The sequence below is a fragment of the Devosia sp. WQ 349K1 genome (genome assembly GCF_016595685.1).
Taxonomy (GTDB): Bacteria; Pseudomonadota; Alphaproteobacteria; order Rhizobiales; family Devosiaceae; genus Devosia.
This window is the reverse complement of record NZ_JAENGO010000008.1, coordinates 1-215,362: the sequence shown is the minus strand read 5'-3', so window position 1 is coordinate 215,362 and position 215,362 is coordinate 1. Positions and strand designations below refer to the sequence as shown.

Below are 215,362 nucleotides of genomic sequence, written 5' to 3'. Positions count from 1 at the left end.
CGGGGCCAATGTGGATGGCACTCCGCTGGTCAGCGGTGAGGTGGACTCGACGGAGAACGCGTCCTACACCGGCACGATCACGGTCAACTACGGCAACGACGTTCCGGCCGACCTTCTGGGTGCGATCAAGCTGGCGACGACCGGGCTTGACGGCCAGCTCGACGCGCTGGGCGAGGACGTGATCTGGGCGTTGTCGGCTGACGGCCGCACGCTGACGGGTTCGGTCGGCGCCGGCGCCACGGAGGTGATGAGCATCGCCATCACGGCGGCTGACACGCCGACGGCGGCGGGCGCGGTGACCTACACCTACCAAGTGACGCTGTCGGAAGAGGTCAAGCACCTTGGTGCGGGTGAGGACAAGCTCACCCTCGACAATGTCTCGTTCACGGTAAGGGACAAGGACGATACCCCGGCCAGCGGCAATTTCGACGTCGAGATCGTCGACGACCAGCCGACGGCCAACAACGACAGTGCGGCTCCGGCCGAGGATCAGCCTATCGTCATCAAGGTACTGGACAATGACGACAAGGGCGCTGATGGGGTCGACCTAGTGACCGGCGTTGAGCTGGAGACGGGTCCGTCGAAGGGCAGCGCCGTCTATAATGGCAATGGCAGCTTTACCTACACGCCGACGGCTGGTGCGACGGGCACGGACAGCTTCACCTACACGATTACCGACAAGGACGGCGACAGCTCGACGGCGACGGTGACGATCACGCTCGCGGCGGATTCTGTTCCTGAGATCACGGTCAACGACCCGGTTGCGGTGGTCGACGAGGACGGGCTTGGCGGGGCCAATGTGGATGGCACTCCGCTGGTCAGCGGTGAGGTGGACTCGACGGAGAACGCGTCCTACACCGGCACGATCACGGTCAACTACGGCAACGACGTTCCGGCCGACCTTCTGGGTGCGATCAAGCTGGCGACGACCGGGCTTGACGGCCAGCTCGACGCGCTGGGCGAGGACGTGATCTGGGCGTTGTCGGCTGACGGCCGCACGCTGACGGGTTCGGTCGGCGCCGGCGCCACGGAGGTGATGAGCATCGCCATCACGGCGGCTGACACGCCGACGGCGGCGGGCGCGGTGACCTACACCTACCAAGTGACGCTGTCGGAAGAGGTCAAGCACCTTGGTGCGGGTGAGGACAAGCTCACCCTCGACAATGTCTCGTTCACGGTAAGGGACAAGGACGATACCCCGGCCAGCGGCAATTTCGACGTCGAGATCGTCGACGACCAGCCTAGTGCCGTTGCAGATTTGGCCTCAGCTGATGCTGGGAGTGAAATCAGCGGCGATGTCCTGACGGGAGCTGGGGCCGATCACTTTGGTGCTGATGGCAAGGCTGCCGGTGGTGGTGTGGTTGGGGTGCGCGCTCTGCTGGGCGGTAACGATACTACCACTCACGCCTCAAGTGGTTTGGGCGCCGAAGTCTCTGGTACCCACGGGAAGCTGATTTTGGGTGCCGATGGCGAGTTCAGCTACAAGGCAAATGCCAATGTTCCGGTTGGGGCTGTAGACACGTTTGTCTACACGATCATAGACGGAGATGGCGACCTCTCGACGACGACGTTGAAGATCAACGTTACCGGTTCGAACCTTTCCGCTTCAAATGAGAATGCTATTGTTGACGAGGCTGCTCTACCTACAGGGAGCAATCATAGCTTGTCCGAGAGTATTGTCGGCACTCTAACGGACAACGTAACAGGCGGTGTCGGGGCAAAGTCATTCGCGCTAGCGGGCAGTGGAACCGGTGTCTATGGCACTCTACAGCTGTCGTCTAATGGCGAGTGGACCTATACGCTCACCTCGCCTGTTCGGACCACGCCGAGTGCGGACAATAATAGGCACATCGAAGACGATGAGGAAACGTTCACCTATCGGGTGACTGACAGCAATGGGAACTTTACCACCAGCACAATCACTATCGATATTAGAGATGACATGCCCGTTGCCAAAGTGCTCACCGCGACGGTTGATGAGGCTATCGGGACCAACACCAACTTGCTACTGGTTCTGGATACGTCTGGCAGTATGGGGTACGAATCTGGCCTTTCGAACCTCACGCGCCTTCAAGTTCTTAAAGCGGCTGTGGACGAGCTCTTTGAGCAATATGGGAACCAAGGCAATGTTGCTGTTCGGATTGTTACGTTCGCTGGCAGCGGAACGACCCAGGGAGAGACTTGGGTTTCGCTGAGCGCTGCTAAGACAATTGTCGATGGCCTGTCTGCTACTGGCGGTACGAATTACGACGACGCCATCAACGATGCTATGGCAGCTTTCGCTAGCGCAGGGAAGCTGACAGGTAACAGCGTCCAAAATGTTGCATACTTCATCTCTGATGGCGCGCCAGAAAATGGTGCTGTAGGGTCTTCTAGACAGGCATCGTGGGAAGCTTTCCTTCGAACCAACGACATCAAAGCTCATGCACTTGGTATGGGAACTAACGTACCAGTAGGTCCGCTTGGACCGATCGCATATGACGGGGTGGCTGAGACTGATGTTGCTCCAGTCATCGTTACAGATCTCGGACAGCTGGCGCAGACACTGGTCGGCTTGGCTTCCGATGTGAATGGCAGCCTACTCGCGAGCGGTAGTTTTGGTGCCGATGGCGGCTACGTGGCGTCCATCACTATTGATAACACCAGTTACATTTACAACCATAGTACGGGGATCGTATCGGGAGGAGGTAGCTTTGATACTAGTAGTAAGCAGCTGACAGTGGCTTTGGGCGGCGGTGCATCATTTAGCGTCAATATGCTCACCGGAGCATATCTCTATAGGCCTCCTGCGATAATCTCGGCAGATCTCGTGGTACCTGTAAGCTACACACTGGTAGATAACGACGGCGACACTGCCTCTAACGTTCTGACTATCAACGTTAAGAACGCGGACACCGCACCTATGGTGCGGAATGACAGCGTTATTACGAACGTTGCTGCGGTCAGTGGTCTTGACCCCATCTCTATTCCGAAATGGGCACTCTTGTGGAACGACACTGACGCGGACGGACAAGCTATCGGAATCACTGCTGCCGCAGCGATTTCGAGTTTGGATAGTGCGATTGACCTTGCTACTTCAAACGTCCAGGTCCGTGAAGACGCCAGTGATAGTACCAACGGCGGGAAGTTCAGCTACACCGGCACTGCAGGTGGTAAGTCTGATACTGCGATTGTCACAATTTCGCGCCCGACTAATACAGGCACTACTTTAGACGGAACAGGCCTGGGCGAAATACTTCTAGGCCGTGCAGGGGCTAACAATACGCTCAACGGTTTTGAAGGGAACGATGTTCTCATCGGTAACTCCGGAAATGACGTCCTTAATGGCGGGACGGGAGCCGATGCGATGGCCGGCGGCGCCGGTAATGATGTCTATAATGTCGATGATGTCGGCGATCTTGTGATCGAATATGCCAGCGAGGGGACTGACCGGGTTGAGGCCTCCATCAGCTACTCCTTGGGAGACAACTTGGAGAACCTAACGTTGACTGGCAATGCCAATATCAACGGCACAGGCAACGCGCTGGACAACGGCATTATCGGTAACGCTGGAAATAACAATATCTTAGGATGGGGCGGCAACGACACGCTGTCTGGCGGGGCAGGAAACGATGTGATCGATGGTGGTGACGGCAACGACACCATCACCGGCGGTTCAGGAGCCGACACGCTCATCGGTGGAACAGGTGATGATACTTTTGGTATCGCTAATGGAGACTTTGTATCTGGCGAGAGCATAGACGGTAGTAGTGGTACCGACACAATCCAACTCACCAATGCAACCACGGTGAACGTTGCTGTCGGCACCATCACCAACGTGGAAAGACTGATTGGTAGTTCAGGCGCTGACAATGTCACGATCACTGCTCAGCAATTCGCCGAGTTGACCAGCATTGATTTGGCCAGCGGTACAGACGCGCTAAACGTGACAGTCAGTGGTGCTGCCGATATTTCCTCTGCCCCTTCCACCACGGTCAGCAACACAGAGACGCGGAACGTTACGGGCAGTTCTGGTAACGACACTCTGACCCTGTCTGGTCCTCAATGGGCAGCAATTATGAGTGGTAGCGGTACGCGTTCGATTGCTCTTGGAGCAGGAATGGATACCCTTATTCTAAAAGATGTAGCGGGTTCTATCGACCTAACAGGTATTGTAATTTCCGGCGTCGAGAATTTCGAGATTGCCGGTAACGGAGCCAATTCCGTCACGATGCTTGCGGCCCAGTGGGCGGCATTCTCATCGATTGATCTCGGTGGTGGAATAGACGTTCTTAACATTCTAGTTAGCGGGGCAGTGAATTTGTCAGCTGCTGCAACTACGCTGATGACCGGTATAGAAACCGTCAATTTCCTCGGTAGTGCTGGCACTGACAATGTTACGCTCACTGGAGCTCAGCTGACTTCGCTCCTGGCCAGCGGTGCCACGATCAACCTTGGTGGTGGGAATGATACCCTCACAATAGCAGGAGGCGAATTCACGGGTGCAACGAATGATCAGTTGCAAGGGATCGAAACTGTTACGATGAGCGCCGGTGGAACGCTTAATCTTACGAACCAAACGGAAGGGTTCAATATTACTGGTTCTTCCGGCGCGGACATAATCACTGGCGGCAATGGAGCTGACGTGATCAGAGGTGGCGCCGGCGCAGATATTCTGACGGGTGGGAATGGGGCCGATAGCTTCAGCTTTGCCGCAAATCATAGTCTACTTTCGATCGGCGGTAGCGGATTATCTGGGACTATATCCGGTTACGACGTCATCACCGACTTTAAGCCGGGTGCGAATGCTTCATCGAGTGAAAAGATACTCTTCGCAAATGCATCTATTGTAGCCACCGGCACTGGAAATGGGGCCAATTCCAATCTGCAGTTGGAGAGTGGACGTGTAGTCGGGTCACATCGCATTTCAAACGGCATAATAACGTTTGATGACGCACCTGCGGCCGGAAATAACAATCAAATGAATGTTGCCTACAATGCGGCATACGCACTAACATCAATGGCTCATGTGGCTGCGGCCGTGCAGTACATGCAAGGAGTTGACTTTGGTGACGCCGGAGCAGCGATTGCATTCAATGCGACTATTGGAGGTGTCAACCACACCTTCGTATTTATTCAAGGTACGGGTGGCGGCACAAATTCGTCTGATGTCTTGGTCGACTTGGTGGGGGCAGCAGCCACGCAAATCAGCGTCTCCGATGGGCTAATAAGCGTAATTGGCTCAACAACCGCCGATCCGGTAATTCTCGATCTCGACAACAACGGCTATACCTTCACCACGTTGGGTGAGGGCGCGACGTTTGACTTGGATGCGGATGGGCAGAAGGACAAACTGGCTTGGAACTCCTCAGCGGACGGCATTTTGGCCTACGATCTGAACGGCAATGGCGCCATCGATGATGGCTCCGAGCTCTTCACCCCGTGGTTTAATGGTGGCAACCATGCCAATGGCTCTGCAGCTTTGACCACGCTCGACACCAACGGCGATGGCGTTGTCGACGCCAATGACGAAGCATTCGATAACCTTTCGATTTGGCAAGATCTCAACGGCAACGGGATCACCGACGAGGGCGAACTCAAGAGCCTAGCGTACCACGGCATCACCAGCCTCTCGGCCAGCACGAATGCCGTTAATGAAACTATCGATGGCCAGGGCGTGATCGGCGAGGGGACTTTCACACGCGCTAACGGCTCGACCGGCGGCTATATCGAGGTTGAACTGGATACAGCCTTCGGCGCTGCGGCCGACGAGAGTGATGGTCAGACTATCATCGGTACGGACTGGGACGACTTTCTCACCGGTACTGAGGGTGATGACATTATCATCGGCGGTAGTGGCAATGACACACTAGTTGGTGGCGCTGGAGCGGATACCTTTGTCTTCGTCGAAAAGGGCGGCGCCAACGTCAGCACCATCCAGGACTATGTCTTTGAAGATGGTGACGTTATTGACCTCACCGCGCTGCTTGATACCGCGCTGGTTGCAGAAAACGGTATCGAGAGCCAAGTCACTGTCGCCACCAGCGAGGCAGGCGTGGAGATTTCGGTCGGCGGTGAAGCCGTCGCCATTCTCGAGCACCATTCGGATCTTACCCAGATCAAGATCTTCGTCGATGGCGACGAGTTCAAAGTGGATATCTGAGGGCTAACCCGCCACAAGCAAACGACAAGGCTCGCTTCCAAGCGGGCCTTTTTTATTGGCGGGTTTCAGCCTTAGCTCATTTCATCGCGTGTCTTACGCGTCGGATTGGCCCCGCGTTATATCTAGTCGTTCTCTCGATAAAGATGAAGAAACGCCCTGCTGGAGAGCATTATTGCGCTGACCCCGGCGCAATCGCTGCGAGATTTCGGGGCATGGCGGTTGTCGACCGTGTACCGCGATCAAAGCCGTGCACAAAATTTCTGGATCCTGCAAAGCTGATAATGGGCATGTATTGGGTATAGGCCGTATCCGCCTGCAGTCGGTCGGTCACATTGTCGAGCACATAGGCGCCGGAAGCCGTGTGTACGACGAGGACAGCATGGAACAATTGCCGCCGCGTGTCCTGCAATACCACCATTTGCAGGTTTTCGTCCGCAACACCTAGGCTCCGCAACAACCAATATTTTGCGATGGCGAAATCTTCGCAGTCGCCAGAGCCTTTGAGTGCCATTTCACTGGGGGTCGCCCAATGGTCGCGCAGCCCCCAGACGGCTTGGTCGTCACGATAGCGCATAGCGTCGTTAACGGCTCGATTTACCAAATCGAGCTGCGCCCGATCCGAAAGACCGGCGGCTTGCTGGGCCACAGATTGCAACGAGCGGGCAAATGCAGTGTCGCAGGCACGCGCATCGGCGACTTTGCATTTGTCGTGGAATAGTCCTGTTTCGTCCTGCGTGCGCGCGGCTTGCCATTTGGCTGCAGCTGGTAAGCCTGCTGCAGAGATCGCTACCGATTTAAAAACGCCAAGGTCAGCTGAGCTTTTCTGTTCAACCGGCGTTTGGGTGGCGACACTCGTAGGGGCAGCAATGCTGAGTTCAGAATGAAAAGAGACCTGCTTGATATTAATTTCAGAGGGAGTTGCTTGGGTCAGTATTGCTGCATCGCTCGCGCTCAAGGCGAGAGCAGTCAGAACCATTGCTTTGACGGTAACGAGCGGCATGGGCCTCTCCCCAAGTTTCAAGGGGACTATGCCATCTATGATCTAAGGTTCTGAAAACAAACATAGTTTTACTTTACTAAAAATTATTCGAAAAATTTTATCAAACGGCTTCCCCCAGACTTCAATTGCGATCGATCCATAAAATTGTATCAATAGCGCGTAGGAGGCGTTCAAGAAATTACCCCAATATGCCGCTCAAATGGCGGATAAGGGGCCTGAGCTGATGACTAAGAAAGACAAGCCAAACTTGCGCGATGAGGTTCTGTCCGAGCGTCGTGCCGGTCCCGCGCTGGACATGGCTGATTTCGCGTCGAGCGATGTTGATCCTGCACTTGGCACTCTTACCTGGTCCAGCTTTTCGCGCGTCCTAGAAGAAGACCGCTCGCAGGCGCAGGACGGTGTTTTGCTCATGATTGATATCAGCGAGGCCAGCCGAGCACTCCTCGGGAATGCAGCCGAAACTCAGTCAGACGTGTTGCCGCTTTTGGCGAGCGGGTTGCAACAAGCAATCCGTCACACGGATCTGATTTCCTACATCGGGGGGTATCGCTTCGCCGTGTTGCTGCGCGGGGCGTTGCAAAATGTTGCTGCGGACGCCGCTGATCGTATGCATCAGTCGATCATTGATACGGTGTTTATGATCAGCACCGGAATCGCAGTTATCGAGATCACAATTGGCGGCGCTAGCCTGTCGCCCGCACGCCCAAGTGAGAATAGCGTTCTAGACAGGGCTGCGGCGAACCTTGTCGCCTCATGCCAAGCGCCGTCGCAGACCGTCATTGAATAGTACCCGAATGGTGCGCGCTAGGTGCGCCGACAAAGAGCTCTCGTTTTGGGCACTGAGGTCGTCCGAAGCCAACAAATACTAACGGCCCATTGTGCTCAACTGCGGCTGCGGCAATCGCCGCCGCCTTAACTCTTGCTCCCCGCTCGCGTAAAACCTCTAAAAATCACAAAATTTTGGGCTGTCCGGCATCCGCGCCCGTGTCTCAGAATTGGATTTGAGATCTCAGGAGAGTTCTGGTCTCGTCTGAGTGGCGAAAGACACAAGTTCGGACGCCGAACACGGGATAGGCGTGCGCAAGCGAAGCCCACAATAGGCGATGGGATTAGTTTTCTGTCGCAGCTTTTTTGATCGGATTGACAGCCAAAGATATGCGTCTTGGTGTTGGATGTTCTGCTTAGATTGTGCTGTACGAAGCAAGACGGCAGATCGTACATTTCCGCCAGCCCGCTAGTGTTTTGAACTTGTGTGTGCATGGTTCAAGTTATCGCGCTGTTAGACAACTGAGCCGCGTCGCTTTTCCCTCCAAGCTTTTCGAAGCCTTCCTCGTCCAAAATGCGCCGAAAATGGCGGCTTTGGGAGTTCATGGCTGGACAGGGTTGCGCAAAATCGGGAACTATAAACCAGACCTCATTTCAACGACTGGTACGCCAAGTGCAGTTTACCAAGACGGTCAAAGCAAAGCTCCTGATCGCTTTTGGGGTCATACTCGCCCTCAATATTGCCGTCGGTGTTCTCGCATTTCGGGGTTTTTCTCAAACTCAGGCCGCTCTTGATCAGCTTAGTGATGAAAGCCTGACCGATATTGTCGCTGCGATGACCTTAGCGCACGAGAGTTCTGCCCTTGCGGCCCTTGCGCCTTTCGTTAGCTCGGTGAGCGTGATGAATGAGCTCGAGAACGAAAGCGCCCGTCTCGCTGCGCAAGTCGAAGCCTTCGCCGCATTCGTGCAGGATCTGCCCCAAAGTCCAGCTTTCTTGGACGACAATCGGCGCGATAGGGTGGAAAGGCTTGCTGGTAGTTTGTCGACCTCTTTGGTGGACCTTGTCAGCACCACAAAACAAAGCCTCGACATTCGCGCCGATCTCGCTGAGAGGCGATACGGCCTCGACGCGCGAGAGCGGCTCATTTTGGCGCTGGAACAGCAGGTCGGCGATACACACGCGCTCGCCGACAGTGTTCGCTTGGCGCTTGAGCTGGTTTTTGTTGGCATGACATCGGACAATGACTTCACCCTGAGCAGGGCCGAGGCCGATTTTACCGCGCAACTGTCACGACTGTCGGCGCAGCTTGAAAGTCATGGCGCAGCGGGACGGTCTGTTGCTCGGCTCCTTGAGCAGCAGGCAAGCTCGTTCAATCTCCACCGGCGCGACGGGCAAACGCAACAACGCGTGCGTTATCTGCTGGCGACAATTCACCGGCTGTCCACACAGCTCAGCGAGGAGGTCGCCACAATCGTGGAAACCACATCGAGCGCTGTCGCGCAACGCAGCGCCGTGGCTGATTTGGAGCTGAGCCGCAGCAAGGAAATCATCACCCTCTTGGGTACGCTCGCAGTTTTGGCGGCCGCTTTTGCTACATTCTACGTCATGACCGATATGGCGCGACATCTGGAGGGGGTCACGCGGGCCATGGTGCGTCTGGCCGGTGGCGATCGGTCCAGCACGGTTCCTGGCCTCAACCGACAGGATGAATTGGGCAGCCTCGCGCGTGCTTTTGACGTCTTCAAGGAGGCCAGCTTCGAGCGTGAAAGCTTGGCTCAGCAAGTGGCCGAGAATAGTCGCATGGTCGACGCCATGTTTTCGAACATGAACGACGGCATCTCCGTGTTCGATGCTGCTGGGCGGCTGGCGAAATGGAACCCGCAGTTTTTAACGGCGCTGGCCCTGTCGAGCGACGAGATCGCGGCCGGCAAATCCTTTGAGGAGGTCGCGCAGCACATCACCTGTGTTGGGGGCAGGGCGATGAGCCTTGATGGCACGCCCATGGGGAGTGAAGACATGCTGGGGGATCGGCAAACCATGCCGGCACAATTTGAAATCCACTTTGACGAGGGGCGCATTATCGAAGTGCGCAGTCGCCCAATGCCCTCAGGCGGCTTCGTCACCACCTATGCCGATCAAACCGACCGGCGCGGGCTCGACAGGCAATTGCGCGAGGCCCAGCGTATGGAAGGCGTGGGGCAATTGACGGGCGGAATTGCCCATGACTTCAACAACCTTCTCGCTGCCATTAGCGGCAATCTGCAGTTGCTGCATCAGGAGCTTTACAGCGACGAGGCTTTGTCATCGCGCCTCATCCGCGCCATGGACGCTACAGAGCGCGCTTCAGCGGTGACCCAAAGGCTTCTCGCCTTTGCAAGGCAGCAAACACTGCAGCCCCGCATGACCGATGTGAACGGGCTTGTTACAAACCTACTGGACCTTGTCGAATACAGCTTGGGCGCTGGCATTGAGGTCGCCACCGAGTTTGATCCCGCCTTAAAGCAGACGATGATTGACCCTGTGCAGCTTGAAAGCGCGATCCTCAACCTCGTCTTTAACAGTCGAGACGCTATGCCAGAGGGCGGGAAAATCTCTATCCGCACCTGGTCAGAGACCTCTTGTGGTGACGAGCAGGTCCGGATTTCCGTCACAGATACCGGACAAGGCATGCCGCCAGAAGTTCTCTCCCGGATCTACGAGCCGTTCTTTACCACCAAGGAAAAAGGCCGCGGCACCGGACTGGGCCTCAGCATGGTCTATGGTTTCATCAAGCAATCGGGTGGTGAGATTGCCATCAATTCCACGCCTGAGCGAGGCACGCAGGTGGTTATCAGCCTTCCATTGAGGGTTGAACAGAACCTTGTGGCGCAAGCCGGGGACATCTCTCGTACTGCGGCACGCGGGCAGGGCGAGCGCATACTGCTCGTCGAGGACGATCCCATCATGCAGGACACCGCTGCGGACATGATCGAGAACTTGGGCTATGTCGTCATGCGCGCTGGCAGTGCCAAGGCCGCCATGGCGTTGATTGAAGCTGAACCCTTTGCGCTCGTCTTTACCGACATTTTATTGCCAGACGGGATGACCGGGCTCGATGTCGCCAATTTCGCCAACCGCGCGCGCCCAGATATGCCAGTACTCTTTACGTCGGGCTACGCACACGAAGGTCCCAACAAGCGCATGATCCTTCCTCCCGACGTTATCCTTGTCGAGAAGCCATATGCCATCGCAACACTTGCGCAGGCTCTTGGCTCGCTTATCCGCCCGGTTGAGAATAAGCCAGACGGTGATCAGCCTGTCTCAACGTGAGTGGCGTCGTGCTATTGGTGTCGAGTAGGGCCGCGAGCGGCAAAGCCGCGGCGCCGATCGAACCGGCACGCGCTCCAAAAGTGCCAGCCACAATTGTTGGCGGAACGATGCCGTCGGTCGGTGCTCGCCCGAATTGGGTCTGAACGAGGTTGACCAGTTTCAGGCCCAGACGCTCCGGCAAGACGCAGTCCAGCACCACAGCTCTGATGTCGACGACTGAAGTAATTGCGAGGATGGCTTCGACGAGCGCCTGCGAACAGTCCTCCAACCATGCGTCTACCGCTTGGCTATCCACATGTGATGCGACTGCGCCTATACGATCAACCGTGATCCCATTGCGCGCCAGATGATCAATCAGAGTGATGCCCGAGGCGCGGTGCAACAGTCTGGTGCCGCCCGCGGGAGCAGGCGAAATTGCTGACGGCGAGACGGGCAGCGGCCCCAATGCTGCGCCATTGCCATGGGGCCCGGTCAAAAGCTTGCCGTTCTGAACCAGTCCGCCACCGACCAGCGTGTCGATGGAAATATGCATAAAATCGCGCAAACCCACGCCCACGCCAAAGCTGAGTTCTGCCAAGGCTGCTGCCGACGCATCATTGGCAACAAAGACGGGATAGTCGATGCCGCGCGTGAAGAGCGTACCGGGGTCGACTTTCGACCATGTTTTGCCTAGGTCCGCCGGAAATCCCAATTCACCGCTCCAGCCACCCAGGAAGAAGGGAGTGCCCACGCCTATGCCAGAAATCTCTGCGCCTGCCTGCTGCTCGCACTGGCGGAAAAAGCCGTCCAGACTGGCGCGGCCGACACGGCTGATGAACTCTGGTTCGGGCCAGACATAGTCGTGTTCTTGGCGAGCCCGTTCAGCCCCGGAAAAGTCGACCAACACCGCTTCGAGAGTTCGCCGGCCCATCTTCAGCCCAATACTGAAAATGCGATCTGGATTGAGAGCAAAGAGCACAGACGGCGATCCTCTTTGACCAAATCTTTTGCCAACTTGCTTTATAAATCCATTTTCTTGCAAGGCGTCGATCACGAGACCAGCCCCGGCGGGCGTGAGGCCAATCTTGCGCGCAATCTCAGTCTTGGACGCTTCCCCGAGCTGGCGTATCACATTGAGTACGACACGCTCATTTGTGTGCCGAAGCTTGATTGAGTTCAGTGATTTACTGTCCATCTGGGGTCCACTCCTCGGAGGTCTAGGGCGTTATGATGTCTTTGACACACCTTGTTTTCGCCGGCGTCCATGTGTGCAAATAGAACATTGTTTGCCACGAGTAGTTAATATAGTCAGTTTATTAAATAAGTTAAAGCGTCATGTTTGAAGCAAGTCTGGGTGTGGGGCCAAGTTGTTCTCTGGCATGACTTTACTGTGTGGGGCGGCATTGAGCGCCTGCCATCTGTTGGGGGCTGCTTTAAGGTTCGACGGAGCCGTCAGGACGAGGCGGACCATTTTGTAATCCGTTGTCGATCTGACGTTTCGGAAACTCGGTTGAAGCAACGGCGCGCTGGATACTTTGGGACACAGCTACAACTGCGCACTTTCGGATTTTTAGGCGCTTGGCTGGGCAATTGGCCCATACCCCAGTCCAAAAGCGGATTGCTGTCTTTCGGACAGCGCTCTGCGCGGGCAACGATGCAAACTGTCGAGGAAACGCGCGGCCGACCCATTTCGGCCTCGCCTTTTTCTTGGCGTGTAACCTGGCGCTGTAAAATGAAATTTTCGTACCCAGCACACGCGGCGCCAATGTTGCCGATGCGTGTCCGGAAATTATTTAATAAAAACGGCGGATTTGGTGCTAGTGTTACGTTGTCATGTGCGAGGTGTGAGTATTTATTCGCATTAAGTTTGCAAATTTATCACAATCATTAGCGGAGATATTAGCTCCGTTACAATTGTTACAATAATTACAGCTAAATTTCATTTGCGCTGCGTAATCGAAAATACTGTGTTCACATTGCTATTGTCTTCATAGCCGCAACGGTAATCACGTTGTTTCTGGGAGGAAAAGCGATGACCAAGCCAGTTCTGGAGATGCGCAATGTCTCCAAGACTTTTGGGAGTGTGAGAGCGCTCACCAATGTCCAGCTGACACTCTATCCCGGTGAAGTCCATGCCCTGATGGGCGAGAACGGCGCGGGTAAGTCGACGCTCATGAAGTCGCTTTCGGGCGCCTATCAGCCTGATCCCGGCGCTGAAATCCTCATTGATGGGGTCCCTGTCCAGATCCGCGATCCGATCTCCTCGCGTAAAGCGGGGGTGTCGATCATCTATCAGGAGCTGGCGCTTTCGCCCAATCTGACTGTGGCTCAGAACATGTATTTGGGCCGCGAGATCAATCGCGGGGGCATTGTTGATCGCGCGTCAATGTCCAAAAGCGTTACGCCGGTGCTAGAGCGCCTAGGTGCCAGCTTCACCGCTGAAACGGTTGTCGGCACCTTGACCATCGCCAATCAGCAACTTGTCGAGATCGCTCGCGCCCTGCATGCGGACTCGCGCATCTTGGTTATGGACGAGCCAACCACAGCGCTATCCTCGCGCGAAACAGACGGTCTGTTCTCCATGATCCGCCAGCTGCGCAGCGACGGTCTGGCCATTGTCTACATCTCGCACCGCATGAATGAAGTCTATGAACTCGCCGACCGTGTGTCCGTGCTTCGAGACGGCACCTATGTCGGTACCTTGGACAAGGAACAAATCAGCCCCGAGGCCATCGTACGCATGATGGTGGGGCGTGAGCTTTCATCCCTTTATACCAAGTCTGATCGTGGCGATAAAACTGGCGCGTCCGTCGTCCTTGACGTGAACAATCTCAGTTCTGGCCCCCTCGTGCGCAATTGTTCCCTGACACTGCGCGCTGGCGAAGTGGTCGGGCTCGCCGGGCTGATTGGTTCTGGGCGTACCGAATTGGCTCAGGCAATTTTTGGTGCGCGGTCGCGCGACGGCGGGTCGATGACCCTCGAAGGCAGGCCTTATCAACCGATCTCTCCGCAACAAGCAATCGACGCTCAGGTTGCCTATCTCACCGAAGATCGACGTGGCGATGGGCTTTTCCTCGACATGTCCTGCCAAGACAATATCAACACTGGCGTGCTGCGTCCGGATGCGCGCTGGGGCACTGTGCTCGATCGCAAGCGGGCGCGGGAACGCGCTATTGAGTCCATTCAGGCGCTGTCCGTCCGCGTGCCGTCTGAACACTTTCCGGTGGGTGGACTGTCTGGCGGGAACCAGCAGAAAATCCTGCTTTCGCGCTGGCTTCAAATCCAGCCCAAGGTGCTCATTCTCGATGAGCCGACACGTGGCGTCGACATCGGCGCCAAGTCCGAGATCTATAAAATAATCGACGCCCTAGCGCAGCGCGGCATCGCGATACTCGTGATTTCCTCCGAGCTTACGGAAGTCATCGGCATTGCCGACCGCATCCTTGTCATGCGTGAGGGTAGCATCTCGGGGGAGGTGGGCGGTGCCACAGGCATTGCCCCGACGCAAGAGAACATCATGGCATTTGCAACTGGCGTCGATCTGCCAGCCGTAGCCTGACTTCGTCTTCAAAACGAACACCTTGGCGCAATCGCATAGTCGATTGCGACCCGGCATTGGGAGGTTTCAATGACCAATATAGTATCAAATCCGGTTGGGCTTGAAGCCGCTGGATCTATCGAAGCCCGCAAACGCAAACTACGGGCCATGATGAGTGCTGCTGGGATGCTTCCAGTGCTGCTCGTGGTGGTAGTGGCGTTCCACTTTTTGTCCGGTGGTCGATTTCTAACCGGTCAGAATATCAGCATCGTCTTGCAGCAGGCCTCCGTCAATACGGTCCTGGCTGCGGGGATGACCTTCGTTATTCTGACAGGCGGTATCGATCTTTCGGTCGGTTCAATCCTCGCCGCAGCGGCCATGGCCGGTCTTATCGCCTCTAACGTGCCTGAGCTCTCCACGCTTTGGATTTTCGTGGCACTGGGCGTCGGTATCGGCTTTGGCGTCCTCAATGGCTTCCTGATTGCGAAGCTCAAGCTCCCCCCGTTCATCGTCACCCTTGGCTCGATGACGGCTGTGCGCGGCCTCGCCCGCCTGATGGGGAATGACACCACCATCTTCAACCCAGCGCTGCCCTATTCCTTTATCGGCAACGGCGCCCTTCCGATCATCCCGGGCGTGTTCTCGCTCCCATGGCTTGCTGTGATCGCGCTTCTAGTCATCGCCGGATCGTGGTTCGTGCTCAAGCGCACTGTGTTCGGCACCCATGTCTACTCGGTCGGTGGCAATGAGGCAGCAGCACGACTGTCCGGCATTAAAGTTCCGCGTGTTTATCTGGCAGTGTACGGCATTTCCGGCCTCTTTGCGGGTCTGGGGGCGGTCATGCTCTCGACGCGGCTCTATGCAGCCAATGGCTTGCAGCTCGGCCAGGCCTACGAACTCGACGCCATCGCTGCGGTTATTCTGGGCGGTACATCCTTTGTCGGCGGCATCGGCTCCATCTGGGGCACGTTGATTGGCGCCCTCATCATCGCTGTGCTGTCCAATGGCCTCGTGCTCATCGGTGTCTCGGACATCTGGCAATACGTCATCAAGGGTCTGGTCATCATTGGCGCCGTGGCGCTGGACCGGATGCGCCAACGCGGTTCGGCACGGACCTGAACCCATCTCAGCTTCCGGGCATGGGTACTGGTCACCATGCCCGGTTCAAAAATTGACCAGGGAGGAGTCCCCACTATGAAAACCCTTTTGATCGCTTCTGCTCTCGCTCTCGCCGTAGCTGCGCCTGCAAGTGCCAAGGATCTGAACAAGATCGGTATCTCGCTCGGCACACTCAGCAATCCCTTCTTCGTCGCGCTGGCCAATGGCGCCACGGCCGAAGCTAAAAAGACCAACCCCAATGTAGAGGTTCTCTCTTTTGGCTATGACTACGACATGGCCAAGCAGTTCAGCCAGATCGACAACTTCATCTCCGCTGGTGTTGACCTAATCCTGCTCAACCCAGCAGACGCGCAGGCCATCGGCCCGGCAATCAAGCGGGCCCAGGAAGCCGGTATTGTCGTGGTTGCTGTTGACACCTTCGCTGAGGGCGCCGACGCTGTTGTCACCACCAACAATGTTCAGGCCGGTGAAATTGCCTGCCAATACATTGTCGACAAGCTCGGTGGCGAAGGCAATGTGATCATTCAGAACGGCCCGCAGGTTTCGGCTGTGATCGACCGCGTTACCGGCTGTGAACAGGCCTTTGCTGCCGCGCCTGGCATTACCGTTCTCTCCAACGATCAAGACGGTAAGGGCTCTCGCGAAGGCGGCCTGAACGTCATGCAGAGCCACCTGACCCGTTTCACGGAAATCGACGCAGTCTTTGCGATCAATGATCCTCAGGCTATCGGGGCGGACTTGGCGGCTAAGCAGCAAAACCGCACAGGCATTGTCATTACCGCTGTCGACGGTGCGCCCGATATCGAAGTCGCGCTCAAGGACCCGAACTCGGTCATGATCGAAGCCTCGGCCTCGCAAAACCCCTACAAGATGGCCGCGCGCGCCGTGCAGCTTGGCACCGCAATTCTCAACGGTGAAAAGTCCGGCGCGGTCGAGCTGATGGATTCCGAGCTCGTGACACGCGACAACATTGGCGACTACGTCGGTTGGGCTGCAGTACCAGCAGAATGATCGTTACGGCGATCCAAATAAACTAATCGGGAACACATGACCTCCATAGTTCCGGTTAGTTGAGCGCGACGGCGCCCCCCTCTGAAATCGTGTCGCCAGCCTGGCCCTAATCCATGGCGACTTGATTTAGCCGTCGCGCTCTCTACCCTGCATATTCAGACGGAGGAGACCATGCTCGCTTTGAGATCATCTCTGCAGCGCCTGTCTTGGCAGCGGAACCGCTCACGCCTTGCCAGTTGTTTCGTTCTGAGTTTGCCGCTGGTGCTCGCCGCACCCACGATCGCGCAGGAAGCCCAGCACACTGGGATAAAAGTCGCCCTGGTCATTGCGGATCTGACCAACCCATATTTCTCATTCATCTCCCAGCAGGTTGAAGCGGCCGTAATCGAACGCGATAGCGACGCTGAGATTATGGTGATGTCGAGTGGCTATGATTTGTCGCGGCAGACCGCGCAGATCGAGAAAGTGGCCACAGATGGCTACGATATTCTGGTCCTCAATGCCGTCGACACTCACGAAGTTGCCGCCTCGATTGAGAAGGCCAAGGCGGCAGGCGTGGTTGTGGTGGCGCTTGATGTGACCGCCGATGGGGCACAGATCACCGTCACTTCAGACAATTACACCGCTGGCGTGACAGCGTGCGAATATCTTGCCGAAAGACTTGGTGGGAAAGGGGATGTCGTCATTCTCAATGGCCCGCCGGTCTCTGCGGTCATCGATCGCGTCTCCGGATGCAGTGCGGCCCTCGCGCAATATACGGGCATCAAAATCCTCTCCGACGCGGGCGATTCAGGTGGCAGCGTGCTGGGAGGGCTCACCTATATGTCGTCCCTGCTCACGACATTGCCGCACATTGATGCTGTGTTTTCAATGAATGATCCGACTGCCCTTGGCGCCGATGAAGCTGCACGGCAGGCGGGACGGAGCGAGTTCTTCATCGTGTCCATTGATGCGTCTCCAGCTGTCGTCGGTGCTATGGGCCAGGCTGACAGTCGGCTGGTTGCCAGCGTCTATCAGGACCCAAAAGCTATGGCCAATCAGGCTGTGCAAATGGCTTTCGACCTGCGTGATGGCAAGGCTGTCTCGTCTGATCCTATTCTCATGCCCGTAAGGCTGGTGACGCGCGATACGCTAGATGGCTTCGTGCCTTGGGAGGACTAGATCATGACACCTCCAACTGACATCGAGCCTATTCATGTCGCGGTGGTCGAAGACGACGCTGAAATTGCCGCGGTACTCGTCGATATGCTTGGCGACGAAGGCTACATTGCCCATAGGTGCGGGAGCCTGGCGGAGCTCGAACAAACTGTCGAGCAGCACGCCATTTCGCTGATCTTGCTGGATCTGAAGTTGCCGGACGGCGACGGGCTCTCGATAGCACCCAGAATTCGTGCAAACCACGGAATTCCCATCATAATTCTCTCTGGAAAAGGGTCTGAGATCGACCGTGTGGTCGGGCTTGAGATCGGTGCCGATGACTACATCGTCAAGCCCTTCAGCGTGCGCGAGGTGGCCGCGCGCATTCGCGCAGTGTTGCGTCGGGCCAGTCCAAAAACCCATGCGACGCAGCCCCAGCCCAATCGCGGTTATGGTTTTGTTGGGTGGATGCTGGATCTAGAGCGTCGGCGGCTGACAAATCCCCACGGCCTCGATATTTCGCTGACCGTAGCGGAGTTTGATCTGCTGGCCGCGCTTCTGAGTGCCCAAGGCCGCGTCTTGTCCCGCGATCAGCTGTTGGATTTGACCCGTCGTGAAAACGACAGTGTCATTGATCGCACGATCGACGTGCTGATCTTGAGGTTGCGGCGAAAGATTGAAATTACGCCAGGGCAACCGCAGTTGATCCTGACCGAACGTGCTGTGGGTTATATGTTCGGCGTCAACGTCGAAAAAATCGGTAGTTTCTGACCGAGGTCAGGGCGAGATGTTGCTGCACGCACACTTGAGATTTTGGCCACTACGGTGATGCACAGCCCCACCTAGGCAATGGTGCAAATCTTGCCGGTATTTAGGCAGATGACGGTGCTATGAACGCTATCGAAACGGCCTAATGTACACCGGAGCCGGTTTGCGTTGTGCGCGATGCCCGCAGCCAAGTATTCCAAAATCGGTAAGACGATGAGGCGGGCACGTCGCTATGAAGCGCCACTCGACGCGCAGCGATATTGTGCCGCACTACGTCAAATATTGCGTAATGGATCTAAAAATAGATAAGTGCGGCAAAATAGCCACATTGAGATTTTGTGCGCCGATAACAAGTTGAAAAAACACCTCTTTTGGAGTTAGGGAGTGCCATATCGTGGTATATCAGCACGCGTTGTGGCTGGCATTGCCCCATGATACACACACGCCCAGATTCGTGACGGAAGTCGCGTAGGTCGTTGATTATTACTGCTAATTCCCCATTTCAGGTTTGGACGTGTCCATATTTACCAAAGCTCCCTCGGCAGGCTCCTGGCTTGCTACGGCCGCCTCAATTTTATTGGTCACCTCCGGGCTCATGGCGCCCGCGCACGGCGCAGCCTATGCGACGGGCGGGTCGAGCCCATATCGCAACACAGTGCTATGGCTAACTTGGGGTGGTGGTACAAACGGCACGCATGCGCGGGATATTTCCCAGCTCTCGCCAAGTACCCAAACGGGCAATGGTCCAGCGACACACGCGGTAATTGCTGGCATGGATACCAGCTCTGCGCGACTGCAGATCGCAGATGACATTGATCTAAGTTACAGCTGCGAGATATCCAATATCTCGGTTACGGCCATCAACGGGGCCGAAGGGGGCATTACCAATCGCCTCCGCAGCTACAAACCGGGTGATTACAACGGCGACAGCCTCGACGATATGTACAATATCGGCGGGACACATAGGCTGAACCAGCTCGTCTCAGGCATTAGTTATCGCGGTGGCGAGGCATCGTTCACGGTGACTTGCAGCGCGACCCTGAACGGCCAGCCCTATAACATCCCCGGTCTGGTGGTCGCCGACGCGGAATCGATTAACAATTCCGGCGAGTTCATTGAAGGGACGGCCGAAGGTACGTGGAACGTTGTGGACGTTCGTAAAAACCTCGGCGCTGGTCCTTACACTGTCACGAAGTCCAATGGCGGCAGAACCATCCGCTTGGGCAACGGCAATGACAACAATACGGCCGCCGTTTCATTCCTGAAACTAACCACGCCCGCTAGTACTGTCAGCATGAACTTCAGACTCCGTGGTGGCGGGCTTCAGGCCATCGCTATCGGGGTACTTTCACCTCACGCTGACTTTTCCGACGCGCCAGCCAGCTATGGCGCAGCGATGCACGTCGTGCCGGAACTTCGTTTTAAGAGCGATAACATAGCCGTTGGCGCGGGCGTCAATATCAATACCGCGGGCTACGCCGTCGGCGGGCTGGAACCGCCACTGACCAATCTGCTCGGAGCCATCGGTCCTGACGCTGAAAGTAAAATGATGCCAAGCGCCGATGCGCGTGGTGACGACATTTTCCCAGCGAATAACCAGCTCGAAGAGAACGCTTGGCCGGCAAACAGCACGATTTCCATTCTGGACCGTGGCAATGCCTTCCGGAAAGAAATTGCTTGTATCGGAACTGGCAATGTCGCTGGTTGGATCGATTTCGATCTAAACGGAACGTTTGATGCCGATGAGCGTGCGGCTGCCATTTGTGCTGCGGGCAACGCGTCCCTGCAGTGGTCTGTCCCGACGGACACCGTGGCTGGCGAGTCTTATGTGCGCCTGCGCTATGCGTCCAATGCCGCTGAGATCATTGAGCCAACCGGCCCGGCTGAAGATGGCGAAGTCGAGGATGGTGTCGTCACCATCCTTGGCCCCAAGCTGTCTATCACCAAGACCAATAATGCCATCAATGGCACTTGGAAGGTCAACCAGCCCGACGCCTACTATCGCTTGGTCGTCAAGAATGACGGCCCGGTCGCAACCGGCGCAACCATTACCGTTCAGGACACTCTGCCTGCTGGCATGGTGGCTGGCTGGACCGGCACACGCACCACAAATGGTTGGGCCTGCGCGCTAACGGGCGGTCTGGTTTCCTGTACGACAGATCAGGTTCTCGGCAACGCTGGCAGTGCCACAAGCTCCTCGACCATTGATCTGCCGATCTCGATCCCTGAAACCTTCTCGGGCACTTCGGCGATCAATTACGCCAGTGTTTCTGGTGGTCTTGATCCGTTCAATGGCGGCTTGCCGGTCACGCCTGGCGCCACCTGCACCGACGCAACCCACTGCGCACGCAACACCGTCACAATCGATTGGGATCCATCTCTCACCATCGAGAAGACTGCAAGCTGGCCTGATGCGGATGGCGACGGCAAACTCGCTGTTGGCGAAACCGTGACCTATGCATTCGCCGTCACCAATTCTGGTTCGGTTACCCTGACCAATGTTACGGTGCAGGACAGCTTGGTCGACATCGTGCTGACCGGGTCCCCGATTCCGTCCCTCGCGCCGGGTGAGGTGAATAACACCGCCTACACTGCAACCTATGTTGTGAAGCAGACGGACGTCGATCTGGGCAGTGTGACCAATATTGCAATCGCGTCAGGCCTGCCACCTGCGGGTAGCGGTGTGTTGACGCCGATCCAATCCCCTGAAAGCAAGGTGGTATTGCCACCTGATCAAACCTCGTCTCTGAGCGTTGAGAAGACCGGCACGGTTGTCGATACCGATGGCGATGGCATTATCGAGGTTGGCGAAGAGGTCACATTCACCTTTGCCATCAAAAACGAAGGCGCCACAACCCTCACCAATGTTACGCTCGTCGATCGCGATGTCACCTCCGGCCTTGTGCTGACTGGCACGCCAATACCTGCTCTGGCAGCAGGGGCGACGGACACGACAACATACACAGCGGTCTATACGCTCACTCAGGCCGACATCGACGCTGGCTCCTACACCAATGTTGCTTTCGCAAACGGTGTGCCCCCCAGCGGCTTGCCGCCCATCGAAAGCCCAGACACCACCGAAACCGTCAAGCTTCCGCCAAAGCCAGGCCTAAGCGTCGTTAAGGCCGGTACTTGGGTCGACGTGCCTCCGGGCCAAGCGGATGGCGACGGCGTGTTCGGCGCTGGCGACGTGGTCAATTACACCTTCACCGTGACCAACACGGGCAATGTCACGCTGACCAATATTGAGGTGAGCGATGATCTGGTTGGCGTAGTGCTCTCCGGTGGCCCGATTGCCTCCTTGGCGCCCGGTGCTACCAACACAACAACTTTCACAGCCACCTATACAGTTACACAGGAAGATGCGGACCGCGGTTCTGTCACCAATCTGGCAACGTCCAGCGGGGACCTTCCTCCGTCTGCTGGCGGCAAGATTACCAGCCCGCCTTCTAGCGTTACGGTGCCAACCGATCAGACCGCTGCGATCACACTGACCAAGCGCTTTATCTCGTTCACCGACGTGGATGGATCGGGCACGACCAATGCCGGTGACATCGCCAACTTTGCCTTCGACGTGCGCAACTCCGGCAATGTCACGCTGACCGACGTTGTGGTCGAAGACGAGCTGCCACAGGCGGTTGTTTCGGGCACAATCGCGTCGCTAGCGCCGGGTGTGACCGACAGCACAATCACCGCGTCCTATACGCTGACGCTGGAAGATATGGACGCTGGCGAGATTGTAAACACGGCTATTGCCAAGGGGAATCCGCCCAACTTCCGCCCACCGGTCTCAAGCCCCAAGTCAACGGTAACCGAACCTCTGGCGGCGACGCCGGTGCTCACGATTACCAAAGACGGTAGCTATGCCGATACCAATGGCGATGGGTTCTCCAGCGCTGGCGATACGCTGACCTACACGTTCGTCATTACCAACACTGGCAATGTGACCATGGCTCAGGTGTCTCCTCATGACCCTGGTCCAAAGTTCGACGGGATCAACGGCGGCTCGAAGCTCTCAGCCTTTACCCCGCGACAGGTTACGCTCGCGCCTGGTGCGAGCCAGACCTTCACAGCCACCTATGTTTTGACTGCACAGGATGCAGAAAATGCTGGCGGCAAGCCGGATGCGATCACCAACGAAGCTGCCGCTAAGGGCACGACCCTGACGGGCACGCCTTATGTCAGCGCCAATGTGGTGGACCAACTCTCGATCCAGGGCGCCAAGCCCGGCTCGACAACGCTCACCAAGCAGGCCCTGACCCGTCAGGTTCGTCGTGGTGAACAGGCTTTGTTCCGCATCGCCTTGACCAACAATGGCCCCGGCGTCCTGACTGACGTCATCCTTCGCGATACCGTTCCAGCGGGTTTCCGCTACGTTGAGGGCTCAGCTGCACTGAACGGCGTAGCGGTGGTCCCAAGCGCAACTGGTCGCGTCATTGAAGTCGGCGACATTGATCTCACCGTCGGCTCCACGGCAACGCTCGAACTCAAGCTCTTGGCTTTGGCGACAGCGACACCTGGCACCCATGTCAACATCGTCGACGCAGTGACCCCTGCCGGTGTTCTCGTCGCGACACAGGCACAGGCAAGCTTCGAGCTGCTCGCTGAAGGCATCTTTGACTGCTCCGACATCATCGGTAAGGTCTTCGATGACCGTAACCAAAACGGCTATCAGGATCAGGGCGAAAGTGGCTTGCCCGCGTCTCGTCTCGTCACTGCGCGTGGCGTGATCATCACCACCGACAAGTTCGGCCGTTATTCGGTCCCTTGTGCGGCGATCCCAGATGCAAGCATTGGCTCGAACTTCATCCTCAAGTTGGACGAACGCAGCCTGCCGACTGGCTACGACCTAACGACCGAAAATCCGGAAGTTGCGCGTTTGACCGCCGGTAAGATGGCGGAAATCAACTTCGGCGCATCGCTCGGCCGTGAAGTCCGTCTCGATCTCGATGCCGGTGCTTTCTTCAAGGACAGCATGGACGTGATCCCAGCACTCGCAGATTACCTGCCGGAGCTGATCAAGGTTCTGGAAGAAGAGCGTTCGGTCCTGCGTCTGAGCTACACCGGGTCAGTCAATGACAATCTGGCTGAAGAGCGCACACGCGCCATCGAAGAGCGCATTCTCGAGCTCTGGCACGAAGGCCGCGAGCCCTATGACCTGACTATCGACATTACTCTGGAGTGGAAGAACTGATGCGCCCGACGCTTACAACCTTCGCGCGCATTGCCAGCACAGCTCTGACAATCGCACTGCTCTCGTCCACGGCCTATGCGCAGAGCTATGGCTTCTCGGTCGCTGTTGATGGGGAGCGGATCGCTGGCGATCCGCTCAAAAACACTACCGAACGCAAGACCGACGTGGCGCTGGCTGCAACCGATATCCAAATCCGCTATGCGGGCATGGATATCCGCCCAACGCTGAACGTGTTGCCGACAGCGCTACGCTCAAGTTATCGCGCCAACGAAGCCATCGACTTCAACGTAACCAGCAACTACCCGGCCTTCATTGCCCGGGCAGAGTTGACCATCCGTGATGCTCAGGACGAAGTCATTGCCACTTTGCCTGCTGTGGCTAATGGCACGGTTACTTGGACCATGCCTGCGGACGGCTCGGGTGAGTATTCCTACGTCGCCCGTGTCTATGATGCGCAAGGCCGGTTTGACGAAACCGCGCCCCTGAAATTAGCGCGCACCGAGAACACCGCTCCCTCCGAAGCTGCAGACGATGCGATTTCGGTGGGTTGGGGCGAAGATCGTGCCGCGATCCGCACCATTCCTCTGGCTGGCGGCGCTGTGACCATTTTTGGTCGCGATGCCAAGCCGGGCACGCAGGTCGTGGTCCTGGGCGAAACCGTTCCCGTCGATAACAGCGGTTCGTTCGTTATTGATCGTATCCTGCCTGCCGGGCAGCATGACGTCGACGTGACTATTGCCGATCCGTCCGCGGACACTCTCAAGTTCCGCCGTTCGGTCGCGGTGCCGGACAGCGATTGGTTCTACGTTGCGCTTGCTGACTTGACCCTTGGTGCCCGCTCGCCGAGCGCTCGTCTTGAGCCGGTGACAGGTGGTGAGTTTAGCCAGACATATGCAAAGGGTCAGGCGCAGTTCTATCTCAAAGGCAAGATCAAGGGCGAGTATCTGCTGACCGCGTCGGGCGATACGGGCGAAGGCCCGCTGGAAGACATGTTCCAGGGTGTTTTGTCCAAGGACCCACGTGCCGTCCTCTCGCGTATCGACCCGAATGACTTCTATCCGGTCTATGGCGACGATTCCGAACTGGTGGAAGACGCCCCTACACGCGGCAAGCTCTACGTTCGGCTCGAGCGCGGCAATAGCAATGTCATGTGGGGCACGTTCCGCACGGAAATCGCGAACAGCAGATTCTATAGCGACAATCGCGTGCTGTATGGCGCGTCGGCAACCTATAAGTCTGAGGATGTGACCACTCAGGGTGCGCACAAAACTCAAGTCAATGTGCATGCTGCCTACCCGGGAACACTCTCACAGCGCGACGTGCTGCGTGGGTCGGGTGGCTCGGCTTATTTCATGCACCGTCAAGATTTGTTGCCGGACAGCGAAACGCTGACCGTGGAGCTGCGCGACGGCGTAACCGGCGTTGTGCGGTCTCGCAAGACGCTGGTGAAGGGCACTGACTACCGCATCAATTACATGCAGGGCGTTGTCATTTTGACGACACCTCTTAGCTCCTCGACCAGCGCCTCTGGCGTTGCCTCGTCCATAGCTGATACGCAGTATTTGGTCGTGCAGTATGAGTTTACCCCGGCCGCTTCGTCCGGCGATGACTATGCTTTGGCAGGTGCTGCACAAGCTTGGATCAACGATCACATCTCCATCGGCGCGACGGCTGTGAGTGAAGATGTTGATGGCGAAAAGACCACTCTGCTCGGCGCTAATGCCCGCCTTCAGGCCGATGAAAACAGCTTCATTGAAGCCGAAGTCATGCGCTCTGAGGGCACGGGCAGCAGCTCATGGGTCTCGCTTGATGGTGGTCTGACCTTCGTTGAAGACAGCGTCGCCAAGCGTATTGATCCGGCCTACGCCATTCGTGTCGCGGCCGAGACTGATCTTGAAGGCCTTGGCCTTGATGGTCGTGTGGGCGCCAGCGTTGAAAAGCGTCAGGCCGGATTTGCCGCAACTGGCTCGTCGACCAAGTATGACCAGCTGTTGGTCAGCACATTTGCTGACATCGCCATCACCGAAAGCACGACGGCAAACGCCACTGTCGACATCGCCGATCAGGGTGCGCAGGGCTACACGCGCGCCTATGGCGCTGAAGTTGAACACCAACTCTCGCCAGACCTGACCCTACGCGGCGGTATCAACCATATCGACATTGCGTCCACCAGCCGGAACGGCCGCCGGACGGATCTGGGGCTAGGCATTGCCTATGTTCTCAATGAAGATCTTGAAGTCAGCGCCTATGGCCGCAAGACCGTCGATAAGGTGGGCAATCTCACTGACGCTGATCGCGTCGGCGTCGGCATCGACTATCGCATCAACGACGCCCTCAGCCTTGAAGGCGAAGTGTCCTACGGCTCCACCGGTGTTGGTGGTCTCATTGGTTTGGTGCATCAGCCGACAGCGGATGAACGCAACTACATCGGCTATCGCGTCAACGCCCCCGACAGCGCAAGCTTAGCATCGTCGGCACGCACCGGTCTGGTTGTGGGCACCGAACGCAAGGTCAACGAAATCGTCGCCCTGCATTCGGAAGCCATTTACAACACCTTCGATCGCAACCGCACGCTGACCCAGACCTATGGCGTCACCCTGACGCCAGACGAGTTCTGGACACTGAACGGCGCGTTCGAACGCGGCACGATCTACGATAAGAATGATGAAGATCTGCAGCGCACTGCACTCTCGCTCGGCGCAGGCTATGTGTCGGATGGCCTGACCGGGACGGTGCGTGGTGAAGTGCGCGACGAGAAGTCGACCACTGGAGCGAAAGACGGCCAGTCCTATCTCTTTGGCTCGTCCATGTCTTGGCGTACCGATGATGACTGGCGCCTGATCGGTAGCTTTGATGCTCTGCTCTCGCAGTACAATAACAAGGCCATCTTGGACGGCGACTATGTCGAAGCCAGCATTGGCTATGCCTATCGTCCAGTCGACAACGAACGCTTTAACGCGCTCGCCCGCTATACCTTCCTCTACGACCTTCCCGGCGTACAGCAGGTGACGGCAAACGGCAGTGCCAATGGTCCAGCGCAGCGCAGCCACATCTTCTCCATTGATGGCAATTACGACATCAACGAGTGGCTGACCGTGGGCGCAAAATATGGCGCGCGTATCGGTGAAATCTCCGAAAACCGCGATCCATCGGGCTGGACACGCTCTTCCGCACACTTGGGCATTATTCGCGTTGACGCAGAAGTCGCCAAGGATTGGGATATCTTGCTTGAAGCGCGGGCTATGGCCCTGCCGGAGGCAAAGACGCTCGACCTCGGCGCCTTAGCGGCGGTCTACTATAGCGTTGATGACCATGTGAAGGTCGGCGTCGGCTATAACTTTGCTGGCTTCTCGGACGATCTGCGTGATTTGGAACGCGATCACCAAGGCGTCTTCTTCAACATTATGGCGAAGTACTAAGCCCGCCAATCAAGTCGAACTCAGCTGGGCGGAGCCACACTCCGCCCAGTCAGCACTATAGACGTGCGCGACGGATATGCCCTCTCTATCCGACAGTTCCCTCTCAACATCCAACATGACTGAGCCCACCCCACGTGGTAGTGACATTCGTCGCTGCCATAGGACTTTGTTTTGGTTTGGGTGAGGGCGTGATGAGGGTTTTGGTTACGGGCAATGCCGGATTTATCGGCTATCACGTGGCGCGCCGACTTCTGGAGCGTGGCGATGCTGTCGTCGGTTTTGACGTCGTTAATGCCTATTATGACCCCAGCCTGAAAGAAGCGCGCCTTGCGCAGCTAGAGGCGCTGAGCGCCCAGCTCGGCGGTGATTATTCCTTTGTTCGTGGTGACCTGGCAGACCGCGCAGCGGTTGAAAGCCTGTTTGCCGACAAAGGGTTTGATCGCGTGATCCATTTAGCGGCGCAGGCCGGTATTCGCTTTAGCCTTGAGGACCCGCACTCTTACGTGCAATCGAACGTGGTTGGCTTTACCCATATTCTGGAGGCCTGCCGCCACCACAAGATTGGGCATTTAACCTATGCCTCCACGTCGTCTGTCTATGGCGGCAACGCCAAAATGCCGTTCTCCGAACACGACGGGGCGGACCATCCATTACAGATCTATGCGGCCACCAAGCGCGCCAATGAGCTGATGGCGCATTCTTACGCGCATCTCTTTGGCCTGCCGACAACCGGTCTGCGCTTCTTCACGGTCTATGGCCCTTGGGGGCGGCCAGATATGGCCCTGTTCAAGTTCACCCGCAATATTCTGGCAGGTGAGCCGATCGACGTTTACAATTTTGGCAATCACACGCGCGATTTCACCTATATCGATGACATCGTTGAAGGCGTCATTCGCGCTTCAGATACACCCGCGCAACCCAATCCCGATTGGCGCGCTGATGATCCCGATCCGGCCAGCTCAAACGCGCCCTATCGTCTTTTCAACATCGGCAATTCCGAGCCAGTAAAACTCTCGGCCTATATCGATGCGCTTGAAGCGGCGCTGGGTAAGAAGGCCATTCGGAACCTGCTGCCCCTGCAGTCAGGCGACATGGCGGACACATCCTCCGATACCTCTGAGTTGACCAAGGCAACAGGCTACGCCCCACAAATGCCGGTGACTGAAGGTGTTCGCCGCTTTGTCGAGTGGTATCGCGCCTTCTATCGCGTCTGAACGTCCCCACAGCGCAAACGGAGAACCCCGCCACAGCCAGTGACGGGGTTCTTATGGTCGGCCGTTACTTCATCGTCGGCATTTGAAACTCTGCGCCATCCTTAATGCCGCTCGGCCAACGGGCTGTGACGGTCTTGGTGCGCGTCCAAAACTTGATCGAATCCATGCCGTGCTGATTGAGGTCGCCAAAGGCGCTCGCCTTCCAGCCACCAAAACTGTGGTAAGCCAGCGGCACCGGAACTGGCACGTTGATGCCGACCATGCCGATATTGACCCGTGCTGCAAAATCGCGGGCCGCATCACCATCGCGGGTAAAGATCGCCGTGCCATTGCCATAGGGATTGTCGACGACAAGCTGGAGCGCATCTTCATAGCTTGGGGAGCGAACAACGCTCAGCACAGGCCCAAAGATCTCTTCCTTATAAATGTCCATCTCGGGCGTGACGCGGTCAAACAGGGTTGGGCCGACGAAATAGCCATTTTCATAGCCCTGCAATGACAGGCCACGACCATCGACGACCAGCTCTGCGCCTTGCTCGACACCGGAGGTGATCAACGACTTGATACGGTCCTGCGAGGCTTTGGTGATCACCGGGCCCATCTCGCTTGATGCGTCAGTGGCCGGACCAACTTTGAGCTTTTCGATCCGTGGCTTGAGCGCCTTGATAATGGCGTCGGCGGTGCCGTCACCAACCGGAACCGCCACCGAAACAGCCATGCAGCGTTCGCCTGCCGAGCCGTAGCCTGCGCCCATCAGCGCGTCTGCGGCCTTGTCCATGTCAGCGTCTGGCATAATGACCATGTGATTCTTTGCGCCACCAAAGGCCTGCACGCGCTTACCATTGCTTGCCGCCGTGCCGTAGACATAGCGCGCGATCGGGGTGGAGCCGACAAAGCTAATCGCTTCAATCTTTTCATGCGCCAGAATGCCATCCACAACGGACTTGCCACCATGCACAACGTTGAGAATGCCCTTGGGTAGGCCCGCTTCAATCGCGAGCTGCGCGAGACGCACAGGCACAGATGGGTCGCGCTCCGAGGGCTTGAGGATAAAGGCGTTGCCAGCGGCAATGGCTGGTGAAAGCATCCAGAGCGGGATCATCGCCGGGAAGTTAAAGGGCGTGATGCCAGCGCCAATGCCCACTGGCTGGCGCATGGAATACATGTCGATGGCCGGGCCAGCGCCGTCCGTAAACTCGCCCTTGAGCAGATGCGGTGCACCAGCGACGAACTCAGCGACTTCAAGGCCGCGCTGCACGTCACCCTTGGCGTCTTCAACCGTCTTGCCGTGCTCCGCGCTCAGTAGCTCTGCCAGCTCCTGCATATTCTGGTTGATCAGCGCCACATAATTGAAAAACACCCGAGCCCGGCGCTGCGGATTGGTTGCAGCCCACTTGCCCTGCGCGGCGGCAGCAGAAACGACAGCGGCTTCCAGATCGGCTGGGGTCGCCAGCGCAACGCGGGCCTGCACTTCGCCGGTTGCCGGGTTGAAAACGTCCTGAAATTCGGTGCTGGTGCCTGTGGTTTCGACGCCGTCGATAAAGTGGCCAATAGTGCGCATGAGGCAGGTTCCCTTGTGTTGTAGCTTAGTTGCCGCTACGAAGGGTGAATAGCAACGCCAAGTTTTCGGCATCCGTTGTGCAAAAATTGTAGTGCAAGATGAACTGGGACGACGTTCGTATCTTTCTGGCCGTGGCGCGCACGGGACAGATTTTGGGTGCAGCCCGCAGCTTGGGCCTCAATCACGCCACCGTCGCACGTCGCCTGAGTGCGCTTGAAGATCAGCTCGGCAGCAAACTCTTTACCCGCAAAACCAATGGCTCCGAGCTTTCGAGCCATGGCGAACGCCTGCTCCCCCACGCCGAGCGTATGGAAAGCGCCATGCTTGCAGCGCAAGAAGCAGCTGGTGCTGATAGCACGGTGGAGGGCACGGTGCGAGTTGGTGCGCCCGATGGTTTTGGTGTGGGTTTTCTCGCCCCCCGTTTGGGTGAATTGCTGCGCCGTCATCCGGGATTGCGCATTGAATTAGTGCCCGTGCCGCGCTCGTTCTCGCTCTCGCGCCGCGAGGCTGATGTGGCGGTGACGCTGGAGCAACCGCGCGAGGGGCGGCTGGTGGCGCGTCGCCTCACCAATTACTCTCTCGGGCTATATGCTTCCCCGACCTATCTGAGTGAATGTGGGGTGCCGCAAACGCTTGCCGATTTGGAACGCCATCAATTGGTCGGCTATGTCGACGATCTCTTGTTCACCTCATCGCTCGATTACACGGCGGAATATCTCAAGAGCTGGCGGTCAAGCCTGGCCGTCTCTACGGCAATCGGACAGACAGAGGCAGTGCGGGCCGGGGCAGGGATCGGTATCCTCCACGCCTTTATGGCGCATAACAGCGCCGATCTCGTGCCGGTTCTACCTCAGCATATCCTAAGCCGCGCCTATTGGACGGTGATGCACGAAGACCTGCGCAGCATTCGTCGTGTTGCGCTGGTCTCCGATTTTCTCAGCGAGATCGTGTCCCGCGATCGAAAGCTATTTACCCCTCACGCATAACCCAAGAACACCGCCGTATCGGGATCGATCGGCACGCCATGCTCGGCGCGGTGCGCGGCTTCCGCCCATTCCCGATCGCCCGGAGCCATAATTTGCCCGCCACCTTCGCGCGCGGGAGCACCGCGCAGCGCCGATAGGTAGGTCAGCATGGCTTGGCCAAAAGCCTGCGCTCCAACGAACTTTGCAGGATCGATCACCATGACGAAATGGCCCATATTGCGGGGCGTACTAATATCGTCGCCGCCATACATGGGGATGAAGTTGGGGTCGAGCGTCGTCCCGGTGAGGAGAGCGGAGAACAGTGTGGCGACCCCAGCGAGCCCCGCGCCTTTAAATCCATAGCTCGCGCCGCCCAAGGGCAGCAGCATTTCCGCATCATGCGGATTGGTGGTTTCCACCCCGTTTTTATCCGCCGCAACCCCGGGCGCCAGGGGCTCATCGAGTGAACGATGCAGCAGCACCCGGTTCATCGGAATGGACGATGTCGCCATGTCCAAAAACCATGGGCGTGCATTGGGGACTGGCGCGGCAAAGGCGAGCGGGTTCGTGCCGTGGAACCGTTGTGCGCCGTCGTAAAGCGCCACCATGGCGTCGGTATTGGTGGTCACAAAGGTCACGAAACCCTGCTCAGCACCGGCGATGGCATAGGCGCCCGTTGCACCAAGATGGGATGAGTGTTCAATCCCGATCCCGGCAACGCCATGCTCGCGGGCGATCTCGATCCCCGCCTTCACAGCCTCATAGGCCGAGTAGTGGCCCAAACCATTGTCGGCATCGAGGATTGCGGACGAACTTGCCGTGCGGCGCAGGGTGATGTTTGGCGCTTTGTTGATGCGCCCACCCGCCATCATTTTACAATAGTGCTCGGTGAGCCGAACGCCGTGGCTATCAATGCCAACCATCGAGGCATGCAGCAGAGCGCGGGTTGTTGCATCCGCCGCCGCAGCAACCGCTCCTGCGTCTATCAGTGCCTTGCGGACACGCGCTTCGACGTCTTTTGCTGCAACCAATATTTGCTTGTCGCTGTGCATGTTTCCCCCCGGCCAATCATCAGCAGTTTTCTGATGGTTACGCGCGCGGGCGGTGAGTGCAAGTCGGATTAGGGCGTTTTGGTCTGGCTTTGCGCACGGCGCATGTCGACAGTGCGGGTAAGGACGTAAGCCAAGAGCCACAGCGCAAAGATACCGCTGCCCAGCATTAGCCCGTCAATCAGCACCGTATCGGTAATGCCTTCTTTCGAAAGCCATGCCTTCACGGCCTGCAAGGCGATACTCAATACTGTGCCGGTAGCAAAGACTGCCAGCCCCTGCCGTCCCATAATGCGCAAGGGAGCGGCCAAACGCGAGGACGCGATCACGCGCATCTGCGGGATCGAGGCAAAAACATAAAACACCGCCAACGCATGCAAGAGACGCGGTAGGCTCAGGAAGGTCTTGTCAAACCAGGTGATGTAGAAGGGCGCGCCCATTTTGCTGATCGCGCTGAGCCCGGCCCGAAACGCTTCCCCTGCCGGTGGATATTTCATCACCACAATAGTGGCGATCAGATAGGCCAAGGCCAGCACGAAAGCGACTGGATGGGCCGGAATGAACTGCTTTCCCTGCTTCATCGCCATGCCGCTCAGCACGCCAATGACGAACAGCAATTGCCACGAGAACGGGTTGAAAAACCAGCCGCCGCTATTGGGAAAGTTGGGCAGATTCAAGCGGAATTGACCGGCGATAACCCAGAGCAAGATCGAGCCCGCCAAAACCCAATAGGGGAACTTGCGTCCCAGCAAAATGATTGCCGGGGTAGACACAAGCAGCACAGCATAAAGGGGCAAAATATTGAGATAGCCGAGCTGGTGGGTCAGCAGCGGAATACCGATCATCGTCGACAGCGGATCAGCGAACAGCGCCTTGATGTTGTTCTTAGTCAGCAGCTCCGCCAAGTCGAAATAGCGCGCTGCGAAGGCGACAATGGCAAGGCAAATGACGGTGATGCTCAGATGCACGAAATAGAGGTAGCGCGCCCGTGCCCATGGGCGCGAGACTGCCAACCACAAATTATTGCCGGGAGCGAATGCCGATGAATAGGCCAAGCCCGCCGCAAGGCCGGACATAAAGACGAAAGCCTCTGCCGCGTCCGAAAAACCGAAGTTTCGATTGGTGGCATATTCGTAGACTGTGCCGGGCACGTGATTGATGAAAATCATCACCAAGGCCAGCCCCCGAAAAAAGTCGAGGCGATGGTCGCGCTGTCCGGGGACGAGCCCGACAGTCGCAGGCTTGGTCCTGCCGAGATGTGACGAAACCGGCCCGCCCCGCAGCAGGCTTTTATGCATTTTCAGCAGTCAGTTCGAGCACAGCAGGCGCAACAGACACCGGCTGCGGCTTGCTCCACTGTTGCAGGATGCGCTTATTCTCCGCGATCACCGGCACCACTTGGCGCTCCGTGACGATGGAGAAAATGTTCTTCATCAGCGGGCTCGATGCCGAATGCGAGGTCAGGCGAATAATCAGCGGTGCCAATACGGCCGGAACCGTTACGGGCAAGAGCCACAGCACAAACGCTGGCGCTTCGACCATTGTGAAGCCGATGGTTATGATACCCACCAGCATGATCCACCAGCTCGCGCCGATAGCCGTTTTCATCGGAACCACTTGCGCGTCGCGCTCGGTTGCTGGCCAACCACCGTCGAGGCCGAGGAAAATCTGGATAACCGCACGGGTTTGAAACGCTAACAGGATCGGCGCCATAATCGTCGAGATGACGATCTCACCCAAGGTCGAGAGCAAAACGCGCGCGGTGCCGCCAAACTGAGCATTGGTGCCGTCAAATGCGCCGCGTAATGCGATCGCTAGTTTTGGCAGAAGCAAAACTGCAGCAACGCCAACGCCCAAAATCCACGGCGCAAACTGCAAGCGTTCGCCCGGCGAGTCTGGATAGGCAGTCGCCAGAAGACTGGTGATCATCAACGCCAGCCAGATCGGGGAGGCGAGGTAGGCCATAATGCCCTGCAACAGCGTGAAGCGGTTCCAAAACTTCAGCTTCGGTGCCGCGAGCACTTTGTGGTGCTGCAGATTGCCCTGACACCAGCGACGGTCGCGTTTGGCGTATTCAATCAGGTTTTCGGGGCCATGTTCGTAAGAGCCGGGAATAGCCGGATCCATACGGACTTTCCAGCCGCCGCGCGAAAGCAAGGCTGCCTCGACATAGTCATGGCTCAGAATATGCCCACCCCAAGGTGGACGGCCAGACAACACTGGTAGGCCGCAGCATTGCGCAAAGGCGCGGACACGCACGATGGCATTGTGGCCCCAATAAGGACCCTCATCGCCCTGCGCCAAAGCCGCGCCACGAGCAAAGAAGGGCGATAGATAGGCAGCGGAGAACGCCATCATGCGGCCAAAGAGGCTGTCGGCATTGATCACGGTCGGCACGGTCTGCAGCAGACCCAAGCGCGGGTCATTGTCCATGCGCTCGGCCAGCGCGATCAGCGTCTTGCCTTCCATCAGACTGTCGGCGTCCAGGATCACAGCATAATCATATGCCGCGCCAGAATTGCGCACAAAGTCTTCGATATTGCCCGCTTTGCGGCCCGTATTACGCTCGCGGCGGCGATAGAAAATGCGCGCTTCCGCTTCTGGCTCGCGCGTCAACAGCTCGAACGCGTCGATCTCTTGCGCCGCGACCTCAAGATTGGTCGTGTCCGACAGGATTGCAAAGTCAAAACGGCTGGCGACGCCGAGCGCCACGATCTCGCGGTTCATCGCCGCAATACGTGCGAAGGTCTCGACCGGGTCCTCATTGTAAATGGGAATGAGTACCACGGTTTTGCCGGTTGGTAGCGTTGGCACGCAGGTGATCATGGTTTTGGACGCAAACGCGCCAATCACGCCCACGAGCCCACCAAACACCAACCAAAAAGTGGCGATAAACAGCAAGCCGGCGCGCAAAAAGTCGAGCCAGTTTGGTTCGTCACCACCAATGATGTGCAGGAACGCCCAACCTGCGGCAATGGCCGAAACACTGGCGATAACCAGTGAGAAAGCGCGCATAATAGCGGCTCGGCGCGACGCCTGCATTCCAGCCATTAGATTGTCCACCTATCAGCCGCGCTGCCGACCGAGAAACAGGTCAACCAGAACATTGACCAGAGAGCGATCGCGTTCGAGGCGCTGCTTAGGCATCGCCATGGGGGCATCGGGTAGGCCGAAATTTGAAGAAAAAGCGTGTCGTTTCATTCTATTCCTCGCCACTGGTAGATCCACGTTTCCGTAATCGGCTCATTTCCGAGCGCTATGCTGGCTTTAAGCTCGATCAGCGGTTGGTCCGCGGTGTCGATGTCTATGACAAGACGCCAATGTTCATTGGCATCGATGCGAGAAAAAGTAGTCGAAACTATGCTCCCCGCTGAGTTCGTAACCAGAACGTTAAATTCCGTGTCTGGTTCCAGATCGGGAAGGCGACCGCCTGCGAAGTCGATCACAAATTTCCTAAGGGCCGTCGCGTTTTCAACGCCAGAAACACCGCCCATGCCTGCGCGCGTCTCCGCGACATAGGCCAGAGTGGAGTGCTCTTCGGCGTTCAGATCACCCCAAGTGAGGCGATAGCTAAACTCGCGCGAGCTCCCGGCGGTAATGGCGCCTGCGGGTATCCAGAAGGCGCCAATATTGTCGTCCGCTTCATAGCGAGCGGGGATCTCGATCAGGCGAATAGTGCCTTCGCCCCAATTGCTGATGGGCTCAACCTTGAGCGAAGGGCGGCGCTCATAATGGGCGCCAGCATCTTGATAGGTCTCAAAGTCACGACCGCGCTGATAGAGACCAAAGGAGCGAATGGCCTTGTCCGCGAGATAGGTATTGCCAAGAGTTTTGGTGTTGTTTAGCGGCCGCCAGATGACTGTGCCATCGGAGGGTTCAACCAATAGGCCGGTGCTGTCATGGACCTGCGGGCGATAGTCATCAAAGCTGATATGATTGGCCGCGCCAAACAAGAACATCGATGTCAAAGGCGCAATGCCCAGCTCCGCAATATCGGCGCGGAAGTAGAGCCGCGCGGTCACGTCCATCACGGTCTCTTGCCGATTTTCGCCCGCGGGGCGGATGACAAAGCGATAAGCTCCGGCAACGCTTTGGCTTTCGAGGGCCGCGTATATTGTGATGCTGTCCGAGTTCTGCGGGCGTTCGAGATAGAATTCGCTAAACCGCGGAAATTCCTCTGGTCCATCGCGCCAAGAATTGATCAGCAAGCCGCGGGCGCTCAAGCCATAAATGTTGTCGCGGCCGAGCGCGCGGAAATAGCTCGCGCCAAGGAAAGAGACCAACTCGTCGGCACGGTCCGGATCATTGATCGGATGATTGAGCCGGAAGCCTGCTACCCCCGGGAACTCAGCGGTCTCGGCTTGGCTCTTCTGGTCTTCGTCAAAATAGAAGTTGAAGTCCGCGCCGGTGAAATTCATTGGGCGCGCTTGCCCTTCGTTCACCTCGAAAAGGCTCACCGTCTCTTTAAACAGCCAACCCGGCGGGAAAACATGGACTTGATAGCCATGGTCTTGCTCGGCCCAAACAGCGCGTTTGGTATTAAACTGCACGCGGCGATGACCATCATAATCCAGCCCCTCATAAAAGGCGGATGAGATCAGCTTTGGTGGCGCATAGGGTGCAGCGGCCACATCGCGCATGCGTGCAGAGAAACTGTCATAATTAAATGCGAAGCTATCCGGCCCTTCTGCAGTAGCAGCGGGAGTGAGGCTTGTGGATGATAGCAAAACAGCGGAGGCGATCACCCCTTTGAGGAGGGAGCGTCGTGAAATTGTGTGGGGCGTTTGAATCTTCATCTTCGGCGCGGTCGGCGTCTGCCCGTTATCCATCAATTAAAAGGAACGTCGCCAAGGCCATAAAGTTGAGTCATGGGTGTTATGCGTAAAACGCATGGCCCATGGCGCGCCGTTGCGACCAAAACTGGGGTCGTGTAACGCGCTTGATTTGGGGCGAAATGATGGTGCAGCAACCCAGTTAACGCGTGATTTTTTACGGGCCGTTGTCTGTATCGAGCGTGGTGCAGTGGCTGTGCGGTCAAAGTTGTGCACACCTAGAATGTTTGATGATGCAACCGAAAAGCTCGCCGACGATTTATCCGCAATAATCGATGGTAGGCCTATGAGAACTAACGGTAAGCGCATCCTGATTGTTGAGGATGATCAAACACTAGCAATCACTCTAAGAGATGCCTTCCGGGCAGAGGGAGCAGTGGTCCTTGGGCCTGCTCCGACAGTATTCTATGCCAGACATCTGATCGGACGGCGCGGGATAGACTGTGCGGTTATCAGTTCCGATCTTCCCGGAGATGAGGGCGAGCATTTTGTCACCCAGTTGGCGTCTTCTGGCACGCCGATCATAACACTCTCGCGCCATGCAAATGCGCATGCCCGGGTTCAAAAAGCCCTCGTGCGCCCGGTGGAAGCCAGCGCTGTGGTTGATTCTGTTGCGGCGCTCCTCACAGTGTACCCAGACGATAACAACCCTATTGAGCTCAAGAGTGAGCGGGCCGTGAAGGCTTTGGGGTTAGACGACAACCCGCATATGCGGGTTGTGCGTATCTGGACCGAGGCTATGCGGCGCCAAGCCGATGAGCAAACGCAGGAGTTCCTGTGAGATAGGCGGGTGAAAACCCGCCAACCGCTTTCAATCCGCCAATATCAGTGAGTGCCACGCGCGATCCTTGCGTTGAGATCAATTTGCGTCGTCGCAATTCTTGCAGTGTCCGGTTCACATGCACGGCGGACAAGCCAAGATAGTGCCCCAGCTCAGCTTGGGTCAGGCTGAAGGTGAACTGGTGGTTCTCTGACAGGCCCATGCGCCCGAGGCGATAGTCGATCTCGCAGAGGAAATGCGCCATCCGCTCGAGCGCGCTGCGGCAGCCGAGCGACAGCACCAGTTCCTCGGTCATCGCATTATCAATTGTTAAGTGTGCAAGAAGCGCTGAGAGGATCCGGGGGCGAAGCTCTATCAGCGCCGTCAGTCGGTCGAGGTCTGTGGTCAACACCGTCGAGCGCACCATGGCCACCTGCGTTGTCATCGGCTTGAGCCCGGTGACGAGGCTATAATTACACACATCTCCGGGCAGGATCATGCCCAACAATTGGCGACGCCCTTCCGGAGTGCGGTTCTCGCGGCAGAGAATGCCCGCTGCGACAATGCTAAAAGACTGGTTCGCCTCAAACCGATCATGAGGCGCAAGACTTTGCTTGCTCCAGGGCAGTTGCGCTAAAGCCAGAGTATCAGTGCGGTCCAAAAGGCCGGTGCTGGTGAAACGACGAAAGAGCGGGGGATCTTTCGGGCGGGTGTTAATCTCAGAGGCGGAGAGCCCCATCATGCTAATCCTTCCGGGACTTTCGCGTGTTGATCCAGTCCCTGATTGTCTAAGTGGCAAGGCCTAACGAGCGATCACATGCTGCGTTGGCGTGAGGGTCCTGCGCTACTGGCCCATCCCTGCCCAAGGGGCTGGTGAGGCAGGTGTTTTATAAACTGGCTTGCAGGTGTGCGATGCCAGCTGTCGGAGCGAGCCGCAGGCCGCGCGGTTCCGCGCCACAGACGCTGCGAAGCGTTCCGCATCGTGGCAGAACTTGGCGACATCTTGCGCCAAGCCGTCTCGGTGGGAGGGTAAACGCAGTACCATGCTCTCACTTTCGCTTGTTGTTATCAGCGCCAATGCGCTGAGAAACAACGGCAATCAGTGGGAGTAGTTCCGGTGATTTGGGTAGATTAAACCATCGCGCGCCAAGTTGAATTGGCGCGCTGGCTTAAGTGTCTGACAGGGTGGAAATTGGAATTTCTACCAGGATTTGACGCGTATAACTTTTACCACGAGAACGCGGGGCCGTTTGTTCTTGCGCCGAGTAGGAACACGTCGGACATCAGCCGCAGCGGGGCCGCGTCGACATCGCTTTCGTGCTGATCCAACAGATCGGCAAAGCGATCATAAATTCCGGCATACTCAGCGTCGCCGTGCTCCAAGATCAACTCGCCATTGACGATCAGTCGTCGCCCGCCGCCTTCGAGCTTGATGTCATTGCCGGTGCCCGTGACGATGTGGACTGTCCAAATCTCACCGCTCTCTTCGAGCCAATTGAACCCAGCGCTCAGCGCAGGCTTATGCGCTTGGCCCGATTTGAAGCCGATTTCGACATCGACAGGGGTCATCTTATTGGCCGGGAAGGTGAGATTGGCGCTCTCGACGAACACCGGGAAGGGCATGATTTTGGTGAAAATCGAAAAGGCATTGATGCCCGGATCGCAGACACCAAACCCGCCTGGCTCCCAAACCCAATCCTGACCGGGGTGCCACTTGCGCACGCTTTCGCGCCAATCGATGCGCACGGACTTTACGCCCTGCTCAGCCAGAAGCGCTTTGGTCCGATCAACAGCAGCATTGTATTGGCTGTGCCAGGTTTGGAACAACACGCGATCGAGCCGCTTAGCGTGGGCGATGAGATCATCAAGCTCGGAAATCGTCGTGGTCGGCGGCTTTTCCATCATCACGTCTTTGCCCGCGTCGAGCGCTTCGCGCACCAGCGTATGGCGAACGCCCGGTGGGGTGCAGATCGAGACGAGGCCAACTTCGGGCATGGCAGCATAGAGCTCAGCTGCCGTGCGGAACACCGGCAGGCCATTGTGGGCGATCCCGCGTGAGGACACGGTTGCGGCAAGTTCAAAGTCTTCGGATGCGTCGATCACCGGCAAATGCTGATCGATTGCAATCTTCCCCACGCCGATAACGGCGATCTTGCGCTTGCCCATAATGAAACTCCTCTCAGCAGCGCTGGCTATAGAGCAGAGGTCCGCGCGCCCTGCCAAGCCAAAATCAGCAAAAGTATGATTTTCTTTGCCTATCGAATAAGGATGGCGCGGAAATCATTCACATTGGTGCCCGTCGGCCCGGTGACGAACAAATCGCCAATGGCTTCAAAGGCCGTATAGGCGTCGTTATTGGCGAGATAGGCCAGAGGATCGATACCCGCCGCGCGCATGCGGCTGGCGCTGGTTCCATCGACAAAAGCCCCGGCATTGTCCTCAGAGCCGTCGATACCGTCCGTATCCGCCGCCAAGGCCGTGACACCTGCAACGCCATCGAGTTCAATCGCCAGCGAGAGCAGGAATTCGCCATTCCTTCCACCACGGCCCTTGCCGCGCAGAGTGACAGTAGTCTCCCCGCCGGAGAGCAAAATCACCGGCTTATTAAATGGCCGATTGCGCACCGCGACTTCTTTGGCCAGTGCTGCATGAACCCGCGCCACCTCGCGCGCCTCACCTTCAATGGCGTCGGACAAAATAGCGCTTTCTACCCCGCGCTGTCGCGCCAATGCCGCCGCAGCCTCAAGTGATAATGCGGCAGACGCAATGGTGGCGCTGGTGTTGCGCGCAAACACTGCTTCGTCCGGTTGTGGTGCTAGATTCTCGTCCGACGCCAAAAGCTTAATGGCTGCCGCAGGGAGGTCGAGCCGATACAGCTCCACGAACCGACGCGCATCGGCGCGGGTGCCTTTGAGAGGGAGCGTCGGACCCGAGGCCACGAGCGCCGGATCATCACCGGGCACATCCGAGACGACAAGCGTAACCACTTTTGCCGGATAAGCCGCCTGTGCCAGTCGCCCGCCTTTTATGGTCGAGAACTGATTGCGAACCAAATTCATCACCCCGATCGGGGCCCCTGATGCCAGCAGCTGTCGGTTGATTTCTTGCTCGTCCTCAAAGCTCAGCCCGTCAGCGGGGGCCGGGAGGAGGGAGGAGCCGCCACCTGAAATCAGCGCGATCACCAAATCATCCGCGCTCAGGCCGGCGACCATATCGACAATCCGCTTGGCCGCTGCGAGCCCTGCCGCGTCCGGCACGGGATGCGCCGCCTCAACAATCTCGATGCGTTCACAGGCTTGCCCATAGCCATAACGGGTCACCACCAATCCTTCGATTGGTCCCGGCCAAGCCTTCTCCAGCGCAGCCGCCATTTGCGCTGAAGCCTTTCCGGCCCCAATCACCAAAGTGCGCCCCTTGGGCTGAGCGGGCAAAAAGCGGGTCACCGCCAGTTCCGGCTGCGCTTTGGCGACAGCCTCATCGAACAGGGCGTTAAGCAAGGCACGGTCCATGGGGGATAACTTTTTAAATCGAAGGACAGAAGGGAAAGTGTTGGTCGAAAACTGCGCGAAATATTCGACCAGTGCATTCGACTTGTCAAAGCCCGGTCACATAGGTGCAATATTGCGCCGCAAGGAGTTTCGATGGCGCAAAGATTCGCACTGTATTACGCCCCGGCCGTGACCTCCCCGCTGTGGGAGCGAGCTGCGATTTGGTTAGGGCGCGATGCCGCCAATGGCAGTCTCTATGATGGCGCAGTGGCAGGTATCCCACGCGATCGCCTTCTCAACGTTACCCAATCGGCCGGTCGATATGGGTTTCACGCCACCATCAAAGCGCCTATGGCTTTGGCCGAAGGCAAAAGCGAAACGCAATTGCGCGACGCGCTGGCCGCGTTTTGCCACAACCGGGCGGCCATTGATCTTGGCACACTCAGGGTCTCAAACCATTTTGGCGTTTTGGCTCTAACGCCGGTCAATCCGACCGCAGCTCAGGAATTCGCTGCGGAACTGGTTGAGCATTTCGAGCCCTTTCGCGCGCCGCTGACCGCGCGGGACCGAGCGCGCCGTCTCCCAGGTCTTTCGCCAGTTCAGGTCGAACTGCTTGATCGCTATGGCTATCCCTATGTGCTCGATCAATTCAAATTCCACATGACCCTGAGCGACCGCCTCCCAGCCGATGAGCTTGAGGAAATGGCCGTGGCCGCAGAACAATGGTTCGCCCCTGTGCTGACCACCCCTATGCGGCTCGATCGTATGTCGATCTTTATTGAACCCGATAATGGCCTAGCCTTCCGGCGTCATGCCGATTGCGAGTTCACCGGATGATGGTGTCTCGCGCCTCATACAACAGCGGAGGGAAACACCCTTGAGCCATCGTCCTCCCGGCGTTTTGGTGCTTGTCATTGGGCCGTCGGGCGTTGGTAAAGACACGCTCATTGCTGGCGCACGCAAAGCGCTGAAGGAAGATCGGCGCTTTAGCTTTGTGCGCCGTGTTGTGTCTCGGCCAGCGGACGCTGAGCGCGACGACTACACCGGCATGGAGCCCGAGGATTTCTACGCTGCCGAACAAGCGGGCCGTTTCGCCCTCACATGGCCTGCTCATGATCTGAGCTACGGCCTCCCCATCAGCGTTGACACAGACCTTGCCTTAGGGCGCGTCGTTGTGTGCTCGATTTCCCGCCACGCGGTGCCGCAGGCCATTGCGCGTTATCCCATGTGCCGAATTGTACAAATTTCTGCGGAGATATCACTGCGCGCTGACCGGCTCGCCAAGCAGGGCCGCGAACATCGCGATCAAATCGTGGCGCGCCTCGCTCGCGTTGGCACGCGCTTACCGGCTGATGTCACGCCAATTGTCATTGATAATTCAAATTCTATCAGTATCGGCATCCACGCGTTTCTCATGTCACTCCGCCAAATCGCCGGCGAGTGAACCTATCGCGCTGTCTTGCGTTAACCGGGCTGGTTTGGACAAGGAGTCTGCGGTGTCCCGGAACGGCCTATATTTTCTCGTTGCGCTTTTGCTTATCGCCTTGGTTGGCTTTGGAATTTACACCTACCAACAAGAGCAAGCCCGTCCAGGTATCGAGGTTCGCGTTGATGAACAGGGGATTTCGATCGATGGAAACGGCTAACCCACGTTACGACGACCGCCATGAAATGATTGCGTCGGCAATCGATACCGAAATTGATCGGCAGGCGAAGTCGGGTGCTAACCGCATAGACGTCAACGCACTGGCAGAAGCGGTTGAAGACGCCATTGCGCCCACCAAGCCGCGCTTGGACGGCAAATCGCCCGGCGAACTCAACGCAACGAACGACGATTGATCTAGTAATGCCGAATGCTCATTGAGCCGGTGGCCAAGCCACCGGCATTTATGCGTTCAGGCCTTCGCTCACAGCCTTAACCGCTGCGCTACGGGCCAATTCGACCGTTGGGAACAAATGCCCATCGATAGCGAAGGCGGGGAGCTTCACCGCGACAAACTTGAAGCCTTCGGAAACCGGCACGACAACGCCCTGCGGTTCACCAGAAACCTCGATAACGATTGGCTTGAGCCGAACGGCTCTTGAAAGACTATTTTCCTGCATTGTGGAATCTCCACCTGCGTGCCGTTTCCCCGGCGCACGATCAAAAGATCTGCACCAAGACAAGCTACGCGGGTTCTATCGAAGGTTTGAGACGAGTGTGTGACGGATGATCACATTCGTTTCGAGCGACAGGACCCTTGCCAGCGTTTGGCTAAATGTTTGCAGGTTACTACGGTCGTAAACACGGCGCGGATAGTGAAGGTCATCGATGTCGGCATCGTCGTTCCTCTCCTAGCGAGTGTTGGACACGGCTATCGTCCGCTAATGCGGCGCAGTGAAGGCAATTTAGGCTAGGCCTATTAATTTTCCTAGTACTGCTTTGTGCGGATATGGCCAAAAACATAAAAAACCTTACCAAAGCAATGAGATTACTGAGGGATTCGGCCTCTACAACACGTCCGCCCCATCAGATTGCTTGCGCGCTTGGTCACAATCTGGTGTTCTCAGCGTCCGCCGCAATGTCCATTGCTGTTCGACCATTAAGAGGTTCATTTCGTGTCAGATGACGACCAAGCGCCAGTTGCTCGCAGCAAGCGCGGCGTGAAGCCCAGCGGCAAACCGACACTCAAAACCATTGCCGAAATGACCGGCCTAGCCGTCACCACCATTTCGCGGGCGCTCAACAATGCCCCAGAATTGGCGCAGGATACGCGCGAGCGCGTGCAAAAAATTGCTGCCGAAATTGGCTATCTGCCAGACCGGGCTGCACTTCGTTTGAAGACGGGGCGTACCAATGTCGTCGCGCTGATTTTGGAGCCGGAAGAGACCATTTATGGTTTTGGCACAAACTTGGTTTCAGGCATTACCGAAGCCTTGCGTGATACGCCCTATCATCTCGTCATCACGCCTTTATTCCGCAATGTCGATCCGATCGTTCCGGTGCAGCATATCGTGCGCAACCGTATGGCCGACGGGGTGATCTTTTCGCGGGCCGAGCCCAATGATGAGCGCATTCGCTACCTATTGGACGAGAACTTCCCCTTTGCCGTCCACGGCCGCAGCGCCTTTTCCGAGCCTCACCCCTTCGTGGATTTCGACAACGAGGCCTATGCCTATCACGCCACCAAGCGCTTGGCGGCGAAGGGCTGTAAAAAGGTGTCGATCGTTCTTCCGGACAGTGCGCTGACCTATACTGAACACCTTAAATCCGGTGTTCTGCGCGGCGCTCAAGAAGCCGGTATCGAGGCTGAGTTCGCGGCTGACGTGAACCTGAGCAGTCATTCCGATGCCATGCGCAGCTATATTATCAAGCGTGCGCAGCGCCCGAACCCACCCGATGGCTATGTTTGCGCTTCTGAGCTCTCAGCGCTGGCCATTATTGGTGGATTGACCGACGCCGGCCACACGCTTGGCGATGACGTTCACGTCGTCACCAAGCAGTCCTCGTTCATGTTTATGCAGTTCCAGCCGCAGGCCGAAACCGTGCCGGAGGACTTTGTCCACGCCGGTCGCGAGCTCGGTCAGATCCTCCTGCGCCGTATCAACGGGGAGCAGGAGAACCTGACGCATCTGCAAGAGCTGCGTATTCCCTGGCTTTAGCCTTCGATTTCTTCGCGCAGCATTTCAAGCTCCAGCCATTGCTCTTCGGCCTTGGCCTTCTTGGTTTCCAGCGCTGCTAGGGCGTTGGTCTGGCTGGCAAAGCCGTTTGGATCGCGCACGTAGAAATTGGCGTCAGCGAGCTTGGCATTGACTGCTTTGATCTCAGCGTCGAGCTTTTCGATATCCTTGGGCAAGGTTTCGAGCGCGTGCTTTTCCTTAAAGCTCATCTTGCGCTTGGCGGGCTGGGCAGCTGCGGCTGCGGCTTCGGCCTTGCGCTTTTCGGCCTTGGACACTTTTTCGACGACGCGGGCTGAAACCCCTGCGCCGCGCTGACTGACCATGTCCGAATAGCCACCGGCATATTCAGTCCAGTCGCCATTACCCTCGGCCATAATGACGGAGGTGGCGACGCGGTCTAGGAAGTCACGGTCGTGGCTCACCACCACCACGGTCCCGGCATAGTCCGAAACCATTTCTTCTAAGAGATCGAGCGTTTCGAGATCGAGATCGTTGGTCGGTTCGTCGAGCACGAGGAAGTTTGAGGGCAGGGACAACGCACGGGCTAGGGCAACGCGGGCGCGTTCGCCACCCGAGAGCTTGCCGATTGGCGTATTGGCCTGTTCCGGGGTGAACAGAAAGTCTTTCATATAGCCAACCACGTGCTTGGGTTCGCCATTGATATGGATGGTGTCGCTGCCGCCGCCGGTCAGCGCATCGCGCAGACGCGTTTCGGGCTCGAGCTTGGCGCGGCCCTGATCGAGCATTGCCAGTTCAATGGCGGAGCCAAGTTTGATCGTGCCGGTATCAGGCTCAAGCAAGCCGGTCAGCATTTTGATCAGCGTCGTCTTGCCCGCGCCATTCGGCCCAACAATACCCACGCGATCACCACGCAGAACGCGTGTCGAGAACTCTCGCACCACGGTGCGCTCGCCAAAGCTCTTGCTCACCATGTCGGCTTCGGCAACCAAAGCGCCAGAGGTGCGGCCTTCGCTCACGGCCAGGGTCACGCTGCCCTGCACCTTGCGCTGATCGCGACGATCCTGACGCAGGCCGGAGAGGCGTTCGAGGCGACCCACATTGCGCTTGCGGCGCGCGGTCACGCCATAGCGCAGCCAATGCTCTTCGCGGACAATCTGGCGGTCGAGCTTGTGACGCTCTTTTTCTTCATTTTCGAGCACTTCGTCGCGCCAGCCTTCAAAGGCCGAAAAGCCCTTTTCAATGCGGCGCGTGAGACCACGATCAAGCCAAACGGTGGAGCGGGTGAGGTCCGAAAGGAAACGACGGTCGTGGCTGATCAAGACGAGGGCCGAGCGCATTGAGCTCAACTCATCCTGCAGCCATTCGATCACTGGCAGGTCCAAATGGTTGGTTGGTTCGTCCAGCAGCAGCACATCGGGCTGGGGTGCCAAGACGCGCGCAAGCGCGGCGCGACGGCCTTCGCCCCCGGAAAGCGTGCTGGGGTCTTCTTGGCCGGTCATGCCGAGCGCATCGAGCAAATATTGCGCGCGATAGGAATCATCGCCCGGCGCAAGACCGGCTTCAACATAAGCCAGCGTCGTCGCATAACCTTTGAGGTCCGGTTCCTGCGCCAAATAGCGAATGGTCGCGCTTGGCTCTGCAAAGCGCTTGCCGCCGTCGTGCTGAATAAGACCCGCTGCGATTTTCAAGAGTGTCGACTTGCCCGAACCATTGCGGCCGACAAGCGCGATCCTCTGGCCTGGGGACACAATCAGCTCTGCACTTTCTAGCAGTTGCGTACCGCCAAAAGTGAGGGAGATGTCCTGAAGCGAGAGAAGGGGAGGCTGGGCCATTGTGTCGTCCGGTATTGTTCAATCGCGCATAGACCACAGGGCCGATGGCTAATCAATCACGCTAAAAAGGAAAAGGCCGGTCAGGACGTTGAGGATCCTAACCGGCCGGGGAGACGGCAGCAGCAAGCCCCGTCATTTTGGCGCTGCCCCAAGGCCCCAAGGGGGAGCGCCATGCCCCCAATCAACCATGCATAAACATGATTGTCAAACTCATATTTGATTTTCGGATTATTCAGCCGGAATAGCGTTGACGATTTCGCCGTCTTCCGTGGCGTTCACAGCCTCTGTCGTTGAAAGGCCAAGACGTTCGCGAATAGAGCGTTTACGCGCTGCTAGATTGGCGATTGTGTGCTTGTCCAAAACATCAAAGAAGGCGCCAAGGGCTTCCCGCAATGCGCCATTGAGATCGCATTCGCCGATCAGCGGGCAATCCGCGCCTTCCTCAAAGCACTCCGCCAGTGCGAAATTTTCTTCGGTCAGACGAATGGTCTGCAGCAGGGTGATTTGATCCGCTGGTTTGCCCAGCTTAATGCCGCCGTGACGACCGCGCACGGTCTGCAGCAGTCCTGCTTCGACCAATGGCTTGATCAGTTTGAACAGGAACAGCTCAGAAATTCCATATGCACGAGCTATTTCTGCAACCCTACTGAGGCCTGGCTCGTTAACCGCACAGTAAACGAGTGTGCGAATGGCGTAGTTGGATTGGCGGGTAAGTCTCACGGATGGTCTTCCTTAGGGTCTACCTCTGGCGTCGAGGTGTAACACTCCACCCAGATTATAACCATTCTAAGAAATGTCAACATTTGTTGAGCGGGTTCGTCAGGATAAAAAACCACTGATAGGGCTTTTTTAACGCAACCAAAATGCCGTCACGCACGTTTATATTCGTAACAGGAACTTAAATGCCTTAGGAGGTATGAGTGGAAAAGACGGTTACGCGAGCTCTGCTCAGCGATCGCGCTGTCCAAGCAACGGGTTGCTCCCGTCAGGACGCCAGCACTTTGGTTGATCGCCTTCTTGAAATCGTGGGTGAAGAGCTCAGCATTGGCGAGACCGTCAAGTTGACCGGCTTCGGTACGCTGCAGGTGCGTTCGCGTGCCGAGCGCGTTGGTCGCAATCCGCGCACAGGGGTTGAGCATCCAATTGCTCCCCACCAGACAGTCGTGTTTATTCCGAGCGCGCGCTTGCGCGACGCGTTGGATGATCTTGCCGGTGAGAAATCCTAACTCTTAGAAATATCTTCTATAGAGAGCCAGTTCAGCGGCGCCTATTGCGGAAGCAAGGGCGCCGTTTTTGCCTGCGCTGACGCGCGGCGGTACAAAGCGACGAACCGGCAGGCTCTCGAGACATGTTTGCACCTCGGTCGCCAGTCTCTGGCTCAGTTCGCGGCTGAGCGAGCTATCAATGATCACCAAAGGCGTTTCCAACACGGTCACCGTGTTGAAGATGACGCTCGCCATGGCGCGCGCGCTGGCGGTGATCCAGGTGTTGAGCTGCTCTTCATATCCTTCACCGGTCCACTCAGGCGGGAAGGGTGCAAAAATCTCATTGCCACCAATGGTTTTGCGCAAAGCCAGAAGCGAGGCGGTATAGTGGGCCTCAAGTGGTCCGCCGCCTTCTGGATGCACAAGCATCGAGCCTAAGTCAGCACCATGCCCCGTCGGGCCTTCCCAAAGTTCGCCATCCCCGACAATGCCGGCGGCGAGAAAGTCGCTGGCGAGCAGGTAGACAATGCTGGCCGGGCGTGGCGTCGACAGCGCGATCAGTTCGCTCCAGCACGCAGCATTGCCGTCATTAAAGACCGTTATGTCCAAAGGGGTTTTGCGCGCGAGCTCAGCCTTGGGGTTGATCTCGCGCCAGAGCGCGATCTGCTCTTCCGGTGCGTAAAGCTCGCTCATCCCGCCACCCAAATCGGCGGGGATCGCGAGGCCGATATCGAGCACTTTCTTTCGCCGTTGCGGCGGCAGCGCCCCGAGGGTTTCCTCAATGCGCTCGCCGATCCAGTCGAGCAGGCTATGCGCATCGGGATAGGCGTAGGTCAGCGAATGGCTCTGCACCACCTCGGCATGAAGATTGAGCAGCAGCACCTCGGCACGGGTCCAGCTAATCTCAACCCCAATCGCCAATCCCCCATGGGGATGGAGCGAAATAGGGGTGGCCGGTTGCCCGCGCTTGCCGCGTACAGCGTCACCCCGCATGATTAGGCCATTATCTTCCAAGTCGAGCAGAATGGCCGAGACAGTTTGCGGGGCAAGCCCTGAAATGCGTGAAATCCCAGCGTTAGAAACCCCTGGGTTGAACCCAATAGCGCGCATGACCGTTTTGGAATTGGCCTTGCGCAGAGTGTTGTGACGCATTCCGAGCTTGGCAGGAGCAAAAACGTCACGAGTGTGTTGCTGCGATTTAAACATAAATGAGCTCGCGGAAGCGACAGAAACACCCAGCGTCTATCAAATTGGATATGGAGTTATTTCTGTAAAATACTGATTCGTAATGAAAGTTTGCCATCCTCGCAAAGCAGAGCTTTGGCCGCAAGGCCATCATTGCCCTGCTTTATCAAGGAGCTGGTGTTGATCTGCTGTTAACGTCAGTGTTGCGCCGCGGACGAGGCTGGCGAGCTGCCTAATTGTTGTCGCCGATGCTATAGGAGCAGTCACTCCGGGCTGGGCGACGAGCCAGGCAATCGCGATTTCAGCTGGTGTCGCGTCATGTTCGGCCGCCACGTGATCGAGCGCCGCCAAAACCGCCAATCCCTTGTCATTGAGGTACTGACCCATGCCGCCGCCGCGAGCGGATTGGCCGAAATCGGATGCCTTGCGATACTTGCCGGTCAAAAATCCCGCCGCCAGCCCATAGTAGACCACAGCGCCCACATTGCGCTCGAGCAGATAGGGGCGCAGCCCCTCAAATTCGGCGCGGTCATAGAGATTGTAGCGGGGTTGGCACACTTCATAGCGTGGCATGGCGAGGGACTGCGCGCGCTCTTCGGCGTCGGCCAGCATCTCTGCAGTATAATTAGAGGCACCAATGGTGCGCACTTTGCCCGCCCCAATTAGCCGATCATAGGCCTCCAGAGTTTCGTCATGGGGCGTGTCCGCATCGGGCCAATGGCTAAAATAGAGATCAATATAGTCGGTCTGCAACCGCTCCAGCGACGCCTCAACGCCTGCCATAATAGCGTCGCGTTTCAAGCCGCCCGGCTGGCGGGCCGAATTGACCTTGGTGAAAAGATGGACCTTGTCGCGTCCACCTCTTGCGCTGAGCCACTTGCCAATAGTGGTCTCGCTTAGGCCCGGTGGATTGCCCGGCACCCAATTGGGATAGCCCTCTGCGGTGTCGATGGCGGTAAATCCCGCGTCCACAAAGGCATCCAAAATTGTAAAGGCGGTGGCCTCATCAACGGTCCACCCAAAAACATTGCTGCCGAAAACCAGTGGCTTAATAGAAATGCCGCTGCGGCCTAATTCACGCGCACTCATGCTGTCCTCCCGTTGGACTTGAGGCTCAGTCCACCAGCGTTGCGTCTACCCTGTCTGCGGATAGTTGGCGCGTATGTGTCATGATATTTTCTGTTGTGGCAAGGCGCTGCCGCAAGCTTGGCGATCGGATTGGTCTTTGCGCAGAACGACGGGCAATCACAACCGGCGCGTCACCGAGACGTTATTGCTCCCTCGGTAGCGGACCTACGGGCTGTGACAAGTGGTAGCAGGCGCGGGAATTCTTGTGATTCTTACGACAGTAACGCACACGTGATTATCCGGTATTTAGACCGCAATATCAGGCGTTTAAACGGTTAAGCGTCGTGGCAATTTTCGCGCAAAAGCAAATTTGACCAATTGGTCAGTAATTGGCGTTGCACTTGGGTTTATTCTGAGGTTTTTTATGGGAATGTCCTTTGGTTGTACCATCGGACGTCCACTCCCCGGGAGACGCTCTCATGAAATTGATGAAAACCCTGATGGTCGCGACGGCCATGACGGCTGTTGTCGTCGGCACGGCGCAGGCTAAGCAATTGGTCTACTGCTCGGAAGCCTCGCCTTCGCACTTTGACCCTGGTCCGCAGACCGGTGGTAACGATTTCGACGCCTCGGCGCACACCATTTACGACCGCCTGGTTGAGTTCGCTCCCGGCAGCACCGAAGTCGTTCCTGGCTTGGCTGAGTCGTGGGAAGTTTCGGCTGATGGTCTTGAGTACACCTTCAAGCTCCGTTCGGGCGTGAAGTTCCACACCCAGCCATACTTCACCCCAACCCGCGACATGAACGCTGACGACGTGATCTTCTCGTTCGAGCGTCAGTGGAAGCAGGACAATCCTTGGTACGAATATCTCCCAGGCATGACTTGGGACTATTTCCAGGGCATGGACATGCCTGGCGCGATCAAGTCGCTGGAAAAGGTCGATGACCTGACCGTCAAGCTGACCCTGAACGAAGCCAATGCGCCAATGCTGGCGAACTTGGCGATGCAGTTCGCCTCGGTCGTCTCGAAGGAATATGCTGACCAGCTCGCAGCTTCCGGCGACATGGCCTCCTTCTCGACCCAGCCCGTTGGCACCGGCCCGTTCCAGTTGGTTGATTACCAGCTCGACTCCGTCATCCGCTACCAGGCTTTCCCTGACTACTTCGCAGGCAAGCAGCCGATTGACGATCTGATCTTCGCTATCACCACCGATGCTTCGGTGCGCGCTCAGCGTCTGATCGCTGGCGAATGCGATATCATGCCATACCCAGCGCCAGCTGACATTCCGACCCTTCAGGGCAATGACAAGCTGACCGTTCGTGAAGCCGAAGGCCTCAACATCGGCTATATGGCTTACAACACCACCGAAGCGCCGTTCGACAACGTCAACGTGCGTAAGGCGCTGTCGATGGCCGTCGACAAGCAGGCGATCGTTGATGCGGTCTACGAAGGCGCGGGCCAGGTTGCTAAGAACCTGATCCCACCAACCATGTGGTCTTACAACAACGCTGTTGTTGATGACGTCTACGATCCAGAAGCGGCCAAGAAGCTGCTCGAAGAAGCTGGCGTCACCGGTCTGACCACCGATCTGTGGGCGATGCCGGTTTCGCGTCCATACAACCCGAATGCTCAGCGCGTTGCTGAACTCATTCAGGCCGACTGGGCTGCCATTGGCGTCACTGCCAATATCATCTCCTACGAATGGACCGAATATCGCGAGCGCGGCAAGCTGGAAGACCGTAAGGGTCCATTCCAGATCGGCTGGAGCGGCGACAATGGCGATCCGGACAATTTCTTCGGCACTCTGTTCTCCTGCGCGGCAATTGGCGTGTCCAACTATGCGTCATGGTGTAACGAAGAGTTCGAAGCGCTGATCCAGAAGGCCAAGGCCACGACCGATCAGGCAGAGCGCACCGCGCTCTACGAACAGGCTCAGGTTCTCTTCAAGCAGGAAGAACCAGTCCTCACCCTTGCTCACTCCAAGGTGTTTATGCCGATGAATAAAAAGGTGCTCAACTACACCATGAGCCCTCTCGGCACGCACTCCTTCGTGGGAGTCGACGTCGCAGAATAAGCCTGCCTCGTTACCTATCAACGGGCTTCGGGGGTAATACCCCGAAGCCTTTCTGCATCATGCCACGTCAAAGCTTTGTTATTTGACCGACGCTTAGCTGAGCTGGAAACAGCGGTCTTTCCAATCAGCAGAGTCATCAAGCTGTGGCCAAGAGAACCCGCATATGCTGAACTATATCCTGCGCAAGTTAGCGCTGATAATTCCGACCTTGATCGGCATTTCCATCTGCGCCTTTGCGTTCGTCCGCGTTCTGCCCGGCGATCCAATCCTGGCCATGGCCGGTCAACACGGCGTCACCCCTGAGCGATATGAAATCCTCAAGGAGCAGTTCGGCTACAACCTGCCGATCTGGCAGCAGTATTTCAACTATGTCGGCGGCCTGCTGCAAGGCGACTTCGGCGTCTCTTTGGCCACCAAGCGCCCCGTACTGAATGAGTTCTTCACCCTGTTCCCGGCAACGGTTGAACTGGCGCTGATGGCCATGCTCTTCGCGGTCGCGATTGGTGTGCCCTTCGGTGTTCTCGCAGCCGTCAAGCGCGGCTCGTGGATTGATCAGCTCTCGATGAGCGTCGCGCTCGCTGGCTATTCCATGCCCATCTTCTGGTGGGGTCTGCTGCTGATGATGTTCTTCTCCGCCTATTTGGGGTGGACGCCTGTCTCTGGCCGCATCGCGCTCACCTTCTTCCTCAAGCCCATCACCGGCTTTATGCTGATCGATACGCTGCTGCACGGCAATTGGCCGGCCTTCGTCTCGGCGCTGCGCCATCTTATTCTGCCGGCCATTGTGCTCGGCACCATCCCGCTTGCGGTTATCGCGCGCCAGACGCGCTCGGCCATGCTCGAAGTTCTGGGCGAAGACTATGTCCGCACCGCCAAGGCCAAGGGCCTATCGAGCCGTCGCGTGGTCAACGTCCACGCCCTGCGCAATGCCATGATCCCGGTCATTACCACCATCGGCCTGCAGGTTGGCTTGCTGCTCGGTGGCGCGATCCTGACCGAAACCATCTTCTCTTGGCCCGGCATTGGCAAATGGATGATCGATTCCATTTCCAAGCGTGACTATGTCGCCGTGCAGTCTGGTCTCTTCCTGATCGCCTGTATCGTCATGGTCGTGAACCTTATCGTTGACGTGCTCTATGCCGTCATTAACCCGCGTATCAGGGTGAAATAATATGGCCGCCACACAGAGTTCCCCGACAACCATCAAGCAGCCGAACGCTTTCGCTGAGTTTTGGTTTTACTTCTCAGTCAATCGCGGCGCTGTCATTGGTTTGGCGGTGTTCGCAATACTGATCCTGGTTGCACTCTTTGCGCCTTGGATTGCCCCTTATGCGCCCGAACAGCAGTTCCGCGCCTTCATGAAGGTCCCACCTGCTTTTGCAGGCGGCACTATGCAATTCCCGCTCGGCACCGACGAGCTGGGTCGCGACATCCTCTCGCGCCTCATTCACGGCGCCCGCTATTCGCTCTCGATCGGCCTGATCGTTGTCACCATCGCCGCCAGCGTCGGCATTATTCTGGGCGTTTTGGCGGGCTATTTCGGTGGCTGGGTCGATAACGTCATCATGCGCGTCATGGACATTATCCTTGCCTTCCCATCCTTGCTGCTCGCCCTCGTGCTGGTCGCAATTCTGGGCCCGGGCCTGCTCAATGCCATGCTGGCGATCTCTCTGGTCTTGCAGCCGCACTTTGCGCGTCTCGTCCGCGCAGCGGTCATGGCTGAGAAGGATCGTGAATATGTGGTGTCGGCCAAAATGGCTGGCGCCGGCCACATTCGCCTGATGTTCAAGACCATCCTGCCAAACTGCCTTGGCCCATTGATTGTTCAGGCAACGCTGAGCTTCTCGAATGCCATTCTCGACGCGGCCGCTCTCGGCTTCCTCGGCATGGGTGCGCAGGCACCAACCCCTGAATGGGGCACCATGCTCGCCAAGGCACGCGAATTTATTTCCAGCGATCCGTGGATCGTCACCCTGCCGGGTCTGGCCATTCTGATCACCGTTCTGGCGATCAATCTGGTGGGTGATGGCCTGCGTGACGCTCTCGATCCAAAACTCAAGCGGAGCTGACCCCAATGTCCCTGCTCGAGATCAAAAATCTCACTGTCGCCTTCGATACCTCCAATGGTCTGTTCAAGGCCGTCGATGGTATCGATATTTCGGTCGATGAACGCGAAGTGCTGGCAATCGTTGGCGAGTCTGGTTCGGGGAAATCCGTTGCCATGCTCGCAACCATGGGCCTGCTCCCCGCGTCGGCCCATGTCAGCGCCGACAGCATGACCTTTGCGGGTCGTGATCTCTTGGCCATGTCGGCTGCCGAAAAGCGCAAGATCATTGGCAAGGACATCGCCATGATCTTTCAGGAGCCTATCGCTAGCCTCAATCCATGCTTCACGGTTGGTTTCCAGATCAGCGAAGTGCTGCAAAAGCACCTCGGTCTTTCGGGCCGGGCAGCGCGGACCCGCGCGTTGGAACTGCTGAACCTTGTCGGCATTCGCGATGCGGAAGACAAGCTCAATGCCTTCCCCCACCAGATGTCGGGTGGTCAGTGCCAGCGCGTCATGATTGCGATGGCAATTTCCTGTAATCCAAAGCTGCTGATTGCTGACGAGCCAACCACGGCGCTCGACGTGACCATCCAGAAGCAAATTCTGGATCTGCTCGTACGTCTGCAGGAAGAAACCGGCATGGCGCTGATCATGATTACCCACGATATGGGTGTCGTGGCCGAAACCGCCGACCGCGTTGTGGTCCAGTACAAGGGCCATAAGATGGAAGAAGCCGACGTGCTCTCCCTCTTTGAAAACCCGCAGTCAAACTACACCCGCGCTCTGCTCTCGGCACTGCCCGAGAACGCCGTTGGCGATCGTCTGCCGACCGTTTCCGACATGCTGTTTGAAGCTGCACCAGGAGTTCGCAAATGAGCACTCCAGTCCTAGAAGTCCGCGATCTCAAGCGCGATTACGTGTCCTCGGGTGGCCTCTTCCGCCCGGCCAAGGTCAACCATGCGGTCAAGGGCGTGTCCTTCTCGCTCGAAAAGGGCAAGACCCTCGCTGTCGTTGGTGAAAGCGGCTGCGGCAAGTCCACTCTTGCCCGCATGATCACGCTGATTGACGAACCGACCGCTGGTGACATCCTCATCGATGGTCACAAGGTTTCGGCCGAGAACGTCTCCAAGGAACTGCGCCAAAAAGTGCAGATCGTCTTCCAGAACCCTTATGGCTCGCTCAACCCGCGCCAGAAGATCGGTGAAGTGCTTTCCGAGCCTCTGCTCCTCAACACCAGCTTGAGTGCAGCCGAGCGGCGCGAGAAGGCTATGGCCATGCTGATCAAAGTTGGCCTGCAGCCAGAACACTTCAACCGCTACCCGCACATGTTCTCGGGCGGTCAGCGTCAGCGTATCGCCATTGCGCGCGCGCTCATGCTCAACCCGAGCTTCTTGGTCCTAGACGAGCCCGTCTCTGCGCTCGACCTGTCGGTTCAGGCGCAGATCCTCAATCTCCTTAAGGATCTTCAGGAAGAGTTTGGCCTCACCTATGTCTTCATCAGCCATGACCTCTCGGTCGTGCGCTACATCGCTGACGAGGTGATGGTGATGTATTTTGGTGATGTGGTGGAGCGTGGCACGCGTGAAGACGTCTTCACCAACCCACAGCACGATTACACCAAGACCCTCTTTGCCGCGACCCCGCGGTCCGATGTCGATCACATCAAGGCGCGTCTCGCCCGCAAGAAGGCCGCCGCCTAATCCGGCGTCAAATCGAAGTTTGAAAAAGGGCCTCTCGCACCATACGGGAGGCCCTTTTTCCTTTTCTTACAGAGTGACCTTCGCACCCACCTGTCCCGAGGCAATCAATGCATCGATCAGCCGATGGACGTGCAGCGCGCTATGGCCGGTTGAAACCGGCTGACGATCCTCCAAAATAGCATCGGCGAAATCGGCGATCTGCGCCGCATGCCAATCAAATGGGAAAGCCATCGGGTCGGCGCCTCCGCCGCTGACCGTCGGTTCGCCCACACTCTCCACGCGTCCATCATGATAGGAGAGTGTCAGAGTGCCGCCAGAGAGCGTCGCTGTCGCCTGATCAAAGGCCAGCGTAAGGCTTTCTGCCCCACCGGGATAACAGGCCGTGGTGGCCATGAGCGAGCCCACAGCGCCGCTTTCAAATTCTAGCCCAGCGCTGACAAAATCCTCGGTTTCCATGGTGTGGATGCCCGTCGTCGCCGCCAGCGCAATGACCGACTTCACCGGCCCGGTCAGGCTCAGCATCAAATCCAGCGCATGAATGGCTTGGGTAATAAGAACGCCCCCGCCATCCTGCGCATAAGTCCCGCGCCCCGGCTTGTCGTAATACCCTTCTTGTGGCCGCCACCACGGCACGGTCAGATGCACCATTTGCAGCCTGCCCAATTCGCCACTTTTGACCTTTGACGTTAGCGCCTTGGAGGCCGCGCGGAACCGGTGCTGGAAGATGATCCCCAGTTTCACCCCAGCCGCGTCCGCCAACCCGACGATCTCCTCTGCCGCCGCCAGCGTCCGCTCAATCGGCTTTTCGCTCAGGATATGCTTGCCTGCCTTGGCCGCCTTCTCGACAATCTCCAACCGCGCATTGGGTGTTGTTACGAGCAACACGGCATCCACCCGTGGATCCGCAATCAACGCATCCAGATCTGTCGCTGCTGGGAGGGCATAGCTGTCGCAAAACTCTTTGAGCTGCGCCTGATCGCGCCGATAAACACCGACAACGTCAATCTTGTCTTTAAGCGAGTTGAGCGCCAGCGCGTGTGGTTTGGCCCCCATGCCAGCCCCAATCAGCGCAAGACCAATTTTCCTCTGTTCATCCGCCATTCAGGGCACTCCTTCTATCCCTTAGTTGCGCCATGTTCGCGGCGCAATCTGCCATACCACTTTGCTCGCAGGGGGATTAGCATGAATTTCGGAATTGTCGTGGGTGCAGTTGTCCTCGCCGCTGGCATCGCTGGGGCAGGCTATCTGGTTGGCGATAGCCTCATCACCAGCAAACAGCCTTTGCGGACGGTGACTGTGAAGGGGCTTTCGGAACGCGCGGTCGAAGCCAATTTGGGATTTTGGCCCATTCGTTTCGTCGCAACCGGCGCAACGCTCGAACAGGCCCGCACCAGCCTCGAAACATCGGAAACAGCGGTCAATCGTTTCCTCACCGAGCGTGGCTTTGCCGCGGAAGAAATTCAGGTCCAGAACGTTCTCGTTGAGGATCGCGCTGCGGGCTATAACGCCGGCTCCATTCAGGATGAATACCGCTTCGTTCTGACCGAAGATCTGCTCGTCACCACGGACAAGGTGCAAGACCTTGCCGCTGCCTCCCGCGAGGTCGCCGATCTCTTGCGCCAGGGCGTGGTGTTCTCCGCTGATGCCTATAGCGCCGGGGCGAGCTTTGTCTTCACCGGCATCAATGACCTCAAGAGTGAAATGCTCACCGAGGCCACACAGCGCGCTAAAGACACAGCGGCCCAATTCGCCACCGAATCCGGCGCCAATGTCGGCACGATCCAAAGCGCCAATCAGGGTGTGTTTGAGATCCTGCCTGCGGTCGAAATCCCCAACGACCGTCCGGAAAAGCAGATTGATAAGAAGGTACGCGTGGTGACTACCATCACCTATTCGCTGGTCAATTAAGCCTGCGACGCGCCTTCCACATCCTCATCAAAGCCATTGTTGACCAGTTCGACAATGGCTTCGAGTGCTTCGCGCGCCTGCTTGCCGGTGGCCTGAACCAAAATATTCGAGCCCGGCCCGGCCCCAAGCATCATCAGGCCCATAATGGAATTGCCCGCAACCGAAGTGCCGTCTTTAATAACGGTAATGGTCGCGTCAAAGCACTCCGCTGTCCGCACGAAGCGTGCGGAAGCCCGAGCGTGTAACCCTTTAAGGTTCACGATGGTCAGTTGTTGCGCCAGCGCTCTGCCAGCACCACCAGTTCCGTCCATAGATTAGGATCCGCCGAGGATTGAGTTTGCGACGGTAATATACTTACGGCCCGCTTCCTGCGCTAGAGCCACCGCTTCTGCGACAGGCAAATCGCCCCGCACGCGGCCCAGCTTCACCAGCATGGGCAGGTTAACCCCCGCGATCACTTCCACTTGGCGCGTCTGCATCACAGAGATGGCCAGATTGGATGGCGTCCCGCCAAACATATCGGTGAGAATGATGACGCCTGCGCCGGTGTCGGCGCGGTCGATGGCGGAAAGAATATCCTCGCGCCGGGTTTCAGCGTTGTCTTCAGGACCAATCGCTATCGTTTCGATATATTCCTGCGGACCAACAACATGCTCCATGGCCAACTTAAATTCGTCAGCCAGTGCCCCGTGGGTCACCAGAACCAAACCAATCATAGACAATCCCCAGTCGGCGGCTGCTCGCGTGATGACCTGCGAGACATCGCTTCTGCCCCTTGGCCGAACCGATCCAAGATCGGTCGAATAAGAGCCCGCAGTCTTGCCCTCGCACACCCTAGTTGCAAGGGAAATATTATGAGGCTTGTTACACCTTAGCGCTTGCGCGAAGCGCTTCAAGCACCAGAAGCTCTTGGTGGCCAAGACTAATCTGATTGGCCGTCGGCACTGGCGCGCGTGGGAATTGATAGCCCGCAAGCTCCGTCACCAGCTCATCTTCCTCCACCATGCGGATCAATTCCGGCACAAGGTCGATAATCACAGTGAGTCGCGCCCGTTCCGCATGGGGGCGCTGAACAATGCCGCGCCCGCGCAATTCAATCAGGCCTGCCAAGCTTTTGGGCGCCAGCATGATGAGGCCATTGCCGTCGTCGCTGATGTCGATCCGATCGTCAGCAACCAGACGCGCCTCAAGGCCACGACCGTCGAAGCGTTCTAGCAGGGCGAGCGCGAGAACCGATTTGCCAGCACCAGATGGACCGCGCAGCAGGACGCCTGCGCCATCGAGAATCAAACCGGTGCCGTGAATATTGAGAGCTGTCGTCATGCCCTCAATCTACTTTTTGGCGCGCGGTAACACAATGGTGAACACAGCCCCCGAGCGATCGGTCCGGTTATGGGCCTTAATCGTCCCCTTATGGGCGTCGACAATTTGTTTCGATATCGAAAGCCCGAGGCCCGAGTGATTGCCAAAGCTCTCGGTTTCCGGCCTGTCGGTATAGAACCGCTGGAAAATCCGGGTGACGTCCCCGGTGATCCCCGGCCCCTCATCGCTCACTGTGATGGTGATCTCGTCCGCATCGGTACTGACCGCAACGGTGACCGTGCCGTCCTTAGGCGAGAACGACACCGCATTGTCGATGAGATTGGCAAAAACCTGCGCCAGGCGGCTTTCGTGGCCGCTGATCGTTGTTGTGCCGCGCCCGGTGCGCTTGCCCAGCACAACATTAACATCGCGTCCCGCCGCCATGTCCCGCTGAATAGCCACCATGGCCGTGGCCAATTGCTCGACATCGACCAGTTCCACGCTTTCGCGTGCCAGTTCAGCGTCGAGGCGGCTAGCGCTCGAAATATCGGTAATCAGACGATCAAGACGCCGAATGTCGTGTTGAATAATCTCGTTAAGGCGCTGCTTGTCTTCTTCGCGCTTGGCCAGCGGCAGCGTCTCAACCGCCGAACGGAGTGAGGTGAGCGGGTTTTTAAGCTCATGCGCCACGTCCGCTGCAAAGCGCTCAATCGCTTCAATGCGGTTGTAAAGCGCATCCGTCATCCGGCGCAACGCATAGGACAAGTGCCCAATCTCGTCCGGACGGTCGCTGAGATCGGGGATTTCCGCGCGCGCGTCACCAGCGGTTTGAACGCGTTCTGCCGCCGCCGCGAGGCGACGCATCGGTCCCGCAATGGTCCCGGCGAGCAATAACGAAAGGACGATCTGAACGCCTGCCGCAATCCCTGCGATCCGCAAGAGGCTCCACCGCTCCTGCGCCACCACAGAGTCGATATCGCCAGGCGCGGTCGAAAGCAGAATAGCCCCGACATAGGCGCGCATGCGCTGCACCGGCACGGCCACTGACACGACCAGTTGATTGTGAGCGTCGACACGCACGAAATCGGCTGGCGCGCCCAGTAGCGCCGAGGCGACCTCGGGATAGCGCTGACCTTCATCAGCACCATATTCTTGGTAGGTCGGGTAATTGTCGCCCGGCGACCAGTTGAGCAGCGCATTCCACCAACTGAGGAGGAAGAACTCCTCATGGCTCTCGGTGCTGATCGAGGGGCGCAAGACTTCGCCCTTGGTGTAGATATTGTCGCTGTCGAGAATGAGGAGGCCCTGCTGATCATAGATGCGCGCGCGCGTGCGCGTCGGCATGATCAGATTGCGCAGCACCGGTGCGATCCGCTGCGGATCAATGGGAAATTCCAGCGAAGGGTCATAATAGGAGAGGGGGGAGACATTGCCCGCCTGACTGTCGAGCAGACGGTCAGGATTGATCTGAATGATGTCGCTATCCACCGTCGCCGATGAGGCGATGGCGGCAGAGATGATTTCCCCCTGCACGCGCAGCGATTGCACGCGCGCGTCGATCAGCCCGGCGCGCCATTGGTTGAGATACAAAATCCCCACCACCAGCACGAGCAGCCCCGCCATGTTCAGCACGACAATGCGGCGCGTCAGGCTCGAGAAAATCGTGAGATCGAGAAAACGCTGAATACCGCTGATCAGCTTGATCAGCGGCACAAAGATCATGCGCCAACCCTTGTTCGATGAGCGCTTAGAGCTCTCAGCATGGTCAGGGTCTGCGGCGTTCGGTTCTAAAAGGGGCCCCTCGCTCGACACTGAGGTCTTATTGCTCCTTGAAGCGATAGCCTACGCCATAGAGCGTTTCGATCATCTCGAAATCATCGTCAGTGGCTTTGAACTTCTTGCGCAGACGTTTGATGTGGCTGTCGATGGTACGATCGTCGACATAGACCTGATCGTCGTAAGCAGCATCCATCAGCGCATTACGCGACTTCACCACGCCGGGACGCAGCGCCAGCGCTTGCAAAATCAGGAATTCGGTCACGGTCAGCGTCACGCGCTGGCCCTTCCAGGTGCAGGTGTGGCGTTCTTCGTCCATCACCAGCGAACCGCGCTCAATCAGCGCCTTGCTTGGTGTCGGCTCGCCACCGGCAACGCCAGGTGCGCCCGGCTCGCGCGGGGCCGAACGGCGCAGAATGGCTTTCACTCGTTCTACCAAGAGACGCTGGCTGAAGGGCTTGGTGATGAAATCATCCGCACCCATCTTGAGGCCAAACAACTCGTCGATTTCCTCATCCTTGGAGGTGAGGAAGATCACCGGCACATCCGACTTCTGGCGCAGGCGGCGCAGCAGTTCCATGCCATCCATACGCGGCATCTTAATATCGAGAATCGCTAGATCAGGCTTGTCCGTAGTCAGGCCTTCAAGCCCGGACACGCCATCAGTGTAGGTCGCCACGGTGTAGCCTTCAGCCTCAAGCGTCAAAGACACCGAGGTCAGAATATTGCGGTCGTCGTCTACCAAGGCGATCTTGGGCATGAGCTGCCTTTCTTCTCGTGGTGCAAGCGAGTCCGTAAACCCGAACTTTATCTACAACTGCCGTTGCAAGCGACAATTACGCATTAAATAAGGCGCATGACCGTCTAATACCAGTGTTCGCCCGAAAACTTCCACTCTCCGACTTCCGTCGTACGACCCATTGCCCGATGGTTTGTGCCAACCAGAAAGCCGTATTTTCCGCTCCAGACGGCACTCATCGGAGTGTCGGAAAGGAGACGAACAATGTCTGGCTTCGATCACGTCGCCCTGAGAGATGAACTTGTTGCTTCTGCCGCTTCTGTCAGCGACAATGCTATTGCGCCCCAGTTGGTCGCAGCATCTCTCGCCAACGGTTATGGCCGCTTGACCGCGCATGGCGCGTTGTCGGTGGAAACGGGCGCTTTTACCGGCCGTTCCCCAAAGGACAAGTTTATCGTTCGCGACGCGCTCACTGCCGACAGCGTTTGGTGGGATAACTCCGGCGCGCTCTCGCCAGAGCATTTTGATGTGCTCTTGGGCGATGTGAAAGCCCATCTGGCCGGTCAGGACATGTTCCGTCAGGACCTGCTCGCTGGCGCCGATTCTGAACACCAATATGCCGTCACCGTGCTCACCCCGAGCGCTTGGCATGCCCTGTTCATTCGCAATCTGCTCATCCGTAAGGGTGAAGGTATTGCCGAGGGCGACGCCGCAATGGCTGTCACCATCGTTCATGCGCCGAACTTCAAGGCCGATCCGGCCCGCCACGGTTCGCGCACCGATACTGTCATTGCCCTCGATATGAGCCGCAATCTCGTGGTTATCGCGGGCACGCTCTATGCTGGCGAAATCAAGAAGAGCGTCTTCTCGCTGTTCAACTTCCACGCGCCACGCCACAATGTTCTGCCCATGCACTGCTCGGCAAATCTTGGCCCTGAAGGCGAAGCCGCGCTGTTCTTTGGCCTCTCCGGCACCGGCAAGACCACGCTGTCGAACGACCCGAACCGGCCGCTCATCGGCGACGACGAGCACGGTTGGTCCGATCGCGGCGTCTTCAATCTTGAAGGCGGTTGCTATGCCAAGACCGTAAAGCTCTCGGCCACGGCAGAGCCTGAAATTTACGCGGCAACGCGCGAATTCGGCACCGTGCTGGAAAACGTCATTCTCGATGATCAGCACGTTCCTGAGTTCGACGATATCTCGCTGACCGAAAACACTCGTGCGGCCTACCCAATCCATGTCCTGCCATCACTGGCCAAGGGCAGTGTTGGTGGCACGCCAAAGACCGTCGTCTTCCTCACCGCCGACGCCTTTGGTGTTCTGCCGCCGCTCGCCAAGCTGACCCCCGAGCAGGCTGTCTACCACTTCCTGTCTGGCTACACCGCTAAGGTCGCTGGCACCGAGCGTGGCGTCACCGAACCACAGGCAACCTTCTCGGCCTGCTTCGGCGCGCCGTTCATGCCACTGCACCCAACCGTTTACGGCGAAATGCTGGCGGATCGTCTGCGTTCGAGCGGCGCTCAAGCGTGGCTGCTGAACACCGGCTGGACCGGCGGCGGCTACGGCACTGGCAAGCGTATCGACATTGCCTCGACCCGTCGTCTGCTCACCGCAGCGCTTGACGGCTCGCTCGATGACGTTGAATTCCGTCTCGACCCAATGTTCGGCTTTGCGGTGCCAACCGCTCTCGAGGGTATCGACGCCAAGCTGCTCGACCCACGTCAGACGTGGGCCGACACCGACGCCTACGACACGCAGGCCACCAAGCTTGTGGCTTTGTTCCAGAAGAACTTTGAAAAGTTCGGTGCTGAAGCCGATGCCGGCGCGGGCCCCCAGATGGCCATGGCAGCTGAATAAGCGTCGCCAGTCACAGAATATAAAAAGGGCGCCCGGTGCGCCCTTTTTTATTGCTCGGTTTTTCACGCATGCCCAAAAACCGACACCCCTTTCACCTCTCCCTTAGGGGGAGAGGTCGGCCGCAGGCCGGGTGAGGGGGCCTTTTTACGCCCACCGACCGCGTCACCCTAAATCCCTCGCAACGCCCTCAGTGCCCGCCAGCAACCGGCCGCTCCACCGAGCCTCCGTCATTGCCGGGCCTGTCCCAGTATACCGGGCCCGCCTGACGTCGTTCTCTCCCCCAACACCGCTCTGCCTCCCTCCCCTTGAGGGGGAGGGATTGAGGGTGGGGTGATTGAACGCTGATTTTGAACCACATCGCGCCCGCCCAAAGCTCCACCCCTCCGCCTGCAGCAAATCAGAGCTCTCGCGCCCACTCCCTTAAGCCACCATCTCTCCCCCTACACCGGCCCACCTCCCTCCCCTTGAGGGGGAGGGATCGAGGGTGGGGTGACGACCAGCATCAGCACGCGAGTTTTTCCGGACGGCCCCCACAAAACCCCAACAAAAAAGGCGCTCAAGGCGCCTCTTTTAAATCACAATTCTAACTCGCCTCAGTTTGGCGCGTAGAAAATATGGCTGTCTACCGCTGCCACCTGATGGAAGGTGTTTGCCCAAGATGGGCGCACGGCGGTGGTGTGGTAGTAAAGGGTCTTGCCCGGCACAGCGCCGATCTCTTTGCCGATGGCAAACTTCTTGTAGATGGTCTGGGCCAGATCCTGCGAGTTCGCCCATGCGCGACGTTCGGTTGGCGTATCATCACGACCATCGCAAGCGAAGGTGAACTGGCAACGATAAAGACCCTTATTGGCGTTCTGATAGATCACGCCGCAGAGCGAACCTGGGAACTTGCCCGACCGCGCGCGGTTGACGATCACATTGGCCACAGCCAGCTGGCCGCTTGCGGTTTCGCCACGAGCTTCGTGGTAAATCGCCTGTGCGAGGCATTCGCGTTCCGCATTGGCAGTCGCCAGACGCTTCTCGGTCGGCTGGTAGCCATTTTCGAGATAGGACGCGAGAATGTCGCTCGAGACGGTGTTCTTGGACACTGGCACCGGAGCGGTGAAGCTCGCGATGGCCGAAAGCGCGGTGTGGGGCTCGCCCACAGAGCCGCGCGAAATATAGCCCATCAGCACGTCATCGGTCAGCTCAGCCTGTGGGCCAGCCAGTGTTACCGAAACGGAGCGCAGCTCCTGCTGGCGCTTGGCATAATTGGCAACGAGCGCTTCGGTCAGCGGCTGTTCACCCGGACGGATGTTCAGCGTCGCGCCCAGAGCAGGCTGCTGGCGCAGCTCGGTCAATGCTTCAGGAATGGCGTGGGGAAGGGTAACTGCGGTTTCGGCGCGGGCCGGCGAAAAGGTAACGAGCAAAGTGAGCGCAAAGGCGCCAACGGCGAGAGCGGCTGAAAACGCTCGGGTCGAATTTTGCTGCCAGCTTTTCTTCAAAGCCCCGTCCTTATCCCTGAGCCCAGCCGGTCGTTGCCGGTGAGCCTTCTCCGTGTCCGCCTAAGCGGCCATCGGTCGTAGTCCTTACACTAGCCAAGGATGGCGCCCGATGGAAGTCGAAATTTACGGCTGCTTAACCATAGCAATTAGCAACTTAAGCTATAGTTAAAGGCCCGAAGGCCTTATGGAAACCTTTGATTTCGCTGAGTTTTAGGGATGCTGAATGAGTGCTTACGCTATTCGATAAAGATTTATCTATTACCGAAAATGGTTAATCCGGGCGATGCCCGGATTCCCCTTATTCGCCGTGGAATGCCGCACGATGAACGTGGTTTAGGCTTTCCATCACAGACACACCCAGCCTGTGGATATGTTCATCGGGGCCGACCATGTCCGGCACCATAATCGTCTGCATACCGGCTGCGTGGGCCGCGCGGACGCCAACATTGCTGTCTTCGAGCGCCAGGCACAGCGTTGGATCGACGCCAAGGCGCTTGGCTGCCAGCAGATAGGGTTCGGGGTCGGGCTTGGGGTTGATGACATCGTCGCGGGTGACAATGGTATCAAACAGATCAATCAGCCCCGAGCTCGCCAAATGGTGGTGCGCATGCTTGCGCGATGAGGAGGTCGCGACCGCTGTTGGAATACCGCGCTCGCGAATCTCACGGAGAAACTCGATTGCACCGGCCTTCACCGGCACTCCGTCCGCGCCCATGACATCAATCATCTCAAGGCATCTGTTGTTGAAGGCTTCATACGAGAATTCCTTCCCATACGAGTGCTGCAACCACAGCTTGGTGTGCTCGTTGCTCGATCCAACCATGCCGCGATGGATATCATGGGTCATGACATAGCCAAGCTCATCGGCCACTTCATAGACGATGGTCTTAAAGAACATCTCGGTGTCGAGCAGGGTGCCGTCCATGTCGAAGATGGCGGCTTGAAAGGGCGTCAGGCGAATACTATCGAGATCAGGCATCATAGATTGCGCTATATGCTGAAATTTGCCGATACGGAAGCGACAGCTGTGCAAGCCCGACCTGCGTGTCGAACTCAACCCCTCGTGCGAGCATTGGTAGAGCATGACCCAGTTTAGACCCGTGCAAACGCACCAGGCCCTTGGCAATGCCTTCTTTGATCGCGTGGCTCCTGCCGATTTTCCAAAAACCATTCTTCGCCACCGCGATCAGCGGTGGGCCGAACGCATTGGCTTGGACGCACTCAGTGATTCCAAATGGTTAGAGCATTTTGGACGGTTTGAGCCGTTTGAGGGATCGTTCCCCGAACCCCTAGCGCTGCGCTATCACGGCCATCAGTTCCGGTCATACAACACCGATCTCGGCGACGGGCGGGGGTTTTTGTTTGCCCAATGCATCGATCCGGTTGATGGGCGCCTTCTCGATTTCGGCACCAAAGGCTCGGGCAAAACCCCATGGTCGCGCGGCGGCGATGGTCGCCTGACGCTCAAGGGGGGAGTGCGCGAAGTGCTCGCTACCGAGATGCTCGAAGCCCTGGGCGTCTATACGTCAAAAAGTTTCTCGCTGGTCGAGACGGGCGAGCAATTGCATCGCGGCGATGAGCCGTCCCCGACGCGCTCGGCAGTGCTGACGCGCCTCAGCCACAGCCATATTCGCCTAGGCACCTTCCAGCGCTTTGCCTATTTCGACGATAAGGAAAATCTCCAGCGTTTGGTGGATCACACCATCGCCCACTATTATCCCGACCTCGCCGAGGCTGATGATCGCGCGGCGGCATTGCTCGAACGCGTCGTCGCAGAAGTCGCTCGCCTTGGTGCGCAATGGACCGCCGCCGGCTTTGTCCATGGCGTGCTCAACACCGACAATATCAACATCACCGGCGAAAGCTTTGACTACGGTCCGTGGCGGTTCCTCCCAATCTATGACCCCACCTTCACCGCCGCCTATTTCGACGAAACCGGGCTTTATGCCTTCGGTCGCCAGCCCGACACGCTCGCCTGGAATTTGACCCGCCTCGCCGAGTGTCTCGTCCCGCTGTCGTCGATCGAAAAACTGGAGCCTGCGCTCAACACCATCTGGCCGCAGTTCCGCGACCAATTGGGCCGACAGGTGCTCCGCCGCCTCGGCCTAAAACCGCGTGACGTGGACGAAGACACCGCCCTCATCGCGGCCATGTTCGCCTTCCTCACGGCCAGCAAAGCACCCTATGAGCAATTCTTCTTTGATTGGCGTGGTGGCGTCTTGAGCTTTGATCGCGCCGCGGCCAGCCCCAGTGCTGATCTTTACGCCAGCGAGGCCTTCCGCCCGTTCGCCGACCTTTTGGAGCGCTATGGGCCGTCGGATGATGTGAACCTCGGCCACGCCTATTTTGCCCAGAAAAAGCCGCGCACCATGCTCATCGATGAGGTGGAAGCCATCTGGGCTCCCATTGCGCAGAGCGATGACTGGTCTCTCTTTCATCAAACGCTGCAAGACATTGCCCAGATGCGCGCCGCCTATAACGTCATCGTTTAGGTCTGCGACGTACAAGCCCTTGTTGCGTCTTCCCGGACCTGCATAATGCAGTCAGGGAGGACTACAACAATGCCGATTTATGCACTTGATGGCGTCGCGCCCAAAATCGACCCTGAGGTCGCCTGGATCGCGCCAACTGCTGTTCTGGTGGGCGATATTGTTGTCGGGGCCGATGTCGGCATTTGGTTCGGCGTTGCCGCCCGCGGCGACATTGAGCGCATCACCATTGGTCGGCGCACCAATATTCAAGAAAATAGCGTTCTGCATACCGATACCGGTCATCCGCTAGTGATCGGCGAGAATGTCACCATTGGCCACGCTGCCATTGTTCATGGCTGCACCATTGGCGACAACAGCTTGATTGGCATGGGCGCAACCGTGCTCAATGGAGCGGTTATTGGCAAAAACTGTCTCATCGGCGCCAATGCCCTCATCACCGAGGGTAAGGTCATCCCTGACAATTCCATGGTTTTGGGCGCGCCCGGCAAAGTCGTTCGCGACATTGATGCCGAGGGCGTCGCCGCGCTTGCCGCATCGGCCGAGCGCTACGTGCAAAATGCACGACGCTACGCCCAAGGGTGCCGTCCAATTTCACCCGACGAACCAAACTTCGAGCCCGCTTGACGTAAAGGGCAAGGGGGCTTGCCGCAAACGCATCAGTTCTCCGCTTGGGACCTGACCTTGGAGAGGTCTATGCTCAAGCAAATAGATTAGTGCCGGAAGAGGAGCCAGCATGAAGACCCACGAAGTACGCACCTATAAATCGGCTGAGCATCTTCCTCGCGAGGACCAATTGGCGTGGAAGCTCGCCAGTGTTGCCACCGACCCGGTCGCCCTCGACGCCGACGTCATTGAGATGATCGGCAATCGTATCATCGACAACGCTTCTGTGGCTGCCGCCTCGATTGCGCGCGGTCCAATCCGTTCTGCCCGGGCTCAGGCCTTGGGTCACCAATCCCCGCGCGGCGCGCAGGTTTTTGGTCTGCCCGAAAATGTCAAAGTCTCGCCCGAATGGGCCGCTTACGCCAACGGCGTGGCCGTGCGCGAACTCGACTTCCACGACACCTTCCTCGCCGCTGACTATTCCCACCCCGGCGACAATATCCCGCCCATTCTCGCGGTGGCGCAGGCCAAGGGTCTGGATGGACAGGCTCTGCTGCGCGGCATTGCAGCGGGCTATGAAATTCAGGTCGATCTCGTAAAGGGCATCTGCCTTCACGAACACAAGATCGACCATATCGCCCACCTTGGCCCTTCGGCTGCTGGTGGCATTGGTGCGCTTTTGGGGCTCTCAACCGAAATCACCTATCAGGCGATCCAGCAGGCGCTCCACACCACCACCACCACGCGCCAGTCGCGTAAGGGCGAGATTTCCACGTGGAAGGCTTATGCCCCTGCCTTTGCGGGCAAAATGGCCATTGAAGCGGTGGACCGTGTCATGCGCGGCGAAGGCGCACCTTCTCCAGCCTATGAAGGCGAAGACGGCTTTATCGCCTACCTCCTCTCCGGCCCATCGGCGCGTTACTACGTGCCGCTGCCGGAAAAGGGCGAAGCCAAGCGCGCCATCATGGATACCTACACCAAGGAATATTCGGCTGAATATCAGAGCCAGGCGCTTATCGATCTGGCCAAGCGCATGGGCGCCAAGATTGCCGACTTCTCCAAGATCAAATCGATCCTGATCAAGACCAGCCATCACACCCACTATGTCATCGGCACGGGTGCGAACGATCCGCAGAAGATGGACCCTAAGGCGAGCCGCGAAACGCTCGACCACTCCATCATGTATATCTTTGCGGTGGCGCTCGAAGATCGCGGCTGGCACCACGTCAAGAGCTACGCCCCCGAACGCGCCAACCGTCCGGAAACCGTCGCTCTCTGGCACAAGATCACCACCGAAGAAGACCCGATCTGGACCAAGCGTTATCACGCCAAGGGCGAAGACATGGCCTATGGTGGTCAGGTCATCATCACCATGGAAGATGGCTCGACACTTGTGGATGAGCTTGGCGTCGCGGATGCGCACCCGAATGGCGCACGTCCCTTTAGCCGCCCGAACTACATCGAAAAGTTCCGCACTCTCTGCGAAGGCATCGTCTCGAAAGAGGAGCAGGATCGCTTCCTCGCTCTTGTCGAGCGTCTGCCAAGCCTTACCGCCGCAGAAGTGCGCCAGCTCAACTTTGTGGTGACGACGGACCAGCTCGGTCCTGAAGCTCCTGCCGGCATTTTCTGAGGGAGGACGTCATGGAAACGACGTTCAAACCGAAGAAATCCGTTGCTCTCTCAGGTGTTGCCGCTGGCAACACCGCCCTGTGCACCGTTGGGCGCACAGGCAACGATCTTCATTATCGCGGCTATGACATTCTCGACCTCGCAGAAACCTGCGAGTTCGAGGAGGTGGCGCACCTTCTGGTCCACGGTACTCTGCCAACGGTCTCTCAGCTCGCCGCCTATAAAACGCGTTTGAAGGCCATGCGTGGACTGCCTCTGGCCGTCCGCCAATCGCTCGAAGCCCTGCCAGCGGGCGCCCATCCCATGGACGTGATGCGCACCGGCGTATCTGTCATGGGCTGTACTCTGCCAGAGCCGAGCGATCACAACACGGCCGACGCTCGCACCATTGCCGATCGCCTGATGGCCAACCTCGGCTCGATCCTTCTCTATTGGTATCACTACGCCAATAATGGTCGCCGCATTGAGGTCGAAACCGACGACGACAGCATCGGTGGCCATTTTTTACACCTCTTGCATGGAAAAACTCCAAGCCAAGAGTGGGTAAAAGCCATGCATGTCTCGCTCATTCTCTACGCCGAGCATGAGTTCAATGCCTCGACCTTCACCGCCCGCGTCATCGCGGGCACGGGCTCAGACATGTATTCCTCCATCGCTGGGGCAATCGGCGCGCTGCGCGGTCCAAAACATGGCGGGGCCAACGAAGTCGCCTTCCAAATTCAAGAACGCTACGCCTCGGCCGATGAAGCCGAAGCCGATATCCGCAAGCGCGTTGAGAATAAGGAAGTTATCATCGGCTTTGGTCACCCGGTCTACACCGTCTCCGATCCGCGCAATGTCGTCATCAAGCGCGTCTCCAAAGCACTCGCTGAGCAAGCCGGGGCGAAACGCCAGTTCGATATCGCCGAGCGTATCGAAACGGTGATGATGGACGCCAAGAAAATGTTCCCGAACCTCGATTGGTTCTCGGCCGTTTCTTACAATCTCATGGGCGTTCCAACGGCCATGTTCACCCCGCTCTTTGTCATCGCGCGCACCTCCGGCTGGTCCGCTCACGTCATCGAGCAGCGTCAGGACGGCAAGATCATTCGCCCTTCGGCCAATTACATCGGCCCCGAAGATCTCAAGTTCGTGCCGCTCAAAGATCGCAAGGAGGCTTGAACCATGCCTTATCTCATCAGTGCTGAACTCCCGCGCGAAAGCGCGGGTTCTCGCTTCCGCGCCCTCCTGGATCGTCCGCAGATCCTCCAGCTTCCAGGCGCACACAATGGCCAAGCCGCCATTCAGGCCCGTAACGCGGGCTTTGAAGGGCTCTATCTTTCAGGCGCGGCCATGACCGCGTCGATGGGTATTCCCGATCTCGGCATCATCACCGTCGATGAAGTCTCCTTCTTCATCCGCCAGATTGCTCGGGCCTCCGGCCTGCCGCTCTTGGTCGACGGCGACACGGGCTATGGCGAAGCGCTCAACGTCATGCACATGGTCCGCTCTTTTGAAGAAGCGGGGGCAGGGGCAGTTCACCTCGAAGACCAGCTGCTGCCGAAAAAATGCGGCCACCTCAACGATAAAAAACTTGCCGATGCGCATGACATGGCGGCCAAGGTTGCCGCTGCTGCCAAGGCCCGCCGCGATATGGTCATCATCGCCCGCACCGACGCCGCGGGCAGCGAAGGCCTTGATGGGGCCATTGCCCGCGCCAAGCTTTACGTCGAAGCCGGGGCCGATGCGATTTTCCCCGAAGCGCTCACCACCATCGACATGTTCCGCGACTTCGCCAAGGCGATGCCGGGCGTTAAGCTTCTGGCCAACATGACCGAATTTGGCCGTACGCCCTATCAGACTGCGTCTGAGTTTGAGGCTCTGGGCTATTCCATGGTCATCTGGCCGGTGTCATCTTTGCGCGTCGCCAGCAAGGCGCAGGAAAAGCTCTACGCCACCATTAAACGCGATGGCGGCACCAAGGCGATGCTGTCCGAAATGCAGACGCGTCAAGAACTCTACGACGTCATTGGCCTGCATGATTATGAAGCGCTCGACGCCTCAATTGTTAAAACCATCGTGCCGACAGCGCTCTAAGACCAGATGTGGTCCCGAGTTAAGTCAAAAATCGTTTGAATCTATTAATCTGATGATGATCTACTTCCCCACGTCGCTTTAAGCGGGGTGGGGAAATCTCAAGCAAAACCGGAATGAAATATTCCCGGAAGCTGATTGGTTGGCATCGCATTGTTGTGGTGCCGATCCTTATTGCTCTGGCACTTCTTGCTGTCTTTGCGTTTCTTATTGAACAGCAAAATCAACAGATTGCCGAAACGCGTATGCGCGCGGAATATATTTCAAAGCTCTCGGTCATTCGCACCAAGCTGGAAAGCAATATTCAGAGCAATCTCCAACTGCTCAAAGGCATGGCCTCCGCCATTGCAGCCGATGTCGAGCTGGATGAAAGCCGCTTCAGGCAATTGGCAGCGGCGACGCTTGATGGCAATAGCCAAATCCGCGCGGTCACCTTAGCCCCTGACATGGTGGTGCGCTGGGCCTATCCGCGCACGGGCAATGAAGACTCCATCGGCTTTGATTACCGCACCTCGCCCGAGCAATGGCCTGCGGTTCAGCGCATGCTCACCAGCGGTGAGTCCCATTTTGTCGGCCCCCTGACTTTGGTGCAAGGCGGCGTTGGCTTCGTCGCTCGTTACCCCATTTTTGATCCCAATACGGCGCGTCTGTGGGGCATTGTCTCGGCCGTCGTTGATGGTCCAAGGCTGCTCATGGCGAGCGGTATTATCGAAAACCGCGACTTCGACCTCTCCCTCACGCTTTACACGCGCGAGCAGCCGAGTGGGCAGCGCATCTTTGGTCAGGACCTTTCGCCGCGCAATCCGGTCTATGCCGATGTAAACCTCACCGATGGCCAGTGGCGCTTTGCCGTTGTGCCCAAAAATGGTTGGGTTCCAAACGCCGCTGCCACATGGGCCTTGCGCGTTATGTTGGGCATTGCCGGCGCGCTGATTTTGCTGCCCATTCTCCTCACCGGTCGCATGGTGCAGCAGCGCCAAAACCATATCCGCGAAATCGCCGACCACGCCCAAGAGCTGGACGCCCTAACGCGTCGCTTTCACTTGGCCTTGGATGTGTCCAAGGTCGGCGTCTGGGAGATCGATCTCGAAAGCGGGCTCGAGACTTGGGATGCTCGCACCAATTTCCTCTATGGCACGCCCAATGATGGCAAGCCGCGACGCAATGAGGATTGGCTGGCGGCCGTCCACCCAGAAGACCGCGAGCGCGCCAGCAGTGATTTTAAGGACATGGTCTCCGAGGGGCGATCAGAGTCCACCTATCGCGTGGTCAGGCCAGACGGCGGCATTCGCTACGTTCGCTCGGTTGGCGCCTTCTTCCGCGAAGAAGGCCGGCCCGACGCGATTATCGGGGTGAATTTTGACATCACCGCCGACGTCGAAATGCATCAGGCCCTGCTCAACGCCAAGAGCCTCACCGAGGCGCGCAATAAGGATCTCGAAGCGGCGCGTATTTCCATCGAACACAACGCGCTTCACGATAGTCTCACCGGCCTGCCGAACCGTCGTTACCTCGACGACATGCTCAAGCAACATCAGCAGGACGGATATTATGGCGCCGGCTCGATTGCGCTCCTCCATATCGATCTCGATCGCTTCAAGCAGATCAACGACACCCTCGGCCATGCCGCAGGCGATGCCATGCTGGTCCACGCCGCCGAAGTGCTGCGCTTCAACTGCCACGATACCGATTTTGTTGCCCGCATTGGCGGAGACGAATTTGTCATCGTCTCGAGCGCTGGCGCGAGCGATGATCGCCTCACCGCCATGGCCGACAAGATCGTGCACGAAATGCGCAAACCGGTGCTGCATGAAGGTCACGAATGTCGCTTCGGCGTGAGCGTCGGGCTTGCCGTCAGCCGCTCCGCCAATACCGATGTCAAACAGCTGCTGATCAATGCCGATATTGCCCTCTATCGGGCCAAGGCGCGCGGGCGCAATCGCTATGAGTTCTTCACCCAGGAGCTGCAGAGCGAGGTCATCAGTTCCAAGCGCATCGCCGACGAAATCCTCAGCGGCCTCGAAAACCACGAGTTTATCGCCTTTTATCAACCGCAGGTCGATGCCCGCACCTTGGCCGTCACCGGCGTTGAAGCGCTGGTGCGCTGGCATCACCCCACTGAGGGTCTGTTGACGCCCGATCGCTTCATGCGCATCGCCGATGAACTCAATGTCGTCAGCGCGCTGGATTCTCTGGTGCTGCGTCAGGTGCTGGAAGATCTCAAACGCTGGGACGCTATCGGGCTACACGTGCCCCATGCTTCGGTGAACGTCTCTTTGCGTCGCCTCAATGATGAGACCTTGGGCGATAGCCTCAAGGCGCTGGACATCGAGCCGGGGCGCATTGCCTTCGAGCTGGTGGAATCCATCTATCTCGATGAAAGCGACAGCGTCGTCTCGTTCAATATCGAGCGCATTAAGCAGCTCGGTATCGATATTGAAATCGATGACTTCGGCACCGGATACGCCTCCATCGTCTCCTTGCAAAAGCTGCGTCCGCGCCGCCTCAAAATCGACCGACAATTGGTCGCCCCCATCGTCGACAGCCTGAGCCAGCGCCGCCTCGTTGACTCCATCGTCGACATTGGCAAATCCATGGACATCGATATCGTCGCCGAAGGCGTCGAGACCATGGAACACGCAGCGGTCTTGCGAGACCTCGGTTGCGATATTCTTCAGGGCTATGCCCTAGGCCGCCCAATGTCGCGCGAAATGCTGGAGAGCTTCCTGCGCACACCAGCGCTGCGCCACACTGGATAACGCCCGGCCGATGTCGGGATATAAACAAATCTTTATATCCCGATTGATCCGTGCCTTTCCATTCCGTATAGGAATGACAAAACCTTTCTCCTGTGGAGCCGACCCATGACAAACCCAGCGACTGAATATTCGGTCAAGGACATCTCTCTTGCAGATTTCGGCCGCAAGGAGCTCAGCATTGCCGAGATCGAAATGCCGGGCCTGATGGCCATTCGCTCTGAATATGCTGCTGCTCAGCCGCTCAAGGGCGCGCGCATTGCGGGCTCGCTGCACATGACCATTCAGACCGGCGTGCTGATCGAGACCCTCGTTGCTCTCGGCGCGGACGTGCGTTGGGTGTCGTGCAATATCTTCTCGACCCAGGATCACGCTGCTGCCGCCATCGCCGCTGCTGGCATTCCTGTGTTCGCGCACAAGGGCGAAACCCTTGAAGAATACTGGGAATTCACCGACCGCATGATGGATTGGGGCAATGGCGAAACACCAAATATGATCCTCGACGACGGTGGCGACGCGACCATGTACGTGCTCGTTGGCGCCAAGGCCGAAAAGGACATTTCTGTTCTCGACAAGCCAGGTTCGGAAGAAGAAGAAATCTTCTTCGCTACCATCCGCAAGCGCCTCGCTAAGTCCCCCGGCTTCTTCTCCAAGATCCGCGATGCCATCCGCGGCGTTTCGGAAGAAACCACCACGGGCGTTCTGCGTCTCAATCAGCTGGCCGCTAAGGGCGAACTGCCGTTCCCAGCGATCAACGTCAATGACTCGGTCACCAAGTCCAAGTTCGACAACAAGTACGGCACTCGTGAATCGCTCGTTGACGCGATCCGTCGCGGCACCGACGTAATGCTCGCTGGTAAGGTCGCCATCGTTTGCGGCTATGGCGACGTGGGCAAGGGTTCGGCTGAATCGCTGCGTGGCGCTGGCGCCCGCGTCCTCGTCACCGAAGTCGATCCGATCTGCGCGCTGCAGGCGGCTATGGAAGGCTTTGAAGTCGTCACCCTCGAAGACGCTGCGCACCGCGCCGACATCGTCGTCACCGCCACTGGCAATCGTGACGTCTTGATGGTCGATGACATGCGCAAGCTCAAGGACATGGCCATTGTCTGCAACATCGGCCACTTCGACAACGAAATCGACGTGCTCGGTCTGCGCAACTTCAAGTGGACCAATGTTAAGCCACAGGTTGACCTGATCGAGAAGCCAGATGGCAGCCGCCTGATCCTTCTCTCCGAAGGGCGCCTCGTGAACCTTGGCAACGCCACCGGTCACCCAAGCTTTGTGATGTCGGCATCCTTTGCCAACCAGACCCTGGCTCAGGTCGAACTCTGGACCAAGGGCGAAACCATGGCCAAGGCCGTTCACGTGCTGCCAAAGCACCTCGACGAGAAGGTCGCTGAACTGCACCTTGCCAAGCTCGGCGCAAAGCTCACCAAGCTCAACAAGACCCAGGCTGACTACATCGGCGTCGATATTGACGGCCCATTCAAGTCCGGCGAATACCGCTACTAATTTTCGGTTCTGCCACCAGATATGAGAAAGCCCGCTTCGGCGGGCTTTTTTATGGGTAAGACATGGTAAACCTTATCTAAATTTTAAGCCGCAGTTGAAATGTCTGAGTGAGCGTAAGCCCCACCCGCCTCTCTCCCTGAGACTATCCATGTTCGATCGCCTTCTCGGCAGCATCTCGCGCCGAATGTATATCCTTCTTGCCCTGTTCATCGTTGGCTTTGTCGGCGTAATCGGGTTCCAGCTCAGCCACACCCGCACAAACCTCACCGAACTCAAGAAAACCGAAATTCGCAGCGTCGTTGAAGCTGCTGTCTCAGTGCTCGGCTCCTATGAAGCCCGCGTTCAGTCTGGCGAGATGACGCTCGAAGACGCGCAGGCGGAAGCGCTGCGCTCGGTGAGCGCCATGCTCTATTCCGGCGACGATTATGTCTTCGTGGTCAGCCATGACTACGTCATGTTGGCCAACACCAATCCCAATGTCGTCAACACCAATATGCGCGACCGTACGGATTCGCGCGGCAAGCGCTTCATCCAGGAATATACCGATGGTGCGCGCCTCCAAGGCTCGATCTTCACCACTTTTGGCTTCAATCCAAACGATGAAGAAGGCGCAGAAGTCGATAAGCTGACCTATGTTCAGAACTTCGCGCCTTGGGGCTGGGCCGCCGGTACAGGCGTGCTCCAGACGGATATTGAAGAGCTTTATTGGCAAGAAGTCATCAGCAGCACAACCATCGCCCTGGCGCTGATTGCCGCCTCGACAGTGCTCGGCTGGTTGATCGCACGTAGCCTTACCCGTCCAATCAATCGCCTGTCTGAGCAGATGGTTGAGATGACCGATGGCAAGTTCGATCTGGTCATTGAAGGCGTGACGCGTCACGACGAGATCGGCGCTATGGCGCGCTCGGTGGAAGTGTTCCGCCAGAACGGCCTAAAAGTCTCGCAAATGACCGAAGCGGAGGCGGCTCGCATTATTCGCGATCAGGCTGCGCGTCAGTCGATGATGAGCGACCTGCAAATCGCCTTTGGCGAAGTTGTCGACGCAGCGGTGGACGGTGATTTCACGCGTCGCGTTGCGGCAAACTTCCCGGATCATGAGCTCAATATGTTGGCCGCCTCGGTCAATACGCTGGTTGAAAGCGTTGAACGCGGCGTCGTCGAAACCGGCGAAGTTCTCGCCGCTCTGGCCAACACCGATCTCACCTCGCGTATGCGCGGCGAACATCGCGGTGCTTTTGCCAAGCTCAAGAACGACGTCAACGAAGTGGCCGATAAGCTCACCATGATCGTCACGCAGCTGCGCGGCACATCGGGCACCCTCAAGTCGGCGACCAGCGAAATCCTCGCGGGCGCTAATGATCTGTCCGAGCGCACCACCCGTCAGGCAGCGACGATTGAACAGACTTCTGCGGCCATGGAACAATTGGCACAGACGGTCACCGAAAACGCCACCAAGGCCCATGATGCAAGCGCTAAGGCTGGCACGGTTTCGGTCGCCGCCGAACAGGGCGGTGCGGTTATGGGCGATGCCAATGAGGCCATGGCCCGCATCACCGAGTCCTCGGCCAAGATTTCCAACATCATTGGCATGATCGACGACATCGCCTTCCAGACCAATCTTCTGGCGCTCAACGCTTCGGTTGAAGCGGCGCGTGCTGGCGAAGCTGGTAAGGGCTTTGCCGTTGTCGCGGTTGAGGTTCGCCGCTTGGCCCAGAGCGCTGCAACCGCGTCTGCGGATGTGAAGGTGCTCATCGACCAGAGCGCCGCTCAGGTCTCCACCGGCACACGCCTTGTCTCCGATGCTGCCGCTAAGCTTGTCGGTATTCTCGATGGCGTTCGCGCCAACACGGTCCTGCTCGATGCCATTGCGCGCGCCAGCGGCGAACAGGCTTCGGCCATCGCCGAGGTCAACACCGCAGTGCGTCAGATGGATGAGATGACCCAGCACAATGCGGCGCTGGTTGAAGAGATCAACGCCTCGATTGAGCAGACCGAAGAACAGGCCAATGAGCTTGATCGGATCGTCGATGTCTTCCAGGTAGCCGGTGCGGACCCAGCGCGAAAGGCCGCGATGAACTATCTCGGTCATGCGGTTGAGCCGCGCGCGGCCCGTCCAAAGATTGCGACAAAACACACACAACGCGAAGCAACGAACGACTGGACCGCGTTCTGAACTCAGCTATAAACGCTGGTAGATCTCAGATTTTCCGGCGCTTAGCTCGAAAAATACATGTGAAAGCCCGGGTGATTTGCCCGGGCTTTTACGTTTATTGTCGGAGTGCTTGTGGTCGCATACTGAACGTCGGCGACAGCGTTTTGGCCGGTTTTGCATGCCGCGGTTGATGTTCAATTTTGTGGTTGCACAGCTTACTGCGCAGGTTGACGTGAGCGTTGAGATTGCAAGCGTTGCCAATGAATTGTGGTCTCACAGGAAAAATGGAACGAGTTTTGTGGCGCGACGTCGCTTTCTGAAGGACAAAGTGCAGTCGTATCCGATGAAGCGAATGTTTGTTACGCAACTAATCTCTTGCATCGCCGCTGGAAAGGTGGCTTTAACGTCCTTGCATGTGCCTTGAGGGCACCGCGGCGCTAAAGAATAACTGGCACAAATCGCAGCATTTCTGCTAGGCGGAAAACTACGTTCTATCTATAGCTGTTCTTGTTATAGCGTCAATTTGGTCCCCGAGAGGCTCTGGTAAGACACGCTGATGCCGAAAGCCCGTTTGTCGAAACGACGACCTCCTAGGAACTTGTCATTCGTGACATCTTTGGGGGGGAAGACTAGGCCGCACAGGTATTTGACGCATTTGCGTTCATTTCTTGCGGTTGCCTTATTGTCAATACTTCTGCAAATTATTGCCTATGTGCTTTCGGTGTCGTTTAGCCGTATCACAGTGACGTCGTTAGTGGTTGCCGTGTTTGCGCTGAGTGCCCCGACCCTGATAGGCGCAATGATACTCGCTGCATTCCGGCGGCATGATGCGCCGATTATTTCGGGTATGGTCGTCTTCAGTGCCCTGTTTTGCGCCATGGTAACTGTGGTGTCTGCCACCCGAACGCCCATTAGTTATCAGGCTCTGGCGATCTGTGGGTGCATTGGATTATTTTTCGCCTGTGCGGCCAATTATCGTTTTCATACCTTAAGGGGAGAGAAGGTGCGGATAATGCCCTTTGAGGGCGCCGCAGAGGTTTTGGCTCGTATTCCGGGAGCCAGAATTTTGATGCCTCAAGAGCTTGAGAAATCTCCTCATAAGATAGATTTCGATATACTGCTGATCGACGAGAGTTCTTATAAGAGTGCCGAGAATGCAGAGTTTATCTCTCGCATGCATGTTCTTGGTGTTGATATATTAACTCACGAAGTCTTTCTTGAGCGCGTGACTGGAAGCGTTAGGGTCGACAGATTTGAATTGTTCCATTTCGTCTACACTCCGAGTCAACTGCTCTATGCTCGGGTGAAGCGATACTTGGACCTTGCCTTCGTGATTGCGTTTTCGCCGTTACTTGTCTTGTTCTCGGTATGCGCTGCCGCGTACATTTATGCCCGGGATCCTGGGCCGGTGTTATTCGTCCAGATCAGGCGTGGCTATGGTAATAGGCCGTTCCGAATGTATAAATTCAGAACGATGTTTCAAGGCACCTCTGGGGGTACGACATCACATAGCGACCCCCGTATCATTCCGGGTTGCACTATTCTGCGCAAGCTGCGCATTGATGAGATACCGCAGTTCTATAATATTTTAATCGGCGATATGAGTCTGATCGGTCCGCGGCCATCGGCGGAGTATCTCGCCAAGAAGATTATAAAAATGGAGCCGAAGTATGCTTACAGATGTGTGGTTCCTCCTGGGATAACGGGATGGGCGCAGGTTAACTCTGGCCATGTCTCCGACATGGATGATGAGTTGGTAAAGTTGTCGCAAGATCTGTTCTACATTAAGACCTTATCCATAGACATGGATCTTGTCATTGTAGTTAAAACGGTGAAGACCGTATTGCTCGGTGCTGGTGCCAAGTAACTGTTAGTGGTCTCTGTTCGTTATTGTGGTTGATCATCTTAGAGGTTTGATAGTTCCGAGGTTCTGGTTGGCCACAAGTTCTGGGCGTGTATTGAATACGAGTTTGCGCATTGGTACGCTCGTAACCCGGTTTGTATTTGTCTTTTTCCTGGCGCGATATCTCGATGTGGATCTGGTCGGTTACTACGGCTTGTTCACTGCGGCGGTAGGTTATTGCCTCTATTTCGTGGGTGTAGACTTTTACGTGTACGCCACGCGAGAGATTATTCAGGTAGAGGGGGGGCGACGTGGTAGTATGCTCAAAGGGCAGGTTGCACTGTCGTGCCTTATCTATTTGGTTGTAATACCTATTGCGCTGGTTGTGCTGATGCAATTCGACTGGCCTGTTGGGCTGGTGTGGTGGTTCGTCCCCATTTTGGTTCTCGAGCACTTCAATCAAGAAATCTCCCGTCTTTTGGTGGCGCTTTCCGAGCAGGTGTTTTCCAGCTTTGTCCTGTTTGTTCGCCAGGGGAGTTGGGCCCTAGTTGCGGTCGCGTTGATGAGTTGGGGCGAAGGTGGGCGCAGCCTCGAACTCGTGATGGTGTTGTGGGCGTGCGCTGGTCTTGTGGCGGCCGCGCTGGGGGTCTGGAAACTAAAGCGACTGGACATTGGTGGATGGGGTGACGCCATCGACTGGAAATGGGTGAGAAGGGGGCTGGCTGTGGGCGGTGCTTTCCTCGCAGCCACTCTTGCGTTGCGAGGCATGCAAACCGTCGACAGGTACTGGCTCGAAGCTCTTGCTGGCATTGAGATAGTTGGTGTCTATGTCCTGTTTTTAGGCATCACAGGGGCGATGCTGACTTTTCTTGATGCGGGCATTTTTGCATTCGGATATCCTGCGCTCATAGCTTATAATCATGGCAAGCAGCATGATTTAGCGCGGGCTAGGGTCCGAGAGATGCTATGGCAAACCATTGTTGTTTGCTTGGGTTTCGGCATTGTCAGCTGGCTGGTGTTGCCCTATTTGCTCGCTTGGATCGGGAACGCCGCTTACGCGGATGGAATGTTCTTGTACCCTTGGCTCTGGGCCGCAATGACAATAAACGCGGTAGGCTTGGTACCACACTATGGCCTCTATGGCGCAGGGCATGATAAGCCCATTATCCAAAGTCACCTTGCGTCACTGCCGATTTTTGCTCTCACCGCTTTTGGCGTTGGCCTGGTCTCCCCTACCCTGGCCGTGCCTGTTGGCCTTGTCGCAGCGTTCTTTGGTATTCTGGTTTGGAAGACTGTGGCTTACCTAAGAATGAGTAAGAGTTAGAACAGGCCGATGATGTCTCTCAATTTGCTTCGAACGAACCAGGGTCCCATCAGATGATACGCTACGGGCAGCAGGACATTACTCAGGCGGATATCGACGCCGTCATTGATGTGTTGAACTCGTCAAATCTGACGCAAGGGCCAAATATTCCCCTGTTCGAGCAGTCGGTTCTCGCTCATGTCGGTGCCAAGCATGCGGTCGCCGTCAACAGTGCGACGTCCGCTCTGCACATTGCATGTCTCGCGCTGGAGCTTGGGCCGGGTGACTGGCTTTGGACAACGCCCAACACATTTGTGGCGTCCGCCAATTGCGCTCTATATTGCGGCGCCCAGGTGGATTTCGTTGATATTGATCCGCTCACTTATAACCTTTGCCCCAAGGCATTGGAGCAAAAGCTCATTGCGGCGGAACGCGCCGGGCGTTTGCCCAAGATTGTGGTGCCTGTGCATTTCTCGGGTCAGCCTTGCGACATGGTTGCAATTCATGCGCTGGGTCAAAAGTATGGCTTCAAGATTATCGAGGATGCGTCCCATGCCATAGGCGGGCGCTATAAGGACGAACCCATTGGTAACTGCCGGTACAGCGACATCACGGTTTTTAGTTTTCATCCGGTAAAGATCATAACCACCGCCGAAGGTGGCATGGCTGTGACCAATCAGGAGGAATTGGCAACGCGCCTCAGCTTGCTACATAGCCATGGTATAACGCGTGATGCCAAGCTTATGGCACGGCCGATGGAAGGGCCGTGGTATTATGAGCAGGTCGCGCTTGGCTATAATTATCGCATGACGGATCTCCAGGCTGCTTTGGGCGTCAGCCAGATGACGCGCCTAACGGACTATGTTCAGCGTCGCCACGCGATAGCGGATCGATATGGTCGCCTGCTGGCCGACATGCCGGTAACACTGCCGTGGCAACATCCTGACAGCCACTCGGCATTTCATCTTTATGTGATCCGCCTGCAGTTGGGTGCTCTGACGAGGAGCCACCTGCAGGTGTTCGAGTATTTCCGGTCGCGCGACATTATGGTCAACTTGCACTACATTCCCGTGCACACGCAGCCTTATTATCAGGACATGGGGTTTAAGCTTGGCGACTTTCCGCAGGCGGAAAATTACTATCGTGAAGCGATCAGTATCCCGATGCATCCCACCCTCTCCGAGGCCGAGCAGGACTACGTTGTCGAGGTGCTGCTGGAGGCTATCTCGCAATGAGGCTTGCCGTTATTCCGGCGCGAGGTGGAAGTAAGCGCATTCCGCGTAAGAATATCAAACTATTCGGCGGGCAGCCGATGATCGCGTGGTCTATTCGCGCAGCAATCGACAGCCGGTGTTTTGACCGAGTAATCGTGAGCACGGATGATCCAGAGGTCGCCGCCACTGCAACAATGTATGGGGCTGAGGTCCCGTTCCTGCGTCCAGCGGGATTGTCGGATGATCACACCGGAACCATGCCAGTTGTCGCCCATGCTGTTCAATGGCAGGCAGCGCAGAGCATTCCTGCAAGCGCGGTGTGCTGTATTTATGCCACTGCACCTTTTGTGCGCGCCGATGATCTGAGGCGCGGGCTTGCGATTTTGGAGGAGAGCGGTGCCGACTTCGCTTTTTCTGTAACCAGCTATGCTTTTCCAATTCAGCGAGCTATCCGGATTACGGAGGCCGGGCGAGTCGACATGTTCCAGCCCAACCATTTTCAGACCCGCTCACAGGATCTTGAAGAGGCATGGCATGATGCCGGCCAGTTCTACTGGGGCAAAGCACAAGCCTGGCTCGCAACCAAGCCGCTGTTCGGGCCGGATAGCTCACCGGTCATCCTACCGCGTTACCGCGTACAGGACATTGATACGCCTGAAGATTGGGCCCGAGCCGAGCTTATGCTCAAGGCACTCGGCTCGACCGAGGGATTGCAGGAATTATGACTTCCAGGCCTCGCGGGACGCAGCGTATTGCCTTTCGTACAGATGCTTCTATTCAAATTGGCACAGGCCACGTCATGCGGTGTCTGACGCTGGCCGATGCGTTGGTGGCCAGCGGGGCTGAGTGTGTTTTCATCAGCCGGGAGCATGAGGGCAATCTCAACGAGATTATTCGGGGCAGGGGCCATCAGGTGTTGTCTTTGCCAAAGGCCGAGCCGAACTATGAAAGCTTTCTCACAGACGGCCCTGCTCACCAGCACTGGGTGGGTGTGAGCTCGGAGCTGGATGCAGAACAGACAGTGCAAGCGATCGGCGAGAGTGTCGTAGATTGGCTCGTGGTTGATCACTATGCGCTCGATGCGCGTTGGGAGGCGGCTCTTCGCGGTGCTTGCCGACAACTCATGGTAGTCGATGATCTCGCTGACCGTAGCCACATCTGTGACATGTTGCTCGATCAAAGTCTCGGCCGTCGGCAGGATGACTATCTTGATTTGACGCCTCCCGGCTGTATGCTTTTGGTCGGTCCAACTTACGCCCTGCTAAGGCCTGAATTCTCGGCTCTAAGAGAAGAAAGCTTGGCGCGGCGTGGTGACGGCAAGCTAGAACACCTGCTGATTACCATGGGCGGAGTCGACAAAGACAACGTGACGGCTCAAGTGCTGGAGGCATTGGGTGAATGCTACAATTGGCTGCCTGAGAATCTGCGGATCACAGTTATCATGGGGCCACATGCGCCTTGGTGCGAAATGGTGCGACAGCTGGCGATGACAATGCCGCGTCCGACCCAGGTTGTCGTCGGCGTTTCCGACATGGCCCGGCGCATGGCTGACGCGGACCTAGCGATTGGCGCTGCCGGCAGCACATCGTGGGAGCGTTGCTGTTTGGGATTGCCGACTGTGACGTTAGTACAGGCTGATAATCAGAAGTCTGCTGCGAATTCTCTGAAAGAACAAGGTGCGATATGGTTAGTCGAGGGGGATGATATAATATCAAACCTGAGGGATACTTTGGGCTCTATTTCTCAAAATCTGGCGCGGATGCGCGAGGTCGCTCGAATGTCATCGCAGATCATCGATGGTTTAGGATGCAGTCGCACGATAGATAAAATGTTTTTAGTTGGTGATGACCATGTCTGTTAGCGATTTGGGCGAATTACGTGCAATTCGTACGCAGGAACTCAAGATGATGCTGGATTGGCGGAACGCACCCAGCGTACGGGCCAATATGTACACCCGCCATGAAATCAGCCTAGTTGAACACCTGGCGTGGTGGGAGAAAGTTAGCGCTCGCGACGATCAACTCTACCTTATGTATGAATACGCGGGAATTCCAAGCGGGATAGTTGCATTCAACGGTATCGATCGAAGCAACCAAGGGAGCGGATGGGCCTTCTATTCGGCACCGGAGGCGGCACGAGGTGCCGGTGGCCGCATGGAATTTCTAGCACTTGATTACGCTTTTGGCGAGTTGGCATTACACAAGCTGTCATGCGAAGTTCTTGCGTTTAACAGTGCTGTAATAAAACTCCACAAGAAATTCGGCTTTCAGGTTGAAGGCATTTTTCGAGATCATCATAAGATCAATGATGCATTTGAGGACATTTATCGGCTGGCAATTCTGAAACGCGAATGGACCGAAAACCGGTCTACACTGGTTCAGAAAATAACACGCAGGCGGGAACCATGACTTTGACTGATCTAAACATTGCCGGCCGCGGTATCGGCCCGAACCATGCGCCATATGTCATTGCCGAAATGTCGGCAAACCATAATGGCAGCATCGAGAATGCCTATAAAATTATCGAGCACGCCAAGCAGGCAGGGGCCGATGCGGTCAAGTTACAGACCTACACAGCCGACACGATAACGCTCAATTCCGACAGTGAAGAGTTTCAGATTAGGGGCGGCCTCTGGGACGGACGCACGCTTTACGATCTCTACCAAGAAGCATCGATGCCTTGGGACTGGCACAAATTGCTATTCGAGCATGCTCGCAAGGTAGGAATTACAATCTTTAGCTCCCCTTTTGATAATACGGCTATCGATCTCCTCGAGGACCTAAACGCACCCGCCTACAAAATTGCGTCTTTTGAGGCGATCGACCATGCTCTGATCAAATACGCGGCCAGCACGGGCAAGCCGATGATCATCTCAACGGGCATGGCGGACGAAGAGGAAATTGGTGAGGCTATAGCGGCCGCGCGCGACGGAGGCTGCAAGGAACTCGCAATCCTTCACTGCGTAAGTGGGTATCCTGCGCCTGCTGAAGACTACAATTTGCGAACAATTCCAGACATGATTGCAAAGTTTGGTGTTGTTACCGGCCTCTCGGATCACACTTTGGACAATACGACGGCAATTGCCAGCGTTGCCCTCGGCGCTTCTATCATCGAGAAGCATTTCACGCTTGATCGCTCCGGCGGCGGGCCAGACGATAGTTTCTCGCTTGAGCCGTCAGAGATGGCAGCTCTTTGCGCCGGAGCGAATACCGCATGGCAGGCGCTGGGTAAGGTAGATTACGGCCGCAAGTCTAGCGAACAGGGTAATGTTAAATTCCGTCGGTCGCTTTATTTCGTGAAAGACCTGAAAGCAGGCGACGTCATCACAGCAGATGCAGTGCGTAGCGTCCGACCAGGGTTCGGTCTCGCCCCAAAGATGCTCGGTACCATAGTCGGTCAAAAAGTCAAAAAAGACGTAGAGTACGCATCTCCTGTTACATTTGATAGCGTAGACTCTGGGGATGCGTGATGTATTCGGATAGGCAGATTGCATTTATTGTCGAGAGGCCATTGCAAATTGTTAATGCAATTGCAATTGGTAGGCAAAATAAATCACTTTCTGAATCAGAAATACTTGTTGCTGATAACTTTGACTCGGCCATTGATGTATTCAATAGGCTTGTGGTCGAATTCCCGGAGATAAGGTTTTCGTTTCATGAAAGCTATGGGCAGGCTATAGGTAGTATTGTTGACAAGGATCTCAAAGAACTCTTTGTGCACTGGGATGTTGGGTTTCGCACTCAGCCAATACTTCGGCGCATCAAGCACAAAGTGCCGGGTATCGTTATTTCAGTTTTTGAGGAGGGGGTTGGGACATATCGACAAGATATATATTCTGGAATTAAGAAAAAGCTATTCTGGGTTCTGCAACTCCCTCTGAATATTGGAGGTAGTCGTTTCACTGACAAGGCGTATGTTTATAGCAAGAATGATTACATAAGTAACTCCTATAAAGTGCCTGCGCAAGTTATAGAGGTTGAGCGTACTGTTGAGGGTACTATAAGTGATAGCTATCTGCAGTGGGTTTCTGTTTTTGGTGCAGGCAATATAATAGAGGAGATGGAAGAGTCGGGGTTTTCAGATGGAGTTGTCTATCTAGGTAACTGGGATTATTTGGATGGCGAAGCGGATAAGTACTTCAGCGCAAGGTCTCTAAACATATTGAAGCTTCATCCTTACTGCAAAGCTAGGATTTCTTCAGCAAATGCGCACATTGCTCCAAAATCTGTTCCTGCAGAGCTTCTATTGCATTGTGCGTCCCGTTTATTCGATCGCGTAATAGTCTACCATAAGGGTTCAAGTGTTGAACGATACATTGCGTCTAAAAATGTAGAATTTGTCGACGTTAGTGGATGTTGATAATGTTGCACAGCTCTTGCGTATCCCGCAGGGTGCTGCGCCAGAGGCGTAGATGCTATACACTATGAAGATTATGGTTGGTGCATTCTGGGTAATATTGGCTGCCATCTACGTTATATTCTCATATTGCATTACAGAGCGCTATGTTGGTGGCGATCAGGTATTTTATCGGCAGTTCTACGATTTTATCTCCACTGAAAATCTTCTTTCAGCTGTTTCGTCGCAGAAAAGCTTCGTTGGAAGCAATGAGCCATTGTACGCGACGATTATGTGGTTTGGTGCGGCACTTGGGTTTCCAAAAGACATCTACGTTTCCGTCTTGAACGGGGTGTTGCTACTGGCGCTCGTTGTGGTGCTCCGCAACTACAAAGTGCACACGATGATGTTGCTATTGGTGCTGTCGAATTATTATCTTCTGGTGTTACTGACAGGCGCGGAGCGACTTAAAATCGCCTTTTTGTTTTTACTGCTCGCTATGACGACAAAAAGTCGGTGGAGAGTGTTGTTTCTAACGGCCGCGCCAGCATCTCACTATCAAACGCTGATCAATTTTATTTCGATATCCATGCCAGCACTTGCAAAGCGAGCGGTAGTGTCGTCAGGTAACTCGCGTTTGGGGTGGCGGGGTGCGTTATTTGCTGAGATTCTGGCATTAGCAATCGTAGGTTGTTTCGGTGTCGCCTTGTTTGCTTTTGGTGGAACAGTAATTTCTAAGGTTTATTACTATACTGCAAGGGCAGACATTTCCTTCTCGGCTCTGGCTGTGTCAGTTGTATTGTTCGTGGCCGGTACCTATGTTTCGCGCCGGAAAGCCCGGTTTATGTTCATGTTGGCTCCATGTGTGGTATTGGTAGCAATCCTCGGACCGGATCGCATGAATATGGTTACTTTTATTATGTTTTTCTATGCGCTGATGACTGATGGGAAGGTGAACCACCCTATAGTCTATCTGCCAATGGTCTACTTGTCGTTCAAATCTATTGGATACGTTGATAGCGTGTTCGACGTTGGGCATGGCTTTAGGGTTTGAAGCGTGCGTCAGGCTGATAGGTTCCAGGACAGTAGATGAGCGTGGGTTATGCTCCTTATTCTGGATGGAATATGATTCGCCTCGTTCGCTACACTGTCGGGTCGAACTCTTGAGATGCGATGCTGTAGTGAGCAGAACAGAAAATTACGGAAATCTGCATGTCCCCCACTAGCGCGATAAACACGTCAAATGTTCACGCTGGGGGGGGGCTGCAGGCTACGTGTTCGTTTTTAGCTGAGGCGCAGCCTGATTTGATTTCGGGCGATTGGATAGCAGTTCTTGCTTCGGAAGAGGTGAGTCAGAACTTGGCCTCGCTGAGCCGCGACTTCGTTACAATCCCGAACTATGAGGTTTTGAATGTTTATGGCGCGTTGCGGGGACAGTCTACACTTGCACGGAAATTGCGAAAATTTCGGTGTGTGTTTACTGTGTTTGGGCCGCTATACATTTGGAAGCCCAGATTCAAGAGTGTAGTAGGCTTTGCCCAAGCTTGGATCATCTATCCGCAGAACGAATGTTATAAGCGTTTACCGGTCTTGCAGCGCCTCAAGACGCGCCTGAAGTTCTGGATTCAGGCGCAGTTTTTCAAGCGTGCTGATGTGCTGGTTGTTGAACTCGAACATGTGAAAGAAGGGCTGGTTCGGGAGCTCGGCTTCCCTGCTGAGCGTATCCATGTCGTTCACAACTGCCTATCGTCCCTCTACGCGCAACCGGAGCTGTGGCAGGACCTGACACTATCGAGGTCCCAAGGCGAGCTGGCTCTGGGGTTCCTTGGACGCAACTATATTCACAAAAATACTGAAATATTTCCTGAAATAGTTTCCGCTCTCAAGCGAAACCACGGTATCTCGGCGCGCTTTTATGTGACGTTCACCGAGGATGAATGGCGTGCATGTTCCCCCGAATTTCGGAAAGCATGCGTCAACGTTGGGCAACTTACAGTTGCGCAGTGCCCCAAATTTTACCGTAGCCTAGATGCTGTTGTCTTTCCGTCGCTGTTGGAGTGCTTTTCAGCGACTCCGTTGGAGGCGATGGCGATGGAAAAACCGCTGTTTGCCTCTGATCGGCCTTTCAATCGTGACATCTGTCAGGGGCATGCGCATTATTTTGATCCCCTATCTCCCGCGTCAGCTGCAGCGGAAATTGCCAAAGTGTTCGGCGGTGAAGGCACGAATGCCGCGGCGCTCAAGCATGCGCGCGATCATGCGTTTGGGTTTTCCAGTGCCAAGGAACGCGCCCGAAAATATCTGGACTTACTCACTCCGAACGCTTAGCCACATTAGAGCCGCACAAACACAGATGGAGCAACGATGTTCTCTAACAAAACCCTCCTAATTACCGGCGGGACCGGTTCTTTTGGGAATGCGGTTCTGCGGCGGTTCCTGAATTCCGATTTGGCGGAAATCCGCATTCTCAGTCGTGATGAGAAAAAGCAGGATGACATGCGTAAGCGCTATGATCATCCCAAGCTCAAATTCTACATCGGAGACGTACGCGACTATCAGTCGGTGCTCAATGCTGTGCGGGGTGTCGACTACATCTATCACGCAGCTGCGCTCAAGCAGGTTCCATCCTGCGAATTCTATCCACTTGAGGCGGTCAAAACAAACGTGCTCGGGACGGAAAACGTTCTAGAGGCTGCCATCAATTGTGGTGTCAAGCGTGTTGTCTGCCTGTCAACGGACAAGGCCGTATATCCGATCAACGCTATGGGTATTTCCAAGGCGATGATGGAGAAGGTTATCGTCGCCAAGTCACGTTCTAGCGGCAACACTGTCATCTGTGCCACGCGCTATGGCAATGTGATGGCATCACGCGGTTCGGTTATTCCGCTGTTCACGAAGCAAATCCGCGCGGGCCAGCCTCTGACCATCACCGACCCCAACATGACCCGCTTCATGATGACCCTTGATGATGCTGTGGACCTGGTCCTCTATGCATTCGAGCATGGTCAGCAGGGGGAAATTTTCGTGCAGAAGGCCCCGGCGGCCACCATTGAGATACTCGCACGAGCACTCACGGACCTTATGGGCGTGCCAGAGCACAAGATTAATATAATTGGCACGCGGCACGGCGAAAAATTGTTCGAGGCGCTTCTCAGTCGTGAAGAAATGGTGGCGGCGCAAGATCTTGGGGGGTACTACCGTGTTCCGCCTGATCTGCGGGATCTGAACTATGGAAAGTTTGTCGAAGAAGGCGAGGTTCGTATCTCTGAGGCGGTTGAGTACACTTCTCACAACACTACTCGGCTCGATGTTGCGGGTATGAAGGCGCTCCTGCTGAAACTTTCTTTTATCCAGGCCATCGTGCGGGGTGAACACGTCGAGCCCGAGGAGTGACCTCCGTGGTGCGGCGCGTTTTAGTGACAGGTGCCCATGGGTTCATTGGCAAGAACTTAGTGGTTCGTCTGCGCGAAACCGGGCTCTTCTCAATCACTGAGTTTGTCCGCGGCGATGATATTTCGGCATTGCCCGATCTCCTCGCGAGTGTGGACAAGGTAGTCCATTTGGCCGGCGAAAACCGGCCAAATGACGAGCGCCTATTCGCGGAAGTCAACACTGGACTTACTGAAGCCATTTGCGCGGCCATTCGTGCCTCAGGCCGCCAAATACCGATTGTGTTGGCGTCTTCCGCGCAGGCGGTTCAAGATAATGCATACGGTCGCAGTAAGCTGAACGCCGAACAGGCTGTCTTGGAGCTTTCAGAGCAGACAGGCAATCCGGCTACAATTTTCCGCCTGCCCGGCGTCTTCGGAAAATGGTGTCGGCCAAACTATAATTCGGTGGTCGCCACGTTTTGCCATAATATCGCGCGTGGCCTGCCGATCCGCATTGATAATCCGGAGACCCGCCTGCGGCTGGTTTATGTTGACGACGTGGTGACGGCCATAATTGGTGCCATTGAAGTTTCCCCCAAGGGGGCAGAACATGGTGCTGTCGCACCGGACTATACAATCACACTCGGTGAGCTCGCCGCACAGATCACAGCGTTTGAGGCGAGCCGTGAAACGTTGGTGACGGAACGGGTTGGTACAGGGCTAACTCGCGCCCTCTATTCCACCTATCTCAGCAATCTTGCCACAGAGCGTTTTAGCTACGACATTCCCCAACATACGGACCCACGTGGCGTCTTCGTGGAGGTTATGAAGACGCCCGATTGCGGTCAATTCAGCTTCCTGTCTGCACCGCCCGGAGTGACGCGGGGTGGGCATTATCATCACACCAAGGCCGAAAAGTTTCTTGTTGTTCAGGGCGACGCGTTGTTCCGCTTTCGGAACATTCTGACAGATGAAAGGTTCGAGTTGCGTGTGTCGGGCGACATGGCGCGAGTGGTGGAAACCATTCCTGGGTGGTCCCACGATATCACCAATGTGGGTGACCAGATGATGATCGTCATGTTGTGGGCAAACGAGATATTTGATCGTACACGCCCAGACACTATTTCGAGCGGAGTTTGAGTATGAAGAAGCTCAAAGTAATGACGGTGGTTGGGACACGCCCCGAAATTATTCGATTGTCACGTGTAATGGCGGCGCTAGACCGGCATTGTGAGCACGTTCTGGTGCATACTGGGCAGAATTACGACTACGAGCTCAATCAGGTATTCTTCGATGATCTGGGTATTCGTAAACCAGATTATTTCCTCAATAGCGCCGAAGGCAGTACCGGAGCGGCCAACACGATTGGTAATCTGATTACGGCTGTTGATGCTGTTCTGGCAGAGGTGCAGCCTGAGGCGCTTTTGGTGCTGGGTGACACAAACAGTTGTCTTTCAGTTATTCCTGCCAAGCGGCGCAAGGTCCCGATTTTCCACATGGAAGCCGGAAATCGCTGTTTTGATTTACGTGTTCCCGAGGAGACCAACCGCCGGATCGTCGACCATACAGCCGATATCAACCTGACTTATAGCACGATCGCCCGCGATTATTTGCTGCGCGAGGGTATATCGCCCGATCAGGTTATTAAAACCGGCAGTCCTATGTTCGAGGTCCTGCATCATTACATGCCGGGAATTCTCGCTTCGAACGCGCTGTCGCGGCTGGATCTGCGGGCCGAGGAATATTTCGTGGTCAGCGCGCATCGCGAAGAAAATATTGAGCCGGAGCGCAGTTTCACAAAACTTGTGCAGGTTCTTAACGGACTTGCGGAGGACAATAATCTTCCGGTGCTGGTGTCGACACACCCGCGCACTCAGAAGCGCATTGAAGCCGCCGAAACGAAGTTCCACCCCGCTGTGCGGCTGCTCAAGCCACTAGGGTTTCTCGACTATGTCAATCTTCAGATGCACGCTCGGGCGGTACTTTCCGATAGTGGAACCATTACAGAAGAATCCTCTATTCTGAATTTTCCTGCTCTTAACCTTCGCGAGGCGCATGAGCGGCCTGAGGGTATGGAAGAGGCTGCAGTCATGATGGTCGGGTTGGAGGTAGAAAGAGTGCGGCAAGGGCTTGCCATACTGCTCAGCCAGCCACGTGGAGAAACTCGTGGTTTACGTCTCGTGTCAGATTATGACGTGCCCAATGTCAGCGACAAGATCGTCCGCATTGTTCATAGTTATACTGACTATGTTAATCGGGTGGTTTGGAAAAAATACTGAGTTTTCGACGAATGCGGATAGCCCTCATTGCCGATGCATTCCCGCCGATGCGCACCTCCAGTGCCGTGCAGTTGCGGGATCTGGCGCGCGAATTCATCAGGCAAGGACATCAGCTAACGTTATTACTGCCATCTTCGAGCCTCGATCAACCTTGGCATCTAGAACATTTGGATGGTGTCGAGGTATTGAGGTTGCGTGCACCGCGGACCAAGGATATCGGCTACGTCCGCCGTACACTCGCCGAAATAGCTATGCCCATTGCCATGCGACGAAACTTGGCCAAGAGCCCATTGGCTAGGCGACGTTGGGACGGAGTGGTCTGGTATTCTCCCTCAATATTCCATGGTCCGTTGGTAAGCTCGATCAAACGCACGAGCGATTGCCGCGCATACTTGATCGTCCGTGATATTTTCCCGGAATGGGCTGTGGACATGGGGCTCATGCGGCGCGGTCCGGCCTATCACTTCTTCAATGCCGTGGCGCAGTACCAGTATCGTCTCGCTGATGTAATCGGCATGCAGACGCCCGGCAATGGACGATACTTTGCACAGTGGCATAAAAAACCTGGCCGTGATCTCGAGGTCCTACAGAATTGGCTCGACATGCCGACAAACAACCGTTGTTCGGTTCAAGTTGCAGATACTGTTCTAGCCGGGCGCAAACTGTTCGTTTATGCCGGGAACATGGGTGTGGCGCAGGGACTCGACATTGTATTGGATCTGGCTGAAAAACTTGTCGCGCGTGATGATGTAGGCTTTCTATTTGTTGGCCGCGGCAGTGAAGCGGTGCGGCTGAAGGCTGACGCTAAGGCACGGGGACTGACCAACACGCTATTTTTTGACGAGATCGATCCCGACGAAATCCCGGATCTGTATTCCCAATGTGCTGCCGGTATTGTGGCGTTGGACTCTCGTCATAAATCCCACAACATCCCGGGAAAGTTTCTCACCTATATGCAGAGCGGCCTGCCAGTTTTGGCCAATGTAAACGCCGGGAATGACATTGCGGAGTTGATACGCCATGAGCAGGTCGGCGAGGTATGTGAAACCAATCGTCTAGATGAGTTGGCAGGACTGGCTGACGTATTGCTGGTTAAGATTGATCGTGATCGTGAGATATCATCTCGATGCCGGAAGTTGTTCTCAACACGATTTTCGGTTGTGAGTGCTGCAAGACAAATTGCAGCTGCCCTTGCCAATTGATGCATGAGTTCTGCAGTGCACTGCACCGTGTTTCAAATAGGGATTTGGTCTAACGTTAATGCCGCACGAATGCTGAGCGACTGATCGGCAGGCATCAGCAGAGGCTAAAGTGATAGGTTTTCACGGCTGACTGTTCAGATCCGTAGCTCAGTTTTTACTCCAGTGGTCCTCGTTTCTTAATCGGCCTTTCGCTATTGTTACGGTGTCACCGGTATTGCGTGTAATCCCGCATCATTTCTGCTGAACCAATCGTGAGCTGAACAGGACCACGCAAACAGAATTAGTTGTTGGTAGAGTTGGCTCACACTCAACGACGCTCTCTGCTGGCCGGGCAGGTGCGACTTGCGGAGAGTGATGCTCAATTGATGCTCAATTGATGCTCAATTGATGCGGGTCTCCACACTGCCACTGCTGTCCTCGGTCGGCGTACAGCGACGAATTTTGGCCTTATTCCGTCGACTACATTGCAATCCAGCGCGCAAGGGAGCGACAAAGGCCTACGGCGGGGTTGGAGTAAATATGCTTGGTTGTTCAGTATTTGTTTTGTTTAGAAGGATTTTGAACGGCTGTTTTTGTGTTGATTTCTTCAGTTTTAGAGGGGCTCTGCGAGGGGCTGGAACTATTGTAGGTGTGGACGTTCTAGTTATTTCTGCTTTATTCTTGATTGGTGAGCTGTTTTCTTATGGCTTGTTAATTCGAGGGGCGCGGTTTTGATCGATCAATCTGGTGGCGATGAAATATCCATATTGGATTTGATGGTGGTGTTTGCAGAGAACTGGCTTCTCTTATTTCTAGGACCACTTTTCGCAGCAGCGCTCACTTATGGAGTGATGTCTCTAACGGAACGACCAAGCTATGAAGCGCTTTCTTTATTGAACATTGATGCGCGAGAAGCTGGACTGCTGCAGTCTGCATCGGTTCTTGAAAACGCTTTAAACAAGAGCGCGTTTCACGCGTCTAATATTGGCTCAATCGAGAGTGTCCGGCGTGACTTCGAAGCCGAAAATCTACGCGTGAGGAAGAACGGTGATACAGGTTTTTATGTTGTTTCTGTCAAGACAGACGAGCCCGCGCATGGCCTTGAGATACTTCAATTACTTACTGACGGCTTAATTGCGGGAACAATTCCATCGCTAGAATTGCAGGCCCAAATAAAAAATAGAATGCAGAGAATTGAGCGCTCGATCGATCTTCTTGAAGTCAGCCTAGCTAAGGTGCTGGGCGCTGCTGACGCCGAGCAGGTGGCGTCAGGTACCCAAGGGCGTGCTGCCGGTGATGTGTTGGTAGCGATAGTGACGAATTTAGAACAGCGTCGCCAAAGTCTCGATCAGTTGGCATCAGAACTGCGGGGCACTTTTTTGCCGGATGATGTTCTACAGAAGCCTGTAACCACACGCCTACCACCCAGGGGCAAAATGACGACGGTCGTTGCGGCGGCAATAGGCGTTGCAATGCTCCTGCTTGTAGCTGTCTTTATCCGAGACGGTTTGAGCAGGGCGTGTCGGAGTTCGAGGGGGCAAGACCAGGTAAATCGCATTCGCCGTGCGTTTTGGCTTCCTCCCCTCGCCGATGTTAGGAAGGCGAGCTGAAGCGCGGTCTCTGTGGCAGTTGGATTTGGCTACGGGCGTCGTCGTGTCGTACAGTCTCGACGTTATGCGATGTCTCAAATCTCCGGTAGGCGTCGTGCGCTGAAATACTCACCTGCGGTCATACCTAACAGTCTAGCCGCAGCAGGGGGGGCATAAACTGCGGGCACCCCGCTATATCTCGAGTTACCGCGACTGGGTCCTGCGGTTTTGATCTCATAGAGAATGGCGTTTCACTATGCGGATCGTTCGCTCTTTCAAAGTGCATTTGTATCGCGCACATCTGTCGTTGGCGTCTTTGCGGCCCACAAACTTCGCGCGTTAGATTATCTTTTTCAAATAACCGAAGTCGGTGTTTATGTCGGCAAGGGTCGTGTGTCCCATTATAACCACTTGAGGAGAAACCCGTAGTAGTTTAAGCGGAATAACCCCCCTGTAGCGAAAGGAAAATGACTGTGGAGCAACAGGTCGCCCAGGATGAAATTAGCTTGCTCGACATCGCAGTCGTGATTGCTGAAAACTGGATCATGCTGCTCATAGGGCCATTGCTGGCGGGCGCTATCGTTTTTGCATTTTTGGTCGGGTCATCTACGACGGTATACAAAGCGCGCGCTGAAATCGTCTTAGGTGACACAGCAGTACCGCTGCTGAGGTCAGATGCGGTTTTAAGTCATGCCCAAGCTGACGCTGTGGGCGCCGAAGCTAGGGAGGTTAGGCGCTTGGCATTAGCGACCCTGCAATCCAAGCGCGTGCCAGACACTGATTTTTATCAGCTAGAAATCTCGAGCCCCGACGCTGCGGTTGCCCGTGCGTCTTTGGAAGCTGTAGTTAAGGGGCTGGTCGTTAGTTCCGCCCCAAATGCGGAATTGCTTGCAGAGATTGAGCACAAAATCGCTCAAACTTCGGCGCGTCTCCAATTAATTGAGCGCGCGCTAACCTCGCTTACCCAATCTGAACAAAGCGTAACCAGTGAAGGTGAGTTAAGCGGCGGCATAGACGCTGTTGCTCTGATCTCATTGCTCGATAGCCAGCAGTATCACTACGAAACACTCGATACTCTACAGTTGCAGGTGCAAGGAAGCGTAACGCCTCAGAATCTCACTTCAGACATTTATGTGGATACTGTGCACTCTCGTTCAAGTGCACTTTTCGCCGTGGCGGCGGCTATTGGCGTGGGTTTCCTTTTGCTCCTTATTGCCTTTTTGCGCGAAGGGTTAAAAAATGTTGCGCGTGACCCTGAGCAGTCCCAGAAATTGTCGCGCATCCGCAGGGCCTTCGGCATAAAACAGTAAGTGATCCTACCCATTTGTTGGTGTAGTTGGGCGGTCCGCCACCGAATAGATTAATAGTGTCTAGCGACTTCCGGTCATGCGACCGAGGGTGTTGAGGCGCAATAGTCGTTTGGATGCGTTTGCGGAACGAAAATGGCCGGATGAATGGCCGTTGCTGGTCCCTTCTAGCGTCTGATAACTGCGCCAAACCTAACGAGGCTGACACCTTCGCAATTTGCGATTGAGTGGCGATAGTTTGGTGCGCGAGCCTGCGGTAAGATCGTGGCCATAAAGGGGGCGATCTATGTTCGGTGGTCGGAAGTGGGACACTGTGCGGCAGCTGATCGGAGAGTGAATTTTGATCGTTGCTTCGCTGAGGCAACACCAATTTTGAGAATGGCCGATGTCCGCTAACAAACGATAGCTCCTTCGCGGCTACTGTTGAGGATGACAGTTTCTGCTCACCTCCAGCTTCGTCTCCGCTCTGCTCTGGGTTATACGGCGCTATTCATTGATTATGCGGCCAAGCGCTGTACAAGTGTCTCCAGTTTCTCTCTTCCCTGTGACAATAATTCAGACAATGTGTTCGTACTCGGGGATCGACGCCTTGTAGCGTTGGCGTTAAAGTCGCCGAAACCTCAGATTTTCCGGCGCTTAGCTCGAAAAATACATGTGAAAGCCCGGGTGATTTGCCCGGGCTTTTACGTTTCGTAAAGGTTTCTGTTTCGTTCACAGTCAAGTGCATTCCTTGCCATTTGCCCGCTCCTCACAGGCAGGAAGACTCTTTTGCCCGATTCCGACCACGGCTAATGTCAGGGTGATTCGGATACTTTGATTTTGAGTGTTCGGATCAGCGAGCGGCAGGAGAGCCATTCTCCGCGTAGGCCGCCGCCAAAGCAGTAAATGCATACTGGCCCTTGTGGGTCGGACCTTGGCGCAACGAACACATGAGGCTTGGCATGGTGCCGGAACGATTCCGGAAACACTTGGGATTCGCAGCACTTAGCGCTGCCCCTCTGTCTCTGCTCGCCGCAGCTCCGGCTGTCGCTCAGAGCGGTGTTCCGGTCAGTCTCGGCGGCATTGCGCCGGTGGCCGTTGTGCTCGGCGCGGGCGCTTTCTCGCTCATCGCCATGGCCGTTGTGCGCTCGATTTTGGTCGATACGCGTGCCGCGCGTCGTCGCGCCTCCTCGCAAATCGCTGACTTGCGCAACATGGTCGATGAATATGAGAGCCTGATCGCGGGCTCGCGTGAGTTGACCGTATTGTGGACCGACGAAAGCGCGACCCCTGCCGAACCCCGCATTCTGGGCGATGCTTCGGCGGTTCTGCCCGTGGGCCGTCAGCCTCATAGCGTCCTTAATCTGCGCAGCTGGCTCGGTCCTGCAGAAGCCAATCGCCTGCAAGAGCTGCTCGATAATCTGAAGATGCATGGTCATCGCTTCTCATCGAGCCTTAAAACGCTCGATGGTCGTCAGGTCCGTTGCTCGGGTTGGGTCATGGGTGGCGCCATCGCCATGCGCTTGCGCCCCGCCTATTTGGAGCCGGGTGAAGCGGCCAGTGTTGCCGTGGTTGAAGCGGCCGATTGGCAATGCGCTCAGGCCATTATCACCCATATGCCCGAGCCCGCTTTCCTGCGCCTCGAAGATGGCAAGCTCGATTTTGCCAATCCAGCCTTGGTCAATCTGGCGCAAACGCGCGGTAAGTCGGTCGAGAACCTTGATCTCGATGCGTTAGCTGCAGCGGTTAATTGTTATGTGGTTGAGTTTGACGTGCCCGGTGGCATTGGTGGCTATCTGGCGCCACGCAAGTCGATCTCCAATCCAGCGCCGATCCCTGAGGCCGCCGTTGCGCCGATCTCCGGCCTGATCGACAATCTCGGCACCCCGATTGCCATCTTTAACGCCAAGCGTCAGCTGGTGCAGTACAACGAGGCCTATATCAAGCTTTGGGGCTTAGATCGTCTGTTCCTCACCCCCGGCACCGATGAGCGCGCTGTCCTCGATAAGCTGCGCACCGAAGGGCGCCTGCCCAATTCCGTTGACTACCACACCTGGCGCGCCAACCATCTCAAGAGCTACGAGCGCACTGAGCCGTTTGAGGCCGATCCTTGGCATCTGCCGGATGGTCGCACGGTCAAGGTCATTTCCGCGCCCGCAGGCGCTGAAGGCGGCGTCATCTATGTCTTTGAAGACATGACCGAATGGTTGAACATGGCGTCAACCAACAAGGCCTTCACCAATGTGCAGCGCGAAACCATCAATGCGCTGTCCGAAGCTGTGGCTGTGTTCGGCACCAATGGCCGCCTGACCCTGTGGAACCCGCGCTTTGAAGAGCTTTGGTCGCAAGTTAAGTCCGAGCTCGAAACCGCGCCCCATATCGACCAGATCGCCAGCCGCTGCGTGCAAGCGCTGCCCCATGATGGCGCCACCATCTGGCGTGATCTCAAGCGCGCCATCATCGATCTTAATCCTACCCGCACGGACCAGAAGGGCCGCATCACGCGCTCGGATGGCAAGCTCATCGATTTCTCGATCACCCGTCTGCCCGATGGTCAGTCGATGATGACCTTTATCGACGTCACCGAAAGCGCCAGCTATTCCAAGGTGCTCAAGGAGCGTAACGATGCGCTGGTCGCCGCTGATCGTCTCAAGGACGCTTTCGTTGAAAACGTCTCCTACGAGCTGCGCTCGCCGCTGACCTCGATCATCGGCTTTGCCGAAGTTCTGGCCGCCGACGAAAGCTCCCCGCTCACCGCCCAGCAGCGCGATTATATCTCCTATATCCGCGCCTCCTCGGTCAGCCTTGGCGTGCTCATCGACAATATTCTCGATTTGGCCTCCGTCGACGCGGGCATTGCCGAGCTCAATCCTGAGCGGCTTGATGTCCCCGCGCTCATCGAAAAGGCCCGTGCGGGCATTTCCGCGACCATGCCCGAAGTCTCCGGCGTACCGGCAAAGCTGGTGGTTGATATCGAGCCCAACCTGCCGTCCCTTATTGCGGACGGGACGCGCCTTGTGCAGGTGCTCTACAATCTCCTCTCGAACGCGGCGCGTTTTGCCCCGCCCGGCAGCGAGATCCGCTTGGCCGTTACCAGTCGCGACAGCCGCATGCTGTTCGTCATCGAAGATGAAGGCCCAGGCCTCACCGACGAGCTGAAGTCGGCGATCTTGACCCGTCTGGATACCCCTGCCGCTGGCGGTCGTCAGCGCGGCGCCGGGCTTGGCCTTTCCATCGTGCGCACCTTTGTGAACCTGCATGGCGGCACCATCTCGGCCGAACGCCGCGAGCCCAAGGGCAGCCGCATCATCGTCAATCTGCCGCGTGATAGCGCCATGGCGGGTGTGGCCGAATAATGGACCTTTTCCTTCCTGACGACGCGGCTACGGCAGAATTTGGCGCAACGCTTGCGGCCGAGCTGCAACCGGGCACCATCGTGCGTCTTGAAGGCGACCTCGGTGCTGGCAAAACCGCTCTTGCCCGCGCCATTATCCGCGCTCTGGCGGGTGATCCGGAGTTGGAGGTCCCATCCCCCACCTTCGCCATCATCCAGCCCTATGACACGCCCAAGGGGCCTGTCCTGCATGCGGATCTTTATCGCCTCGCCGATGAAAGCGAAGCCGATGAATTGGGGCTGCTCGACGATCCCAGCGCCATCGTCTTGGTCGAATGGGCCGAGCGCGCCCCCGATATTGCCAAAGCGGCAAATCTCACGGTCACGCTCACCATTCCCAAGGGTGGGGACGGGCGCCTGGTGCGCCTCACGCTCTGATCAGAGCGCTTCCTGCGTCTCGATCCCGCTGGTGGGGTTGCGCACCACCATAATCCGCCGAAATTCTGAGCCACCATATTTGCGGCGTGGATCATTGCGATCCACCAGTTCGATCCGCCGCCTGTCTGGCCCAAAATATTTGGACGTCTGCACATACATCAGCCGGTGGTTCAGCTGAGCATTGAGCTTGGCGCGCATGGAGTCGACGCTGTCGACGAGGAACAGCACCTCGTCAAACCCCATCTCCACCAGCGGCACCACCTGATGCCGTGGCCCACCGGAGAGCAGGCACACCACCGGCGCAAACCGGCGCATCACATCGGGGTGCGAGCGCAGGGCCCGAATAAGCCTGAGCTTATTGGCGTCCGGGATCGATCCGTGCACAAGGAAGAAATTGAGCCCCTTGGCCTCATTCTCGGCAAAGCGCGGATAATCAATAGTCTCTTGAAATCCGATCTTCTTGCCAAATTCGCGCATCAATTCGCTTGTCGCCTGACCGGCCGCAAAGGTCACAGCGTTGCATTGGGCAATTGTGTCGTCAGTCACTGTCATGATGACGTCCGTTCTCATCAAAAATCAATCAGTGCCCCAAATGGATACTGTATAATTTCCGAATAAAGAGACAGCGTTACGTGAATTTGTTGTTAAGCAGGTGTGATCATCTGCGCAACTTGCGCCATTATGGTTGCTTTTGTGTCGTTTTTTCAACAGCGCGAAGCAGCAATGAAGGCAAAAGGCCTGAACAGCTCTCTAGGCTGCCCAGGCCTTTCAATGCTCAATAGAACCGTGCGCTTAGTGCGCCTCGTCCCAGTTCTTGGCTGCGTGCGCGTCCACTTGGATCGGCACGGTCAGGCGCACGGCGGGCTCCGAAGCGGTTTCCATCACCCGCTTGATCACCGGGATGGCCTGATCCTCAGTGCCCTCTGGAACTTCAAAGATCAGCTCGTCATGCACCTGCAGCAGCATGTCCGCCTCAATCCCGGCCTTCGCCAGTTCGGGTTCCATGCGGATCATGGCACGACGGATAATGTCAGCCGCCGAGCCCTGAATAGGCGCGTTGATCGACGCGCGCTCGACAAAGGCGCGTTCGGATGGATTGCCCGATTTCGCATTGGGGAACTGGATTTTCCGGCCAAAGATCGTTGTCACATACCCGTCGGTTTTGACGCGCGACTTCTGGGCTTCCATATAGTCCTTGATGCCCGGGAAGCGCTCGAAATAGGTCTTGATATAGTCGCCCGCTTCGCCGCGCCCGATGCCCAGCTGATTGGCCAGACCAAAGGCTGAAATCCCGTAGATAATGCCAAAGTTGATCGCCTTGGCGCGACGTCGCACGTCGCTCGGCATGCCTTCCACCGGCACGCCAAACATTTCCGAAGCCGTCATCGCGTGAATATCGAGACCTTCCTCGAACGCATCCTTGAGCGATCCAATATTGGCGATATGGGCCAAAACGCGCAGCTCGATCTGGCTATAGTCGGCCGAGATCAGTGTCTTGCCTTCGGGAGCGACAAAGGCCTGACGGATCTTGCGGCCGTCCGCCGTACGCACGGGAATATTTTGTAGGTTCGGCTCGTTCGACGATAGGCGCCCCGTAAGCACGGAAGCCTGCTGATAGGAGGTGTGAACGCGGCCCGTCCGGCGATTGATAAAGGTCGGTAGAGCGTCGGTATAGGTGCTCTTGAGCTTGGAGAGCTGACGCCAGTCGACGATGGTGCGGGCCAGCGGAATGCCCTTGGCGGCGAGATCTTCGAGCACATCCGCGCCCGTAGACCAAGCACCCGTCTTGGTCTTGGTGCCGCCTTCGAGGCCCATTTTATCAAAGAGGATTTCGCCGAGCTGTTTTGGCGAGCCAAGATTAAAGCTCTGCCCGGCCAGCTCATAGGCTTCGGCTTCAAATGCGGCCGCGCGCTGGGAGAAATCGCCCGAAAGCCGCGCCAGCATTTGCCGGTCAACCGTCACCCCGCGCGCTTCCATACGCGCCAGCACTGGTGCCAGCGGACGCTCCAGCGTTTCATAAACCGTCGTGGCGTTTTCTGCGGCTAGACGTGGTTTCAGCACATGCCAGAGGCGCAGCGTTACGTCGGCATCTTCGGCGGCGTAGCGCGCTGCGGCGGCAATTTCGAGCTGATCAAAGGTCTTCTGGTTCTTGCCGGTCCCCGCCAGCTCACCAAAGGAAATGGTTTTGTGCTCGAGCCAATGATCGGCCAACACATCCATGCCGTTATAGCGCGGACCATCGAGCGCATAAGAGATGAGCATGGTGTCATCAATCGGGGCCATAGCGATCCCGAGATTGGCCAATATCTCCATATCGTATTTGCAGTTCTGCCCGATCTTGAGAATGGCAGGGTTTTCCAGAACCGGCTTGAGCATGTCGAGCACGGTGCGGATCGGCAATTGCCCATCAATAAGGCCGCCACCTTCCAACAGGTCTCCAGCCTTGCTGTGACCAACCGGAATATAGATGCCCTCACCAATTTCGGTCGATAGACAGACGCCCACCAAATCCGCCGATTGCGGATCAAGCCCGGTGGTCTCGGTGTCGATCGAGACGAGCCCCTTGTCGATGATCTTTTCGATCATCGCGGCGAGGTCAGCTTCTGTGTTGATGATGCGATAGGCATCATAATTGACCGGAATGGCTTTTACCCGCGCATGCTCTTCAGCGGCGTGACGCGCAGGGCCGGTGCCCGGAACCACATTTGCGGCAAGCTTGGCCTTGGCCACGGAGAGGGATTTGGACTTTTCTGGCACGCCTTCCAGCGGCGTGTCGCCGCCAGCCCGGAGCTCAGGGTCCGCCTCGAAATCGTCTGGGTTGGCATCGAGATGGGCTGCCAAACGCTTGGTGATGGTGGCAAATTCCATCGCCTTGAGGAAGGGGAAGAGGTTGCTCGGCTCCATCGGCTGACGCACCAGGGCGTCGATGTCGAGTTCCACCGGCACGTCCTGCGAGAGCGTCACGAGGCGCTTGGAGATACGGGCCAGTTCGGCATTGTCGATCAGCTTCTGGCGACGCGCAGGCTGCTTAATTTCACCAGCTTTCTCCAGCAGCGTTTCGAGATCACCATAGGTATTGATCAGCTCTGCAGCCGTCTTCTGACCAATGCCCGGCACGCCCGGCACGTTATCGACCGTGTCGCCACACAGCGCCTGCACGTCGATAACCTTGTCCGGGGTCACGCCAAACTTGGTGAACACTTCATCGGGGCCAATCCAGCGCAGCGGCGGCTGGCCGGGGCGGGCGATAGTGTCGAGCAAGCGGATCGAACCATCGGGCTCAACCAGCTGCATCAGATCCTTGTCCGACGAAACGATCGTGACCTTAAAGCCCTGCTCGCGGCCCATGCGGGCATAGGTTGCCAAAATGTCGTCGGCTTCCCACCCTTCCATTTCAATGGAGGGGATGGAGAAAGCGCGGGTCGCCGAACGGGTCAGCGGAAACTGCGGCACCAGCTCTTCAGGCGCAGGCGGGCGCTGCGCTTTATACTGATCATAAATCTGGTCGCGGAAGGTCTTGCCCTTGGCGTCAAAGATTACGGCCATATGGGTGGGGCGATCATCGCCCTCCATATCCTGGGTGAGCTTGAACAGCATATTGCAGAACCCCTGCACGCAGCCGACAGGCAGTCCGTCAGATTTGCGGTTCAGCTGGGGTAGGGCGAAGAAGGCACGGAAGATGTAGCCCGAGCCATCAACGAGCAAAAGATGCATGAGACGATTCCCGTTTCGAGATTGGGTCCAGTTTAACCGCGGACGGCCTGACTTGGCACTGCTAAATGCCTAACCGTGTCAGTAAGCCCTATCACGTTGTAAAACAGGATGATTTTCCCATAGACGAAGAGCTCGGCCTCTCATAGGCTATAGGTCAGTGTGTTAGCCCTAATGCGCCGCAAGAGCGCGCATGGCTGAGGAGGGGGCGTTCACCTATGACTACGACTGTGGGGCAGGCTACAATTCTGGTGGCCGATGATGATGCATTGATCACCATGAATACGGTGGATCTGCTTGCCGAGCTTGGGCACATCGCGATTGAGGCTTATTCTGGCGCCGAAGCCCTAAAACTGCTCGAAGAACGTTCTGACATCACCGTTCTGATGACCGATTATTCTATGCCCGGCATTACCGGTATCGAACTGGCGGAAGCCGCTCAAAAGCTGCGCCCCGGCCTGAAGGTGCTTTTGGTCACCGGCTATGCCGAGCTGCCGCACAACCAATCCAGCGATCTACCGCGTTTGGAAAAGCCCTATCAGCTCGACGAACTCGACAGTATTCTCAATAAGCTTTTGGGCCGCGAGGCGTAAACTTAACGCAGGCCAGCTTTTTCAACGAGGCCGAGACGCTTGGCGTCGTAGTAATAGCCCCGAGCATAAAACTGCACTGATCGATCAGGATCGCCACCAGCGGTCATATAGGCCCCAGCCAGATAGCGCACGGCATAGCGCATATTGGTTTCGGCATCCAAAAGGCCTGCGGGTTCGCCGCGATAGCCCATGCCGCGCGCGGTTGCGTGGCTAATCTGCATAAGGCCGTAATAGGGGCCATTGCGGGCTGCGGGATTATAGGTGCTTTCGCGCACGATCACGCGGTGGATCAGGCTTTCTGGCACCTTGTACTGGGCCGCATAATGGGTCACCAGCGCATTGATCTTGCCGCGTGTGTCGGCATAGGCCATCACCACATCGGCAGGTGCTGTTGGGACCGCCGCCGCTTTCGGCACATGGCCGGCAGGCGTTGGCGTTGACACAGCCTGCTCGAGTGCAGCAGCTGCAGTCTGTCCCGCTCGGTTCCCCGCCATTGGCTTAATGCCAGCAAAGGAGCACCCCGCCAGCACAGTGGCAAGGATCAACGTAGCGGTGATGGTAAGCGGCCGTGCCGTCATTCGCATTCCCAGATTACCCGTCTGTAAAAATGCCGTATGCGCAAAACGCGGCGGCTTTGGGGCGGAGCCACGCGAGCGCAGCAAGTGTGATCGGACCGAGCATTCGGGCGCTTCTTGCGGCCACGATCTCGCCCAGAGTCTTGGATATGGCCAGTAAACCCAAATGGGTTTCATCGTTGCGAGCCATTGAACCTGCCCCGCCCTCTAGGGCCTTAGGCTTAAAGAGGGGTTAAGCGATAGGCCGCGACAGTCCTAAACGATCCAGCCCGTCTGGAAACACTATACCGAAAGGCCGATCCATGAGCTCACCTCAGACCGGCGATATCATTCGCATTCATTACACCGGGCGCTTTCCCGATGGGACTGTGTTTGACAGTTCCGAGGGGCGTGAACCTTTGGAGTTCACCCACGGGGTTGGTCAGGTTATTCCGGGGCTAGATCGTCACGTCGCGCAGATGCGCGTCGGTGATAAGTCCACCGTCACCATTCCGGCGGCCGATGCCTACGGTCCCCATCACGACGAAGCCGTTCAGGTAATGAGCCGCAACTTCGTCCCCGCTGGCATCCCCCTGGAGCTCGGCACGCAGCTGCAGGCCCGTGGTCCCGATGGCAGCCTCGTGACGATTACCGTGATCGATATGGATGATGAGACCATCACGGTCGACGCCAACCATCCGATGGCTGGCAAAGATCTCATTTTCGACGTCGAGCTGGTCGAAGTGCGCGCGCAGGCCTAATTAGGCTTGCCCAAAAGGCGGCGTCGAGCCGCCTTTATTGTCTCTGCGGTGGCGAAGAAGCGGCGCGGGCTGCTGCGGCCTTTGCGCGGGTCACGCAGCCTTCATGATGGTCATTAACGAGGCCCATCGCCTGCATAAAGGCGAAGACCGTAGTCGGCCCGACAAACTTCCAGCCGCGTTTCTTGAGCGCCTTTGAAAGCGCGATCGCCTCAGCCGATGTCGTCTGGCTCTGCGGTGGGCTTAGCGTTTTCGCCTCATACTGCCAGACAAAGCCTGCAATCGAGCCGGCCTCTTTGATCAACTCCTGCGCCCGCTGCGCATTATTGATCACCGCCTCGATCTTTCCCCGGTGTCGAACAATGCCGCTATTCTGCAAAAGGCGCTCGACATCGTCTTGGGTGAACTGGGCGACCGCGTCGATTTCAAAATTGGCAAAGCCGCGCCGAAAGTTTTCGCGCTTATTGAGGATCGTCCGCCAGGAGAGACCCGACTGAAACCCCTCAAGGCTGATCTTCTCGAACAGCCTGCGGTCATCGACAACCGGGAAACCCCATTCATGATCGTGATAGGGAAAGAATTCGGCGATTTCCCCGCACCAGCCACAGCGCGGCGCACCATCAGGGCCTGTCACTAGGCTCATCGCTTCCCTCGCATTCCATAAACACCTTGGTCATACTGCAGAAATTGGCACAAGCTGTCAGTAGGTTTTGGGGCACGTGGCCCGTGCTCGGCCATTCCGGGGCCAAGGCTCAGGCCCATAAAGGCCAGCCAAGTGCCAGAGATATGCCCCTCGGCGCCACGAGGTGTGGAGAGAACCCAAGGGGCCACATCGCTGGTTGCGAAAGCGCCATAGTTCCATTAGTTTGCCGCTCATTCATCGGGGTCTACCCCCGATTCCGGCCTGCACCCGTAGCTCAGCTGGATAGAGCGCTGCCCTCCGAAGGCAGAGGTCGTGAGTTCGAATCTCGCCGGGTGCGCCAAAAACTCACGCAGAAGTTGAAGCTGCTAATGCCGAGCCCAGCGTATCGGTGACGTCCTGAGCCCGCATGCTGGAGCAGCGCTTTCAGGCAATGATGTAGCGGGAGTAATCGTCCAGCACCGTAGACGGATACTTCCAACCCCAGCCGATGATCCTGAAATAGGTGAAATCGGTCTGCCCCATTTGATTGGGGCGGCTGGTCTTGGTGTGGAACTCATTGGCCGCCTTGATCACCGCATAGGCGGGGCTGGTGATCAGGTCATGGGCCTTGAGAAGCCGGTAAACGCTGGCTTCTGAGATAAAATAGCCTCTCTCATCGGTGAAGCGAACCGCAAGCTCCCTAGGGCTCAGATCAGGCTGCTCTAACGCCAGATCGACGACTTGCTGCTGGATTTGCTCAGGGATACGGTTCCAGACCCGGCTTGGCGCTGGGGATCGATCTTTCAACGCCTCAGGGCCACCATCGCAGTAACGATCGTACCAACGATAAAAGGTCCGTCGGGGGATGCCCAGTCGATCCAGCGTCTGTTTGGTTGGGAGATGCGATTGCTCAACCAGTCGGATAATCTCGAGCTTTTCTGATGCTGGATATCTCATTCGATTTCCTCCCCATCTGCGATCATGCTTTTTTAAAGTAAGCGGTTCTCAAGCGTCAGATCCGCAACGCATTCCTTGAGCGCGCTCGCCTCCCGGCGCAAATCCCGAACCTCATCACTGGTAGCGGCACGAGCAGTGTCTCCAGCCAAACGTCGCTTGCCAGCTTCTAAGAACTCTTTCGACCAAGAGTAATACACGCTCTGGGCGATGCCTTCACGCCGACACAGCTCCGCAATGCTGTCCTCGCCACGCAATCCGTCGAGCACGATCCGGATCTTGTCTTCGGCGGAAAAGTGTCGCCGCGTTACACGGCGAATGTCCTTCACAACCTGCTCTGCGGATGATTTCGTCTTGGATGTTTTTGTCGTCATTCTGGATCTTTCGTCACTCTGACGAGACCAGAACTCTCCTTAAATCGCAAACCCATTTCTGAGACATAGGTCCTGATGCCGTACAGATAGTGGCAGCAGATTTTGGCCAAGTTGATCGACAAAAAGGTCAGATGCAGCATGAGCCGAACCAGAAACAAGACTGAAGGCTGTAGCGTATACGGCGAGCTTGTCATTCATCAGTGTCCCCATTTTAAGCATCAGTGCAGCTCTCATGCAAGTGATACTGGCAGGGAAAAATAACGTCTAGATAAGGCGTTAGGACAATCAATTTTAGAAAGTTTCAATAAAATTTTATCTTTCTGGCTTGAGCTCTGCCTTTCACGCGTTAGCGGGATGGTTCACCAATTTTGTAGCGCCACGTCGTTTCATACGCTTGAGCCCACCGGCCGTTTCGGCTCTGTAAAGCGGTGGCCAGTCTTACCAAGTGTTGTCTATGTGAGCTGACGACGTCCGCTCTCCTGACTTGTCTGCGCGCGCCGTGCACGTCCTGCCGTCCAAGCGTGTCACGACAGTGTCACGATTCCGGTGCTACAGTGGGTACGTGCGCAGTTTCCTCACTGCCGCCTGCCTTTAAAACCGTTGATATCACGGCGGTCAGCCGCGCTGGATCGAATTTTCACGCGCTTTTTGGGAGCAGTCTGGGACAAATTTTTGATTTTCCCGCGAGAGCAAAATGTCCTCCTGAGAATCTGTGCATGATTGGATTTCAATAGAATTATCAGAGGGTTGTTCGGAGAATTCCCACTTTTTCGGTCCATTGCTCAGACTTGAAAATCCTGTGCCCAGCAGAGAAAACCTAGTCGGCCGCTTCAGGTTAACGGTTTGTCAATACCCTCGGGGGTGAAGCCACGACGATATTGCAGAACATGGCATGCGCTAAAGTGCGATAATTCCCCTCAGGCTTTGTCATAGCCGATGAGAGGAATATCGACATGCGTCGCACGTCATCCATTGGTGCAGCAACAATTGCTGCTATCGCACTTTCCCTGACCGGTGTTCTCGGCGCCGTTGCTCAGGACGCTGCCATTTCGGGTACCACGCTCACCGTGTACACCCCGAATGAAGAAGGCATGCTGGAAAGCCTGATCCCAGTCTTTGAAGAAAAGTCCGGTGTTCAGGTCCAGATTATCACCGCAGGGACCGGCGAACTCTACCAGCGTATCCGTTCGGAAGCGTCGAACCCACAGGGCGACGTGCTGTTCGGCGGCGGCGCAGCTCAGGCTGCGGCCCACACTGAATTCTGGGCTGAATATGTTTCGCCAAACAATGAATTCATGGTTGAAGCTGGCAAAAATGCTACGGGCTTCTTCACCCCATACCAAGCTGACGGTTCGAACCTTCTGGTTAACACCGAAGCGACCGCTGCTGCTGGCATCGAAATCAAGTCCTATGCAGACCTGCTACAGCCAGAGCTGAAGGGCAAGATTGCCTTCGGCGACCCAACGGCGTCCTCGTCTGCCTTTGCTCAGCTCACCAACATGCTCAAGGCTGTTGGCGGCGACTATGAATCCGACGCTTCGTGGGATTTTGTTGGCAAGCTCGTGACCCAGCTCAACGGCATCACCATCGGTTCGTCCAGCCAAGTAGCTAAGGACGTTGCCGCAGGCGAGTATATCGTTGGCCTTACCTACGAACCGCTTTCGCTCAACTTCGTCCTCTCGGGCGCGCCGGTCGAGATCGTTTACCCGTCTGAAGGCGCAGCCTTCCTGCCGGCAACGCTCCAGGTCATCAAGGGTGCACCAAACGAAGCTGCTGCCAAGGCCTTCGTGGACTTCATCATCTCTGAAGAAGGCCAGACCATTCTGGCGGAACAGACCGCTGGTCGTCCGCTGCGTGATGGTGTTGTCAAGCCAGGCCTGCCAGCCCTGTCTGACATCCCGACCATTCAGGAAGATGGCGCATACGTAGCAGCGAACCGCGATGCGATCGTTGCTAAGTACCGCACGATCCTCGAAGCTAATTTCTAAGAACGTTTAACAACCAATAGGAGCAGCCCGGTGACCAGCATCGCGCTGCGCTCTCTGCGCAAAGAGTACAACGGCCAGGTCGCGATCCCAAATCTCGATCTGGACATTCATGAAGGTGAATTCTTCACGCTTCTTGGCCCCTCAGGCTGCGGCAAGACAACCTTGCTGCGCATGATCGCCGGCTTCAATTCCATTGAATCCGGAACGATCTCTTTTGACGACGTCGTCATCAATGATCGTTCGCCAGCGGCGCGAAACATCGGCATGGTGTTCCAGAGTTATGCCCTTTTCCCGCAGATGACTGCGGCGAAGAATGTTGCCTTCGGGCTGCAGACTCGCAAAGTCGAGAAGGCGGAGGCCGCTGAGCGTGTCTCCGTCGCCCTCAAGCAGGTCCACATGGACCATCTTGCGGATCGTCTGCCGGGCCAAATGTCGGGCGGACAGCAACAGCGTGTGGCACTTGCCCGTGCTCTGGTGATCAAGCCGGCCGTTCTGCTGATGGACGAACCGCTGTCCAACCTTGACGCCAAGCTGCGTGTTGAGATGCGTGACACCATTCGCGAAGCGCAGCGCGCTTCCAAAATTACCACCGTATATGTCACCCACGACCAGGAAGAAGCCATGGCCGTGTCTGATCGTATCGCGGTGATGAACCAGGGTGTGGTGCAGCAGTGCGATACGCCCGCTGAAATCTACCGCAACCCGGCAAATCGCTTCGTGGCTGAGTTCATTGGCAAGACCAACCTTATCGAGCGCGAAATTGAAAAGCGCGGCGATCAGACCGTTGTCGATCTCGGCGACGGCGTTGTGCTGGACGTGACCAATCGCATCGATCCGGCGGCCACGGGCAAGGTCCAGATCTCGGTCCGCCCAGAGGCCGTGCACGTCGGCGACAATGGCTTGCCAGCGGAAGTGGTCGAAGAAACCTTCCTCGGCTCACATTCGCAAATCCGTGCGCGTCTGAGCACTGGCGAAACCGTAGAATTCCTTGAATTCTCGATCCGCGACGCGCTCTGGCAGCGTGGCGACAAGGTGTCCTTGGTCTTCAAGGATGACGTTTTGACCTATTTTGATGCCGTCACTGGCGTTTCGATCACGCGGAGCAAGTCCAAGTGAGCGCAACTCGGCAAAAGTTCGACGGTTGGACCACGGTCGCCGTCGTTCTCTCCGCTGGCTATTTGTTGATGGTGATCTGGCCGTTGATGACGGTCATGTTCAACAGCTTCAGCGCCGACGGTGAGTTTTCGCTGGCGGGCTTTGAGAAGTTCTTCTCCTCGCGCCTTTATTATTCCACCCTGTGGAACAGCGTTCTCGTCACGGTCTGCGTGACGGTTCTGGCGCTCGCCGTGGCTTTCCCGCTCGCCTATTTCATGACCATGTTCCGCGTCCGCGGTTCCGGTATCATCCAAATCCTCATTCTGGCCTCCATGATGTCGCCGCCGTTCATTGGCGCTTATTCTTGGATCCTGATGCTGGGCAACAACGGCATGGTGACCCAGCTCATCCAAGATGTATTCGGCGTCAAACCGCCGAGCATCTACGGATTCCCGGGCATCATCCTGGTACTTACCCTGCAGCTTGTGCCGCTGATCTTCACCTATCTCATGGGTGCTTGGCGCACGGTCGACGTGTCGCTGCTCGAAGCCGCTGAAAGCATGGGGGTTACGGGGCTCCGTCGCGCGTTCCAAGTTATTGCGCCGCTGCTCTGGCCAACGGTTCTGGCAGGTTCGCTCTTGGTTTTCGTGCGTGCCTTCGCCGATTTCGGTACACCAATGCTGATCGGGCAGGGCTTCCGCACGGTTCCCGTGTTGATCTACTCGTCCTTCGTCGGTGAAGTGGCGACCGACCAGAGCTTTGCCGCTTCGGTCGCCGTCATAGTCATCCTCGTGACCATGTCGATCTTCCTGTTCCAGAAATATCTGGCCAGTCGTCAAAAATTCTCGATGACGGCGATGCGCACCATCGAGCCAAAGCAGATCAAGGGTTGGGCAAACTTCGGCGTTCACGCCTATGTCTATTCCTTCCTCTTCCTCGCGCTTGCGCCTCTGGTGGTGGTGGTCATTTCCTCGTTCCGCAACACCCTGTATGGCCAGTTCGTCGATGGGTGGGGCTTTAAGAACTATGTCGGTTCGCAGCGTGATATCTGGCGCTACATCGGCAACACTTTTGGCATTGGCCTCACCGCTCTTGCCATTCTGGTGGTGATCGCTGTTCTCGTTGCCTATCTCGTGGTGCGCCGTAAGGGCTGGCTCAGCAATCTGCTCGATACCATGACCATGGTGCCCTATGTGGTGCCGGGCTTGGTTATCGGTATTGCGCTGATCACGGCCTTCTCGACCGGCCCGCTGATCCTCACCGGTTCGGCGCTGATCATGGTGCTGTCACTGACCATCCGTCGATTGCCCTATTCGGTGCGCTCTACGACCGCGCTCATGGGCCAGCTCAACCCAGCCATTGAAGAAGCGGCGATGAGCCTAGGCGCGTCCAAGTGGACAACCCTCACGCGCATCATCGTTCCGGCGCTCGGCCCGGGGATTCTCTCGGGCGCGGTGCTGAGCTGGGTGACCATCATCACCGAGCTGTCGACAACGCTTTTCCTCTACAACACCGGCACACAGACCCTGGCGCTCGGCATCTATGCTGAAGTTATCCGTGGTCAGTTGGGCACGGCCGCTGCGCTCTCGACCATTCTTCTGGTCCTGACCATGGCCTCACTCTTCCTGCTGATGAAGCTGGGGAATAAGGACATCAAGATCTAAGCCAAGCGCTTATCGAGACTACAAAAACAAACCGGGCCATCGCGAGGTGGCCCGGTTTTTTCTTGCGTCGATGCAAAGGGAATTAATCCCAAACGTCGGTCATAGCTTGCGCGACATAGTCGAGATGCGCCGTCATCGCGGCGCTTGCAGCGTCCGCATTCCCGGCCAAAACGGCATCTGCAATAGACACGTGGTCGGAAAGAATATGCGCTCGAACGGCATCGATATCGCCAAGGTGCCGGTGAAACTGCTCGTCGACCGCTCCGGTCCGCGAGGCCCAAAGACCTTCCAGCGTTTCGCGCAAAACGCTATTGCCGGATGCTTCAGCCAGCGTCATGTGCAAAGTGCGGTCGCTGTCGGACGACCATTGCCCGGATGCTGTCTCTTCGCCCATGCGGATTAGCGTTTGCTTGAGACGCTCTCGACCGGCAGGAGAAATGCCTTGGCTGGCCAAGGCCGCCGCTTCCGGCTCTAAAAGACGTCGCACGGCCATAATTTCAACGGGCGATGCACTCTGCTCGGGAAGATCGGTTTCGCGGGCCAAAGGCCCTTTAACGAAAGCGCCGACGCCAACACGCACCTCGACCAGGCCGGCGACTTCCAGCGCGATCAGCGCTTCGCGTACTGTAGGGCGAGATACGCCCAGGCTTTGGGCCAAGTCGCGCTCTGAAGGCAGCTGTACGCCGGGCGCGACCGCGCCAGCCGCGATCTGATCGCGGATCTGATCGGCAATCTGGATATATAGTTTTCGGTTTGAAACGGCCTGTAGTTTCATGACCACCTCCACAACACACCATAGGCATTACCGGTCAACCTGTCTACTGGTCAGACCACTTGACAGGCGTGCTAACATGTTACTATGGTCAGGGCAGGGATAGCTGAGGAGCCTCCCTGAGGAGGACATCACTGTGGCGCAAAATCCGGCTGGGAACGTGAACGCGACGCTTGGGCCGCTGGTCGAAATGACCGGTGTCGACAAGTCGTTTCCCGGCGTCCGCGCTCTCTCCAATGCGCAGTTTCAACTCTTGCCCGGTGAGGTTCATGCTCTCATGGGAGAGAATGGCGCGGGCAAGTCCACGCTGATGAAAATCCTTTCTGGCGTCTATTCTCGCGACGCTGGCAGCGTGCTTGTTAACGGCGCTCACACTAACATCAGCTCGCCGCGCGAGGCCCAGGCGAACGGCATTTCCATCATTCACCAAGAGCTGGCGCTGATGCGCGATCTCACTGCTGCGCAAAACATTTTCATCGGTCGCGAGCCGCGCAAGTTCGGCATTCTGGACGAGGCCAAGCTCAATCGCGATGCGGCGGAAATTTTCGCGCAGATGAATTTGAAGCTTGAGCCAACGGTGAAGGTCGAAACCCTTACCATTGCCAAGCAACAGATGATCGAAATCGCCAAAGCGCTGTCTTATCGCAGCCGTGTCCTCATTATGGACGAGCCGACCGCAGCGCTCAACGACGCCGAAATCGCTGAGCTGTTCGCCATCATCAATCGCCTCAAGGCGGACGGTGTTGGCATTGTTTACATCTCTCACAAGATGGATGAAATCAAGCGGATCTCCGACCGCGTCACCATTATGCGCGACGGCGAATATGTTGGCACTGTTCCGGCAGCCGACACGCCGATCGAAACCATTATCTCCATGATGGTAGGGCGCGCGTTGACCAATGAGGCGCTGGTCATTCCGGACACGTCAAACGCGCCAGTGGCGCTCGATGTCCGAAACTTCTCTCGTGGTCGCGAAATCCGCGATGTCAGCTTTACCGTGCGCAAGGGCGAAATTCTCGGCTTTGCCGGGCTGATGGGTGCAGGCCGCACCGAGGTTGCTCGGGCGATTTTCGGCGCTGACCGGCGCGAAGGCGGCGAGGTCTATATCAACGGCAAACGCATCACCATCAATTCACCCAAGGACGCTGTCGAAGCGGGCATTGGGTATCTCTCCGAAGACAGAAAGCTCTTCGGTCTCGCCACCGGCATGGACGTGCGCAACAATATCGCTCTGGCTAGTCTTGGGCGCTTTACCCATGCGGGCGGCGTGCTCGACGAGGGTGGAATGGCCGAGGCCGCACGAGGCTATATTCGCCAGCTCGCCATCAAAACGCCCAGCGACGGGCAAGAAGCGCGCCTGCTCTCTGGGGGCAATCAGCAAAAAGTGGTCATCGCCAAATGGCTGCTGCGTGATTGCGATGTGCTGATTTTTGACGAGCCGACGCGCGGCATCGACGTCGGTGCGAAATCTGAAATCTATAAATTACTCAATGCTTTGGCAGCGGAAGGGAAGGCGATCATCGTGATTTCCTCCGAGCTGCCGGAGATACTGCGCCTGGCCCATCGGATCGCTGTCATGTGTGAAGGTCGCCTCACGGGCTTCCTTCCCGGTGGCGCGAGCCAAGAAGACATCATGCGCCTGGCAACCATGCGCGACGGCATGGAGCTCAAGCGCGCGGGCTAAGCACCGCGCCAATTGAGGGGGAGAGAAAGACTATGACAGACGCCGCCGTACCCGCACAGAAGTCAGGCATTCGAATTTCGGGCGCCTTCCATCGATTGCTCGCCTTCTCAGGGCTTCTTGCGCTGATCATTGTCTTCTCCTTGGCCTCGCCCAATTTCATGCAGACCCAGAATATTCTGGCCATTCTGCAAGCGACCTCGGTCAATGGCGTTCTCGCCATCGCGGCGACGCTGGTCATTATCACGGGCGGCATCGACCTTTCGGTCGGAACGCTCATGACTTTCTGTGCCGTTATTGCGGGCGTCCTGCTCACCTATCTCGGCTTGCCACTGCCCGTTGGCGTGGTTGGCGCCATTCTCGCTGGCACTTGCGCTGGTCTGGTCTCCGGCACGGTGATTGCCAAGCTCAAAGTACCACCCTTCATCGCTACCCTTGGCATGATGCTGATCCTAAAAGGCCTGTCGCTGGTCATCTCCGGCACGCGTCCGATCTATTTCAACGATACGCCCGGCTTCACCCAGATCGCTCAGGGCTCTTTGGTGGGCGCGGTCATTCCAGCACTGCCCATTCCCAATGGTGTGCTCGTGCTGTTTGCCGTTGCGATCGTGGCCGCCTTCGTGCTGAGCAAAACGGCCCTTGGCCGCTACACCTTTGCTTTGGGCTCCAACGAAGAAGCCGTGCGCCTCTCCGGCGTCAACGTCGATCGATGGAAGATTGCCGTTTACGCCACGGCAGGTTCGATCTGTGGCGTGGCTGGCATTCTCATTGCCTCGCGCCTCAACTCGGCGCAGCCCGCTTTGGGTCAGGGCTATGAGCTAGACGCGATTGCGGCGGTGGTTATCGGGGGCACTTCGCTCTCTGGCGGCCGCGGCACGGTTCTCGGCACGCTCATCGGCGCGCTTATCATTTCAGTTTTGGCCAATGGCCTGCGCATCCTTTCGGTGGCGCAGGAATGGCAGACGGTTGTTACCGGCTGCATCATCATCTTGGCCGTCTATGCCGACATACTGCGCCGCCGCACCCTTTAGCGGCGACGCGTGTATCGCGCCCCAATCTGGGCGCTGACGACCGGCTCTTTTGAGCCAAGACGTGAACACTTGGGAGGAGAAACCCTATGCTTAGACGTACTCTGCTCGGCGCCATCAGCGCACTCGCACTTGTCAGCGCTTCCGGCGTGACCCTTGCGCAGGATCAATATGACATCGCGCTGGTCTCGAAAGGTTTCCAGCATCAGTTCTGGCAGGCCGTAAAGGCTGGCGCAGAAAAGGCTGGTGCAGAGCTTGGCGCGACCATCACCTTTGAAGGCCCAGAAAGCGAAAGCCAGGTTGACCGTCAGCTCGATCAGCTGGCTGCGGCCCTCTCGCGTAGCCCAGACGCTATCGGCTTTGCCGCTCTCGACAGCCAGGCCGCCGTGCCACTGCTTGAACAGGCTAAGGCTGCCAACATTCCGATCATCGCGTTTGACTCTGGCGTCGATAGCGACATCCCGCTGACCACTGCCACCACTGACAACCTTGCTGCTGCCGCTCTGGCTGCCGACAAAATGTCCGAACTCATCGGTGGCGAAGGCAAGATCGCCGTTGTTGGTCACGACCAGACCAGCGGCACCGGCATTCAACGCGTTGAAGGCTTCGTCAACCGCATCAAGGAAGCCCACCCAAAGATCGAAATCGTCACCGTTCAATACGGCGGTGGTGACCATCTGCAGTCGACCGAAGTCACCAAGTCGATCCTGCTGGCAAACCCAGATCTCAAGGGCATTTTCGGCACCAATGAAGGCTCGGCCATTGGCGTTGCCAACGGCAAGCAGGAGTTGAACTCCCAGATCGTCGTCATCGGCTTTGACTCCGGTGCCGCGCAGAAGGGCTTCGTTCAGTCCGGTCTCGTCAATGGCGCGATCACCCAGAACCCAGTGGGCATTGGCTACGAAACCGTCGCCGCCGCGATCAAGGCGCTGAAGGGCGAAACCCTGCCGAAGGTCATCGATACCGGCTTCTACTACTACGACAAGGACAATATGGCCGATCCAGAGATCGCAGCAGTTCTTTACGACTAAGATTGTTACGGGGGCCGGACGAGGGACCGGCCCCTTTCCACTTGATCAGGACCAAAGACATGGCCGATATTTCAGGCAAAATCGTACTCATTACGGCAGCGGCTCAAGGCATTGGTGAAGCGTCCGCGCGGGCCTTCGCTGCGGCTGGGGCCAAGGTTATCGCCACCGATATCAATGCGGCCAAACTGGCTGAGCTCAACGGCACGCCCAATATCACGACGCGCGTCCTCAACGTCCTTTCGGATGCTGATGTTACCGCTGCTGTCGCCGACATTGGCCATATCGACGTGCTCTTCAACTGTGCTGGTGTCGTCCATTCCGGCTCTGTCCTAGCGATGAGCGACGCGGATCTCGATTTCGCGCTTGATCTCAATGTTCGCGCCCAAATCCGCACCATTCGCGCCATTCTGCCCCAGATGCTGGAGCGCAAGGATGGGGCCATTATCAATATGGCAACCGTCGCCTCGTCCATTAAAGGCGTGCCCAACCGCGCCGCCTATTCCATTTCCAAGGCCGCAGTCATTGGCCTGACCAAATCTATTGCGGGCGACTACACCACGTCCAATATTCGCGTGAACGCGATCTGCCCCGGTACTGTCGAAAGCCCGAGCCTGCACGACCGTTGGCACGCTACAGGCGATTTCGAGGGAGCGAAAAAAGCCTTCATCGCGCGCCAGCCGATTGGCCGTATCGCCCAGCCCCAGGAAGTCGCCGATCTCGCCGTCTATCTCGCCGGTGCCACCTATACGACCGGACAAGTCCACATCATCGACGGCGGTTGGACGGGCTGACCCCACCTGCCCATCGCCACTCAAACTCAGAGCCCCACCTCTCCCTTTGGGGGGAGGTCGCCGCTAAGCGGCGGGTGAGGGGCCTTACTGGATCGGTGCAAAATGAAGATCACATCGCTCTCTACCCATGATTTGCGGTTCCCCACGTCGGCCTCGCTTGACGGCTCGGATGCAATGAACCCCGATCCAGATTACTCCGCCGCCTATGTGGTGCTGGGCACCGATGGCGCGTTGGAAGGTCACGGCCTCACATTCACCATCGGCCGTGGCAATGAAGTTGTAGTTGCCGCCATTAAAGCCCTCACCGATCGCGTCGTCGGGCTTGACCTTGCTTGGATTGCGGAAGACCCCGGTCGCTTCTGGCGCCATGTGACCGGCGATAGCCAGCTGCGCTGGATTGGCCCTGACAAAGGCGCGATGCATCTGGCAACCGGTGCGGTGGTCAACGCGGTCTGGGATCTTTTGGCCAAACAAGCCAATAAGCCGGTCTGGCTCTATGTCGCCGAGATGAGCCCTGAACAGCTCGTTTCCATCATTGATTTCCGCTACCTCACCGACGCCATCACCCCTGAAGAGGCTCTAGCCATCTTCCGCAAGGCCGAGGCGGGGAAAGCCGAGCGCATCGCCACCCTGCGTAAGGAAGGCTATGCCTGCTACACCACCTCGGCCGGCTGGCTCGGCTATTCCAACGAGAAGCTGACGCGCCTCGCCACCGAAGCGGTCGAAGCGGGCTTTAGCCATATTAAAATGAAAGTTGGGCGCGATCTTGCCGACGATATTCGTCGCCTCGAAATCGTCCGCTCCATCATGGGGCCAGATCGCTATCTGATGATCGACGCCAATCAGGTTTGGGAAGTCGATCAGGCGATTTCATGGGTCAATGCGCTCCAGCGCTTCAATCCCTATTTCATCGAAGAGCCGACCAGCCCCGACGACGTCGAGGGCCATCGCAAAATCCGCGAGGCCATTGGCCCGGTCAAAGTCGCTACCGGCGAAATGTGCCAAAACCGCATTCTCTTCAAGCAGTTCATCACGCGCGAGGCCATTGATATCGTCCAGATCGATGCCTGCCGTATCGGTGGTCTCAATGAAGTACTCTCGGTTCTGCTGATGGCCGCCAAATACGGTAAGGCCGTCTGGCCACACGCTGGTGGCGTTGGCCTTTGCGAATATGTCCAGCACCTCTCGATGATCGATTATCTCGTGGTCTCGGGCACCAAGGACGGGCGCGTGATCGAGTTCGTCGATCACCTGCACGAGCATTTCCTTGATCCGTGCGTGATCCAAAATGCGGCCTATATGCCGCCTGAACGCGCTGGGTTCTCCATCGAGATGAAGCCGTCCTCCATCGCAGAAAACACATTTCGGGGCGCCTAATGGATCTCGGCCTTAAAGACAAAGTCGTCATCGTCACCGGCGGTGGCTCCGGCATTGGCGCGGCCATTAGCTTGGGCCTTGCCGAAGAGGGCGCCATACCGGTCATCGTCGCGCGGTCGGAGCTCTCGGCAGAGTTCTCTGCAAAACTGTCAGCCCGCGCCCCGAACTACGGCTTTGTCAAAACTGAACTATCAGATGACACGGCCTGCCAGCGTGCGATCGAAACCGTGGCGCAAAAGTTTGGCCGCATCGAAGGCCTCGTCAACAACGCGGGTTTTAACGACAATATCGGCCTTGAAGCGGGCCCTGCGGCCTTCCGCAACTCGCTCGATGCCAATCTCATCCACTATTACAACATGGCCCATTTCGCCCTGCCGTGGCTGCGGCTGTCAAAAGGCGCTATCGTCAACATCTCCTCCAAAACCGCGATCACGGGGCAGGGCAATACGTCCGCCTACGCCGCCGCCAAAGGCGCGCAACTGGCGATGACGCGCGAATGGGCGGCAGCCCTCTTGCCGGATGGCATTCGCGTTAATGCCGTTATTCCTGCCGAGGTAATGACGCCACTCTACCGCCGTTGGGTCGATAGCTTCGATAATCCCGAGCAAAAACTGGCCGATATCACCAAAGCCATTCCGCTTGAGCAGCGCATGACCACCTCTGAAGAAATTGCAGCCGACGTGGTTTTCCTCCTCTCCAATGCCAAGTCGGGCCACACGACCGGGCAATGGCACTTTGTTGATGGTGGCTATACTCATCTTGATCGTGCGCTGAGCCTGTCGTGAGGTAAAAATGCTCATTGAGATCAACCGCTAGGCGCAGTCCTAAGTGGTGACTGGGGCTTCGCAAAAATGCTTGCATTCGCCCCCTCCGGCGTGTGACCAATCGCCCATTGATCAAGGAGAGAGTGATGATCGAACGTTTTGAAGCTGGCCCACGCATGAGCCAGGCTGTGTCCTACCCTGCTTCGGGCAAGGTCGTTGTCTTGGCCGGTCAGGTTGGCAATCCAGCAACCGCCGATGTGGTTGAACAGACCAAGGAAGTTATTGCCAAGATCGATAGCCTTCTGGCTCAGGCGGGTGCAGACAAGACCCAGATCGTTTCGGCCACCATCTGGCTGCGCGACATTTCTGACTTCGCCAAGATGAACACCGTCTGGGACGTATGGGTCCCACAGGGCCACACCCCAGCCCGTGCTTGCGTCGAATCCAAACTGGCTCTGCCAGAGCTGCTGGTCGAAATTCAGGTTACCGCCGTCGTTCTCTAAGAGACTAGATTTGGGCCGGCATTGCTCCGGCCCAATTCCCCATCCTTCTGTCGCGACAGATATATTTGTCGCGCCCACTGTTTCCGATCCCCTTGAGGCAATTTTCAAGGTCGATCCGTAGATGTGCCCCCAATGTGAGGGCGCTTCCCCCGCTCTATTTTTTATGTAAAGTACCAGTGTCGCTGATGTCAGCGCACAGTTAAGTTGTGACCTAACGTCTTTTCTGTTCGGCCGCACAGTGGTCGAATAACTCGTCAGTGCACTGCCTATACACTTGTCATGTAAAGAAAAACCGTTCGAATATGTTCATTTAACGCATTGTTAAACATCGTTAAGTGTGTGTTTCGGAACGAAAAATTTATTGGTAAGTGGCGCTGGGACGGGATTTGTTAGCATCTGCTTAACTGCGCTGATTAATATTTAGCGACAGAGGGTTCCGGGGTTTGGGTCGCTCGGCACTTTGGTGCGTTTAGACTATGTTCACGTATGGAAGGCCGGCAAAAATGCTGAGTGCGGCACGGCGCAGGCTCACAGTTAAGATATTAGCGTCCATTGGTATGGCGGCGTTTCTAGCTGCCTGTGCGACCACCTCTGAGCTGAAACCCCACGAACCGATGGTGATTGCTCCGGCACAGTCCATCGTTGTTCCCCCTCCGGGCGGTCCGGCAGTGGTGAGCGTGGTGCAGACCACATACCCCAATGCCGTCAAACATGACATTTTCCTCGAAACCACGGCCCGCACGGCCGGCGAGAATAAGATTTCGGTTATTCGTTTCGTGGGTAAGGGGAGCGATGGGTCCGACGCTGGTTTGAGCGACATTCCGTTCACCCGTGTTAACCTCACCGAAGAGGCGCTCGCCGCTTGGCCCAATTCGGGCATGGCCGTATCGCCCTTCTTCGTGCAGAACAATTATGGTCCCTTCGGCTACGCGATTGCCAAGCCGAGCAATGGCGACGTCTGCATCTATGCTTGGCAGCGTATCGAAGCCACCTTGCGCCCCTCCGGCGCGGTGGATCGTGGCTCCATCAATGTCCGCCTTCAACTGTGCCGTCGTGGCGTCACGGAAGCGCAATTGCTCGAAGTTATGTATCAGCTGCGCCTGAACACCGGGGTGTTCCCTCCAGGCAAGGCCCCTATGCAGATTGGTGCCACCCTGTCGCCTATTCGGCCTCTGGGTGTTCAAGGCTTTGCCGAGGTCATCCCGACCACACGTCCTGCCGCGCGGGCACAGACCGCTGCGCCAGCACCCCAGCCAGCGGCGACGACACGACCTATCGTGCCGTCAATTTCGGGGCCAATTGTACCAAGCCCAACCGATAGACCAAGTGGCGTCGGGCCAATGGTGCCGCGTCCACCGTCTTGGACATCGGCAACTGGTTCGACTAACACAGCGCCATCCGCGCCGAGCGTGTTCGTCCCATCCCCTCCAGCAAGCACTCGATAGAGTCTGTGAGAGCGCAGGAGACTAAAATTTCGAAGGCCCTCACAATTTTCGCATGGCTGGCAATCGCGATTGCCACGCTAGCGCTCATTGCCATCCCGGTGAGCTTACAAGTTCATCTGATCATGGCGGTGCTGCTCCTGTCGGCTATGCTGGTCATTAAGCTTTTGGACCTTGGGGGCAATTGGCGGCTGTTGCTGCTGACCTTCGGTACGATCATTGTGCTGCGCTATGCCTATTGGCGCACAACCAGCACCATCCCGCCCTATTACGAGATCGCCGATTTTATTCCCGGCCTGATCCTGTATCTGGCTGAGATGTACTGCATCGTCATGCTGTTCTTGAGCTTGTTTGTCGTGCTCAAGCCCATACCGCCACGCGGCTCGGTCCGTCTTGGACCCAATGATCGTGTACCAACGGTCGATATCTTCATCCCCACATACAATGAAGATTATGAATTGTTGGCGGGCACTTTGGCCGCTGCCAAGGCCATCGACTATCCAGCAGACAAAATGACCGTCTGGCTGCTCGATGATGGTGCCACCGATGCCAAGCGCTCGCATCCCGATCCTGAACTCGCCGCTGTTGCCCAAGAACGCTACACCCAGCTGCGCGCCCTCTGCGAGGAGCTCGGCGTGTCCTATCTGGCGCGTCCAGCCAACGAGCACGCTAAAGCTGGCAATCTCAATTATGGTCTGTCGCAGTCTAAGGGCGAATTCGTCGCCGTCTTTGACGCTGACCACGCGCCAGCGCGCGATTTCCTTCAGGAAACCGTTCCGTATTTCGATCGCGACCAGCGTCTCTTCCTGGTGCAGACCCCGCACTTCTTCCTCAATCCAGATCCGCTTGAGCGTAACCTGCGCACCTTTGAGGTGATGCCGTCTGAGAACGAAATGTTCTACGGCATCATTCAGCGCGGTCTTGATCGCTGGAATGCGTCGTTCTTCTGTGGTTCAGCAGCGCTGCTGCGCCGTGAAGCGCTTGAACATACCAACGGCTTCTCGGGTCGCTCGATCACGGAAGACTGTGAGACTGCCATTGAGCTGCACAGCCGTGGCTGGAACTCGATCTACATCGATCGTCCGCTGGTTGCGGGCCTGCAGCCAGCAACTTTTGCCAGCTTCATTGGCCAGCGTACCCGTTGGGCGCAAGGCATGATGCAGATCATGTTGTTCAGCTTCCCGCTGTTCAAGCGCGGTCTCAAGATCGAGCAGCGCATCAGCTACATGTCTTCGACCATGTTCTGGCTCTTCCCGCTGTCGCGCATGATCTTCCTGTTCGCGCCGTTCTGCTATCTCTTCCTTGATTTGCAGATATTCACCGCTTCTGCCGGTGAGTTCACCGCCTATACGCTGACCTATTTCATCGTGAACTTGGTCATGCAGAACTCGCTCTTTGGGCGCTGGCGCTGGCCGTGGATTTCCGAGCTCTACGAATATATTCAGTCGGTGCACCTGTTCGGCGCGCTGCTGTCGGTGGTGCGCAATCCATCCAAGCCTTCGTTCAAGGTCACGTCCAAGGATGAAAGCGTCGATGTCTCGCGCTTGTCCGAGCTGTCGCGTCCCTTCTACATCATCTTTGTTGTGCTCGTCGCCGCACTGGCTATGACCATCTACAAGATCACCACACAGCCCTATCAGGCCGAAGTGACCATGGTGGTGGGCAGCTGGAACATCTTCAATCTCATCATCGCCGGTTGCGCTTTGGGCGTGGTTGCCGAGCGCCGCGAACAGCGCGCCAGCCGCCGCATCAATGTTGATCGGCGCTGCGAAGTCCAAGGTACCGACGGCACATGGCTGCGTGGCAATATCATCAACGTCTCGACCGGGGGCCTTGCCATACGTTTGCCCAATTCCTCGGGCTTGGGCAGAGGCGCAGGTGCGGTGGTGCGGTTCACCCCACTCTCGCAAAATCAAGCGCGTGACCTGCACATCTTCGTGGCGTCCACAAAAACTGAAGGCAAAGCGGTCGTGTTGGGTGCGCGCTACATGCCCAAGTCCGGCAAGGACTATGAGCTTATTGCAGATTTGCTCTACGCAAACTCTGGCACTTGGTTGCAGCGTCAGAAGCAGCGCCAGGTCAATATTGGCCTTATTCGCGGCACTCTGCGGTTCGTCGGCATGGCGCTTTATCAAACCGGACGTGGCCTAGGCTATCTGTTGCGGTTTGGGTCGAGCAGGACAAATCCATGAAAAAGCTCATCCTCCTCACCACGGCGCTTCTGACGACCACCTTGCTATCGGTTGTAGCGCAGGCCCAGTTCGACATGTCGCCGGAAAGCGATCGCGTCGTTGCGGCGCCGACTCCTGCAGTGCCGCTGCCGACGACTAGCGCGGATGCTGTTCTCGCGCCGGTCAATGTCAGCTTTTCGCGCCCCATTCTGCCAGAACGCACGTTCAATTTGGCAGGCGAAGAAGTGCGCCGTTCGGTTGTCGTCTATCTGACGGCTGAACAGGCTGCGGCCCCAGCCTCGCTCGATCTGGCCTATCTCAATGCGGTTGTTGTCGCCCCTGAGAACAGTTCGGTGAAACTGCGCATCAACTCGGTTGAAATCGCCCAGTCCCCCATCGCCTCGCCCTCCCAGCCGAGCGCACTGAGCTTTGCTGTGCCTCAAGGCATTTTGCGTCCGGGACCAAACGTCATCGAGTTTGCCGCCAGCCAGCGTCATCGGACCGACTGCACCATCGCCTCGACCTATGAGTTGTGGACCGATATCGAAAGCACCAGTGCGCGTCTGCGCTTTGAGGGTGCTAACCTCGGTGTTATCCGTCAATTGTCCGATCTCGGCGCAGTGGGCGTCGATGAAAACGGCACGACGACCCTCCGCGTTATCTCCGCGGATCATACCGATAGTCGTGCCCGCACGGCGCTCTTGCGCTTGACCCAGCAGTTGTCGCTCGCCATGCGTGTGCCAGGCCTAAAGGTTGAACGCGCCACTGAGCTTTCATCGGAAGCACGCCCCGGCGTTCTCGATGTCGTGGTCATGCCTGCCGAAAGACTGCCAAGCGCGGTTGCTGGTGCAGCACCCCAGGCTACGACCGGTCCTGTCGCGGCAATGATAGCGGTCCAAAGCAAGGCCAACACACTCGTTGTCTCCGGCCCGGATTGGCATGCGATTGAACGCGCAGGCGAGGCCATCGCCATCGCCGCACCCGGTGGCGATGGCCGTCCGCGCATCGACTTGGCGACCCCGCATCCGCGCCTTGAAGGTGGCATGGAAATCTCGCTGAGCGAATTGGGCGTCGAAACCATTGAGTTCAATGGGCGCAATTTCTCGACCAGCTTGCAGTTCGATCTTCCGGCGGACTTTTACGCCTATCGCTATGGCACGCTCGATCTGGTCCTCGACGCGGCGTTCTCGGCCGATGTGGAGCCTGAGAGCGAGATCAATATTTACACCAATGGCCAGATCGCCTCGGCAACGCCTTTGCTGCGGACCGATAGCGGCATCCTGCGTAATACGGTCATGCGTATCCCCATGACCAATATGCGCCCCGGCCGAAACGTCGTCGACATCAGGGTCAATCTGTTGACGGCCTCCGACGCGCTCTGCCAGCCCGGCTGGACCGGCCAGGCCCCAACGCGTTTCGTGCTGTCCAATTCCACTGTCCTGCGCATGCCAGAGTTCGCGCGCGCTGCCAGCTTGCCAAACCTTGAGGTCTTTACCGGCCTTGGCTGGCCCTATTCCGAGCAGCCTACAGTCCCGGTTGTGGTCAGCGAAGGTGAAACCGATCTCACCGCCGCCATGCAGCTTCTCGGCCGCGTGGCGGCCGCCGGCGACACAGTCTTGCCCGTTGAGGTTATGTCCCAGTCGACGCTGACCCCTGACAAAAACGCTATTCTTGTCATGCCGCTTAGTGCGATGCCCGTATCCATTTCGGGCCGCACCGGCATTTCGGGTGTATCGGCACCGGTGCAATCGCCCAATGAGCGGGCCCTCGATCAGTTTGCAACCCCGCAGGCCGAAACCTCGGCTTGGCGCCGCCCTGCCGATTGGCTGTCGCAACGCTTGGGTCTGAACTTGGATGACCTGCGCATTCGCGCCCTTGATAACGGCCCGCGGACCATTTCCGCCAATTCTGCGGCGCTCTCTCAAGTGCGTCAGCCTGAGGGTGGCATTTGGACGGTCCTTACTGCCGCCGACAGCGCCGTTTTGCTCGAAGGCTCTGAGCGGATGTTGGTCACCGACAACTGGCGCAAAATTTCTGGCCGCATCAGCGAAGTGGCCCGCAATGCCGATGGTGTCGAGGTCGTTCCTGCGAGCAACCACACCCTTGTAAACACGCAGCCATTTTCTTTCGCTAACATGCGCCTTGTCGCTGCGAACTGGTTCTCCGGCAATATTTTGTTCTTTGCCGGTGCAATCATGGCCATGGGCGTCCTGCTCATGTTCGCAACTTCGTTTGTTCTGAATGCCGTAGGACGCCGAGAATGAAGTGTCTACCTCTCGTTGTTCTGGCTTTTCTAGGACTTGCTGTCATGCCAGCGGTAGCTAAGAGCCCACAAATCCATGCCGACGAATGGCGCCTGTATCTCGATAGTTATGTCGAGCAGAACGGCCGCGTCGTTGACCTCGCCAATGGCAGTATCAGCCATAGCGAAGGGCAGGGCTATGGTATGATTTTGGCGGTCCTCGCCGACGATCGCGCCAGCTTTGAACGGATTTGGTCCTTCACCGATACCGAGTTGCTGATCCGCAATGATGGCCTGGCCGCATGGCGCTGGGAGCCGACCGCCGATCCCCATGTCTCGGACACCAATAATGCCACCGATGGCGATATTCTGATCGCCTATGGTCTGCTGCTCGCCGCTGAGCAGTGGTCGGACGACGCCTATCGTCAACGTGCACTCGCCATCATACAAACGGTCGGCCGCACGATGATTGTGCCGAGTGAGGCCGGTCCTGCCATATTGCCGGGCCAGTTTGGCTTTATCCCAGAGGATGGTTCGTCCCCGATCCTGAACCCATCCTATTGGGTGTTTGAGGCTCTCGATCTCTTTGCCAAGGTCGATAGCTCCACCGATTGGGCTGCAATCTCCAAGGCTGGTCTCGATATTCTGCGCCGTGCCGCGGTGAGCAAGGCCGGTGTGCCCGGCGATTGGATCCAGCTGAAAAATGGTGGCGTTGTCCATGCTCCCAACCATCCGGCTGAGTTCGGCTACAACAATATTCGTATCCCTCTCTATTTGATCCGCGCCGGTGCCAACCCCGGTTTTCTCGGCCCCATTCGACGCAGCGCGACAGGGGATACACTGAATAAAATCAACGTCATCAATGGTGCGCCGTTGGAGCCAATTGCCGAGCCGGGCTACCGCCTGATCGTTGCAGCCATAGATTGCGTGACAGCGCACAAACCCATTCCGATCGAATTACGCAGCTTGCAGGCAACCAGCTACTACGCTTCGACATTACAGTTGTTGCTGCTCGATCATTTGCGCCGCAATGAACCCCTGTGCCTAGGCGGAGGCTATTGATGCGTTTTACTATTCCGCTTGTCATCATCGGGCTCATCGGCGGTGTCAGCTATGCCGTGGTGGCCGAACAGGGCAAGCAGCGCCTACCGCATGCGGATACACCTGTTCAGACAGTCGTGGCGCAAGCCGAGCCTGTGCCTATGCCAGAGCCGAGCGCAGCGCCCGTCCCGCAAGGTCCGAAGGTCGATGAAACGGCTTTGCGGTATTTCGCCCAGCAGGGCGACACCGAGCGCATGAACCGCGAAATCGAGCGCCTGCGCGCCCTATATCCAAACTGGGAGCCGCCTGCAGACCCCTTGGCTCAAGACTTCTCACCAGATCGCGATATTCTTCGCATGTGGGAGTTGTTTAACGCTGGCGATTACGCCGGTACACGCGCCGCGATTGTCGCGCGCCAAGCGACCGATCCAAGCTTCGTGCCGACCCCGGACTTGCTCAAAGAGCTTAATCTGGCCGAGGCCCAGCTCAAGTTGCGCAATGCGTCCGACGTCGGTGAGCACCAAACCGTCATTACCCTCGCGGCAAACACCCCTGAGCTTTTGACCTGCGAGCGCATCGACAATCTTTGGCGCTTGGCCGATGCCTTTGTCGCCACCGATGCCGATGACCGCGCCATCGACGCCTATAAATACATTCTCACCAATTGCACGTCTGCCGAAGAGCGCCTGTCGACCATTCAAAAGGCCAAGGCTCATTTTGACATTGCCGAATTGAGCCCTCTTTTCGAACTCGAAAAGAAGGACGCCAATGGCGTTGGCGAGTTTGAACCGCTGCGCCTCGACCTGGCCCGTGCCGCCATCGCCTCTTCGCTTGAAGTTGGCGGCGTTCCGGTGTCACCGGCCGACGTGGCTTTCTTCGAACGCTCAATAAACGAGCAATCCTCGGCAGAAGACCTGCGCCTCTTTGGCTTCTACAAGCTCGAACGCGCCCGCCCGAACGAAGCGCGTCGTCTGTTTGAACAGGCGCTCGAAAAAGACCCCTCGGAAGCGTCGGCCCTGGCCCTTGCCGCGGCTCTGCTGCAATTGCGCGATTATCGCGTCGCCGAAGAAATCCTCGCGCCCTATTCCGACCTCAGCGAAGAGATGTCGGCCATGTATCTTGACGCTGTGGCCGCAGTGCTGTCGCTCGATCCTCGCGTGTCGCTCGATAGCGATGCTCTTGGGCGCATGGTTGATGCCATTTCCTCGACCCGCGATGCCAATGCGGCGCAGGAAATGGGCTGGTATGCCTATGGTTTTGATCAGATCACGACGGCGATCGAGTGGTTTACCCTCTCGCTGCGCTGGCAGCCAGATCTTGAAAAAGCCGCCTATGGCCTGCTGGTTGCATCCAATGCTGCTGGCGACCTCGATACTGTCCAGGCGATCAAGGCCCAGTGGGGCAACCGCTCTGAGCGCATTGCCGCATTCCCGCGCGTCGTCGATGGTTCCCGACCCAATACGCCAACGGCTCCGGTTCAGGACGTGGTCGCCAAACCGGTCGCCGCGCGTCCTGCCGCAGCCCCCACATCTGCGCCGCGCGCTGCTGCGTCGGGCTCCTCCGGCTCCGGTGGTGGCGGCTCCCGCTCCTGTCAGAACCCAGTGCCAGCGGCATCCCTCTCCCCCGGTGCAGCGCTTAGTCAGGCGTGGTGCCTGATGGGCCTCAACCGTCCGGCGCAAGCCGCTGAAGCCTTTGAGCGCGCGCTCCAGTCTTCCGCTGCGGCCACACGCAGCGATGCTGCTTATGGTCAGTCGCTTGCCTATATGCGCATGGGACTGCCCGATAATGCCGCCGTTGCCGCCGCCTCAGCACCACTTCCAAGTGCCCGCGCTGTCGAGCTCGAAATCGGCATTATGACGCAAAAGGCCCAAACCGCTTACGCGGCTGGCGACTACATCAAAGCCATAGAATATCTCAATTTACGTGGCCAATACGCCCCAGAGCGCAATGACCTTTTGACCCTGCGTGCCTGGAGCTACTACCACATGAAGCTCTATCGCGAAGCGCGCCGCATTTTCAAAGCTGTGGCAGCCACAGGCTTTGGCGACGCTTCCGAGGGCCTTCGCCTCTCTGAACAAGCCCTGATGATCTACTAATTCGAGCGCAATTGCGTCTCGATCACTGTCACCCCCGCCTCCGCGCACAGCTGCCGGATTGCAGGGGGGCAGGCGTCCGTGATGAAGCTATGAGCTTGGCTCAAATGCCCAATTCTCACTGGCGCAGTGCGGGTGAACTTGGTCGAGTCGGACACCACGATGACATGACGCGCATTGGCGATAATGGCTTGCGCGACCTTCACCTCACGATAGTCGAAGTCCAAGAGTGACCCATCGCTATCGATGGCGGAAACGCCGATGACGGCAAAGTCGACCTTAAACTGCCGGATAAAGTCGACCGCCGCTTCCCCCACGATCCCGCCATCGGAAGGCCGGACCACGCCACTGGCGATCACCACTTCAATGCTGGGCACGACCCGCAAGCGGTTCGCCACGTTGATATTATTGGTAATCACCATCAGGCCGCGATGCTCGCTCAGCGCCTGGCTGACGGCTTCGGTAGTCGTGCCAATATTGATCAGCAGCGACGCATTGTCCGGAATGAGCTTTGCAGCAGCCTCCCCGATAGCGCGCTTTTCATTGGTCGCGATTTGTCGCCGCGCCTCATATTCAACATTCTCAACGCCTGAAGGGTGCATCGCCCCGCCGTGAGTGCGCTTGAGTGAGCCTCTGTCACACAAAATATTGAGGTCTTTGCGGATGGTCTGTGGGGTCACGCCGAAGGTCTCAACCAGACTTTCAACGGTCACTTCACCCAGCTCGCGCGCGAGTTCTACAATTTTCGCTTGTCGCAGTGAGGGTGTCATCGGTGTGGTGTCCTTCTTTCGTTTTCTCCTTAAACGAAACCAACAGCTCCGTTAAGTCGATCTGTGCTTGCTCTCCTCTTCCGGTCATGAAATCCTAGCAAAGGGAGGATGTTGAAATGACCAAAGCTGCGCACCGAATAGCTGTGTCGACATGGTCGCTCCATCGGTTGTTGGGCACCACCTATCCCCATGATCTCGATAGCAATGAGGTCACGGCGATGGCCGAAACTTATGGTGCTGGCACCGAAACATTGCTCGGTCTGCCATCGGTACTTGCCAATCATGGTTATAACCGGCTGGAGATTGTTTCTTTTCACTTGCGCAGCCGAGACCCGATCTACTTGGCCGAACTGCGTGACCAGCTGGACATCGCCAAGGTCACGCTGCAAACCCTGCTCATTGATGCGGGCGACATGACCGACCCAATCCATCATCAGCGCGACACCAATTGGATTGCCGGTTGGGTGGAAGTGGCCAATGCTCTGGGCGCGCATAATGCCCGCGTGATTGCAGGTAAGCAAAAGCCTCGCCCGGAAACATTGGCGGCCTCATTGGCAGGCTTTAAAAATCTTCTCAAAGCCAACAGCGGCGAGACGCGCATCGTCACAGAGAACTGGTACGATCTGCTTTCGACGGCAGAGAGCGTTCATACGCTTCTCGATCGGCTTGATGGCCGAGTTGGCCTCTTGGCAGACTTCGGCAATTTTACCGGCCCCAACAAATACGCCGAGCTCAAATCCATCTTCCCACGGGCAGAGCTGTGTCATGCCAAGGCCGATTTTATCGATGGCGTGCTCAATCAAGATGACTATGGTCAGTGCATCTCAATTGCTGAGGACGCGCGATATCAGGGGCCCTATACACTCATCTTCGATGCGCGTGAGCCTTCGGAATGGCACGGCCTTGCTAAAGAGCGCGATTTCATCCTTTCCAGGTTGGAATGAGCGACAGTCATGGTACCGCCACATAGGGTTTTACCTGCCGCAGCCCAGAACCAGTGGATGGATGGGTCTCTGAAGGACGCAGTGCGTATCTTTGATCACCAGCCCTTCGGGATGATGCTGATCGAGGCAAGCGGTGCCATCGTGCATGCCAATCCCGCCTGTGCCGGCCTCCTGGGCCGTCAGTCATCAGATATGGAGGGTCGGAACCTGTCCGATCTCGTCCATCCCAGTGACGATACCGCGCTAGGCCTACAGTTCGAGAGCTTGGTGCGCGGGGAAATATCGTCCCTGCATGGAGAACATCGCCTCAGCCACGCCGACGCCAACCCGATATGGGTTCTGGTCGCCGCACAGCGCTTTGAGGCGACATCTAAGGTGGCGTTGTTCATCCTGCAGCTCGCCAGTATCGACGTACAGAAAAAGGCCGAAGAAGCCCTCATTTATACCGAAAAGCGTTGGCGCTTTGCCCTTCAGAGCGCCCGCCAGGGCGTCTGGGACTATGACTACCGTACTGACAGCATTTTCTATTCCGCCGCTTGGCGTCTGATGCGCGGCCTTGGTCCGGACGAATGGGTCGACGGCGCCACGGCAGCTTGGCATTCCCGCATTCACCCGGACGATCTGCCCGCGGTAGAAGCCAATATTGACCGTCAGGCCCAGAGCGATGAAACTTTCCAGGGTCTCGAATATCGTGAGCGCCGAAAGGATGGCTCCTATGTCTGGATTCTCAGCCGCGGTCGGGCGGTCGAATGGGATGAGGCAGGCGAGCCGCTGCGCACCATCGGTACCGATACCGACATTACCCATATCAAGATGGTCGAGCAGGAACTGGCCGAGGAAAAGGAACGCCTGCGCATCATATTGGCCTCGGTGGCCGATGGCATGATCTCGGCCGATGCCGAAGGGCGGGTGGACTTCATGAACGCCGCCGCAGAGCATCTCACCGGTATTAGCGCTGCCGAAGCGCGCGGGCTGCCCGTAGGCGACGTGCTCAACCTCCAGGATCACGCCAGTGGTATGAAGATGGAATGCCCGGTGCAGGCCTGCCTTAAAGCAGGCGCGGCCATCCAGGTGGAAGACGATGCTGAGCTCATCGGAACTGACGGCACGCCCCGCGAAATCCGCTGCACCGCCGCCCCCGTCATCGGTAGTGCCGATCAAGTCATTGGTGCCGTGCTGATTTTCCAGGATGTAACGCATAGTCGCACGCTGCAGCGCCAGCTGGCCCATACTGCCAGCCACGACCCACTGACCGATCTCACCAATCGCGCCGCCTTCGAGAAGGCGCTGGCCCGGTCGATTATTGCAGCGCGTGAGACCGAAAAACCGTCCTGCCTGATCTTCATTGACCTCGACCATTTCAAGCCGGTCAATGACACGGCCGGACACGCCGCCGGTGATGCGCTGCTGAAGATGGTCGCCAAGACCATTCGCGATTGCTGTCGGACCCATGACACCGTGGCACGCATTGGCGGCGACGAATTCGCCATCATCCTCAATGGCTGCACAAGGGAAAACGGCCTGCGGGTCGGCGAGAAGATCATCCGCGCCATCACAGCGCTTGCCTTTGAATGGTCAGGGCAGGTCCATCGTGTTTCAGCCAGCGCCGGGCTGACACTCATCACTTCGGGTCCCGCATCGGTGCTTGGCTTCATGGGCGAAGCCGATGCCGCCTGCTACGCGGCGAAGGCCGAGGGACGGGGCCGTATCGTCTGCTATGAGGACGGTTTGCCCGCTCAGCCGTAATAGACCGAGATCAACTGCCCGCCAATTTCGTGCACATTGATATCCATTTCATAAATGGGGTTGAGCACTTCCGGCTTGATGATCTCTTTGACCGTCCCCTGAGCGGCGACCTTGCCCAGCTTCATGGCGACGATATGGTCTGAGTACCAAGAGGCGAAGTTGATGTCGTGCAACACCAAAACTACTGTTTTGCCAAGGTCATCAGCGGCCTGACGCATTAGCTTCATCATGCCCATGGCATGCTTCATATCGAGATTATTCAGCGGTTCGTCGAGCAGCACATAGTCCGTGTCCTGCGCCAAAACCATCGCCACAAAAGCACGCTGCCGTTGGCCACCAGAAAGTTCATCAAGGAAACGCCCTGAGAGTGCCTCTAGGTCCAAGTACTTGATTGCGCGGTCAATATGCTCTTTGTCCTGCACATTAAGCCGCCCCTTGGAGTGCGGATAACGTCCGAATGACACGAGGTCATGAACGGTCAGGCGCGCCGTCATGTGGTTGTCTTGGCGGAGGATCGAGAGCCGCTTTGCCAGCTCATCGCTCTTGGCCGTGGTCACATCCAATCCGCCGATCGTCACGCTGCCTTTGTCCATCGCCATCAGGCGCGAAACCATGGACAGAAGTGTCGACTTACCCGCCCCATTGGGGCCGATGATGGAGGTCACGCCACCCTGTGGCAGCTCCAGTGTAACGCCGTCGACGACGCAGCTAGAGCCGTAATTCTTGGTGACTTCCGACGTAATAATCATCGGGCAGATCTCCTCAGCACGAGGGCAATAAAGACAACACCACCAAGGAATTCGATGATGATCGAAAGTGCAGTGTCAAATGCGAATACGCGTTCGAGCAGGGTCTGCCCGCCCACCAGAGCAATTATCCCAAGCAGCACCGAAGCGGGAAGCACAAAGCGGTGAAGTGAATTGCCAATGAGCGAGTGCGCTAGCGTCACAACCAGCAGCCCGAAAAAGGTGACGGGGCCGACAAGTGCGGTCGAAACTGAGACGAGGATCGACACCAACACGAGGATGATGGCGATGGTGCGCTTATAGTCCACGCCCAGATTGATAGCGTGCGCGCGGCCCAGATTGAGCACGTCATAGACATGCATCATGCGGAAGCCGACCACACTGACGACGCCGACGATGACGCAGGAAATGCCCAGAAGCGCAGGATCAGTCGTCGAGAAGCTGGCGAACAGCGTGTCCTGCAAGACGTTGAATGCGCCCGGATCCATCATGCGCTGCATGAGATTGGCAAAGGATCTGAACAGCGTACCGAAAATAATCCCAACCAGAACCAAGAGGTGCAGGCTTCTCTCTTCGCCGAGGAACAACCAACGGAAGAGCAGGCCGGAGAAAGTGACCATTGCGACGAGCGAGAAGATGAACTGCCACTCGCTTGAGATCGATGTCAGAGCGCCGACGCCGAGGAAGAAGACAATCGAGGTTTTGATCAGCACATAAAGCGCGTCAAAGCCCATGATTGAGGGAGTCAAAATTCGGTTATTGGTCACTGTCTGGAACAGCACGGTCGAGACGGCAACCGCATAGGCAACCAACACGAGACCGAGCAGTTTCTTACCGCGGAACGGCAAGATGAAGCTCCAGCTTCCCTTAGCCCCAAGGGTCATGAACAGCACAACGGACGCAACGGCAAGAACCGAAAGAATAATGAGGACCCAGGCAGGCCGCGAGAGCCGCGCTAGGGGATTGGTCGACATGGCCGCGGTGCTCATTTTGCACCTCGCGGCGTCCGGAGCAGCAGGTAGAGGAACAACACTGCGCCAACCACGCCCATGACCACTGAGATTGGGATTTCGTAGGGATAGCGGATGATGCGCCCGACGATATCGCAGGCCAGCACCATGCCCGCACCGCCAATAGCGACCCACGGCACCGTGCGGCGCATGTTATCGCCGATCAGCATGCTCACAAGGTTCGGAACAATCAGCCCAAGGAAGGGAATTGACCCGACCGAGACGAGGACCACGGCGCTCACCACCGAAACAATCAGCAGGCCGAGGAACATCACATGCCTATAGTTGAGCCCAAGATTGGTGGTAAAATCCTTGCCCATGCCTGCTACGGTGAACCGATCTGCGGCGATGTAAGCGAGAACGCATCCGGCAAGCCCGAACCACAACAGTTCATAGCGGCCACGGATCACGCCGGAGAAGTCGCCCATGTTCCATGCCAGCAGCGAGCCCATGAGATTGGCGCGATAGGCGATAAAGGCACCAAGCGCGCCAATAATGCCACCGAGCATTATGCCCACCAGCGGCACCAGCAACACATCGCGCAGTGGTATGGCGCGCAAAACACGCAAGAAGAGAGCCGTGCCGCCCAGTGCAAACAGCGCTGCGACGGCCATTTTGGCCATCAGCGGCCAACCGGGCGCTAAGAGGGTAACGGTGAGGAAGCCGAGCGTTGCGCTCTCGCTCGTCCCCGTCGTGCCGGGTTCGACAAAGCGATTGCGCACGATCATCTGCATCACAAGGCCCGAGATCGCCATAGAGGCGCCTGCAAGGACCAAAGCAATGGTTCGCGGAATACGGCTGATCAGCAGCACTTCGCCCGGACGACCGTTCATCCCACCAGACAACAATGACGTCAGTGACACATCACTGACGCCCACAAATAAACTGACGATCGCCAAGGCGATCGTGACAAAAAAGGCGGCGATAAGAGCGGGCAATCGGCTTTCCGTTCTTCCGTCTACTAGAAATAGAAAAGGGCCCGACCGGTCTAACCAGTCGGACCCCTGAATGCAAAGCTTAACCGTTGAGGCCAGCCAAAACCTGATCCAGCAGCAGCATTACTGCCGAATAGCCATTCATGGTGATGTAAGCGGCCTGTGGGTCAACGTAAACGATGTTGCCTTCCTTGGCAGCAGTGGTCTGGTTGAACAGTTCGTTGTCCAGCAGAGCCTTCGCGCCACCTTCGTTACCAACACCGGCGTCGCGGTCGACAACGAAGACCCAATCAGGATTGGTTTCGAGCAGGAATTCAAAGGTTACAGCGTCGCCACCGTGGTCGCCGTCATTGACCGCAGCGAGAGCAGATGGCATGCCGACTTCATTGTAGAGCCAGGAAACGCGGCTGTCTGGGCCATATACGCCGAGCTTGCCAGCATTGGTGACGACAACCAGAGCAGTGCCCTTGCCTTCAGCAGCGGCCTTCACTTCAGCGACCTTAGCGTCGACGTTGGCGATCAGTTCAGCTGCCTTGTCCTGCTTGCCGAAGATGTCGCCAAGCTTGGTCAAATTGGTCTTGAGGCCATCGATGATCGCGCCATTGTCGACCGACAAGTCAACGGTTGGAGCGATTTCCTTGGCTGTTTCGTAAGCGTTACGCGAACGAGCGCCAACGATGTAGAGGTCGGCTTCGAGAGCTGCGATGCCTTCAAAGTCTGGCTCCTGCAGCGAGCCAATTTTGGCCGCGTCAGCAGGAATGCTCGGAGCAAGGTAACCAGGAGCGTTCGAGCCCGGAATGCCAGCAACGGTAACGCCGAGAGCCGAAAGATTGTCAAACGCGGCCCAGTCCTGAACCAGTACCTTTTCCGGAACGCCCGAAATAGTGGTTTCACCCTGTGCGTGGGCGATAACCTTATCCTGAGCGATAGCCGAGGTGGCCATCGAAAGAGCGCCAGCAAACAGCGCTGCAGCTACGGCAGTGGAACGGAACAATGTGCTCACGAGATCGATCCAATCGAGGTTGAGTGAACTGAACACCCTTTGTTGAGAGTGCTTGTCCGGTTTCCTAGACTCGCTTTTTCGGCGAGTCAAAGGAAAATATGAGATCGATGTTCGTATTTATGTGTTGGGAAGGTAAGTCTCTCCAGCCAATGCAATAAAGCTTTTCATGGCTGCAGAAAGTGGGGAGGATTTGCGTCGCGCGACCAAAAGTTGCCGCATTGCCCAAGGCTCAGCCAAAGGTGCACAGACCAGATCTGTGCCAGCCAATAAATGCAGGCTCGTTGAGCGCAGGAAACCGATTCCGAAGCCAGCTTCAACCATGCGCACGAGCGCTGGGAAGCTTTCAACCCGCAGGGCCTCGTTGAGGGTCTTTCCCTGTTCTTCTGCCGCTTCACTCAACAGACGATCGAGCGAGCCGGTCCGGTGGATGCCGACGATTGGATAGGGAAGAGCGTGCTCAAATGCGAGGGCCTTGCGCGGCTCGATCTTTTCCGCCAGCGGATGTTCTGGTGGTGCCAATACCCAGACGCGCTCGTCTTCAAAAGGCCGAATATCAAAACGCGTAAAGTCGTAGTTGTCCGAGACAATAGCGACGTCCGCCTGGCCTTCGTCGAGCGCCATCAGTGCCTTGGCCGCACCCATCTCTCGAATGGCAATTTCAATGCCCGGATACTTGCCGGCGAACTTGGCCAGCAACTCAGGCAACCGCCCGGTTAGCGCCGAGCCAGTACAGGCCAGCCGCAGGCTACCACGCGACCCCGAGCTGAAATCGGCCATGATAGCGTCGAGATCCGCGATGGAGCGCAACACCGTTCGGCACCCATCGGCATAGGCCTCGCCTGCTTTTGTCAGCTTCACGCCATGAGCGGAGCGATCAAAAAGCACAACGCCAAGGCGCGCCTCAAGGTCCGAAACTCGGCGGCTAACCGCTGAAGATGCAATACCTTCTCGCTCTGCAGCGCGGCCGATAGAGCCGGTCTCTGCCAAGAGCAAAATCAGTCGTGCGGTTACGCTGTCGAATGGTGCCATGGTGTCTCCCTAAGCCACCATAATCCAATGCCATCAAATGTGTGAACCGCTTTTAGCAATATCCTGTAATCCCACAGGAAATCAGACCCCGCCAACCATCATCAGGCCGCGCACCAAATAATAGAGGCCAATGGCGGTAACGATGAGCCGTGTCCACTTGCGGAATCCCGCGTCCGTTATGCGCTGCAAAATGTAATAGCCCAGACTTGTGCCCGCAATTGCGAAGGGCGCAGCGATCAGCACAATGAGCCAGTCGCCCATGCCCATGGCCGCAGCGAGACCCGAGTAGAACACCACTTTGGCCGCGTGGGAGATCACCTGCGACGCGGCTTTGGTCGCAATAATCCGTCGGCGGTCCATCTGCGTGCGAATAAAGAAAATGTCGATGGTCGGCCCGGCAACACCAACTGTGAGGTTAAGCCCGCCACCAAGGAAACCAGCGAGAAAGGCGTGAAACGGTTTGCTGGCGTCAAGCTGCAGCCATTGATTGGGGATCCAGACCAAGATGGGTAGGAGACCAATGACGATATAAACCGTTGCCAGATCGGGCATGTAGCGAATGGTGAAGAGGATGACGCCAACGCAAAATAGACCCGCGCAGATGATTGAGAGGATGCGCCAGTCGATATGTTCGCGCGATAGCCATGCCCGCGAGCCATTCGCTAGAATTTGGATTGCGCCTTGAACAGCAATTGCTGTCGCTACGGGCAGCAGCGTGAGCAAAAGGGCTAGTAGGATCAGGCCTCCCGCCATGCCGAACACGCCCGAAATGGTAGATGTCGTCAAAACAGCGACGGCAATCAGGGCGATAGTGGCAAACGCGGGCATTGAAGTTCTCCTCACGCCAAGCCATGGCGCAGCGCGATCTTTCTGGCCATCGCTGCTTAAGCATGGGGCCATGCGTGACCAATATGCCGTTATTCTCCAACAATGCGGAAAAACAGTCATACTTTTGCGCTAAATGCATCTTGAATGGTAAGTCTATTCGGCCTCTTATAGGGACGCGAGTTGATTTGCCCGATCGTTGGTCGACGGTTTCCGCCTCCCCTTCGGGCCCCACACTATTTCTGGATTAGTCCCTTGATTACCCTCAAGGCTGGCCGCGAACGTTCACGCGGTGATGCACGAACTCATGTCGCTGCGGCCCATAGTGGCAAGGGGCAAAGTCCCCTGTTGCGTATCGCGATCTATTCTCTCCGTCACTATTGGCAGGCCAGTTTTGCGATCGGCGCGACGTTGATCGCCGCCACCCTGCAATTGCTGATCCCTCGGCTTTTGGGGCAGGCCATAGATCAGGCGCAAAATGTGCTGACCGTGGCGGGCGAGGGGGCGCAGGAAGCGCTGCTTTGGACAGCGGTAACTTTGTTCGTTGTCTCTGTGCTGCGCGGCCTGTTCACGCTGGTTCAGAACTATTACGCCGAAAGCGTCACCCACTATGTCGGCTATGAGCTGCGCTTGGCCTTTTACGAAAAGGTCCAGCGGCTTTCCTATTCTTATCACGACCGGGTCCACTCCGGCGACTTGATCACCATCGGCCTGCTCGATCTTGAAGGCATCCGCGTCTTTTTCTCGACCGGTATTATCCGCGTCTTTCTGTTCTGCGTGCTGCTCGGGATTGGCGCCTACATGCTGTTCTCGACAGATCCTCTGTTGGCGGTATTGGCCCTGAGCTTCGTCCCGTTCGTCGCCTGGAACTCCTCCATCGCACAGCTCACCTTGCGCTCCACCTGGCTGGTTCTGCAAAAAAAGCTCGCGGTGATGACCCGCGTCATGGAAGAAAACCTCGGCGGTATCCGCGTCGTCCGCGCCTTCTCCGGCCAAAAATACGAAATGGATAAATTCGACACGGCCTCAGCCGAAGCGCTGGCCTTGGCGCATGACCGCGTGAAAATCCGCGTCAAATCCACCTCGGCGATGAATCTGTCCTTCTTTATCTCCATGGCGCTTGTGCTGTGGTTTGGCGGCAATAAAGTCATCGCAGGCGAGATCAGCATTGGCACGCTGGCCAGTTTCCTGACCTTCATGACCATTTTGCAAATGCCGGTGCGCCAGCTCGGGATGATGGTCAATTCCTTCGCCCGCGCCTCCACATGCGGCGAGCGCTTCTTCGGATTTTTGGACGAAGATAATGAGATCGTGGATGCTTCAGACGCGACCCCGCTCAAGGTGTCCAAGGGCACGCTGCGCTTTGAAGATGTGCATTTCACCTATCCGGGCATGACCGTCCCAACCCTCAACGGTGTTTCCTTTGAAGCGCATGCTGGGCAAACCGTCGGTATCGTGGGAGCGCCGGGTTCAGGCAAATCCACGCTCGCCCATCTTATTCCGCGCTTTTACGATGTCACCTCTGGCCGCGTCACCATTGATGGGCAGGACGTGCGCAAGGTGACCCTCGAAAGTCTGCGGCGTTCGGTGGCCGTCGTTCAGCAGGATAGCTTCCTCTTCACGACCACGATTGAAAACAACATCGCCTATGGCGACCCGTGGGCCAAGGAGCGCAAGATCGAACGCGCTGCTGAGAGCGCTCAATTGCACAATTATATCGCGGGCCTGCCTGCCGATTACGACACAGTCGTCGGCGAGCGTGGCGTGTCCTTGTCTGGCGGCCAGCGCCAGCGCCTCTCCATCGCCCGCGCCCTCGTATTGAAACCGGCGGTTATGGTGTTCGACGATTCAACCGCCGCTATTGATGCGGGAACCGAACACCGTATTCGCAGCGCTATCCGCCGCTACGCTTCCGATCGTGTCACCATGATAATCGCTCATCGCCTTTCCTCGCTCATGCATGCCAACCTCATCCTCTTCCTTGAAGATGGCCGGATCGTTGAACGGGGCACACATGATCAGCTGCTGGCGCTCAACGGGCGCTATGCCGCCCTTTACGATCTGCAGACCCGCCCCACCGAAGAGTTGGAAGGGGCCGCAGAATGAGCGTCATTGAGACCGACGACGAGCGCGATACCGCCACTTTCCCCGGACAGCGCCCCCCTCGCGCTTCGGTTGGCAGCCATCGCGTCGAAGAAGAGGTGTTTGGTAAAGCCTATGATCCGCAAACCGTGCGGCGCATCTGGGCCTATGTCCGTCCCTACCGGAAGAAGATCTATATATCGGTGGCCTCTGTGCTGGTGTTCACCGGCTCCCAGCTCGCCATCCCACTGATCATCGGCAATGCCATCGACAGCGGCATGAGCGCAGGTGGCAATACCAACAACCTCATCTCCGCCTTAGTGGCTTTCTCCATTGCCATTTTGGTGAACTATGTCGCCTCCTATACGCAAGAAAAGCAGGTCGGTGACGTAGCCGAGAATGTTCTTTTCGACATGCGCCGCGCCATGATGGCCCAGCTACAGCGCGTCTCGCTGAGCTATATGGATAAGACCGAGGTCGGTCGTCTCATGTCGCGCCTACAGGGCGATGTGAACTCGATGCAGGAGTTTCTGGAAACCTCCATCATTTCCGTCGGGGACATTGTTCTGCTCTTCGGCATTGTCATCGTGCTGCTGACGCTTGATCCATGGCTGGGGCTTCTGACGCTTGTCACTATGCCGATCCTGTTTGTCGTCCGCCTCTTCTGGTTGCCGCCGGCCAAACGCGCTTTCTGGGCCGCACATGAGACTAATTCGACCACAGCAGGCGCTATGGCCGAAGGCATCAATGGCGTTCGCACAGTGCAGAACCTTGATCGTCAGCGGGTCAATTTCGACCTCTACGACGATAAGGCCTATGCCAATTTGCGCACTCAGCTGACCGGCTCAAAATATGCTCAGGTCATGGTGCCGATCGTTGATAGTCTGACCGGCATTTCCATGGCGACTGTTATCGTAGTCGGCGGCGCCATGGTCCTCAATGGCAATTTGCAGGTCGGCGTCATTGTCGCTTTCCTGTTCTATATTCAGCGCTTTTTTGATCCGATCCGGTCGCTGACCATGCAATATTCCATCATGCAGCGCGCCATGACGTCGGGGCGTCGCATTATGGAAGTCATCGACTTGCCAGTGGTCATCGACGACAAGCCAGATGCCGAAACCCTCGGCGCTGACATGGATGGCTCAGTCGAATTCCGCAACGTCGTTTTCGGCTATGATCCAAAGCGCCCGGTGTTGAAGAACGTGTCGTTCAAGGTCAACCCAGGCGAAACCGTCGCCTTGGTCGGCCCAACAGGTTCTGGCAAAACCTCGGCCATGTCGCTCGTTCATCGCTTTTACGAAGTGCAGGACGGGGCGGTGATGGTCGGTGGTCACGACGTACGCGACGTGACGCAAGAGAGTCTTGGGGCGCAGGTGGCCATGGTGTTGCAGGAGCCCTTCCTTTTCACCGGCACCATTTTCGAAAACATTCGCTACAACAAGTTGACGGCTACCCGTGACGACGTCATTGCCGCTGCCAAAGCCGTCGGCGCGCATGATTTTATCGCTCGTCTTCCTGAAGCCTATGACACCCAGTTGGAACAGCGAGGCTCAAACTTTTCACTCGGCCAACGCCAATTGCTCAGCTTTGCCCGCGCGCTAGTGGCCGATGCGAAAATTCTCGTCCTCGACGAGGCGACCGCCAATATCGACAGCTACACCGAACGCCAAATCCAAAAGGCGCTCGAAATCTTGCTCAAGGGTCGCACAGGCATGGTTATCGCCCATCGCCTTGCCACCATTCGTGGCGCTGACCGCATCATCGTGTTGCAAAACGGCGAAAAGATCGAAGAGGGTAATCACAACCAGCTCATGGAGTTGGGTGGGCTGTACTCAAAGCTCTACAATATGAACTACGCCAGCTTCGACGACATTCCCGACGAACTGGTCGCTTCCGCCAATGCCAAAGCGGCAAGCACTTAGCCGCCGCGAACGTCCCGTACCGCACCCTCAACCCCGTCTTCACCCGACTGGATCTGGCAATGACGGGGTTAAGGTTTAGTCGGTCAGGGGCCGGCTGAGGGGGCTGAAACGCCGCCCACAAAAGAACCTCACAATTCGGGTAGCGTTCCTTCCAACTCCGGATAGATCAGCACCGAGCACTGGCGATTGTTTGCATCGAGCTTGGCTTGCTGCTCGTCATTGAAAACGCCGGAGTAAATCGGGTCCCAAAGCTGGTCGCGCTCGATACCTGCGAGCCCACATTGGCAGTAGATGGCGCATTGTTCAGCCGTCGTGCCGTTGGTTTCGCAGGTGGTCTGACAGGCCGACAAAAACTCAATCTCCCGGGCCGCCTCCTGTGTCCCTAATGCCCCAGCGAGAGGCGTCAGCACACCCAGTAAAATAGGTTGATGCAGCAGATAGATAAGAAGGCTCCAGCGGCCCAAGAAGGCCAGTCCACGCGCCAAAGCGGTGGTTGAGTTGAGTTGCGCCAAGCGGGCGTCCCATTCGTTGGCGCGGATAAACCGCATCGCCGCCACGCCGAGCAGCGCCACGCCGAGCCATGGAAACAGGGGGACGAGATCATTCGCCGGAGGCGGTACTACAGAAAAGCCGATCCAACTGGTGATCTTCGGATCAAAGAAGGGGTTGGAGAAAACGAAGGGCAGGACTGCGATGATGAGCCCTGCCAGCCCAGTCAGCCAGAGTGGGGTGAACAGGAACGGCAGCGCCAAAACACTGACGGCAGCTATAGCGTGGAGAACGCCGAAATAGACGAAGGTGTCGGGGAAAGTGAAGTAGGTGGAAACGGTTATGATGGCCGCGCCTGCGGCCACAAAGGCCCAGCGCTTCCAAAATGAACGCCAACGCACACCCGTTCCATGGCCCAAGACCAGCCCTACGCCGACCAGAAACATGAACGTAAACAGTATGGACCGCGCGAAAAACACCCACGCCGGGTCATAGCCTACGTCAACTGGGAAGATGCGAAAGTAAGAGAGGTCCCAGAAGAGGTGGTAGACGACCATAGCGATGATCGCTACGCCGCGCGCGACGTCCACGATCTGGAGCCGACTACCCTTGCCGCTCTTGCCCAATTCCATAGAACACCTTCTCGAATTGCGCCGAGACGCTTTGGATTTGCGAACTGGCCGTGGTTTTAAATGTTAGCGCGAACGACCGCCAAAAAGTCTTCGCCATACCGATCAAGCTTGCCTTGGCCAACGCCGGGAAGGTTTAGCATATCATGAGGGTGTGTAGGCCGTGCGAGAGCCATGGCGCGAAGCGTCGCGTCATGGAAAATCACATATGGTGGAACGCCTTGCAGCTTGGCGAGGCGCAGGCGCTCTTCGCGCAGCGCGTCAAATAGGGGCTGGCATTCGGCTGGTAGCTCAACCGCCTTTTGCAGCGAACGGCGAACCTCAAGGGCCTTCTTCGGGCGGTCCTTACGCAGGATCACCGTGCGTTCGCGTTTAAATACCAGCCCTGCATTTTCGGAGAGTGTCAGCGCCCCATGGTTGGCGTGGTCGACGATGATCAGACCTTGCGCTGTCAACTGACGGATGACGGACTGCCAGCTTTTGGCGTCGAGCTCTTTACCTTGACCAAAAACCTTCTGGTGCTGATGGCCAAAGCGTTGGATTTTCTCGGTTTCTTTGCCCGTCAGCACATCGATCACATGGGCCGCGCCGAACCGCATTCCGGTCCGATAGATCGCGGCCAAAGCCTTGATCGCGGCCTCGGTGCCGTCCCAACTTTCGACCGGTGAGCGGCAGGTGTCGCAATTACCGCATTTTCCCGGATGAGCTTCGCCAAAGTGGTTGAGAATGGCTTGTCGACGGCAGCCTGCGGTTTCACAAACACCGAGCAAGGCATTGAGTTTGCTATGCTCTAGGCGCTTGATCTCGTCGGGCGCATTGCCTTCGTCGATCATCCGTCGACGTTGCACCACATCGGCCATGCCATAGCTCATCCAGGCGTCGGCGGGCTGGCCATCGCGTCCGCCGCGGCCGGTTTCCTGGTAGTAAGCCTCGATAGATGAAGGCAAATCCATATGCGCCACATAGCGCACGTCGGGCTTATCGATGCCCATACCAAAGGCCACGGTCGCCACAAGACAAAGGCCTTCTTCCTTGAGGAAGGCGTCCTGATGGGCGCTGCGGCGGTCGGAACTCATCCCCGCATGATAGGGTAAAGCCTTGATCCCCTTACGCTCTAGCCAATCGGCAAGGTCTTCAACCTTGGCGCGGCTGAGGCAATAAACGATGCCACTTTCGCCGCGATGGCTGGAGAGGAAATCATAAAGCTGCTCGCGCGCCTTATCGCGCTCGACAATGGAGTAGGAGATATTGGGGCGGTCAAAGCTGGTGGTGAAGACCTCGGCCTGCTCAAGCCCCAAGCGTTCGATAATGTCTTCGCGGGTCGACGGGTCGGCTGTCGCGGTCAGCGCGATGCGCGGTACGCCCGGGAAAAGCTCAACCAAATGAATGAGTTCGCGATATTCAGGGCGGAAGTCATGGCCCCATTGGCTCACGCAGTGGGCTTCGTCGATGGCAAATAGGCTGATTTCACAATCACCCAGCATCTGCGCAAAGCCCGGCGTGGCCACGCGTTCGGGCGCCACATAGAGCAGGTCCAATTCGCCGCGTCGCAGTTTTCTGCGCACTTCAGCGGATTCTTCAGCCGTGAGGGATGAGTTTAGGGCAGCGGCAGCGACACCGGCTTGTTTGAGCGCTTCCACTTGATCGCGCATCAGGGCGATGAGGGGCGAAACGACGATGCCAACCCCGGGGCGGCAGATGGCTGGGATCTGGTAACACATTGATTTACCAGCGCCAGTTGGGAAGAGTACGACGGCATCGCCCCCGCCAACGACGTGTTCGATCACATCGCCTTGCTGGCCCCGGAAGTTCTTGTGCCCGAATATATCGCGCAGAACGGCGAGCGGCGTCGGGCGCTGCTGGCGTTGGGGCGAGAACAGATCATGAGACTCAATGGCTTCCACGTCACCCTTGAATCACGGGTGAGTCTGGGTGGCAACACTTGCAGCGGCCTTGTGATGGATCATGCCCAGATTGCAGCCCGAAGCGAGGCATTACGTTTTCGGGAACGGGCGGCTCAAGAAGGGTGAGTCCATGAGCCCAAAACGCCATGGCACCTCAATGGCCTTTGATAGGCCAATTCTAGGCCCAGTGCTGGCACTTATGGGCTCGTCGGTGGGCACCAAATGGGCATTTGGGGCACAAAGCGGCGCGCCATCGAGAGCTTTGGTCACCCCCAAGGCTTGCGCCAGCTTTCCCGGGCCCGAGCACAACTGCTTGGTGACAATGGTGCCGCGCCTTTCGGCCATTATCTCAATCCCGGTGGTGGGTTGAAGAGCGCGGATAAGGACGGCGTGGCCGCTGTCGCAGACAAAGTTGAGGCACCAATGCATGCCGTAGATGCGGTAGACATAGGCGTGCCCCGGTGGGCCGAACATGGCTTGGTTGCGCGGTGTGGGACCACGAAAACTGTGCGACGCGGGATCGTCGGGTGCGTAGGCCTCAGTCTCGACAATAATTCCGCCAACACCGTTGATGAGCAGGGTGACGCCAAGCAGGGCAGGCGCAACGACCACAGCAGGGCGCATGAAAAAGCTTGGCCCAAGTGTCGGCACTGGTTCTGGTCCTACTTCTGTCGCTTTTGTCATTCGTTTTTGAGGCCGGCTGTGGAGGGGCGTATGCGCATTATACTATCATTGATCGTGGCGTTGGCACTTTGGGCTCCTGCCCAGGCCAAGGAGGTGTGCACGCTGGTGAGCGATGTGCAGACCGGCGCGATTGTCTTTGAGCGCGGCGATTGCACGACGCCAGTCACGCCTGCTTCGACGTTTAAAGTCCCTCTCGCGGTGATGGGGTTCGACGCGGGTTTTATCAAATCTCCAAAGGAGCCGGTTCTGGAGTTTTTCAAAGGCGATCCCGATTGGGGCGCCAATTGGCAAGAAAACACCAATCCGACCCAATGGATGATCAATTCAACGCTCTGGTATTCCCAGCGCATAGCCCGCTTTCTCGGCCCAGAGGTTCTCACCCGCTATGCCCGCAGCTTTGGCTATGGCAATGCCGATTTTTCTGGCGATGAGGGCGAGAACAATGGTCTCGACCGCGCTTGGGTGTCTTCCTCACTGCTCATCTCGCCGCGCGATCAGGCTCGCTTTCTGCTCGATCTGTTGAAGAACCAGCTTCCCGTGAGCGCGCAGGCACAGGCGAATGCCCGTGCGCTGGTGCAGCGCGGTGGCACCGTCAATGGCTGGGCTGTTTATGGCAAAACCGGCTCGGCCTATCCTCGTCGCGCCGACCAAAGCTTTGATTACGCGAAGGGCTGGGGCTGGTATGTTGGGTGGGCGCAAAAGGGACAGGAGACCTATGTTGTCGTGCGCCTCAACCAAGAGACACAAAGACGCTCCGGTAGCATCGGTGTGATCGCGCGGGACGCGCTTCTGGCGGACTTGCGCTTGATCTCCCCTTTTGAAGCGCCGTGACGGTAGAACGTCTGTGGTGGATTTGATTGGGTGTAGTCTATCGAACGAAGCCTTCGGCGTCGGCCGCTTTGTGTGAACGCCGGAACGGACTACATCAGGGTCAATGATTTTGCCGAAGGAGGCACGAAATGATCGACGCATCTGTCCAGACTAATGTTCGCTCCAAGCCGGTGCTTCCACTGACCACCACGCTTGGTCCTGTCCATATCGCCGTTACTGAACGCAACAAGGCCCTCGCCATCTGGCAGGATGTTGTTGGGCTCGATTTGATCTCGGAAGAGGGTAATCTGCTCACCCTCGGCGCGGGCGGGGTTCCACTGATTGTCCTTGAAACCGGGGCCAATCGCCCGGTCGTGCCACGCACAATCGGCCTTTATCACGTTGCGCTACATGTCGTGTCGCGCGCAGAACTGGCGCAGATGGCGGTTCGTGCGCTGCAGCGCAATGTCCGCATTTCGCCGACCGACCACCTTGTCTCGGAAGCCATTTATCTCTGGGATCTGGATGGGAATGGCATCGAGATTACGCTTGAAACACCATGGCGCGGCACGTTGAATGACCCCGATAAGGGCGAGTCCTATGCTGTCACCACCGATGGTAAGCTCCATTCTGGCCGCGACCCGATTGATCTCGATGGTCTTCTTGGCGAACTTGGCCTGAACCCTGTGCTTTTGCCACGCATGGCTGCGGGAACGCGCATCGGTCACGTCCATGTTCACGTCAATGATCTCAACAAGGCGATGGACTTCTATCGTGACGTCGTCGGCTTTGCCGGGTTCTTGCTGATCCACTCCTATGGGATGGGGGATGTTGGGCTCGACTACATGCCCCACAGTCTGGCGTTTAACGTCTGGGCTGGACCAAATGCACCGCTGCCCCCAGCGGGCGCTGCGGGTCTGAAATGGTTCACCATCCGTCTGCCGGATGCCGATAGCCTTGCCGCACTCAAGGCGCGCCTTGAAAAGGCAGGGGCTCCGGTTGCAGTGGTCGGAAATGATCTTGAGACCCAAGACCCCTTCGGCAACCGCATCCGTCTCGAACTCGTTGCTTAATGACCCGTTGGACCATCTTCGTTATGAAGGTGGTCCAATTTCATTGCCTAGGAGCGTTTTCATGCAGGATGCAAAAGCCGTACTCGATTTCTGGTTCGTCGAGCATGGGCCGAAAGATTGGTTTGGCGGCGATCCTGCCTTTGACGAAAAGCTAGCGGCGCGCTTCACAGAACTCCACGCCGAAGTGGCGCGCGGGGAAGCGTGGCACTGGCGCGAAACGCCTGAAGGCCGTTTGGCTGAGATTATTGTGCTCGACCAGTTCTCCCGCCAATTGCATCGCGGAAAGCCTGAGGCTTTTGCGCAGGACAAGATGGCACTGGCGCTCGCCCAAGAGGCCGTGTCCGCTGGCGCAGATGACGCGGTGGATCACGCTTGGGCGACGTTTTTCTATATGCCCCATATGCACGCAGAAAGCCTCGTCGTGCAGGATGAAGGCGTTCGCCTTTACGGACTTTACGGCGACGAAGGCACGCTCAACTTCATGAAAGAGCACCGCGATACGATCGCCAAATTCGGTCGCTTCCCCAAGCGCAACGCCGCATTGGGGCGCAAGAATACGCCTGAGGAAACGGCCTATATCGAGGCCGCTGGCGACCGCATGTTCTAAGAATGAAAAAGGGCACCCGAGGGTGCCCTTTTTATTAGTCGATTAGGCCTTTGGTGAGTTCTAGCGCCTGCCGCTCAAAGAGACGGCGATAGATGCCGCCGTCGAGGCGGATGAGGGAATTGTGGCTCCCTTCTTCAACGATCTCGCCCTTGTCGAAAACCAACAGACGATCGAGCGCGCGAACGGTGGAGAGACGGTGCGCGATCACCAAAGTGGTGCGCCCTTCCATGAGGCGCTCCATCGCCTCCTGGATCATCACTTCACTTTCACTGTCGAGGCTGGAGGTGGCCTCGTCGAGGATCAGTACGGGTGCATCAGCCAAGAATGCGCGTGCGATGGCAACGCGCTGACGCTCGCCGCCCGACAGTTTCACCCCGCGTTCGCCCACCATGGTCTCATAGCCCTTGGGCAGACGCATGATAAAGTCGTGCGCATTGGCCTGCTTGGCCGCTTCCATCACTTCGCTCAAGCTTGCGCCGGGGCGCGCATAAGAGATGTTTTCTGCCAGAGTGCGGTGGAAGAGGATCGGCTCTTGCTGAACGATAGCGAGTTGCGCACGGAGCGAAGCCTGCTGATGCTCGGCAATGTTCTGACCATCGATGGTCAAAGAACCACCGTTGACGTCATAAAGGCGCTGGATCAGCTTGACGAAAGTGGTCTTGCCCGAGCCCGAGTGCCCCACGAGGCCAACCCGTTCGCCCGGCTTAATCGACACCGAGAAATTGTCGTACAGCGGGGTTTGATGCGAGCCATATTGGAAGCGCACGTCGTTGAATGCGATCGCGCCTTCGGTGATCTTGATGGGCGTAGCGCCGGGCTTGTCATCAATGCCGAGCGGCTGGCTATAGAGATTGACCAGCTCTTCCATATCGTTGACCGACTTCTGCAGATTGCGGATGTGGTGGCCCACGTCGCGCAAATGGCCCGAGAGCAGGAAGAACATCGAGAGCACAAAGGCGATGTCGCCCGGGGTTGCTTCCCCTTGCGTCCACAGCCAGATGACAAGGCCCAGAATGGCGGTCTGCATCATCGCCATCATCAGGCCCTGCACACCACCATTGATGGTGCCGCGCTGCCATGTGCGACGGGTGCGGCTGTCCCACTTGCGAATAACGCCCAAGAGGCGGTTCTCTTCGCGGTGTTCTGCACCAAATGCTTTCACCACCGAATTGCAGCTGACCGCATCGGCAAGAGCGCCACCCATGCGGGTGTCCCAGGCATTGGCCAGCGTTGCCGCAGGGGCGACATAGCCGGTGGAGAGGGTCAGCGTGACGGTGATGTAGATAATCGAACCGACGCCAACGAGCAGGCCCATCACTGGCCACTGCAAGCCCAGAATGATGGTCGCGCCAACCAGCATGGTGAGCGAAGGGACGAGTGCCACGAGCAGAGTGTCGTTCATCAGATCGAGCGCCCACATGCCACGCGTGATCTTGCGGACAGTGGAGCCAGCAAAGCTGTTGGCGTGCCAATCGGTCGAGAAGCGCTGGACGCGATGGAAAGCGCTCGAGGCGATTTCGCCCATCATTTTGAGCGTCAGCTTGATGATGTTGAAAAACGTCAGCTGCCGCATGATGACGGAGAACAGATAAAGGCTGCTCATCGTCACGAAGGCCGTGATTGCGGCTGTGACCGCGTCATTGCCTTGACCGGCGACCGCATCCACGAGGCGCCCAGCAAAGATTGGGCTCATCGCTTCGGCCAAAGTGGCCAGCATGACGAGACCCATGATTGTAGCAATACGAACCGGTTGGCCTTTCCAATGCCGGAAGGTGAACCCCAGCACGTTTCTAAAAGCGTCCGCTCGGAAATCGAGTTTCTTGCGAGTCATTTGCGTCCACCGACCCCGCTCTCCGGCGTCGGTTCCTCAAAACGGAATTTTGAATGAGCAGTCGGGGACCGAAAGAGACGGGAGGCCAGAGGGCCAATCGGACTGCTGGGAAAATTGGGAAGAAGTGGGCATTAAACATGCCCGGCCGGGGCGTCTTAGCGGAAGCTAATTCCCGGAAGGGAGCGATACACAGATGAGTTCATCAGACGTCTCCCTTAAAAAGAATGAAGCGACACCGGGTTCTAGAACAACCCTGTGTCGCTGCCAAGTGGCTGAAATTTTCTGATCGGCTGGTGATGCAACCGTGTCACAATAAAGGTGAGTGGGGCGGGGCGCAGGTTAGCGTCAGGCCCTGCAGGCACAGAGCCGGCCCACCCCACTCTCATCGCCGTCCCCCCGAACAGCGAAGTTGAACTTTATTGAACTGGCAGCGAACCCGGTGCTGCCATGCCACGCGTCTGGTACTGCACATAGCCGATTACGCCGGCAAAAGTACCAAAAAATGCAAGAACACCAACGATTAAGACTGTCATGCTCATGGCTTTACTCCGTGGTTTAGATGTCCTTGGTTTGAACCTCCCGAGCCCTCGAAACTTTGATTTAAGTCAACAAATTTTCCGATTTCGAAGTGTGGCGTTGTTGGCGCGAGAGCAGTAGGCTCCCCCCAACGATTCAAAAGACGAAGGCACTCCCCGTGAGCAATTCTCCCATCGATCCGGTCAAGCTCGACAAGCTCGGCGAAGTCGCAATCAAAGTGGGTCTGCAGCTTGCTGAAGGGCAGGATCTGGTTATCACTGCACCGATGACGGCAGCGCCACTGGTGCGCCGCATCACCGAGCACGCCTATAAGGCCGGCGCCGGTTTGGTCACGACCATCTACTCCGATGAAGAAGCGACCTTGGCACGCTATCGCTATGGCAATGATGCCAGCTTTGATCACAGCGCTAGCTGGCTCTATTCGGGCATGGCCGAGGCTTACAAGAAGAATGCTGCGCGCCTCGCGATCTCGGGCGACAATCCGATGATGCTTGCCGGCCAAGACCCGGACAAGGTCTCGCGCGCTATGAGGGCCAATTCGGCGGCTTATAAGCCAGCGATGGAGCTGATCACCGGCTTTGACATCAACTGGAACATTGTTTCCTACCCAACGCCAGCCTGGGCCAAGCTCGTCTTCCCCAATGATAGCGAAGAAGAGGCAGTCGCAAAGCTCGCTGACGCCATCTTTAAGGCGAGCCGTGTGGATCAGGCTGATCCGATTGGCGCTTGGAAAGAGCACAACGCCAACCTCAAGCGTCGCTACACCTGGCTGAACGAAAAGAACTTCGCTTCGCTCAAATACACCGGTCCCGGCACCGACCTGACCATCGGTCTGGCTGATGGCCATAAGTGGAAGGGCGGCGCGTCGGAAGCCAAGAATGGCGTGACCTGCAACCCCAATATTCCGACCGAAGAAGTGTTCACCACCCCGCATAAGCTGCGTGCTGAAGGCTATGTCGCGGGCACTAAGCCGCTGAGCCACAATGGTGCGCTGATCGAAGAAATGCAGGCGCGCTTCGAAAACGGGCGTCTGGTGGAGTTCAAATCGGCCAAGAACGCCGATCTCTTCAACAAGGTTCTCGACACCGACGAAGGCGCGCGCCACCTCGGCGAAGTTGCGCTGGTGCCGCATTCCTCGCCGATCTCGGCTTCGGGCATTCTGTTCTTCAACACGCTCTACGACGAGAACGCCTCGTGCCACATCGCGCAGGGCCAGTGCTATGCCGATTGCTTCGTGGACGGAAAGAACCTGTCCAAGGACGAGATCGCGGCGCGCGGTGGCAATGCGTCCAACATCCACATCGACTGGATGATCGGTTCGGACCAGATCGACATTGACGGGGTCAATGCTGACGGGTCGAGCGAGCCGGTGATGCGCAAGGGTGAATGGGCGTTCTAATCAACGTCTAACCACAAAGGCCCTCTCAGGATCACCGGGAGGGCCTTTTTTTATTACTCGCCGTCGAGTTTTAAGAACTCATCGGCATTAAGAACGAGCTTGTTGTCGATCTTGCCGATCTCTTTGGTGTCTTTGCCGTCATAGTCCAAGCCGTGCAGCACGGTGCGGATAGCATTGAGGCGCAGACGGTTTTTGTCATTGGCGCGAATGATCGTCCAAGGCGCGTGTTTGCTATCAGTGCGCCGGAGCATTTCGTCGCGGGCAGCAGAATATTCATCCCACTTGTCCAGCGCCTTCAAATCGACCGGCGATAGCTTCCATTGCTTGAGCGGATCATGGCGGCGATCATGGAAGCGTTTGAGCTGCATTTCCCGGCCAATGCTCAGCCAGAGCTTGAAAATTTTGATGCCGTCATTGGTCAGGCGCTTCTCGAATTCGGGCGCCTCATCCAGAAAATGTTCGGTCTGTTTTGGAGTACAAAACCCCATCACCGGCTCGACAACAGCGCGGTTGTACCAAGAGCGATCAAAAAGAACCATCTCTCCGGCCGCCGGAAACCAGTCGATGTAACGTTGAAAGTACCATTGGGTGGCTTCACGGTCGCTCGGCTTAGGAAGAGCAGCAGCTATGTTGTAGCGACGATTGAGGTTCTCAATGAACCGCTCGATCGTGCCTCCCTTGCCGGCTGCGTCCCGACCCTCAAAAATAATAATTGTTCTCGTCTTGGCCTTGCTCATAAACGCCTGATGCAGGACAAGTTGTTTCTGCAGAGCATACATCTGCTCTGTGTATTCTTCGTCGCTTAGCTTATCTTGATAAGGAAAGCTGCCAGACGAGAATGCTGCTTTCTTTATGCTGCGCGGGAGTTCTGGATTGTTGATATCAAAGCCGTCGAGATCATCGCTCATCGTGCTGTCGCTCCATTGTCAAATAGAGCGTGATAGAAAGCTCGGTCCCACGCAAGAGGTGGGTATGCAAACGTGAGTCCCCGGCCCAACATGTACGACCAACAAGCAGAAGACGCGCCTGCCATCCAAGCTATCGCAGCGAGGTTGGTGACCTATGGCCCCCTGCTGATCGCCGCAACTTTCGTCACCGCCATTTTTGCGATGCTGGGCGGATTGCGCCTAGATCTGGCGATGGTCGGTATTGGGCTCCTGCTGCTCTTTGTGGTCTTCCTGCCTGTGCGCACGCTGACCGTGACCAAGACCGTTGAGGTCCCCGTCGCGGCCCCACACAAGCCCGTCGGCAGCATGGCCTCGGTGGTCAATGCCCTGGCGGACCCGGCGCTGACGATTGATCGCCGTGGGACTGTTATTCTGCGCAATGACGCGGTGGGACGGCAGTACCCAGGAATGCAGCCCGGCAAGGTCTTGACCTTGGGCTTGCGCAACCCGGAATTGATCGCGGCCATCGATGGTGCGCTCAAGACCGGCGAGACGCGCAGCTTCGAGCTGCACGAGACCGTCCCTTCGGAAACATGGGATCGTGTTGTCGTCGCGCCCTTGCAGATCGCCAATGTAAACTGGTTTGCTGATGAAGAGCGCCAGTTGCTCATCACCTTCCAGAGCCTGACAGAGCTCAAGCGCGTGGATGCGATGCGCTCAGATTTCATCGCCAATGCCAGCCATGAATTGCGCACGCCCTTGGCGTCGCTCGTCGGGTTCATCGATACCTTGCTCGGCCCTGCAGCCAATGACAGTGTGGCGAGAGAAAAATTCCTCGGCATCATGCGTGCGCAAGCGGATCGAATGAGCCGACTGATCGATGATATGCTGTCGCTATCGCGTATCGAAATGCATCAGCATGTTTTGCCCACCGGGTCTGTCGATCTCTCTGGGCTTTTGCGTGAAGTGCGCGAGGGGCTGCAAGGGATTGCCGACGCGGCTGAGGTGGAGGTGCGACTGAGCCTGCCACAAGATGCGGCGGTAACAACTGGCGACCGTGGGCAGCTCTATGAGGTGTTTGAGAACCTTATCGATAATGCCATCAAATACGGCGCGTCCGGCAAATATGTCGATGTGACGCTGACGACGGTCAATCGTTTGGGTGCGCGCTATTTGGTGTCGGTGGTCGACCGTGGTGTTGGCGTTGAGCCAGAACAGGTGCCACGGATGACGGAACGCTTCTATCGTATCGATGCTGAAGCGAGCCGTAAGAAGAAGGGCACTGGCTTGGGTCTTGCCATCGTCAAGCATATCGTCCAGCGCCATCGCGGTCAGATTGCCATCCGCTCGCGCGCGGCAGAAGGCGAAGGCCTGCGGGTGGAAATCTACTTGCCCTAAGCAAACGACCAAGACGAACAAGAAAGGCGCCTCGTGCGCCTTTTTTATTGTCTGTATGGGCCATTGGAGGAGGCGAACGCGACCGGTACCTCTGCCGCGACACGCCGCTCGAGAATTCAAGGCAAAGAAAAAGGGCGCTCGGAGCGCCCTGTATCTTTAATCTTGTGGGATTAGCGCTTGCGCTTTTCCAGCTGGTGATAGGCACGACGCGAGTGGAACTCGCAGTATGGGCCGGTTTCCAGGCTGTGCTGACCACAGAAGTAGAAATCCTTAGTCAGCGGATCGCCGATCGGCCACTTGCAGGTATGTTCATTAAGCTGCAGGAGGCTGAGGCGCTTATCTTCTGGGATGAAGAGTTCGGCGGCTGCAGGAGCGGTGTACAGTTCCGCTTCCATCTGAGGCTCAATGGCCAGTGCAGTCGCACCCATAACTTGTGGGCGCGGCATTGGTGCTGCTGGGCGTGGCTTGGGAGCCATAGTGCTGATCGGGGTTGCTGCTGGAGCGGCCACGCGGCGAGGAGCCGCTGGACGAGCCGCTGCCGGACGGGCGCGGGGAGCAGTGTTGGTTGGCTTAGCGCGAGCCGAAAGCTTGAGGCGATGGACCTTGCCGATCACGGCATTGCGCGTAACGCCTTCACCGAGTTCTCCGGCAATCTGGCTGGCACTCAGGCCGTCCATCCAAAGCTTTTTCAGCAGTTCGACGCGATCGTCAGTCCAGCCAACGGCCTGTGCTCCTGATGCTACTGTCAAAACAGAATCCTTCATTGAGCTGCCAATACGGCATTAGCAGCCAGTTCGACTCTAGGGCTCGTATGCTTGCCGGGTCCGCCACACGAGATATCGTGCTCCCGATGTCTCAGATACTACGACATGGGCTGAATCAGGATCAAGAGTTGGGCGGGATTTTCCCCGTTTATTCAGTGGTTAAAAAATCGCTAACATTCGTTGAGTCAAATCAGACACTTGCACTGCAAACATTGACTTTACGGACAAATCTCGCCTAATTCGCATCCCTATTTAGTTTCCGGGGTCCGTGCGTTTTTGCCGTTTGTGGCAGGTTTGCCACGGTGCTCCAGCAACACCTCCAAAATCTGAGGATAATCGCCATGTCTGCGCTATACGGTACCTATGCCCGGTCTGAACTCGCCTTTGAGCGGGGCGAAGGCATGCGACTGTACGATCAGAACGGCCGCGAATATCTCGACTTCCATTCCGGCATTGCCGTGAACGTGCTCGGCCATAATGACCCGCATCTGGTTGGTGCGCTTAAGTCTGCGGCTGAAAAGATCTGGCACACCTCCAACGTCTTCTCCATTCCGGAGCAGGAACGCCTTGGTCAGCGTCTCGTCGACATGACTTTTGCCGACCGCGTCTTCTTTACCAACTCGGGTGCGGAAGCGCTGGAATGCGCCATTAAGACCGCGCGGCACTATCAGTTCTCGAACGGCCACCCAGAACGCTATGAGGTCATCGCCTTCACTGGCGCGTTCCATGGTCGGACGCTGGGCACAATCGCTGCTGGCGGCAACCCATCCTATATCGAAGGCTTTGGCCCGGCGGCTCCAGGCTTTGTCCATACCGCCCCCGGCGATCTCGATGCTGTGCGCGCACTCGTGGGCCCTGCAACGGCTGCTATTCTTATCGAGCCTGTGCAGGGCGAAGGCGGCGTAACAGCCATGACTTCAGAGTTCCTGCAGGGGCTGCGTCAAATCTGTGACGAAAACGGCCTGATGCTGATCTTTGACGAGGTCCAGTGTGGCTTTGGCCGTACAGGTCGCTTCTTTGCGCATGAATGGGCTGGCATTTCGCCAGACATCGTGGCGGTCGCTAAGGCAATCGGTGGCGGTTTCCCACTGGGCGCATGTTTGGCAACCGAGAAGGCTGCGGCTTCGATGGTTCCGGGCACGCACGGCTCGACCTATGGTGGCAATCCACTGGCCTGTGCCATTGGTAACGCTGTTTTGGATCGCGTCACCGCTCCGGGCTTTATGGAAAATGTTGCGCAGATGGGCCAGCGCCTCGCTTGGCACTTGCAGCAGTTGGCTCAGAAATACCCAGAGTATGTTCTGGAACTGCGCGGCAAGGGCCTGCTTGCTGGCATCAAGATTACCCCGCCTGTCCGTGACTTCGTGGCGCGTCTGCGTGACGACCATCAGATGCTGACCATTGGTGCGGGTGACAATGTTTTGCGCTTGTTGCCGCCATTGATCCTCACCGAAGAGGATATTGTGGAAGCTATCGGTAAGCTCAGCGCGGCATTTGATGCCATTGAAGCAGAGAATGCTGCCAACGTAGCATCTGGGTCATGAATTATCTGACTTTCTATCATTTTGGGCGACGGCGAGGACGCTGACAAGCATCTGTTAGCTGCCATGACCTATCATGGCAGCGCTTCGCTCACGTACGCCTATAAGTGATATAAAGGACTCCGGCCTCATGACGACCGGCACCCAGAACCATTTTCTCTCGATCGATGATTTCGAATACTCCGAGCTGCGCAGCATGCTCGATCAGGCGCATGCTCTGAAGGCACGCATGAAGGATGGCGACCGTCCGCAATTGCTCAAGGACAAAGTCCTGGCAATGATCTTTGAGCGCCAGTCGACCCGTACGCGCGTCAGTTTTGACGTTGGCATGCGCCAGCTTGGCGGCGAAACGCTCATGCTGTCCGGCCAGGAAATGCAGCTTTCGCGTGAAGAAACCTTGGCCGACACGGCACGCGTGATGAGCCGCTATGTCGACGCGATCATGATCCGCATCCTCTCCCATGCTGATCTGCTCGAACTCGCCGAAAATGCTACCGTTCCGGTGATCAACGGTCTGACGCGTCGCGCGCATCCATGCCAGATCATGGCTGATTTGATGACCTTTGAAGAACATCGCGGCGATATTAGCGGCGCGAAAGTGGCGTGGGTTGGTGACAGCAATAACGTCCTTCACTCGTGGGTGAACGCAGCCGAAGTGTTCGGGTGCGAGTTGACCATTGCCGTTCCGGATGAATACAGCCCGGAAAAGGACCTGATGCACGACATTAAGCGTGCTGGGAGCAAGGTGCGCTTGATCGAAGATCCGCGCGAAGCTGTTGAAGGCGCAGACCTGATCATCACCGACACTTGGGTGTCGATGGGCGATACCGATGCTGCCGAGCGTCGCCGGGTCTTGAAACCTTACCAGGTGAACACCAATCTAATGTCACTGGCGAATAAAGACGCCTTGTTCATGCACTGTCTCCCGGCTCACCGCGGCGATGAAGTTACCGATGAGGTAATCGATGGCCCGCAGTCGGTGGTGTTTGATGAGGCCGAAAACCGTCTCCATGCTCAGAAGGCAGTGCTCTGCTGGGCATTCGGTGTGACGACCAACTAATCTGACGCAAGTCTGAAAAGCCAATTATTGTCCCCCGCGCGGTGCGGGCTTATCGCGATGTTTCGCGAGGGCTCAGCAGTGTGCGGGGCGATTGTTTCAAGGGCCGTCGGGACGAAAATCCTAAAAGTCCTAGCCTTAGGAAAGACCAAGATCATGACGAACGACCCCAAGCAGAACGAGAACCTTCTGGCCGCCATGGGCCTGGATCGCCCTGAAACTGGCGATGATGCTGTTGTGCCGTTCACACTGGAAAATCTGGATACGCGCGGCCGTGCCGTGCGTTTGGGCGAGGCGATCGATATGATCTTGTCGCGCCATAACTATCCGCTGCCAGTGGCGCGCCTTCTCGGCGAAGCGGTGGTTTTGTCTGCCCTCATCGGCTCGTCTTTGAAGTTTGAGGGTCGCTTTATTTTGCAGACCCAAACCGATGGTCCAGTCAATCTGATCGTCGTCGACTTTGATGCGCCTGATGGCATGCGTGGCTATGCGCGCTTTGACCAAGAGATGCTGGTGAAGGCGGCGGAAGAAGGCAGGACCAGCGCCGCTGAGTTGTTGGGCAAGGGTCATTTGGCGATGACCATTGATCAGGGCCAGCACACCGAGCGCTATCAGGGCATTGTTGCCCTCGACGGCAGCTCGCTCGAGGAGGTGGCGCACACCTATTTCATGCAGTCCGAACAGATCCCGACCCGCGTTCGTTTGGCGGTTTCCCAGATCACCACTAAGGGCGATGTGCGCACGCGTTGGCGCGCTGGCGGCATGCTGATCCAGCACCTTCCCGAGCATGGCCTTGGCGTCAAGGATCTGCCGGGCGACGGCGCATTCGACGAAGTTGAAATCGAACGCGAAGCCGGTGATGGCTGGAATGAAGCGCAGGTTATGCTCAAGAGCGTCAGCGATCTGGAGCTGACCGATCCTGACGTATCGCCAGAACGTTTGCTGTTCCGTCTCTATCACGAGACCGGCGTGCGTGTATTTCCGGCGATGCCACTGGTTGAGCGCTGCTCATGCTCGGTGGAGCGGATCGAGGATATGTTGACGACTTCGTTTACCAACGAAGATCGTGAGGAAATGGCGGTCGACGGCGAGATCGAAGTTGTTTGCGAGTTCTGCTCGACGGCCTATCGATTTAACCCTCACCAATTTCAGAACTAAATAAATTTACGGCGTACACAATATTACATCTGTCGTGTACGCCGTGATACTCTTGCAAAGCGCTAAAAATACTGACTAAGTGGGTGTGTGTTCAACGGCGGGGGCTGCCGTAGATGACTAAACACGTCTTGGTATCTATAGACGATCTAAAACAGAAAGAGACACTTGAAGAGCTTTCTCTTTCTGTTTCTCAGGCGATAGAACGATTTGAACTGACCAGCTTCATGTTTGCAGGAGTGCCTGCACCCGGACATGATTTTCAGCCGTATGTTTTGATCAGCAACTGGCCCGAGACATGGCTGAGCCGATATGTGTCGGAACGCTATGTTCATATCGATCCTGTGGTCCAACACTGTTTCTCGACAAACCTGCCCTTTGATTGGCGCGAGGCCCCGCTAGACCGTTCGCCTGAGAGCGGACAGGTTCTCTATGATTTCAAGGTGCATGGCATCGCCTATGGCTATTGTGTTCCTATCCAATTGGCCAGTGGTGTGCAGGGCTTTGCCAGCTTTGGCGGGCCGAAGGATAGCGTCGATAGCGCCGGGCAAATCCAGCTGCATCTTTTAGCGCTTCATGTTTACGCGCAAATCCGCAAGCTAAATGTGTCACGGCACCAACTGCCCAAGCGTCGGGCTATCACCCAGCGGGAAGCCGAAGTGCTCAAATGGGCGGCCTTAGGGAAAACAGCGGCGGAAATTGCTGATATTACTGCGCTTTCGGTGCGCACGGTGAACCAGCATTGCGAGAATGCGCAGCGGCGCTTGGGGACGCATAACCGCATTCACACTGTGGTCGAGGCGATACGCCACAAGCTCATTACACTTTAGTCTACTATTTTTGTTGCATTTTGGGAGTTCTCCCAATACCCCAGCGGACGCAACGTGATTTACTGAGACCTTCGCGGAGACGGGGGCGTTTTCAGTGGATAGTCACGTTCTAGCCCGAACCACACGCGGCACCTGTCGGACCTCAAGTGCGCAGTACTGCCTTGAAGTTTGGCACCAGAATAACGACTACGGACTAGAGGCGCGCTCACTCGGCGCCGACCAGATAGAAATTACAGCGTGGGGCAGCGATGCCCATGCGCATAACGCGAATTCCGTTGGGATCGCTGAGGGCTGCTTGTTGGGCCCGGGCGAGACCAGCACACAGAACTTGCTGCAGACTGGTTTTTACGGTCTGGCTTTGGGAGCAATCCTGATGCGAACCTCGCTTGGGGCCGATTGGGCGCGATTTATCGTGTTTCTGAATCGATGCGAGGGGCTGTATCGCCTGACCGAGTCTGCAGTCCTTTTATTCTTCCCCTTTTGGCGCCGCCGTATAGGACGTGCGCGAAGGGAGACGCAGGGCGAGAGTGGGCTGAGGCACCGCATGCGGTGCTTTTTGTCTGCATCGCCCCTCATGCGCAGCTCGAGGCTTTCTCGCAGCCGGTGCTCCTCTCTCTACATAGCTAGAGTGTGAACGAGCGCCATGAGTGCAGCACTTGAGCTCATGGCTGCGCTGATCGGAACCAAGCAAACGCATTACACACCCAAAGCGGCGCTTGAGGCGGCTCTGATGACAGAGGTCGACCCGATGCATTGGTGCGCGGTCTATCTCGATATTGCGCCAGCGGAAATCATGAGCCGCGCTGCGCAATGGGCTGGGTTAGCCTTCTTTGATGTTGTGCCGCGTGTCGCCCATGTCGTTCACGACCAGCCGCGCGTAGAGATGTTCGCGAACCTGCGCATGGTGCGGTTCACCATGCTCGACAGGGAGATTGGGGTCGCAGCCCCGGACTTTTTCGCCTTTCTTCATCTGGCCCGGGTGGCGGAGGCCGACCCGGGCATAAGGGGGCAACTGCTTATCGTCCCCAGTGCAGCCCTAAGGGATGCGCTTGTGGGGATGCATGAAGAGCACTTGCTTGATGACGCGCGGCAAAGGCTGACGCGGAAGTGGCCATACGCGGCAGCGCAGCTCGATCTCACCCGCAAAATCCGCGAAGGCGTTGTGATCACGGTCACAATTCTGGTGTTGGCACTGACTATTGGGCCCTGCCGGTCTGGCTGTGGTTGATCATCCTGCCCAGTTGCATTCGGCTCGCAGCGATTTTTACGCCGATCCCTCATGGCGTTACGGCTGAACCCATATTGGGGCCGGATGACTTGCCGATCTATACGGTGATGGTGCCGCTGCGAGACGAGGCAGGCATGGTGGATCAGCTGTGCGCAAATCTGCTACGGCTCGATTACCCGCGCGAGAAACTGCAGATCATGTTTCTCGTTGAAAGTCGCTCTCCCGAGACGGTCGATGCGGTGCGCAAATATCTCGGCGATGCGCGGTTTTCGCTGATTGTCGTGCCAGACGCAGCGCCGCGCACAAAGCCTAAGGCCTTGGATTTCGGATTGCCGTTTTGCACCGGCGAATATGTGGTGGTCTATGATGCCGAGGATCGCCCCGATCCTGACCAATTGCGTCGAGTCGTGGCCCAGTTTCGGCGGCAAACGGACGTTGTGTGCATTCAGGCCCGGCTGGTTATCAGCAATGGCAATGGACGGTTTTTGCCGAGCCTGTTTGCGGGGGATTATGCCGGACTATTTGCCGTGCTTCTGCCCGCATTTGCCAAGTGGAATATGGTGATGCCCTTAGGGGGCACATCGAATCATTTCCGCATGAATGTGCTGCGCGAGATTGGCGGGTGGGACCCCTATAATGTCACCGAGGACGCCGATCTGGGCGTGCGTTTGGCACGGCGAGGCCTGCTCACAGCAACCAGCAATAGCCGCACATTTGAGGATGCACCAACCAGTTTCAGGCCGTGGCTGGGACAGCGTACGCGTTGGCTCAAAGGCTGGATACAGACCTTTGTTGTGCACAATCGACGACCCAACTTGCTCCTGCGCGACTTGGGGCTGGTACGCATGCTGATCTTTGAAGCCGTGTTGCTCGGCATGCTGATTTCGCCGCTACTGCATCTCACTTTCGTGCTGGTGGTCTTCGCGCTGGTGATTTCAGGACAGGGTGCAGCGCCGCTAGGGGAAGGGTGGTTTTTCGCGTGTGTTGTCGTCTTGGTGCTGGGGCAGGCCGTGGCCGTCGGCACCAATATTTTGGGGCTCTGGCGGACTGGCCAAATGCAGCTCATGCTGCCGCAACTGCTTTTACCGTTCTATTGGCTGCTGGTTGGGCTCGCGACGATCTTCGCTTTTCTGGAGTTCGCTCAAAAACCATTTCACTGGTTTAAAACACCGCATTTGGCGAGCAAGCGCAGAGCGAAGCGCTCGCGTTAGGAGGAGGGGCCAGTCTATGTCCGGCCCCCCCCCACCCATGTTTAATCCAAAGCGACCTGACGGGTTTCGCTGTCGATCAGGGAGCCGGCGAACGCGGCCAGCAACAGCAGCGCGGCGAACAGTCCGATGGCAACGCCAAAGCCTTGCGCAATGACGAGCGCGACCGCAGAGGGTGCCAAGAGCCCGCCGAGGCGGGCCATAGCGCCAGCTGCGCCCATGCCGGTTGCGCGTGAGGCTGTCGGGTAAAGCTCGGGGGTGAAGGCGTAAAGCGCACCCCATGTTCCCAAGAGGGCAAAGCTCATGAGCAAAATGGACGCGCCAATAAGCCAAGCTTCTCCGGCAACGACAAACAGCAGGCAGCCAAATGCGGAGAGCAGCAGGAAGCTGATCAGCGTTGGTTTGCGGCCATGCGCTTCAACGCCCCATGCGGCCAGTGCGTAGCCAGGAATTTGCGCCAAGGCGACGAGAACAAGGAAGCCATAGCCGCGCACATAGCCAAAGCCTTCTTCAGCAAGGCGCGCTGGCATCCACGTAAAGACGCCGTAATAGGAGACTGAGACCAAGAACCAGCAGACGAGGATCATGACGGTGCGGCGGCGGAACTCGGGAGAGAGAAGCCCCGGTGCCTTGATCTGGGGCGGAAGATGAAGCTGCTCCTCGGCTGCCATGGCGGGTTTCCTATTGGCGATAAGGACTTGGTTCAGAACTGTTTTCGCGCTCTCGCGATCGCCACTGTTCAGCAAATACATCGGCGAATCCGGAAGCCAGAACCGCAAGCCCAGCCCAACAAGGGCGGGAAGAGCGGTGACAGCGAAAATCCAGCGCCAAGCGTCTTGTGGGAAATAAATGCTGGTGATCCAGGCGGCGAGGGCAACGACGACAGTGCCGACCGCCCAAAAGCCTTCGAGCATGACAAGCCAACGCCCACGATTTTTAGCCGGCAGGAACTCGGCCATCATTGCGTAGTCGACCGGTAGCGTGCCGCCGACGGCGATGCCGGTGAGAAAGCGCAGGCCCAGCAAGATCGCAAAGTTCGGTGCGAAAACGGACAAGAGCCCGAAGATCGCGTCGCACGCGACGGTGATGATGAGGATGCGGCGGCGGCCATAGCGGTCCGCAAGCTTACCAAAGACCGCAGCACCAATCAGCATGCCGAGGAAGAACAGCGTGCCGGTTTGCAGGGCTTCTGGAACGGATAGTCCGAAGGTGGCCGCGATGGAGGCAGCGGTGAAGCCCACGGCCATCACTTGCATGGCATCTGCGGCCCAGACGAGCCCGAAAATGCCCAAAAGCTTACGTTGGAAAGGCCCGGTACCAGCCCGGCTCAAAATGTCTTCGACAGTGCGTTCCATGGTGGACCTTCCAAGCGTGCAGATGGGCCTATTGAACAGCTACTCGGCGATAGACAAGCGTGGAAACACAAAATCCGTCCAGTTCTGTCCCCAGTCGGCTGAGGCACGTTCAGCCGAGAGGAAATAGAATTCCAATCGCCCGATCCATGCAGCAAATCAGAAAAGCATTCCGAGAGTTTTTTATCATTTTCGTGACGCTCGGAGCGCTTTTGGGTCGCAGAGTCTTGGTGCCCGTCGTTCCGTCTTGAGTCTAACCAATGATCAATTGTTGCAACGGCAGATGTTTATGCCGATTGATCTGCGCGGTTGGAAAATCTTTCGAATGCTTGAGCGCTAGAGGCGGGAATAGAGATTGATCCCGCGGTCGGTCGCACTGGGCGTTACTCTATGATCTGCCGGTGGGTGGGCGCGCTGACCGCAATCCATACGCGGACAAATTCTGCATCCGGTGCCGACGGGGACCGCCTTGCTCTCATCATGCAGATCCATGCCGTCGGCATAAACCATTTCCTTGGCGTGATGGATTGAGCAACCAAGACCAATGGAGAGATAGCTGCGCGGCGCATTATAGCGGAACCCGCCTTTGGCGACGGACCGCGCAATGCAGAAATAGCGCGCTCCGTCGGGCATTTTGCTGATCTGAACATTGATCCGGTCAGGAGCGAGGAAGGCCGCGTAAATGTTCCAGCGCGGGCAGGCGCCAGAGTGGCGTGGAATGTGGATGCCCGAAAGCGAGAAGCGCTTCGAGATATTGCCTGCAATGTCAGTGCGGACAAGATGAAGCGGTATGCCGCTTGCGCCACGGCGCTGCAGGCTGGTCATGCGCTGACACACCTGCTCGAAGCTAGCGGAAAACCGGCGGGCGATCCGGTCCACGTCGTAGCGATACATTTTGCAGGCGGCTAGAAAAGGTTCGTACGGCATGATGAGCGCCGCAGCGAAATAGGCCGCGAGGACGTTACGCGCCAGGGTGGGGGCGTCGCCTTCCGGCAAGTTCGCGCGGGCGATAATGCTTTCGATTTCCGGCGCTGCAATGTCTTCGGCCAAGTGGTGGGCTGTCAGAAACAGCGATGTTTCAGCGGGAAGGAGGTCGGATAGGAACAGTGTCCGGCCGTCAAAACGGCGCGCCAACCCCGAGGGGAGCGAGGAGAGGCGCGTCTCCCGGCCCATAACGTTAAAGAGATAGGCCTTCAATCCGGCGGCGAAATCGTCGTCCATCGCATCAATATCAGCGCGAACGCGCTCAGCAGCATCCTCCAGATATGGGAAGTGATTGGCGGCCTCTTGGAGGAAATCTGAGATGGCCTCAGTTGCGGCATGGAAGGGAATGCCCTCCGCTTGCGGCATGGGGGAGGGATGCTGCCTGAGATCGCGGAAGCGGTCGTAGAGCTGCAGCATGGCTCGCGCGGCCGCGGGGTTGGATTGGGCGAAGTCGCGGATTTCGAGATTGGTGACATCGCTATCAGCGAAAAACTCGTCGCCAAAGGCCTCCATTAGATCCCCGACCAAGCGGCCCTCGTCATTGTCCACCAGCTCGCCGGGCTCAACGCCAAGGTGCCCAGCAATCGAGAACAACAGAGGGACGGTAATCTTACGGCGATTGTGCTCGATGAGGTTGAGATAGCTTGAGGAGATGCCCAGCGTGTCGGCCAGATCGCTCTGGCTAATTTTCTTGCTGCGCCGGAGGCGTTTTATGCGAGCGCCGACTTGTTGGCCTATATCCATATTCTGCTCCTCGATTTACAGAATTTACAAAACAGACGCCCGGATTTGACAAGGTTTTACAGCTTAACAGCGCTGAATTGCTATATTTCTTGCATACTGATCGATGTTGTCAAATATTTACATCAACACGAGGAGAGATAAATGCAGCCGCAGCAAAATGACCGCGATGAGTATGTCACCATCTTCGCTAACAGTGCCGCTGATGCCATGGCCCAATATTGGGCGCGGGGAATGGACCGGCAGGGATATCTCATCGCCGGACGGATAGGCCCTCACGAGATCCGCTCGTCGGATGGGTGTGAGGTGTTCTCAACCCAGGGCCTCGTCGCCGCCACTTTTAGCCGGCGCGTCGCCAGCTAACGCCAACCACACCCAACATTTGAAACCGGCCAGACCGTTGCTTGCGCAACGCTCGCCCCGTCACGTCTTGAGGAGGACAAACCATGCTCGATAAGCCCCATAAGCCCGAACAATTCCCAGCCCCAGATTATGCGCCAAACCGGTGGGATAATATTGCGCGCAGCTACACTCGTGCCGATGTTGCGCGATTGTCTGGCTCGCTGCCGATCCGGCATACGCTGGCAGAAAATGGGGCCAAGCGCCTTTGGGAACTGCTGCAGAAGGAAGATTATGTACCAACCCTGGGCACGTTCACCGGCAATCAGGCGGTGCAGCAGGTGAAGGCGGGGATCAAAGCGATCTACCTATCGGGCTGGCAGGTCGCGGCTGACGCCAATTCGTCGGGCAATATGTATCCGGATCAGAGCCTTTATCCCGTCGATAGCGTTCCGGGCGTCGTGCGCCGTATCAATAAGGCTTTGCAGCGCGCTGATCAGATCCAGACCATGGAGCAATCTGACGGCATCTCGACCACCGATTTGGATTTCTTCGTGCCGATCATTGCCGACGCGGAAGCTGGGTTTGGCGGCCCGCTCAACGTTTTCGAACTGATGAAGGCGATGATCGAGGCGGGTGCTGCGGCGGTTCACTTTGAGGATCAACTGGCCTCCGAAAAGAAGTGCGGGCATTTGGGAGGCAAAGTTTTGGTGCCGACCAGCCAATTCATTCGCACCCTCAACGCGGCGCGCCTCGCGGCTGACGTGATGGATGTGCCCACGCTCATCATGGCTCGTACGGACGCGGAAGCGGCGCGCCTGATCACATCCAACATCGATGACTATGACGCGCCATTCGTGACCGATGAGCGGACCGCAGAAGGCTTCTATGTGCTGAAGGGCGGCATCGACGCGGCGATTGCACGGGGTATCGCTTATGCGCCTTATGCAGATCTGATCTGGTGCGAAACTTCAACGCCGAGCCTTGATGAGGCCCGCAAGTTTGCTGAGGCTGTGCGCAAGGTGCACCCCAACCAGATGCTGGCCTATAATTGTTCGCCGAGCTTTAACTGGGCCAAGCACATGGGTGAGAGCGCTATGGCAAGCTTCCAGCGCGAGATCGCGGCGATGGGGTATAAGTATCAGTTCATTACTCTGGCCGGTTTCCACAACCTCAGCCTGACGACGTTCAATCTCACACGGGACTATTTGGCCCACGGCATGGCGGGATACTCGCGCTTGCAGCAGGCCGAATTTGCCGCCGAGAAGCATGGGTTTTCCGCTGTGCGGCATCAGCGCGAAGTGGGCACGGGTTATTTTGACGCCGTTTCCATGGCGGTGAGCGGCGGCAAGAGCGCAACCACGGCCATGTCCGCCTCCACAGAGACTGCGCAGTTCCATTAAGGTTGCGAGTTCAAGAGCGCATATCCAAACGCACGGCGGCGACGCTGTGCGTTTTTGTTTGGTCATGCTGTTGGGGAGTTTGGAGCGGGTGAAGGGAATCGAACCCTCGTATTCAGCTTGGGAAGCTGCTGCTCTACCATTGAGCTACACCCGCATAACGGCACTAAATGCGGGAAAACGTGGGCCTCGTCAAGGCACGGATACAGACGATTAACTGAGTTCGTTGCTATTGCTCCCAAATGCATGTGGCATGAAGTATCCCGCACTTGCCCATGCGTTTTTAAGAGTGCAAGAACCCTAACACTGCTTCATGTCCGGCTAACTGCTGCGCACAAACCCTGCGTGGTTTCAGTCTCTTGTGTGTTTCTCGCACAAAGATACCAGTTTGCTTCGAATTGAGCTCCGATTTGTAATGGCGCATGCCTCGCTGCACTGTCTGCGAAGCGTCTGCCACTAGCCAAGGCCGGTCATATGGCAATTGTGGACTTCTTCTTCCAACAGCATGAGCCCGGACTGATCGTCCTTGCGGCCGTGGTGTGCCTGATTTCGGCCTATACCTGTATGGGGCTGCTCCGGCATGCCAAGCGTGCGGCCGATAAAAAGCGTCCGATTTGGATCGCTATCGCTGCGCTCACCGTGGGCTTCGGCATTTGGACCACCCATTTCGTCGCCATGGTCGCGTTCAAGCCGGGCTTTGAGATCGTCTATGACATTGCGCTGACGCTGATCTCGCTGCTGATTGCGATCGTTGTGTGCGGGGCGGGAATCTACGTCACGACGCGTGGCAATACGCGTTGGGATCACGCTCTCGGCGGTGCTGTCGTGGGCTTGGCCATATCCGTCATGCACTACACCGGCATCAGTGCTTCCTTGATGGAAGGAAGCCTGCTCTGGGATCACCAACTGGTCGGATTGTCGATATTGGCGGGCCTCGTGCTGAGCGCGGTGGCGTTTGTGGTGGCAAGTTCGGGGGGCAGTCTATCGGTTCCGCTTGGGGCGATTGTGCTGACGTTGGCCATTTGCGCCGTGCATTTCACGGGCATGGCTGCGGCTGACTTTTCGCTCTGCGGGCCGGTCGAAGGCGCCGGCGAGCTTGATGGCTTTATGCTCTCGCTCATCATTGCCTTGATCTCGGCAGTGTTGGTCGGCGTGGCGGTTGCTAGCATGGTTTTGGAAAACGCTCATTTTCGACGCGTAGCGCGTGAGAATGAGAGGGAGCAGAGGGACGCTAACCGCATCGGCGAAGTGTCTAAGACGCTGCACTTGGCCATGACGAATATGGCGCAAGGTCTGGGGTTTTTTGACGCGAATGGCGCCTTGCAGCTCTACAATGAGCGGCTCAAGGAAATGCTGATGATCGACCCGCGCTACGATTTGACGGGGGCCGATCTGCGTGAGTTGTGCCGCCTGTCCTTGGTGAGCAATAACGAGCCTGAAGAAAATATTGAGGCCCGGGTCCAGACGTTCCACGCTGAGCATAGCAGATTGGTCAAAGAAGGTGGCCAGATCGAACACCAGCTTGGGGCGGGCCGTGTGCTGCGGGTTTCTCATAGCCCGGTTGGAGATGGATCTTGGGTCAGCACCATTGACGATGTGACCGAGCGCTATAATTCCGAGCGGGCGATAGCACATATGGCTCGCCATGACGTGTTAACGGGCTTGCCCAATCGAAGCCGTTTCGACGAGCAGTTCGAAACCATGATGGCGACGGCCGACGAGAAGAAAACCAAGCTTGCCGTCGTTGCCATCGATCTCGACCGCTTCAAGGAGGTCAACGATATTCATGGCCATGCCGCGGGCGACATGGTGCTCAAGCAACTGGCCAAGAGGCTGAACGACGTGCTCCGCGACGGAGAAGTGGTCGCCAGAATTGGTGGCGATGAATTCTCGGCCCTCAAACTCTTTAGCACGATGGAAGGGCTGCGCGAGTTCCTTGGACGTCTGGACGGGGCATTGCATACGCGCATTGAGGCGGACGATCTCAACCTGAGCACGGGCGCGAGTATTGGTGTCGCTATCTACCCCGTTGACGGTGAGGATCGCTCAAAACTGCTGAGCAATGCCGACCTTGCCATGTATCGTGCCAAGGGCGAGTTCGATCACCGCATTTGCTATTATGAGCGCGAGATGGATGAGCTGGCGCGCGAGCGCCGCGAGATGGGGCGCGACATCTGGACGGCGCTGGAATCCAACGCCTTCTACCTCGCCTATCAGGTGCAAAAGTCGGTGCTGACGGGCGAAATAACCGGCTATGAAGTTCTGCTGCGTTGGGTTCGTCCCGGCCATGGGCAGGTGGCTCCGGCCGATTTCATTCCCGTTGCCGAGGAATGTGGGGCGATCAATGGGATCGGGGCCTGGGTGCTGCGCGCTGCCTGCGCCGATGCTGCCGCTTGGCCGCAGCCGCACAAAATTGCCGTCAATATTTCAGCCATTCAGTTGGGCAGTTTTGATCTCATCGATACGGTCAAGCAAGCCTTGGACGACACCGGCCTAGATCCCAAACGGTTGGAGTTGGAGGTGACCGAAACGGCAATTATCGCCGACAAGTCTCGCGCCCTTCATATCCTGACAGCGATCCGCGCTATGGGCGTTTCGATTGCAATTGATGATTTTGGGACCGGCTATTCGTCCTTGGATACGCTGCGCTCGTTCCCGTTCGATAAGATCAAACTCGATCGGTCATTCATGAATGAGGTCGAGCAGAACGAGCAGTCCAAGGCCATCGTGCGAGCTATTCTCGCCCTCGGTCGCAGCCTTTCCGTGCCTGTTTTGGCCGAAGGCGTGGAGACCCCGGCGCAGCTCGAGGTGCTGCGCCTGGAAGGCTGCAATGAAGCGCAAGGCTTCTTCCTTGGCCGCCCCGGTTTTATCGCCTGGGAAGACGAAGTCGGAGCGGCAGCTCAATAATCAGACTTCCGGATAGGGCCGGAAGTGCTTTGAAAGCTTGAGGGTCTGGGCTTGGTAATTCGAGCCCAGATCGCGGCCATATAGGCGCTCCGGCTTTTCGGCCAGTTCTTCATAAATCAACCGGCCAATGATTTGGCCGTGGTTGAGAAGGAATGGCACTTCGCGGCTACGGACTTCCAGAACAGCGCGGCTGCCTGTGCCACCCGCAATGGAATTGCCAAAGCCGGGATCAAAAAAGCCTGCGTAGTGGACGCGGAACTCGCCAACGAGCGGGTCAAACGGCACCATTTCGGCAGCGTGCGTGGGCGGCACATGCACCGCCTCGTGACTGACGAGGATGTAGAACTCTTCAGGATCGAGAATGAGCTCGTCGCGCTGGCGCGAATACAGCGGCTCCCAGAAATCGAGCACGTCGAGCGCGCCCTTTTTATCCACGTCGATCACCGCGGTGTGACGCTTGGAGCGGAAGCCGATCAGCCCGTTTCGGCCTTCGCCCAGCAGGTCAATGGATAGCGCCACACCGTCGCCAACTGGCAATTGCTCGTCGATCACCAAAGTGTGCTCGGCGTGGAGTTTGCGGTGCTGTTCCACGTTGAGGCGGCTGTCGCCACAGCGGAACCGCATTTGGCTCAAGCGCGAGCCACTGCGGACCAATACCGGGAAGGTGCGCGGACTGATTTCGAGGTAAAGCGGGCCTGTATATCCAGCGGGCACCTGATCAAAGCCTTGCGCATAATTGGCGATGACGCGCGTGAAGATATCGAGCCGACCGGTCGAGCTTTTCGGATTGGCCGAGGCGCTGACGGTGTCAGGCAAATCAAGCGTTTCATCGAGAGGCACGAGATAGACGCAGCCGCGCTCCAGCACTGCGCCTTCGCTCAAGTCGATCTGGTGAAGTTTTAGCGCTTCGATACGCTCGGCCACAGTGTGCAGCGGGCCCGGCAAAAAGCTTGATCGCACGCGATAGGCTGTTTTGCCTAAGCGCAGATCGAGACTGGCGGGCTGAACCTGATCGGCGTCAAATGGGCTCGAAACACTAATCGCACCTTCGGCGTGCAGCTTTTCGATCAGTCGGGCCGGAAAGACCCCGGTGGGCCAAGGTTCGCTCATTCGCACGCTCATTTTGTTTTCTGTGTTCTCCTAGCAAACCCGAGGAATTGACGCCACAGCGCTGATGCCGTTTAATCTCCGCTGTGGTGATTTGGCCGGTCGCTTGCAGCCACATGAAACAAATCGCTAAGGACCGTTTGGGATCCGGCCGCCCTATGCGAGCCGGTTTTTCTGTTTAAAGGCGCTGAAATGTCTAGAGACCACAATCCCCTCCTCGATCCAAGCAAGCAGTCGGCAGCGACGCGGCTGGTCCATGGTGGCGGTAAGCGCACAGATTTCAATGAAACCAGTGAAGCGCTGTTTCTGAACTCCGGCTATTCCTACCCCAACTCCCAGCACGCCGAAGATTTGTTCCTCAACAAATTCCCGGGCCATAATTACTCGCGTTTCGCTAACCCTACCGTCGACATGTTCCAAGAGCGCATGGCGCTGTTGGAAGGCGCAGAGGCGGGTCGTGCTTTTGCGTCGGGCATGGCCGCTGTAACCAATGCGGTGATGAGCCAGGTGCGCGCTGGCGATCATATCGTTGCCGCGCAAGCTCTTTTTGGTGGTTGCCGTTTCGTTGTTGAAGATTACGCCCCACGTTTTGGCGTGGAATCGACGCTGGTCGATGGTCGCGATCCGGAAAACTTTGCGCGTGCAATGCGCCCGAACACCAAGGTGGTGTTTATCGAAACGCCAACAAATCCAACTTTGGAACTGGTTGATATCAAGGCTATCGCTGAAATCGCTCACGCGCGTGGCGCTAAGCTGATTGTGGACAATGTGTTCGCCACAGCGCTTTACCAGAACCCGCTGACCCTAGGCGCTGATCTTGTCACCTATTCGGCGACCAAGCACATCGATGGGCAGGGCCGCGTTCTGGGTGGCATCGTGTTGGGCAGCAAGGAAATCATTGAAGGCGACGTACACACCTTCCTGCGTCAGACCGGCGCGACGCTGAGCGCGTTCAACGCTTGGGTTATGCTCAAGGGTCTTGAAACCTATGCGTTGCGCGTCGAACGCATGACTGACAGTGCGGAAAAGATTGCGGCAGCGCTTGCAGACCATCCTAAGGTCAATCGTGTGATCTATCCGCATCACCCAAGCCACCCGCAATATGAGCTGGGTAAGAGCCAGATGAAGCGCGGCTCCTCGCTTCTGGCTATCGACGTCAAGAACGGTCAGGACGGCGCATTTGCCTTCTGCGATAGTCTCGCTGTTGCGCTGATTTCCAACAATCTGGGCGACGCCAAATCGCTCATTACCCACCCGCGCACGACCACCCATGCGCGGCTGACCGAAGAGGTTCGCCTCTCGACCGGCGTGACGCCGGGTCTGGTGCGGTTGTCGGTTGGCCTTGAAGATCCTGATGATCTGATTGCCGACCTTATGTATGGCCTCGACCAGGTTTAAGTGATCATGGCGAGGCGGGGGATGCGCAGCAGAGCAGGGCAATGGGTTGGGTGTTTAGCGCTCGGCCTGTTCGCCGCTTTTTTGGTAAGCCCCGCCTCGGCGCAATTATTGCCCAATCACGCCGATGCCGATGCTCGTGAAATCTTGCCCGATTTGCAGCCGGTTCCGGCCATACGGTTTCTGACAACGACAGATTTCCCCCCCTTCAACTTCCGCGACAGCGCGGGGGAGGTCGTTGGGTACAATATCGATCTGGCGCGACGGATTTGTACCGAGATCGATATCGCCTGCACCATACAGGCTTGGCCGTGGGATCAGGTGGTGTCGGCCTTGGAGGACAATCAGGGTGATGCCGTTATCGCTGGTGTCGCGATGACGCCAGAGACCGCGGGCGCGATTGATTTTTCAGCGATCTATCTGGCTTTGCCGGGACGGTTCGTCACGCGTGCCGAAGACGTCGATGGCTTTGACCCAGATGCTTTGGCAACGCTCAAAGTTGGTGTGCGTGACGGTAGCGCCCATGACGCGTTTTTGCAGCACTATTTTCCAACAGCCGCACGCGTCGCTTTTGCCTCGGAAGGGGAGGCGCTTGCAGCTCTCGCGGCAAGCGAGGTCAAAGCCTATTTCGGCGACGCCATGCGCGCGGCGTTCTGGCTCAACGATAACCCCGCCTGCTGTAATTTTGCTAGCGAGCCGTATTTCCGTCCCAACCAGTTTGGCGAAGGTCTGGCCGTGGGCGTGCGCGCCGGACAGGACAAAATCCGACATGCCATTGATTGGGCGCTGGTGCGCCTCAAGGACAATGGCACGCTGGATGAGCTTTATCTGCGCTGGTTCCCCGTTGGTTTTTACTGACGTTATTTAGGTTGAGCGGACATAGCTGCGGCAGTGATCGGCGAATACGCGCAACTTGGGCTCCATGTTTCGCCGGCTCGGGAAATAGAGATAGAAGCCTTTAAATTCCGGCAGAAAATCATCCAGAACCCGGACTAGTTCGCCCCGTGCGAGATAAGGTTGATAGGTTTCTTCCATCCCGATGCTGATGCCGCCACCGGCAACGGCGATACGGATCATAAGCAACATGTCGTTGGTGGTGATCTGGGGATTTACAGCAACATCAAAGTCATGGCCGTGCTGCGCAAACTCCCAACGATAGGGCGCATTGTGGGGCTGGGACCGCCAGCCAATGCAGCGATGCTTGAGCAGGTCTTGGGGGACCAGAGGCGCGCCATGGGTGGTAAGATAGGCAGGACTTGCCACAGTGACCTGTCGTTGCATGCCCGTGAGGGCAATGGCAATCATGTCCTGGTCGATCACTTCGCCCAGCCGCACGCCGGCGTCAAAGCCCGCACCTACGATGTCCCCCTCATCGTCGCTGAGGGTGATGTCGAGAGTGATTTCGGGGCATGCCGCGGCAAAGCTGGCAATCAGCCCGCCCGATAGGAATCTCTCCGCAATGGAGGTTGAAATCAGGCGCAAATGGCCGCGCGGCCGCTTTTGGTCGCTAACATCAGAAACCGCACTATCAAGTTCACTCAGCGGCGCCCGCAAGCGCGCCGCCAAACGTGCGCCGGTCTCCGTCAGGCGGAGATTTCGTGTCGTGCGAACCGCCAGCGCTACGCCCAATTGATCTTCGAGCTTGCGCACACCTTGGCTGACTGCAGATCGGGTTATGCCCAGCCGTTCCGCCGCCGCCGTGAAATTACGCGTTTCCGCAACAGTCAGAAACATGGCCAGCAGGCCATAGTCGGGTGCTGTCATTGGTTAGTTTTGCTTATCAACGTGTCGATGATTGGCTGGATAGTGCGGACAATTAATCGGACTTAGCCTGTTCTCGCAACAGCAAAGGATATTGGTATGACATCGCTCGATACGTGCGCGCCGATCCGGCACAGCCGCCTCACCTTGCCAAGCTCAATTGTGTTCGCGCTCGTCGCGACATTTCTCGTTTCATCAGTGCAAGCGCAGGACTTAGCCATGGATGCTGATCACCCCTATGTCGGTATGTGGGTCACCGCTGACGGCGTTATTCGCCAAGAACTCTTACCCAATGGCCGATATGAAGAGGCCCGGGGTACGCGGGAGCGTGCCTATCAGGGCCGCTACGCCATCAACGGCAATCATATCGATTACTGGGATGACACCGGATTTACGGCAGACGGGTATTTTGACAATGACGTGCTCTATCACGGTGGCATGATCATGCATCGCCGCGTAGATCCCCAATAAGAGTTAAGCCGCGGGTTCTGCCCGCGGCTTTCATTAATCGGGCAGTCTGCGGTGCCGGGCGCGGGCGGCCACTTCGATTGCGGCGGTGGTGAGGCGATCTAGCGTCAGGCGATCGCGCAGCATTTCCAAGAACCGCAGCTCTTCCTGTTCCAACTGAAGATCGACAGCGGTGACCTCAACGGCGAGTGCGTAAGCCGTGTCCTGCAGTTTTGTCGGGATTGCGAAGAGCGCCTTGTCGAGCGCGAGGTCCAGTCCATCGTCGCTATTGAGCACATCAGCGCAGTCATTGGCGACGTCGGTGAGGCGGGTGCGATCAAACCCGGCAAATACAGGCAAGCGACCGACAAGGGCTTCGATCCGGTTCAATTCCCGCTCAGTGATTGTGGCATCCGAGGATGCAGCAATGATCATAATGTGAATAAGCGCATCCTGAATGGGCGACGGCATAAATGGCCTCCTGAGATCGTTGCGCACAAAACTAGGTGCGGTTCGGTCGATCTGCAACCACCTGCGTCATTGACGCGGCGCAGATAGAGTGCAACACACCAAACCTTATCGTTCCCCGTGTTTTCGAAAGGCCACAATCCCTGTGTCGCCCGCCGCTTTACCTCCACTTGACCCCGATTTCTTCGAGCCCGCACAGACGGCTCGCGCTTGGCCCTTTGAAGAGGCCCGTAAACTGGTCAAACGGTTGGAAAAATCGGGCAAAGGGGAAGCCCTTTTTGAGACCGGTTATGGCCCCTCGGGCCTGCCGCATATCGGCACCTTTGGCGAAGTTGCGCGTACCACCATGGTGCGTACTGCGTTCCGCCTGCTGACCCGTGACCAAATCCCAACCCGTCTGCTGTGCTTCTCCGACGATATGGACGGCATGCGCAAGATTCCGGACACCGTGCCTTCCAAAGAAGCCATGGAACCGCATCTGCAAAAGCCGCTGACGGCTGTGCCTGATCCGTGGACCAACGAATACAACAGCTTTGGCGAGCACAATAACGCCATGCTGCGTCGTTTCCTCGACACCTTCGGGTTCGACTACGAATTCGCCAGCGCCACCGACTATTACAAGTCCGGCAAGTTTGACGAAGTGCTGCTGCGCGCGGCTGAACGCTATGATGATATCATGGGCGTCATGCTGCCGAGCCTTGGCGCGGAACGTCAGGCAACCTATTCGCCATTCCTACCGATCTCGCCAATTTCGGGCCGCGTGCTTTACGTGCCGATGAAGGAAGTCGATGCCAAGAATGGCACCGTGACCTTCACCGATGAAGATGGTCGTGACACGACCGTCTCGATCAAGGGCGGTAACGTTAAGCTCCAGTGGAAGCCGGACTTCGGTATGCGCTGGGCCGCCCTCGGCGTCGACTTTGAAATGTTCGGCAAGGACCACCAGACCAATCAGCACATCTACGACAAGATCTGCGCGATCCTCGGTGGCACGCCTCCAGAACACTATGTGTACGAGCTGTTCCTGGATTCCGAAGGCCAGAAAATCTCGAAGTCAAAGGGCAATGGCCTGAGCATCGACGAATGGCTGACCTATGCGCCGACCGAGAGCCTCGGGCTCTACATGTTCCAGAAGCCGCGCGTCGCTAAGCGTCTGCACTTTGATGTCATCCCGCGCGCCGTGGATGAATATGCGCAGTTCGTTGCTGCCTTTGAAAAGCAGGATGCGGCCGCACGCGTTGAAAACCCGGCGTTCCATGTCCACTACGGCAATGTGCCGAAGATCGACATGCCGATCACTTTCGCACTGCTGCTCAATCTGGCAACGGCTTCCAATCCGGAAACGCCAGAAGTCATGTGGGGCTATATCTCGGCCTACGCACCGGGCGTTTCGGCGGCAAGCCATCCGCATCTCGATGCGCTGGTTGGCTACGCCATGGCCTACTTCCGCGACTTCGTGAAGAAGAACTATCGCGCGCCAGACGATGTCGAACGCGCAGCGCTCGAAGCTGTTTCGGCAGCTTTCGCCGAGCTTCCTGCGGACTCGTCCAACGAAGACATCCAGAACGCAGCTCTCGACGTTGCTCGCAACATCGAGCGCTATCAGGATCATACGAAGAAGGGGCCAACTGGCGGTCCCGGCGTATCGGGCGACTTCTTCCAGATGCTCTATCAGGTGCTGATCGGCCAGGAACGCGGTCCGCGCTTCGGCTCGTTCGCAGCGCTCTATGGCATTGAGAACACCCGCAAGCTGATCGGCCGCGCTCTCGCAGGCGAACTGCAGAGCTAGGCCCTCGACTTGCAACACCAATCAACGCGCTCGGGTCAAACGATCCGGGCGCGTTTTTTATTGGCTGGCCCAGATGATGCGGGCGATCCAATCGATGTCTTTGAGCTCGAACACGCGGGGCGGATAGTTTGGATTGGCTGAATGCAGCTCCAGCTGTTTGGCGGATTGCCGGTGGAGGATTTTTGCCATGACCTCCCCATCATGGGTGCGCACGACGACGCGGTCCCCACGACGGACCTGCTCGGTCGGGGAGACCACAACCCGATCTCCCTCACGATAGACGGGCTCCATGCTATCGCCATGAATTTCAAGGGCATAGATGCCGCGCTCGGTGGAGACCGGAAGCTCGACTTCGTCCCAGTTTCGGCCCGCGGGAAAACCTGCGCTGTCAAAGAAACCGCCTGTTCCTGCTTGCGCTAGGCCGAGGAGGGGGATGACGGCTGGGGGCGGTTCGGCGAAACCGGCATGTTGACTGAAAGAGCCGGAGCCGTTCTCAAAACTGTCGAGCGTCTCGCCTGTCGCCTCAAGGATTTTGGCAATGCTTTCAGTGGATGGCCAGCGTTCGCGACCGTCTTTGCTGACCCGTTTCGAGACATTGAAAGCGGTCGCATCAAGTCCGGCCATTTTCGCGAGAGCGGACACCGAGAGACCATGACGCCGCGCCAGCGAGTCGATCCCATCCCAGATAGTGCGATGTGTGACCATCAGCGTGCCCTCACAGGACATTGGTCTTATGCCAAGAATTGTGTCCTAGGCTAATCCTGCTCTGAGGCCTTGTAAAGTGGGCGTTTCCCCGCTACCCCGGCACGAACTCCCCCGCGTACGAGCCCCCAAATGTCCCAAGTCAGTCCGAACCCCGAGTTCATTTATAAAGTCGCGACGGAGCCATCTTATGCTCCTTCCAGAGCGACGGGTTCCTATGCCGGGATGCCGATTGATGCGAGCGATGGCTATATGCATTTTTCGACAATTGATCAGCTCAAAGAAACGCTTAGCCGTCACTTCCGTGGGCAATCAGGGCTCGTGCTTCTGGCCATTCGGACTGCGGATCTCGCCGGGCCGGACCTTGTCTGGGAGCCTTCTCGTGGCGGTGCGCTATTCCCTCATCTCTACAATCGCCCGCTGCCGCTGAGTGCCGTTGCTTGGGAAGCGACCATCAGCGTTGATAGCGAAGGCAATACCGAACTGCCGGAGGCTGCACAGTGATCCTTTCTGCTTTTTCTCCCTTGTTGCGCAGTAAGTTACTCTCGAATTTGACGCTCGATGCGCTGATGAAGATGGACCCGGAAACGGCCCATGGCGCGACGATCACTGCGCTGCGCATGGGACTTTCGCCCCAGCAGCAGGGCCCTGACGCGCCAGAATTGGCGACGGAATTGTGTGGCCTCAAGCTCACGAACCCGATCGGCATGGCCGCTGGTTTTGACAAGAATGCCGAGGTGCCACGGCAGTTGGCGCTGTTGGGTTTTGGCATGACCGAGATCGGTACGGTGACGCCGCGCCCACAGGCGGGCAACCCAAAGCCACGCCTTTTCCGTGTGACCGAAGCGCAGGGCGTGATCAACCGTATGGGCTTTAATAACGAGGGGCACGATGTGGCCTTTGAGAGGCTCAGGAGTGTCCAAGTGCCGGCATCTTTGGGCGTCAACATTGGCGCGAACAAGGATAGCGAGGACTTCGTTGCCGATTATGTGCTCGGGGTGAACCGCTTCGCCGAACTGGCTGACTATCTCACCGTTAATATCTCCTCGCCCAACACACCGGGGCTGAGAAACTTGCAGACGGACGAAGCGCTGACCCGTCTTTTAGGTGAAGTGCTGGACGCACGCGCTAAGGCTAAAAAGCGCGTGCCGGTCTTGCTCAAAATTGCCCCCGATCTGGATGAGGCGGCGATGGACGCGATTGCCCGGGTTATTCTGGCGACCGATCTCGATGGCGTTATTGTCTCCAATACTACCATCGGTCGTGATCCAGTGGCGGGCATGAGCAATGCCACAGAGATGGGCGGGCTTTCGGGCAAGCCGCTCTTCCCACTCGCAACCCAGCGCCTTGCGCAGATGCGTCAGCGTGTTGGCGAGCTGCCTCTGGTGGGTGTTGGTGGGATCCATGACGCGCAGACGGCGCTGGCCAAGTTTGAGGCCGGTGCCAATGCGATCCAGCTCTATTCGGCGATGGTCTTTGGCGGGCTTGATCTGCTCGACCGGATCAAGGCGGGCCTGGTGAGCGAAGTCCGGAACGCTGGAAAGAAGAACATTTCCGAATTCGTCGGCACTAAGACCAATGATTGGGCGGCTGGTCGCCTTTAAGCGACCAGCTCCAGATTGGCGATTTTACGAGGCGGGGCTGAAAAGCTCCGCCTTTCGCTTTTCGATGGCGAAGAAATAGATGAGGCCACGGGCAACGAACCAGAGGTGCAAAGCGCCCCACAGGCCCCAGTTGCCGATGAGCGGCTGCAAGATCACTGCGGCAGCGCCAAAGACCACCAGAGAGGCCAGCATGCCATTGCGCATGACGACGTTCTGGGTCGTGCCCACCAGAATGCCGTCATAAACGAAGGCGGGCATAAAGGTGATGGTGCAAGCAGCCGCTATCGGCAGATAGTGCAGCGCATAAGCCTGAACATCGGGATTGGTGGTCATAAAGCCGATGACCCATGGCCCCGACAGATACCACGCCAGGCCCAGCACCAGAGAAATGCCAAAACCCCAGAGCATGGAGAGCTTGTAGGCGCTGTCAAAAGCTGGACGCCAATTGGCCCCCACGGCTTTACCTGCGAGCTGTTCGGCCGACTGGGCAATGCCATCGAGGAAATAGGCGATGACCATAAGCAGGTTGAGAAGGACCGCATTGGCGGCAAGGGGGATTTCGCCCATGCGAGTGCCTTGGGCCGCAAACCATCCATAAGCACTCATCAAGGCAACGGAGCGGATGGTAATGTCGCGGCTGAGGCCAAACATGCGTTTGACCGCAACGCCATCGCTCAACTCGCCCGGCGCAATGCGGCTAATGAGGGCGCCGATCCCGCCGTAATATTTGACCAAGATGGAGAGACCAACGGTGGCGGCAATCGCCTGTCCGATGACCGTGCCAAAGGCCGCACCGGGCACGCCCCAGCCGAAGCCGTGAACGAAGAGGACGGAAAGCGTGATGTCGATCAGATGCAGCAGCAATTGCAGCATCATGCCGGTCTTGGCCGAGGCGCGGCCATAGAACCAGCCAAGGAGCGCGTAGTTGATCAGCGAGAAGGGTGCAGACCAGATGCGCCAGTAGAAATAGTCAGATAGCGCTGCAGCGACCGGCGCCTCAGGGGCGAGACTGGTCATCCCGACCCACAGAATGGCGGGTGAGAGCACGATCATGAAAAGGCCTATGCCGACGCCCAAAATCAGCGAACGCGACACATGCAAAAGCCCGTCTCGCGGGTCTTTAGCGCCGATGGACTGAGCGACCAGGCCCGCTGTGCCAATGCGCAGGAAATAGGCCAGGGAAAACAGGAAGTCGAAGAGCAGTGCGCCCAACACGAGACCGCCCAGCATGGCCGCATCGCCCAAGCGACCGATGACGGCAATGTCGACGAGACCTACGAGTGGTTCGGTGATGAAGGCAATACAGGCGGGCAGGGCAATCGCCCACACGTCGCGGTGGCGGACGGTGAACGGATGTTGGGGGCGGGCAGACATTGTAGAACTCAATAGTTGAGCGTCTGCCCTATCAGGCCGAAGTGGGCCCTGTCACCCTACTGCGACACGTTGAGCTCGATTACGAGGTCCGCGCGGTCACGCGTTTTATCGACGAGGTCAAAGTTTGGCAGATCATTGCGCTCGATGTGGGCGCGATTACGCTCTTCGGTGAAGAGCCCTTCTTCGCCGTGTCGTCTGAGGAGGCGCGCTTTGACCAACTCGCGATCGACGTGAATGAAGACCGCATAATCGAGAAGGTCGCGCACTGCCGACCATGGTGCATCGCCGAGCAGCAAGTAATTGCCCTCGATGATGAGCGTGTGAACCTCCGGCGGCACTGTGAATGCCTTGTCCACCGTGTCTTCAATTTTGCGGCTATAGCCGGGGACGTCGATGCTACCCGTTGCCGTTTTGAGATCGGACAGGAATGAAACGAAGGCTGCGCCCTCGAATGTATGGGGCGCGCCTTTGCGGTCTTCTAGTCCCAGCGACACGATCTTGGCGTGTTTCATATGGAAGCCATCCATAGGAACAAGCGCTGACGTGCCCGGTTGGGTCGCATTGAGCGCGGCTACGACTTGAGCCGCGATCGTTGATTTGCCTGCACCGGGACCGCCAACAAAGCCGACGGCGATCCGCTTGCCCTGGGCCTCACCCTGCATATTATGGATATGCTGAACCAACCGCTCTATTGTTAGCTGCGGCGTGAGGTGGAGCGTATCGACCATATTTAGCGCGCTTTCGTGAGCCTGATGATGAGCCAGATCGGGACGACGACCGCCGCACCGGTGATAATGTAGGCGACAACCTGTCGCACTAACCCGCCACTATCGCGCAGCGCATCTTCAATCAAGCCCACAATGCTGTTGAACAGATCGGCAGCGTTAAAACCGAACATGGTCATGAAGAAGCCAGCCAGCGCGGACAGGAGCACAAGCTTGATCGCAACAGATAGCGGCCGACCACCAAGCAAGCGCTCCAGACCGGAACGCGCGTAGGGGGAAGAGTCTTCTGTCATAATGCCACTCCGTTTGGCTTGGATGTCGGCATCATATAGGGTTTTCTTTGCTTTGCAGTAGGTGCTCTTTGCCAAGTTTTGCGACATTTGCCATGCAGTGGTCACAGTTCTGGGAATTCACCGGAACCCGTTTCGGGGGCGGAGAGGCTGATAGTGACTAAAACGCAGCTCCCCTCGATCATTGAAAATTGGTTCACCACACGAGGTTGGTCCCCGCGCCAGCACCAAATGGATGTGTTGGAAAGCTATCAATCCGGCGCGTCGCAATTGCTTATTGCGCCTACCGGTGCCGGTAAAACTTTAGCGGGTTTTTTGCCGAGCCTCGTCGAATTGGTTGATGGGCGGTTTGACGGGCTGCATACGCTCTACATTTCGCCCCTCAAAGCGCTGGCTGTGGACGTGCAGCGCAACCTCTCGACGCCCATTGCCGAGATGGGGCTGCCCATCACAGTGGAAGCGCGCACCGGCGATACATCGGCCGCCAAACGCGCGCGGCAGAGGGCGAAACCGCCCCACATCATGCTCACCACCCCCGAGCAATTGGCGCTGCTGATTTCTCATCCGCATGCGGACTTGATGTTCGGGTCCCTCAAGCGCGTGGTGCTCGATGAATTGCATGCTCTGGTGACGAGCAAGCGCGGGGAGCTTTTATCCCTCGGCTTATCGCGACTGGCCAAGCTCTCGCCCGATCTGCGCATCACCGCACTCAGCGCGACAGTGGCGCGCCCTGATTTGCTGCGCGATTGGATTGCGCAACCAACGCAGGGGCGGCGGACGGACCTTTTGCATATGAAAGGCGGAGCCGCACCGGAGCTTGGAATTTTGGAGACCGAAGAACGCCTGCCGTGGGCGGGACACTCGGCGGCCTATGCGCGAGGTGAGCTTTACGAAATCATCAAGCGGCACAAGACGACGCTTCTCTTCGTCAACACGCGCTCGCAAGCCGAAATGCTGTTTCAAGGCATGTGGGACATTAACGAGGAGATGTTGCCCATTGCCCTCCACCACGGATCGCTTTCCGTCGAGCAGCGCCGCAAGGTGGAAGCGGCTATGGCCGAAGGCAAGCTCAAGGCGGTGGTGTGTACCTCAACGCTCGATCTGGGCATCGACTGGGGCGACGTCGATCTGGTGGTGCAAGTGGGGGCGCCAAAGGGGTCTTCGCGTATGCTGCAGCGGATTGGCCGCGCCAATCATAGGCTCGATGATCCGTCGAAAGCCTTGCTGGTGCCGTCCAACCGTTTTGAAGTGTTGGAATGCGAGGCGGCGGTGGAGGCCGTCAGTGAAGGGCAGCAAGACAGCGAGGACCCGCATCCCGGTGGCTATGATGTGTTGGCCCAGCATGTGTTGGGCATGGCCTGTGCAGAGCCGTTTTTGGCGGATGATCTTTATGCAGAAATACTGACCGCTTGGCCCTATCGCGAGCTGACGCGTGTTCTGTTTGATCGCATTCTCGATTTCGTCGCGACGGGTGGCTATGCCCTGCGCGCCTATGAGCGCTATGCGCGGCTGCGCCAAGCAGAGGATGGGCGCTGGCGCATTTCCCATCCTCAGATCGCGCAACAATACCGCCTCAATATCGGCACCATTATTGAAGAGCCGATGGTGCGGGTCAGGCTGATCCGCGCGCGCGGATTGAAAAAGGGCAAGTCTACCGGGCCAATTGGGGCAGGGGGGCGCGTGCTGGGGGAAATGGAAGAGTACTTCTTCGGCACGCTGCTGCCGGGGGACACGTTCATCTTCTCGGGCGAAGTGCTGTCTTTTGAGGGCATGAAGGACAATGAGGCCTTCGTTTCTCGGTCCTTCGATAAAGACCCCAAGGTGCCAAGCTATAATGGGGGACGGTTTCCGCTGACAACCTATCTGGCGTCGCGTGTCCGTCGCATCATGGATAGTCCGGATGAGTGGCATAAGTTACCCACCCAAGTGGGCGAGTGGCTGACACTGCAGAAGGAAGTGTCGGTCCTGCCCAAACGCGACAGCCTGCTGGTGGAGACCTTTCCGCGTGGGGCGCAGAACTATCTGGTGTGCTATCCCTTTGAAGGCCGATTGGCCCATCAAACCTTGGGCATGCTCTTAACCCGACGCCTCGAACGCATGAGGGCACGGCCTTTGGGGTTTGTGGCGTCAGAATATTCGCTGGCGATTTGGGGACTGGGTGATCTCTCGGCGTTGATCCGCACGGGACGGCTTTCGCTTGATGAGCTGTTCGACGAGGACATGCTGGGGGATGACCTCGAATCCTGGCTCGATGAAAGCGCGCTGATGAAGCGGACGTTCCGCAACTGCGCCATTATCGCGGGGCTGATCGAGCGGCGGCATCCGGGCAAGGAAAAGACCGGCCGGCAGATCACCATGAGCGCAGACCTGATTTATGACGTGCTCTATCAGCACGAGCCGGATCACATTCTCATTCAAGCGACGCGCCACGACGCAGCGCGGGGGCTTTTGGACATTGAGCGTCTGGGGCAGATGCTGACGCGTGTGCGCTCGCACATCGTGCATAAGCCGCTCGAGCGTGTCTCGCCGCTGGCAGTGCCGATCCTCTTGGATATTGGCAAGGAGCCGATTTTTGGCGAGGGGCGTGAGAGCGCTATGGCGGAGGCGGCCAATGAGCTGCTTGAGGAGGCGCTGGGCGTAATCAAAAATTAGGGCGAGGGAACTTTGTTCTCCCTCGCCCTTGGTGTTTATGCGCCGAGATCGGCCAGAATGGTTTCTGCAGCGCGTAGGCTCAGCGCGGCGATGGTCAGCGTTGGGTTGGCCGTTGCAGAGGTTGGGAAGACCGCAGAACCTGCAATAAAGAGGTTCTTGTGGTCGTGGCTGCGCAGGTGTTGGTCGACGACCGAGGTCTTTGGATCGGTCCCCATGCGGCAGGTGCCGATGATGTGGCCTGAGCCATTGAAATCGTCGGCGTGATGCACTTCCGTGGTGCCGAGGGCATCAAAGATGTCTTGGTGCGCCTTGGCGGCAGCTTCGAGCCCGGCCTTCACATAGCTATCAACCGAATAGGTGATTTGCGGCAGGGGGACGCCGTATTTGTCCTTTTCGGTCGGGTGCAGAGTTATGCGGTTTTCTGGATCGGGCAATTGCTCAACCAGCGAGGCGAGGCGCACATGGCGCGCCGCTTCGGCCTTGAGAGCCTTATCGAGTTCGGCGCCGCGAAGGCCTTTTTCGACGAGCGCTGAAACCGTGCTGATCGGCGCGCCTGTGGGCCAGGAGTGGCCGTCATTGCCAATTTCGATGCGGAAGGCACCACGATCAGAGCGGAACTCGCCAACGCCGAGGTTTTCAATGCCGGAGGTGGAGAGCGGACCGCGATAAGGCCAGACGGGATCATTGGAGCGAGCCCAACTCAATTGGCTGGGGTGATCCATTAGGTTGCGGCCAACCTGATCGGAGCTATTGGCGACGCCGTTTGGCGTGTGTGCGCTGACCGAATTAAGCAGCAGACGCGGGGTTTCCATGGCGTGAGCGGCGATAACATAGAGCCTGCCAGTGGCTTTGCCGGTGGTGCCATCGCGCAGCATGAAGTGAACGGCGACAACATTGCCATCCGCATCGGTTTCGACCGAGGTTGCGGTGGTCGCCGGGTGAAGGGTCGCGCCTTTGGTGACGGCTTTTTGCACATGGACCGTGGCATCATATTTCGCCTGTACCGGGCAGACGGGGATGCAGCTGGCCGAGCCGCAGCAACCGGGACGATCATCACGATCAACCGAATTGCGGGCCTGTGGCGTGGGCGTTACGTCGTAGATCGAGCCTGCTAGCTTTTCCTTGAAGACCTTGTCGAGATAGGTCGGCGGAATGGCGGGCATGGGGAAGTCGGTGGAGCGGTGTGCCGATGGCGGGGAACCTGCCGCGCCGGATACGCCAAGCTCATCTTCAGCGCGGGCATAGTAGCTTTCGAGCTCGTCATAGCTGACGGGCCAATCAACGCCCTTGCCGTGCTTGGTGGCGAGCTGGAAGTCATCTGGGGCCATACGGATGGCGGTGCCGAGCCAGTGCCACGTGGTACCGCCGACCGCCTTGATATAGGTGCTCTTGAACTTATCTGAGCCGTTCTGGCGGTAGTAATAGTCCATGTTCCAAGAGAGAGGATGATCGGCATCGGGGCCGACCGGATAGGCAGACTCTGGAGTTTTAATGGCGGCGGCCTGGAAGGTGTCGACGGCGGTGGCGCGATCAACCTCGTCGCCCGCTTCGAGGATAGCAACGCTCACGCCCTTGCCTGCAAGCTGATCGGCGATGAGGGCGCCAGCAACGCCCGAACCAACGATGATGACGTCTGCGGAAATATCGGCCATGGCTTATGCCTCCCCTTCTGGTACTTCGGACCAATAGCCGGTCTCCCCGCCGCACCAGCCCATTGGCTTGGTGAAGTCGAGGGCTTCCCACATCAGTGCGTCCGTATAGGTGACAACCGCTTCGCCATCGCCGGTTTGGTGGACGCCGGAATACCAGCCGGTGATGATGCGGTTCTCGAGGTTTTTGTCGGCGGTGCCGGAGATCAGCTGCGCAAGCGCTGCGTCCTGACCATCGGCCACGAGGGCATCGAGATAACTCTGCCCATAATCGCCGACGAGGCTTGCGCCGTCTCGATCCAAAAGCTTACCCGACAGGGTCATGAACTGATCGAGCGTAATGGGTTCTGCTGCCAAGATTGCTTGGCTGAAGAGGAGGGCGAGCGCTGTCCCACCAGTCCAAGCAAGCATTTGCCGGCGGGTGATCCCACCGGGTGTAATTGTCTTAGTCATGGCGCACCTCAACTGGCCAAAATTTACAAATCATATGCACGTCAATGTGTTAACCGAGGACTGAGACCTCACGTCAATTTGCATAGATAGCAGCGGGGCGCGACATTTGCCGAACTTCGGTGACGCCATCGAATCTGCTACATTGAGACAACGCTTAGACATCGAACAATTTCCCTTGGTCTGTTGAATTACGCTGCCCCCACGATTGCGATGACGGAGACGCCGATTTTGCGTTTCGCTGGCCACACTTTTGAGCCGCTTCCTTCGGGTGGGCTCTATTGGCATGCGCGCAAGACTTTGCTGGTGGCGGACCTGCATTTCGAGAAGATGGCGAGCTTTGCGCGGCGCGGGCAGATGCTGCCGCCCTATGATACCGGCATGACGCTCATCCGGTTAGAGGCCGATATTGCGCGTATGGGCGCGCAGCGGCTGGTGTCGCTTGGCGATAGCTTCCATCGTGCCGACTCGGCGCAGTTGCTATTGGGCGCTGACCGGGCGCGGCTCGACGCTATTGCGCGGACCGTTGAGTGTTTCTGGCTTTCCGGCAATCACGATCCTGAGCCGCAGGGGATCGACGGGGTTTCGCTTGAGGAGCTGGAAATGGATGGTTTGGTGTTCACCCACCATCCGAGCAAAGGACGGCCGGGGATGATTGCTGGGCACTTGCATCCGGCGGCACGGGTGGCGATGGCCGGGCGGACGCAACGAAAACCCTGCTTCGTGCACGATGATCGTCTGATGATCCTGCCCGCCTATGGCAGTTCAACGGGGGCAATCAATATTTTATCGGCGGCCTTTGAGGGTCTGTTTGATTGGCCCTCGGTAGAAGTGACTATGCTCGGACGCGACCGCACTTATCCGGTGCCCACAAAGCGTCTTGTCGTCGGTTAACGGCGGAACAGCACGCCACCCAGCCAGCCGGTAAAGAGGGCGAGGAAGACGCAGGCGATGCCGTAGAGCAGCGGGTATTGCACCGCCGAGAGCGCGACGAACCGTTCAAAGTCGATCTTGCGGACGGCAAAGCCTTCTGACTTGCGGGCTACCACTTGGCCGTCCTTGAAGACATAGGTCTGGGCGATATAGGGGCCGGGCGGGGCGCTGCTGGGCAGCTGAAGCTGGGCCGAATAGAAATTATCCGACATGAAGACGACGCCGTTCTCCTGCACGCCGAAGAGCCCTTCTTCGGACATGAGCCGGATCAATTCGCGACCGAAATTGAGGGTTTTTAGAAAACCCGCGCGGTTCGGCACCAGAGCGTAGGACTCGGGCAGAATGGCATTCTGGTTGAGGGTGACGATGTCGGTAATATCGAGCAAGCGCTTGCTGGAGAGCACGTGGAAATAGCTCGGGAAGTTTTTGAACTCGACCTGTTCGGTGTTGATCCAGAACCCAAAATTATTGGTCATCTTGCGCGAGACGCGATCCTGAGTTGGTCCCAGAATGACGATGGCGACTTGATAGGAGCCGCTCACAGTGTTGATGGGCGCGCCAATGTCGGGAGCGATCGTGCCATAAAAGGTGAGACGTTCGCCTGAAAAGCTCGACGTGATCTGAATGGTGTCGTTGGAAATGCCCGAGATGAGGCGTTCAGCCTGCACTGGCACAACCATCAACACCGCAAGGACAAACGCGAGGAGCCTGATCATCGGATCGTGCTCGTCACGGCCATGGAGTAGGGGTCGCCCGGCGTTAGGATCAGTGCCAGGCCAAAGCGGATCGCGACGGCGAGGATGAGGAGCGCGAGGAGCCCGCGCAATTGTTCTCCGCGCAGATGCTTGCCCGCTGCTGCGCCGAACTGTGCGCCAGCTGTGCCGCCGACCATGAGGCAAAAGGCGAGAAGGATATCAACGCTCTGACTTTGTACGGCATGCATGATGGTGGTTGCACCCATCATGGCCACAACCTGCGCCAGCGAGGTGCCGATGACAACATTGCCCGGAACGCGCAGCAGATAGACCAGCGCCGGAACCATAATGAAGCCGCCACCGATGCCGAGAAGCGAGCCAACAAAGCCAACGAAAACGCCGATGACAAGGACTGGGATGACGCTGATGTAGAGGCGGCTCTTCTTGAAGCGCACGCGCCAAGGCAGACCATGCATCCATGTGTGCTGGTGGGCCTGACGTTGTCCGACGACAACCCCCTTTCGCCGCTTGAGAATGGCGCGCACGCTTTCTTGCAGCATCAAGGTGCCGACGAAGCCCAAGAGGATTAAAAAGCCGAGAGAGATGACCAGATCAAGCTGGCCACTGGCCCGCAGCACCGAGAAAACCGCTACGCCGCCAAAGGCCCCCAAGATACTCGAACAGATGAGGTAGAAGGCCAGATGGAGGTCGATGCCGCCGCGTCGATAATGGCTGAGTGCGCCCGAAGTCGAGGCCGCGACCACCTGTCCGGTCACGGAAGCAACGGCGACTGCGGACGGAACACCGGAAAAGATCAGCAGGGGCGTGAGAAGGAAACCGCCGCCAACGCCGAACAATCCAGACAAAAAGCCAACGGCCCCTCCGATCCCGACAAGAAAGAAGAGGCTCACGGAAAGCTCTGCGATCGGCAGATAGATCTGCAAGATCTGGTCCCGTCATGTTGTGTTCGGGACTATCCTAAGGGGACGTCTGTCAACAGAAAGGTAAGAGCCAGTAAAATCGAGCATAAAAACTTACAGCCTCATCCGGTGAGGACGAGGCTGTGATCAAATCGACACAGGGTCGGCGTTGATTAAACGGGCTGGCTGCCCAAAACAGCGAGCAATCGTGGATTGACCTCGCCACTTTCGCTCATTCCGGTTGCCCGTTCGAACGCGCGGATCGCCTCGACAGTTTGGGGCCCAGACTTGCCGTCCGGCGTTCCCACATCAAAACCGAGCTTGGTCAACGCGACTTGGACGCGTTTGACCGTTTCCTCCGCAGTGATCGCATCGCCAACTTCAAACGCGGTAGACCACGTGCCAATTGGCGCAAAGTTCGCGGCCAAAACCAGCGGTGCGGGCTTCCAGGTGAGCAGCTCAGCATCGACGCGCTGAACCGCATCTGCGGACAGGGAGCGTACGATGTCGGTCTTGGCTAGGCCTGCGTCCTTGTCGCCCGAGAGAGCGGCGAGGGAGAAGTATTTGTAGGACTGTTCGAAATTCTGTTCGACGCCCAAGCCGCGTGCATAGAGCATTCCGAGATTGAACTGGCTATCGACCATGCCGCGATTGGCGGCGCGTTCGAACCATTCTGCAGCAAGCTCAAACTGCTGGCCGCCCATATGGCCGCCAGCATAGAGCGCGGCAAGATTGTGCATCGCCATGCGGTGACCGCCATCGGCGGCGCGCTGATACCAGAGCTTGGCCTGTTCGAGGCTCTTTTCGACGCCAGTTCCCATCTCGTAGAGATTGCCGAGACGATACTGCGCGGGAACGAAGCCTTGGGCTGCCGAGCGTTCGTACCACTTGATGGCTTCAGCGGCATTCGTCGGGACACCGCGCCCTTCGCCGTAGATGGCAGCGACTTCGTATTGCGCTTGAGCATTGCCCGAGGCAGCGGTTTGGCGCAGCTCAAGTGGGCCAACGCCCTCGGCTGGTAGCGCGAAAGCATCGCGTACGGTTTCGGCAGGATTGAGAGCTGCCGTCAAAATCGGATCGGGTGCTGCGGTCGAAACCGGAGCTTCCGCCAGCGGCGGCGGCATGGTGATGTCTGGCAGGACGCTCGGCCGAGAGAAGCTCATTGGAGCGCCTGGATTGATCGAGCCGGTCGATGTCGGGTCGATCATCTCGCGCATATTCGGCGCCGTTAGCGTGTCGGAGAGACCTGCTGCAGGGGTCGGATCGGTGAGGACCGTGACCGGGGCCGCATTTTCAGGGGCAGCCACAGCTGGCGCGGGAGTTTGTGCGACCGAGGTTGGCTCGGCACGCTGCAAAACCAGATTGATCGCGAGCAATGATACGGCTGTCAAAGCGGTGGCCAGCAGAATTGGCCGACGATAGCGCCGCAGAACATTCTGATGCGTGACGGTTTCGTCCGCGCTTTCGGCTTCGTCGAGCGCGACTGGTGCGTCTTCAGTTTTGTCCTTGAGGCGGGCGCGGAAGATCGCGCGCTTTGGCGCTGCGGGTGCTGGTGGCGCTGTGTCGATAACAGTCGGGGGCACGACGCGATCTGGGAGCTCGGCATCCCGACGCGGTAGCACAAAGGCTAGAGCTTTGCCGATGATGCTATCCGCATCCTCTGGCGTTTCGTCCTGACGGGCGCGCTGAGCGCGGCGTGCTGCCGCCACGAATGTGCTGGTGCTCGACACTGAAGGAGCCGCTTCAAGTTCCTTGGCGACCGAGGCGCGCGTCTCATCGGCAAAGGCGGGCTTCGGGTCACTGGCCAGACTTGACTGTGGGCGTGGTGGTGGGGTGACCGTCGACGGATCAAACTTAGGCGCTTCGGCGGCGACAGTTTCTGCGCGCATTCGCGACTGTGTCATCCGCTTCTGCGGCACTTCCGCCAGTTTCAGGCTCTGATCGACCAGTGGCGCGTCTTCTGCCGGATTGATCGGCATTGCGTCATTCTTGGTGGCGCCAAGGCTGGTGAGAATGGCTTCCAGCTTTGAGCTGGTGGCGTTCGCCTTGTCAGAAACCGCCTGCTCAAAGGCGTCGTCGGCGTCAAAATCTCTCGCGCTGGGCGCAGGGGTTTTTACGAAGGCTACCGGGGCCGGAGCAGGGGTAGGAACAGGAGCAGGAGCAGGAGCAACAGCTGGTGCAAACTGACGGTTTGACAGAGTGACTTCCAAACGCGCGAGGCGTTCGGCTGTTTCTTTGCCTGCGGTGTTGAGCAGCGCCGTCATGCGCTTTTCGAGCGCGGACAGATTGGCGTCCTGCGCAGCCGTCGCGGCAGGGCCAGCCTTTGCAATGGCCTGAGACGTCCGTTCGGCTACCATATCGGCCAGCGAGGTATAGTCGATGGAGACGTCCTGCTGCTCATAAGCGCGGCTGAGCGCGTCAATCTGAGCGCTGGCCTCGTCCATGCGATCCATCAAGGCGCGCAGCTGGGTTTCGACAGCAGAGGTATCGACAGGAGTGATGCGGCTATTGAGAGCGTCGATCTGGTCTTCGATGCGCGAGAAGCGCGGTTCAAGCCCGGATAGCACCGCATTGCGAAGGCCGACGATTTCAACCTTGAGGGCTTCGACCTCGCCGTTTGAGGTGTCGACGGCTTCCAAACGCTGCGCCAGAAGCTCGACACGCTCTACCAAAACCTGGGGCGAGCCTGCGCCGGTCTGAAGGGCGCTGGTGAAGGACGCCATCTCGCTGGTGAGACGGTCAAAGTCGGTTGATGAGAGCGCAACATTGCGCTCGATCGTATCAATCCGATCGTAGACATTACGCACGCTCTGCTCGATCGCGTGCATGGAAGGCAGTAGGCTTTCTGCGCCCAGCGTGGATTGCGCTTCCACAGCCCGGCGCTCTTCGCGGATGAGCTCGCGCTCCATCTGCTCGGCCTGCAACTCGGCCAGCTTGCCGACGGTGACCGACACATCATCCATGCGGCGGCTCAAAACCGACATGTCCGCGCGCGGGCCACGTTCGATCATGACGCCGAGCGCAGCAATCTGCGCTTCTAGGCGTTTGACCTGACCGGTTTCGCCGACAGCGCCCGCGATCAACTCCACAACTTGGGTGAGTTGTTCAACTTGGCTGGCAACCTCGTTCACCTGCGCACCATTTTGGCGCTGGCTCTTGAGTTCGCTTTCGAGGCGTTCGAGACGTTGGCTCATACCGCCAACAAGCGAACCCAATTCGCGCAGTTCGGGGAACTCAGGAGCGCGGCGCGCTTGCGGCGCTGCGGTCGCCGGACCCTGGCGATGGCGGATTTCGGCGATGGCTGCGGTCAAATCATCGTCAAACAGAGCGTTGGATTGGGTTTCGCGTTCGTTGAAACGTTCGACGGTGCGCTGTACGGAGCGCAAGGCTTCTTCGCGACGCGAGACGGGTTCGGGGCGCGAGACTTGGTCGTGCAGGTCCTGTACGCGGCGCGCCAGGCCCTGAAGTGTGGAGACTGCGGGCTCGGGTTCAGGCGGCACGTAGTGGCTCTCAACCTTGTCGAGCAGGGCGAGAAGCTCACCGCGAAGTGCTTGTAGGTCCCCTGCACCGGGGTCGTTCACCAGATTGGCGAAGTCCGAGTTTGTGTATGCACGGGGCATCGCAGGTCCTGTTACAACGAAACGCACATCGCGCGAGTCGCACGAAGGTATAAAGGCCACTCTTGAGAAAACATGGTAAAGAAGCCGTTAAGGATTCATGGAATAACCATCCCCGCAGATATGAAAACCGTGTACTTACGGGACATTGTCCAGCAGGGCAGGAGCTGACTATATGACTCGCCGTCGCATCATAATCGTCGATGATCACCCGCTATTTCGGGCCGCACTGCGGCAGACATTGGCTGGTGGCGACGCTACAGTGACCGTGGAAGAAGCTGGTGACCTCAATGGGTTAAGTTCGGCGCTCGATGCTGATCGCGATTGCGATTTGGTGCTGCTCGATCTCAATATGCCGGGCGTTCGGGGCTTTTCCGGGCTGCTGCTGCTGCGCGCACAATACCCAGATATTCCGGTGATGATCATTTCCGCTGTGGAAGATTCGACCGTTGTGCGTCGGGCCTTTGAGTTGGGCGCTTCGGGCTATTTGCACAAGTCTGTTGGTCCCACGGAAATTCGACGGGCCATTGAAACCGTGCTGTCCGGCGAAGTGTTCGTCCCGGCCGGTACCGAGCTTGGCGGTGACGACGATCACTCAGCTTTGATGAAGCGTCTCTCAACGCTCACCCCACAGCAGGTCCGCGTTCTGATGATGCTCAGCGATGGTTTGATGAACAAGCAAATCGCCTATGAACTGACGATTTCTGAGGCGACGGTTAAGGCCCACGTCTCGGCCATTTTGCAAAAGCTCGACGTCGATAGCCGCACTCAGGCCGTTATCGCCGCAGCGCGGATTGAAGAGGGCCAGTTCGAGGCGCTCTTCACCATCACAGACAAGGCATAAGCCCTATGAAGCCTTCTATTTCGATCATCACCATTGGCGTTGATGATCTTGAGCGTGCCTTCGCCTTCTATCGCGCCCTGTTCGACCTGCCGGATGATCAGATTGGCGCTGGCGAAGACAATGTTGCGTTCTTCTTCGACGACAAGTTCACCTTCGCGCTCTATCCGCGCAAGGAGATCGCCGAGACTGCGGGCAAGGGTGACTATGTGGCGGGAACGCCAAGCTTCGTGCTCAGCCATCGTGCCGAAAACGCTGCTGAAATCGACACCATTCTCGACCGTGTTTTGGTCGCGGGCGGGACCATTATCGTCGGCAATACCGAGTCTGAATGGGGCAATTCGGCCTATTTCGAAGACACGGAAGGCAATGTGTGGGAGTTGATGGCGACGCCACCAGCCAACTAATCATAATGCCGGGGGAGGCTAGAACCTGCCCCCGGTTTTAAATCCGCTGCTGGATTTGCGGTTGCCCGATGAGAGCCCGCCGCCAGCGCTGCCGCCGCCACGAGGCCGCGAGAAACCGCCCCCAGCAGAGCCGCCGCCGAGGCCACCACCCCAAGCGCCACCAAAGCCACCGGGCGTGGGCTTTCGCGGGGCTGCGCCGCCGCCAATGCTACTATCTGGCCAGCCACCGCCATTGCCCCAAGGGCTTTTATTGCTGCCAGCGCGACGGGTGCTTTTGTAGCCCGAACCCCATTCGCTGCCCGGCGCCCAGTTTTGGCTTTTCCGCCACTGGTCCCAATAAGCCGCGGCCGAAATTCCGCCCTTGAGGAACTCGGTGAGCATGTCCCCGACAAGTCGATCTTGGCTAAAGCTAGAGCCGGGATCGTCAAAATGCTGCTTCTTGAATTCCCATTGAATATCTTCAAGCTCCCGGCGGCGCTCTGCCAGGGTCTTGAGGCGCGCGCGTTGCTCTTTGCTCTCGGTTTCTTCTTCGCCGAGGCGGGTGCGGGTTTCGTCGATCTGACCAACGATCGTGTCGTCTTGAGCGGTGCGAGTGCGACGCGCTTCGGCCAGGAGCGTGCGGATGTCTTCGCGCGCGAGTGCGGCGGCAAGATCAGTCGCTGCACGGACGAACTCAGGGTCTTCCCCTTCAGCCAGACTGCGCAGGGCGTTGGCTGCGGCGTCGCGCTGATCTTCGAGGGCAACTACCTGCTCGTCGAGTTTGGTGATCTCGGCTTTTGTCGTTTCGACGGCATCGCGTAACGGCGCGCCGCCAGCCGCATCGATGGCTGCAACCTCAAGCGCTGCCAGTTCGGCCTCGGCGGCCCGCACATTCTCCTCTTGCAGTTCAGCGTGCTCACGCAAACGCAAGGGGAGTTCATTGAGCATGTGGTAGTTCGGGCGGGCCTTGGTAAAGCCGATGAGCCGAGAGACAAGCCCATCAAGATAGCGGGTCAAGCCGCTGGCCTTATATGTGGAGGTGCCGTAGCCGGCGTCCCACAGATAGATGAACAGCGGGTCGTCGCGGTAAGGCTTGCCCTTGGCTTCGCGGTCCGCTTCAGCCTGCTCGGTCTTTTTGAGCGCCTCTTCGGCGATATGATCGAGCTCTTCGGTTTCCTGACGCTTGGCTATAAATTGCGGATCGCTGGCAATTTGCTGGGCGAGCTTGGCTGTGAGCGCGGTCAGGTTTTCTTGCTTGTCTTCAAGCAGGCGGAGTGCTGCTGAACGGTGTTCGAGCAGTTTGGAGCGATTGTCTTCTATAGCCTTGAGCGACGTCTCTGCCATGGTGACGTCGCGGGCATGGCCCTTGAGCACATCGCGCGCCTTGCGTTCGGCGGCGGTGATCTCGCCATCGAGTTCGGCCTGAATTTTGGGATCAAGGCGAAGCTTGGCGAGCTGGCGGAAATATTCTGCCTCGGCTTCGCGCAGTTTGGTGATGCGTTCAGACGTGCGGGCGACGCGCCGGGAGATCTCGTCTTCCTCGCGGCGAATGTCGCGCATTGCCTCTTCGAGGCTGGCCAGAGCTTGTGGGCCGCGAATGCTCATGCGCCTACCACCGAGTTACCGTTCCGCCCAGAACGGGCATTGTATATTCAACATCGAGAAAGCCGCTGGATTTGCGGCCAACGGTGTTGGATTGGATGAGGCCGTCGTCGCGCTTATCGGCAACCACGGCAGAATAAACCGTTGAAGGCACGCGGACGCCCCACATCGAGACCTGTTCGATCTCACCATTTTCTTCGTTCGCAATGGGTAGGGTCAGGGGATTGCCGTCGATGTCGATGGCTTCGACCACCACATACCAATTGGTCGCGTCGCTGGTATTGTTGGGCGTTGTCCAGAACCCAGAGTCCGCGTCAGCACGATTGACGATGCGCAAAGTGTAAGCTTGGCGCAGCTGATCGCGCAGTGCGGTCAAGCGTTCAACAGCATCCTCGGCGCCTTCGCGATTGCCTTCCTCGGCAAACGCTTGACCCCGAGCGAGGAGGTCATCCGCGCGAACGACGGCTTGCTGAACCTTGGTTTCTTCAAAGATTGTCTGGCGCAGAGCTTCCATCTGCGCCGGCAAGCCTTGAGCGACCTCGAGGCGCGCTTGTTCGGCCTGGCCGTGCTGGAGCGGCTGGTAGATGCCAAAATATCCAATAGCAGCAACGATCGCTGCAACGAGGAGGGCCGCCACGGGGCGACCCGATTTTTTGCGGGACACATAAAGCCGCGCCAGCGTGGTTTTAAAACTCGGCGCAGGTGGCTCGTAAGTGAAGCGGCTTTCAGCGAGAGCCGAAACGCCTTCCTTGAGAATGCGATCTGGAACTTCAATGCCCTGTGCATGATAGAGGGAACGCAAGCGCTCGATGAGCTGCCGTTCGCGGGCGGCTCCATCCAGTTCACGTGTCACCAAATCCTGCCGGTGACGGAGCGTGTCGACCACGTCCATCGCCAGCATGACTTCATCCAGTTGCACAGCCGATTTGGCCGTTCCCTCACTCATTGGCGAGCCTTGCCCGTTCTATCTTAGTTGCGGGTTTCCAAAAGCAATGCGTTGCCTTCGGTTGCCAAGGTGGCCAGACGACGCTTGCCATCTTCAACGGCGTCGCGAATTTCTGCCGAATTCTTGGTCGAAGCTACACGCATCTCATTGATAATGGTGCGGCTTTTTTCCTGGAAGTTCACGACAGAGTCGACGAGCTTCTGAACGGCATCGGCGCGGATGGTAGGACCGTAACCGGCGCGGACAGCTTCTTCCTGAACCTTGTCACCGATTTCCGAGAGCGCTTCGAGGCTCTTGGACATGCCTTCCTTCATCGCGTTCAGCGTTGCAGTGGATTCGTGCAGGCCGAACATGCCGGTGAACGAAGCCGAGAGCGCGGTGAGCACGGTTTCATTGGTCGAGAAGAACGAGATCGACTGCTGATAGACACGTTCCTTGGCGTTGGTCGTCTGCATGAGACGGGCCATCACCACTTCGGACGTGTTGTAAGAAATCGTCAGATTGTCCGAGAGGTCCTTGGCAATCTGATAGCGCTTTTCTTCGTTCTGCATTTCACGCAGGCGCTCGTCGCGCGCCATCTCGAGGCGGGCGCGATCAGCAGGGGTTGCCCCGGCATAAGCGGCAAGCTCTTCGGCCGCCTTCTGCAGGATATTTTTCTTTTCTTCCAAGCGCTGTTCAGCGGTGTGCAGCACTTCGAGCGCCATAACTTCAGACTGTTTCAGCGCGCCGCGGAAATCGCGGTAGGCTTCCAAAATGGTCTGTTCGCGGTCGATCTGATCCTTGGTGTCCTTCGACACGGTCAGGTAGGTGTCGCGGATCTTGTCAAATCGGGAAGCGATGTCGCCGCGGCTAACCTTCATCCACACGTTGGAGGCGCGTTCGAGCAGGTCGATTTTATTGTCCTGCAACTGATCGACCATTTTCTTGGCGTCGTCGCGGATAGAATCGAAACCCTTGGTAATGTCTTCGTAGCGCTCACCGATCTGCATTGCGGCGACCTGCTGGCGAACAACTTCGTTAAATGCGGAGGCCTGGCTCAGGGTGCGGCCAATCAGAATGACGCGTGTTTCGTCGAGCTCGGTAATCTGAGCGAGAAGCGAGGTGATCGGCTGTTCGCCTTGCTGCTCGGGCCAAATGCCCAGATCGCGGATCGCGTTCACTGCTTTATCAAGATACTGCAAAGGCTTCTCGGTGAGCGCAGTCATCGCATTCGCCTGGGTCGCAGTGGCAGTGGTGGCTGGGTCAGTCATATCTGGCATTCCTCGCTAAGCGGGCTCGTAGGCATACCGCCGTTCACTCCTGATGGGACTCTCATACGGCAACATCAAAGCAAGACAATTGCAACGTGTGCTGGTCCCAACTATTTACCCGATATTGGTGCGAAAAAGACGCACGTAAAGAGTGCGGTTGCGGACAATTTTATCCGTGCGCCTGCCAAGCCAGCAAAAGGACGCGATTGAGATGGATTTTGGTGGTCGATATCGTATCGAAGCGGCGCGCTCGGCAGTGTGGACAGCGCTCAACAATCCAGAAGTGCTGAAGGCCGCGATTCCGGGCTGCAGCTTTATCGAATGGTCTGGTCCGTCCACGTTGGACATGGCCATCACGGTCAATCTTGGCGTGATGAAGCCCAGCTTTAAAGGCGAGCTGTCGTTGTCCAACGTCGAGGCTGCGCGCAATTACACGCTTACTGGCAAGGGTAAGGGCGGGTTCATGGGCCTAGCGGAAGGCGCCGCGGACATTTCGCTGGCCGATGATGGCGACGCCACGATCCTGCAATTTACCGCGCAGGGCGGCGCTTCAGGGCAGATTATGAAGCTTGGCAAAGCTTTGATCGGTAATTCCGCTCAAAAGATTATTGATGGATTTTTCGAGCGCTTCGCAACGGCGATGGGTGCCGAAATTACCGCCCTCACGCCGCCAACTGAAGCGCGTTAACGCGTTCTTAACCCTGCGGAAATCGAGCGGGTTTTGGACATGATTTCGCCCTGCGGTAGCAAGTAGGGGTAAAGCCCCGAGCTTCTATTGTAGATTCTGTCATGTCCACACACTCCCGCGATAGTCTCGCGCTCTATGCAATCGCCGCTTTGGCTGTGGTGGTAACGCTTTATGGCGACCTAGGACTAAGCGCGCTGTTCGAGGCAATATTGGCGCGCTGGTAATTGACGGTAGAGAATTTAAGCATTTTCAGCAATTTGCGTGAGCAAATGCCTTAAATTTGACCAGCTGGAAAAGATTCTACGAGTTTCCTATTGCTTGGAACTGGATTGCACGATTTTATCCCCTCTTAGCGCATCCATACCTGTGGCGAAGGGGCCCAGTTGGTATGCTGCACAGGGAGAAAGAACTCGATGAAAATCTCGACCCTCACCAAAGCTATCGCTGGCGGCGTTGCAATGAGCGCTCTGCTGGCCGGTGCAGCCTTCGCTGACGGCGCTCTCGTCTATGACGGCGGCGGTAAGTTCGATAAGTCGTTCAACGAAGCAGCCTATAACGGCGCTGAAAAGTTCAAGGCTGAAGGCGGCGCCTATCAGGACTTGGAAATTTCGGGCGACGCGCAGCGTGAGCAGGCCGTGCGCCAGTTCGCTTCGCGCGGCAACAACCCGATCGTGCTTCCGGGCTTCTCGTGGGAAACTGCACTGCGTGCGGTGGCTCCAGACTTCCCAGACACCAAGTTCACCATCATCGACACCGTCGTTGACCTGCCAAACGTTCAGTCTGTTGTCTTTGAAGAGCCACAGGGTTCGTACCTCGTCGGTATCTTGGCTGCGATGCAGTCCAAGAGCGGCAAGGTTGGCGTGATCCCAGCGTTCAACTTCGACCTGCTTGACGCATTTGCTTGCGGCTACGCACAGGGTGCCAAGTCGGTTAACCCAGATATCGAAGTCATCAAGACTTATGTCGGCACCGGCTTTGAAGCCTTCAACGATCCGGGCAAGGCAACCGAAGTTGCAAAGTCCCAGCTTGATCAGGGCGTAGACGTTGTCTTCCAGGTTGCTGGTGGCGCAGGCGCAGGCGTGCTGCAGGCAGCAGCTGACGCTGGCAAGTGGTCCATCGGCGTGGACAGCAACCAGAACCACCTGCATCCAGGTTCGGTTCTGACTTCGATGCTCAAGCGCGTTGACGTTGCTGCTTACAATGCCATGAAGGGCGTTGAAGACGGCACTTGGGCTCCAGGTCTGATCACTCTTGGTCTGGCTGAGGAAGGTGTTGGTGCAGCATTTGACGATAACAATGCTTCGCTGATCACTCCGGAAATGAAGGCAGCTGTCGAAAAGGCCACTGCTGATATCATCTCTGGCGCTGTTGTTGTTCACGACAGCCGTACCGACAAGACTTGCCCAGCCCTTTAAGACCTACAAGTGAGGTCAGGGCTGAGCCATGACTAATCTGAACTCTCATAATGCTCAGCGGCCCGAAAGGGCCGCTGACACCTCGCTCGCAATTGAGCTGAGCAAAATCAACAAACACTTCGGTGCGGTTCACGCGAACCGAGACATCGACTTGGCCATCAGGCGCGGTACGGTGCACGGCATCGTTGGCGAGAATGGCGCTGGCAAGTCGACACTGATGTCGATCCTATATGGCTTTTACACTGCCGACAGCGGAGAGATCCGCGTTAACGGCGTGGCCCATTCCATCACCGATAGTCGCCACGCTTTGGCGCTCGGCATTGGCATGGTGCACCAGCACTTCATGCTGGTCGATAATTTTACAGTTTTAGAGAACATCGTATTGGGGGCCGAAGACTCGGCGTTCCTCAAACCTTCGCTCAACAAGGCGCGTGACCAGCTTAAGGCGCTTGCACGCGACTATGGGCTTGAAGTTGACCCCGATGCGATTGTCGAAAATCTCTCAGTTGGGCAGCAGCAGCGCGTCGAAATTTTGAAGGCGCTGTATCGCGGCGCCGAAACGCTCATTCTCGACGAGCCGACGGGCGTGTTGACACCAGCCGAAGCGGACCATCTGTTCCGCATTCTCGAAAAGCTGCGTGCCGAAGGCAAAACCATCATTTTGATCACGCACAAGCTGCGTGAGATCATGGCCATTACCGACGAAGTCTCGGTTATGCGCCAAGGATCGATGGTCCAGACCCTCAAGACCGCTGATACCTCGCCTGAACAGCTCGCCGAGCTGATGGTGGGGCGTCGCGTCTTGCTGCGCGTCGAGAAGGGCCCGGCCAATCCGGGCAAGGTAATGCTTGAGGTGCAGAACCTCATCGTCACCGACGATTTCAAGGTTCCACGCGTCAAGAACGTCTCCTTCCAAATCCGTGCGGGCGAAATCGTCGGCATCGCGGGTGTGGCGGGTAATGGGCAATCGGAATTGCTCGAATCTATCGCCGGCATGCGCGACCAACTCGGCGGTCAGGTGCTGGTTAATGGCAAGCCGCTCTCGCTGGAAGGCGATGACGGGGCAGCGCGGGCGCGCCTCGCGGGCCTAGCGCACGTTCCTGAAGACCGTCTGCGCATGGGGCTCGTGACCCAGTTCTCCGCCTGGGAGAACGCGATTTTGGGCTATCAGAACACCTATGGTTCCGGCCTCAGCCTCGACATAAAAAAAGCACGCGAGACCGCAGAAGCTTACGTCAAGAAATTCGACGTGCGCCCGGCCGATCTTGATCTCAAGACAGCCAATTTCTCCGGCGGCAATCAGCAGAAGATTGTCCTCGCCCGTGAAATGGAGCGCGATCCGGACGTGTTGATCGTTGGTCAGCCAACGCGCGGCGTCGACATCGGCGCGATTGAGTTTATCCATAACCAGATCATCAAGATGCGCGACGCGGGTAAGGCTATCCTGCTCGTCTCGGTGGAACTGGACGAAATCCGGTCGTTGGCCGACCGTATCCTCGTGATGTTCGACGGCCATATTGTTGGCGAAGCCGATCCCGCAACAGCGGATGAAACTGAGCTTGGCTTGCTGATGACCGGCTCGCACGCCGACCAAGTGGTTAGCGAAGCGGGCAGCTTGCCCGCGCATGAGACGCCGATCCAGCAGACGCTGGTGCAGATGTCGCCAAAGAATAATACCGGTAGGGAGACCAACTGATGAACGCCTTGCCACGTTGGGCAGACGTTATGCTGCTCCCTGTTCTCAACGTCGTACTCGCCTTCCTTGTGGGCGGGCTGATCGTGCTAGCTGTGGGGCAAAATCCGCTCGAAGCCGTGCGCATCATGCTATACGGCGCTTTTGGCTACGGCTCGGGCTTTGGCTATACGCTCTACTACACGACCGACTTTATCTTTGCCGGGCTAGCGGTTTCGCTGGCCTATCACGCGGGGCTCTTTAACATCGGGCCTGAAGGGCAGGCCTATGTGGGCGGTCTCGGGGTTATCCTGATCGGTCTGGCGTTCAACGGAACGCATTGGGCGATCATGTTCCCGATGATGATCATCGCGGGGGCTATGTTTGGCGCGACTTGGGCGTTTGTGCCTGGGTATCTGCAAGCCAAGCGCGGCAGTCACATCGTTATCACGACCATCCTCTTTAACTTCATTGCTACCTCGATGATGAGCTACATCATCTCCAAGCAGTTGAAGCCTGAGGGTGTAAACTCGGACGAAAGCGCGCCGCTTGAAGCGATCACGCGCGTGCCGCAGCTGCGCACCTTCATCGAACTCTTCAAGAACTCCCCGGTCAACCTGACGTTCTTCCTCGCGCTGATCGCGCTGGTCTTCGTCTATTGGCTGATCTGGCGCACAAAGTTTGGCTATGCGGTCCGCTCGCTCGGTGCCAATCCGGTGGCTGCGTCGTACGCCGGGATTTCCAACCAGAAGCTGATCATGATCGTCATGGCCATGGCTGGCGCTTTGGCGGCAATGGTTGCGGTCAACAACGTTGGCGGGGTGCAGGGGCGTCTGATCCTCAACTTCGTCAACGGCGCGGGCTTTGTGGGTGTTGCGGTGGCCTTTATGGGGCGCGCGCATCCGATCGGGGTCGGGCTTTCGGCGCTGTTGTTCGGCATTTTGTATCAGGGCGGCCAGGAGCTGGCATTCACCATGCCGGGGATTACCCGCGAGATGATCGTCACCATTCAGGCGCTCGTTATTCTGTTTACCGGCGCGATGGGCGACATGCTGCGCGCGCCACTGGCGCGATTGCTGACGCGATCAGCGGCTCCGGCGGGAGGTAAGTGATGGATCAGTTTATCGTCGATCTAACACTCGTCCTCGACTCCACCACCCGATTGGCCGTGCCCCTGATCCTCGCCTGTTTGGCTGGGCTCTATTCAGAGCGTGCGGGGATTGTTGATATTGGCCTTGAAGGCAAGTTGCTGGCAGGCGCTTTTGCTGCGGCTGCTACAGCGGCGGTCACTGGCTCTGCTTGGCTCGGCCTGCTCGCCGGCATCGGCGCTGCGCTGGTGTTTTCGGGCATTCACGGCCTCGCCTCGATCAACTTTAAGGGCAATCAGGCGATTTCGGGCGTGGCGCTCAACTTCCTCGCTGCGGGCCTCACCACCTTCTTGGGCCAATCCTGGTTTAAGCGCGGCGGGTATACGCCTCAGCTTTCGGGCGATCAGCGTTTTAACCCCATCACCCTGCCGTTTGCGGAAGAGTTGAAGGGTGTCCCTGTTATCGGTCAGATCTACAATGAGCTGATCTCGGGCCATAACATCATCACCTATTTCGCCTTCATCGCCGTTCCGGTGACGGCGTGGGTGCTGTTCCGGACGCGATTTGGCCTGCGTCTTCGCGCCGTGGGCGAAAACCCCAAGGCGATTGATACGGCCGGGATTTCGGTGACGCGTCTGCGCTATCAGGCGCTGATCATCACGGCCGTTCTGGTGGGTATTGGCGGCGCTTATCTCTCGATTGCGCAGTCGGCTGGGTTCAACAACAATATGTCGGCGGGCCGCGGCTATATTGCTCTGGCAGCGCTGATCTTTGCCAAATGGCGTCCGGGCCCAGCTCTGCTGGTGTGCTTGATGTTCGGCTTCCTTGATGCGGTACAGTTCCGTATTCAGGGGCAGGTCTTCCCGATCATTGGCGAGGTGCCGGTGCAGGCCATTCAGGCTCTGCCCTACATCCTTACCGTCATTCTGCTCGCCGGTTTTGTCGGTCGCGCCGTGGCTCCAAAAGCTTCGGGCATTCCCTACACCAAGGAGCGCTAGCCGTAAGGCTGGCGCAATTTGCCAATGTCTCTGTCTGAAAACGATAAGGCCCTGTTCGCGGCAGCCGAAGCGGTTCGCGGCAATGCCTATGCGCCCTATTCCAACTTTCACGTTGGTGCGGCCATTCTGGCCGATGACGGCAAGATTTACTCTGGCTGCAATATCGAGAACGCCTCCTATCCGGTCGGCAATTGCGCTGAGCCTAGCGCTATTGCGGCCATGATTGCGGGCGGCGGAAAACGTATTCAGCGCATCTATGTGACGGGTCCGGGCGTTACCCCAGTGACGCCCTGCGGCGCTTGCCGCCAGCGTATTCGCGAGTTCGCTGATCTCGATGTGGAAGTGATTTCACACGGCGTTGACGGCGCGCCACTGGTGCAGACGCTGGAACAGCTGTTGCCGCATAGTTTTGGCCCGGAATTTCTGGGCCGCTAACGCATACGGACGCGTTTTGTCCGAACCAGTAGGGGGACTGCCCCTTAAGGAGGAGCTATGAGCCTCAAAGTTGTCGACGCTTCGACGTCGCATCCGGCCCACAAGCGCAACCCCGGCTTTGCTCTCGATCTCGATTGGGTCGAACGTGTTCGCATGAACCGTTCGGCACTCGAACGCCGCGCCAACTCCATCGGGGCGCGACGGACGGTGAAGAAGGATTATCAGCTCGCTTGGTTGCTCAAGGCGATCACCATGATCGACCTGACAACGCTCAACTCTGACGATACGCCAGCGCGCGTTGAGCGCCTCTGCGCTAAGGCCCGTAAGCCACTGCGCGCGGATATCGTCGAAAAGCTGGGCGTGCAAGATTTGCGTATTCTGCCCGGTGCAGTTTGCGTCTACCACACCTTTGTCAAAACCGCCGTCGAAGCGCTCGAAGGCACGGGCATTCCTGTTGCGGCGGTGTCGACCGGCTTTCCGCATGGTCTGGCTCCGGTCCACACCAAAATTGCCGAGATCGAGGCGTCCGTTAAAGACGGTGCTGAGGAAATCGACATTGTCATCGAACGTGGCATGGTTCTGCGCGGCGATTGGCAGGCGCTTTATGATCAGGTCCGCGCTTTCCGCAAGGCCTGTGGCGACGCGCATATCAAAACCATTTTGGGCACGGGCGAGCTGGCAACGCAGACCAATGTCGCCAAGGCCTCGCTCGTTTGTATGCTGGCAGGGGCTGATTTCATCAAAACCTCGACCGGCAAGGAAAAGGTCAATGCTGACCTTGTGACCTCCTTGTCGATGATCCGCATGATCCGGTGGTTTGCCGAAGAGACCGGTATTGAGATTGGCTATAAGCCTGCAGGCGGGATTTCGACCGCTGGCGACGCGCTCAAATATATGGCGTTGATGAAGGAGGAGCTGGGCAATCAATGGTTGCAACCGCACCTCTTCCGCTTTGGCGCATCAAGCCTGCTCACCGATATCGAACGTCAGCTTGAGCATGGCCTCACCGGCCATTACGCCGCCGACTACCGCCAGCCTTTGGTTTGAGGATTTTTGCACCCATGAACAAGATCGCTCAAATCTTTGAAAGCCTTGAATATGGTCCAGCGCCAGAAGGGGCGGATCAGGCCAATGCTTGGCTCGACGCCAAGGGGCGCAAATTTGGCCATTTCATCAATGGGGAATGGACTGCGCCGGGCAAAGTTTTTGCCTCGACCAACCCAGCCAATGGACAAAAGCTCGCCGATATCACTGACGGTACGGCTGACGATGTAGATGCGGCGGTGAAGGCCGCACGCAAGGCGTTCGGCGGCTGGAGCAAGCTTTCGGGCTACAAGCGCGGCAAATATCTATATGCCATCGCGCGCATGATCCAGAAGCACAGTCGCCTCTTTGCCGTGCTCGAAACCATGGACAATGGTAAGCCGATCCGTGAAAGCCGCGATGCGGATATTCCGCTGGTGGCGCGCCATTTCTATCATCACGCCGGTTGGGCCACGCACCTGGACCGCGAGTTCCCCGATCACGCGCCTTATGGTGTGTGTGGGCAGATCATTCCGTGGAATTTCCCGCTGCTGATGCTGGCGTGGAAAGTGGCCCCGGCGCTGGCGGCGGGCAATACCGTGGTCCTCAAACCAGCTGAGTTCACTTCGCTGACGGCGCTGCTCCTTGCCGATATTTGCGACCGCGTGGGCCTGCCCAAGGGTGTGGTCAATATCGTCACCGGCGAAGGCGACACGGGTGCCGCTATCGTCAATCACCCGGACGTCGATAAGATCGCCTTCACCGGCTCGACCGAGGTTGGCAAAATTATCCGCGAGGCAACGGCGGGTTCAGGCAAGGGCCTGTCGCTCGAGCTGGGCGGTAAATCGCCTTACATCGTTTTTGAAGATGCTGATCTCGACAGCGCAGTCGAGGGTCTGGTGGAAGCCATTTGGTTCAATCAGGGCCAAGTGTGTTGCGCGGGCTCGCGCCTTCTGGTGCAGGAGAGCATTGAAGAGCGCTTCATCGCCAAGCTGAAGGCGCGCATGGCAAAACTGCGGGTCGGCGATCCGCTGGATAAATCCATCGACATTGGCGCGCTGGTTGCGCCGGTACAGGTTGAGCGCATCCGCGATTTGATGAAGCGCGGCGTCGCTGAAGGCGCGGTTGTCTACGAAGCTGATGGGGCTTTGCCGGAAAAGGGCTGCTTCTTAAAACCTGCTCTGGTGACGAATGTGTCGCCTGCTAACACACTTGTTGCTGAAGAAATCTTTGGCCCCGTGCTGGTGGCGATGAGCTTCCGCACGCCGGACGAGGCAATCGCGCTGGCGAACAACACGCGCTACGGCCTGGCGGCGACGGTGTGGACTGAGAACGTCAATCTTGCGCTCGATATTGCGCCGAAGATCAGGGCCGGTGTGGTCTGGATCAATGGCACCAACCAGTTCGATGCGGCTGTTGGTTTTGGCGGCTATAAGGAATCTGGCTTTGGCCGCGAAGGCGGACGCGAAGGCATGGGTGCCTACCTCAAGCCAAACTGGGAAAAAGATCTCAAAAAAGCTCAGGCTGTTCCGGCAATTGCTGCGACTGCTGCCAAGAACCCACTTGATGGCGGGATCGACCAGACGGCCAAAATGTATATTGGCGGCAAGCAGGCGCGGCCCGATAGCGCCTACAACCGTCCCGTGCTTGGGCCGAAGGGCGAGTTGGTGGGTGAGGTCGGCGACGGCAATCGCAAGGATATTCGTAACGCGGTCGAAAAGGCGCGCGGTGCTTTGAGCTGGGGCACGACAGCGGCCCATACCCGTGCGCAAATCCTCTATTTCCTTGCTGAAAATCTCGAATACCGTCGCGATGAATTTGCGGCGCGGATCAAGGCGCAGACGGGCGTTGACGGTGGCGAAGAGGTCGATCTTTCGATCGAGCGTATTTTTGCCTTTGCGGGCTGGGCCGATAAATATGATGGGGCGGTGCACAACCCGCCGATGCGGGCTGTGGCTGCGGCCATGGTTGAGCCATTGGGCGTGATGGGCATTATCGCGCCGCCGTCGCGTCCGCTGCTTGGCTCTATCGCACTGATTGCTCCGGCTCTTGCCATGGGCAATAGCGTGGTTCTGGTGCCCTCGGAACGCTCGCCGCTTTCGATGACGGACTTCTATCAGGTGCTGGAAACCTCGGACGTGCCAGCAGGCGTCATCAACATCGTCACGGGCGATAGCGTTGCATTGGCCAAAACTTTGGCAGAACACGACGGCGTTGATGGTGTGTGGTTCGCTGGCCCTGCCGAAGGCTCGGCCATGGTCGAAAAAGCCTCGGCGGGCAATGTGAAGCAAACGTGGACGACGCGGGGCTTCGATTTTGATTGGGCTCATCCTCGCTTTGCAGGCGAGTATTTCCTAGGCAAAGCCACCCAGATCAAAAACGTCTGGATTCCCTACGGAGCGTAACAATCATGGCCGACAAGATCGAAATCGAGAATGTCGGCCAACCCGGCAAGACCTATCGGGTGGATGCCACAAAGTTCGCAGCTGTGCGTGAGGTGGTCTTGGCTGTTTTGCCGAGCCAAGCGCCGGGCATATCGGTGAGCGAACTGATCGCGGCTGTTAAGCCAAAACTGCCCCAAGACCTGTTTCCCGGTGGCGAAAAGGCCGGGTGGTGGGTCAAGGCCGTGCAGCTTGATCTTGAAGCAAAAGGAATTATCGCACTGGCAGCAAAACCGCCCGTGCGTTTGTATTTATTAGACTAGGCAGGGCGCAGCTCGGACGGCAGTTCTTCGTCGGGATCGAGCAAGAGTGCCTCGAGCAGAGCCAATATCAGAATGGCCGCGAGCATCGCGCCGCCAGTCATAACGATACGCTGCAACACCGCTTCGAGCGCGTCGACACCACCGGTGGTCGACTGCAGGATCATCACTAGCGCTGCCGAACAGGTGTACTGATAGATCAGCGGGCGCTGCTTGCCGGTCGTCATCTTATCAACGAGGTAGTAGGTGATGATTGTGCAGAGCAGCACGAGCACCGGCATCTCCGGGATCATGCTGTAAATCATTAGGACGCCAGCGGCGATGCCTGCGCCAACCACAGTGCCACCACCACGGTCGATGACCTGGTTCATCTGCGTGCCGCGCCGGGGTTCGCCACAAACGAACAGCATCATAATGACGATGGTCATCATGGTCATATCGCCGGTGGAAAATAGCCAGATCATGGCCGGAACATAGATGATCGAGCGGATCAGCAGATGTTTGCCGGCCTGGGTGCTGGCCAGCGGGGCCACCATTTCCACATGCACGGTTTTGGTCGTGGGCGGGAACAAAAGGTTCAATCCGACTACGGCGATACCCAGGGCGAGGCCGCCCATGACCATGCTGTCGCGCATGACGACGAGCACATAGTCACTCATGATCGCCGACATGGCCATCATCAGCGGGAAGACGGTGAGCATCATGCCGCCACGCGAACCGCGCATGACCATCAACGCCAAGCCACCAACGGCGAGGATGATGTTGACGATGGTGAAAACCATCGGCTCGTTGACGGTGACAGCGGCGATCCAGCTGAACACGACGCCAACGATCGGCAGAACAACAGGCGTCGCAAAGGTGCGCGGGTTCAGCGCGCCGCGCTGGTTGGACATAATGCTCATCGCCATCACCACCGGCAGCATGGGCATGGTAATGCCCAATGGCTCGGCGAGCAGCAAACAGATCATGACCGTCAGCGCGGTGCGCAGCGCCAAATAGGGATCGTCTAGCGCACTGACGCGGGGCAACTCTTCCATGGGTCGAGGCTCTTAGTTGAGGCCAGAAATGAAGCCATTGATGGTCAGGAGAGCCTGCGAGATGGCGGGGATAAAGCCACCGTTAGGATCAATCAGCACGCTGGCTTCCGAACCGATACGAATATTGGCGGGGAGTTCTGAAAGATCGTCGAGCGCAATACGCACTGGGATCTTGCGGGCAGGAGGGAACCAACGGGTGTCGGTGGTCGGCTGCGCTAGGCCATTGGCGGTCGCACGGCCCGAATTGATGCCCCAAGCGATGCTTTCCACCGTGGCAGAAAACTTCTTGCCCGGCGCCGCTTCAAAAACGACAGTCGCCTTATCGCCTGGCTCGACATTGATCAGCTGATTTTCGCGGAAGTCCGCAATAACCATCTGCGTCGCTGGGTTGATGAAGGTGAGGGCACCTGCGCCTGCGCCAACAAACTGGCCTTCGGTAAGGCTGACATTGGTCACATAGCCATGGGCTGGCGCGACAACCTTGGTATTGGCGAGAGCGAATTCAGCCTTTTCCAGGTTTGCGCGGGCGGTACGAATGTTTGGATTGGTCGCGTCAGCAGCGCCGCTCGCGGTCGTTGTGCGTTCCAAATCCGCACGTGCGGCCTGCACGGTCAGCTCAGCATTGGACTTTGCCAGTTCTGCCTGTGCCAGCTTGCTGGGCGATACCAGACCCTTAGCATGCAGCTGTTGCTGACGATCAAGCTCATCGACAGCATTGGCGAGCGCCAACTGCGCCTGATCAAGCTTTGCCTGCGAAGCGGGAATAGCGGCGGCGTTCGACGAGACCGAATTGAGCGCTTGTTCGAGCTGAGCCTTCGCCAGCTCTACATCCATGCGATAGGTGGTGTCGTCGATGGTGAACAGCGTGTCGCCTGCGCTGACCGATGCATTGTCCCGAATGGTGACTTTGGTCACTGGACCTGCAACGCGGGCTGCGATTTGAGTAACGTCTGCGGTGATCGAGCCGGCGCTGGCAAATGGTGCGTGACGATCGCTCAGCGGATACCACGCAAAGATGCCGACAAGCGCCAGCACTAAGACGAGTGCGATGCGTCCAGCCTTTTTGCGTTTCGCTTTGGCGGCAGCGACGAGTTCAGGAGAGGGTTCATCCGTGGCGACGGCCGCAGTCTCATCGGTAGAGGCTGGCGTGATGACCGAGAGGTGGGCCTTGCTATCCGCAGCAGGGGTCGAGGACGATTTCGCGGTTTCGCTGGGTGTCACAGCCTGTGCCATGGTATAGAGGTCTCCTTAACAGAGCCCGTTACATAGTGAACCTGATTTAGCTTTGCAACAAAGATACTTTGGTGCATAGCTAGAATGATGAGCGCGCATATGACAGAACCCGTCCAACTACCGATCGATGATTTGATCCGCGAACTGTCGTCGGAAATCATGCAAATCCACCGTTGGATGGCCGAACAGGCGGGTCTGAACACCACCGATCTCATGGCGCTCTATTATATCCGCAATGCGGAGGGGCAGGCGGCTCCCAAGCAATTGGCGGAAAACCTGGGGCTGACGTCCGGGGCGACGGCCATCCTTCTCAATCGATTGGAGCAGCGGGGCCTCATCCAGCGGTCGCCGCATCCGAGTGATCGGCGCGCTGTTCTTTTGTCGCTCGGGCCAGCGGCGACAGCTGAGGGCATATTGCACGTGCGCCAATATCTGCGTGAGGCGAATGCAGATGTTTTCGATACGCTTGGAGAACAAGAGCGCGGTATCGTCGTAAAGTTTCTTGGCGATATGCTCGAGAACACCCGAAAAGCCTTGCACGACCTGCGGACAAACTCCGCGTCAAAGTAGCGTCAGCACTTCGTATCCATCTGGAATACAAGAGTGCTTTGTCATAGGCTCGCCCCATGACCCTTATGCCGCAAGAAATCATTGCGCTGAAGCGCGATGGACATGAACTCGATAGTGCCGAGATCGCCGCCTTCGTTTCCGGATTTACGGGCGGGTCGGTTTCACATGCACAAGCCTCAGCTTTTGCTATGGCGGTGTATTTCCAAGGCATGACCATGGCCGAACGTGTGGCCCTCACCGTGGCGATGCGCGACAGTGGCTCTGTGCTCGATTGGTCCAATCTTGATGGCCCGGTTGCCGACAAGCATTCAACCGGCGGCGTCGGGGACAATGTTTCGCTCATGCTCGCACCCATTCTGGCGGCACTCGACATTTATGTACCGATGATCTCGGGCCGCGGTCTTGGGCATACGGGTGGGACCCTCGATAAGTTCGACGCCATTCCCGGCTATCAGACTAGCCCGGACAACGCCTTGTTTCGCAAGGTCGTGAAGAGCGTCGGTTGCGCTATTATCGGGCAGACGGCCGATCTCGCCCCTGCCGATAAGACGCTCTATTCAATTCGCGACGTGACCGGGACTGTGGAATCCATCCCCCTCATCACCGCGTCCATTCTTTCGAAAAAGCTCGCCGCAGGGCTCGGCGCCTTGGTGCTCGACGTGAAAACAGGGACGGGGGCATTTATGCCCACCCGCGAAAAATCACGCGAGCTCGCGGAAAGCCTCGTGGCGGTGGCCAATGGGGCAGGGTTGCGCACAAGTGCACTGATCACCGACATGAACGAGCCGCTGGCCAGCGCTGCCGGCAATGGGCTGGAGGTGCGCAATGCCGTGGACTTCCTCACAAAGAGCCATGTTGATCCCCGTTTACGTGACGTGACACTGGCGCTCTGCGCTGAACTGGTGCTGATGAGCGGCAAGGCGGATACCCCTGATGCTGCAACGGCGGCCGTACACCGCGTTTGGGACAGTGGTGGTGCCGCCGAAAAGTTCGGGCAGATGGTGGCAGCCCTTGGTGGGCCGATCGATTTTATTGAGAATATGGACCAGCATTTGGCGGCGGCCCCCATTGTGCGTGACGTGTTCGCAGAGGGCGAGGGCGCTATCGCGGCCATCGATACCAAGGGCGTGGGCATGGCGGTGGTAGCGCTCAAGGGCGGACGCTCGACGCCAGCCGATGTGATTGATTATCGCGTTGGTTTTGATCGTCTTGCGGGCTTGGGGCACAGTTTGGGGTCGTCAGCCCCGATTGCCCGTATTCACGCCGCCGATGAGAAGAGCGCCGCCGAAGCCGAAGCTCGATTACGCGCAGCCTATCAGCTTGGGAACGCAAACACGGCTCACCCCCTTATTGCAGAGCGGATCAATCCCTCTTAAAGCCAAGAAATTGGGTCGCCGTTGAGGAGCAGTTTATGCCCCGTGCCATAGTGTGTGTTCTGGATAGTGTTGGCATCGGTGGAGCGCCCGATGCAGCGGACTATGGTGACTTAGGAGCCAATACTCTGGGGCACATCGCGCAGTGGGCGGACGAAGGACGAGCCGACCAGCAGGGTCTGCGTTCAGGGCCTCTGCGCCTACCAAACCTTGAGGCGATGGGAATTGGCGCAGCGGTGGCTCTGTCCACCGGTGTCGCCCCACCCGGACTATCCGCACAGCCTAAAGGCGGGCGATTTGGTGTGGGGCGCGAAACCTCGAAGGGTAAAGATACCCCGTCCGGTCACTGGGAAATCGCTGGCGTCCCTGTGTCCTTTGATTGGGGATACTTCCCCCAAACTATCCCAGCCTTCCCCGATGATCTCATTGCCGAACTTTGCGCGCGGACCGGCGTTCCCGGCATTCTGGGCAACAAGCACGCCTCTGGCACCGATGTGCTGATGGAATTGGGTGAGGAACACATCCGCACCGGCATGCCGATTTGTTACACCTCTGTCGACAGCGTCTTCCAGATCGCGGCGCACGAAAGCCATTTTGGTCTTAATCGGCTTTATGATTTCTGTAAGGTCGCGTTCGAGCTAACAGAGCCGCTGCGCATAGGGCGCGTCATCGCTCGTCCATTTTTGGGCGAGAACGCCGCCGATTTTAAGCGCACGGGCAATCGTCGTGACTTTGCCTTGCAGCCCCCTGAGCCGACGCTTTTGGATCGCAATCAAGCTGCGGGCAATCACGTCTACGCTATCGGTAAGATCTCCGATATTTATGCAGGGTCTGGTGTAACCCATAAATTAAAAGGGACGGGCATCCCTGATCTCTTGAATAAAACGCTTGATGCCATGGAGATGGCGGCGGATCGGGCGTTGATCATGACCAATTTTGTCGACTTCGACAGCGAATATGGTCACCGGCGCGACGTTGCTGGATATGCTGGGGCATTAGAACTCTTTGATAGCCTGCTTCCGGAGATAATCTCTCGGATGCGGCAAGACGATCTCTTGGTCATTACTGCAGACCACGGTAATGATCCGACGTGGCCGGGCACAGATCACACACGTGAACAGGTCCCCATCCTCGTTTTTTCCCCAATCCTGCCGCCAGGTGAGATTGGAATCCGCTCCAGCTTCGCCGATATTGGCGAAACCATCGCCGCGTGGCTCGGTTTATCACCGGGACCGCATGGCAAATCCTTTTTGTGACCGCAGAGGTGATCGATAATGAGTGAAGTCGTGGGCAATGTTACCGTGATTGATCACCCGATGATCCAGCATAAGCTGACGATCATGCGGAACAAGGAAACCTCTATTGCCGGCTTCCGCCGCCTCTTGCGCGAAATAGCGCATCTCATGTGCTATGAGGTGACCCGCGACCTGCAGCTGGAAATGGTCGATATCGAGACCCCGATGACCGCGATGCAATCGCCAATGATCAAGGGCAAGAAGCTGGTCTTCGCTTCGATCCTGCGCGCTGGCAACGGCCTACTCGACGGCATGCTCGACCTGGTGCCTGCGGCACGCGTCGCCCATATCGGCATGTACCGTGACCACGAGACCCTTGAGCCGGTCGAATACTATTTTAAGGCGCCATCCAACCTTGAAGATCGTCTGATCATCGTTGTTGACCCGATGCTGGCAACGGCCAACTCGGCCACGGTTGCGATCGATAAGCTCAAAGCGCTCGGCGCCAACAATATCCGCTTCCTCTGTCTCCTGGCCGCGCCAGAAGGCATTAAGCGCTTTACCGAACACCACCCAGATGTTCCGGTCTATACCGCGTCCATCGACAGTCATCTTAACGACCAGGGCTATATCATCCCCGGTCTCGGTGATGCGGGTGACCGCATGTACGGCACACGATAAGGACGACCACTTATGGCAAAGCTCGTTCACTCGATGATCCGTGTCGTCGAAGAAGCGCGTTCCCTCGCGTTCTATGACAAGGCATTTGGTCTCAAGCTTATTGAGCGTATCGACTTCGCCGATTTCACGCTGGTCTATCTGGCAACGGCGACGGGCGAATTCGAACTGGAGCTGACCGTCAACAAGGGTCGGGCCGAACCATACGAACTCGGCACTGGCTACGGCCACTTGGCTGTGGTTGTCGACAATCTGGACGCCGAATATGCGCGCTTCATTGCTGAAGGCCTGACTGTCGGTAAGCTTGTCGACTTTAAGAACGGCGACACCCCGGTTGGCCGCTTCTTCTTCGCCACCGACCCTGATGGGTATAAGATCGAAGTTATCGAAAAGGGCGGACGCTTTAAGTAAGCGCTGCTCGACTGAGATAAGAAAGCCCCGAACCACAGTTCGGGGCTTTATGCGTTTAGAGGCCGAAAGACGGTGCGAGGAATGAAGCGATTTCCGTCACTGCAAGACGATTTTTGGCCAAGGGTCTTCCATACAATGGCGATCTCTCGCTGACTGTCCCATTCGGCTAAAAATCTTCCCCCAGGTGGATAACTCGGGACAGCGTTGCAAACGCTACTGACTCAGTCGGCTTTTTCACACTGCGACGTACGCCCAAAACCTGAATCACATCGATTTTTGTAAACTGCTCTGGACAGCAAACAGGGCTGCCCCTATAACCCGGTCATCGCTGCAGAGCACAGCGCCTCACGGCACTGAGCGACGCAGCAAACGACTGAAATCAAATGTAAATTTGAAATTGGTTTAGTGGATTTCGAAAGATTTCGGAATTCACGAAAATGGGTGTTGACGAAGCAAAAGCTTCTGACTAAAACCCACGAACGCTAACGACGCCGAGCACTTTCTGCTCCCACTGTTTAGCAGTTTCTGACAGGGCAGACGATCTGCCGGGCAGCCGGATAGATAGTTTTGTCTCTAAGAACTTCGGAAGCTCTGCTTCCAAAATGACGTGTCCGGTTTGCGCCGATGGGTCAGCTCTTTGACATTGTGAAGATTGAAGAAAGAGAAACGTGGACGGCGAGGTTCTTGCGAACGGAAGCTGGGGTTTACTCCAGTGGAAGTTATACAAGACTTCGATGGGTGCACGTT

Annotated in this window: 174 protein-coding genes, 2 tRNA genes, 3 pseudogenes and 1 riboswitch; of the genes and pseudogenes, 114 read left to right on the top strand and 65 right to left on the bottom strand. The window is 57.3% G+C overall.

The genetic code is table 11. The annotated features are described in order from the left end of the window. Window positions 1–10 precede the first annotated feature (10 nt). Window positions 11–6,142, top strand: coding sequence for an Ig-like domain-containing protein (locus JHL21_RS17610; protein ID WP_210338934.1), 6,132 nt, complete (start codon window positions 11–13; stop codon window positions 6,140–6,142). A gap of 169 nt (window positions 6,143–6,311) precedes the next feature. On the opposite strand, the gene JHL21_RS16365 is transcribed toward JHL21_RS17610, so the two are convergent. Continuing rightward, window positions 6,312–7,142: a transglutaminase-like cysteine peptidase gene (locus JHL21_RS16365; RefSeq protein ID WP_200214692.1), complete on the bottom strand. Its 831-nt coding sequence runs from the start codon at window positions 7,140–7,142 to the stop codon at window positions 6,312–6,314. A gap of 223 nt (window positions 7,143–7,365) precedes the next feature. On the opposite strand from JHL21_RS16365, the gene JHL21_RS16360 reads away from it, so the two are divergent. Together JHL21_RS16360 and JHL21_RS18080 are read left to right on the top strand one after the other, a co-directional pair. Further along, window positions 7,366–7,929 carry a diguanylate cyclase gene (locus JHL21_RS16360; RefSeq protein WP_200214690.1) on the top strand — a complete coding sequence of 188 codons (564 nt, stop codon included), beginning with the start codon at window positions 7,366–7,368 and terminating at the stop codon, window positions 7,927–7,929. Window positions 7,930–8,580: 651 nt separating this feature from the next. Then, window positions 8,581–11,217 (top strand): ATP-binding protein, encoded by a 2,637-nt coding sequence (locus tag JHL21_RS18080; RefSeq protein WP_200214682.1) that lies wholly within the window; start codon window positions 8,581–8,583, stop codon window positions 11,215–11,217. On the opposite strand, the gene JHL21_RS16350 is transcribed toward JHL21_RS18080, so the two are convergent. Continuing rightward, the gene (locus tag JHL21_RS16350; RefSeq protein ID WP_200214681.1) at window positions 11,165–12,127 is read right to left on the bottom strand and encodes an ROK family protein; all 963 of its coding nucleotides are present in this window, start codon (window positions 12,125–12,127) and stop codon (window positions 11,165–11,167) included. The genes JHL21_RS18080 and JHL21_RS16350 overlap by 53 nt on opposite strands. A gap of 63 nt (window positions 12,128–12,190) precedes the next feature. Between JHL21_RS16350 and JHL21_RS16345 the strand changes: the two genes are divergently transcribed. The 9 genes from JHL21_RS16345 to JHL21_RS16305 all read left to right on the top strand — a co-directional run bounded on the left by JHL21_RS16345 (window position 12,191) and on the right by JHL21_RS16305 (window position 28,596). Then, complete coding sequence (locus JHL21_RS16345) at window positions 12,191–12,370, top strand: hypothetical protein (RefSeq protein ID WP_200214679.1); 180 nt, start codon at window positions 12,191–12,193, stop codon at window positions 12,368–12,370. An 858-nt stretch (window positions 12,371–13,228) separates the two neighbouring features. Further along, window positions 13,229–14,755: a sugar ABC transporter ATP-binding protein gene (locus JHL21_RS16340; protein WP_200214678.1), complete on the top strand. Its 1,527-nt coding sequence runs from the start codon at window positions 13,229–13,231 to the stop codon at window positions 14,753–14,755. A gap of 69 nt (window positions 14,756–14,824) precedes the next feature. Beyond that, window positions 14,825–15,853 carry a ribose ABC transporter permease gene (locus JHL21_RS16335; RefSeq protein ID WP_200214676.1) on the top strand — a complete coding sequence of 343 codons (1,029 nt, stop codon included), beginning with the start codon at window positions 14,825–14,827 and terminating at the stop codon, window positions 15,851–15,853. Between the two features lie 75 nt (window positions 15,854–15,928). Then, on the top strand, window positions 15,929–16,864 hold the full coding sequence (locus JHL21_RS16330) for an ABC transporter substrate-binding protein (RefSeq protein WP_200214675.1): 936 nt from the start codon (window positions 15,929–15,931) through the stop codon (window positions 16,862–16,864). 171 nt (window positions 16,865–17,035) lie between these two features. Then, the gene (locus tag JHL21_RS16325; RefSeq protein WP_200214673.1) at window positions 17,036–18,025 is read left to right on the top strand and encodes a substrate-binding domain-containing protein; all 990 of its coding nucleotides are present in this window, start codon (window positions 17,036–17,038) and stop codon (window positions 18,023–18,025) included. A 3-nt stretch (window positions 18,026–18,028) separates the two neighbouring features. Further along, window positions 18,029–18,772, top strand: a complete 744-nt coding sequence (locus JHL21_RS16320) for a response regulator transcription factor (protein ID WP_200214671.1) — start codon at window positions 18,029–18,031, stop codon at window positions 18,770–18,772. A gap of 592 nt (window positions 18,773–19,364) precedes the next feature. Then, window positions 19,365–23,963 (top strand): CshA/CshB family fibrillar adhesin-related protein, encoded by a 4,599-nt coding sequence (locus JHL21_RS16315; RefSeq protein ID WP_200214669.1) that lies wholly within the window; start codon window positions 19,365–19,367, stop codon window positions 23,961–23,963. Then, a complete protein-coding gene (locus JHL21_RS16310) occupies window positions 23,963–27,382 on the top strand; it encodes a TonB-dependent receptor (RefSeq protein WP_200214668.1) in 3,420 nt (1,139 codons plus the stop codon). The genes JHL21_RS16315 and JHL21_RS16310 overlap by 1 nt, the downstream gene beginning before the upstream one ends. Window positions 27,383–27,573: 191 nt before the next feature. Next, the gene (locus JHL21_RS16305; RefSeq protein WP_200214666.1) at window positions 27,574–28,596 is read left to right on the top strand and encodes an NAD-dependent epimerase; all 1,023 of its coding nucleotides are present in this window, start codon (window positions 27,574–27,576) and stop codon (window positions 28,594–28,596) included. Window positions 28,597–28,660: 64 nt separating this feature from the next. On the opposite strand, the gene JHL21_RS16300 is transcribed toward JHL21_RS16305, so the two are convergent. Further along, on the bottom strand, window positions 28,661–30,157 hold the full coding sequence (locus JHL21_RS16300) for a CoA-acylating methylmalonate-semialdehyde dehydrogenase (RefSeq protein WP_200214664.1): 1,497 nt from the start codon (window positions 30,155–30,157) through the stop codon (window positions 28,661–28,663). A 98-nt stretch (window positions 30,158–30,255) separates the two neighbouring features. Here JHL21_RS16300 and JHL21_RS16295 point away from each other — a divergent pair, with 98 nt between their 5' ends. Next, window positions 30,256–31,143 carry a LysR family transcriptional regulator gene (locus tag JHL21_RS16295; RefSeq protein ID WP_200214662.1) on the top strand — a complete coding sequence of 296 codons (888 nt, stop codon included), beginning with the start codon at window positions 30,256–30,258 and terminating at the stop codon, window positions 31,141–31,143. Here the strand turns inward: JHL21_RS16295 and JHL21_RS16290 are convergent. The 5 genes from JHL21_RS16290 to JHL21_RS16275 form a co-directional block, all read right to left on the bottom strand. Next, a complete protein-coding gene (locus JHL21_RS16290) occupies window positions 31,134–32,174 on the bottom strand; it encodes an Ldh family oxidoreductase (RefSeq protein WP_200214661.1) in 1,041 nt (346 codons plus the stop codon). The genes JHL21_RS16295 and JHL21_RS16290 overlap by 10 nt on opposite strands. A 68-nt stretch (window positions 32,175–32,242) precedes the next feature. Continuing rightward, window positions 32,243–33,469 carry an OpgC family protein gene (locus JHL21_RS16285; RefSeq protein ID WP_200214659.1) on the bottom strand — a complete coding sequence of 409 codons (1,227 nt, stop codon included), beginning with the start codon at window positions 33,467–33,469 and terminating at the stop codon, window positions 32,243–32,245. Next, the gene (mdoH, locus tag JHL21_RS16280; RefSeq protein ID WP_200214658.1) at window positions 33,462–35,222 is read right to left on the bottom strand and encodes a glucans biosynthesis glucosyltransferase MdoH; all 1,761 of its coding nucleotides are present in this window, start codon (window positions 35,220–35,222) and stop codon (window positions 33,462–33,464) included. Before mdoH ends, JHL21_RS16285 begins: the two co-directional genes overlap by 8 nt. 15 nt (window positions 35,223–35,237) lie before the next feature. After that, window positions 35,238–35,372, bottom strand: a complete 135-nt coding sequence (locus JHL21_RS17935; protein ID WP_282567609.1) for a hypothetical protein — start codon at window positions 35,370–35,372, stop codon at window positions 35,238–35,240. Beyond that, window positions 35,369–36,967, bottom strand: coding sequence for a glucan biosynthesis protein (locus tag JHL21_RS16275; protein WP_200214656.1), 1,599 nt, complete (start codon window positions 36,965–36,967; stop codon window positions 35,369–35,371). Before JHL21_RS16275 ends, JHL21_RS17935 begins: the two co-directional genes overlap by 4 nt. Window positions 36,968–37,289: 322 nt before the next feature. Between JHL21_RS16275 and JHL21_RS16270 the strand changes: the two genes are divergently transcribed. Continuing rightward, window positions 37,290–37,784 carry a response regulator gene (locus JHL21_RS16270; protein WP_200214654.1) on the top strand — a complete coding sequence of 165 codons (495 nt, stop codon included), beginning with the start codon at window positions 37,290–37,292 and terminating at the stop codon, window positions 37,782–37,784. On the opposite strand, the gene JHL21_RS16265 is transcribed toward JHL21_RS16270, so the two are convergent. The 3 genes from JHL21_RS16265 to JHL21_RS16255 all read right to left on the bottom strand — a co-directional run bounded on the left by JHL21_RS16265 (window position 37,741) and on the right by JHL21_RS16255 (window position 41,272). After that, the gene (locus JHL21_RS16265) at window positions 37,741–38,505 is read right to left on the bottom strand and encodes a Crp/Fnr family transcriptional regulator (protein ID WP_200214653.1); all 765 of its coding nucleotides are present in this window, start codon (window positions 38,503–38,505) and stop codon (window positions 37,741–37,743) included. The genes JHL21_RS16270 and JHL21_RS16265 overlap by 44 nt on opposite strands. Before the next feature lie 485 nt (window positions 38,506–38,990). Continuing rightward, window positions 38,991–39,929, bottom strand: coding sequence for a Gfo/Idh/MocA family protein (locus JHL21_RS16260; protein ID WP_200214651.1), 939 nt, complete (start codon window positions 39,927–39,929; stop codon window positions 38,991–38,993). A gap of 89 nt (window positions 39,930–40,018) precedes the next feature. Then, window positions 40,019–41,272, bottom strand: a complete 1,254-nt coding sequence (locus JHL21_RS16255) for a glycerate kinase (RefSeq protein ID WP_200214650.1) — start codon at window positions 41,270–41,272, stop codon at window positions 40,019–40,021. Window positions 41,273–41,404: 132 nt separating this feature from the next. Here JHL21_RS16255 and JHL21_RS16250 point away from each other — a divergent pair, with 132 nt between their 5' ends. From JHL21_RS16250 to JHL21_RS16235, 4 genes are read left to right on the top strand one after another with little or no spacing between them, the layout of a single operon-like run. Continuing rightward, complete coding sequence (locus JHL21_RS16250; protein WP_200214648.1) at window positions 41,405–42,088, top strand: DUF1045 domain-containing protein; 684 nt, start codon at window positions 41,405–41,407, stop codon at window positions 42,086–42,088. A gap of 40 nt (window positions 42,089–42,128) precedes the next feature. Beyond that, entirely contained in the window at window positions 42,129–42,695 is a 567-nt protein-coding gene (phnN, locus tag JHL21_RS16245; protein ID WP_200214646.1) for a phosphonate metabolism protein/1,5-bisphosphokinase (PRPP-forming) PhnN, read from the top strand. 52 nt (window positions 42,696–42,747) lie between these two features. Then, a complete protein-coding gene (locus JHL21_RS16240; RefSeq protein WP_169196853.1) occupies window positions 42,748–42,897 on the top strand; it encodes a hypothetical protein in 150 nt (49 codons plus the stop codon). Next, entirely contained in the window at window positions 42,884–43,090 is a 207-nt protein-coding gene (locus JHL21_RS16235) for a hypothetical protein (RefSeq protein ID WP_200214644.1), read from the top strand. Before JHL21_RS16240 ends, JHL21_RS16235 begins: the two co-directional genes overlap by 14 nt. A gap of 48 nt (window positions 43,091–43,138) precedes the next feature. On the opposite strand, the gene JHL21_RS16230 is transcribed toward JHL21_RS16235, so the two are convergent. Next, window positions 43,139–43,354, bottom strand: coding sequence for a hypothetical protein (locus JHL21_RS16230; RefSeq protein WP_169196851.1), 216 nt, complete (start codon window positions 43,352–43,354; stop codon window positions 43,139–43,141). A 495-nt stretch (window positions 43,355–43,849) separates the two neighbouring features. Here JHL21_RS16230 and JHL21_RS18075 point away from each other — a divergent pair, with 495 nt between their 5' ends. Beyond that, window positions 43,850–44,893 carry a LacI family transcriptional regulator gene (locus tag JHL21_RS18075; protein ID WP_367948216.1) on the top strand — a complete coding sequence of 348 codons (1,044 nt, stop codon included), beginning with the start codon at window positions 43,850–43,852 and terminating at the stop codon, window positions 44,891–44,893. Here the strand turns inward: JHL21_RS18075 and JHL21_RS16220 are convergent. Both JHL21_RS16220 and rirA read right to left on the bottom strand, forming a co-directional pair. Continuing rightward, a complete protein-coding gene (locus JHL21_RS16220; RefSeq protein WP_200214642.1) occupies window positions 44,890–46,704 on the bottom strand; it encodes an ABC-F family ATP-binding cassette domain-containing protein in 1,815 nt (604 codons plus the stop codon). The two genes, JHL21_RS18075 and JHL21_RS16220, sit on opposite strands and share 4 nt — an antisense overlap. A gap of 228 nt (window positions 46,705–46,932) precedes the next feature. Beyond that, window positions 46,933–47,424, bottom strand: coding sequence for an iron-responsive transcriptional regulator RirA (rirA, locus tag JHL21_RS16215; protein WP_169196849.1), 492 nt, complete (start codon window positions 47,422–47,424; stop codon window positions 46,933–46,935). Window positions 47,425–47,624: 200 nt separating this feature from the next. Between rirA and JHL21_RS16210 the strand changes: the two genes are divergently transcribed. Further along, window positions 47,625–47,930: an HU family DNA-binding protein gene (locus JHL21_RS16210; protein ID WP_169196848.1), complete on the top strand. Its 306-nt coding sequence runs from the start codon at window positions 47,625–47,627 to the stop codon at window positions 47,928–47,930. Window positions 47,931–47,933: 3 nt separating this feature from the next. Here JHL21_RS16210 and JHL21_RS16205 read toward each other — a convergent pair whose 3' ends face one another. Both JHL21_RS16205 and JHL21_RS16200 read right to left on the bottom strand, forming a co-directional pair. Then, complete coding sequence (locus JHL21_RS16205) at window positions 47,934–49,115, bottom strand: ROK family transcriptional regulator (protein ID WP_200214636.1); 1,182 nt, start codon at window positions 49,113–49,115, stop codon at window positions 47,934–47,936. A 129-nt stretch (window positions 49,116–49,244) separates the two neighbouring features. Then, window positions 49,245–50,183 (bottom strand): aldo/keto reductase, encoded by a 939-nt coding sequence (locus tag JHL21_RS16200; RefSeq protein WP_200214634.1) that lies wholly within the window; start codon window positions 50,181–50,183, stop codon window positions 49,245–49,247. A 458-nt stretch (window positions 50,184–50,641) separates the two neighbouring features. Here JHL21_RS16200 and JHL21_RS16195 point away from each other — a divergent pair, with 458 nt between their 5' ends. From JHL21_RS16195 to JHL21_RS16175, 5 genes are all read left to right on the top strand, one after another. Next, on the top strand, window positions 50,642–52,237 hold the full coding sequence (locus JHL21_RS16195; RefSeq protein ID WP_200214633.1) for an ABC transporter substrate-binding protein: 1,596 nt from the start codon (window positions 50,642–50,644) through the stop codon (window positions 52,235–52,237). 163 nt (window positions 52,238–52,400) lie between these two features. Beyond that, window positions 52,401–53,408 (top strand): ABC transporter permease subunit, encoded by a 1,008-nt coding sequence (locus JHL21_RS16190; protein ID WP_199532821.1) that lies wholly within the window; start codon window positions 52,401–52,403, stop codon window positions 53,406–53,408. Between the two features lies 1 nt (window position 53,409). Further along, on the top strand, window positions 53,410–54,306 hold the full coding sequence (locus JHL21_RS16185; RefSeq protein WP_169196843.1) for an ABC transporter permease subunit: 897 nt from the start codon (window positions 53,410–53,412) through the stop codon (window positions 54,304–54,306). A gap of 5 nt (window positions 54,307–54,311) precedes the next feature. Next, window positions 54,312–55,160, top strand: a complete 849-nt coding sequence (locus tag JHL21_RS16180) for an ABC transporter ATP-binding protein (protein WP_200214631.1) — start codon at window positions 54,312–54,314, stop codon at window positions 55,158–55,160. Beyond that, window positions 55,157–55,984, top strand: a complete 828-nt coding sequence (locus JHL21_RS16175) for a dipeptide ABC transporter ATP-binding protein (RefSeq protein WP_169196841.1) — start codon at window positions 55,157–55,159, stop codon at window positions 55,982–55,984. Before JHL21_RS16180 ends, JHL21_RS16175 begins: the two co-directional genes overlap by 4 nt. Before the next feature lie 66 nt (window positions 55,985–56,050). Here the strand turns inward: JHL21_RS16175 and JHL21_RS16170 are convergent, their stop codons facing one another. Then, window positions 56,051–57,085: a Gfo/Idh/MocA family protein gene (locus tag JHL21_RS16170; protein ID WP_200214630.1), complete on the bottom strand. Its 1,035-nt coding sequence runs from the start codon at window positions 57,083–57,085 to the stop codon at window positions 56,051–56,053. A gap of 81 nt (window positions 57,086–57,166) precedes the next feature. On the opposite strand from JHL21_RS16170, the gene JHL21_RS16165 reads away from it, so the two are divergent. Beyond that, entirely contained in the window at window positions 57,167–57,892 is a 726-nt protein-coding gene (locus JHL21_RS16165) for an SIMPL domain-containing protein (protein WP_200214629.1), read from the top strand. Here JHL21_RS16165 and JHL21_RS16160 read toward each other — a convergent pair. The 5 genes from JHL21_RS16160 to JHL21_RS16140 all read right to left on the bottom strand — a co-directional run bounded on the left by JHL21_RS16160 (window position 57,889) and on the right by JHL21_RS16140 (window position 61,730). Next, a complete protein-coding gene (locus JHL21_RS16160) occupies window positions 57,889–58,203 on the bottom strand; it encodes an HPr family phosphocarrier protein (protein ID WP_169196838.1) in 315 nt (104 codons plus the stop codon). The genes JHL21_RS16165 and JHL21_RS16160 overlap by 4 nt on opposite strands. A 3-nt stretch (window positions 58,204–58,206) precedes the next feature. Next, a complete protein-coding gene (locus tag JHL21_RS16155) occupies window positions 58,207–58,608 on the bottom strand; it encodes a PTS sugar transporter subunit IIA (RefSeq protein ID WP_169196837.1) in 402 nt (133 codons plus the stop codon). A 148-nt stretch (window positions 58,609–58,756) separates the two neighbouring features. Beyond that, complete coding sequence (locus JHL21_RS16150) at window positions 58,757–59,215, bottom strand: HPr kinase/phosphorylase (RefSeq protein WP_169196836.1); 459 nt, start codon at window positions 59,213–59,215, stop codon at window positions 58,757–58,759. A 9-nt stretch (window positions 59,216–59,224) separates the two neighbouring features. Then, on the bottom strand, window positions 59,225–60,916 hold the full coding sequence (locus JHL21_RS16145) for a sensor histidine kinase (RefSeq protein WP_200214628.1): 1,692 nt from the start codon (window positions 60,914–60,916) through the stop codon (window positions 59,225–59,227). Between the two features lie 97 nt (window positions 60,917–61,013). Continuing rightward, window positions 61,014–61,730 carry a response regulator transcription factor gene (locus JHL21_RS16140; protein ID WP_169196834.1) on the bottom strand — a complete coding sequence of 239 codons (717 nt, stop codon included), beginning with the start codon at window positions 61,728–61,730 and terminating at the stop codon, window positions 61,014–61,016. Window positions 61,731–61,973: 243 nt separating this feature from the next. On the opposite strand from JHL21_RS16140, the gene pckA reads away from it, so the two are divergent. Then, window positions 61,974–63,566 (top strand): phosphoenolpyruvate carboxykinase (ATP), encoded by a 1,593-nt coding sequence (gene pckA, locus JHL21_RS16135; protein ID WP_200214627.1) that lies wholly within the window; start codon window positions 61,974–61,976, stop codon window positions 63,564–63,566. A gap of 593 nt (window positions 63,567–64,159) precedes the next feature. Here the strand turns inward: pckA and JHL21_RS16130 are convergent. Together JHL21_RS16130 and JHL21_RS16125 are read right to left on the bottom strand one after the other, a co-directional pair. Then, on the bottom strand, window positions 64,160–65,050 hold the full coding sequence (locus JHL21_RS16130; protein WP_199532815.1) for a cell wall hydrolase: 891 nt from the start codon (window positions 65,048–65,050) through the stop codon (window positions 64,160–64,162). A gap of 298 nt (window positions 65,051–65,348) precedes the next feature. Next, a complete protein-coding gene (locus JHL21_RS16125; RefSeq protein ID WP_199532814.1) occupies window positions 65,349–66,032 on the bottom strand; it encodes an HAD family phosphatase in 684 nt (227 codons plus the stop codon). 100 nt (window positions 66,033–66,132) lie between these two features. Between JHL21_RS16125 and JHL21_RS16120 the strand changes: the two genes are divergently transcribed. The 26 genes from JHL21_RS16120 (at window position 66,133) to tsaE (ending at window position 100,440) form a co-directional block, all read left to right on the top strand. After that, the gene (locus JHL21_RS16120) at window positions 66,133–67,542 is read left to right on the top strand and encodes a protein adenylyltransferase SelO (protein WP_200214626.1); all 1,410 of its coding nucleotides are present in this window, start codon (window positions 66,133–66,135) and stop codon (window positions 67,540–67,542) included. Between the two features lie 69 nt (window positions 67,543–67,611). Continuing rightward, complete coding sequence (locus tag JHL21_RS16115; protein ID WP_199532812.1) at window positions 67,612–68,166, top strand: gamma carbonic anhydrase family protein; 555 nt, start codon at window positions 67,612–67,614, stop codon at window positions 68,164–68,166. A 109-nt stretch (window positions 68,167–68,275) separates the two neighbouring features. Next, a complete protein-coding gene (locus tag JHL21_RS16110) occupies window positions 68,276–69,775 on the top strand; it encodes an MmgE/PrpD family protein (protein ID WP_200214624.1) in 1,500 nt (499 codons plus the stop codon). Window positions 69,776–69,786: 11 nt separating this feature from the next. Then, window positions 69,787–70,935 carry a 2-methylcitrate synthase gene (gene prpC / locus JHL21_RS16105; protein WP_182394725.1) on the top strand — a complete coding sequence of 383 codons (1,149 nt, stop codon included), beginning with the start codon at window positions 69,787–69,789 and terminating at the stop codon, window positions 70,933–70,935. Between the two features lie 3 nt (window positions 70,936–70,938). Then, the gene (prpB, locus tag JHL21_RS16100) at window positions 70,939–71,850 is read left to right on the top strand and encodes a methylisocitrate lyase (RefSeq protein WP_200214622.1); all 912 of its coding nucleotides are present in this window, start codon (window positions 70,939–70,941) and stop codon (window positions 71,848–71,850) included. A gap of 113 nt (window positions 71,851–71,963) precedes the next feature. Beyond that, a complete protein-coding gene (locus tag JHL21_RS16095; RefSeq protein WP_200214621.1) occupies window positions 71,964–74,606 on the top strand; it encodes an EAL domain-containing protein in 2,643 nt (880 codons plus the stop codon). 105 nt (window positions 74,607–74,711) lie between these two features. Next, complete coding sequence (gene ahcY, locus JHL21_RS16090; RefSeq protein WP_200214619.1) at window positions 74,712–76,115, top strand: adenosylhomocysteinase; 1,404 nt, start codon at window positions 74,712–74,714, stop codon at window positions 76,113–76,115. Window positions 76,116–76,263: 148 nt separating this feature from the next. Then, a complete protein-coding gene (locus tag JHL21_RS16085) occupies window positions 76,264–78,288 on the top strand; it encodes a methyl-accepting chemotaxis protein (RefSeq protein ID WP_200214617.1) in 2,025 nt (674 codons plus the stop codon). Between the two features lie 634 nt (window positions 78,289–78,922). Beyond that, window positions 78,923–80,134: a sugar transferase gene (locus JHL21_RS16080; RefSeq protein ID WP_200214616.1), complete on the top strand. Its 1,212-nt coding sequence runs from the start codon at window positions 78,923–78,925 to the stop codon at window positions 80,132–80,134. Window positions 80,135–80,237: 103 nt separating this feature from the next. Beyond that, window positions 80,238–81,434, top strand: a complete 1,197-nt coding sequence (locus JHL21_RS16075; protein ID WP_200214614.1) for a lipopolysaccharide biosynthesis protein — start codon at window positions 80,238–80,240, stop codon at window positions 81,432–81,434. Window positions 81,435–81,487: 53 nt separating this feature from the next. After that, window positions 81,488–82,648, top strand: a complete 1,161-nt coding sequence (pseC, locus tag JHL21_RS16070) for a UDP-4-amino-4,6-dideoxy-N-acetyl-beta-L-altrosamine transaminase (protein WP_200214613.1) — start codon at window positions 81,488–81,490, stop codon at window positions 82,646–82,648. Continuing rightward, the gene (gene pseF / locus JHL21_RS16065; protein WP_200214611.1) at window positions 82,645–83,352 is read left to right on the top strand and encodes a pseudaminic acid cytidylyltransferase; all 708 of its coding nucleotides are present in this window, start codon (window positions 82,645–82,647) and stop codon (window positions 83,350–83,352) included. Before pseC ends, pseF begins: the two co-directional genes overlap by 4 nt. Continuing rightward, complete coding sequence (gene pseG, locus JHL21_RS16060) at window positions 83,349–84,488, top strand: UDP-2,4-diacetamido-2,4,6-trideoxy-beta-L-altropyranose hydrolase (protein ID WP_200214610.1); 1,140 nt, start codon at window positions 83,349–83,351, stop codon at window positions 84,486–84,488. The genes pseF and pseG overlap by 4 nt, the downstream gene beginning before the upstream one ends. Then, window positions 84,478–85,035: a UDP-4-amino-4,6-dideoxy-N-acetyl-beta-L-altrosamine N-acetyltransferase gene (pseH, locus tag JHL21_RS16055; RefSeq protein WP_200214608.1), complete on the top strand. Its 558-nt coding sequence runs from the start codon at window positions 84,478–84,480 to the stop codon at window positions 85,033–85,035. The genes pseG and pseH overlap by 11 nt, the downstream gene beginning before the upstream one ends. Next, window positions 85,032–86,096 (top strand): pseudaminic acid synthase, encoded by a 1,065-nt coding sequence (pseI, locus tag JHL21_RS16050; protein ID WP_200214606.1) that lies wholly within the window; start codon window positions 85,032–85,034, stop codon window positions 86,094–86,096. Before pseH ends, pseI begins: the two co-directional genes overlap by 4 nt. Continuing rightward, a complete protein-coding gene (locus JHL21_RS16045; protein ID WP_200214605.1) occupies window positions 86,096–86,986 on the top strand; it encodes a hypothetical protein in 891 nt (296 codons plus the stop codon). Before pseI ends, JHL21_RS16045 begins: the two co-directional genes overlap by 1 nt. Before the next feature lie 64 nt (window positions 86,987–87,050). After that, a complete protein-coding gene (locus JHL21_RS16040; RefSeq protein ID WP_200214603.1) occupies window positions 87,051–88,016 on the top strand; it encodes an EpsG family protein in 966 nt (321 codons plus the stop codon). A 158-nt stretch (window positions 88,017–88,174) separates the two neighbouring features. Continuing rightward, window positions 88,175–89,290, top strand: coding sequence for a glycosyltransferase family 4 protein (locus JHL21_RS16035; protein ID WP_200214601.1), 1,116 nt, complete (start codon window positions 88,175–88,177; stop codon window positions 89,288–89,290). A gap of 36 nt (window positions 89,291–89,326) precedes the next feature. Continuing rightward, entirely contained in the window at window positions 89,327–90,355 is a 1,029-nt protein-coding gene (locus tag JHL21_RS16030) for a polysaccharide biosynthesis protein (protein WP_200214599.1), read from the top strand. A 5-nt stretch (window positions 90,356–90,360) separates the two neighbouring features. Further along, complete coding sequence (locus JHL21_RS16025; RefSeq protein ID WP_367948215.1) at window positions 90,361–91,473, top strand: NAD-dependent epimerase/dehydratase family protein; 1,113 nt, start codon at window positions 90,361–90,363, stop codon at window positions 91,471–91,473. A gap of 2 nt (window positions 91,474–91,475) precedes the next feature. Then, on the top strand, window positions 91,476–92,612 hold the full coding sequence (gene wecB, locus JHL21_RS16020) for a non-hydrolyzing UDP-N-acetylglucosamine 2-epimerase (RefSeq protein ID WP_200214597.1): 1,137 nt from the start codon (window positions 91,476–91,478) through the stop codon (window positions 92,610–92,612). An 11-nt stretch (window positions 92,613–92,623) separates the two neighbouring features. Then, window positions 92,624–93,814, top strand: coding sequence for a glycosyltransferase family 4 protein (locus JHL21_RS16015; protein ID WP_254082093.1), 1,191 nt, complete (start codon window positions 92,624–92,626; stop codon window positions 93,812–93,814). A gap of 710 nt (window positions 93,815–94,524) precedes the next feature. After that, complete coding sequence (locus tag JHL21_RS16010; RefSeq protein WP_200214596.1) at window positions 94,525–95,403, top strand: hypothetical protein; 879 nt, start codon at window positions 94,525–94,527, stop codon at window positions 95,401–95,403. A gap of 446 nt (window positions 95,404–95,849) precedes the next feature. Next, complete coding sequence (locus JHL21_RS16005) at window positions 95,850–96,692, top strand: hypothetical protein (protein ID WP_210338933.1); 843 nt, start codon at window positions 95,850–95,852, stop codon at window positions 96,690–96,692. A gap of 938 nt (window positions 96,693–97,630) precedes the next feature. Continuing rightward, a complete protein-coding gene (locus tag JHL21_RS16000; RefSeq protein ID WP_200214592.1) occupies window positions 97,631–100,024 on the top strand; it encodes an ATP-binding protein in 2,394 nt (797 codons plus the stop codon). After that, the gene (gene tsaE, locus JHL21_RS15995; protein WP_182394730.1) at window positions 100,024–100,440 is read left to right on the top strand and encodes a tRNA (adenosine(37)-N6)-threonylcarbamoyltransferase complex ATPase subunit type 1 TsaE; all 417 of its coding nucleotides are present in this window, start codon (window positions 100,024–100,026) and stop codon (window positions 100,438–100,440) included. Before JHL21_RS16000 ends, tsaE begins: the two co-directional genes overlap by 1 nt. Here the strand turns inward: tsaE and JHL21_RS15990 are convergent, their stop codons facing one another. Continuing rightward, window positions 100,441–100,992 (bottom strand): hypothetical protein, encoded by a 552-nt coding sequence (locus tag JHL21_RS15990; protein WP_200214590.1) that lies wholly within the window; start codon window positions 100,990–100,992, stop codon window positions 100,441–100,443. A 240-nt stretch (window positions 100,993–101,232) separates the two neighbouring features. Continuing rightward, a complete protein-coding gene (polA, locus tag JHL21_RS15985; protein WP_200214589.1) occupies window positions 101,233–104,154 on the bottom strand; it encodes a DNA polymerase I in 2,922 nt (973 codons plus the stop codon). Window positions 104,155–104,369: 215 nt separating this feature from the next. On the opposite strand from polA, the gene JHL21_RS15980 reads away from it, so the two are divergent. Beyond that, the gene (locus JHL21_RS15980) at window positions 104,370–104,744 is read left to right on the top strand and encodes a response regulator (RefSeq protein ID WP_200214588.1); all 375 of its coding nucleotides are present in this window, start codon (window positions 104,370–104,372) and stop codon (window positions 104,742–104,744) included. Window positions 104,745–104,746: 2 nt separating this feature from the next. Here JHL21_RS15980 and JHL21_RS17830 read toward each other — a convergent pair. Then, a pseudogene (locus JHL21_RS17830) lies at window positions 104,747–105,088 on the bottom strand (transglycosylase SLT domain-containing protein); the annotation flags it as partial. Between the two features lie 533 nt (window positions 105,089–105,621). On the opposite strand from JHL21_RS17830, the gene JHL21_RS15970 reads away from it, so the two are divergent. After that, a complete protein-coding gene (locus tag JHL21_RS15970) occupies window positions 105,622–106,059 on the top strand; it encodes a peptidylprolyl isomerase (RefSeq protein WP_169196945.1) in 438 nt (145 codons plus the stop codon). A gap of 34 nt (window positions 106,060–106,093) precedes the next feature. Here JHL21_RS15970 and JHL21_RS15965 read toward each other — a convergent pair whose 3' ends face one another. After that, window positions 106,094–106,699 (bottom strand): DNA-3-methyladenine glycosylase I, encoded by a 606-nt coding sequence (locus tag JHL21_RS15965; protein WP_200214587.1) that lies wholly within the window; start codon window positions 106,697–106,699, stop codon window positions 106,094–106,096. 263 nt (window positions 106,700–106,962) lie between these two features. On the opposite strand from JHL21_RS15965, the gene JHL21_RS15960 reads away from it, so the two are divergent. Beyond that, window positions 106,963–107,039: transfer RNA gene (locus JHL21_RS15960), tRNA-Arg, on the top strand. A 17-nt stretch (window positions 107,040–107,056) separates the two neighbouring features. Here the strand turns inward: JHL21_RS15960 and JHL21_RS15955 are convergent. Next, window positions 107,057–108,006, bottom strand: a pseudogene (locus JHL21_RS15955) (transposase); the annotation flags it as partial. Then, window positions 108,003–108,200 (bottom strand): hypothetical protein, encoded by a 198-nt coding sequence (locus tag JHL21_RS15950; RefSeq protein ID WP_200214586.1) that lies wholly within the window; start codon window positions 108,198–108,200, stop codon window positions 108,003–108,005. The gene JHL21_RS15950 and the pseudogene JHL21_RS15955, both read right to left, overlap by 4 nt. A 759-nt stretch (window positions 108,201–108,959) precedes the next feature. Between JHL21_RS15950 and JHL21_RS15945 the strand changes: the two genes are divergently transcribed. From JHL21_RS15945 to JHL21_RS15935, 3 genes are read left to right on the top strand one after another with little or no spacing between them, the layout of a single operon-like run. Continuing rightward, the gene (locus tag JHL21_RS15945; protein ID WP_199532583.1) at window positions 108,960–109,994 is read left to right on the top strand and encodes an extracellular solute-binding protein; all 1,035 of its coding nucleotides are present in this window, start codon (window positions 108,960–108,962) and stop codon (window positions 109,992–109,994) included. A gap of 30 nt (window positions 109,995–110,024) precedes the next feature. Beyond that, window positions 110,025–111,110: an ABC transporter ATP-binding protein gene (locus JHL21_RS15940; protein ID WP_169196220.1), complete on the top strand. Its 1,086-nt coding sequence runs from the start codon at window positions 110,025–110,027 to the stop codon at window positions 111,108–111,110. Then, entirely contained in the window at window positions 111,107–112,753 is a 1,647-nt protein-coding gene (locus tag JHL21_RS15935; RefSeq protein ID WP_200214585.1) for an iron ABC transporter permease, read from the top strand. Before JHL21_RS15940 ends, JHL21_RS15935 begins: the two co-directional genes overlap by 4 nt. A gap of 82 nt (window positions 112,754–112,835) precedes the next feature. On the opposite strand, the gene JHL21_RS15930 is transcribed toward JHL21_RS15935, so the two are convergent. Next, on the bottom strand, window positions 112,836–113,528 hold the full coding sequence (locus JHL21_RS15930) for a FadR/GntR family transcriptional regulator (RefSeq protein WP_200214584.1): 693 nt from the start codon (window positions 113,526–113,528) through the stop codon (window positions 112,836–112,838). A 187-nt stretch (window positions 113,529–113,715) separates the two neighbouring features. Between JHL21_RS15930 and JHL21_RS15925 the strand changes: the two genes are divergently transcribed. The 12 genes from JHL21_RS15925 to JHL21_RS15870 all read left to right on the top strand — a co-directional run bounded on the left by JHL21_RS15925 (window position 113,716) and on the right by JHL21_RS15870 (window position 129,692). Next, complete coding sequence (locus tag JHL21_RS15925; protein WP_200214708.1) at window positions 113,716–115,209, top strand: sugar ABC transporter ATP-binding protein; 1,494 nt, start codon at window positions 113,716–113,718, stop codon at window positions 115,207–115,209. A 32-nt stretch (window positions 115,210–115,241) separates the two neighbouring features. Continuing rightward, window positions 115,242–116,237: an ABC transporter permease gene (locus JHL21_RS15920; RefSeq protein WP_169196217.1), complete on the top strand. Its 996-nt coding sequence runs from the start codon at window positions 115,242–115,244 to the stop codon at window positions 116,235–116,237. An 86-nt stretch (window positions 116,238–116,323) separates the two neighbouring features. Then, on the top strand, window positions 116,324–117,265 hold the full coding sequence (locus tag JHL21_RS15915) for an ABC transporter substrate-binding protein (protein WP_169196216.1): 942 nt from the start codon (window positions 116,324–116,326) through the stop codon (window positions 117,263–117,265). Window positions 117,266–117,324: 59 nt separating this feature from the next. Next, entirely contained in the window at window positions 117,325–118,056 is a 732-nt protein-coding gene (locus tag JHL21_RS15910; protein WP_200214583.1) for an SDR family oxidoreductase, read from the top strand. Window positions 118,057–118,158: 102 nt separating this feature from the next. After that, window positions 118,159–119,433: an L-fuconate dehydratase gene (locus JHL21_RS15905; protein WP_200214581.1), complete on the top strand. Its 1,275-nt coding sequence runs from the start codon at window positions 118,159–118,161 to the stop codon at window positions 119,431–119,433. After that, complete coding sequence (locus tag JHL21_RS15900; RefSeq protein WP_200214579.1) at window positions 119,433–120,218, top strand: SDR family oxidoreductase; 786 nt, start codon at window positions 119,433–119,435, stop codon at window positions 120,216–120,218. Before JHL21_RS15905 ends, JHL21_RS15900 begins: the two co-directional genes overlap by 1 nt. Window positions 120,219–120,340: 122 nt before the next feature. Beyond that, complete coding sequence (locus JHL21_RS15895) at window positions 120,341–120,700, top strand: RidA family protein (protein ID WP_182394765.1); 360 nt, start codon at window positions 120,341–120,343, stop codon at window positions 120,698–120,700. 503 nt (window positions 120,701–121,203) lie between these two features. Further along, the gene (gene bcsN / locus JHL21_RS15890; RefSeq protein WP_200214577.1) at window positions 121,204–122,145 is read left to right on the top strand and encodes a cellulose biosynthesis protein BcsN; all 942 of its coding nucleotides are present in this window, start codon (window positions 121,204–121,206) and stop codon (window positions 122,143–122,145) included. Between the two features lie 26 nt (window positions 122,146–122,171). After that, window positions 122,172–124,334, top strand: coding sequence for a UDP-forming cellulose synthase catalytic subunit (gene bcsA, locus JHL21_RS15885; RefSeq protein WP_200214706.1), 2,163 nt, complete (start codon window positions 122,172–122,174; stop codon window positions 124,332–124,334). Beyond that, window positions 124,331–126,577, top strand: coding sequence for a cellulose biosynthesis cyclic di-GMP-binding regulatory protein BcsB (locus JHL21_RS15880; RefSeq protein ID WP_200214575.1), 2,247 nt, complete (start codon window positions 124,331–124,333; stop codon window positions 126,575–126,577). Before bcsA ends, JHL21_RS15880 begins: the two co-directional genes overlap by 4 nt. After that, a complete protein-coding gene (locus JHL21_RS15875; RefSeq protein WP_200214574.1) occupies window positions 126,574–127,617 on the top strand; it encodes a glycosyl hydrolase family 8 in 1,044 nt (347 codons plus the stop codon). The genes JHL21_RS15880 and JHL21_RS15875 overlap by 4 nt, the downstream gene beginning before the upstream one ends. Then, a complete protein-coding gene (locus JHL21_RS15870; protein WP_200214573.1) occupies window positions 127,617–129,692 on the top strand; it encodes a cellulose synthase in 2,076 nt (691 codons plus the stop codon). The genes JHL21_RS15875 and JHL21_RS15870 overlap by 1 nt, the downstream gene beginning before the upstream one ends. Here JHL21_RS15870 and JHL21_RS15865 read toward each other — a convergent pair. After that, window positions 129,689–130,459, bottom strand: coding sequence for a DeoR/GlpR family DNA-binding transcription regulator (locus JHL21_RS15865; protein ID WP_200214571.1), 771 nt, complete (start codon window positions 130,457–130,459; stop codon window positions 129,689–129,691). The two genes, JHL21_RS15870 and JHL21_RS15865, sit on opposite strands and share 4 nt — an antisense overlap. A 116-nt stretch (window positions 130,460–130,575) precedes the next feature. Here JHL21_RS15865 and JHL21_RS15860 point away from each other — a divergent pair, with 116 nt between their 5' ends. Continuing rightward, window positions 130,576–131,403: a sugar phosphate isomerase/epimerase gene (locus JHL21_RS15860; protein ID WP_200214569.1), complete on the top strand. Its 828-nt coding sequence runs from the start codon at window positions 130,576–130,578 to the stop codon at window positions 131,401–131,403. 81 nt (window positions 131,404–131,484) lie between these two features. Further along, complete coding sequence (locus JHL21_RS15855; RefSeq protein WP_210338932.1) at window positions 131,485–133,149, top strand: diguanylate cyclase; 1,665 nt, start codon at window positions 131,485–131,487, stop codon at window positions 133,147–133,149. Here the strand turns inward: JHL21_RS15855 and JHL21_RS15850 are convergent. The 6 genes from JHL21_RS15850 to JHL21_RS15825 all read right to left on the bottom strand — a co-directional run bounded on the left by JHL21_RS15850 (window position 133,140) and on the right by JHL21_RS15825 (window position 138,700). Continuing rightward, complete coding sequence (locus tag JHL21_RS15850; protein ID WP_200214559.1) at window positions 133,140–133,898, bottom strand: ABC transporter ATP-binding protein; 759 nt, start codon at window positions 133,896–133,898, stop codon at window positions 133,140–133,142. The genes JHL21_RS15855 and JHL21_RS15850 overlap by 10 nt on opposite strands. Further along, entirely contained in the window at window positions 133,895–134,884 is a 990-nt protein-coding gene (locus JHL21_RS15845) for an iron chelate uptake ABC transporter family permease subunit (RefSeq protein WP_254082092.1), read from the bottom strand. Before JHL21_RS15845 ends, JHL21_RS15850 begins: the two co-directional genes overlap by 4 nt. After that, entirely contained in the window at window positions 134,881–135,843 is a 963-nt protein-coding gene (locus JHL21_RS15840) for an ABC transporter permease (protein WP_200214557.1), read from the bottom strand. The genes JHL21_RS15845 and JHL21_RS15840 overlap by 4 nt, the downstream gene beginning before the upstream one ends. A 79-nt stretch (window positions 135,844–135,922) precedes the next feature. Further along, a complete protein-coding gene (locus tag JHL21_RS15835; RefSeq protein WP_367948214.1) occupies window positions 135,923–136,843 on the bottom strand; it encodes a siderophore ABC transporter substrate-binding protein in 921 nt (306 codons plus the stop codon). 117 nt (window positions 136,844–136,960) lie between these two features. Then, the gene (locus tag JHL21_RS15830; RefSeq protein ID WP_169196201.1) at window positions 136,961–137,872 is read right to left on the bottom strand and encodes a LysR family transcriptional regulator; all 912 of its coding nucleotides are present in this window, start codon (window positions 137,870–137,872) and stop codon (window positions 136,961–136,963) included. 81 nt (window positions 137,873–137,953) lie between these two features. Continuing rightward, complete coding sequence (locus tag JHL21_RS15825) at window positions 137,954–138,700, bottom strand: sulfite exporter TauE/SafE family protein (protein ID WP_200214556.1); 747 nt, start codon at window positions 138,698–138,700, stop codon at window positions 137,954–137,956. Between the two features lie 252 nt (window positions 138,701–138,952). Between JHL21_RS15825 and JHL21_RS15820 the strand changes: the two genes are divergently transcribed. Beyond that, window positions 138,953–140,803: an ABC transporter ATP-binding protein gene (locus JHL21_RS15820; RefSeq protein WP_200214554.1), complete on the top strand. Its 1,851-nt coding sequence runs from the start codon at window positions 138,953–138,955 to the stop codon at window positions 140,801–140,803. Next, complete coding sequence (locus tag JHL21_RS15815; RefSeq protein ID WP_200214553.1) at window positions 140,800–142,701, top strand: ABC transporter ATP-binding protein; 1,902 nt, start codon at window positions 140,800–140,802, stop codon at window positions 142,699–142,701. Before JHL21_RS15820 ends, JHL21_RS15815 begins: the two co-directional genes overlap by 4 nt. 128 nt (window positions 142,702–142,829) lie before the next feature. Here JHL21_RS15815 and JHL21_RS15810 read toward each other — a convergent pair whose 3' ends face one another. The 3 genes from JHL21_RS15810 to JHL21_RS15800 all read right to left on the bottom strand — a co-directional run bounded on the left by JHL21_RS15810 (window position 142,830) and on the right by JHL21_RS15800 (window position 146,407). Continuing rightward, window positions 142,830–143,822 carry a DUF1624 domain-containing protein gene (locus JHL21_RS15810; RefSeq protein WP_200214551.1) on the bottom strand — a complete coding sequence of 331 codons (993 nt, stop codon included), beginning with the start codon at window positions 143,820–143,822 and terminating at the stop codon, window positions 142,830–142,832. A 56-nt stretch (window positions 143,823–143,878) separates the two neighbouring features. Next, on the bottom strand, window positions 143,879–145,723 hold the full coding sequence (gene recQ, locus JHL21_RS15805) for a DNA helicase RecQ (RefSeq protein ID WP_169196196.1): 1,845 nt from the start codon (window positions 145,721–145,723) through the stop codon (window positions 143,879–143,881). Between the two features lie 90 nt (window positions 145,724–145,813). Next, window positions 145,814–146,407, bottom strand: coding sequence for a DNA-3-methyladenine glycosylase (locus tag JHL21_RS15800; protein WP_200214549.1), 594 nt, complete (start codon window positions 146,405–146,407; stop codon window positions 145,814–145,816). Between the two features lie 30 nt (window positions 146,408–146,437). Here JHL21_RS15800 and JHL21_RS15795 point away from each other — a divergent pair, with 30 nt between their 5' ends. From JHL21_RS15795 to JHL21_RS15785, 3 genes are all read left to right on the top strand, one after another. Beyond that, complete coding sequence (locus JHL21_RS15795; RefSeq protein WP_200214547.1) at window positions 146,438–147,238, top strand: class D beta-lactamase; 801 nt, start codon at window positions 146,438–146,440, stop codon at window positions 147,236–147,238. A 128-nt stretch (window positions 147,239–147,366) separates the two neighbouring features. After that, on the top strand, window positions 147,367–148,290 hold the full coding sequence (locus JHL21_RS15790; RefSeq protein ID WP_200214545.1) for a VOC family protein: 924 nt from the start codon (window positions 147,367–147,369) through the stop codon (window positions 148,288–148,290). Window positions 148,291–148,351: 61 nt separating this feature from the next. Continuing rightward, a complete protein-coding gene (locus tag JHL21_RS15785; protein WP_169196192.1) occupies window positions 148,352–148,897 on the top strand; it encodes a DUF924 family protein in 546 nt (181 codons plus the stop codon). 34 nt (window positions 148,898–148,931) lie between these two features. Here the strand turns inward: JHL21_RS15785 and JHL21_RS15780 are convergent, their stop codons facing one another. Both JHL21_RS15780 and JHL21_RS17925 read right to left on the bottom strand, forming a co-directional pair. Beyond that, window positions 148,932–150,728, bottom strand: coding sequence for an ABC transporter ATP-binding protein (locus JHL21_RS15780; protein WP_200214543.1), 1,797 nt, complete (start codon window positions 150,726–150,728; stop codon window positions 148,932–148,934). Between the two features lie 416 nt (window positions 150,729–151,144). Next, window positions 151,145–151,267 carry a hypothetical protein gene (locus JHL21_RS17925; protein WP_282567611.1) on the bottom strand — a complete coding sequence of 41 codons (123 nt, stop codon included), beginning with the start codon at window positions 151,265–151,267 and terminating at the stop codon, window positions 151,145–151,147. Window positions 151,268–151,422: 155 nt separating this feature from the next. Between JHL21_RS17925 and JHL21_RS15775 the strand changes: the two genes are divergently transcribed. Then, a complete protein-coding gene (locus tag JHL21_RS15775; protein WP_200214541.1) occupies window positions 151,423–152,664 on the top strand; it encodes an aminopeptidase in 1,242 nt (413 codons plus the stop codon). Window positions 152,665–152,717: 53 nt separating this feature from the next. On the opposite strand, the gene ppk2 is transcribed toward JHL21_RS15775, so the two are convergent. Further along, complete coding sequence (ppk2, locus tag JHL21_RS15770) at window positions 152,718–153,572, bottom strand: polyphosphate kinase 2 (protein ID WP_200214539.1); 855 nt, start codon at window positions 153,570–153,572, stop codon at window positions 152,718–152,720. A gap of 90 nt (window positions 153,573–153,662) precedes the next feature. Here ppk2 and JHL21_RS15765 point away from each other — a divergent pair, with 90 nt between their 5' ends. Then, window positions 153,663–154,949 (top strand): cell wall metabolism sensor histidine kinase WalK, encoded by a 1,287-nt coding sequence (locus tag JHL21_RS15765; RefSeq protein ID WP_200214537.1) that lies wholly within the window; start codon window positions 153,663–153,665, stop codon window positions 154,947–154,949. A gap of 170 nt (window positions 154,950–155,119) precedes the next feature. Here JHL21_RS15765 and JHL21_RS15760 read toward each other — a convergent pair whose 3' ends face one another. Continuing rightward, the gene (locus JHL21_RS15760; protein WP_302052414.1) at window positions 155,120–155,698 is read right to left on the bottom strand and encodes a GcrA family cell cycle regulator; all 579 of its coding nucleotides are present in this window, start codon (window positions 155,696–155,698) and stop codon (window positions 155,120–155,122) included. 347 nt (window positions 155,699–156,045) lie between these two features. On the opposite strand from JHL21_RS15760, the gene JHL21_RS15755 reads away from it, so the two are divergent. From JHL21_RS15755 to JHL21_RS15730, 6 genes are all read left to right on the top strand, one after another. Next, on the top strand, window positions 156,046–157,257 hold the full coding sequence (locus JHL21_RS15755) for an aspartate aminotransferase family protein (protein WP_169196228.1): 1,212 nt from the start codon (window positions 156,046–156,048) through the stop codon (window positions 157,255–157,257). A gap of 127 nt (window positions 157,258–157,384) precedes the next feature. Continuing rightward, window positions 157,385–158,314 carry an ornithine carbamoyltransferase gene (gene argF, locus JHL21_RS15750; RefSeq protein ID WP_199532552.1) on the top strand — a complete coding sequence of 310 codons (930 nt, stop codon included), beginning with the start codon at window positions 157,385–157,387 and terminating at the stop codon, window positions 158,312–158,314. Between the two features lie 195 nt (window positions 158,315–158,509). Next, a complete protein-coding gene (locus JHL21_RS15745; RefSeq protein ID WP_199532589.1) occupies window positions 158,510–159,469 on the top strand; it encodes an Hsp33 family molecular chaperone in 960 nt (319 codons plus the stop codon). A 113-nt stretch (window positions 159,470–159,582) separates the two neighbouring features. Continuing rightward, a complete protein-coding gene (locus tag JHL21_RS15740) occupies window positions 159,583–160,296 on the top strand; it encodes a LuxR family transcriptional regulator (protein ID WP_200214533.1) in 714 nt (237 codons plus the stop codon). A 643-nt stretch (window positions 160,297–160,939) separates the two neighbouring features. After that, a complete protein-coding gene (locus JHL21_RS15735) occupies window positions 160,940–161,524 on the top strand; it encodes a hypothetical protein (protein WP_200214531.1) in 585 nt (194 codons plus the stop codon). A gap of 89 nt (window positions 161,525–161,613) precedes the next feature. Further along, window positions 161,614–162,735, top strand: a complete 1,122-nt coding sequence (locus tag JHL21_RS15730; protein WP_210338931.1) for a glycosyltransferase family 2 protein — start codon at window positions 161,614–161,616, stop codon at window positions 162,733–162,735. A gap of 41 nt (window positions 162,736–162,776) precedes the next feature. Here JHL21_RS15730 and JHL21_RS15725 read toward each other — a convergent pair whose 3' ends face one another. Beyond that, window positions 162,777–164,087: an MFS transporter gene (locus tag JHL21_RS15725; protein WP_200214528.1), complete on the bottom strand. Its 1,311-nt coding sequence runs from the start codon at window positions 164,085–164,087 to the stop codon at window positions 162,777–162,779. 333 nt (window positions 164,088–164,420) lie between these two features. Further along, window positions 164,421–165,812, bottom strand: coding sequence for a short-chain fatty acyl-CoA regulator family protein (locus tag JHL21_RS15720; RefSeq protein WP_200214526.1), 1,392 nt, complete (start codon window positions 165,810–165,812; stop codon window positions 164,421–164,423). 141 nt (window positions 165,813–165,953) lie between these two features. Between JHL21_RS15720 and JHL21_RS15715 the strand changes: the two genes are divergently transcribed. Both JHL21_RS15715 and aceA read left to right on the top strand, forming a co-directional pair. Further along, a complete protein-coding gene (locus JHL21_RS15715) occupies window positions 165,954–166,172 on the top strand; it encodes a hypothetical protein (RefSeq protein ID WP_182394777.1) in 219 nt (72 codons plus the stop codon). Between the two features lie 83 nt (window positions 166,173–166,255). After that, entirely contained in the window at window positions 166,256–167,551 is a 1,296-nt protein-coding gene (aceA, locus tag JHL21_RS15710; RefSeq protein WP_200214524.1) for an isocitrate lyase, read from the top strand. A gap of 80 nt (window positions 167,552–167,631) precedes the next feature. On the opposite strand, the gene JHL21_RS15705 is transcribed toward aceA, so the two are convergent. Then, window positions 167,632–167,705, bottom strand: a tRNA-Gly gene (locus JHL21_RS15705). A gap of 317 nt (window positions 167,706–168,022) precedes the next feature. Here JHL21_RS15705 and JHL21_RS15700 point away from each other — a divergent pair. Continuing rightward, window positions 168,023–170,455, top strand: a complete 2,433-nt coding sequence (locus JHL21_RS15700; RefSeq protein WP_200214523.1) for an EAL domain-containing protein — start codon at window positions 168,023–168,025, stop codon at window positions 170,453–170,455. Here the strand turns inward: JHL21_RS15700 and JHL21_RS15695 are convergent, their stop codons facing one another. Beyond that, the gene (locus JHL21_RS15695) at window positions 170,456–171,565 is read right to left on the bottom strand and encodes a 2'-deoxycytidine 5'-triphosphate deaminase (RefSeq protein ID WP_200214521.1); all 1,110 of its coding nucleotides are present in this window, start codon (window positions 171,563–171,565) and stop codon (window positions 170,456–170,458) included. Between the two features lie 73 nt (window positions 171,566–171,638). Then, window positions 171,639–171,713: riboswitch (SAM riboswitch) on the top strand. Window positions 171,714–171,754: 41 nt separating this feature from the next. On the opposite strand from JHL21_RS15695, the gene metZ reads away from it, so the two are divergent. Further along, window positions 171,755–172,960, top strand: coding sequence for an O-succinylhomoserine sulfhydrylase (metZ, locus tag JHL21_RS15690; protein WP_200214520.1), 1,206 nt, complete (start codon window positions 171,755–171,757; stop codon window positions 172,958–172,960). A gap of 21 nt (window positions 172,961–172,981) precedes the next feature. Further along, window positions 172,982–173,815: a transporter substrate-binding domain-containing protein gene (locus tag JHL21_RS15685; protein WP_200214518.1), complete on the top strand. Its 834-nt coding sequence runs from the start codon at window positions 172,982–172,984 to the stop codon at window positions 173,813–173,815. Between the two features lie 6 nt (window positions 173,816–173,821). Here JHL21_RS15685 and JHL21_RS15680 read toward each other — a convergent pair whose 3' ends face one another. Continuing rightward, on the bottom strand, window positions 173,822–174,721 hold the full coding sequence (locus JHL21_RS15680; protein WP_200214517.1) for a LysR family transcriptional regulator: 900 nt from the start codon (window positions 174,719–174,721) through the stop codon (window positions 173,822–173,824). 96 nt (window positions 174,722–174,817) lie between these two features. Here JHL21_RS15680 and JHL21_RS15675 point away from each other — a divergent pair, with 96 nt between their 5' ends. After that, window positions 174,818–175,189, top strand: coding sequence for an Atu4866 domain-containing protein (locus tag JHL21_RS15675; RefSeq protein WP_200214515.1), 372 nt, complete (start codon window positions 174,818–174,820; stop codon window positions 175,187–175,189). Between the two features lie 33 nt (window positions 175,190–175,222). Here JHL21_RS15675 and JHL21_RS15670 read toward each other — a convergent pair whose 3' ends face one another. Beyond that, on the bottom strand, window positions 175,223–175,636 hold the full coding sequence (locus JHL21_RS15670) for a tellurite resistance TerB family protein (protein WP_200214513.1): 414 nt from the start codon (window positions 175,634–175,636) through the stop codon (window positions 175,223–175,225). A gap of 142 nt (window positions 175,637–175,778) precedes the next feature. On the opposite strand from JHL21_RS15670, the gene JHL21_RS15665 reads away from it, so the two are divergent. After that, on the top strand, window positions 175,779–177,422 hold the full coding sequence (locus JHL21_RS15665) for a lysine--tRNA ligase (protein ID WP_200214512.1): 1,644 nt from the start codon (window positions 175,779–175,781) through the stop codon (window positions 177,420–177,422). Window positions 177,423–177,479: 57 nt separating this feature from the next. On the opposite strand, the gene JHL21_RS15660 is transcribed toward JHL21_RS15665, so the two are convergent. Continuing rightward, window positions 177,480–178,127, bottom strand: coding sequence for a helix-turn-helix transcriptional regulator (locus JHL21_RS15660; protein ID WP_200214510.1), 648 nt, complete (start codon window positions 178,125–178,127; stop codon window positions 177,480–177,482). A 129-nt stretch (window positions 178,128–178,256) separates the two neighbouring features. Between JHL21_RS15660 and JHL21_RS15655 the strand changes: the two genes are divergently transcribed. Together JHL21_RS15655 and JHL21_RS15650 are read left to right on the top strand one after the other, a co-directional pair. Further along, on the top strand, window positions 178,257–178,628 hold the full coding sequence (locus tag JHL21_RS15655) for a DUF952 domain-containing protein (RefSeq protein ID WP_200214508.1): 372 nt from the start codon (window positions 178,257–178,259) through the stop codon (window positions 178,626–178,628). Beyond that, on the top strand, window positions 178,625–179,728 hold the full coding sequence (locus tag JHL21_RS15650; protein ID WP_367948213.1) for a quinone-dependent dihydroorotate dehydrogenase: 1,104 nt from the start codon (window positions 178,625–178,627) through the stop codon (window positions 179,726–179,728). The genes JHL21_RS15655 and JHL21_RS15650 overlap by 4 nt, the downstream gene beginning before the upstream one ends. A 24-nt stretch (window positions 179,729–179,752) precedes the next feature. Here JHL21_RS15650 and JHL21_RS15645 read toward each other — a convergent pair whose 3' ends face one another. From JHL21_RS15645 to JHL21_RS15635, 3 genes are read right to left on the bottom strand one after another with little or no spacing between them, the layout of a single operon-like run. Next, entirely contained in the window at window positions 179,753–181,102 is a 1,350-nt protein-coding gene (locus tag JHL21_RS15645; protein WP_182394782.1) for an MATE family efflux transporter, read from the bottom strand. Window positions 181,103–181,158: 56 nt separating this feature from the next. Further along, window positions 181,159–181,830 (bottom strand): nucleoside/nucleotide kinase family protein, encoded by a 672-nt coding sequence (locus JHL21_RS15640; protein ID WP_200214507.1) that lies wholly within the window; start codon window positions 181,828–181,830, stop codon window positions 181,159–181,161. A 2-nt stretch (window positions 181,831–181,832) separates the two neighbouring features. Next, window positions 181,833–182,120 carry a DUF6460 domain-containing protein gene (locus JHL21_RS15635; RefSeq protein WP_169196168.1) on the bottom strand — a complete coding sequence of 96 codons (288 nt, stop codon included), beginning with the start codon at window positions 182,118–182,120 and terminating at the stop codon, window positions 181,833–181,835. A gap of 153 nt (window positions 182,121–182,273) precedes the next feature. Here JHL21_RS15635 and JHL21_RS15630 point away from each other — a divergent pair, with 153 nt between their 5' ends. Beyond that, window positions 182,274–184,769, top strand: coding sequence for a ligase-associated DNA damage response DEXH box helicase (locus tag JHL21_RS15630; RefSeq protein ID WP_367948212.1), 2,496 nt, complete (start codon window positions 182,274–182,276; stop codon window positions 184,767–184,769). A gap of 35 nt (window positions 184,770–184,804) precedes the next feature. Here JHL21_RS15630 and JHL21_RS15625 read toward each other — a convergent pair whose 3' ends face one another. Both JHL21_RS15625 and JHL21_RS15620 read right to left on the bottom strand, forming a co-directional pair. Continuing rightward, the gene (locus JHL21_RS15625; RefSeq protein WP_200214505.1) at window positions 184,805–186,421 is read right to left on the bottom strand and encodes a GMC family oxidoreductase; all 1,617 of its coding nucleotides are present in this window, start codon (window positions 186,419–186,421) and stop codon (window positions 184,805–184,807) included. A 3-nt stretch (window positions 186,422–186,424) separates the two neighbouring features. Beyond that, entirely contained in the window at window positions 186,425–186,871 is a 447-nt protein-coding gene (locus tag JHL21_RS15620) for a sugar dehydrogenase complex small subunit (protein ID WP_200214503.1), read from the bottom strand. Window positions 186,872–187,099: 228 nt separating this feature from the next. Between JHL21_RS15620 and pdeM the strand changes: the two genes are divergently transcribed. After that, the gene (gene pdeM, locus JHL21_RS15615; RefSeq protein WP_210338930.1) at window positions 187,100–187,762 is read left to right on the top strand and encodes a ligase-associated DNA damage response endonuclease PdeM; all 663 of its coding nucleotides are present in this window, start codon (window positions 187,100–187,102) and stop codon (window positions 187,760–187,762) included. Here the strand turns inward: pdeM and JHL21_RS15610 are convergent. The 3 genes from JHL21_RS15610 to JHL21_RS15600 form a co-directional block, all read right to left on the bottom strand. Further along, window positions 187,759–188,517 (bottom strand): TIGR02186 family protein, encoded by a 759-nt coding sequence (locus JHL21_RS15610; protein WP_200214500.1) that lies wholly within the window; start codon window positions 188,515–188,517, stop codon window positions 187,759–187,761. The genes pdeM and JHL21_RS15610 overlap by 4 nt on opposite strands. After that, window positions 188,514–189,440, bottom strand: a complete 927-nt coding sequence (locus JHL21_RS15605) for a sulfite exporter TauE/SafE family protein (RefSeq protein WP_169196163.1) — start codon at window positions 189,438–189,440, stop codon at window positions 188,514–188,516. The genes JHL21_RS15610 and JHL21_RS15605 overlap by 4 nt, the downstream gene beginning before the upstream one ends. Window positions 189,441–189,589: 149 nt before the next feature. After that, window positions 189,590–193,036 (bottom strand): peptidoglycan-binding protein, encoded by a 3,447-nt coding sequence (locus JHL21_RS15600; RefSeq protein WP_200214498.1) that lies wholly within the window; start codon window positions 193,034–193,036, stop codon window positions 189,590–189,592. 172 nt (window positions 193,037–193,208) lie between these two features. Between JHL21_RS15600 and JHL21_RS15595 the strand changes: the two genes are divergently transcribed. Beyond that, on the top strand, window positions 193,209–193,877 hold the full coding sequence (locus tag JHL21_RS15595) for a response regulator transcription factor (protein ID WP_169196161.1): 669 nt from the start codon (window positions 193,209–193,211) through the stop codon (window positions 193,875–193,877). A gap of 5 nt (window positions 193,878–193,882) precedes the next feature. Beyond that, the gene (locus JHL21_RS15590) at window positions 193,883–194,281 is read left to right on the top strand and encodes a VOC family protein (RefSeq protein ID WP_169196160.1); all 399 of its coding nucleotides are present in this window, start codon (window positions 193,883–193,885) and stop codon (window positions 194,279–194,281) included. 18 nt (window positions 194,282–194,299) lie between these two features. Here JHL21_RS15590 and JHL21_RS15585 read toward each other — a convergent pair whose 3' ends face one another. From JHL21_RS15585 to JHL21_RS15575, 3 genes are read right to left on the bottom strand one after another with little or no spacing between them, the layout of a single operon-like run. Then, on the bottom strand, window positions 194,300–195,865 hold the full coding sequence (locus JHL21_RS15585; protein ID WP_200214496.1) for a hypothetical protein: 1,566 nt from the start codon (window positions 195,863–195,865) through the stop codon (window positions 194,300–194,302). A gap of 4 nt (window positions 195,866–195,869) precedes the next feature. Beyond that, window positions 195,870–196,808 carry a DUF6384 family protein gene (locus JHL21_RS15580; protein WP_200214495.1) on the bottom strand — a complete coding sequence of 313 codons (939 nt, stop codon included), beginning with the start codon at window positions 196,806–196,808 and terminating at the stop codon, window positions 195,870–195,872. A 23-nt stretch (window positions 196,809–196,831) separates the two neighbouring features. Next, window positions 196,832–198,013 carry a cell surface protein gene (locus JHL21_RS15575; protein WP_199532586.1) on the bottom strand — a complete coding sequence of 394 codons (1,182 nt, stop codon included), beginning with the start codon at window positions 198,011–198,013 and terminating at the stop codon, window positions 196,832–196,834. 202 nt (window positions 198,014–198,215) lie between these two features. Here JHL21_RS15575 and JHL21_RS15570 point away from each other — a divergent pair, with 202 nt between their 5' ends. The 10 genes and pseudogenes from JHL21_RS15570 (at window position 198,216) to JHL21_RS15530 (ending at window position 208,081) form a co-directional block, all read left to right on the top strand. Next, entirely contained in the window at window positions 198,216–198,746 is a 531-nt protein-coding gene (locus JHL21_RS15570; RefSeq protein WP_200214493.1) for a CoxG family protein, read from the top strand. A 101-nt stretch (window positions 198,747–198,847) separates the two neighbouring features. Then, the gene (locus tag JHL21_RS17920) at window positions 198,848–198,970 is read left to right on the top strand and encodes a hypothetical protein (protein ID WP_302052413.1); all 123 of its coding nucleotides are present in this window, start codon (window positions 198,848–198,850) and stop codon (window positions 198,968–198,970) included. A 234-nt stretch (window positions 198,971–199,204) separates the two neighbouring features. Beyond that, complete coding sequence (locus JHL21_RS15565; protein WP_248306058.1) at window positions 199,205–200,161, top strand: BMP family protein; 957 nt, start codon at window positions 199,205–199,207, stop codon at window positions 200,159–200,161. A 28-nt stretch (window positions 200,162–200,189) separates the two neighbouring features. Then, a pseudogene (locus JHL21_RS15560) lies at window positions 200,190–201,740 on the top strand (ABC transporter ATP-binding protein); the annotation flags it as partial. Window positions 201,741–201,856: 116 nt separating this feature from the next. Beyond that, window positions 201,857–202,945, top strand: coding sequence for an ABC transporter permease (locus tag JHL21_RS15555; RefSeq protein WP_169196154.1), 1,089 nt, complete (start codon window positions 201,857–201,859; stop codon window positions 202,943–202,945). After that, the gene (locus JHL21_RS15550) at window positions 202,945–203,919 is read left to right on the top strand and encodes an ABC transporter permease (RefSeq protein WP_169196153.1); all 975 of its coding nucleotides are present in this window, start codon (window positions 202,945–202,947) and stop codon (window positions 203,917–203,919) included. The genes JHL21_RS15555 and JHL21_RS15550 overlap by 1 nt, the downstream gene beginning before the upstream one ends. Before the next feature lie 30 nt (window positions 203,920–203,949). Continuing rightward, window positions 203,950–204,354 carry a cytidine deaminase gene (locus tag JHL21_RS15545; protein WP_200214696.1) on the top strand — a complete coding sequence of 135 codons (405 nt, stop codon included), beginning with the start codon at window positions 203,950–203,952 and terminating at the stop codon, window positions 204,352–204,354. A 57-nt stretch (window positions 204,355–204,411) separates the two neighbouring features. Continuing rightward, window positions 204,412–205,401, top strand: coding sequence for a deoxyribose-phosphate aldolase (gene deoC / locus JHL21_RS15540; protein WP_182394794.1), 990 nt, complete (start codon window positions 204,412–204,414; stop codon window positions 205,399–205,401). A gap of 14 nt (window positions 205,402–205,415) precedes the next feature. Next, window positions 205,416–207,782, top strand: coding sequence for an aldehyde dehydrogenase family protein (locus tag JHL21_RS15535; protein ID WP_200214491.1), 2,367 nt, complete (start codon window positions 205,416–205,418; stop codon window positions 207,780–207,782). 5 nt (window positions 207,783–207,787) lie between these two features. Further along, window positions 207,788–208,081 carry a hypothetical protein gene (locus tag JHL21_RS15530; RefSeq protein WP_200214489.1) on the top strand — a complete coding sequence of 98 codons (294 nt, stop codon included), beginning with the start codon at window positions 207,788–207,790 and terminating at the stop codon, window positions 208,079–208,081. Here JHL21_RS15530 and JHL21_RS15525 read toward each other — a convergent pair. Next, entirely contained in the window at window positions 208,078–209,115 is a 1,038-nt protein-coding gene (locus tag JHL21_RS15525) for an FUSC family protein (RefSeq protein WP_200214487.1), read from the bottom strand. The two genes, JHL21_RS15530 and JHL21_RS15525, sit on opposite strands and share 4 nt — an antisense overlap. A gap of 12 nt (window positions 209,116–209,127) precedes the next feature. Continuing rightward, entirely contained in the window at window positions 209,128–210,348 is a 1,221-nt protein-coding gene (locus tag JHL21_RS15520; protein WP_200214485.1) for an HlyD family secretion protein, read from the bottom strand. A gap of 99 nt (window positions 210,349–210,447) precedes the next feature. Between JHL21_RS15520 and JHL21_RS15515 the strand changes: the two genes are divergently transcribed. Genes JHL21_RS15515 through JHL21_RS15495 form a run of 5 tightly spaced genes read left to right on the top strand, consistent with a single transcriptional unit; the run spans window position 210,448 to window position 214,615 of the window. Further along, window positions 210,448–210,918: a MarR family winged helix-turn-helix transcriptional regulator gene (locus JHL21_RS15515; protein WP_200214483.1), complete on the top strand. Its 471-nt coding sequence runs from the start codon at window positions 210,448–210,450 to the stop codon at window positions 210,916–210,918. Between the two features lie 56 nt (window positions 210,919–210,974). Continuing rightward, window positions 210,975–212,294 (top strand): thymidine phosphorylase, encoded by a 1,320-nt coding sequence (deoA, locus tag JHL21_RS15510; RefSeq protein ID WP_200214481.1) that lies wholly within the window; start codon window positions 210,975–210,977, stop codon window positions 212,292–212,294. 35 nt (window positions 212,295–212,329) lie between these two features. Further along, window positions 212,330–213,547 carry a phosphopentomutase gene (locus JHL21_RS15505; RefSeq protein ID WP_200214479.1) on the top strand — a complete coding sequence of 406 codons (1,218 nt, stop codon included), beginning with the start codon at window positions 212,330–212,332 and terminating at the stop codon, window positions 213,545–213,547. Between the two features lie 30 nt (window positions 213,548–213,577). Then, on the top strand, window positions 213,578–214,207 hold the full coding sequence (upp, locus tag JHL21_RS15500; protein WP_200214694.1) for a uracil phosphoribosyltransferase: 630 nt from the start codon (window positions 213,578–213,580) through the stop codon (window positions 214,205–214,207). 12 nt (window positions 214,208–214,219) lie between these two features. Next, window positions 214,220–214,615, top strand: a complete 396-nt coding sequence (locus tag JHL21_RS15495; RefSeq protein WP_169196144.1) for a VOC family protein — start codon at window positions 214,220–214,222, stop codon at window positions 214,613–214,615. Window positions 214,616–215,362 lie beyond the last annotated feature (747 nt).

Bases quoted from the DNA above. Each gene is read 5' to 3' on its own strand.
- JHL21_RS16365 (WP_200214692.1), bottom strand. From the start codon at position 7,142: ATGCCGCTCGTTACCGTCAAAGCAATGGTTCTGACTGCTCTCGCCTTG.
- JHL21_RS16360 (WP_200214690.1), top strand. From the start codon at position 7,366: ATGACTAAGAAAGACAAGCCAAACTTGCGCGATGAGGTTCTGTCCGAG.
- JHL21_RS16350 (WP_200214681.1), bottom strand. From the start codon at position 12,127: ATGGGCCGGCGAACTCTCGAAGCGGTGTTGGTCGACTTTTCCGGGGCT.
- JHL21_RS16340 (WP_200214678.1), top strand. From the start codon at position 13,229: ATGACCAAGCCAGTTCTGGAGATGCGCAATGTCTCCAAGACTTTTGGG.
- JHL21_RS16335 (WP_200214676.1), top strand. From the start codon at position 14,825: ATGACCAATATAGTATCAAATCCGGTTGGGCTTGAAGCCGCTGGATCT.
- JHL21_RS16330 (WP_200214675.1), top strand. From the start codon at position 15,929: ATGAAAACCCTTTTGATCGCTTCTGCTCTCGCTCTCGCCGTAGCTGCG.
- JHL21_RS16325 (WP_200214673.1), top strand. From the start codon at position 17,036: ATGCTCGCTTTGAGATCATCTCTGCAGCGCCTGTCTTGGCAGCGGAAC.
- JHL21_RS16320 (WP_200214671.1), top strand. From the start codon at position 18,029: ATGACACCTCCAACTGACATCGAGCCTATTCATGTCGCGGTGGTCGAA.
- JHL21_RS16315 (WP_200214669.1), top strand. From the start codon at position 19,365: ATGGCGCCCGCGCACGGCGCAGCCTATGCGACGGGCGGGTCGAGCCCA.
- JHL21_RS16310 (WP_200214668.1), top strand. From the start codon at position 23,963: ATGCGCCCGACGCTTACAACCTTCGCGCGCATTGCCAGCACAGCTCTG.
- JHL21_RS16305 (WP_200214666.1), top strand. From the start codon at position 27,574: ATGAGGGTTTTGGTTACGGGCAATGCCGGATTTATCGGCTATCACGTG.
- JHL21_RS16300 (WP_200214664.1), bottom strand. From the start codon at position 30,157: ATGCGCACTATTGGCCACTTTATCGACGGCGTCGAAACCACAGGCACC.
- JHL21_RS16295 (WP_200214662.1), top strand. From the start codon at position 30,256: ATGAACTGGGACGACGTTCGTATCTTTCTGGCCGTGGCGCGCACGGGA.
- JHL21_RS16290 (WP_200214661.1), bottom strand. From the start codon at position 32,174: ATGCACAGCGACAAGCAAATATTGGTTGCAGCAAAAGACGTCGAAGCG.
- JHL21_RS16285 (WP_200214659.1), bottom strand. From the start codon at position 33,469: ATGCATAAAAGCCTGCTGCGGGGCGGGCCGGTTTCGTCACATCTCGGC.
- mdoH (WP_200214658.1), bottom strand. From the start codon at position 35,222: ATGGCTGGAATGCAGGCGTCGCGCCGAGCCGCTATTATGCGCGCTTTC.
- JHL21_RS17935 (WP_282567609.1), bottom strand. From the start codon at position 35,372: ATGAAACGACACGCTTTTTCTTCAAATTTCGGCCTACCCGATGCCCCC.
- JHL21_RS16275 (WP_200214656.1), bottom strand. From the start codon at position 36,967: ATGAAGATTCAAACGCCCCACACAATTTCACGACGCTCCCTCCTCAAA.
- JHL21_RS16270 (WP_200214654.1), top strand. From the start codon at position 37,290: ATGAGAACTAACGGTAAGCGCATCCTGATTGTTGAGGATGATCAAACA.
- JHL21_RS16265 (WP_200214653.1), bottom strand. From the start codon at position 38,505: ATGATGGGGCTCTCCGCCTCTGAGATTAACACCCGCCCGAAAGATCCC.
- JHL21_RS16260 (WP_200214651.1), bottom strand. From the start codon at position 39,929: ATGGGCAAGCGCAAGATCGCCGTTATCGGCGTGGGGAAGATTGCAATC.
- JHL21_RS16255 (WP_200214650.1), bottom strand. From the start codon at position 41,272: ATGGACCGTGCCTTGCTTAACGCCCTGTTCGATGAGGCTGTCGCCAAA.
- JHL21_RS16250 (WP_200214648.1), top strand. From the start codon at position 41,405: ATGGCGCAAAGATTCGCACTGTATTACGCCCCGGCCGTGACCTCCCCG.
- JHL21_RS16235 (WP_200214644.1), top strand. From the start codon at position 42,884: ATGGAAACGGCTAACCCACGTTACGACGACCGCCATGAAATGATTGCG.
- JHL21_RS16230 (WP_169196851.1), bottom strand. From the start codon at position 43,354: ATGCAGGAAAATAGTCTTTCAAGAGCCGTTCGGCTCAAGCCAATCGTT.
- JHL21_RS16220 (WP_200214642.1), bottom strand. From the start codon at position 46,704: ATGGCCCAGCCTCCCCTTCTCTCGCTTCAGGACATCTCCCTCACTTTT.
- JHL21_RS16205 (WP_200214636.1), bottom strand. From the start codon at position 49,115: ATGTTTAAATCGCAGCAACACACTCGTGACGTTTTTGCTCCTGCCAAG.
- JHL21_RS16200 (WP_200214634.1), bottom strand. From the start codon at position 50,183: ATGAGTGCGCGTGAATTAGGCCGCAGCGGCATTTCTATTAAGCCACTG.
- JHL21_RS16195 (WP_200214633.1), top strand. From the start codon at position 50,642: ATGAAATTGATGAAAACCCTGATGGTCGCGACGGCCATGACGGCTGTT.
- JHL21_RS16190 (WP_199532821.1), top strand. From the start codon at position 52,401: ATGCTGAACTATATCCTGCGCAAGTTAGCGCTGATAATTCCGACCTTG.
- JHL21_RS16185 (WP_169196843.1), top strand. From the start codon at position 53,410: ATGGCCGCCACACAGAGTTCCCCGACAACCATCAAGCAGCCGAACGCT.
- JHL21_RS16180 (WP_200214631.1), top strand. From the start codon at position 54,312: ATGTCCCTGCTCGAGATCAAAAATCTCACTGTCGCCTTCGATACCTCC.
- JHL21_RS16175 (WP_169196841.1), top strand. From the start codon at position 55,157: ATGAGCACTCCAGTCCTAGAAGTCCGCGATCTCAAGCGCGATTACGTG.
- JHL21_RS16170 (WP_200214630.1), bottom strand. From the start codon at position 57,085: ATGGCGGATGAACAGAGGAAAATTGGTCTTGCGCTGATTGGGGCTGGC.
- JHL21_RS16165 (WP_200214629.1), top strand. From the start codon at position 57,167: ATGAATTTCGGAATTGTCGTGGGTGCAGTTGTCCTCGCCGCTGGCATC.
- JHL21_RS16160 (WP_169196838.1), bottom strand. From the start codon at position 58,203: ATGGACGGAACTGGTGGTGCTGGCAGAGCGCTGGCGCAACAACTGACC.
- JHL21_RS16155 (WP_169196837.1), bottom strand. From the start codon at position 58,608: ATGATTGGTTTGGTTCTGGTGACCCACGGGGCACTGGCTGACGAATTT.
- JHL21_RS16150 (WP_169196836.1), bottom strand. From the start codon at position 59,215: ATGACGACAGCTCTCAATATTCACGGCACCGGTTTGATTCTCGATGGC.
- JHL21_RS16145 (WP_200214628.1), bottom strand. From the start codon at position 60,916: ATGATCTTTGTGCCGCTGATCAAGCTGATCAGCGGTATTCAGCGTTTT.
- JHL21_RS16140 (WP_169196834.1), bottom strand. From the start codon at position 61,730: ATGCCCAAGATCGCCTTGGTAGACGACGACCGCAATATTCTGACCTCG.
- pckA (WP_200214627.1), top strand. From the start codon at position 61,974: ATGTCTGGCTTCGATCACGTCGCCCTGAGAGATGAACTTGTTGCTTCT.
- JHL21_RS16125 (WP_199532814.1), bottom strand. From the start codon at position 66,032: ATGATGCCTGATCTCGATAGTATTCGCCTGACGCCCTTTCAAGCCGCC.
- JHL21_RS16120 (WP_200214626.1), top strand. From the start codon at position 66,133: ATGACCCAGTTTAGACCCGTGCAAACGCACCAGGCCCTTGGCAATGCC.
- JHL21_RS16115 (WP_199532812.1), top strand. From the start codon at position 67,612: ATGCCGATTTATGCACTTGATGGCGTCGCGCCCAAAATCGACCCTGAG.
- JHL21_RS16110 (WP_200214624.1), top strand. From the start codon at position 68,276: ATGAAGACCCACGAAGTACGCACCTATAAATCGGCTGAGCATCTTCCT.
- prpC (WP_182394725.1), top strand. From the start codon at position 69,787: ATGGAAACGACGTTCAAACCGAAGAAATCCGTTGCTCTCTCAGGTGTT.
- prpB (WP_200214622.1), top strand. From the start codon at position 70,939: ATGCCTTATCTCATCAGTGCTGAACTCCCGCGCGAAAGCGCGGGTTCT.
- JHL21_RS16095 (WP_200214621.1), top strand. From the start codon at position 71,964: ATGAAATATTCCCGGAAGCTGATTGGTTGGCATCGCATTGTTGTGGTG.
- ahcY (WP_200214619.1), top strand. From the start codon at position 74,712: ATGACAAACCCAGCGACTGAATATTCGGTCAAGGACATCTCTCTTGCA.
- JHL21_RS16085 (WP_200214617.1), top strand. From the start codon at position 76,264: ATGTTCGATCGCCTTCTCGGCAGCATCTCGCGCCGAATGTATATCCTT.
- pseC (WP_200214613.1), top strand. From the start codon at position 81,488: ATGATACGCTACGGGCAGCAGGACATTACTCAGGCGGATATCGACGCC.
- pseF (WP_200214611.1), top strand. From the start codon at position 82,645: ATGAGGCTTGCCGTTATTCCGGCGCGAGGTGGAAGTAAGCGCATTCCG.
- pseG (WP_200214610.1), top strand. From the start codon at position 83,349: ATGACTTCCAGGCCTCGCGGGACGCAGCGTATTGCCTTTCGTACAGAT.
- pseH (WP_200214608.1), top strand. From the start codon at position 84,478: ATGTCTGTTAGCGATTTGGGCGAATTACGTGCAATTCGTACGCAGGAA.
- pseI (WP_200214606.1), top strand. From the start codon at position 85,032: ATGACTTTGACTGATCTAAACATTGCCGGCCGCGGTATCGGCCCGAAC.
- JHL21_RS16045 (WP_200214605.1), top strand. From the start codon at position 86,096: ATGTATTCGGATAGGCAGATTGCATTTATTGTCGAGAGGCCATTGCAA.
- JHL21_RS16040 (WP_200214603.1), top strand. From the start codon at position 87,051: ATGAAGATTATGGTTGGTGCATTCTGGGTAATATTGGCTGCCATCTAC.
- JHL21_RS16035 (WP_200214601.1), top strand. From the start codon at position 88,175: ATGTCCCCCACTAGCGCGATAAACACGTCAAATGTTCACGCTGGGGGG.
- JHL21_RS16030 (WP_200214599.1), top strand. From the start codon at position 89,327: ATGTTCTCTAACAAAACCCTCCTAATTACCGGCGGGACCGGTTCTTTT.
- wecB (WP_200214597.1), top strand. From the start codon at position 91,476: ATGAAGAAGCTCAAAGTAATGACGGTGGTTGGGACACGCCCCGAAATT.
- JHL21_RS16015 (WP_254082093.1), top strand. From the start codon at position 92,624: ATGCGGATAGCCCTCATTGCCGATGCATTCCCGCCGATGCGCACCTCC.
- JHL21_RS16005 (WP_210338933.1), top strand. From the start codon at position 95,850: ATGACTGTGGAGCAACAGGTCGCCCAGGATGAAATTAGCTTGCTCGAC.
- JHL21_RS16000 (WP_200214592.1), top strand. From the start codon at position 97,631: ATGGTGCCGGAACGATTCCGGAAACACTTGGGATTCGCAGCACTTAGC.
- tsaE (WP_182394730.1), top strand. From the start codon at position 100,024: ATGGACCTTTTCCTTCCTGACGACGCGGCTACGGCAGAATTTGGCGCA.
- JHL21_RS15990 (WP_200214590.1), bottom strand. From the start codon at position 100,992: ATGACAGTGACTGACGACACAATTGCCCAATGCAACGCTGTGACCTTT.
- polA (WP_200214589.1), bottom strand. From the start codon at position 104,154: ATGCATCTTTTGCTCGTTGATGGCTCGGGCTACATCTTCCGTGCCTTC.
- JHL21_RS15980 (WP_200214588.1), top strand. From the start codon at position 104,370: ATGACTACGACTGTGGGGCAGGCTACAATTCTGGTGGCCGATGATGAT.
- JHL21_RS15970 (WP_169196945.1), top strand. From the start codon at position 105,622: ATGAGCTCACCTCAGACCGGCGATATCATTCGCATTCATTACACCGGG.
- JHL21_RS15965 (WP_200214587.1), bottom strand. From the start codon at position 106,699: ATGAGCCTAGTGACAGGCCCTGATGGTGCGCCGCGCTGTGGCTGGTGC.
- JHL21_RS15950 (WP_200214586.1), bottom strand. From the start codon at position 108,200: ATGACAAGCTCGCCGTATACGCTACAGCCTTCAGTCTTGTTTCTGGTT.
- JHL21_RS15945 (WP_199532583.1), top strand. From the start codon at position 108,960: ATGCGTCGCACGTCATCCATTGGTGCAGCAACAATTGCTGCTATCGCA.
- JHL21_RS15930 (WP_200214584.1), bottom strand. From the start codon at position 113,528: ATGAAACTACAGGCCGTTTCAAACCGAAAACTATATATCCAGATTGCC.
- JHL21_RS15925 (WP_200214708.1), top strand. From the start codon at position 113,716: ATGACCGGTGTCGACAAGTCGTTTCCCGGCGTCCGCGCTCTCTCCAAT.
- JHL21_RS15920 (WP_169196217.1), top strand. From the start codon at position 115,242: ATGACAGACGCCGCCGTACCCGCACAGAAGTCAGGCATTCGAATTTCG.
- JHL21_RS15915 (WP_169196216.1), top strand. From the start codon at position 116,324: ATGCTTAGACGTACTCTGCTCGGCGCCATCAGCGCACTCGCACTTGTC.
- JHL21_RS15910 (WP_200214583.1), top strand. From the start codon at position 117,325: ATGGCCGATATTTCAGGCAAAATCGTACTCATTACGGCAGCGGCTCAA.
- JHL21_RS15905 (WP_200214581.1), top strand. From the start codon at position 118,159: ATGAAGATCACATCGCTCTCTACCCATGATTTGCGGTTCCCCACGTCG.
- JHL21_RS15900 (WP_200214579.1), top strand. From the start codon at position 119,433: ATGGATCTCGGCCTTAAAGACAAAGTCGTCATCGTCACCGGCGGTGGC.
- bcsN (WP_200214577.1), top strand. From the start codon at position 121,204: ATGCTGAGTGCGGCACGGCGCAGGCTCACAGTTAAGATATTAGCGTCC.
- JHL21_RS15880 (WP_200214575.1), top strand. From the start codon at position 124,331: ATGAAAAAGCTCATCCTCCTCACCACGGCGCTTCTGACGACCACCTTG.
- JHL21_RS15875 (WP_200214574.1), top strand. From the start codon at position 126,574: ATGAAGTGTCTACCTCTCGTTGTTCTGGCTTTTCTAGGACTTGCTGTC.
- JHL21_RS15870 (WP_200214573.1), top strand. From the start codon at position 127,617: ATGCGTTTTACTATTCCGCTTGTCATCATCGGGCTCATCGGCGGTGTC.
- JHL21_RS15865 (WP_200214571.1), bottom strand. From the start codon at position 130,459: ATGACACCCTCACTGCGACAAGCGAAAATTGTAGAACTCGCGCGCGAG.
- JHL21_RS15860 (WP_200214569.1), top strand. From the start codon at position 130,576: ATGACCAAAGCTGCGCACCGAATAGCTGTGTCGACATGGTCGCTCCAT.
- JHL21_RS15850 (WP_200214559.1), bottom strand. From the start codon at position 133,898: ATGATTATTACGTCGGAAGTCACCAAGAATTACGGCTCTAGCTGCGTC.
- JHL21_RS15845 (WP_254082092.1), bottom strand. From the start codon at position 134,884: ATGAGCACCGCGGCCATGTCGACCAATCCCCTAGCGCGGCTCTCGCGG.
- JHL21_RS15830 (WP_169196201.1), bottom strand. From the start codon at position 137,872: ATGGCACCATTCGACAGCGTAACCGCACGACTGATTTTGCTCTTGGCA.
- JHL21_RS15825 (WP_200214556.1), bottom strand. From the start codon at position 138,700: ATGCCCGCGTTTGCCACTATCGCCCTGATTGCCGTCGCTGTTTTGACG.
- JHL21_RS15815 (WP_200214553.1), top strand. From the start codon at position 140,800: ATGAGCGTCATTGAGACCGACGACGAGCGCGATACCGCCACTTTCCCC.
- JHL21_RS15810 (WP_200214551.1), bottom strand. From the start codon at position 143,822: ATGGAATTGGGCAAGAGCGGCAAGGGTAGTCGGCTCCAGATCGTGGAC.
- JHL21_RS15800 (WP_200214549.1), bottom strand. From the start codon at position 146,407: ATGACAAAAGCGACAGAAGTAGGACCAGAACCAGTGCCGACACTTGGG.
- JHL21_RS15795 (WP_200214547.1), top strand. From the start codon at position 146,438: ATGCGCATTATACTATCATTGATCGTGGCGTTGGCACTTTGGGCTCCT.
- JHL21_RS15790 (WP_200214545.1), top strand. From the start codon at position 147,367: ATGATCGACGCATCTGTCCAGACTAATGTTCGCTCCAAGCCGGTGCTT.
- JHL21_RS15785 (WP_169196192.1), top strand. From the start codon at position 148,352: ATGCAGGATGCAAAAGCCGTACTCGATTTCTGGTTCGTCGAGCATGGG.
- JHL21_RS15780 (WP_200214543.1), bottom strand. From the start codon at position 150,728: ATGACTCGCAAGAAACTCGATTTCCGAGCGGACGCTTTTAGAAACGTG.
- JHL21_RS17925 (WP_282567611.1), bottom strand. From the start codon at position 151,267: ATGAGCATGACAGTCTTAATCGTTGGTGTTCTTGCATTTTTTGGTACT.
- ppk2 (WP_200214539.1), bottom strand. From the start codon at position 153,572: ATGAGCGATGATCTCGACGGCTTTGATATCAACAATCCAGAACTCCCG.
- JHL21_RS15765 (WP_200214537.1), top strand. From the start codon at position 153,663: ATGTACGACCAACAAGCAGAAGACGCGCCTGCCATCCAAGCTATCGCA.
- argF (WP_199532552.1), top strand. From the start codon at position 157,385: ATGACGACCGGCACCCAGAACCATTTTCTCTCGATCGATGATTTCGAA.
- JHL21_RS15745 (WP_199532589.1), top strand. From the start codon at position 158,510: ATGGGCCTGGATCGCCCTGAAACTGGCGATGATGCTGTTGTGCCGTTC.
- JHL21_RS15740 (WP_200214533.1), top strand. From the start codon at position 159,583: ATGACTAAACACGTCTTGGTATCTATAGACGATCTAAAACAGAAAGAG.
- JHL21_RS15735 (WP_200214531.1), top strand. From the start codon at position 160,940: ATGAGTGCAGCACTTGAGCTCATGGCTGCGCTGATCGGAACCAAGCAA.
- JHL21_RS15725 (WP_200214528.1), bottom strand. From the start codon at position 164,087: ATGGAACGCACTGTCGAAGACATTTTGAGCCGGGCTGGTACCGGGCCT.
- JHL21_RS15720 (WP_200214526.1), bottom strand. From the start codon at position 165,812: ATGGATATAGGCCAACAAGTCGGCGCTCGCATAAAACGCCTCCGGCGC.
- JHL21_RS15715 (WP_182394777.1), top strand. From the start codon at position 165,954: ATGCAGCCGCAGCAAAATGACCGCGATGAGTATGTCACCATCTTCGCT.
- aceA (WP_200214524.1), top strand. From the start codon at position 166,256: ATGCTCGATAAGCCCCATAAGCCCGAACAATTCCCAGCCCCAGATTAT.
- JHL21_RS15700 (WP_200214523.1), top strand. From the start codon at position 168,023: ATGGCAATTGTGGACTTCTTCTTCCAACAGCATGAGCCCGGACTGATC.
- JHL21_RS15695 (WP_200214521.1), bottom strand. From the start codon at position 171,565: ATGAGCGAACCTTGGCCCACCGGGGTCTTTCCGGCCCGACTGATCGAA.
- metZ (WP_200214520.1), top strand. From the start codon at position 171,755: ATGTCTAGAGACCACAATCCCCTCCTCGATCCAAGCAAGCAGTCGGCA.
- JHL21_RS15685 (WP_200214518.1), top strand. From the start codon at position 172,982: ATGCGCAGCAGAGCAGGGCAATGGGTTGGGTGTTTAGCGCTCGGCCTG.
- JHL21_RS15680 (WP_200214517.1), bottom strand. From the start codon at position 174,721: ATGACAGCACCCGACTATGGCCTGCTGGCCATGTTTCTGACTGTTGCG.
- JHL21_RS15675 (WP_200214515.1), top strand. From the start codon at position 174,818: ATGACATCGCTCGATACGTGCGCGCCGATCCGGCACAGCCGCCTCACC.
- JHL21_RS15670 (WP_200214513.1), bottom strand. From the start codon at position 175,636: ATGCCGTCGCCCATTCAGGATGCGCTTATTCACATTATGATCATTGCT.
- JHL21_RS15660 (WP_200214510.1), bottom strand. From the start codon at position 178,127: ATGGTCACACATCGCACTATCTGGGATGGGATCGACTCGCTGGCGCGG.
- JHL21_RS15655 (WP_200214508.1), top strand. From the start codon at position 178,257: ATGTCCCAAGTCAGTCCGAACCCCGAGTTCATTTATAAAGTCGCGACG.
- JHL21_RS15645 (WP_182394782.1), bottom strand. From the start codon at position 181,102: ATGTCTGCCCGCCCCCAACATCCGTTCACCGTCCGCCACCGCGACGTG.
- JHL21_RS15640 (WP_200214507.1), bottom strand. From the start codon at position 181,830: ATGGTCGATACGCTCCACCTCACGCCGCAGCTAACAATAGAGCGGTTG.
- JHL21_RS15635 (WP_169196168.1), bottom strand. From the start codon at position 182,120: ATGACAGAAGACTCTTCCCCCTACGCGCGTTCCGGTCTGGAGCGCTTG.
- JHL21_RS15625 (WP_200214505.1), bottom strand. From the start codon at position 186,421: ATGGCCGATATTTCCGCAGACGTCATCATCGTTGGTTCGGGCGTTGCT.
- JHL21_RS15620 (WP_200214503.1), bottom strand. From the start codon at position 186,871: ATGACTAAGACAATTACACCCGGTGGGATCACCCGCCGGCAAATGCTT.
- JHL21_RS15610 (WP_200214500.1), bottom strand. From the start codon at position 188,517: ATGATCAGGCTCCTCGCGTTTGTCCTTGCGGTGTTGATGGTTGTGCCA.
- JHL21_RS15600 (WP_200214498.1), bottom strand. From the start codon at position 193,036: ATGCCCCGTGCATACACAAACTCGGACTTCGCCAATCTGGTGAACGAC.
- JHL21_RS15595 (WP_169196161.1), top strand. From the start codon at position 193,209: ATGACTCGCCGTCGCATCATAATCGTCGATGATCACCCGCTATTTCGG.
- JHL21_RS15590 (WP_169196160.1), top strand. From the start codon at position 193,883: ATGAAGCCTTCTATTTCGATCATCACCATTGGCGTTGATGATCTTGAG.
- JHL21_RS15585 (WP_200214496.1), bottom strand. From the start codon at position 195,865: ATGAGCATTCGCGGCCCACAAGCTCTGGCCAGCCTCGAAGAGGCAATG.
- JHL21_RS15580 (WP_200214495.1), bottom strand. From the start codon at position 196,808: ATGAGTGAGGGAACGGCCAAATCGGCTGTGCAACTGGATGAAGTCATG.
- JHL21_RS15575 (WP_199532586.1), bottom strand. From the start codon at position 198,013: ATGACTGCGCTCACCGAGAAGCCTTTGCAGTATCTTGATAAAGCAGTG.
- JHL21_RS17920 (WP_302052413.1), top strand. From the start codon at position 198,848: ATGTCCACACACTCCCGCGATAGTCTCGCGCTCTATGCAATCGCCGCT.
- JHL21_RS15565 (WP_248306058.1), top strand. From the start codon at position 199,205: ATGAGCGCTCTGCTGGCCGGTGCAGCCTTCGCTGACGGCGCTCTCGTC.
- JHL21_RS15555 (WP_169196154.1), top strand. From the start codon at position 201,857: ATGAACGCCTTGCCACGTTGGGCAGACGTTATGCTGCTCCCTGTTCTC.
- JHL21_RS15550 (WP_169196153.1), top strand. From the start codon at position 202,945: ATGGATCAGTTTATCGTCGATCTAACACTCGTCCTCGACTCCACCACC.
- deoC (WP_182394794.1), top strand. From the start codon at position 204,412: ATGAGCCTCAAAGTTGTCGACGCTTCGACGTCGCATCCGGCCCACAAG.
- JHL21_RS15535 (WP_200214491.1), top strand. From the start codon at position 205,416: ATGAACAAGATCGCTCAAATCTTTGAAAGCCTTGAATATGGTCCAGCG.
- JHL21_RS15530 (WP_200214489.1), top strand. From the start codon at position 207,788: ATGGCCGACAAGATCGAAATCGAGAATGTCGGCCAACCCGGCAAGACC.
- JHL21_RS15525 (WP_200214487.1), bottom strand. From the start codon at position 209,115: ATGGAAGAGTTGCCCCGCGTCAGTGCGCTAGACGATCCCTATTTGGCG.
- JHL21_RS15520 (WP_200214485.1), bottom strand. From the start codon at position 210,348: ATGGCACAGGCTGTGACACCCAGCGAAACCGCGAAATCGTCCTCGACC.
- JHL21_RS15515 (WP_200214483.1), top strand. From the start codon at position 210,448: ATGACAGAACCCGTCCAACTACCGATCGATGATTTGATCCGCGAACTG.
- deoA (WP_200214481.1), top strand. From the start codon at position 210,975: ATGACCCTTATGCCGCAAGAAATCATTGCGCTGAAGCGCGATGGACAT.
- JHL21_RS15505 (WP_200214479.1), top strand. From the start codon at position 212,330: ATGCCCCGTGCCATAGTGTGTGTTCTGGATAGTGTTGGCATCGGTGGA.
- JHL21_RS15495 (WP_169196144.1), top strand. From the start codon at position 214,220: ATGGCAAAGCTCGTTCACTCGATGATCCGTGTCGTCGAAGAAGCGCGT.